This window comes from Tsuneonella sp. HG249, assembly GCF_053819205.1.
Map to the genome: position 1 here is coordinate 442,779 of NZ_JBSOQY010000001.1, position 225,939 is coordinate 668,717.

Below are 225,939 nucleotides of genomic sequence, written 5' to 3' on the forward strand. Positions count from 1 at the left end.
CGTCATTGGCATGATGCTCTGGCTCACTGCATCACGTGCATTTTCCGGGGGACCACCATGATCCGCATGCTCGTCGCGCTGGCCGCGACTGCCTCGCTTCTGCCGCTTGCCACTTCCGCCACTGCGCAACCCGCTCCCGCGGCCGCGGCCGAGCAGGCCGAATATCCTGTTCCGACCTACGGCGGCTGGGGTTTCAATCCCGCCGATCTCGACCGCTCGGTCAAACCGGGTGACGACTTCTTCGCTTTCGTCAACGGCAAGTGGATGGCGGCGGAAGAAGTCCCCGCCGCCTATCCTTACAGTGGGGTGGCGCTGGCGTTGCGGCTCGATGCCGAGCGCAACGTCCGCAAGATCGTCGAGGAGATGGCGGCCGGAACGCATCCGGAGGGCAGCCTCGAGTGGCGCATCGGCCAAGCTTACAGGACCTATCTCGATACCGCCGCGATCGAGGCGGCCGGTCTCGCTCCGGCCAGGCCGTATCTCGACCGCATTGCTGCCGTGAAATCGCGCGAGGACCTCGCGCGGCTGTTCGGCACGCAGGGTTACCCGGCTCCGCTCGGCGCGTTCGTATCGATCGACCGGCTTAACCCGGATGCGAATGCCCTCTACACCGGTGTCGGCGGGCTAGGCCTGCCCGACCGCGATTACTACCTTGTCGACAACGACAAGAACACCGCGATCCGCACGAAGTATAAAGAATACCTGGCGTTTCTGCTCGGCAAGGCAGGTTACGCCGACCCGGCGGCGACCGCGGAGCGGGTCTACAACCTCGAAAAGCAGTTCGCGGAAATCGCCTGGGATCGCGCCTTGTCGCGCAACCCGGACCTCACCACGAACCGCATAAGCCTTGCCGAGTTCAAGGCCATGGCGGGCGGGTTCCCGATCGAACCGATGTTGCAGGGCCTCAAGCTCGATAGCATCCCGACCCTCTACGTCGCGCAATTGCCGCCGACGCAGGATGAAGTCGCCAAGATCGGCCTCACACCCGACCAGCTCAAGAAGCTCGGCGGCGGAATGCCCGCGATGCTGGCGCTCCTCAACACCGCCCCGCTCGAGGACATCAAGGCGTGGAGCGCCGCCCGTTTCCTCAACAACGCCGCAGCCGTGCTGCCCAAGGAAATCGACGACGCGAACTTCGAATTCTACGGCCGCACCCTGACCGGCCGCACCCAGCAGCGCGAGCGCTGGCAGCGCGGGCTCGATTTCGTGCAAGGCGCGATGGGCGAGGCCATCGGCAAGCTCTATGTCGAGCGGCACTTCCCGCCCGCCAGCAAGGGCATGATGGAAGAGCTGGTCGGCAACCTGCGGCTGGCGCTCGCGGCCAATCTCAAGGACCTCGCCTGGATGACGCCGGCGACCCGCGTCGCCGCGCAGAAGAAGCTCGATGGTTTCGGGGTTAAGATCGGCTACCCCGAGAAATTCGAGACCTACGAAGGGCTCACGATCGTCGCGGGCAAGCCGCTCGACACCGCGATCAAGGTCGGTGAGTGGGGCTGGAACGACCAGCTTCGCGAGCTTGCCGAACCGGTCGACAAGACCAAGTGGCTGATGACGCCGCAAACGGTCAACGCCTACTACATGCCCCCCGCGAACGAGATCGTTTTCCCCGCGGCCTACCTGCAGCCGCCTTATTTCAATCCCAACGCCGATGCGGCGGTGAACTACGGCGCCGTGGGCGCAACGATCGGCCACGAAATCGGCCACGGATTCGACGATTCTGGTTCGAAGTACGGGCCGACTGGCGCGCTCGAGAACTGGTGGACCGACGAGGATCGCAAGACCTTCGACGCTCTCGGCGCCAAGCTGGCCGCGCAGTACGAACAGCAATGTCCGTACGATGACGGCAAGACCTGCCACAATGGCAAGCTGACGCTGGGCGAAAACATCGGCGATCTCGGCGGCCTGTCGATGGCCTATCAAGCCTACAAGCTGTCGCTGAAGGGCAAGCCCGCGCCGGTGATCGACGGGCTCACCGGCGATCAGCGGTTCTTCCTATCGTACGCCCAGGCATGGCGTTGGAAGTATCGCGAGGCGTTCGGCCGTCAATTGCTGCAGACTGACCCCCACTCGCTCGCCGAGGCGCGGGTCAATGCGGTGGTGCGCAACTTCGACCCTTGGTACGCCGCATTCGACGTCCAGCCGTCCAACAAGCTCTACCTGGCGCCCGCGGACCGCGTTCGTATCTGGTAAGGTTTGCTTCGAAACAGTGGCAAAGGCGCGGGGCGGTCGCTTGACTTGCCCCGCGCTTGCTCCATGAGCCCGCGCCCATGGGCCTGATCCTTACCGCCATTCTGCTCGGCATGCTCGAGGGGCTGACCGAGTTCCTGCCGGTCTCGTCGACGGGTCACCTGATCCTTGCCCAGGCGATCTTCGGTTACGATCCGGAGGAATGGTCGCAGTTCAACATCGTGATCCAATTGGGCGCGATCACCGCGGTGCTGGTGACTTACCGGAAGCTGTTCTGGTTCGCTGGGGTTGGGCTGCTGCGAGGCAAGGGCGAGTCGGTGCGCTTCGTGCGTAATATCCTCGCCGGTTTTCTGCCGGCGGCGGTCATCGGCCTTCTCGCCAAGGACGCGATCGACGTGATGCTGGGCAGCCCGACGGTCGTGGCCAGCGCGCTGCTTATCGGCGGGATCGCCATGCTGGTGCTCGAGCGGACCATTCCTCCGAGCGAGGACACCGGCGTGACCGAGATGCCCATGCGCACCGCGGTGCTGATCGGTTTCGCCCAGTGCCTGGCGATGATCCCCGGCACCAGCCGGTCGGGCGCGACGATCCTCGGTGCGCTGGCGCTCGGCGTCGGCCGCAAGACCGCCGCGGAGTTCTCCTTCTTCCTCGCGGTCCCGACGATGCTCGGTGCGGCGACCGTCAAGATCCTGGATGATCCGGCGCTGCTTGCCGGGCAGGCCGAGATCGGGTGGGGCGAGATCGCCGCCGGTTACTTGTCGGCCTTCGTGGTCGCCATGGTCGTGATCCGCGCGTTCGTCGCCTACGTCTCGCGCCGGGGCTTCGCGCCTTTCGCGTGGTACCGGATAGTGGTCGGCGGCGCCGCGCTCGCCTGGCTCACGCTGGCCTGAGGGCCCCGCTTCGTCGCTTTTCGCGGAACGATAACCTGGGTTATCGCTTCGTTGGCAGAAGACACTCTTATTTTCGCGGATTTTCCAAGGTGGGTTTTATCGTGCTGTTCGCTGTGGGCGGGGTCCTGGCTTGGCTGGCCTCGATTCTGACACGCGGAGACGATGGCCGCACAATCGCGCAGTATCTCGGCGCGGGAATCGTGGGCGCGCAAGTGGCCGGCGTGCTCGCCAGCCAAGAATCCCTGATGGTCGGGCTCTCGGCCTGGACATTGCTCGCCGGCATGGCGGGTTCCGTTGTGGCCCTAGCCGTGCTCACTTTTGCGCGTCAGCGAATGGCTCGATAGCGCTGCCACATTTTTGACTTACAACCGGGAGGCGGGCTTGTTATGCAGGCCTCCCATCCAAAAAGGGGAAGAGTGAAATGAAGAAGCTCATTGCCATTTCGTCGGCACTTGCCCTCGGTCTCGCTGTCGCTGCTTGTGACGGTCCTGCCGAGAATGCTGCCGAAGACGCAGGCGAAGCCAATGCCGAAGCCGTGAACGAGCAGGCCGAAGCCATGGAAGACGCCGGCACGATGACCGACGAGCAGGCCGACGCTGTGACCGACACCGCCGAGGACAAGGCCGACGCCATGGAAGACGCCGGCGAAGCCGCCGACGAGGGCGACGCTGCTGCTCCGGCTCCCGCCGCGACCTGATCGCGTCGTTTATTCGAACAAGAGACGGCCCCGGAGCGATCCGGGGCCGTTTTCTTATGCGGGCCGCGCCCCGCTGCCGCGCCCGCCGCGCAGCAGGTACTCTTGCGTACCCATGTGCACCACGTTGTCGAGGTCGATCACCGCGCTGTTGGCGTAGGTGAAGCCCGCGTGGAGGCTGCGGTAGAGCCGGTCGAAATCGCGCTCGACCGTCTGGCGGTAGAGATCCTCGAAGCTTTCGATCACGAAGTAGGTCGGCTGCAGATCATCGATCACGTAGTCGGTGCGCATCACTCGGTCGACATTGAGCATGATCCGGTTGGGGCTCTTCGCCTCGGTCGCGTAGACGATCTCGGTCGGTCCGGAGAGGATGCCGGCACCGTAGGCCTTGATCCCGCCGGCTTCCTCGATCAGCCCGAATTCGACCGTATACCAGTAGAGCGCGCCCAAGGCCTTCAGCCGGTTGTAGCGCATCGCTTTCCACCCGGCGCGGCCGTACTCCTGCATATAGTCGGCATAGACCGGGTCGGTCAGCATCGGCACGTGCCCGAACACGTCATGGAAAACGTCGGGTTCCTGGATGTAGTCGAACGTCTCGCGGGTGCGGATGAAGTTGCCCGCGGGGAAGCGGCGGTTGGCGAGGTGCCAGAAGAACACGTGATCGGGGATCAGCATCGGCACCGGCACCACCGACCAACCCGTCAGCGCGGAGAGGTCTTCCGATAGCTTGCCGAACTCGGGCACCCCCCCGCGGTTGAGATTGAGCTTTTGCAGTCCCGCCATGAACGCCGAGGCGGCGCGGCCCGGCAATACGTCCATCTGACGCGCGAACAGGTCGTTCCAGATCGCGTCGTCTTCGCTCGAATATTGCGCCTGTGCCGGCTCCAGCCAGTCCTCACCGACATGATCGGGCTTTTTGAGCGGCGCGGTGAACACGTCGCTCGGTAGGTCGAGCAGCGTTGTAAAGTCGGTTTCGGGCTGGGCGAGGCTGGCCATCGTTTCGGGTGAAACTTCTAGCACCCCCGCTTGGCTCCCGCAAATCGCAGTCAGCCGGCGCGCTCAAATACCGCCGCGATGCCCTGCCCGCCGCCAATGCACATCGTCTCCAGCCCGTAGCGGCTGCCCCGCCGGTGCATCTCGTGCGCCATGTCGGCCAAGATGCGGCCGCCGGTGGCGCCGATCGGGTGGCCGAGGCTGATGCCCGAGCCGTTGACGTTGAGGATGTCGCGGCGGCTATCGTTGTCCGACCAGCCCCAGCCCTTGAGCACCGCGAGCACTTGCGGGGCGAAGGCTTCGTTGAGTTCGACCAGGTCGATCCGGTCCCAGCTCATGCCGGTGCGGGCGAACAGCCGCTCAACCGCGGGGACCGGGCCAATGCCCATCCGGCTGGGGTCGCAGCCCGCGGCGGCATAACCGTTGAACCACAGCATGGGTTCGAGACCCAGCTCGTCGAGCTTGTCCTCGGCGACCACCAGGCAGGCGGCGGCGGCGTCGTTCTGTTGGCTGGCGTTGCCGGCGGTGACCACCCCGCCTTCGAGCGCGCGCAGCTTGCCGAGCGATTCCATGTTGGCGTCGGCGCGGAAGCCTTCGTCGCGGTCGAACACGAGAGCATCGCCCTTCCTCTGCGGGACCGGCACGGGAACGAGCTGCGCGTCGAACTTGCCGTCCTCCCACGCCTTGGCGGCGTTCTGATGGCTCCGCACCGCGAAGGCGTCCGCTTCTTCGCGTGTGATGCCGTAATCCTTGGCCAGGTTCTCCGCGGTCTCGATCATCCCGCTGATGACCCCGAAGCGCTCGACCGGCTGGCTCAGCAGGCGTCCGCGCGTAAGGCGGTCCCACAGCTCGACGTTGCCCGCCTTGACCCCGCCGCGCAGCGCGGTGGTGTAGTGCTCCACGTTCGACATGCTCTCGCACCCGCCCGCCACCACCACGTCCGCGTGGCCGCTCTCGATCATCATCGCCGCGTTGACCACCGCTTGCAGGCCCGACCCGCAGCGGCGGTCGAGCTGGTAGCCTGGCACCTCGAGCGGAAGCCCGGCGGCGAGCCACGACCAGTGCCCGATCGCCGGCGCTTCGGCATTGCCGTAGCCCTGGCTGAAGACGACGTCGTCGACCCGCTCGGGATCGATCCCGCTGCGTTCGACCAATGCTTTCAGGATCACTGCGCCGAGCGCACCCGCATTGAGCGGAGCGAGCGTGCCCTGGAAGCGACCGACGGGGGTTCGCAACGGGCTGACGATGGCGGCGCGGCGTTTGCTCATGCTGTTTTCCTGAGGTTGTCCTTGTCGCTGGGCGCGACCACCCCTCGATCGATAAGATCGCCGATCGCTCCCGTCGACAAACCGAGCCTTTCGGCCAGTACTTCCTCGCTATGCTGACCGAGGTACGGCGCCGCCGCGGGATCGGCCGCTGGCTTTCCCCCGAGATGCGCGAAGCTGCGCGGCGCGGGATAGGCGAAGCCGCTGGGGTTAGGGGGCGAGGGGCCGAACAGCGGGTTGTCCGCGACCAACACAGGATCGTTCGCCGCCTCGTACATCGTGCGGTAGCGTTCGAAGGTGGCCCCGGCCTTCGTCAGCCGCTCTGCGAGGTCGTCGTAATCAAGCTGGGCGGCGGCTTCTTGCACGATGGCGAACAGCGCTTCGCGGTGAACGAAGCGGTTGTGATCCGACCAGGCGAATTGAACACCGGTCTCGGCCTCGAGCTTGGCGATAGGCTGATCGATCTCAAGCGCGGCGACCATCGCATTCCATTGGTTGGGGGTCAGCACGGCGACCATGAACCGCTTGCCGTCGCGGCTGACGAAGTCGCGCCCGAGCGCCCCCCAGATGGCGTTGCCGAGCCGCGGGCGATCGGCGCCGCGATAGAGCATCTCGGCCATCGCGCCGGAGTTGGCCACCGTCCCCATTGCGACGTCGCCCAGCGGCACGCGAACCTCGCTGCCCTCCCCGGTCGCGGCGCGGTGGTGGAGCGCGGCCATCAGCGCGAAGGCGCAGTAAGCGCCGCAGATGAAATCCCACGCGGGGAGCACCTGGTTGATCGGCGGTGCGGTCGCCGGGTCCCACTCCTCCGGTCCGGTCATTAGGGGGTAGCCGCTGGCGGCGTTGACGGTGAAGTCCATCGCTTGGCGCCCGTCGTGCCAGCCCATGATGCGGACCGAAACCATGTCGGGCCGGCCTTCGCTCACCGCCGCGTGGCTGAGAAAGCTTTTTTCCGGCAAGTTGGTGATGAGTTGTCCGGTCTTGCGAGCGAGGTCGACGCACAGTTCGCGGCCCTCGGCGCTCCTCAAATCGAGCGCGACCGACTTCTTGGCGCGGTTGAGGTTCTCCCACGCCAGGCTGCGGCCTTCGCTGGTCTGCATGTAACGGTCGTAATCAAGTCCGCCGCCGATCTGGTCGACGCGGATGACCTCCGCCCCCATTTGCGCGCAGTATAGTCCGGCCGTCGGCGAGGCGACGAAGCTGGAAACCTCGACGATCGAGATGTCGCCGAGCAGATCGTACATCAGGCCTGCGCCTGGAAATCGCGCAGCATATGCTTGGCGATCTGCAGCTGGAGGATCTGCGTGGTACCCTCGTAGATGCGGTAGATGCGCGCATCGCGGAAGAAACGTTCGGCATCGTATTCGGCCAAGTAGCCGGCGCCGCCGTAGATCTGCACCACCCGATCGACCACCCGGCCACACATCTCGCTGGCGAAGACCTTGAACGCGGCGGCCTTGCGCAAGATGTTCTCCCCGCGGTCGGCCCGTGCCGTCACGTCGCTCATCATACAGTCGGCGGCGTAGATCTCGGTTTCGCTCTCGGCGAGCATCTGCTGGATCAGCTGGAAGTTGGCGATCGGCTCGCCGAACGCCTTGCGCTCGGTGGCGTAACGCAGGGCGGAATCGAGGGCGCGCCGGGCGTAACCGGTGGCCGCCGCGCCGACCGAGATGCGCCCGTTGTCGAGGCTCTTCATCGCGAACACGAAGCCTTTGCCAGTCTCGCCGCCGAGCAGCGCCTCGCCCGGGACGTGGACATCTTCCAGGATCACGTCGGCGATGTGGCTGCCCGACTGGCCCATCTTGTGGTCGGGACTGCCGACGGTGACGCCGGGGGTGTCCATCGGCACGATGAAGGCGGAAACGTGCGCGTTCTTGGGCAGCGCTTCCTTTTCGGTGCGCGCCATGATCAGCCCGACCGCGGCGTGCGGCGCGTTGGTGATGTATCGCTTGGTGCCGTTGAGAATCCACCCGTTGCCGCTAGGATCGGGCCGGGCGGTGGTCGCCATCGCCGCGCTGTCGGAGCCGGAGCCCGGCTCGGTCAGGCCAAAGCAGGCGATCTCGCCGGCGGCGATGCGCGGCCACCATTCAGCCTTCTGCGCCTCAGTGCCGCCGTTCTTGATCGCCGAGTTGAACATGCCAACGTTGATCGAGAAGATCGAGCGGTAGGCGGGCGCGGCGTAGGCCATCGTCTTCACGACCCGCGCGTATTGCGAAGTGCTGAGCCCCGCGCCGCCGTAGTCCTCGGGCACGGTCAGCCCGAACAACCCCATGTCTCGCATTTCCTGCACAATGGCATCGGGGATGCGGTCCGCCTCGATCACCTCGCGCTCGGCAGGGATCAGCCGTTCGCGCACGTAACGTTCGAGCTGGTCGATGAACTGCTCGAACAGTTCGGGGTCCATACCGCTCATTGTGTTTCGCCCTTCCCGGTGGTGGCGACCTCGGGTCGCCCAGCGGCGGGCGACGCTGGGCGTCGCTCCTCCAGCATCTCCGCCGCTTCTGCGAGCGCTTTCGCCTCCCCGGCGGTCGGCTCGCCTCGCGCGGGCCCCGCATCTCCTTGTCCGCAAGCGGCGAGCAGGGCGAGCAGGGGCAGAGCGAGACAGCGCATACCTCGCCATACCTCACCTGCGAAAAAGAAAAAGCGGGCGAATCGCAGCCGCGATCCGCCCGCCTTTCATCTGGAGCCAAGCTTACTGGGGTGCGTCGGTCGCTTCTTCCGCGGCCGCTGCGGCAGCCTGCGCTCGGGCGGCGACGTCGGCGGCACTTTCGCCCGCCTGCTCTGCGGTCGCTTCGACCGCTGCATCGGCGTCGACATCGGCCGCCGCGTCGGCGGTGGCGTTGGCGGCCGGATCGGCGGCGGGCTCGGCGGTCACCCCGGCCATCGCCTCGTCGGCGGGCATCTCGACGGTGTCGGCTTCCGCGGCGGTCGAGGCGTCGTCGGTGTCGCCGCAGGCGGCGAGCGCGACGAGCGCGAGAACGGGGGCGAGGGCAAACTTCTTCATCACGTCTCTCCTTGCGCGCCGGGGGAGGGTTGGCGCGGGCAGGACCGCTTTACCTTCGCCACAATCGCGCCGCAATCGGCGAACTGTCCACAAGCGCCGATTTCCCTCGCCTCGCGGGCTATGCAAAGGCGGCGCGCATGGCGACGGTCGCAGCCCCCCTCGATCTGGACAGCGCCAGCGCGCGCCTGCGCGAGGTGTTCGGCTTCGACGACTTCCGCGGCGTCCAGCCGCAGGTGATCAAGCGCGTGCTGTCTCGCCGCTCGACCCTCGCCGTCATGCCGACCGGGGCGGGAAAGTCGCTCACTTACCAACTGCCGGCGACGATGATGCTTGGAACCTGCGTGGTGGTCAGCCCGCTGATCGCGCTGATGCACGACCAGCTGCGCGCCGCGCGGGCCAACGGCATCGCCGCCGCCACGCTGACGAGTGCCGACGCCGACTGGCGCGAGACGATCGACGCCTTTCGCGCCGGCCAGCTCGACCTGCTCTACGTCGCCCCCGAACGGGCCAGCCAGCCGGGCTTTCGCGACTTGCTCTCGAGCGCGCCGGTCGCGCTGTTCGCGATCGACGAGGCGCACTGCGTCTCCGAATGGGGCCACGACTTCCGCCCGGACTACCGCCAGCTCCGCCCGCTGATGGACGCCTTCCCGCAGGTGCCGCGGCTGGCGCTGACAGCCACCGCCGATGCGCACACGCGGGCCGACATTCTCGTCCAGCTTGGCATTCCCGAGGAAGGCGCAATCGTCGCCGGGTTCGACCGGCCGAACATAAGGTACGCGATCCGTCACCGCGACAACTCGGTCCGCCAGATCGCCGCGCTGATGGCCGAGCAGCCCGGTCCCGGGATCGTCTACGCCTCGACACGCGCCAAGGTCGAGAAGCTCGCTGAGCAGCTTGGCGCGGCGAGCGGGCGGCCGGTGCTGCCCTATCACGCGGGGCTCGACCCCGCGGTGCGACAGAGCAACCAGGCCGCCTTCGTCGAGAGCGAGGACATGGTGATCGTCGCCACGATCGCCTTCGGGATGGGCATCGACAAGCCCGACGTCCGCTTCGTCGCCCACGCCGGCGTGCCCAAATCGATCGAGGCATACTATCAGGAGACCGGCCGGGCCGGGCGCGACGGGGACCCGGCGCAGGCGGTCATGCTGTGGGGCGCAGGGGATTTCGCCACCGCGCGCCAGCGGCTGTCTGAAGTGCCGGAGGAGCGCCGCGCGGGTGAACGCGCGCGGCTCGATGCGCTCGCGGGACTGGTCGAGACCCCCGGCTGCCGCCGCGCGGTGCTGCTGCGGCATTTCGGCGAGGACCCGCCCGAAGCCTGCGGCAACTGCGACAACTGCCTCGATGCGCCCGGCGTGACCGACGTTACCGAGCTCGCGCAGAAGCTGCTCTCGGCCGCCTATCGCACCGGGCAGAGCTTCGGTTTCGGGCACTTGCAGAAAGTCCTTACCGGCGTGGCCGACGAACGCGTCAGCCAGCGCGGACACGACTCCCTGAGCGTATTCGGCATCGTCGGCGGGGACGACGCGCGGCTGCTCCAGCCGCTCGCCCGGGCGCTGCAGGCGCGCGGCGCGCTGAGCGCGACCGAGCACGGCGGGCTGCAACTGGGGGGCGAAGCCAAGGCGATCCTCAAGGGCGAGGCGCGGGTCGAGATCGTCGTCCCGCCCGAACGTGTCCGCAGCCGCCGGCGCGGCGGCGGCGAGGTGAACCCCGTCGGCGACCCGTTGTTCGAGGCCCTGCGCGAGGAACGTCGGGCGATCGCGCGCGAGGCGGGCCTGCCGCCATACGTGATCTTCCACGACGCCACCTTGCGCGAGATGGCGGCGCTGCGCCCGCAAACCTTGCGCGAACTGGGCGAGATATCGGGCGTGGGGGCGAGGAAGCTCGAAGCCTACGGCCCGCGCTTCCTCGCCGTCCTCACCGCCTGAGTCAGCCGCCCGGGGTGGCGGGCAACTGCGGCGCGGCATCCTCGCCGTGGCGGGTCTTCCACAGCGAGTAGAAGATCCCGCCCGCGATCAACGCCGCGGTCACCCCGAGGCTGAGCACCGGCGGGAACTTGTCCCCACCCATCACGAAGTCGGCGACGAAGATCTTCGAGCCGATGAACACCAGCACCGCCGCCAGCGCATACTTGAGGTAGTAGAACCGGTGCACCATCGCCGCGAGCGCGAAGTAGAGCGCGCGCAGGCCGAGGATCGCCATGATGTTGCTGGTGTAGACGATGAAGGTGTCGGTGGTGATTGCGAAGATCGCCGGCACGCTGTCGACCGCGAACACCAGGTCCGCGAGGTTGATCACCACCAGCGCGAGGAACAGCGGGGTCGCCGCCCGCACCAGCTTGCCGGTCTTCTCGTCGGGCACCTTCACGAAGAAGTGCTGCGCGTGAAGTTCGGGCGTCACCCGCATATGGCTCGAAATCCAGCGCACTACCGGATTGCGCGAGATGTCGGGCGCATGATCGCCCGCGAAGAACATCTTCACGCCGGTCACGATCAGGAACGCGGCGAAGATGTAGAGCACCCAGTAGGCCTGGCTGACCAGCGCCGCCCCGCCCGCGATCATCAACCCGCGCAGCACGATCACCGCCAGGATGCCCCACAAGAGCGCGCGATACTGGTACTTCGCGGGGATCGCGAAGTAGGTGAAGATCAGGCTGATCACGAAAACGTTGTCGATCGACAGCGCCTTCTCGATGAAGAAGCCGGTGTAGTACTGCATGCCGAGCGCAGCCCCGCGCTCCACCCAGATCCACGCGCCGAACGCGATCGCGACCGCGATATAGAAGGCGCTGAGCTTGAGGCTCTCGCCGATGCCCATCTCGCGGTCCTCCTTGTGGAGGATGCCGAGGTCGAACGCGGTCAGCGTCGCGACAAGCGCCGCAAAAGCGAGCCAAAACCAGACCGGCGTTCCGAGCCAGTCGACAGTCAGAAATTCCATGCTGTGTCTCCGCCGTCAGGGGATGCGCGCAACAAAAGGGGGAGCGCCGAGCGGGCGCTCCCCAAGGCGGAGGATCAGTGGCTGAGGCTGCGCTGGCGTAGCAGGCGCGCCATGCGGTCCTTGATCGCGAGCTTGAGCTTCTTCAGCCGCAGCACTTCGAAGGGATCGCGATGGCGCCGCGCACCGGCGGAGCGGATGAGCGCGTCGAGCTTCTGGTGGCGCTCCATGAGGTGGAACAGGCGGTCGGACATATTGAACTCCCTAATCGAACGAGTTGGGTTCGATCGGATGCGCCGACGCCGGCCTGAGGCTTTGAGGGGGAGGGATACCCCGGGACCCGGCATCGGCAACATCCGATGCGGTCCGACATCACGTGGCACCGTGCCTTGCAGGCGATGGGTGCCGCGCCAGAGGGGCCCGGTCCGCATCGTGCATATCGGTGATCCGGCGGGGCGATTCAAGTGGGCTTGCCAAATATCAAGATGTGATACAAGTATGATATCACTTTGATAGGGAGTGATTCGCGATGTCGGTCGAGTTGAATGGGATGAACACCAGCCGCGAACGGCCCGCGAGCACGTTCAATGGCTACGTCATGCTGGCCATCTTCGTCGCACTGCTCGCACTGATCGCGTGGCGCACGATCGATCTGGCCGGGGAGCTTCAGCCGGATGTGCTCGCCGGCCTGCCCGACGCAAGCCCGGTGGGCTTCGTAATCGCCACGGTTCTTCGAATTCTGCTCCTCGTTCTGATCGTCGCCGGGTTCTACATGATCCAGCCCAACCAGGCGGTCGTCGTTACGCTCTTCGGCGCCTACAAAGGAACCGACCGAACCGAAGGGCTGCGGTGGGTCTGGCCGTGGATGGGCAAGAAGAAGCTCTCGGCCCGCGCGCACAACGTCCATTCGGACCGGGTCAAGATCAACGACCTCAAGGGCAACCCGATCGACATCGCCTGCAACGTCGTGTGGCGCGTGGCCGATACTGCGCAGGCGGCGTTCGACGTCGAGGATTTCAAGGAATTCGTCAGCATCCAGATCGAGGCCGGCCTGCGCACCGTCGGCGCTCGCCATCCTTACGACGATCTTGAAGAAGAGGAGGTCACGCTCCGCGGCAGCCCCGACGTGGTCAACGGTGAGCTGCGCACCGAGCTCAACGAGCGGCTCAACGTTGCCGGGATCGTGGTCGACGAGGCGGGCCTGACCCACCTCGCCTATGCCGCCGAGATCGCCGGGGCGATGCTCCGCCGCCAGCAGGCCGAAGCGGTCATCGCCGCGCGCGCCAAGCTGGTGATGGGCGCGGTCAGCATGGTCGAGATGGCCTTGAACAAACTGTCGAACGACGGGATCATCGACCTCGATCACGAGCGCAAGGCGACGATGGTCTCCAACCTGATGGTCGTGCTGTGCGGCGAACGCGAAGCGCAGCCGGTGGTCAACGCCGGGACGCTCTACCAGTAAGGCCGGCTTGCCGTGGCGGGTTCGCAGAAAAAGGCCTTCGCCCTCCGTCTCGACCCGGCTGTCCACGCCGCGGTCGAGCGGCTGGCTTCGGCCGAACTGAGGAGCGCCAACGCGCAGATCGAGATGCTCCTGCGCGAGGCGCTCAAGGAGCGCGGGGTTGCGGTGGGGGCGAACCCGCCGTCGCGGCTGGGCCGGCCACCCGCCGACGACTGATCGACAGATTTCCCATGGTGCGGCCACTGGAGCGGTTGAATCGCAACCTGTGTTATGAGAGCATCCCCCCATCGACGGACCGGGGGGTCTATCCATGTTCCACTTGTGGCGCGCGGCGATGGCCGCGGCGCTCTGCCTAGTTGCCGTGCCGGCCGGTGCCGAGGAGCTGACGATCGCGGGCCCGCAAGGGCCGCTCGCCGGGACGCTGATCCAGCCCGCCCCTTACGCCGCCACCGTAGTCATCGTCCCCGGCTCGGGCCCGACCGACCGCGACGGCAACAACCCGCTCGGGGTCACCGGCGCGCCCTATCGCCTGCTGGCCGAGGCCTTGCACGAGCGCGGATTCGGCTCGCTTCGCTTCGACAAGCGTGGGATGTTCGGCAGCAACGATGCGATCCCCGATGCCAATGCCGTGACCATCGAGGACTACGCGGGCGATGTCGCCGCGTGGGCGGCCGCCGCGAAGAACGCCACGGGCAGCCCTTGCATCTGGCTGCTCGGCCACAGCGAAGGCGGGCTGGTCGCTTTGGCGGCCGCGGGACAAGCCAAGGATTTGTGCGGGGTGATCCTGGTGGCCGCTCCGGGGCGGCCGAAGGGGCAGATGCTCCGCGAGCAGCTCAGCGCCAATCCCGCCAACGCGCCGTTCCTGACGCAGGCCTTCAAGGCGCTCGACAAGCTCGAGAAGGGCAAGCGCGTGTCCACCGCCAAGCTCGCGCCGCCCTTGCAGCAGTTGTTCGCCGAGCCCGTGCAGGGCTATCTCATCGACCTGCTGGCGCGCGATCCGGCGCCGCTTGCCGCCGCGCTGCCAGTGCCGCTGATGATCGTTTCGGGCGGCAAGGATTTGCAGGTGGGTGCGGCCGAGGGCGCCGCCCTGAGCGCGGCTCAGCCGGCTGCGCGCCACGCGGTGGTGCTGCAGATGAATCATGTGCTGAAGGACGTGGAGGGCGATGGTCCGGCGGCGAACTTGGCCGCTTATGGCGATCCCTCGCTGCCGATATCCGCCAAGCTGGTGAGCGTGCTGACCGAGTTCATGCTCGAGAAGGGGCCCCAGGTCAGCGGCTCGCTCGATCCCAAGCGCGGGAAGGAAGGGAGCGCGCGGCGCGCCGCTCTCCGCCTCGGCAGCCGCTCCGCCAAGTCTTAGCGGCCCGTTAACCATTCTTTCCTAACCCGGCCTGATGGAAAGCCGCGCCCGCATCCGCCGCCCGTCGCTCGGCCTTGTTTGCGCCCTGGCCACGCTGGCCGTGGCCGCAATCCCCGTCGCCGCCCTGATGGCGCAGGGCGCCCCGGCGCCTTTCACCCTGCTCGAAAGCGGGCGGGGATTCGCATCCCTGCAGCAGGCCGTCGACGCGATCGGCTCTGGCCGGGGAACGATCTCGATCGCGCCCGGAACCTACCGCCAGTGCGCGGTGCAGGAAGCTGGCGAAGTCACCTACTCCGCCGCCGAGCCGGGCACCGCGGTGTTCGAAGGCAAGGCGTGCGAAGGCAAGGCGGCGTTCGTGCTGCGCGGCCGCAACGCGCGCATTGCCGGCGTGGTCTTTCGCGGGCTGGCGGTCCCCGACCGCAACGGCGCGGGCATCCGCCTCGAGCAGGGCGATCTCACCGTGGCGCAGACCTGGTTCGCCGACAGCGAGCAGGGCATCCTCACCGCCGACGATCCCGACGGCACGATCGTGATCGACAAGAGCACCTTCACCGGCCTCGGCACTTGCGAGGGCGAGGGCGGCTGCGCCCACTCGATCTACATCGGCGACTACGGCCGCCTGCGGGTGACCCGCAGCCGTTTCGAGCGCGGCACCGGCGGGCATTACGTCAAGGCGCGCGCCGGGCTCGTCGAGCTCGCCGGCAACAGCTTCGACGATTCCGCCGGGCGCGCGACCAACTACATGATCGACCTGCCCGCCGGCGCGGCCGGGCTGATCACCGGCAACTGGTTCGTCCAGGGGCGCGACAAGGAGAATTACTCGGCGTTCATCGCGGTCGGGGCAGAGGATGTGCTCCATAGTTCCGATGGCCTCAAGATCGCCGACAACGACGCCCGCTTTGCCCCCGGCGTGCGCCGCTCGAGCACGTTCGTCGCCGATTGGACCGGCGCGCGGCTGGCGCTGGGGCCGAACACGCTCGGCACCGGGCTGAAGCTCTTCGAGAAGCGCTAGCGCGGAACCTGCGGCTGCCTCGATCGGTTGATGGACGAGGAGCAAGGCGATGGCTGGCGGTTGGACCCGCGATGGCGCGGTCCAGGATCAGATCGACGATACCGTAAAGGACGCGGTCGCGGCCGCCCGCGCGCGCACGCCTCAAGGCGAGAGCGCCGAATTCTGTGACGATTGCGGCGAGCCCATCCCCCCGCGCCGGCGCGAGGCGCTCCCCGGCGTCCGCACCTGCGTCGGCTGCCAGAGCGAGCGGGACGGGGCGGTGCGGCATTCGGCGATCAACCGGCGCGGCAGCAAGGACAGCCAGCTGCGTTGACGAACGCCGCGGCCCCGCCCATCGCCACGCCATGAGCCGAGCTTTCATCCGCGCCCAGCACCTCGCGCCGCAGCATGCGTTGTCCAAACTCGCCGGCAAAGTGGCCGATACCACTGTTCCATGGCTGAAAAGTCGCCTGATCGAGCGCTTCATTGACACCTATAATGTCGACATGAGCGAGGCGGCCGAGCCCGCCGGCGCCTATCCGAGCTTCAACGCCTTCTTCACCCGCGCCCTGAAACCGGGCGCCCGGCCGCTTGCCGATGCCGCGAAATTCGTGCTCAGCCCGGCCGACGGCGCAGTGAGCCAGGTCGGGCCGATCGCCGGCGGCCGCATCGTCCAGGCCAAGGCGCGCGACTATTCCGTAGCGGAATTGCTCGTCAGCGACCCCGAGGATGCGGCGCGCTTCGAAGGCGGCCGCTTCGTCACGATCTACCTCTCCCCACGCGACTACCACCGCGTGCACATGCCTGCCTCGGGGACTTTGCGGCAAACCCGATACGTGCCGGGCGACCTGTTCTCGGTGAACGCCGCCACTGCCGGCGGCGTCGAGCGCCTCTTCGCCCGCAACGAACGCCTCGCCTGCCTCTTCGACACCCCCCTCGGCCGGATGGCGAGCGTGATGGTCGGCGCGATGATCGTCGCGGGGGTCGAGACGGTGTGGGGCGGCCGCGTCGCTCCCCACGGGCCCGAGGTGATCGAGGAGCGGTTCGCTGAGGGCCCGGCGTTCGCTGCCGGCGACGAGATGGGCCGCTTCTACCTCGGCTCGACGGTGGTCCTGCTGTTCGAGCCCGCCCGGGTCGAGTGGCTTCCCGAGCTGGTCCCAGGGAGCATCGTGCGGATGGGCCAGGCGATCGGGAAGCGGCTCTAGCCGAAGGCCGGTGCGTAACGGACCACACCGCTCGGGGCGGGACCGGTGATCACCAGTCGCTGGAAGAATTCGGCCGGTGGGCCCGGATACGTCAGTCCCGGATCGTGCTCGAAGCCGAACCGGCGATAGTAGTCGGGGCTACCCAGCAGGACGACTCCTCGGGCGCCTTTTCCCGCAAGCGCCCGCAGGCCGTGTCGGATCAATTGCCCGCCGCTTTGGCGCCCCTGAAACTCGGGCAGCACGCTCACCGGGCCGAGCCCGTACCAGTCGCTTGTGCCGTCGGAAATCGTCACCCGCGAGAAGGCGATGTGACCAACGATCGCCCCTGCTTGCTGCGCGACGAGCGACAGCGTGAGATCCCCATCGCGCCGCAAGCGGTCGATCAAGTCGGGCTCGCTGCCATCGCTATATGGCTGGGTGCGGAAGGCCGCTTCGGTGACGGCATGTATCGCCGTCTCGTCGCTCGGGCGCTCCGGACGGATCGAGATCACGGCAGGAGGTGACCCGCCCGATCTCGCTTGGTGGCGAGATAGCGGGCGTTATGCGGATTGTCGGGCAGCTGGTGCGGGACACGCTGGGCGACCGGCACCCCCGCCTCCTCGAGCGCGGCGACTTTTGCCGGGTTGTTGGTCATCAGCCGGACGCGCCGGGCGCCGAGAAATTCGAGCATGCGGGCCGCGACCGGGAAGTCGCGCGCTTCATCGGGAAGGCCGAGGCGGCGATTGGCATCGATCGTGTCGAAGCCCTCGTCCTGCAGGCGATAGGCCCGCAGCTTGTTGACGAGGCCGATGCCGCGCCCCTCCTGCCGCAGGTAAAGCACCACGCCCCAGCCGCCGCGCCTCGCTTCCTCGGCGGCGGCGTGGAGCGCGGCATCGAGTTGCGGTCCGCAATCGCATTTGAGGCTGCCCAGGACGTCACCGGTCAGGCATTCCGAATGCAGCCGGACGAGCGGGGCGGCGTCACTCCGAGGATTCCCGAACACCAGCGCCACATGCTCGCGCAGATCGTCGACACTCCGAAAGGCGACGATCTCGCACTCCTCGCCGGCCGAGACCGGTAGATGCGCGCGGGCGGCGATGGTCAAACGCGTGGAATCTGCGAAGGCAGCGAGGTCGCTCGACTGGAACGGCTGCGCTTCACCGGCATCAGTCGGGTCCACGAGAAAGGCGGGCAGGATCCCCGCGATGCGCGCGAGCTCGAGCGCCGCCGCCCCCCCTGCTGCCCAATCGAGCGGTTCGGCCTTGAACGGCCCCTTGAGCGGATTGGCAAGGTCGAGTGCGGGGTCGGCGAGCGCCCGCGCGGCGGCAAGATCGAACCGTTCCGCCCCGCGAACCAGAACCGGCGCGTTGGGCACGGCCGCCTCGCGCTGGTTGGCCAGCTTGAGGGTTTCCGCGCGCGCCGCTCCGATCAGCATGCGGTCTGCCCGCGCCGTGCTGGCGATCGCGGTTTCGGCGGGGAGCAAGCAATGCCCGTCTGCCAGAATGATCGGCCAACCGTGGCGGAGGGCGTCCACCGCCTGCGCCGCGCGGCGCGAGGGCGACGGCTCGGTCAGAGGTCGAACTCCGTCACCAGCGGCACATGGTCGCTCGGGCTTTCCCAGCGCCGGGTTTCCTCCACGAAGCGATGGCTCTTGGCATGCTTCGCCAGATCGGGGCTCGCCCACATGTGATCCAGCCGCCGGCCCTGGTCCTGCTGCCGCCAGAAGCTGCGATAGGACCACCAGGTGTAGTTTCGCTCGGGAGCGGGAATGAAGGAGCGACCGAGGTCGGCCCAGCCGTGAGCATCCATCAGCCGCCCGAGCGCCTCGACTTCAATCGGGGTATGGCTGACGACCTTGAGAAGCGCCTTGTGGTCGTAGACGTCGCACTCGAGCGGTGCGACGTTGAAATCGCCCACCAGCAGTGTCGGCCGGTCCAGCGCGTCCGCCCAGCGGGCCATGCGCTCGAGGAAGTCGAGCTTCTGGCCGAACTTGCGGTTGACTTCGCGGTCGGGGACATCGCCGCCCGCGGGGATGTACACGTTTTCGATCACCATGCCGGCGCCCGGGCCGGTCAGCTCGACGCCGACATGCCGCGCCTCGCCATTGTCCTGCCAGTCGTGCCGACCAAGTTCGCGAAAGGGAACACGGCTCACGGTCGCTACCCCATGATAACCCTTCTGACCGTGGATGGCTTGGTGGACATAGCCAAATTCGGACAGGCGGGAGGCGGGGAACTGATGCTCCTGGCACTTGATCTCCTGCAGGCACAGTACATCGGGCGACTGCTCGGAAAGCAGCCGCAGGACCTGGTCAATGCGAAGGCGGACCGAATTGATGTTCCAGGTGGCGACGGAAACCATACGCGGCGGATAGCAGGGCGCCCGCTCGCCGCAACCGTCACGAAAAAACCCTCGCGCCGGGGGCATTGGCGCGAGGGTTCGTTCTGAGCGTTCGTCACGCTGTGCGAGCGGCCTCTGATGAGGTCAGGGCAACAGGGGGGAAACCCGCCTCGAACCGTCCCGCAAGGAGACGTTTACGCCTGCGCGGCTTTCACCTCCATGAACACGACCTGGCGGCTCGTCGCAGCCTGCCAACGAGGTAACGCCCAACCGTGGCCTAGCGGCGACCACCCGTGCGCCTGGGATCCTTAAAGTTGAACGCGCTGTCAGGCACGGCAGCGCCGTAGCGCTGGTTCGACAAACGGACCGTTGTGCGCCCGTTCTGCGAATCGAGCGCCACCCAGCTGACCAGCTCCAGCCCGCCGGGGGCCGAGGCGTCGCGTACGAAGACGAGGGTGATTACCCCGAATTCAGGGCGCTTCGTGTCCCGCACCTCGACGCCGACCACGTTGTTGCCCCCCGCGGGCACGAGCTTGCCGTAGCGCTTCACGTCCCGGCTCGGGTCTAGCAGGGCACCCAGCGGCGAGTTGGAGATCGGCCAGCGCTGGACTTGCTTTACCTCGTAATCGACCAGGTAGAGCGACTTGCCGTTGGACACGACGAGCATGTCGGCGCCCTTGCCGTACTGGAAGCGGATCTTGCCGGGGCGCTTGAGAGTCAGCTTGCCAGACAGCGTCTGGCCCTTGCGGTCGGTTTGGGTGAAGTCGGCCGTCATCGTCGAGATGCCGCGCAGTGCGGCGACCGCCTGGTCGAGCTTATCGGCCTGCGCGATCGCTGGGGCGGCGGGCAAGGTCAACATCGCCGCCGGAACCGCAACGCCAAGCGCGCTCGCAAGCGCGGCGCGCAGGGGAACTTTCGAGAATTTGATCAAGGTAAGCATGCTCCGGAATTAGACACGGAGCGTTGAACTGCCCGTGAACCCTCAAGGTTCCGGGCGTTCAGGGTCACTTGATCTTGGCTTCCTTGAACTCGACGTGCTTCTTCGCCACCGGGTCGTACTTGCGGAAGGTGAACTTCTCGGTGTGGTTGCGCGGGTTCTTCTTGGTCACGTAGAAGAAGCCAGTGTCGGCGGTCGAGACCAGCCGAATCTTAACGGTTGCGGGCTTCGCCATGGCAAGTTCCTGTAATTTCTAATTCGGCCCCAAACTCTTCGATCGGACCTTGGGGGCCACAAATACCAAAGGCGGCACACGCGCGCCGCCCGTCGGGGCGGGCCATTGGTCCAACAGGGGCGGAAAGTCAAGCGCGCGCGAAGCGCCTCACCATTCGACCTTGCCCCTGTTGGCCTTGATCGTGCCGCGCGTTTTCTTCTCCTTGATCCGCGCCTCTTTACCCACCCGATTGAGCCGGCTCTTCGCGCGTTTGGCCGGAGCGTCGAACGCGCCGCGAACCAGCGATTCCAGCCGCTCCCGGGCATCCGCGCGATTCGCTTCCTGAGTGCGGAAGCGCCGGGCCGTGAGCACGATTTCCCCGCCGCTGGTCATCTTGCTGCCTGCCGCGGTTTTCAGGCGCGCGAATACCTGCGGCTGGAGGCGGAGCGCGAATACGTCCAGGCGCACCTGCACGGCGGTCGCCACCTTGTTGACGTTCTGCCCGCCTGGGCCCGATGCGGCGATAAAGCTTTCCCGAGTGATCGACAGAGCGCGCGAAACCGCCTCGTCCGCCTCACTCATCGGCAAATCCGCGCGCAGTGAAGTCCGCCGGAAGTGGCGCGCGCGCGTCGATCGCCCGCTTGCCGTCGCGCTGGATGACCAGGCCGGCTGCGTGGAGCATGGTGCGCGGAGCAGACCCCTTTTTCCCATAAACGGGGTCGCCGAGCAGCGGCGCCCCCAGCCCGCTCGCGGCGTGGACGCGGATTTGATGGGTGCGCCCTGTTTCCGGCCGAAACTCGAGCAACGTCAGCCCCTCGTGCGTGGCGAGCCGGCGCCAGTGCGTAATCGATGGCTTGCCCTTTCTCGCCGGGATCATTCGCCAGCCCTTCTCCGCGGAGCTGATTTTCGAAAGCGCCAATTCGATTGTGCCGCTCTCCTGAGGCAGCTCCCCGGCCAGGATGCCAAGATAGCGCTTCTCGACCAGCCGCGCCTCGAATGCGCGGTTGAAGCGGGCGAGCGCCTTGGGATTTCGTGCGAGCAGCAGGCAGCCGCTGGTATCGGTATCGAGCCGGTGGACCGGTACGGGGTCTCGCTGAAACCCGAGCCGCAGATCGACAAGGTGGTCTTCGAGCGAGCGACCGCCAGCGCGCGGGCGCTCGATCGACAGGCCCGCGGGCTTGTCGATCACCAGCGCTTCGCCATCCTCAAACAGGATCGAGATCATGGCGCCAGCCGCGCCGGGATCAGGCCGCGTACGGCGTTGCCGACCAGAAAACCGGCCGCGAGGTCGTCGAGCTTGAGCTCGGCCTCGCGCGCGCCGCCCGCTTCGATGAGCGAGCGGCGCAGAACGCCTGGCAGCAACCCTAGCGATGCATGCGGGGTGAGCAGCACGCCATCCCGCTCGACGAATACGTTGGCGCTCATCGCCTCGGTGACCAGCCCGTCGTCGCGAACGAACAGCGCATCATCGGCGCCCATCTGCCTGGCGGCTTCGCGCCCTGCGTCGTAAAACCAGCGATCGGAGGTCTTGTGCAGGAGCCGCAGGTCTCCGGTATCGACCGGCAGCGGCAAGGCGAGGCAGCAAACCATCTCGGGCGGGTCGCCGAGCGGCTGCGCTTCCATGGCGGTGGCTCCGCTGCGCGCCAGCAGGAGGCGCAGCTTGGCTGGTGCCTCGAGTTCGAAACACAGGGCCTGGATGCGGTTTCGGGCGGCGTGGCGGTCGAATGCGAAACCCAGGGCGGCAGCGCTGGCCTTTAGCCGTTCGAGGTGGAGCTCGAGCAAAGGAATGCCCGCGTCAGGGTCGAAGTGCATTGCCTCGATCAGGTCGAACCCGGCCGCCGAGCGCCCCACGAAGGAGGCTTTCACAAGACTCTCGCGCCACTCGGGCATGGCCTCGCTATCGGCAACGATAGCCGAGCCCACACCGAGAACGGCGTTACCCTGTGCGTTTTCTATCTCGGCCAAGCGAAGCGTTCGGATGGCCACGTTGAAGGCCGCTTCTCCTTCCGGACCGATACGTCCGATGGCACCGCAATAGGGACCTCGCGCGTCGCGCTCGACCTCCGCGATAAGTTCCATTGCCCTGATCTTGGGGGCGCCGGTGATCGACCCGCAAGGGAACAGCGCGCGGACCAAGTCCATCGGCCCGTTTCCATCGGCGAGCCTCGCACGGACGGTAGTGACCATCTGGTGGATCGTAGGATAGCTTTCGATGGCAAACGGGGCTTCGACCCGCACGGTGCCTGGCTCGGCAACCCGCGACAGATCGTTGCGCATGAGGTCCACGATCATCAGGTTTTCGGCCTTGTCCTTGGCCGAATGCGCCAACTCATCGGACAACGCGCGGTCCGCGGCCGGATCGGCCCCGCGCGGGCGGGTGCCTTTCATCGGCTTGGCCTTAGCTTCGTTGCCCTTCAGGCTCACGAACAACTCGGGCGAAAGGCTGAGCAACCAGTGCTGCCCGTCGAATACGACCCCGCCATAGCCGCTGCGAGCATCGTCGCGCAGGGCGGCATACAGCGCGAGCGGTTCGCCGCGGAAGCTGCCGGCGAGGGGGAACGTCAGGTTGGCTTGATAGATGTCGCCCCCCGCGATGGCCTCCTGCAGCGTGCCGAAGGCTTCGGCATAGGCGCCTGGGGATAGCTGCGGCGTGAAGGGGCCAAGCGACGGCGCGCCATCGGTTCGCTCCACGAGCCAGTCGGCAACGTCCGCAGCGGCCAGCGTTCGAGGCTCGTCGAAGAGTCCGAGCCAAACCAGCGGCCCGCCTGCACCGCTGCGCGTGTCGGCCAATCGCTCGAGCTTTGGCTCGAGCGCGAGGGCCGCTTCATAGGCAATATAGCCCGCCAGTGTTCCGCCCGAACCGCGCGATTGCTCCGCTGCCGAAAGCACCGCTTCCACTTCGGCGGGGCGGCGGGCGATGAATACTTCGGACGGGTTCTCGAACAAATGCGCATCGGCTGCGCCATCGGCGCGCGCGTCATCCAGCAGTACGAATGGTTCGCGCCCGGCCATCGCTTCTGCCTTAGCGCCTCCCACCTTCGTGTCGAGGGCGCTTGACCGCATGGGGCGCGGTTGCGAGACGGTGCCCAAGCAGCGGGAGAATTTGCGCAGTGGGCCAGATATTCATCGGCCTTGCCGACAACGGCGAGAAGCAGTTTCTCGAGCTTTCGCGCGCCAACCGCCACGGCCTGATCGCCGGTGCGACGGGGACGGGCAAGACCGTGACGCTACAGGGTTTGGCCGAGAGTTTCTCAGCGGAGGGGGTGCCCGTTTTTCTGGCCGACGTGAAAGGCGACCTCGCCGGCGTTTCCATGCCTGGCTCGCCGACCTTCAAGCACGCAGCCTCGCTTGAACAGCGGGCTCGCGACCTCGGCATGACGGACTATGCCTATTCGGACAATCCGGCCGTGTTCTGGGATCTATATGGCGAAAAGGGCCACCCGATCCGCACGACGATCAGCGAGATGGGTCCTTTGCTGCTGGGCAGGCTGCTCAACCTCAACGACACGCAGCAAGGGGTGCTCGACATCGTCTTCCGCTTCGCCGACGAGCGGGGGCTGCTTCTGCTCGACCTCGAGGACCTCCAGGCGATGCTGGCGCATACGAGCGAGAATGCGAGCGAGCTATCGGCGCGCTACGGCAATGTTACCAAACCCTCAGTGGGGACCATACAGCGCGCGGTGCTTAGCCTCGATGCCCAGGGCGGGGCCATGTTCTTTGGCGAGCCTGCTCTGGAGATCACCGATTTCATCCGCACCGACGAACGGGGCCGCGGGATGATCAACGTGCTGGCGGCCGACAAGCTGATGCAGAGCCCCAAGCTCTACGCCACTTTCCTGCTCTGGCTGCTCGCGGAATTGTTCGAGACGCTGCCGGAAGTTGGCGATCAGGATAAGCCCAAGCTGGTGTTCTTCTTCGACGAGGCGCATCTCCTGTTCGAAGACGCTCCTGGAGCCCTGCAGGACAAGGTCGAGCAGGTCGTGCGCCTGGTGCGCTCGAAGGGTGTCGGTGTCTTTTTCATCACCCAAAACCCGATCGACATCCCCGAAAAGATAGCCGGCCAATTGGGTAACAGGGTGCAGCACGCGCTGCGCGCCTATACCCCGCGCGACCAGAAGGCGATCAGAGCGGCGGCCGAGACTTTCCGCATCAATCCCGATCTCGACGTCGAGACGGCCATCACGGAGTTGAAGACCGGCGAAGCTCTCGTCTCAACGCTGATGGAGGACGGCGCTCCATCGATTGTGCAGCGGACCATGATCAAGCCGCCCCGCAGCCGCCTCGGCCCGATCGACGCCAAGGAGCGCGCAATCATCCAGTCGATCAGCCCGTTCGCGGGCAAGTACGACGAGCGGATCGACCGTGAAAGCGCGGAGGAACTGCTCGCGCAGAAAAGCGCGGACGCCGCGGCCACGGCGGTCGAGGTTGAAGAGACGAGCCGCGAGGAAGTCGGCCAGCGCGAGCGGAAGAGCACCAGCATCTGGGGCACAATGTTCTCGAAAGCCGGCAAGCGAGCGATCGGCGCCGCCGCAGGATCCGGCGCGTCGATCGCCGCCGGTGCGATCCTCGGTAAGAAATCGCGCGCGAGCCCGATGAAGACGGCGGCAAGTTCGGCCGCCGGGTCGATCGCGACCGACCTCGGCGGTCCGCTGGTCGGCCGGTTCGTGCGCAATCTTATCGGGGGCCTGATGCGCTGATGGAATGGTTCGACGCTCTTACGGGGGATCACATCGCGATGATCGAGGCCCAACCGGTCTTCTTCGTCGCCACGGTGGCGGAAGGGGCGCGTATCAACCTCAGCCCCAAGGGCCTCCAGGGATCGTTCAAGGGGCTGGCATCTGACCGCGTGGCCTATCTCGACCTGGCCGGTTCGGGAAACGAGACGCACGCGCACCTCGCGGCCGATGGACGCATCACCTTGATGGTGTGCAACTTCCAACAGCCGGCCACGATCCTGCGCATCTACGGGCGGGGGAAGCCGGTCCTGCCGATCGATCCGGAGTGGGGGGAACTCGCCGATCATTTCACGCTCTTGCCCGGCACGCGGCAGATTTTCGAAATTGCCGTCGACAGCGTGCAAACCAGTTGCGGCTGGGGCGTGCCGATCATGGAATACGCGCACGACCGGGCGACCCTGGTCAAGTATCATGCGCAGGCGGAGCCAGCCCAGTGGGAAGCCAAGGTGGCCGGGCGAACCCGCAGTATCGACGGCCTGCCCACCCGGGCGACCGACCGCTATATCGCCGGCAACGACGGGACCGTTCGCCGATAATCGGCGTTCCCGTCCAAACGTGCAACTTACCTTCGCCAGCTACAACATCCACAAGGCCGTGGGGACCGACGGTAAGCGCGACCCCGATCGCATTTTGACCGTGCTCCGCGAACTCGATGCGGATGTAGTCGCCCTTCAGGAATGCGATCGCCGGTTCGGGACACGCGACAGCGTCATCGAGCGCAGCGCGCTCGATGAAACTCCGTGGCGGGCGCTTCCGGTATCGAGACGGGCCGCAAGCTTGGGTTGGCACGGCAATGCTCTGCTGGTCCGAAAGCAGTTCGCACAGCTAGAGGCTCACCCGGTCGCCCTGCCCATGCTCGAACCACGCGGGGCCGTGCGCGGCGATTTTTCGATCGAGGGCCGACGCCTGCGCGCGCTGGGGATGCACCTCGACTTGTCGGGCTTGCGGCGGCGCGACCAGATTAGGGCGGTCCTCAAACACCTCGACGGCTGCGAACACGGATGTCCCGCGGTGCTCATGGGCGATTTCAACCAATGGGGCATGGGCACGGGCGCCATGCGGGAGTTCGGTACAGGCTGGCACTCTCTCGCGCCGGGGCGAAGCTTCCCGAGCCGCCAGCCGGTGGCGCACCTCGATCGTATCGTGGTCTCGTCCGAGTGGAGGTTGGTTGAGATGGGCGTCCATCATAGCGCCTTGGCCGCGCGTGCATCCGACCATTTGCCAGTATGGGCTCGCCTTGAACTGCCTTCAATCTAGGCACCTGCCCGCAATTTGAACAGCCTCAGTGCGGTTGACTGCGACGGCAGCCAGCAAAGCGTTGCGAATGAACGGTTACGGTTTTTGGCACGTCTCTTGCTGCAGTTGCGAAGACCGGGCCTGTCCGGTGACAGCTGAGGGGGCAACGATGAAATTCATCATCGCGGTGATCAAGCCGTTCAAGCTCGATGAAGTGCGCGAGGCGCTGTCGTCGATCGGCATCGCGGGAATGACAGTAACCGAGGTCAAGGGATTCGGTCGGCAGAAGGGCCAGACCGAAATTTATCGCGGCGCCGAATATTCCACGAATATGCTGCCGAAGGTGAAAATCGAGGTCGCAACGAACGATGCTCTCGCGCCGCAAGTGGTCGAGACGATCCAGCAGGTAGCGCGCACCGAGGCCATCGGCGACGGCAAGATATTCGTCCTCGACCTCGCCTCCGCCACTCGCATCCGCACCGGCGAAACCGGCGACACGGCGCTCTGAAAACGAGGGGTACTCAGATGATTCGCAAATATCTTACCGGCGCGGTCCTGACGACGAGCTCCTCGCTCGCCGCGACCGCTGCCTTTGCGCAGGAAATGCCAGCGACCACCGCGGCCGCATTCGTGCCGACCGTTGAGATGGTCGACAAAGGCGATGTCGCCTGGATGCTGGTTGCCTCGGCCCTGGTGCTGATGATGTCCGTGCCCGCGCTCGCGCTGTTCTACGGCGGATTAGTGCGCGCGAAGAACATGCTTTCCGTGCTCATGCAGGTGCTTACTATCGTGTGCGTCGCCGCCCTGGTCTGGTTCGCCTGGGGCTATTCGATGGCTTTCACTTCCACCGGTACGCCGTTTCCGAGCATCGTCGGCGGGCTCGACAAGGCATTTCTCGCCGGAGTCAGCCCCTCCACATTCGCCGCAACGTTCTCGAACGGGGTCTACCTGCCCGAGTACGTCTTCGTCATTTTCCAGATGACCTTCGCGTGCATAACCCCCGCCCTCATCGTCGGGGCGTTTGCGGAACGCATCAAGTTCACCCCGTTGATCCTGTTCGTAGTGGCTTGGCTCACGCTGGCCTACTTCCCGATCGCACACATGGTCTGGTACTGGGCGGGACCGGACTTCCTCCACACCGCGCCCACCGACTACGGTTACCTGTGGGGCATGGGCGCGCTCGATTACGCCGGCGGGACGGTAGTGCACATCAACGCTGGTATTGCCGGGCTCGTAGGCTGTCTCGTGGTGGGTCCCCGCATCGGCTTCAAGTCCGAACCGATGCCCCCGCACAGCCTTGTGATGACGATGATCGGCGCGTCGTTGCTGTGGATCGGCTGGTTCGGCTTCAACGCGGGCTCGGGTCTGGAGGCGAACGCCTTTGCCGGTCTCGCCTTCATCAACACCTTCACGGCAACTGCAGCAGCCGGCGCGACTTGGGCAATCATCGAGCAGCTGGTCCACAAACGGCCCTCGCTGCTGGGCGGCGCAACCGGCGTGGTCGCGGGCTTGGTGGCGATCACTCCGGCAGCGGGATTCGCTCATCCCGGGACCGCGATCGTCCTCGGCGCGGTGGCTTCGCTGGTATGCTTCTTCTTCGTCACGACGGTGAAGAACAAGCTCAAGTACGACGACAGCCTGGATGTGTTCGGCGTTCACGCAGTCGGCGGGATCGTCGGGGCGATCGGCACCGGCATCGTTGCGGATCCCGCGCTCGGTGGGCAGGGGTGGATCGACTACACCGCCCCGGTCGCCGTCGCAGGCACCTATGACATGGCGGGCCAGGTCATCACCCAGATCTGGGCAGTCGGCACTACCATCCTGTGGACCGGCACGGTCTCGGCCGCGCTGTTCCTATTACTTAAGTACACGATCGGGCTGCGCCCCAGCGCCGAAGTCGAGACCGAGGGCCTCGACATCCGCGAACACGGGGAACGTGCTTACAACATGTAATCCAAGAGCTTGGCGGGGCTGGGGTCTCCTCTCCTTTCCCCAGTCCCGCCATCCAATGTTCCTCCTGCGAACAACGCCTAACACGGGCCGGAAGTCAGCGCTTTCGGCCCCCTTTTTTGTGGCAAGAAAGAGACACCCAGCGACGCAAAATGTTGGTGGGGGCACAAGCGAATTGCCGAAAAGCTCCGAAGAGCGAAACTTAATAAAAGATAACACGGTGGGGGGCTTATCAAATGACTTCTTGGAACCCGACGAGCCGCAGGACGCGGTTCGCTTTGCTGACTGGGGCCGCCGTCGCGGGGATCTGCGTTCCCGCCGCCGCGCAAGATGCAGTAGGCAATAGTCAGGACGAACCCGAGATCATCGTCACCGGTACCCGCCAGGCGGATCGATCGGCCGCGGACACGGTCGCCCCGGTTGACGTCGTCACTGGCAGCGAACTTCAAAACCAAGCGCCCAATGACATCGGCGATGCAATCCGCATCTCGGTACCGTCCTACAATGTCAGCACTCAGCCGATTTCCGACGCTGCGACGCTCGTTCGGCCCGCGAACTTGCGCGGTCTTTCACCGGACAACACCTTGGTGCTGGTCAATGGCAAGCGCATGCACCGGGCTTCGGTCATCGCGTTCCTCGGAGGCGGTATATCCGATGGGTCCCAAGGTCCCGACATTTCAGTCATTCCGACGATCGCCATCAAGCAGCTCGAAGTCCTGCGAGACGGCGCTTCATCCCAATACGGGTCGGACGCTATCGCGGGGGTCCTCAACTTCATTATCAAAGACGATCCTAGCGGGGTGGAGCTGACGGCAAAATACGGGCAGACCTACGAAGGCGACGGGGAGAACTTCCTACTGGGCGCCAATATCGGACTGCCGCTCGGGGACCGAGGTTTCGTCAACCTAAGCGCCGAGTACGGCGAATCCAACGCTACTGATCGCTCGACCCAGCGCGATGACGCAGCGGCACTCATCGCCGCGGGCAACAATGCGGTCGCTAACCCGGCCCAGATCTGGGGCCAACCCAATATCAACGACGACATCAAGACTTACGTCAACATGGGCTACGACCTGACCGACGACCTGACGCTTTATGCGTTCGGCAACTACGCCAGCCGCAACGTAGACGGCGGATTCTTCTATCGGAATCCGACCAATCGCGGCGGAGTTTACGCCGGGCCGATGGTCGATCCGGTGACCGGCTTCGCCTCGGCCGCGCCCAACGCCGTTCCCTCGGTCCTTGTGGGCGACTTGTCGATCAACACCGCCGGCGACTGCCCGGCGGGCATTCCGCTGACCGGCGGTGGCGGGCTCATTCCAAATCCGGCCGTGCTGGCAGCCGTAACTGCAAGCGCCAACTGCTTCTCGTTCGTCGAGCTCTTCCCGGGCGGATTTACTCCGCGCTTCGGCGGCGACGTGGAAGATTACTCCGTCGCGGCCGGGGTTCGAGGAAAGATTTTCGGCGCGCTAGACTTCGATCTCAGCGGGCGGCATGGGCGCAACAAGGCGGATTTCGCCATCCGCAACACCGTGAACGCTTCGCTCGGGCCGAATACGCCAACCGAGTTCAGCCCCGGCGGCTATTCCCAGACTGAGAATGTAATCAATCTTGATCTCGGGTATGAAATCCCGCTTGGGATCGGCAGCGTCTACGTCGCTACCGGCGGTGAGTATCGCGACGAAGAGTTCGCGATCTTTGCTGGTGATGCCGCGTCGTTCGAATTGGGCCCACTGGCACAACCGACCGCGGCCTTTCCTTTTGGGCAGGGCTTTTCGACCAGCTCAAACGGATTTCCCGGCTTCGCGACCAATTCAGCCGGATCGAGCAAGGAAGACAACAAGGCAGTGTATCTGGATGTGGAAGCGGACCTCTTCGAAACGCTGACACTTCAAGGCGCCGTGCGCTACGAGGATACCAAGAGCTTCGGCAACACCACTACGTGGAAGGCTGGCGCTCTGTACAGAATCAGCGATGCCCTGCGCGTCCGCAGCACTTATTCGACTGGGTTCCACGTGCCCACGGCCGGCCAAGCCAATGTGGTCAACGTGACCACCCAGTTCTCCAATGGCCAATTGCAGGACGAAGGCACATTCCCGCTTAACAGTGCGCCAGGCCTAATTGCTGCCGACTACATCGCGGCACCAGTCACAAGCGGAGGACTTGGCGGAACCAGGCCAACGCTGGGGCCTGAAAAGGCCACCAGCTTCACGGCCGGTGTGGCGGGCGACTTTGGCAACGTCACCGTCACCGTCGATTACTTCAACATCAAGCTCAAGGACCGCATTTCGCGTTCCTCCGCAATCAACTTCCCGTTGGCGCTATGCTATCTCGCGGCTCGTGAAGGGGTTACCAACAACTGCACAGCCACCAACACGCCAACGACGGCTGAATTGCTCACCCAGCTGGACAACGCGAACGAAATCGACCGAGCGGACTTCACCGGTTTCGAGGATCTGACGGCCTTCACGTTCTTCAACAATGACTTCGATACACGGACGCAGGGCGTCGACTTCGTGGCCAACTCGCGAATCGATCTGGTGGCAGGCGGAACCACTCGCGCTACCTTGGCGGTCAATTACACGAAGACCGACGTGACCAACGTGGGGGCGACGCTCAACAGCACCCGCGTTCGCCAGCTGGAGGAGGGCCTCCCGCGTTGGAAAGGGTTCCTCAACCTGACGCACGAGCAAGGAAGGTTCCGCGGCCTGCTGCGCGCGAACTACTTCGGCAAGTACTTCGAGGCGCACCTCGAGGACGACACCCTGCCAATCTTCGCCAAGGCAAAGCTGACCATGGACGCCGAGCTCGGTTACGAAGTCTTCGAAGGACTGGAGTTCGCTGTGGGTGCGCAGAACCTGTTCGACACCTACCCCACGCTGAATCCCTGGGCCGGAATCGTCGGCGCCAAGTATGGCGAGCGGTCGCCCTTCGGCTTCAACGGCGGCAGCTGGTACGTACGAGCGAACGCCAAATTCTGAGATAGGGCGGCGGCAGTCGGACCAGTTCCGACGGCCGCCCTGATGGACGGCTCGCTTTCCTTAACCCCTAGCCACCATCCCGTGGCGGCGATTGCAGCAGTCCAGACCAACACGATGGCGGCGGCGGCCGTGCGCGAGACGGGCCGATCGGCCAGTTGCGTGGCTTCCGCCCGGAATTCCGCAAGCAGCGGCGCCGGGACCATTCGGAGGACAAGCCAGACCCCGAGCGGTACGATAATCACATCGTCCAAAAGGCCGAGAACCGGAATGAAATCCGGAATGAGATCGATGGGGCTGAAGGCATAGGCGGCGACCGCCCCCGCCAGCAGCTTTGCACCTATCGGGGTCCGTGGATCGCGCGCGGCGACCCACAGCGTCAAAGCCTCCCGCTTCAGCGCCGCGGCGCGCTTGCGCAGCTCAAGCAGCCAGCGCTTCCTTGACGAAGTCCGCGCATCGCTCGCCGATCATGATGCTCGGCGCGTTCGTGTTGCCGCTTACGAGACGGGGCATGATCGAGGCATCCGCTACCCACAGCCCCTCTATCCCGCGCGCCTTGAGCTTGGGGTCTACCACACTGCCGGCGTCCGAGCCCATGCGGCATGTACCGACCGGGTGGTATACCGTGTCGGCGCGGTTGCGAATCAGTTCGTCAAGCTGGGCGTCGTCGTTAATGTCGATGGGATAACGGTCCTTTGGATCGAATTCCTGAAGTGCGGGCGCCTCGGCGATGCGATGAGACAGCCGCACTCCGGCGCGCAGGACTGCCATGTCGCGCTCCTCTGCAAGGAAATTGGGGTCGATGATCGGCGCCGCTCGTGGGTCGGAATTAGCCAACCGCACCGTGCCGCGGCTCTCCGGGCGGAGCACGCAGGCGTGGAGCGAGAAGCCGTGGCCTTTCACCTTGGTGCGTCCGTGGTCCTCGAGCATCGCTGGAACGAAGTGCCATTGAACATCGGGAGCCGGGGCGTCGGGCATTACCTTCCAAAAGCCCCCGGCTTCGGCAAAGCATGTGGTCATGATCCCAGTGCGCTTGCGGCGGTGTTCAAACACCGCCTTGGCCATGCGAATAGTGCCGGCCAGACTGTCGCCGAAGAAGTCGGTGCTGGTGCTTTCCCAGCTGGATACGTAATCGATGTGGTCCTGCAGGTCTTCGCCGACGGCGGGACGATCGAGCACCGGGTCGATGCCGCTTTCGCGGACGTGCGTTGCAGGGCCGATACCGGACAGCATGAGGATTTGCGGGCTGTTGAAGGCGCCGGCGGACAGGACCACCGCGCCTCGAGCCAGCACAGTGCGCTCCTTGTTGCCGACGAGGTAGGTGGCCCCGGCCACTCGGCCGTTGGCGATCTCAAGCCGTTTGACGATGACGCCGATTCGCACGTCGAGATTGCGGTTCTTGCGCAGCGGCTCGACGTAAGCTCGCGCGGCGGACCAGCGCTCACCACCCTTCTGAGTTACCTGGTACAGCCCAAACCCGTCTTGTCTCGCGCCGTTGAAGTCATCGTTGCGGGGCAATTGAAGTTGCGCCGCAGCTTCGACGAATGCCCGGCTGCCGACGTTGAAGTGGCACTGGTCCGTGACATTTAGCGGACCATCCGTACCGTGGAATTGATCGCCGCCCCGCTCGTTGCACTCGGCTCGCTTAAAGTAGGGCAGCACGTCGTCGTAGGCCCAACCTGCACAGCCGAGCGCTGCCCAATTGTCGTAGTCCCACTTGTTGCCGCGGATGTAGACCATCGCGTTGATCGCGCTCGACCCGCCGAGGCCCCGCCCGCGCGGCTGGTAACCGGTGCGGCCGTTCAGGCCCTTTTGCGGTACGGTTTCGAAACGGTAGTTCGACTTGTCGCCGATGAATGGCATGAACCCGGGCGTGGTGATCTTCATCGTGTTATTGCGCCCGCCGGCTTCGAGCAGGCAAACGGTCTTCCCGCTCTGTGCGAGCCGTCCCGCGACAGCGCTTCCGGCGCTGCCTCCGCCGATGACGATGACGTCGAACGTATCCATGACCTCTCCTCTACGGAAAGGTTAAGCGGCCTCGCGCGGCTCTGCAATCGGGTTTTGGGGCGCAACCGATTGGCGCCGCCGCGCTTGCCAGCGCTCGCGGATCATCGCGCTCGTTTCCCGGCTCCCGTCGTGAGTCCAGCCGGGTTCGCGCAGGAGATACGAGAGTTTATGCCTCCACGGCGCGCGCCACATGTCCTGCGCGATGCCGATCCACTCATGGAATACCGAGTAGACTAGGTTGAAAGTGCCGAGCTGGCGGACGATGCCGTAGCGGATGCGCTCCTCGTCGGGGCGCTCTTCCTCGAATGTGGCGAACAACTTGTCCCACACGATGAACACGCCCGCATAGTTGCGGTCGAGATAGCGCGGGTTGGTCGCGTGGTGGACGCGGTGGTGGCTCGGCGTGTTCATCACCGCTTCGAACCAGCGCGGCATCTTGCCGATCGCCTCGGTGTGGATCCAGAACTGGTAGATCAGGTTGAAGCCCCCGCAGATGGCGATCATCACGGGATGGAACCCGAGGAGCACTAGCGGCAAGGCGAAGGCGAAGCCGAGCGTCAGGAACCCGGTCCAGGTCTGCCGCAGCGCGGTCGACAGGTTGTAATGCTGGCTCGAGTGATGGTTGACGTGGCTCGCCCAGAACCACCGCACGCGATGGCCGAAGCGGTGGACCCAATAGTACTTGAGATCGTCGAGCACAAAGCAGGCGATCCACGCCCACCACGCCCAGCCGATATCCAACAGGCGGAACTGCCATGTCCACAGGAACAGCGCGAAGAACGCGCCGCCGGTTAGCAGGCCGGCGACGCTGCTGCCGAGACCGAATGCGAGGCTGGTGAGCGTGTCGCGCGGCTCGTAGGCCTCGCGCCGTAGGCGCCGCGCCCAGATCATCTCGATCAGGACGAGCAAGACGAAGCCGGGGATGGCATAGTCGACGGGCGAGAAGTCGGGCATCGTCGGTCTTATAGCCGCCTGAGGCTCGCGGCCCAAGCAGAAGCCTGATCACCCAGATCGAGCGTGACCTCGCCGAACCGCCGGTCGCTGGTACCGACGACCAAAAAATTGCGATCGAGCCGCGCGTTCGCGTGCCCGTCCAGCAAACGAGAGGCAAAGTGCGCCCCATGGCGGCGCAGGAGCATGATCCGGCCGTTGCCGTCGCGGGCGAGGGCCGCAAGGCCGGCCCGATCGATCGCCACCTCCACCGGCTCGAAACCGCACAATGCTTCTTCCGCCAGTTCGCGCAATTCGGCCTCGTCGCGGATGCGCCGATCGCCGCCGAGCCCAAACTTGAGCGCGAGCCACGCGAGCGCGAGAATCGCGAACAGCGATCCGCCCAATTGGAGAAGCTCTCCCATCGCGTGAGGGTTGCCACACCCGTGCGGGCGCGTCGAGCGGGGTTGCGATAGGCCCAGTGCGCGCTAGGCTGCGGGCGACAAGGGAGATTCCACTGATGCTCATCCGCCGCTCAGCGCTCGTCGCCGCCTTGCTCGCGTCCGCTCCGGCCGTCGCGCAGACGCCCGATCCAGTCGCGCTGGTCGATGCCCGAGCTGGCGATACCGCTCGAGTTGCTCGGCAGATCTGGGAATGGGCCGAACTCGGCTACCAGGAGGAAAAGTCGAGCGCGCTGCTCGCATCGGAATTGCAGAAGGCCGGGTTCAAGGTGACCAAGGGCGTTGCCGGCATTCCCACCGCATTTGTCGCCGAATGGGGAACTGGCGGGCCGGTGATCGGGGTACTTGGCGAGTTCGACGCCCTCCCGGGGATCAGCCAGGATGCGCTCCCGGTCCGCGACCCCATCGAGGGTAAGGCAGCCGCGCATGCTTGCGGGCATAACCTGTTCGGCGCGGGTTCGGTCACCGCGGCCATCGCCACCAAGCGCTGGCTGGAGGCGACCAAGACCCCCGGCCGCATCCGGTTCTACGGCACACCTGCCGAGGAAGGTGGTTCAGGCAAGGTCTACATGGTCCGCGAAGGGCTGTTCGACGACGTCGACTTCACGATTCACTGGCACCCGGGCGACGAGAACAGCGCCGCGGCGCGCACGACGCTCGCCAACCGCTCGGCCAAGTTCCGCTTCAAGGGCAAGGCTGCGCACGCTGCGGGCGCCCCGGAGCAGGGCCGCAGCGCGCTCGACGGGGTCGAGGCGATGAACATGATGGTCAACATGATGCGCGAGCACACCACGATGGATTCGCGCATCCACTACGTCATCACCGAAGGGGGCAGCGCGCCCAACGTCGTCCCCGACGAGGCCGAGGTTTTCTACTATGTCCGCCATTCGCAGACAGCCGAGGTAGAAGCGATGTGGCAGCGGCTGGAAGCTGCCGCCAAGGGCGCGGCGATGGGCACGGGGACCGAAGTCACCTGGGAGGTCATCCACGGTAACAACCCGTTGCTCGTCAATGAAACCCTCGCGCGAATGATGGACGGCAAGCTGCGCCAGCTCGGCGGAATGACGCTGACGGCGGAGGAAACGGCGTTCGCCACCGAGATCGGCAAGACGCTTGCCAAGGCGAAGCCCGTGTCGTCTGCGGGGACGGTCCAACCCTACGCCAAGGCGCTCGGTTACGGCTCGACCGACGTCGGCGACGTATCGTGGGCGACCCCGACGGTGGGGCTGAGCACGGCCGCCTGGGCTCCCGGTACGCCCGCGCACTCTTGGCAATCGGCGGCGGCGAGCGGGACTTCGCTTGGGTTCAAGGGCGCGCAACTGGCCGCCAAGGCGATGACAATGGCGGCAATCCAGCTGTTCACCGATCCGGCTCTACGGACGGCCGCCCGCGCCGAGTTCGATTCCTCGCGCGGCCCGGACTACAAGTACGTTTCGCTGCTCGGCGACCGCAAGCCGCCGCTCGACTACCGCAACTAGGGCCGGTCCTTGGCCGCCAGCGCGTCCATCGCCGCACGTATGGGGGCAATGTCGTAACCGGCGTTCGCTGCGGCTGCGGCGAGCGCATCCGGTTCGTCGCCCATGCTCGCCCGGGCGAGGGCCCACAGGAGCGTGGAGCGCGTTCCTGAGCGGCAGTAGCCGAGCACCGGCCCTTCGGTACGATTGAGCGCCTCGGCCATGGCCTCGACTTGGGGGTGGCTGAAACCGGCGTGGGTCACGGGTATCGCGAGATACTCGATCCCCGCTTCGCGCGCCGCGGCTTCGATTGCGGCGCCGGGGGTCTGGTCGTCGCTTTCGCTTTCCGGGCGGTTGTTGACGATCAGCTTGACGCCGATCGCCTTCGCCTCGGACACGTCGGCGAGACTGATCTGGGGGCTCGCCAGCATGTCAGGCGAAAGGCGGCGGAATTCGGTCATGACGTCGCTCCTTTGGCTGCCTTTCGGGCGCGCCTGCGGCGCTGGATAATGTTCAGAAGCTCGACCCCGACCGAGAAGCCCATCGCCGCGTAAATGTAGCCCTTGGGGACATGGAAGCCGAAGCCGTCGGCGATGAGGACCAAGCCGATCATCACCAGGAAGGCGAGCGCGAGCATCACCAGCGTCGGGTTGTGTTCGATGAACTTGGCGAGCGGATCGGCGGCAACCATCATGACCGCCACGGTGATCACCACCGCCGCAACCATGATCGGCACGTCGTCGGTCATGCCTACCGCAGTCAGGATCGAATCGACCGAAAACACGAGATCTATCGCGATGATTTGCGCGATTACTGCGCCGAAGGTTGCCTGGGCAGCGGTAGCCAGCCCGGGTGTCTTGTCGAGCAGGTCACCCGAATCGTCACCCGGCTCCATCGAGTGATGGATCTCCTTGGTCGCCTTCCATAGCAGGAACAGCCCGCCCGCGAGCAGGATCAGGTCCCGTCCGGAGAACTCTGTCTCGAAGCTGGGTTCCGCGTATGCGTTCGCTGCACCGACAAACCCTAAGTCGAACAGCGGCTGGGTCAGCGTCACCAGCCAACCGATCAGCATGAGCAGCCCGATCCGCATTATCAGGGCCAGCGACAGGCCAATTCGCCGGGCTCTCGACTGCAAGTGCTCGGGAAGCTTGTTGGAGAGGATGGCGATGAAGATGAGGTTGTCGATCCCCAGCACGACCTCGAGCGCGATGAGGGTCAGTAGCGCCAGCCAGGCGGCGGGGTCTGAGAGCAGGGCGAGAATTTCCATGCCCGATGCATGGCTTGGCGGGCAGTCGCTCGCAAGGGCCCGGATGGCCGAAATGGCACAAAATTGCGCGTGGCCGGCGACCGCCGTGAAATCATTCGCCAGTGTCAGAGTCTTGCGCTATGAACGGCGCCTTGTTGACGGGGCCGGATCGCGTAGATTCGACTATCCGCCTCGCCCGGTGCGCTCCGCCCGCGCATCCTCGGGGTTCGAATAACGGGCGGCGAGAATGCAAGGCACGATTTAGAGCATGGGTTACGACAGAGGGAAACGTCGCGGCGGCAAGGACAAGCGCGACGGCTTCGGTGAAGAGGGTGGCTTCGATCCCTTCGGCGGTGGTGGCGGCGGATTTGGCGGCGGCGACCGTGGCGGCTTCGGCGGCGGCGACCGTGGTGGGTTCGGCGGCGGCGGTGGTGGCGGTGGCTACTCCGGCGGTGGCGGCGGCGGTTTCCGCAGCGGCGGAGGCGGCGGCTTCGGCGGGGGGCGTCCGAGCGGCGGCTTCGGCGGCGGTGGCTCCGCTGGCGGAAGTGGCGGCTTCGGCGGCGGCAACCGGATGCCTCCTCAGGTCATCGGGACCGGCAAGGGCACGGTGAAGTTCTTCAACGGCCAGAAAGGCTTCGGCTTCATTGCGCAGGAGAGCGGCGGCGAGGATGTGTTCGTGCACATCAGCGCGGTCGAGCGCGCCGGGCTTGCCGGCTTGGGCGAAGGCCAGGAACTCGAATTCAACCTCGTCGACCGCGGCGGCAAGATTTCCGCTCAGGATCTTCAGATCGTCGGCGATGTCGTTCCGGTAACCGACCGGGGTCCGCCGCGCGAAGATCGCGGTGGTGATCGGGGCGGTTTCGGCGGTGGCGCAGGAGCGGGTGCTCCGCGGCGCGAGCTGACCGGTGAAAAGGCAACCGGGACGGTCAAGTTCTTCAATTCGATGAAGGGCTTCGGCTTCCTCGTGCGCGACGACGGGCAGCCCGATGCGTTCGTTCACATCAGTGCCGTCGAGCGTTCGGGCCTGTCCGGCCTCAACGAAGGCGAAAAGTACGAGTTCGATCTCGAGGTCGATCGACGAGGCAAGCACTCGGCGGTCAACCTGGTGCCTGTCCAAAGCTGATCCGTCGGCAAGGGGTGCGGTCGTTTGACCGCGCCTTCGCCTCACCTTACACGGTGCGAATGGCGGCCTTCCGGGGCCGCCATTTGTCGTTTCTCAGCTTTGCGCTTTCGTTGAAGGACTGCCCGGATGCCGATCACCCCGCTGATGCCCGTTTATCCCCGTAGCGGCGTGCGCCCGGTGCGCGGCGAGCACTGCCACCTGATCGACGAGGACGGCACGCGCTACCTCGATTTCGCCGCCGGCATCGCCGTCAACCTCCTCGGTCACAGCCACGTGGGGCTGATCGGTGCGATCCAGCGCCAGGCTGCCACGCTCATGCACGTGTCCAATCTGTATGGCAGCCCCCAAGGCGAGAGGCTGGCCCAGCGGCTCGTGGACCTGACCTTCGCGGACACAGTGTTCTTCACCAACTCGGGGGCCGAGGCAGTGGAGTGCGCGATCAAGACCGCGCGCGCCTATCATCAGCATGTCGGCAACGACGACAAGTTCGAGCTGATCACGTTCAAGAACGCGTTCCACGGACGCACGATGGCCACGATCAGCGCATCCAACCAGGACAAGATGCACAAGGGCTTCCTGCCGCTGCTCGCCGGGTTCAAGTACGCCGAGTTCGACGACCTCGAGAGCGCTAAGGCGCTGATGGGTCCCAATACGGCCGGCTTTCTCGTCGAGCCTATTCAGGGCGAGGGGGGCATCCGCCCCGCTTCGTACGAATTCATGCGCGGCCTGCGCGCGCTTTGCGACGAGCATGACCTGATGCTGGTGCTCGATGAGGTCCAGTGCGGCGTCGCCCGCACCGGCAAGATGTACGCTTACGAGCACTACGACATCGAGCCGGACATCCTAGCCACTGCCAAGGGCATCGGGGGAGGCTTTCCGCTCGGCGCGTGCCTCGCCACCGAAAAGGCCGCTCGCGGGATGGGCATCGGTACGCACGGCTCCACATATGGCGGCAACCCGCTGGCAATGGCAGCCGGCGAAGCAGTGCTCGACGCGGTCGGCAACGAGGACTTCCTCGCTGAGGTGCGCGAAAAGGGCGAGCGTCTACGCGGCCGGCTCGAGCAGTTCATCGGCAACTATCCTGAATTGTTCGAAGGGGTTCGAGGCAAGGGCCTGATGCTCGGCATCAAGATGAAGCAGGAAAGCCGCCCGTTCTACGTGCACCTGCGGGACAACCACCAGCTTCTGACGGTTGCCGCGGGAGACAACACGCTGCGCGTTCTACCGCCGCTCGTGGCCGGCGATGCGGAGTTCGACGAGTTCTTCGACAAGTTTTCCGCCGGCGCGGCGAGTTATCAGCCGCCCGAGCCGGCCTGATGATCCCTCGGCATTTTCTCGATTTGTCGGACGCCGGGGCCGGCGCGATCCGGACCATGCTGGCCGACGCGCATGCCCGCAAGGAGGCCCGCCGCACTTGGCCCAAGGGTCAGGCCGATGCCGATGAGCCGCTCTCCGGCCATGTGCTGGCCATGATTTTCGAAAAGAATTCGACCCGCACCCGCGTCAGCTTCGATATAGCAATGCGCCAGCTTGGCGGAACCGCACTCGTTATGGATGCAGGCTCGACCCAGCTCGGCCGCGGGGAATCGCTCGCCGATACCGCGCGAGTGCTCAGCCGGATGGTCGACGCGATCATGATCCGAACCGACGATCACACCAAGATGGAAGAGCTGGCGCGCCATGCCACCGTCCCGGTGATCAACGGCCTAACCGACCGCTCACACCCGTGCCAGATCATGGCCGATCTGTTGACGATCGAGGAACAGGGCAAAGCCCTGGCAGGACTCGAGCTCGCCTGGCTGGGCGACGGCAACAACGTGCTGCACTCTCTGCTCGAGGCGGCGGGCTTGCTGGGCTTCAATGTCCGCGTCGGAGCGCCGCAGGGCTATGAGCCCGAGGCCGAGTTTGTCGATCCGGCGCGTACGGCTGGCTCGGTGATCACAATCACCCGCGAACCATCGGTGGCGGCCGCTGGCGCTGACATCGTCGTTACCGATACTTGGGTGTCGATGGGTCAGGATCATGCGCACAACAAGCTGGCAGCGATGGCGCCCTACCAAGTCGATGCGCAATTGATGGCCGAGGCCAAGCCGGACGCGCGCTTCCTTCACTGCCTCCCGGCCCATGTCGGCGAAGAGGTCAGCGAGGAGGTGTTCGAGAGCGAGCAATCGGTAGTCTTCGACGAGGCCGAGAACCGCATTCACGCTCAGAAGGCGGTGTTGCTATGGTGTCTCGGCCGGTTGTGACTGACGCTTGAGCGCCCATATCGGCGCGCGATGAATAACATTCCCGAAACCTACGCGGGCCGTTTGCTCAGCTTCTCGATCCCCGAGCGTCACGCACGGGGCCGCGCGGTGCGCCTCGACGCGGTTCTCGACGAGATCCTCGCGGCGCATTCCTACCCGCCCGCAATCACGCATCTCCTCGCCGAGGCGCTGGTTCTCGCGGCGTTGCTGGGCGGCCTGCTCAAGGACGAGGGCGGGCAATTGACGATGCAGGCGCAGACCGAGAGCGGGGTAATCAAGCTGCTCGTCTGCGACTGGCGCGCGGGCGAGCTGCGCGGTTACGTGGACTTCGACCGCGAGCGGCTGGCGGCACTCGGCGCGAACCCATCGCTCTACGCCCTTTTCGGCAAAGGCTACCTGGCGATCACTTTCGACCTGCCGCCGTCTGGTGGCGTGGCCGGGCAGCGATACCAAGGGATCGTCCCCCTGGAAGGGGAGTCGCTTGCCGAGGCATGCGAGCAATACTTCGGCCAATCCGAGCAGGTGCCCACGCTGATCCGGGTGGCGGTCAAATCGAGCAAAAGCGGCACCGAGGCGGCCGGGCTACTCGTCCAACACCTTGCGGATGGCGAAGAAGGGCGCGAACGCCTGCACGTGCGATTGGACCACCCCGAATGGGAGCACGTCGCGATACTTGCCGGTACGCTCCGGCACGATGAACTGCTCGATCCCAACCTCTCGCTCGAAGCGATCGTCTGGCGGCTTTTCCATGAGGAAAGCGAGATCCGCGTGCAGGCCGGGGCTCCGATCGTCAGGGGATGCCGCTGCTCGGTCGAGCACTACGCTGCCGTGATCGCCAACTTTCCGTCGGAAGAACGCGCTCAGATGCGCAATGAGGAAGGGGTCATCTTGGTCGACTGTGCGTTCTGCTCGCGGAGCTTCCCGATACGGGAATAACGGCTCATCGCGCCTAGAGAACACTTTATCGAGCACGGCATGTTGTGCTAAAGACTCGCTTGGGAAGTCGCGGGCGCGCGTTGGAGTTTAACGAATGCGTTTGATGACAGTCATTGGTTCGCGCTTGTCCGCGCTATTGGCTGGTCTGTTAGCTGTAGGGGTGCTTGCCCCGGCTGCCGCGCAGGGGCCGTCGTTGGCCATGTTGAAATCGCTGGAACGCGGACAATGGGACGTGCGCTACCGCGACAGCGGCGAGGCCCGCCGCGTGTGCTTGCGCTCCGGCCAGGAGCTGATCCAGCTCCAGCATGGCGAAAGCGGATGCAGCCGCTTCGTCATCGAAGACGGCGCCAATGCGGTCACGGTCCAGTACACTTGTCGCGGCAACGGGTACGGGCGCACCAGCATTCGCCGGGAAAGCCCCTCGCTCGTCCAGATCGAAAGCCAGGGAATAGCCGGCGGACTGCCGTTCGAATTCTCCGCGGAGGCTCGCCGCACCGGCGCCTGCCGCTGAGAGCGATTGCCGCTCCGCTCTTGAGCGACTAGCGGCGGCGCATGAGCGAGCCGCGCCCCGTTGCCGTTGTCCTGCTTTCCGGCGGCCTGGATTCGATGGTCGTCGCCGGCATCGCTCGCGAACGGGGCTTCGTGATCCATGCGCTGACGATCGACTATGGCCAGCGGCATCTGCGCGAACTCGATTCGGCGAAGCAAATCGCCGCGCGTCTCGGCGTTGAGCGCCATGTCCTACTGCCGCTGGACCTGCGCCGGTTCGGCGGTTCCGCCCTAACGGCAGACATAGCCATCCCCAAGGACGGATTGAGTGATCAAATTCCCGTTACCTACGTGCCGGCGCGGAACCTTGTCTTCCTTGCACTAACGACAGCCTTCGCCGAGAGCTCAGGCGCGCGCGACCTCTTTATCGGTGTCAACGCGCTTGATTACTCGGGCTACCCGGACTGCCGGCCCGAGTTCATCGCCAGCTTCGCCGAGACGGCCCGGCTGGGCACCAAGTCGGGCGCCGAAGGTGCGCCTTTCGCGATCCACGCGCCGCTCCAGCACATGACCAAGGCCAACATCGCGCGCGAGGCCGCGCGCCTCGGTCTCGACCCGGGTTGGAGCTGGTCGTGCTACGACCCTTCGCCCCGTGGCGAGGCTTGCGGTCTGTGCGACAGCTGCCGCTTGCGGCGAAAAGGCTTTGCGGAAGCGGGTTTGGTCGACACAACGGTGTACGCCGACGAGGGAGAGTTGCGAGATGGATGAAGCCGACAACGCCGATCAACGGGCCACCGGTTACAGCTGGTACGTGCTCGGCGTGCTGGTGCTGGTCTACATTCTCAACTTCATCGACCGGCAGATCGTAAGCATCCTGGCGGTCGACATCAAAGCCGATCTGGGCCTGACCGACGGGGACATGGGTTTCTTGGGCGGAGCCGCCTTCGCGGTGTTTTACGCCTTGTTCGGAATTCCGCTGGGCCGGCTGGCGGACAATTGGCACCGGGTGCGCCTGCTCACTATCGGGCTGTCGCTGTGGTCGGTGATGACGGCCCTATCAGGCCTGGCGCGCAATCAGCTTGCGCTGACCTTCGCCCGCATGGGGGTCGGGGTCGGTGAAGCCACCGCCAGTCCCACGGCCTACTCTTTGATTTCGGATTACTTCCCCAAGCGTCAACGGGCGACGGCGATCGCGATTTATTCGTCCGGGCTCTATCTCGGAGGCGGCGTTTCGCTTTTCATCGGCGCGCTCATCGTCGAGGCATGGAATACAGCCTATCCGGGCGGCGGACCCCTCGGCCTCGTCGGCTGGCAGGCCGCCTTCATGGTGGTCGGCCTGCCTGGGCTGCTGATGGCGGTGTGGGTCGCCACCCTGCGCGAGCCGGTGCGAGGCGCCATGGACGGGGTCGCCAGCCCGAGTTCACCCCAGCCCTTCCGCCAGTTCGTCTCGGACCTCTCCACCATCGTTCCACCTTTCACGCTGATCGGCGCATGGCAACGGGGGCCGTCTGCTCTCGCCATCAATCTGGCCGTCGCCGCGGCGGTCGTCGCGTTCGCGTGGGCCATGATCCAGCTCACGGGCAACCTGCCGCAATGGTCAGCGGTCGGCCTCGGATACTACGCGGTATTTTCCTGGGCCTCGACGCTGCGTGCGCGCGACCCGGCGGCTTTCCAGCTGATCTGGGGCACGCCTGCCTTCATCTGCACCACGCTCGGTTACGGCCTGATCTCGCTGGCGGCCTACGCGCTCGCGTTCTGGTCCGCGCCCTATGCCGAGACAGTCCTCAACCTCGACAAGCAGCAACTGGCTTTCGTGCTCGGCGCCAACGGAGCCTTGAGCGGCTTCCTCGGCGTGATCGCGGGCGGACGGCTCGCCGATTGCCTGCGCGCGCGCAACCCTGCGGGACGCCTCCTCGTCATCATGTTCGGTGTCGTTGCGCCGGTGGTGCCTATCTGGATCGGATACACGACCGAGAACGGGACCCTGTTCTACGCGATGAACTTCCTCGCCGGCATGTTTGGGGCGGCAGCGCTCGGCGCGGCTGCGGCTACTACCCAGGACCTCGTCTTGCCACGGATGCGCGGGACTGCCACCGCTGCCTTTTTCCTGGGCACCACGCTCGTCGGACTGTCCTTCGGACCGTATATGGTCGGACAGATTTCGGACCTAGCGGGTACCATGGTCGACGGCAGGCTGATGGGCGATCTGCGCACCGGCATTCTATCGCTGATTGCTGTCGCACCGGTGGCGATGGTGTTGTTGCTTTACGCCTACCGGGCGGTCCCGGCTGCCGAACGCACGCTCGTCGAGCGAGCTACAGCAGCGGGGGAACGGGCGCTCAAGCCGGTTTGAGAACCCCGCAGGCGATCCGCGCACCGGAGTTTCCGGACGGGTCGGTGCGGTAGTCGTCAGGCTCCGCATGAAGGACGATCGCGGTCCCGTCGGCATCGAACAGCCAGTCGACGACTTGTTGCCGGGTCCCGGGCAGGTCCACCGCCAAAGTGCCTGTGCGACCGGACCCGACCATGATGTTGGGCAGGTCACCGGCGTGTTGGCCATTGCTGGCCAGCGATCCGTGCTGTCGGCCCAGCGGATTGAGATGGCCGCCGGCCGAGGCAAAGTCGGGCCGCGCGCAACTGCCTACCGCGTGGAGGTGAATGCCATGAGCGCCCGCGGTGACCCCGGTAACCCCCACCGCGAGTGTGAGCGTGTCGCCGTTTGCCAGCACTTGAGCGGTCCCGGCGGGAATGCCGTCGCTTAGTAGCAGGGTCGCACTTGCCACGCGCTGGGCGGGGACATCGGCGACCGTGCTGCATCCCGCCAAGAAGCCCGCAGCGACAAGGCTGGTTGCGAAGAGGAAGGGGGATCTCATGAAGCAATCTCTCCGTTTGATGGTTCGTCACCTCACAACGAAAAAGGGGCCGGATTTCTCCGGCCCCTTTCCGATTCAGTAGAGCGAAGCTCTGGCTTAGAAGCCCGAACCCGGACCGTAGGTGACTTCCACCCGGCGGTTCTGAAGTTCGCGCACGCCGTCCGCGGTCGGAACGCGCGGCTGGCTTTCGCCGAAGGCTTCAGTGGCGATCCGAGTGTCCGGAACGCCGCGAGCCGACATGTACGAACGAACGTTCGCGGCCCGGCGCTGCGAGAGACCAACGTTGTACTGCGTCGAACCCGAACGGTCGGCGTGACCGGCGAGCATGACCGAAGCAGCACCGCAGTTGGCGTAAGCCGAAACCGCGTTGTTGAGGATCGTAGCGGCTTCCGGAGTGATGTCGTCCTTATCCCACTCGAAGAACACGATGTACGGGCCCTTGTTGCAAACCGGAGCAACGACCGGCGGCGGCGGCGGCGGCGGGGGCGGCGGCGGAACTGGACGATCCGGGCAAACCGCATCCATCGGCAACTGCGTGCCGTCCCAGCAGGTCTGCATCGGGGCAGGCGCGCCGCCGAAGTTGAACCCGATGGTGCCGAGCAGCGAGTGCGAGCGCAGCTTGGTAGTTACGTCGCGGCCGCGCGAATCGACAAGGTCCAGGTCGGTGGTGTTGAAGAAGCGATACTTCAGACCAACGTCGATCGTGTCGGTGAGCGGAGCGCGCACGCCCGCCAGCAGCTGCCATGCGAAACCGCTATCGGAATCGTCCAGGAAGCCAGGTCCAGAAGTACGAACGCTCGCGCCGTCGATTTTGGTCCGCGCGACACCGGCGCCACCGCCGACAAAGCCTTGCAGCCCGTCATCAGGCCCGAAGTCGAACAGGCCATTGAGCATGAAGCTCAGGACGCTGGCTTCGCCGTCAGCACCATATGTACCGGCGGGAGCGAAGAGGGTCGCGGTATTGGGCAGTGCCCCGGTCAGGCCGGCAAGCGACTGGAACTCGGCTTCGCGATAGCTGGCTTCGGCTTCCAGACGGATCGCACCGAAGTCGTATCCGACGATGCCGCCGAAATCGAAACCGGTGTGATTGTCCGAAGTTACGGCGTCAGCAGTCGCGCCGACATCGAACTCGATGTCTTCGACGATCATCGGTCCGCCGTCGAGTTCGACGTACCATGCGCCGTCGCGAGCGAGGGTCGGCGAAGCAATAGCCGTAGAGGCCATGGCCATGCCAATGACGAGTTTCCGCATTATGTAATTCCCCTTTTTGCGAATTTTTGAGCCATCGAGCGGCCCGATTTCTAACTTTTCCCCACCTGAGTGGCAAGCGGGCTTTCACGCCAAAGTGTTGCAGTTCGGCATCGTTTCAGTGCCAAGCTGAGAAATTTTCGCGTGAATACCCTCCTTGTGCGGCTGAAACGCGGCCAACCGGCGCCGGTTCCCGTCATTCTTGAGGCAATACTCCTGTTTGAACAAGGACGGCGATCAACTGGTTGATGGCCACCCTCGCTTCCTCATCGATGTTGGCTCCGCCCGCGGGCGGGGGAGGGGTCGCTGCACGTCGCCAGGCTCCGGCGTAAACGACCTGCTGCCCGGTCGAAAGGTCGAACGCGCACATTCCCGACCTTGGCACCGCATACAGCCATTGCCCTGCCTGGCGGCACGCCAGTTGACCGGCGCGATCGGAGAACTCCCCTGTGGCATCCACTCCTACCAGCCAGCAATCTCCATCCTCGGGATCCGTGGGCGGCGTAGCCGCCTCGCCCTTGATCGCCGGATGAAGAAGAGCATCACACAGGCTCAGGGCCTCGTTCAGGAACGCCTCTCGCTGGGCTTGGCCGGAGAAAAGCAAGGGCAGCGAATGGCGGGGGGTGACGGACGGGAACTGAAGCGGTTCGGTCATAGTAAAATCCTCTTAGGCATCAGGAAAGACGGGTGAGGAGCAAGGCTTCGGACTGGGCAAAAGTCCCGACCTGACGGACCCACAGGGGGGCACCGGGGTGCAGAACCGCCAGCGAAGCGAGCGCGTCGGCGGGTATCGTCAGGCGGGGCGACAGGCAGGACCATTCGGCGACGGGCGTCTCGACCGGGCCGACACCCACCCGGTAGCGCTCGTCCTGCTCCACTAGCGGCGTTTCGACCTCGACCTGCCACAGCCATACCCCGCGCGCCCGCCGGGTCCAGGCCAGCTCCAGCCCCGATTCAGTTCTGCGCGCGGCCGGGTGCACCGGGGACGGCGGGCGCCTGCCCAGGCCCGGATTGGCTAGAGTGGCCAACACCGGGTCCCGGTCGGCCAGCCCGATAGCCGCGAGCATCGTGGCCGGATCCGAAGGAACCTGCGCTCGATCGAGCGCCACCGGGACGTTGTCGAGCAGGACGATCGGGGTGCCGGCCGGATGGCCTGCCATGGCCGCGCTTTCGGTGGCGCCGCGACCTCTTAGCAATCCAGTCAAACGCCAGTTGCTGGGCCCGATTGGCTCAGCCAGCGCGAATTGCAGTACTTCGTCTCCGACCAGCAGCCGGTTCGCTCCGAAGGCCAGCGCGGCAAGATCCGCCGAAGCGAACCCGTGGGATTCGCCCCTAAGCGCGATGTCGACGGCCGCCCCTGCCTCGAACAACAGGGCGGACGAGGGCCCCAGCGGCTTCGCAAGCGCGCCGATCGTTGCCCGCGACCGACGGGTGTGACCAGCTGGCACAAGCTCTCCTGCCCGATCGAGATAGAGCGCCGCGCCTGCCCACCGCCCTTCGGCCGAAGTGGCCGCCGCGAACAGTGTCGGTTGATCGGACCCGAGACCGGCGGGCGGCACCTCGAAGAAGGCGAGGACGGTCCTTCCGTTTCGCACGTCGGCGGGCGGCGGGAGATGCCCTGCGTCGGTGGCGGCAGTCATCAGAGCGCGCGGATCCCGGCGAGCCAGCTCCAGATCGACCCCGCGCGAGCGCCATTCCCAGCCCACTATCCGCCAGATTCCGGTTCGGCCCGGCACGCGCACGTCGCGTCCGGGAGTAAGGGCGGGATCGAGTTCGGCAACGCGCCACATCAAGCGCTCGCGGTTCCAGCCACTGCGGCGAGCTGCGGCTTCCGCGAGCATGCGGGCGTCTTCGGCGGCGAGCGCGCCGGGAAACTCGATGGTCCACGTGCGCCCGGCACCGGCCCGGCCAGCCGGGCGCTGCATGCCTGGCTGGAAATCGCGTGCGACGTCGTAGTAGCGCACGGCATCCGGCCGTTCCGCGTCATTGTCGACGCGCCCCTCGCGCCGTCCGTCGTCGGGCCCGAAGTCCTCATCGCTCCACGCGCGTGCTGCCTGTGGCAGGAGCGGGGGCGCCAGGCTGGGCGATGCGGCCGTGGGGGCAACGGTCAGCCGCTCGCCACCGGCGTCGCAGGCGAGAGGGAACAGCTGGTCGATCGTCTCCAGCGTTGCCAGCAGGGGCCCGCCCTCGTTGGCGAAGCCGACGATCGGACGGAGCGCGGCGTCTTCAGCGGGCGCGGGGATCACGGGGTCGAGCAGGCTGGCGAGCGCGATCGGGCCTTCGTCGGCGATCACTTCGAAGGTCAGCGCCGGAATGCGATTGCCGAAATCGCCGAGCGCGAGATCTTCGAACACGGCGTAGGCGCAGCCGCGAAAGGCCGGGCAGGCGGACCCTTGCGCAGCGGCGATCAGCGGGTCGGGCAACTGGTCGCCATGCCCCGTGTGGATGCGTAGCGCTCCCGCAACCTTGAGGTCGCCCGCCGCGCCGCGCAGCAGGTTGCCGTCGGCCCAGATGCGCCCCACGCCCCGGATCGGCCGGCTCGACAGCGCGACTGCGAACGAGGTGGTGTAGGAGTAGCTCGTGAGCGAAGGCTGGCCCTTTTTGCCGCCCGCCTTGTCCTTGTGCTCGGTGAGCTCGGTCGCCCAGATGATCGTGCCGCCCGCGCGCATCCGCCCGTGATGGCGCGGCAGCGGCTGGCCGTAGCTCGAGGTTGTAAGCGACAGCTCCTTGAGACGGGGGCCGTCCCGGCGGCCCCCTCCGAGGATTGCGCTGTCGATCGAGCGCCCGGCGAGCGCGCCGATGGCGCCGCCGATCGGTCCGCCGAGGAGCGTTCCGGCGGCGGTGAGCAATATGGTTGCCATGTTTCAATCCTCTTGGGCGAGGCGCCAGCGGCGCGCTTCGGGCCAGGCCAGCGGAGCGGGCTGCGCCACCACGCGACGCAGGCCGGCGTGGGCGTGGACGAAGCGGCCGCCGGCCAACTGGACGAGCAGATGGTGCTGCCCCGCGCCCGGGCGGACGAGCACGACATCGCCGGCCTTGGCTCGACCACACACCTCGCTCAGCCCGCTCTCATCGGCGAGCGAGAGCCAGGGCTCGATCGACCGGTTGCGTAAGCCGTAGCCGCGCGGCGCGGCTATGGGGCGTCCACACTCCGCGAACGCCGCCGCGACCACGCCGACGCAGTCGAGGCCGGTCACCGGGTCGCGCCCGTGCAGGCGGAACGGCGCGCCCACCAGCCGCGCGGCGGCATGGGCGAGGTCGGCGCCGGTCATGCCGGGGCCGGGTAGCGGGCGAGGAGATCGTTCCCCGGCAGAAACGGCTCGCCGCGGAAGTTGAGCGCGTTGCCGAAGCGTCCTGCGCAGGTCGCCAGCGTATGGTCGCACCCCTCGCGCAGCCGCGCGCGCATTCCGGCGGCGAGCGCCGGGTCGAGCGCCGCGTCCACGACCAGCGCGCCGCCCTCGGCGGCGGCGACGTCCATCGTCTGTCCCGCGTGAGGGCCGTCGAGCCAGCGCACCGTGCCCGCCACGAGCGACGGGGGGTCGGGACAATCGAACACCAGCCGGCCGGCGTCCGCGTCAGCTTCGAGCAGCCGCGCGACGCGGGTGAAGCGGACCGCCGACAGTCCGCACCCGGGCCCGCAGAACGCGGCGCGACAAGTGGGGCTGGTGCGCGGCACCGGGTCGATCTCGAGCGCCGCCTTGGCGGAACGGAGCTCGGCGGTGAATCCGCCGCTCTCCTGCGTCAGGTTGCCGATCTCGCCGTTGTAGAACGTCGCGTGCGCGCCGGTCTCCCAGTCGACCGCGCCGACTTCCACCCGCGCGCCGTCGAAGCGCCCGGCGGCGAGGTCGTCGGCGCGCACCGAATCGTGGGCGAGCGCGCCCTGCATCTCGGCGCTGTCGCCGGTGAGTGCGGCGGTGCGCCGGATCGCGCTCGGCAGCATGCCAGGCGCAGCCCGATGGACCACCCCGCCGAACGCGAGGTCGCGGTCGTGGCCGGTGAAGCCTAGGGTGACGCCGTCCTTTCGGTGGATGCGCCAGAACGTCGCGACGCCCTCGAGCTCACGGGTGAAGAACGCCTTGCCGGCCGCGGGACTCATGCCGGGGTCTCGCGCACTTCGATCAAGGGCACCGAGGGCGCCTCGCCTGCGGCGAACGCCGCGCCCGTCACGTCGAGCCGGTCCTCGGCAAAGCGTACCGGCACGTCGAACAGGAAGCCCGCCTCGACCGGTGCTCCAGGGCCGGGGGCCGTGGCGAGCACCACCGTGCCGCCGGGCAAGACGGTGAAACCGCTCTCTTCCACGCCGCCGACGCTGACGCGCACCGTCTCGCCCCGCGGGCGGGTGATCGGGCGCACCTGCGGCTCGGGACCCTCGCCATAGCTCTTCACCAGCTGGAAGGTATCGCGCAGGCCGTCGCCCGTGCCGATGAGCTGGTCGCGCGGTCCCGGCGCCCCGGTCATCCCGTTCGAGCTGTGGTCGAACGGGTCCGACAGGCGAAAGCCGCGCGCCGCGCCGCGCCGGGCGCGGAAGAACGCGATCAGTACGCCGAGCTCGGCCTCCGAGCGAATGCCGGGACCGACATCGAACCGCAGCCGCGCATCCGACCACAACGAATTGCGGCGCTCGTGGCCCGAGGCGGTCACCGCCACGCTGGTCGAGAATTCCGGCGAAACCCCGGCGTCGCGGCCCAGCGCGAGCGGGTAGAGCACGTCGTCGAAAGCTTGCACGTCTGTCTCCTCGGGGGCGGCGAGCCGCGTGTACCCGTCGCGTGAAACCTGCGGCGCGGCCCACACGAAAGTGCGCGCCACGCCCCGCCCGATCGCCTCGTCGATCCCCGCATCGATCCGGGGCCACAGCCGCTCGGCGTCTGCGGGGTCGAGCACGAAGCCCGCCATGTAGTCCTGCCGCGCGAGCGGGTAGCCGAGGCGCTGGTCCACGGTGGAGTAGCCCGCCCGCCGCAGCGCCTGCGCGCCGGCGGTCAGCCAGTCGTAGTCTTCCACCTGCAACCGGTCGTAGGCCGGCCAGGCCCATCCGACGGGGAGATTGGCGATCCGGGCATCGGGCATCGCCGGATCGAGCACGGTGGGCGTGAATACCAGCAGCAGGACCTCGGCCTCGCCGGCGCCGGCCGCCCGCGCGGCTGCCCGCACCGTGTCGCGCAAGGCCGCGGTGGCCGCGGCGAGCAGTTCCCCGGCTAGCAGCAGCACGCCGCGCTGGTCGTCGGTCAGGCCGGCGCGCATGTCGGCTATCGTCGGCGTGGTGCCGAAGAACCCTTCGCTGACATAGTACCAGCGCGCGTCGGCATCGTAGATGCACGGGGCGCCGTCGGCGCCGATCCACCACCACGGCTCGCCGATCTGGAAGCGCACCGGCGCACCGGCGTCCACCATCAGCGCGACGAGATTGGCCGCCACCGCGCGCAGCCAAGCCATCGCCGGCGCGCTCGCCGGGGAGAGCAGCGCGGAGGGCGGGTCCCATCCCGTCCGCGCCGGCGTGCCGTCGTGCGAGCGCTGTTGCCATGCGTCGGGGCAGTGCTGCGCGAGCAGTTCGAAACTGAGCGAGACGATGGGCTCGAAGCCGAGCGCCAGCGCTTCGGCGAAGAACGCCCGGTGCCAGGTTCGCGCCGGTTCGCAGAGCGTGCCCTCGGCCAGCGCCAGCCCGTCCGCGCCGAGCCGGAAGAAGTGGCTCATGCCCACGTAGTGGATCAGCGGCCCGCGATAGCCGAGCGCTTCGGCGGTGCGCAGCAGCCGCGCGGGGGTCTGGTTGAAGGCGTCGTCGTAGGCAGTGGCGATGCCGGTGCCGTGCGGCGGCAACAGCACGTCGCCGATCTCGATCATCGCCCGCTCGCCGTCGCAATCGATCGCGCTGAGCTCGGCCCAGCCGTCCGCGCGCGACGGGAGAGGGGCGGCGCTGCCCGGTGCGTAGCCGGGCGGCACGAGGCTGATGAACATGCGGTCGATGTCGGCGGGATGGACCGGCTCGCCCGGCAGGGCGAACCCGCTTTCGAGCGCGGAAAACGGCAGCACGACAGTGGCGTCCTCGGGGGTACCCTCGGCGTAGTTCCACAAGCGCACGAACCACGTGCGGTTCTCGCCCGCCGCGTCGCGCCCCTCGATCGTCAGCGTCGGCCCGTGCGCCGCGTCGAGCGCGATCACGCCTTGCGAGCGCCAGCGAAACCTGAGCGTCGTGCGCGAGTAATCGCGATCGGTGGCGTAGGCGGCGAGCGGGTGGTCGAGCCGGTCGGCGCTTTCCCAGATGAGGCCGGTGAGCTCGCCCGCGTGGTGAAACTCGCAATCGACCCGCAGGCTGTCCGGTCCGGTGGTCACGACCGAGGCCATCATCGGCCGGGGAAAGTTGACGGTCCAGAACCGCGGATCGAATCGCTGGATCCAGTCGCTGTCCTGCCCGCGTCGTTCGCGGGCGAGCCAGAATGGCATTGGTTCGTCTCCTTTGGGGGGGGTCGGGAAGGTCAATCCGCCTGGCCGACGGGAAGCGCGGCCGCATTTATTCGAGCAGCGCCCTCCGCACCGCGCTCGCTACCTGGCGGCTCGACCGCTCGAGCGCGCGCGGCGCGCTGGCACCGCGCAGGCCGGTGAGGTTGATCGATACCCGCACGTCGCGCGCCCTGCCCGCACCGCCGGCATCGATCCGCCCGGCGCTGGTGGGCACGAACAGCTCCGGACCACGCTCGCCGACCAGATAGCCGCGCCCCGGGCTCACCGGTCCGCCCGTCGCACGGCCGGGCAGGCCGAACGCCGCGCCGAGCGCCCCCTGCAGGAAGCCGCCGATCCCGCCGCCCGGCGTCATGACGCCGGCGAATAGCTTGTCGAGACCCATCTGCATCGCCTGCCCGGCGATCTGGTCGAGCGCCGACAGGGCGGTGCGCTTGAGATCGTCGAACCCCAGGCTGCCCTTGCGGATGGCGGAAAGCAGGCCGCGCTCGAGGACGTCGCCCGCGCGAGCGAAGCCGTCGGTCAACGTGCCGTCGAACGCGGTCCGCATCGCGGCGATGTCCTGCTGGAACCCTTGCGTGCCGGCGCGGACCTCGACCAGCAGTTCGTCAACCATGTCCATCGGGATCGCTCTCCATCAGGCGGGTCAGGTCCGCTCGCCCGAGCGGGGCGGGCGGGGCGGAAGGATCGGCCAGGCACGCCGCAAGCTCGGCGGGGGTGGCCGGCCAGAACTCGCCCGGCCGCCAGCCGAGCGCGCGCGCGGCGAGGCCGCAGAGCGCGAGTGCCGAAGCGCCGAAGCAGCTCTCCCCTCCCGCTTGCGGGAGGGGCCGGGGGTGGGACTGTCGTGCACTCACGCCGCCCACCCCGCTGCGACTAACCTCGCCGTGAGCTCGGCAAGTCTCGCTCCCCTCCCGCAGGCCGGAGGGGCTTCTGTCAGCCACTAGCCCGACCTTGCAGGATCGCGCCGAGCAGTGCGCGTAGCGGCCTGGCGCAGGTGGCTAGACCCTGTCTGGTCACCGCTTCGCCGATGGCGTCGCGCGTCAGTCCGTCGCCGTCCGCCAGGCAATGCCAGAACAGCGCGGCCATTTCCGACAGGCGCAGCCGGCCTTCGCCCGCCCGCTCGACGAGCGCGAACAGCGGGCCGAGCTCTTCCTCGGCCGCGACCAGCGCGGCGAAGCTCGGACGCAAGGTGCGCTCCGCTCCGTCAACGACAAGCGTGGCCTCGCCTCTCAATGGATTGCTCATGCGGGCACCACCGCGCCCGAGCTTTCGAGCTGCAGGGTGTAGGTCCGCTCGCCGTTGAAATCGCCGGCGTAGTCGAGCCGCTGGACCAGGAACCGGCCGCGCATCTTCTCGCCGCCTTCGAAGCTCAGCTCGTAATCGGCGATCGTCCCGCTCAGGGCATGGCCGCGGACCGAAGCCTCGGCGCTGCCGCCGAGGAAGATCCCGCTGGCGGCGACCGAGACCGAGCGCGTGCCCGCGCCCGACAGCAGCTCGCGCCAGCCGCCCGATTCCTTGTGCGTGACGACCACGGTGTCGCCGTTGATGGTCATCTGGGTCGTCCTGAGACCGGCGACGGTCTGGTAGGTGGGCGGCTGGCTGCCGTCCGCGATCTTGAGCAGGAAGGTGGCGCCTGTCTGGGCGGTCATGCGGGGTTCTCCGTTGGGGTTGCGAGGCAGCGGAAGCGGTATTCGAGCAAGGTTGCGCGGGCGGCGTTGCCGCGGCGCTCGGTGCGGGCGCGCAGGAACAGGATGGAGGCGATCTCGAACCCGTCCTGCGCGCGGGGCAATGCCCCGACGCGTCGGTCGATTGCGCCGACCAGCGCGGCGTCGGCGAGCACGTCGTCTCCCCGGCCGCGCAGTTCGAGCGCGATGCGCACCTCGCGTCCGATGCGGTCCTTGGTGCTCCAGTCGGCGCTGGCGCTGGCGGCGATCGCCAGCCACGGCGGCGTGGCGCGCGGCGGGGTCTCCTCCTCGATTGCGGTTAGGCGATCGAGCGGGGCGGGCGCCGCGCGCAGCCATTCGAGCAGCGCGGCACGCAATGCGTTTTCCATCAGCGGTCTCCGAACAGGGGCCAGAGCAGGCCGGGCTCGCGCCAGCGCCGGTCGTCTTGCCGCGCCCGCATCCGGGCCTCGGCGACGCGCTTCGCCTTGGCGGCGAGGCCGGCGATGAACCGCGCGGTGGCGGGCCTGGTTGAACCCCGGATCACAGCCGTACCCTCCGCCACGGGCGCCACAGCGCTGCGACGGCGGCGGGCGGACTGGCGTCGGTGCCGCTGTCCCGCTCGCGCCAGTGGTGCGCGGCGAGGCGGATCACGCCGTGGCGCAGTCCCTCCGGCAGCAGCTCCCACGCCGGGGCGAGGCCGGCGGAAAAGCGCACCGCCATGCGGCCGGCGCTGCCCTGGCGGGTAACCCTGACTAGGCCGCTGCCGTCCGCCGCGATGTCGAGCTCGTAGGCGTCGGACGCGAGGCTGTAGCGAGCGCCTTCGGTCGGGATGGCCTCGACCCCGGCGATCGCCACCACGGGGCGGGTGGCGAGCGCCTGCCACTCGGAGGCCGCGGGCAGCACTTCCTCGCACAGGGCGGCGAGCGGCATGGCCCCGGTGAAGGCCTCGCACATTTCCAGCGCGACCCGCAGCTGGGCGGTGAGCGCCGCGTCGTCTCCGGTCGAGCGGATCGCCAACCACTGCTTCAATTCATCGAGAGCCGCAGCCGGCAGCGGTGCCGGCGCGACGATAGTCCGCTGCATGCGGCTTCTCCGATCTGGATTCAGGAAAGGGTGCCCGCGCCGATCCAGGGGCAAAGATCGGCGCGGGCGTGAGGGCCATCAGACGGGTTGGTCCGGGCGCCCGAACCGGGGGCCGCAAGCGCGAACGCGCGTTGGCCGGTTAGGCCGAAAGCCTAGCGGTGCGGACGCCCCGCGCCCGGCGTCTGAGGGCGCAACAAATTACGCTTCGATCTTGAGCAGCTTGATCGCCGCGCTGTCGAGCACCTGGCCGCCGACGCGCTTCGTCGCGTAGAAGTGCACGAACGGCTTGTGGGTGAACGGATCGCGCAGGATGCTCGTCGCCGAGCGTTCCGCGATAAGGTAGCCGTTCTTGAAGTTGCCGAAGGCGATCGGGAAGGCGTTCGCGGCGATGTCGGGCATGTCCTCGGCCTCGACCACCGGGTAGCCGAGCAGCCGGTCGGGCTGGCTTTCGACCAGGCCGGGCTGCCACAGGAACGCGCCGTCGGCGGTCTTGAGCTTGCGCACTTCGGCGAGCGTGGCCGAATTCATCACCCAACTCGCGCCTTGGCGGTGGCCGGCCTTGAGCGTGTGCACGAGGTCGATCAGCCGCGTTTCGGGCCGGGTGCCGAGATCGGTGGCGGCGCCGCTGCCGATGTACTGCAGCGTGCCGAACGGCCGGTCGCCGTCGAAATCTTCTGATACCGGCGCCGACAGGAACCCCTTGGGCTGGTTGACCCCGTTGCCGCTCACGAAGGCGGCGCCTTCGGCGCGGGCGAATTCGGCGGCGATCTCGCTTGCCAGCCACGCTTCGAGGTCGAAGGCGGCGTCGTCGAGCATCGCCTGCGAGGCGGCCGGGTTGGCGTAGAGCTCGCCGGTCGGCGGGGCGATCTCGGCGAACTGGGGCGTGTCGGTTTCGGGCCGGACCGCGGTCTCGCTGACCCACCCTGATGCCGTGCCGCCGGTCGAGACCAGCTTGCGATAGCCGCTGGTGCCGGTCTGGACGACCTGGGCGATGGCCCGGATCGGCGAGATGTCGGTCAGCGCGCGGGCGATCATCGCATCGATTTCGCGCGGGACCGCGTAGCCGCCGTCGGCGAGCACGCCCTGGGTCAGCGACTTCAGCTCGGTGGTGCGGCCGGTGCGGAGGTAACCGTCGACGAAGCCTTTCACCTCGGGGCTGGCCTCGCTGGCAAGGGCCGGGCGCTGGGCGGCGCGGCCGACGCGGTCGAGGCGCGATTTTACCTCGTCGACATCGGTGCGCAGGGCCTTGATCTCGATGTCGGCCGCATCCTGGCGGGATGCGATGTCGAAGCTCTGGTCGAGTTGGTCGGTAACGACGATATCCATGGGTACTTACCTTTCTTCGGGGGCAATGAAATGAACCCGCGCGCCGTGCTGGAGCGGGTGGGTGACGAGGCTGACTTCGAGGAGGTCGACGTCTTCGAGCACGCGGCCTTGCGGCGACTGGCAGGCCGCGCGAGTGCGGTAACCGAAGCTGAGGCCGCTAACCGAATGGGTTCGCAACATCGTGGCCGAGCGGCTATCCGGGTTGTCGAGCGAGGCGATCACGCGCAGGCCGCGTGCATCCTCTTGCGCCTGTTCCACCCAGCCGATGCGCTGCTCGGGGCGGTGCTGCCAATAGAGCGGCAACGGGTCGCGCCGCTCGGCGAGCGTCCGCGCAAACGCGCCGGGGCGGATGGTATCCTGCGCGGCGTCGGCGACGTCGAACAACGCGGCGTATCCCGCGAACTTCACTTAAGCAGCTCCGGCACGCCCAGCCGCACCGCGATGCCGATCAGCAGCAGCGCCAGCAGGCCGCGCACCAGCCACTCGACCACCGCCTTCCAGGTAGCGGCTTTCGCGGCGCGCCACGCGGCGAGCAGCTCGCGCAGTTCGTCGATATCGTCCTGCGCGCTCGCATCGCTGAGGCCCAGCCGGCCAAGCACGCGGGTGGCGCCGACCTCGCTGGCTTCCTCGACGATCGCGCGCAGCGTGACCAGCTCGCCGCCTGCCGTGGCGGCTTGCGCGATCAGCCGCGCGAGCATGTCCTCTCGGGTCATGTCGATTCTCCGATGTTGAGCATCCGCCGCTTCTCGGCATCCGACAGGAACCCGGCGGCCGAGACTTGCGCCCACAGCCGCTCGCGGTCCTCGGCCAGCGCGGGCACCCGGTTGAGGTCGACCGCCAGCGTCGCCCGTGGGAACCACGGCGCGAGCCCCTCCTGCAGTCCGGCGAGGATTTTCCCCGCCAGCGGCAGCAAGGTCAGCCGCCACAGCGCGCGGTTGGCCTCGCGATAATTGGCGTAGGTATTGTCCCCCGGCAGCCCGAGCAGCATCGGCGGGACCCCGAAAGCGAGCGCGATGTCGCGCGCGGCGGCGGCCTTCAATGCGGCGAAGTCCATGTCGGCCGGGGTCAGCGCCATCGCCTGCCACTTGAGCCCGCCCTCGAGCAGCATCGGCCGCCCGGCGTTGCCCGCGCCGGAGTAGGCCCCGGCGAGCTCGGCCTTGAGGCGGTCGAACTGGTCGGGGCTGAGCACCCCGCCGTCGCCCGGCTCGAACACCAGCGCGCCGCTCGGCCTAGCGGCGTTCTCGAGCAACGCGCGGTTCCATTGCGAGGCCGCGTTGTGGATCGCCACGGCCTGCTCGGCCGCCGCGAGGCACCCCGCGCCGTAGTGATCGTCCGCCGGGTGGAAGCCGCGCAAGTGGATGAGGTTGGGCCAGCCGTCCTCGTCCTCCAGGGGAATCGTCAGCGTGCGTTCGGCGAGCTTGTAGGCGTAGGCCTGCGGCCAGCCGTCCGGCCCCGGCACCATCGAGACCCGCTCGGGCCTGAGGGCAAACAGCTCGACCGGGCGGCCGGCGGCGTCCTTGAGCATCTGGACGAACCCGTTGCCGTGCAGCAGCAACTGGCTGGCGAGGGTCTCGAGCAGCGCCTGGCCGGCCGAAGTCGCGCTCACCAAAGCGGCGAGCGCCTCGTCGGTCGGCGAGAGCGGCGCCGAGCCGACCCCTTCGGCCACCAGCCGCACACTGCGCTGCGCCACCGGGTTGTCGAGGAACGCGGCGCGCACGCTGCGGGCGTATTCGAACGGCGGCGGCCCGCTGTCATAGGCCGTGGCCCACGGCGAGACGAACCCACGCGCCAGCGGCACGCGATTGCCCCCGCCGCCGCCTTTGAAGGCAGCCGCGAGGCTGTCGAGGAACGACATTCGATTTCCTTTCGAATTAAGCTATTGAGGGCCGATGACCGACCCATCCGACTGGCGCGCTCAGACTTTGGCGCGCGTTCGCACCCTCATCGCCGAGGCTGACCCGGAAGCGACCGAAACGGTTAAATGGCGCAAGCCGACGAACCCGGATGGCGTGCCCGCGTGGGAGCACGGCGGGCTGATCTGCACCGGCGAAACCTACAAGGACAAAGTCAAGCTGACCTTCGCCCACGGCGCGAAGATCGACGATCCCGCGGGCCTGCTCGACCCCGGCAACGGCAAGACCCGCGCCGCGCTCGATCTACGCGAAGGCGATGCGCTCGACCCCGAGGCGTTCAAAACGCTGGTGCGCGCTGCGGTGGAGTATAATCTGGCGCGCAAGTGAAGCACCGGCCCCGAGCGCGAGGGCGCCAACTGGGCGACGATCCTATAGCTCGTCGGCCTGGCGGTTGGCGCCGCCGGCGGCGCGCCACACCAATGGGCGCGAGCCGATAAAGAACCCGTCTCGCTCGATTGTCGCGATAATCTCATCGGACGTCTCGCCGAACCGCCCGCGCCCGCCTTTGCTCACATCCGTTTGGCCATCGGCCTTCCAGGCGAACGACGACTTGGGCAGGTTCGAACCCGATCTGTCATTGGTAATAACGACGGCCTGGCCACCAGCCTCGTGGAACCGGAAATAGATCATGACGATCCTTGTTCTGGGCCGACTCGCGGCAGCCGCGCGCTAACTTGCCAACCTGGCGCGGTCCCGCAGAAGCGAAACCGCGACCCGGCACGCCCGCTCGGAGCGATAACCGCCGCCCTCGACCAACGTCCGATTGTCCACGTCGGTAAGACGCCAGCGCCAGTCACCTCCGACGAACTGAGTCGAAGTAACCTGCACCTCCTCGGCGCGGTAGATTTCGAATTTATCCGCGGACGGGGCAACGACGGAAGCCATGCCGGCGCCATTGGTGCGTATGCGGTGATCGACCCGCCGGGCCTCGGCGGCGTGTTCCGCCCGCAGCACCGCGGTGCTCGCATGCTGGGCCCGCGTCTGCGCGACGCCGTGGTCGTGGTATAGCTGGTTCAGGGTCACAACGTCTCTCCGCCGGGTTGGGAGCACGATCGTTGTCTCTCAGCCGCCCGTTCGGGGCAGTAACAGGAACATGGGGCGCCGGCGTCGGGATTGTAAGGGCGGCGAGGGCGCCAGGCCTTATGTGGCAATGTCTGCTTTCGACCTATTTGCGGACATCCGGCGGCAGGGGCGGGCGGATCACCCGCCCCCGGTGCATTTAGAACTCCCCGGCGATGCCCGCCCGTACGGCGGTGTTCTTTCCACCCGCGAAGGTGGCTCCAGCGGTAAAGGCAAAGTCGCCATCGAAGCGATGAGCTACCCCGGCCGAAACACCAACCTCGCCGCGAAACACCGCGACGTTGGAAGCATAGCTGGTCTTGCCGGGCTCCGAAGGAAAGTGCGGTTGAGCCATGGCTGCTACCGCCGCGATACCTTGCTTGAAGTCCTTTCGGTCATGCTGGCGCAGGTCGAACAGCGTGTTGACGTTTCCCTGCAGCGCCGAGAACTGACTATCGCTGACGGCGGCGATCAGCTCCACTTGCGAGCGCACGGCAGCTACAGACTGCGCTGAGGCGGCAGCTTGGCGGCCCAGCGTCCCCTTTTCATCGACCGTGACGACTTGCACAGCGCCCTCCTGCGCAGCAGTCGATGCCGCGATGTCACCGATGCGAACGGAGCTGCCTGCAGCCCCGAGCGTGACCTGATTAGCCTTAGTGGTCACGGCGCCGGCGCCAATAGCAGTGGACCCTGCCAAACGAGCTTCTGCCCCTGCGCCGAGGGCAGTAGAGTTGCCTCCGACGGCGACGGCTCCAGAACCGATGCCGGTTCCGCTATCGTAGCCCACTGCTTGGGCGCCCAATGCGGTGCCGTTGTTTCGAGCAGCGCTTTGGTACCCGATAGTCGTTGCCTGATTGCCTGAGCTGACGGACAAATAACCTACCGTGATTCCGTTTGCCGAGGCCGCGACGGCGCTGTTCCCGATCGCGATGGCCTGCGACTGTGTCGATGAGCTGTTTCCAATGGTAATGCTCTGGTCCCCGGATGCTTTTGCCGCGATCCCCATGGCGATGCTTCGCGCTCCGAGTGCCTCGGCCGACGGCCCCACGGAGACAGAATTTGCACCTGTCGCGGCGCTGCCGCTTCCAAGTGCCACTGCGGATTCGCCCGAACTGACGGAATTGGAACCCATTGCGATGCCCCCCGACTGTGATGATGAGCTAGTGCCGATCGCCACGCCCTGACCATTGGAGGATGCCAAGTACCCGATAGCCGTGCCGTTCTGGCCCAGAGTGCTCGCCTGGAACCCGATGGCTATCGCGCGGTCATGAGTTGCTCTGGATTGTGCGCCAAGTGTCGTCGATCCCACACCGAGAGCCGACGATTGAGAGCCGACAGCTGTCGCGGAATCTATCGCGTAAGACAGAGTTCCAAGGGCCGTACCTAGATTCCCACCTACCGTAGCCCGATCGCCGACAGCGGTGCCACTTGCGCCTGCGCTTCGCGCAGCGTTTCCTAAGGCCACCGAAGCCGTTTGATTGGCTACAGCGCCAGTTCCGATCGCGACGGATTGCTGACCCGCGGCTTGGGCATTAATACCCATCGCGGACGCCTGATAGGTGGCTGAAGCCGACGAGCCGATCGCGACCGAGTCGTTACCGCTCGCGCTTGCGAACCTGCCCAGTGCGACGCTTTGTGCGCCAGAGGCGACGCTCGCAGGGCCTACGGCTGTTCCGTAGTGTGACGCCCGGGCTGCTCTACCGATGGCGACAGATTCGATCCCGCTGGCCGTCGCTTCATTGCCGGCGGCAAAACTTCGAAGGCCAAGGGACGAGGTCCCGTAGCCCAGTGCGGTCGACTCTTGCCCGCCAGCGGTAGCGAATTTACCAACCGCCGTTCCGAGATAGGTCGCCTCTGAGTAGGAGCCGAGGGCGATGGAGTCGCTTCCTCGCGCCTCGGCGTACTCACCAATGGCGGTTCCAGCCGCGCCTGTAGTTACCGCGTTGGAACCCAGCGCCAATGATCGCGTGTTGCTTGCGACAGTATCCGCGCCGATCGCGGTCGAGTATTGGCCCGTCGCTTGAGGACCGAGCGCGTCCGCATCCGCCCCGTCATTGCCGCAAGCGAGACTGCCGGATGCGGGTCCGTTCGCTCCCCCATGGGTATCCGCGGTATTGATCACCCCATCGCCATTGGTATCGGTGTTGCCGAGTTCCAGTATGCACTCGTCCGCTTGCGCAGGGTTCGCAGATAGGGCGAGTGAGGACGCACCAGCCACGAGGCTGGCGTAAAAGAAAGTCTTGAATCTGTGCATGTTGCGCTCCCTTCACAAATGGAGCCACGACAAGCTTTCGAGTGGCGTCTGTCAAGCTTTCGTTCGGATCTAGAAACCAGCTTGGAACTCGGCGTTCGTTGTGACGTCCGTTTTCCACCCAAACTCGGACATTGGCCAACTCGGCTTACAATGGATGCAGCCGCCGCCTCTCCAGTCACAACACCCGCACCTTGGGCACCGCCTTGCGCCCCAGCATGAGCTCCGTCAGCGCCCACACAAGCGCATCGGCCCGGTCCGGACTCCGCCCCGGCCCCTCGTTGCGCCCCGCTGCCATCAGCCCGCACATCTGGTCCTCCAGCTTGGCGAACATCCCCGCGTGGCGGACTTTGCCGCCTTCGTAGAGCGCGGCGACCGGTTCGGCGCGGGCGACTTTGCCCTTGGAGGCGTGGACCAGCTTGATTGGCAGGACTTCGTCCGCCGCGCGCAGCACGCTTTCGACCATCTTGCCGCCCTGGTTGGCCTCGGCGACCACCCGGTCGGCGCCCCACACCCGCGCGGCGCCGGCCACCGCCCGCGCCCAGCGCTCGGGGCTGGCCCGTTCGATCGACGCATCGGCGAGCACCACCGCGGTCTCATCCGCCAGCAGGGCGGCGACCACGATCCCGCACGCGTCGCCCTTGTCGCCGGCCGGCGGATCGACCGCTACCACGGTGCGCACGCGCAAGGCTTCGGGCACCCCTTCGCGGCATCGCTCGAGCAGCGCGCGGCTCCACAGCGCGCCGTCGGCCTCGGTCATCATCTCGCCGTCGAGCTCCTGCCGGCCGAAGCCGCTGGCCGCGAACTGCTCGATCATCGAGGCGAGGTAGTCGGCCGGCAGAACGCTGCGGTTGTCGGCGGTGCCGCCGCGCGCGATCACCACCTTGCCGCGCCTGGCGTCATCCATCAGCCGGTGCATCAGCGGCGCGAGCCGCGGCGTGGTGGTGGCGAGCACGCGCGGGGTTTCGCCCAGCCGCATCGTCAGCTGCAGGTTGTTCCACGCGGCGGTCGCGCGCTCGTTGGCGTTCTCCCACTTGGCGATCTCGTCGCACCACGCGTGGCTGTGCTGCGGCCCGCGCAGCGTCTCGGGCTCGCCCGCCGAATAGAGCCAGGCGATCGCGCCGTTCTCCCATGTCAGCCTGCGCAGGCTCGGCTCGAACACCGGGGCGAGCGCGCCGGGCGCGGCGGCGAGCACGCCGCTGTCGCCTTCGACCATCACGTTGCGCACTTCGGTCAAGCTCGCGCCGACCAGCGCGATCCGCGCATTGCCATCGTGGCGCGCCACATCGCGCACCCATTCGGCCCCGGCGCGGGTCTTGCCGAAGCCGCGCCCGGCGCAGATCAACCAGGTGCGCCAGGCCTCCGCCGGCGGGAGCTGCGCGTCGCGCGCCCAGCCTTCCCAGTAATAGCTGCCGAGCGCGGCAAGCTCGTGCGGGGCGAGTTGCCGAGCGAGTACTTCGCGCTCGGCGTCCGCCTCGGGCCCCGGGCGGCGTAGCCAGGCGCCGCGCGTCGGGGCGGGCCTACGCCTCGCCATCGCCGCCTGCGCCCTTGGTGGTGGCCCTGCCGATCGCCTTGCGCGCGGCGCGGATCGCGGCCTCGCCTTCCTTGGCCTGCGCGCGCAGGGCATCGATCTTGGCGTTGATGCTGGCGATCGTGGCGGCTTCCTCGGCCAGTGTGCGCCGGCCGCGCTCGCGCGCCACGCTCTTGCGGTGCGCGGTGAGGCAGCGCAGCGCGGCGGCGGTGTCGAACTTGCGCTTATCGGGGCCCGCCGCCTCGCCCTCGCTGCCGCCGCGCAAGTGCGCCAGCAGCTCCATCTCGAGGTTGTCGTACCCTTCGGCGAGCGCGGCGTACCAGCGGCGGGCGAACTCGGGGTCGCTCCGGCGCAGCGCGTAGATCTTGCTCGTCGGCAGGCCGGCCACCGCCGCTGCCGCGGCGACGTTGGAGGTGATCGCCAGCTCTTCGAGGAACCGCTCGATCTGTGCCGAGCCGCGCGGCGCGGGCGGGCCGCCGCGGCGCTGCGTGCGGCCGTCGACCGGCTGGATCGCGCTCCACGCGGCGCGGAAAGCGTCGTCGGTGCGGCGGCGGTGATAGGGCGTCGAGCTGCATACCCCCGCAGCGCGGCAGGCCTCGCGCATGCCGCGCCCCGCGCGCAGCGCGTCGAGGAAGCGCGGCACCCACGCCGGCTCGCTCTTGCCTTGGCCGCCGCTCGTTCCATTGATTGTGTCTGGCATCGTTTCCGCTCCCGTCCCGGCGAGGGCGGACACGAAAAAGGGCGGCTCCCACCAAGGGGCCGCCCGTTCGAATCACACCATCGCGATGTTCCCGTTGTCTAACCAAACAGCGTCACGATGTCAAGTAGAAATAACCAAATAGGATAATTGTCTTCGGGAGCGGTCTCCTATCCGTGGTGGTCGGGCTCACGCGCCGCTTCGCGCAAGCGCCCCTGCAGCAGCGCTTCCTGCCGCGAGTGCTCGATGATCGCCCGTTGCCGGGCGTTGCCGAGCTCCATGCCCTCGAGCCAGTAGCGCTCGATGGCCAGCTCGATTCGGTCTTCGTGTTGATTTTGCACCCTTTGGGCCTTTCGCTTGACCCGTCCGGCAGCATCCATGCCGCGACGGCGCGGCGCCCGCACTTACCTAGGTAAGCGCACGGAAGTTCGGGCCGGCGGTCAGCGGTAACGCCGCGAGCCGCGCCGCATCGCGCGGTCCCGGCGCTGGCGGCGCACGACGTGCGCGGCCCCCCAGGCGAGGGCGAGGGCGAGCAGCGCGATCAGCGCGTAAGCGATCAGGGTACGAGTTTCCATCTGGCCACCAAAAAGCTCGCCCGTCCAGTTGGTTCCGGTTGGCGCGCCAGGGACAGAACGCTCGATGTCTGGCGCGCTGCAGTCGGCATGCGCGCCTCGCCGCCGGCGCGATAGCACATAGGTCAGTCCGCGCCGGTTTGCCGGTGGGCAGCGGCGATTGTGCGCCCGCCCGCTCTCGCCTAGAGGCGCGCGACGCCGGGAAGGGACGCCGATGCTGCGCAAGCTGTACGAATGGACGATGGAGAAGGCGGCGCACCGCCACGCGGTGTGGTGGCTGGCGATGTTCTCGTTCGTCGAAGCGAGCTTCTTCCCGATCCCGCCGCACCCGCTGCTCGGACTGATGTGCCTCGCCGAACCGAGGAAGGCGATCCGCTTTGCCGCCGTCGCCACTTTCGCCTCGGTGCTCGGCGGGCTGCTCGGCTACGCGATCGGCTGGGGGCTTTACGATACCGTCGGCACCCAGCTGCTCGCCTGGCTCGGGCTGACCGAAAGCTTTCCGGCGGCGGTCTGCTATCTCAACGAGTACGGCTTCTGGCTATTCGTCGCCAAGGGCGCGACGCCGATCCCGTTCAAGCTGCTCACGATCACCGCCGGGTTCATGGGGATGAGCCTCGCGCTGTTCGTTTTGGGCTCGATCGTGAGCCGGGCGATCAGCTTCATGATCGTCGGCGTATTGTTCCGCTTCTTCGGGGCACCGATCAAGCGCTTCATCGACAAGTATCTCGGGATGGTGACCGCGGGCTTCGTGGTGCTGGTGATCGGCGGTTTCATCGCCGTGACCATGCTCGGCGGCGGCGACGACAAGGCGGCCGACAAGTGCTCAGCCGCCACCGAAGTGACCCGCCCGCTCTAGAGCGCGCTCCACACGACGACCCCGCCGACCGCGATCACCGTCGCGGCGAACCCCCGCTCGAGCAGGTTCTTGCGGCCCGCCAGCCGCTTGCCCGCCACCCGCCCCGCGACCGACCCGGCGACCCCGCCGGCGACCAGCCAGCCGACCAGCGTCCAGTCGACGTACCCCGACAATGCGTAGGATCCGGCGGTCGTTGCGCCCAGCGCAGTGACGACCACCAGCGAAGTCCCGACCGCCACGCCGATCGGCATCGCGGTCGCGACGATCAGGCCCGGGACGATCAGGAATCCGCCGCCGATCCCGAAGAAGCCGGCCATCAGTCCCACCGCCAGGCCGTACCCCGCCAGCCTCGGCATGAGGTGGCGGGCGGTCGCGGCGGTCAGCCGGACGGCGGGGTCCGAGCCTCCCTTGCGGCCGCGCAGCATCAGCGCTCCGACCACGATCATCAGGCCGCCGAAGGCCGCGAGCAACGCCGCCCCGTCGATTGCCTTGCCGATCTCGGCCCCGAGCGCCGCGCCGAGCACGCCGGCTCCGCCGAACACCAGCGCGCAGGGCCACTTGACGTTGTGCGACCGGGCATGGCCGGCGAGGCCCGCCGCCGCGTTGAGCGCGACCGCGACTGCCGCGGTGCCGATCGCGGCGTGCGGGCTCTGCATCCCGACCACATAGACCAGCAAAGGCACCGCCAGGATCGATCCGCCGCCGCCCACCAAACCGAGGACGAAGCCGATCAGCGCCCCGCTGAGCAGCGCCAGCGCGATGGTGGCGGGGTCCATCCGGTCAGGCCGCGGCGCGACGGTTCCACGGCATCATGCCGAGTAGCGTTGCCATCCCGCACCACCCGGTCACACCGGCGAAAGCGAGCCCTGCTCCCACGAAACCGGAAAGGGCGAACCAGGCAGGTGCGACGGCAAATCCGAGGATCACGCCGAGCAGCACGAGCGTGCCAGCGGCGATCTGCACCTGGCGCATGATCTCCAGCGGGGCGCCCCTGGTCTCCTCGACCGGTAGCCCCGCCTTGCGCCAGCCTTCGAGGCCGCCCTCAACGATGTAGCTCTCGCCGCCGCAGACCCCCGCCAGCCTGTCGGCATGGGCCGCGGTGCGCATGCCCGAGCGGCAGTGAAACACCACGGGCCCGTCGTGGGCCACCGGCCCCAGCGCGTCGAGCGGGCGATTCTCGGCGCCAGGCAGGCGAGCGCGCGCGAATTCGTCGGCGCCGCGGATGTCGATCAGCTTGGCGCCCTTGCTCACGAGTTCGCGAGCTTCGGCTGGGGAGATGGTCCGGCAAGTCATGCGATCAGTCCTCGTCTTGGCAGTAAAGCTGGTACAGGGTTGCCAGCAGCGCCTCGCAGCGGGCGTCGGCAATGCGGTAATATGCGGATTGCGCCTCGCGCCGGAACGCGACCAGGCTCTCTTCGCGCAGCTTCGCCAGATGCTGGGAAAGGGCGGACTGGGACAGGCCGACTTCGTGGGCGAGGTCGCCGACGGTCATCTCGCCATGCTCGGCGAGCTTGCACATGATCATGAGCCGCCGCCCGTTGCCGAGCGCGCGCAAGAGATCGGCCACCGCCGCCGCGTGGCGTTCGAAAGTCGGCAGGTCGAGGGGCGGGTGCATCGGCTTGTCCATTAGGACTTGCTAAATAAGCATCTGCTTATATATGTCAAGCGCACCGGAGGAAATCATGAACTTACCCGCCATCCGCGCTTTCTTCGACGAGCCCACCAATACGGTGAGCTACCTCGTGTGGGATTCCGCGACGCACCGCGCGGCCGTGATCGACCCTGTCCTCGATTTCGACCTTCCGAGCGGGGAGGCCGATGTCCGCTCGGCACAAGCCATCCTGGCCGCCGCCCGGGAGGAAGGGCTCACCGTCGGCTGGGTGCTCGAAACCCACGCCCATGCAGATCACCTCAGCGCCGCGCCGTTCATCAAGGCCGAGACCGGCGCGGCGATCGGCATCGGCGAGCACATCCGCGACGTGCAGAAGATCTTCCGACCGCTGTTTCATGCCGACGATCTCAAGACCGACGGCTCGGATTTCGATCGTTTGTTCAAGGACGGCGAACGATTTGAGATCGGAAACCTCGAGGTCGAGGTGCTTCACGTCCCCGGCCACACCCCGGCGGACGTCGCCTACAAGATCGGCGATGCAGTCTTCGTCGGCGACACGATGTTCATGCCCGACTACGGAACCGCCCGGACGGACTTTCCCGGCGGCGATGCGCGCGAGCTCTATCGCTCCATTCGCAAGCTCCTCGCGCTGCCATCGGAGACGCGGCTGTTCCTGTGCCACGACTACAGGGCTCCGGGTCGCGACGACTATGCATGGGAGACCACGGTCGGCGAGCAACGCGCCCGCTCGGTCCATGTCCATGACGGGGTAAGCGAGGACGAGTTCGTCGCCATGCGCGAGGCACGCGACACGGGCCTCGCCGTCCCCCGCCTGCTGCTGCCCTCGGTGCAGGTCAACATCCGCGCCGGGCGGATGCCGCCCGCCGAAGACAACGGGGTCAGCTACTTGCGGATACCGGTGAAGCCGGTCCGCCGCCCGGTCGGCTGAAGGCCGAACGGCGGCGCTGGAACGCACGCCGCCGCGTGCTATTGAGCGAGGGAGGAGATTGCCCGCCATGAGCCGTATCGCCATCGCCGTCGGAAGCCTGCGCGCCGAATCCATCAACCGCCGCGTCGCCGAGGCGATGACCCGCTTGCCGCAGGCCGACGGACACGCCTTCGACTTTGTCGACATCGGCGACCTGCCGCTCTACAACCAGGACGACGACAAGAACCCGCCCGCCGCCGCGACGCGGCTGAAAGAGCAAGTCCGGTCGGCGGACGGGGTCATCTTCGTGACGCCGGAATACAACCGCTCCATCCCCGGCGTGCTCAAGAACGCGCTCGACCACGCCAGCCGCCCCTATGGGGACAGCGCTTGGGCGGGCAAGCCGGCGGGCGTGCTGGGCGTCTCGGTCGGCGCGGCGGGGACCGCGATGGCGCAGCAGCACTTGCGTAACGTGCTGGCCTATCTCGACATGCCCACGCTCGGTCAGCCTGAGGCGTTCATCCACTACACCGACGGCTCGCTCAACGAAGATGGCACCGCGGGCGAGAAGCTCGCACCCTTCCTCGGCAAGTGGCTCGCCGCCTACCTCAAGTGGGTGGCACGGCACTCGGGCTGAACAACATCGCGGGGCTAGATTATTCCCACCGCCTTGCCGGCGCGTTCGAACATGCCCAGAATCGTCTCGACTTCCTCGGCGGTGTGCTCGGCGCACAGCGAGCAGCGTAGCAGCGTCATGTTGGCAGGGGTGGCCGGCGGGCGCGCGAGGTTGACGTAGAGGCCTTCCTTGAGGAGCGCCTCCCACATCGCCGCGCCGCGCTCCAGGTCGGGCATGATCACTGCGACGATCGCGCTCTGCGGGGTCTCGGTGCCGAGCTGGAAGCCGAGGGCTTTGAGCCCCGCGTGGAGCCGCTTGGAATTTTCCCACAAGTGCGCGCGCTTGTTGGAGCCGTGCATCAGCTTGCGGATCGAGGTCGCGGCGGTCGCCACCACGCTCGGCGGAAGGCTGGCGGTGAACACGTAAGGCCGGCAGACCAGCCGCATGATCTCGAACTTGGGGTGATTGGAAACGCAGAAGCCGCCGACCGTGCCGACGCTTTTCGAGAACGTGCCGATGATGAAGTCGCAGTCGTCGATCACACCGGCGGCCTCGCACACGCCGCGGCCGTTCTCGCCGATGAAGCCCATCGAGTGCGCCTCGTCGACCAGCACCATCGCGCCGTGCTTCTTGGCCACCGCGACCATTTCGTTGAGCGGCGCGATGTCGCCGAGCATCGAGTAGACGCCTTCGAGAATTACCAGCTTGCCGGCACCTTCCGGGATGCGGCCGAGCCGCTTGTCCATCGCTTCGATGTCGTTGTGCTTGAACGGCACCACCTCGGCGTTGCCAAGCGCGCAGCCGTCCCAAATCGAGGCGTGGCTGTCGACGTCGAGCACGATGTAGTCGCCTTTGCCGGCGATCGTGCTGATGATGCCGAGATTGGCTTGGTAACCGGTGGAAAACACCATGGCGTGATCCATGGCGTAGAACTCTTTGAGCGCTTCCTCGACCGCCTTGTGGCCCTGGTAGGTGCCATTGAGCACGCGGCTGCCGGTGGTGCCGCTGCCGTAGTCGTCGAGCGCCTGCTTGCCCGCCTCGATCACGTCGGGGTCGAAGGTCATGCCCATGTAGTTGTAGGTGCCGAGCAGGATCGTGTCGCGTCCGTTGCACACCGCGCGGGTGGGGCTGAGCACGCGCTCCATCACCAGGTTGAAGGGATCTTCCTGGCCGGTCGCGAGCAAGCCCTCGCGCATGGCGATGAGGTCGTCGAACTTCGAGAACAGGTCCTTGCCGTGGCCTTCGCGCGCCTCGGGGCGGTCGGGCTCGTCGATGCCCTCGCTCACTTGGAGATCGACTCGTGAACGGCGTCGATGAGGTTGCCCCAGGTCTCGATCTCGGCCTGTTGGTTCATCGAGATGATGATGTCGAACTCATCCTCGATCGAGGCGACGAAATCCATCACGGTCAGGCTGTCGAATTCGAGGTCCCCGGCGAACGAGGTGTCCTCGTCGATCTCGATGCCCTTTTTATTGAACGGTTCGGCGAGGGCGCGGATGCGGGCGTCGACTTCGGCTCGGTCCATGGGGGTATCTGTCCTGTGGTTAGGCTCGCTCGCGGCGCTGCCATGGCAATGCGGCGGAAAAGCGGCTTGGCCGCGCGCTTGTCAAGCCGCGAGGGCACTGGCAAGCCCCCATGCGGGGGAGTAACGCGTCATGGAACCTGCGACCGACGGCAACGCGCCACTGATGAGCCAGTATTCGTCGCACGCGATCCATCTCGTGCGCACGACCCAGCAGATCACGCTTCAGCTATCGCAAATGGCCGACCAAAAGGCCTCGATCCTGATGGGCGCGAGCTTCCTGGTGTTCTCCATTTCGGTGAGCCGGGCCTTTGCCGGGCATCTCCCCGTTAGCCTGGCGATCCTCGCCGGCTTCGCGTTCCTGAGTTCGCTGTTTGCGGTGGTGGCGGTGCTGCCCTCGGTCTCGCGCAGCAAGGGCGCGGTCGGCGCCAACAAGCTGTTCTTCGGCCACTTCAGCGCGCGCGACGAAGCGGAATGGACGGCGGACATCCTCGAGCAGCTCAAGAACGACGAGACGGTGTTCCGCACGATGCTGCACGACATCTACCAGAACGGGCAGGTGCTCCAGCGCAAGAAGTACCGCTTCCTGGGTTACGCGTATCGCATGTTTGTGGTCGGCCTGATTGCAACGCTGGTGTCGTTCATCGCCGAAATGACGCTTCGCTAGGCGCGTACACTCCTTGCGGACTAAAGTCCGCCTTTGGGTGGAAAGGGGACTTAGCCCGATAGCGTCAGCACACTTCCAGTTGCCATACGCTCTGCTCTGATTCGCGGATGGCAACCTGTCCGGGAGGAAGCAACGGGACCGCGTCTGCGCCATGGAGTCTATCAGAGAAATGGCTAAGTCCTACAGCGTGCCAATCGCTGCCTGAGTGGGCATCGTTCCCGCAGGTGATGTGCAGATCGCCATCCTCATCGTGCGCGATCGCTAAGATGGGCGCCCCGTTCAACACGTGCCCACAAGCCACGCAGAACTTATGGACTTCGTAGGAGTAGCCGCCGAGAGTGATCATTGCGGCACACTACGCCCACGCCGAATGTCCGCAATGGAGTCGATAGCAGACAATAACATTCGGCCGACAACTAACCCTCGACCAACCCCCGCACCGCGGCCATGAAGGGGCCGATCGACACCGGCTTCGAAAGGTACCCCGTCGCCCCCGCATCGCGGATGCGCTCCTCGTCGCCCTTGCCGGCGTAGGCGGTGACCGCGAGCACCGGGGTGTCGGCCAGGATGCCGTCGCGGCGCATCGCGGTGATGAGGTCGACGCCCGAGACGTTGGGTAGCTGGATGTCCATGATCACGAGATCCGGCGCGAAGGCGCGCGCGGCGTTGAGCACCAGCTCGCCGTCGGCGACCGGCTCGACCTCGAACCCGCTTGCGCGCAGGACGTCGCAGAACAGCTTGCGGTTGAGATCGTTGTCCTCGACAACGAGAATTCGCTTTGCCACTGCGGCGGCTCTCCCCATCTGGCTCGCGCGCTTAGGGCTCAACGAGGAAGCTGACAATCACCACCGACACCCCCCATCACTCGGGCGACGCGGACACGCTGGCGCTTTCGGCGCTCGGCTGGGTCCTGGCCGATCAGGACCGCGCCGATCGCCTGCTCGCGCTGACCGGCCTTACGCCAGAGATCCTGCGCGAGCAGTTGACCGACCGGGGCACGCTGGCCGCGGTGCTCGACTATCTCGCGGGGCACGAGCCCGACCTCATGCTGGCGGCCGACGCGCTGAATGTGGCGCCGGAGAAACTGGTCGCGGCGCGCACGGAGCTTCTCGCATGAGCCGGCCGCTGATCATCTCCGACTGCGACGAAGTGCTGCTCTACATGGTCGCGCCCTTCAGGGACTGGCTGGCCGAAAGCCAGGGCGTCGAATTCCGCATGGTCGGCAACGATTTTTCGCAGTCGATGCGCTGGGAGGAAACCGGCGAGCTGCTCGAACCCTCCGAGATTTGGAGCTTCCTGCGCGGCTTCTTCGATACCGAGATGCACCGGCAGAATCCCATTCCCGGCGCGGTCGAGGGCATGACCGCGCTGTCCGAGCACGCCGACGTCGTGGTGCTCACGAACCTGACCGACCGCCACCGCGACATGCGGTTCGAACAGCTGGCTAACCACGGCATCCATGCCCGCGTGTTCACCAACCAGGGCCCCAAGGGTCCGGCGCTCAAGGCGATCATGGAAGAATACGCGCCGAGCCGAGCGGTGTTCATCGATGATCTCGCCCAACATCACGCCTCGGCGGTGGAAACGGTGCCGCACCTGCGGCGATTGCACTTGTGCGGCGAGCCGATGCTCGCCTCTCGCATCGCCTGTGCGCACGAGGCGGGTCACGCCCATGCGCGCATCGACACCTGGGCCGAGGCATTGCCTTGGCTGCTCGACGAACTGACCAAGGAAGACACCCGCCCTGAAGCAGCGCAGGGATAGGGCATACAGAGGAACCCGCATGAGCATCGAATACCGCCTTTCCGAACTCGGCATCCAACTGCCGGCGGCCGCCGCCCCGATCGCATCCTACGTGCCAGTGGTCGTCGCCAGCGGGCTGGCGCACGTTTCGGGCCAGCTGCCGTTCGTCGACGGGAACATAGTCAAGGGCCGCCTGGGCGAGAGTGTCACGGTCGAAGAAGGCGTCGCCGCCGCGCGTGCTTGCGGCCTCATGATCCTGGCGCAGCTCAAGGCCGCGCTGGGCTCCCTGGACCGCGTCGAGCGGGTGGTGAAGCTCGGCGCCTTCATCTGCTCGACCGGAGAATTCTCCGATCAGCCGACCATAGCCAACGGCGCGAGCGAGTTGATGGCCGAAGTGTTCGGCGATGCCGGCAAGCACGCGCGCAGCGCCGTGGGCGTGCCCGTGCTGCCGCGCGGCGCGGCGGTCGAAGTCGATGCGATTGTCGCCGTTCGCGCCGATTGATCGATGGTTGGCGCCGGCCCCCGATGCGGGGCGGGCCGGCTGGCTGCGGCAATGGGACTATGCCCATCGCGGCGTGCATGACGCCGCGGTGCCGGAGAATTCGCCCACTGCGTTCGCCGCAGCGATGACCCGCGGGATGGGCATCGAGTGCGATGTCCAGAAGAGTCGCGACGGGCGTGCGATGGTGTTCCACGACTGGACGCTGGAGCGGCTGACTGCGGAGAACGGTGCGATCGGCGCGCGCGACGCCGCTGTGCTCGAGACCGTGGCGCTGAAGGGAAGCAACGACCGGATTCACACGCTCGACACAATGCTTGATCAGGTAGCCGGGCACGTGCCGATCCTCGTCGAGATCAAATCGAAGCGCGAGCGCAATCCGGCGCCCTTGTGCCTTGCGGTGCGGCGGGCGATCGAGGGATACAGCGGCGACGTCGCGATCATGAGCTTTGATCCGCGGGTGCCCAAATGGTTTCGCATCCACTCGCCGGACACCGTTCGCGGCCTCGTCGTGACCGAAGAGAACACCCGCGGCGCCGCCGGGCACTGGCGACGGCACGCCGCTCTGTGGCACGGCCGGCCCGATTTCCTTGCCTACGACGTTCGCGATCTGCCGAGCGCTTTCGCCGAGGCGCAGCGAGACCGAGGGCTTCCGTTGCTCACCTGGACGGTGCGCTCGCCGGAGTTGCGCGCCCGGGCCGATCTTTTCGCCGATGCGCCGATAGCCGAAGGAGCCGGCCTCGCATGAGTGACGGTGCGCTGGTCGCGCGCATGGCCGGATCGGTCGGCGAGTTGCCCGCCGATCAGTGGGACGCTCTTTCCGGTGGCGGCAACCCGTTCATGCGGCACGCCTTCCTCTCTGCGCTGGAAGACTCGGGCAGCGTGGGCCAGGGCACCGGGTGGCTGCCCGCGCCGCTGGTGATCGAGGATGCCGGGAGGCTCGTCGGCGCGCTTCCGGCATATCTCAAGGGGCACAGCCAGGGCGAATACGTGTTCGACCACTCGTGGGCCGACGCATGGGAGCGGGCCGGCGGTAGCTACTATCCCAAGCTGCAGGTCGCCGCGCCCTTCACCCCGGCGAGCGGACCGCGCGTGCTGACCCGCGAGCCGGCGCTTGCTCCGCACCTGCTGCGATTTGCCGAGCAGTTTGCCGCCGCCAACAACCTCTCCTCGATCCACGCCACGTTCGTCCAACCGGAGCAGGTGGCGTTGTTCGAGGCGGCGGGCTGGCTGGTCCGGCGCGACATCCAGTTCCACTGGCACAACCGCGGCTATGCCTCGTTCGACGATTTCCTGGATTCGCTCGCCAGTCGCAAGCGCCGCGCCATCCGCAAGGAACGCGCCGCCGCGCAGGAGGGGGTCGAAATCCGCCGCCTGTCGGGCGTGGACATCCTTCCCGAGCATTGGGACGCATTCTGGCAGTTCTACCAGGACACCGGCAGCCGCAAGTGGGGCAGCCCCTATCTCACCCGCGCCGCGTTCGATCTCCTCGGCGAGCGGATGGGCGAGAGCATCGTGCTGGTGCTGGCGCTTCATGCCGGCAGGCCGATCGCGGGGGCGCTGAACTTTGCCGGCAGCGACGCGCTATACGGCCGCTATTGGGGGTGCTCGGAGGACCACCGGTTCCTCCATTTCGAACTCTGCTACTACCAGGCGATCGACGAAGCGATCGGGCGCGGCCTGGCGAGGGTGGAGGCCGGCGCGCAAGGCCAGCACAAGATCGCCCGCGGCTACGAACCGGTGCAGACGACATCGGCGCACTGGATCGCCGATCCGGGCTTCCGTTCCGCCGTCGCCGATTTTCTCCGGCGCGAGCGGGAAGGGGTGGCGGTCGACGCCGAATGGCTCGCCGCGCGGACGCCCTTCAAGCGGGGCTAGGCAGCGCGGCGCTCGCCGTCGAGCAGCCACTGCCGCGCACGGCGCTGGGCTTCGGCGATTTCGCGCGCGGTCATCTCGTCCGCGATGTCGGCGCGGCACCAGGCGGCTTCCTCGTGTCCCCGCGCGGCGGCGAGGTTGAACCACTTGTGCGCTTCGATGAGGTCGCAGCCGACGCCGTGGCTGCCCGTCGAGTAGGCCACGCCCAGGTCGTAGAACGCGGAGCAATCCCCTTGTGCCGCGGCGGCCAGGCAGTGGGCCACCAGCATGTCGGCGGCCTTTGCGCCGTGAAGAGCCCCGCCTCCTTCGATCTTGAGCAGTTCCATCGTCTATTTCCCCCGTTTCAGGCGAGCCCCCATGCCGCCGTCGAGGCCAGTTCACCTTCTTATGGTCAACAAGTCGTTAACGACGCGGCAGAAAATCAGCGCTTGTCTCGCAATCGTTCGGTTCGGCTTAAGTTTTTAACGCCTAGATGCGACGCTCTGCATGCCCGCTTGTGCGGCTCGGGAGCCATGCCTATAGGCCCGCGCAACGGCGGTCGGCGCTTTACCGGCAACAAGCCGGGACTGGTTGGGACAGGACTGCAAGAGGACCACGATGGCCAGTTTGGCGAGCGAAGACATCGACGTACTCGAAAAGGCGCGTCGCGCGCTCACCCCCGACTACGTTCCTTCTGAAAACGAAGAGTACATGAACGAGCCGCAGCAGGATTATTTCCGGCTGCTGTTGCTCGAATGGAAGCGCTCGATCCTGGCATCTGCCAATGCCACCCTACAATCCTTGCAGGACGGCCCGATCCGCGAAGCCGACCTCAACGACCGCGCCTCGAGCGAGACCGACTGGGGTATCGAACTCAGAACCCGTGACCGCCAGCGGAAGCTGATCGCGAAGATCGATTCGGCGCTCCGTCGCATCGATGCCGGCGAATATGGCTATTGCGAGGTCACCGGGGATCCCATCGGCCTCAAGCGACTCATCGCTCGCCCGGTCGCCACCATGACGGTCGAAGCGCAGGAAGCGCACGAGCGCCGCGAGAAAATTTCCCGGGACGATTGAAGGTTTTGCCCGGACGCGAACCGTCGGCTTAAATTTTCCTTAGACAATCCCGGCTAACCCCGCCGTCCAAGGCGAATGTCCGGACCCGTCCGGGCCAACCTAACGATTTCAGGAGCCGATGCGCGAATGTCTGGCGTCGATACCCGACACATCAACCGCGACAGCCTGTTCCTCATGGCCGACCTGCGCCTTGAAGGCGATTCGGTCTCGCACCGCGTGAGGGTGCGCAATCTCTCGGCCGGCGGAATGATGGCCGAGTCCGAATTGCGGGTCCTTCCCGGCACGCGGGTCTCGATCGAACTCAAGAATGTCCGCCCGGTCGAAGGCAGCGTCGCCTGGGTGCAGGATCAGCGTTTCGGCGTGGCCTTCGCGCAGGAAATCGATCCCAAGGCGCCGCGCAGCCCGGTGGCCGCGGGCGGGGACATAAACACCCCGCGTTTCGTCCGCCCTTCGTCGCTCGGACCGCTGGGCCATCAGCTCGACCCGAACCGGTTGCGCAATATCTGATCCGGCCCGCTGACGAGCCAGTGCAGGCCTGCTAGGCAGGCGACCATGGCTCGCTCATATCGCGCCCTCGCCTTTCTGTTGGCGCCATTGCTCGTCGCGGGATGCGACTCGGCGAGCGATGAAGGGGTCATCGGCATCGCGCTAATTGGCGAAGGCGGCGAGCTGTTCGAGCCAGGCCTGCGCCTGTCTATGCCGGCTCAGCAAATCCGCGCCGCCACCGTCGAAGGGCTCGTCTCTCTCGATGAGACCGGTGAGGTTGTGCCTGCCTTGGCCGAGCGCTGGATAGTCACGGACGACGGCCTCTCCTACATTTTCCGGCTGCGCAATTCCGAGTGGGCCGACGGCAAGCCGATAACCGCCGAGCAGGTGCGCGAAGCTCTGCGCCGCACGATCCGCGCGCTCGCCGGCACGTCGCTGGCGCTCGACCTCGCGCCTGTTTCCGAAGTGCGCGCGATGACCGGGCGGGTCATCGAGATTCGCCTGACGAGCCCGGTGCCCGATTTCCTTCAGCTCCTCGCACAGCCCGAACTCGGCGTGTTCCACAAGGGGAGCGGGACCGGACCGATGGCACTCGACAAGCGGAATGGCGCTGCGCGGCTGACCGTGCTTCCGCCCGAGGCGCGCGGGCTGCCGACGCGCCCCGACTGGCGCGAGGGCACGCGGCCGCTCGCGGTGCGCGCGCTCGAAGCCGGTCCCGCGGTCGCCGCGTTCCGCGAGGGATACGTCGATCTCGTGCTCGGCGGCACGCTCGCCGACCTGCCGCTGGCCGATGTCGGCCCGCTTTCGCGCGGCACCGTGCGTCTCGACGCGGCGCAGGGCCTGCTGGGCCTGCGCGTGGTGCGCACTGAAGGCCTGCTCGCCGAGCCCGAACGGCGCGAGGCGCTGGCGATGGCGATCGAGCGCGAGACGCTACTCGCCCCGTTCAATATCGCGGGCTGGCTGCCCAGCACCCGTATCGCCCCGCCGGCGGCCGCGGGGAACGCCCCCGAACGTTGGGCCGGCCAGTCGATCGAACTTCGCCGCGGGCAGGCGGCGCGCCGGATCGCTGGATATGCCGGGGACAAGTCGCTCCGCATCGCGCTGCCCGAGGGCCCTGGATCGGAACTGTTGCTGCGCGAGATCGCCACCGACTGGCAGGCCATCGGCGTCACAGTGACCCGGGCCGGCGAGGGCGAGCGGGCCGACCTCGAACTGATCGACGTACTCGCCCGTTTTGGCGGCCGGCGGTGGTATCTCAATCAGTTCGCCTGCTCCGTGCGGCGGACCTTGTGCTCCCCCGAAGCCGACGAACTGGTGCGAGACGCAATCCGCGAAGCCGATCCGGTGGCGCGGGAGACGATGCTTGCCGAAGCCGAAGCCAGGCTGACAGCCAAGCAGGGCTACATAGCGCTCGGCGCGCCGGTGCGCTGGTCGCTGGTGCGCGGCCAGATCGAAGGGTTCTCGGAGAACCGTTGGGCGTTCCATCCGTTGTTTCCGCTGGCGCTCGGTCCCAGATAGAAGGCGAACGAAGGAGGACCGATGGAACAGACCCCGCCGACCGACCCCGTGCGGCCCCGCGCCATGGGTATCGAAATGCCGCTCGGCACCGACCCCGTATCGGTCCGCCGGCGGATCGAGAGCATGGAGAGGCTGCTCGAGAACAGCTTCACTGTCCCCGGGATCAACTACAAGGTCGGCCTTGATTCGATCGTCGGCCTGGTGCCGGTCGTGGGGGACTTCGTAGCGGCGGCGATGGGGATGTACCTCGTGTGGGAGGCAAGGAACCTCGGCCTCCCGAAATGGAAGCTGTGGCGGATGACCGGCAACGTGGCGGTCGATACCGCGGTCGGTGCGATCCCGGTGGTCGGCGACGTGGTCGACTTCGTGTTCAAGTCGAACACTCGCAACCTCAAGATCGTCAAGCGCCACCTCGACAAGCACCACCCTGCGAGCCGGACCATCGAGGGGTAGGGTTTCAATCCTACCAACATCGTCATTGCGAGCAGCCCCCGGCTGCGCGGCAATCCAGCTCCGGAGATGGATTGCTTCGCTACGCTCGCAATGACGATGGTGAGGGGTTAAGCGGCATCCCATGCCCCGCGACGTCACTTATTCGAGCTACCTCGACCTCGACCGTATCCTCAACGCCCAGCACCCCGCCTCGGGCGCGCACGACGAGCTCTTGTTCATCATCGTCCACCAGGCTAGCGAGCTTTGGCTCAAGCTCTGCCTGCACGAACTCACCGCCGCGCGCGAGGAAATCGCTGCCGACGACTTGCGCCCCGCGTTCAAGATGCTCGCCCGCGTGGCCCGCGCTCAGGGCCAGCTGATCCATTCGTGGGAAGTGCTCAGCACGATGACCCCGGCGGATTACAGCCAGGTCCGCCCGCACCTAGCCAATTCCAGCGGGTTCCAGAGCGCGCAGTACCGGCTGATGGAATTCCTCATGGGCGGGCGCAATCCGGACATGGTGACAATGCACGAGGCGATCCCCGAGATCGCCGCAGCCTTGCGCGCCGAGCTTGCCCGCCCGAGCCTCTACGACGAGGCGGTGCGGCTCCTCGCCCGGCGCGGATTCGCGATTCCCGATGCGGTGCTGACGCGCGACCACCGCGGCGGCTGGGAGGCCTCACCCGAAGTCGAGACCGCCTGGGCCGCGATCTACCGCGAGCCGGAAGAGTACTGGGATCTCTACGAGCTCGCCGAGAAGCTGGTCGACCTCGAATACCACTTCCAGCGCTGGCGCTTCGGTCATTTGAAAACCGTCGAACGCATCATCGGCTTCAAACGCGGCACCGGAGGGACGGCGGGGGTGCCCTACCTCGAGGGCGTGCTCAAGCAGGTGTTCTTCCCGGAATTGCTGAGCGTGCGGACGGCGATTTAGCCCCACCTCGTCATCCCCGTGAACGCGGGGATCCAGTCAGCGAGAGTTCGAACCCGAAATCCTCCGCCAGATCGCGCCAGCCCGGGTTGCCCGCCTCGATCAGGTCGAGCTTCCACGCGCGGGTCCACTTCTTGAGCCGCTTTTCGCGAACGATGGCGTGCTCCATCGTGCTGTGTTGCTCGAACTAGACGAGGCGTTTTACGGCGTATTTGGCGGTGAAGCCGCCGAAGGTTCCTTCGCGGTGCTGAGCGATCCTTTGGAGCAGGTTCGAGGTGACGCCGATGTAGATCGTGCCGTTGCGGGCGGAGGCCATGATGTAGCCGGCGGGTTGGAAGTCCGGGTGCATGCACGAGTCTCTGTTCGCTGGATCCCCGCGTGCGCGGGGATGACGAGGTGGTGTTCAAATGTTCGTCATTCCCGCGAAGGCGGGAATCCAGCGCGCAAGAAGAACCCTAAGCCTCCAGCTCGATGTCCCAATAGAGCCAATCCCTCCATGTCTCGTGGAGGTACCCCGGCGGGAAGGCCTTGCCGTGTTGGTGGAGCTGCCAGCTGGTCGGGCGGATCGGGCGGACGTGGGGGTGCATCTTGGCCTGAACGGGGGTGCGGCCGCCCTTGCGCATGTTGCACGGGGCGCAGGCGGTGATGATGTTCTCCCACGTCGTCCGCCCCCCGAGACGGCGGGGCATGACGTGGTCGAAGGTCAGGTCCTTCTCGCTGCCGCAGTACTGACAGGCGAACCGGTCGCGGAGGAACAGGTTGAAGCGGGTGAATGCGGGAAACTCGCTCGGGCGCACGTATTGTCGCAGCGCGATCACGCTGGGGATCTGCATGTCGAGGCTGGGCGAATGGACGCAGCGTTCGTAGCTGGCGACGATGTCCACCCGCTCGAGAAACACCGCCTTTATCGCGGTCTGCCACGGCCACAAGCTCAAGGGGTAATACGACAGCGGGGTGTAGTCCGCGTTGAGCACCAGCGCCGGGCAGCTTTCCAGCTTGCGCGCAGGGTCGTCCTCGGCGCGGCGGAAATGCGCGGCTCGCTCGATCAGTTCGGCCTTGAACACGTGTCCGATGCCCTCCGATTGATGCGAAGGGAGCATTTGCCGATTCGCGAGTCAAGTTCATGACAATGGCTGAATCCCCGGCTGATTGCGGCTAGGCAGATGGCATGGAGGTCACCCGCTTCGCCCCGAGCCCGAACGGCCCGTTGCATCTCGGCCATGCCTATTCGGCGATCGTTGCGCACGACCTCGCGCGCGAGCGGGGCGGGCGGTTCCTGCTGCGGATCGAGGATATCGATGGCGCGCGGAGCCGGCCCGAGCTGGCCAAGGACTATCGCGCCGACCTCGCCTGGCTCGGCCTCGAGTGGCAGGAAGCGCCTTCGCAATCGCTGCGCCTCGCGAGCTACGAGGCGGCGGCGGAGAAGTTGCGCGCGATGGACCTGCTCTACCCCTGCAACTGCACCCGCGCCGAGATCGCGGCGGCGGCGACGGCCAAGGGGCCCGAGGGGCCGGTCTATCCCGGGACCTGCCGGAGGCGCGCGATCGATGTCGCCGGCGCTGCCTGGCGGCTCGATGTTGGCAAGGCGCTCGCATTCACAGGTTCGCTGACATGGGAGGACGAGCTGGCGGGCGAGCAACAGGCGCGCCCGGATCGCGCCGGAGATCCGGTGCTGATGCGCAAAGACGCGCCAGCGAGCTATCACCTGGCCGCCACGCTCGACGACGCCGCCGACGGCGTCACCCTGGTTACCCGGGGCATGGACCTGTTTTCCGCCACCCACATCCATCGGCTGCTGCAAGCGTTGCTCGGCCTGCCGGTGCCCCGCTGGCATCATCACCCGCTGCTGGTCGAAGCCGATGGCCGCAAGCTCGCCAAGCGGCGCGGCTCGCCGTCGCTGGCCGACCGGCGCCAGGCCGGCGAGGATGGACCGGCGCTGGCGGCCGATTTGCGCGCGCACCGCTTCCCCGCTGGCATTTCGCTGGGCCGCTCCCTAGATTAGCGCCATGCAAACCTTCCTCGTCATCATCCTCGTCGTCCTCATGGCCCTGGTGGTCTATTCGCTGGTGCGCGGCATCGTCGCGTTCCTGCAATCGCACCGCGCGGACATCGACACCGGGAGCACGCGGCAGCACGACATGCAGCTGCTGCAGAACAAGATGATGTTCAACCGCATCAAGTACCAGGCGCTCGCGGTCGTGGTCGTCGCGCTGATCCTCATGATGACCCGCTGACACGCGCGCGGCGTGGTCAAGCTCAACAAGATCTATACCCGCACCGGCGACGACGGCACCACCGGCCTGGTCGACGGCTCGCGTCGTTCCAAGCACTCGGCGCGGATCGAGGCGATCGGCGCGGTCGACGAGGCGAACTCGGTGCTGGGGTTTGCCGCGCTGGCGCTCGAGGGAGAGGCCAGGGTGCATGTTACCCGCATCCAGAACGACCTGTTCGACCTCGGCGCCGACCTTGCCACTCCGGGCGACGATTTCGCACCGGGTGAAATGACGCTGCGTATTGTAATTCAGCAATCGGAATGGCTGGAACAGCGGATCGATGCGCTGAATGAAGCGCTTCATCCGCTCACCAGTTTCGTTCTTCCCGGCGGCAGCGAGGCGGCGGCGCGGGTTCACTTGGCGCGCGCTTCGGTGCGGCGCGCCGAGCGGGCGATGACCCATTTGGCCGAGCACGAGCCGGTCAACCCGGCGGCGCTGGCCTACATCAACCGCCTCTCCGACTACCTCTTCCAGCTCGCCCGCCTGTCGAACGACGCGGGGAGAGCCGATGTGACATGGGTTCCGGGAGCCAACCGCTAGCCAAGCCCTGCTGCGCTCGCTAACGCCTTTGCTGCAATTGCGAAGGAACGGAAACGGGCATGCAGACAATCGGCGTCATTGGAGCGGGGCAGATGGGCTCGGGCATCGCCCAGACGCTCGCCCAGCACGGCTACAGCGTACTTTTGTCCGACATCGATCTCCCTGCGGCCGAGAGGGGCAGGGCCGGGATCGACAAGGCGCTCGGCAAGCTTGTGGGCCGTGGCAAGCTCGGGATTGCCGAGGCAGAAGCCACGCTCGCCCGCATCGAGCCTGTCGCCGATCTAGCGCGCATGGCCGAGGCCGCCTTCATCATCGAGGCCGCTACCGAGAACGAGCGGATCAAGCAGTCGATCTTCGAGAGCGCCGGCAAGGTGCTCGGCAAGGATGCCGTCATGGCGTCTAACACCAGCTCGATCCCGATCACCCGCATGGCCAACTGGACGCCCGACCCGGCGCGGTTCATCGGCCTGCACTTCTTCAATCCGGTGCCGGTGATGGGCCTGATCGAGGTCATCCCCGGACTGGCCACCGCGCCCGAGACCATCGCCCGCACCCGCGCTCTCGCCGCCAGCCTCGGCAAGGAAGTCGTCGAGGTGCAGGATGAGCCTGGCTTCGTGGTCAACCGCATCCTCATCCCGATGCTCAACGAAGCGGTCTTCGTGCTCGGACAGGGCACCGCCAGCATCGTCGACATCGACAAGGGCTGCCGGATCGGCCTCAACCACCCGATGGGCCCGCTGGAGCTGGCCGATTTCATCGGCCTCGACACCTGCCTCGACATCGTCCGGGTGCTCTACGCTACCACCGGCGACAGCAAGTACCGCCCCGCGCCCCTTCTGATGCGGTACGTCGAGGCGGGCTGGCTCGGCCGCAAGACCGGCAAGGGCTTCTACGACTATTCGGGGGAGGCGCCGGTCCCGACGCGCTAGGCGGGAACGCGGCGGGCCCGGCTAGCGTTCGGCAGCCAAAGGAGATTTTCCCGATGGCTACCGACCCCGATCTCGCCCCCGAAACCCACAATTCCGAGCAGGACGACGAGCAGGAACAAGCGCAATCCGTCGCCGACGAGGCGAGGGCGCTGCGCAAGGGCGACCCGACGGCCAGCGTGAAGGTCGGCGGCGGCGACGTGCAGGACCTGGTCGATCACATGCGCGACATGGAAAGCTCAGGCCGGATCGACATGGGCGCCTACGAAGGCGAGGAAAACATGGACGATAACGAGGACAAGTACGGCGAGAAGGAAGACATGAAGCGGCCTTCCGACGGCACTTACTGAGGTCTACTCGACTGCCTGCATCTGTGTGGGCGGTTCGGCGCTATTGGGAGAGACGAGGATGACCGTGTCGTGCGGCACCTCGTCGTCCTCCGTGTCCTCGGTCCCATCGCTCAGTAATTGATCGACCGGTGTGGGATCTTCTCCCACGGCCGGGTCGATCAGTTCGTCGTCGGGCGTGAACAGCACTTTCGCTTCCGGCGCGGCCAACTTGCTCTCGGTCGTCAGCCGCTCGGCCTGCACTTTCTGTTCCGCAATCTGTTGCTTGGCGATGTCGAGAGCGCCGTCGCCATTGCCCGTACCAACGAGACGCGTGACCCCCGCGAGCACGAGTGCCACGAACAGCAGGGCGAACCAGCGATTGCGAAACATGTAGCCGCGCATGGCGCTGGCATAGCCGCGATTGGTTAAGCGTCGCTTTCACCCGCCTCACGCTTGAGCGTATAGAGCGTTTCGAGTGCCTCCCGCGGGCTCAGAGCATCGACGTCGATCGCGCGCAGCATATCGCGCAAGGTGTCGCACTGCTCTTCCTCCGCCTGCGCCGCGGCGGCGAATAGGGGCAAATCGCCAAGGCCCGCCGCTAGGCCGCCGGTTTCCGCGCGGCCCTTCTCGAGCTTGTCGAGCACGGCCTTGGCCCGCGCGACGACGTGTGGCGGCACGCCGGCCAGTCGCGCCACCGCCAAGCCATAGCTGCGATCGGCGGGCCCCTCGGCCAGCTCGTGCAGAAGCACTAGGTCGCCCTTCCACTCGCGGGCGCGGACGTGGTGGAGGCTGAGCGCGTCGCAGGTTTCCGCCAGCCGCGCGAGTTCGTGATAGTGGGTCGCGAACAGGCAGCGGCTGCGGTTGCTCCCGTGGACTGCCTCGGCCACCGCCCAGGCGAGCGCCAGGCCGTCGTACGTCGAAGTACCGCGGCCCACCTCGTCCAGGATCACGAAGCTGCGCTCAGTCGCCTGCGCCAGGATCGCCGCGGTCTCGACCATTTCGACCATGAACGTCGAGCGGCCGCGCGCGAGCTGGTCGCTCGCGCCTACCCGGCTGAACAGGCGGTCGGTGAGGCCGACGGTGGCGCTCGCGGCCGGGACGAACGAGCCCGCCTGGGCGAGCAACACGATCAGCGCGTTCTGCCGCAGGAAGGTCGACTTGCCGCCCATGTTGGGCCCGCCGATGAGCCACAGCCGGTCGGTCGGCGACAGCCTGCAGTCGTTGGCGACGAAACGCTCGCCGCTCGCCGCGAGAGCGGCCTCGACGACCGGGTGCCGCCCGCCTTCGACCTCGAGGAGGGGCTCCTCGACTATCGCGGGTCGCGCCCAGCCCCCCTCGGCCGCGCGCTCGGCACTGCCGGCGGCGACGTCGATCCGCGCGAGCGCGGCGGCGGTGCGGGCGATGGCCTCGCGTGCGATACACACCTGCTCGACGAGATCCTCGAAATGCGCCTCTTCCGCGGCTAGCGCATGGCCGCCTGCTTCCGCGATGCGGCTGGCCTCTTCGTGGAGGCTCAGCGAGTTGAAACGCACCGCGCCGGCCATCGTCTGGCGGTGGGTGAAGCCGCTGTCCGCCGCCATCAGCGCATCGGCGCGGGCCGCGGGAACTTCGATGAAATAGCCGAGCACGCCGTTGTGCCGAATCTTCAGCGCGGCGACGCCGGTCTCGGCGCGGTACTTGGCCTCCAGCGCGGCGATCGCGCGGCGGGCATTGCCGCTGGTCCGCCGCAGGTCGTCCAGCGCCGCGTCGTAGCCTTCGGCGATATAGCCGCCCTGGCCGCGTTCGGTCGGCGGCGAGGGAACCAGCGCCCGCGACAGGAGGTCGGTCAGGGCGCCGTGCCCGCCGAGCTCGGGCAGGAGTAGTTCGAGCAGGGCGGGGCGATCGGCCTGCGCCGCGAGGTGGTCGCGCATGCGCCGGGCGCTGTCGAGCCCGTCGCGCAGCTGGCCGAGGTCGCGCGGGCTGCCCCGTCCGGCGACCACTCGGCCGAGCGCGCGGCCCACGTCCGGGAGCGCTCTCAGCGCGGTGCGCAGGTCGGTGCGGAGCAGCGGGTCGTCGTGGAGCCACGCGACCAGCGCGAGCCGCGCTTCGATCGCCGCACGATCGGTGAGGGGCGCCGACAGATCCTCGGCTAACTGGCGCGCGCCGGCCCCGGTCGAGCAACGATCGATCGCATCGAGCAGGCTGCCGGCGCGCCCACCGCGGGTGCTCTCGATTATTTCCAGGCTCGCCCGCGTCGCGGCGTCCATCGCCAGCGTGCCGGCGCTTTCGACCGCCACGGGAGGGAGCAGCAAGGGCAGCGAGCCCCGGCCGACATGGTCGAGATAGGCGAGCAGGCCGCCCGCCGCGGCGAGCATCGCGCGCGAGAAGCGCCCGAAACCGTCGAGCGTGGCGACGCCGTGAACCTTGCACAGCCGCTCGTGGCCGCCGTCGCTGGAATAGTCGGCGCGCCCGCGGGCGATGACGCCATCGGGCGCATCGGGCCAATCTTCGGGCGCGACCGCTTCGCTCGGCGACAGACGCGCGAGCACGGCTGCGAGGTCCGCGGCGGCGCACTCCTCCAGCGTCATCCGTCCGGTCGAGATGTCGACGCTGGCCACCCCGCACGTCCCCCGAACCTCGCACACGGCGGCGAGCACGTTGGCGCGGCGCGGCTCGAGCAGAGCTTCCTCGGTCAGGGTGCCCGCCGTCACGAAGCGGACGATGTCGCGCGCGACCAGAGCCTTCGACGACGGCGTTCCCTCGCGCTTGGCGCGGGTTTTGGCCTCTTCCGGCGTCTCGACCTGCTCGGCGATAGCCACGCGCTGGCCGGCCCGGATCAGCCGCGCTAGATACCCCTCGGCCGAATGCACCGGCACTCCGCACATCGGGATCGGGGCGCCGCCGTGCTCGCCGCGGCTGGTCAGCGCGATGTCGAGCACTTGCGCGGCCACTTTCGCGTCGTCGAAGAACAGCTCGAAGAAGTCGCCCATGCGGTAGAACAGCAGGCAGCCTTCGGCTTGCGCCTTGAGCGCGAGATATTGCGCCATCATCGGAGTCGAGCCGCCCGCCACCGATCGGGGTTAGCGCGTGGGTTGGCGATTCGGAACAAAACCTATCCGGCTTTCCCCTGTTGCCCCTGTCACCGCTAGTGAAGTTCCGTTACGGCACCGGTGAAAGCCAACAGAGGGGGCCCCATTGGCCGACGAGAAGCCCACCGCCTTCAGCGCCCGCGAGGCGCTATTCTATCACGAGACGATTCGACCCGGTAAGATCGAGATCATCGCCTCGAAGCCGATGGCGACCCAGCGCGACTTGTCGCTGGCCTATTCTCCCGGGGTGGCCGCGCCGGTCGAGGCCATCGCCGCCGACCCTGCCAACGCCGCTCGCTACACCGCGCGGGCCAACCTCGTCGCGGTGATCACCAACGGCACTGCCATTCTCGGGCTCGGCAATCTCGGCGCGCTCGCCGCGAAGCCGGTGATGGAAGGCAAGGCGGTGCTGTTCAAGCGCTTTGCCGACGTGGATTCGATCGACATCGAGCTCGACACCGAAGACCCCGACAAGTTCATCGAGGCGGTCGCGCTGATGGAGCCGACCTTCGGCGGCATCAACCTCGAGGACATCGCGGCGCCGGAATGCTTCGTGATCGAGCAGGCGCTGCGCGAGCGCATGAACATTCCTGTCATGCACGACGACCAGCACGGCACGGCGATCATCTCGGCCGCGGGCCTGATCAACGCGTGTTACTTAACGGGCCGCAACCTCAAGGACATCCGCATCGTGGTGAACGGTGCAGGCGCGGCCGCGCTCGCCTGCACCGCGCTGATCAAGGCGCTGGGCGTGCCGGGCGAGCACGTGATCGTGTGCGACCGCTCGGGCCCGATCTATCCCGGCCGCGAAGGCGTGGATCAGTGGAAGAGCGCGCACGCGACCGTGACCGAGGCCCGCAGCCTTGAGGAAGCGCTCGTGGGCGCCGATGTGTTCCTCGGCCTGTCGGCCAAGGGCGCGCTCAAGCCCGAGTGGGTCAAGAAGATGGCCGACAACCCGATCATCTTCGCGATGGCCAACCCCGATCCGGAAATACTGCCGGAAGAAGCCAAGGCCGCGCGGCCCGACGCGATCATCGCCACCGGCCGCTCGGACTACCCGAACCAGGTCAACAACGTGCTCGGCTTCCCCTTCATCTTCCGCGGGGCGCTCGACGTGCAGGCGACCGCGATCAACGAGGAGATGAAGGTCGCCGCCGCCGAGGCAATCGCCTCGCTCGCGCGCGAACGAGTGCCTGACGAGGTCGCTGCGGCATATGGCGTGAACCACAAGTTCGGCACCGACTACATCATCCCCGCCCCGTTCGACCCGCGCCTGATGGAAGTCGTTTCGAGCGCGGTGGCGCAGGCCGCAATGGACTCGGGCGTGGCGAAAGCGCCGATCGCGGACATGGCGGCCTATCGCCAAAGCCTCAAGGCGCGGCTCAACCCGACCACCTCGGTGCTCACCCGGGTCTACGAGGATGCCAAGGCCAATCCCAAGCGCGTGGTCTTCGCGGAAGCCGAGGAGGACGTGGTGCTGCGCGCCGCGATCCAGTTCCGCGACTTTGGCTACGGCACCCCGATCCTCGTCGGGCGAACCAAGGCGGTGGTCGACAAGCTGCACATGCTCGGCGCGAGCGATCCGGGCGGGTTCGAGATCCAGAACTCGGCCGACAGCGACCTGGTGCCGCAGATGGTCGACTATCTATACGACCGCATCCAGCGGCGCGGGCGCACGCTGCGCGACGTGCGCCGCATGGTGAACCAGGAACGCAACGTGTTCGCCGCCCTGCTCGTGGCGCTCGGCCACGCCGATGCGATGATCACCGGCCTCACCCGCACGTTCGCGCAGTCGATGCGCGAGGTGAGCCTCGTGCTCGATCCCAAGCAGGGCGCGCTGCCGTTCGGGATCCATTTGATGATCGGCAAGAACTACACCGTGTTCCTGGCCGACACGACGATCAACGAGCGTCCCTCGGCGGCCGACCTGGCGCATATCGCGACCGAGACCGCGGGGGTCGCCCGGCGCTTGGGACACGAACCGCGCGTCGCGTTCCTCTCCTACTCCACATTCGGCAATCCCCCGGGGCGCTGGCTCGAAAATATCCGCGAGGCGGTCGCCATCCTCGACGCGCAGCAGCCGCCGTTCGAATACGAAGGCGAGATGGCGCCCGATGCCGCGCTCAATCCCAAGGTGATGGAACTCTACCCGTTCCAGCGGTTGTCGGCCCCGGCCAACGTGCTGATCATGCCGGGTCTGCAATCGGCCAACCTTTCGGCAAAGCTGCTGCGCGAGCTCGCCGGCGCGAGCACGATCGGGCCGATGATGGTGGGCATGGAGAAACCCGTCCAGATCGCCCCGATGACCGCGCTGGCGCCCGACGTGCTCACGCTGGCGGTGCTGGCGGCGGCCGGAGTGGTCGGCTGACGGGCAACGCGTTAACCCAAGCCTGAGGGGCGATATTTAACCCTTCTGCGCCAGACCGCCCGCATGGTCATCGCAAAGCGGCCGAAGCTGGTCACCAGATATATCGGGCCGCAGGCCGGCGAGCGGGATCTCGTCTCCCTGCAAGCGCGCTGCCGGGTGGGCGAGGGCGAGGAAACCGCCGTGACGGTGCTCGATCTCGATATTCACGGCTGCCGCGTCCGCGGCATCACCGCCGCGGTCACGAAAGACGCGCCGGTGCGGCTCTGGCTCGGCTCGGTCGGACCGATCGCCGCGCGCCTGCGCTGGGTAAAGCAGGGCAGCGCGGGACTGGCGTTCGAAGGGCCCCTGACCGACGACCAGTTGGCCGAAGCCAACACAAGCGCCGCGTGGACCGCGCCAACACGCGTGGTCCCACTGCGCCGCTCGCTCAGCGACGCCGAAACCTGAAGTACCCCACCTCGTGCCCGTAGACCGTGCGGGCCTTGTGCTCGTATCGGGTCTCCGGCCAGCCCGAAGGGCGTTGCTGCCAGCTCGACTTGCCCTCGGTCACCCACTCGAAAACGTCGGCGAAGCGGCGCATCACCATCAAAGCGTGGCGCAGGTAGACCGGATGGTCGGTGCCGAAGCGGAACTCGCCGCCGGGCTTCAGCTTGTCCGCGAACATCGCCACCGGCCCATCGTTGATCATCCGCCGCTTGGCATGCTTGGCCTTCGGCCAGGGGTCCGGGTGGAGCAGGTAGAGCATGGTCAACGCCCCGTCGGGCACCCGGCGGAGCACCTCGAGCGCGTCGCCGTGATGGATGCGGACATTGGCGAGGTTGCCATCGCGCACATGCACCAGCGCCTGGGCAACGCCGTTGACGAAAGGCTCGGCGCCGATGAACCCGTGATCGGGCAGGAGATCGGCGCGGTAGGCGAGATGCTCGCCGCCGCCGAAGCCGATCTCGAAGTGGAGCGGGCGGTCGTCTCCGAACAGCGTTGCCGAGCAAACCGGTATTTCGGCCGGAGGCGAAATCTGCGGGAGCAGGTTGTCGACCAGATCCTGTTGGGCGGCACGCAGCGGCTTGCCCTGGCTGCGGCCGTAAAGGCGGTTGAGCGTGGTCGGATCGCCGGGTTTGTGCGCGGTCATGGCGAGACGCGCCTAAGCCTATTTCGAAAGCGCGGTCCACACGCTGTAGGCGCTGGTCACCGTCAGCACCACGCCGACCATGAACAGCAAGCCGCGCGTCGGCACGCGCTTGGCCACCACCGCGCCGAGCGGCGCGGCCGCCACCCCGCCGATCAGCAGTCCGAGCATCGGCTGCAGCACGTCGGGAGTGAGGCCCTCGAAGCCGATCGAGATCAGGAACGTCGCCGAAATCGTGATCGTCAGGAAGAACTCGGTCGCGCTCACCGTGCCGATGGTTTCGCGGGGCGGGGAGCCCTGGATGATGAGGTTGCTGGTGACCACCGGCCCCCATCCGCCGCCGCCCGCGGCGTCCAGGAACCCGCCGGCGAGGCCCAGCGGCTCGACGATCTTGGGCTCGCGCGGATGCAGCGGGAAGCCGAGCCCGCGATAGAGCAGGTAGAGCCCGATCCCGGTCAGGTAGATCATCACCAGTGGCCTCGTCACCGAGGCGTCGAGCGAGGTCAGCACGTAGGCCCCCAGGATGCCGCCGATCACGCCGGGTATCAGCAGCCGCAGGAACAGCCGCCAGTTGATGTTGCGATGAAGCGCGTGGCTGATGCCCGAGGCGCCGGTGGTGAAGCTCTCAACCACGTGGACCCCGGTAGAGGCAACCGCCGGGCTCACGCCCATTACGCCGATCAGCAAGGTGCTCGAAATTACCCCGAAGGCCATGCCCAGCGCGCCGTCGATCAACTGCGCGGCGAATCCGACGGCAATGTAGGGCAGCAGCGACAACAGGTCGATTTCGCCGAAATTCATCGTGCCGTTCCTTTGCCCGCCCGCACGATTTGGCCGGACAAGGGCGGCGGCGAAACAAAGATTTTCTACGCTATCCGGGCCGGAACCGTCGTCGCCCTAACGGAAAACGCCCGGAGTGCGGACACTCCGGGCGGCTCTCCCCGTCCAAAAGGAACTTGTGATTTAGGCCGCTTCGGCCTCTTCGCTCGGGTCGCGCAGCACGTAGCCGCGGCCCCAGACGGTCTCGATGTAGTTCTCGCCGCCGCATGCGTGCGAAAGCTTCTTGCGCAGCTTGCAGATGAAGACGTCGATGATCTTGAGCTCGGGCTCGTCCATCCCGCCATAGAGGTGGTTGAGGAACATTTCCTTGGTCAGCGTGGTGCCCTTGCGGAGCGAAAGCAGCTCCAGCATGGCATATTCCTTGCCGGTGAGGTGGACCCGCGCGCCATCGACTTCGACGGTCTTGGCATCGAGGTTCACCGCCAGCTTGCCGGTGCGGATGACCGACTGGCTGTGGCCCTTCGAGCGGCGCACCACGGCGTGGATGCGGGCGACCAGCTCTTCCCGGTGGAACGGCTTGGTCACGTAATCGTCGGCGCCGAAGCCGAAGCTGCGGATCTTCGAATCCATTTCCGAGATGCCCGACAGGATCAGCACCGGGGTCTGCACCTTGGCGACGCGCAGCTTCTTGAGCACGTCGTACCCGTGCATGTCGGGCAGGTTCAGGTCGAGCAGGATGATGTCGTAATCGTACAACTTGCCAAGGTCCAAGCCCTCCTCGCCGAGATCGGTCTGGTAGACGTTGAATCCCTCGGTCGTGAGCATCAGCTCGATCGCCTTGGCCGTTGTCGGCTCGTCCTCGATCAGCAACACACGCATCGCCAGGTCCCCCCTGAAAGCCCCGAAATTCCGCGGGTAATTCCCCGGTAAGGGGTGTTGTTCGCGGTTAACCACAAAACGTCTGAAGGAAAAAGGTTAACGCGCAGTAAAGCGCGCTGGCGAATTCGCGATGAGTCTTTCCGGCAACACCCGGGGTCAGTGGGCCGGAACGGCGGCGGCGGGAAGCTCATTGCCCTCGCCCTGGCGGTCCGCCGCTTCGAGCAGCCGCTGAATCGGGCCTGCGAAGATCAGCATCATCACGGCGCCGAAGGCGGGCATCGCGGCGGTGAGAAGGAAATAGAGCGACGCGCCGAGCGGCTCGTAGAAGCGGCCGAGATAGCCGAGCGCGAAGAAGCCCAGCGCACCGGCCAGAGCGGACATGGCGAACATGGTCCCGTTGACCGATTGCGGGGCGTAGCGCGCGATGATGCCCTTCGAGGGAGGATCGATCCAAGCGTAGGCAAACCCCAGCACGAGGTAGAACGCCAGCCAGAAAGCCATCGGTACTTGGGCCATCGATGCGGCAAGCCCGATGATGATGAAGGCCGAACCGATCATCAGGTTGCCGATCCCGATCTTGCGGATGTCGCCGGGCTCGCGCCCGCTCGCCGCAAGGCGCGCCCATACGCGGTTGGCGAACAGCACGCCCAGGATGGTCAGGATGCCGTCGGCGGTGAGGATCCAGGTGACCGGCATCTCGAAGCCGCCTACGGTCCGGTCGACCTCGGTGTCGGCCCACACCACCATGATGCCATAGGCCTGCTGCGCCGCCGCGAAGGCGAGAATGCGCGGAAGCAAGGTGAGTAGGATCGCGAGCACGGTGACCCATTGACCCCGCGTGAGCGGCGCGCGCTTCTCGCCGCGAGCGACGCGGTCGGGCGGGAAATGCGTGCGGCCGGCAAGGTAGGTGCCGAGCCCGATCAGCATGCCGATACCCGCGGCCCCGAAACCCCAGTGGTAGCCAATCCGCTCGCCCATCGTGCCGGCGATCAGCGGCGCGGCGAGTGCGCCGACGTTGAGCGCCATCAGGTAAATGCCGAAGGCGCGGGTTCGGCGGCTGTCGGTCGGATGATAGAGCCCGCCGATCTGCGCGGCCAGGTTGGCGATGAAGCACCCCCCGCCGAGGATCAGAAGCAGCAGCGCGAGAAGGAACAGCGCCTCGCTCGCCATCGTCAGGTGGCCCGCGCTCATCAGCAGGGCGCCCAGCGTCACGGTCTTGGTGCGGCCGAGGACCCGGTCGCCGAGCCAGGCGCCGATCAGCGGCGTGACCAGGATGAGGCCCGAATAAAGCCCGAAAGTCTGCGCCGCGAGGGCTAGGTCGGTCATCGGCCCGAACACATTCTCAAGCACCGAGCGATAAGTTGCCAGGCCCACCACCTTGCCGGAATTCTCCGGCAGCAGGAGGTACTTGGTCATGTAGAGCATGAGCAGCGACTGCATCGCGTAGAAGCTGAAGCGCTCCCACAGCTCGGTGCCGGCGAGATAGCCGAGCCCGCGCGGGTGGCCGAAGAAAGCGGTGTCGGCGCTGTGCCCGGCGTGCGAACCTGTGGGATCGGCGATAGTTTGCCCTTCGGCGCCCGTGCTCGTGTCGCTCGTGGTCATGCGTCGGCTCTCCCCGGGGCCGGTCTATCCCAAGCCTATGTCGCGGCAAGCGAATTCGCTCAGCGGACCCCGGCGAGCTTCTTCGCCCGGCGGCGCTGGACCGAGCTGCCGATGCCCATCGCCTCGCGGTATTTGGCGACGGTGCGGCGAGCCAGGTCGAAGCCTTTCTCCCTCAGCAGATCGACCAGCGTGTCGTCGCTGAGGATGTCCTTGGGATCCTCGGCCTCGACCAATGTGCGGATGGCCGCCTTCACTGCCTCCGCGCTGGCGGTGCCCTCGCCGTCGGCGGTGGCGACGCCGCTGGTGAAGAAGTACTTCAGCTCGAACGTCCCGCGCGGGCAGGAGAGGTACTTGTTGCTGGTCACCCGGCTGACCGTGCTTTCGTGGAGCTCGATCGCTTCGGCGACCGCGCGCAAGGTGAGCGGCTTCAACTCGGATACGCCGCGCCGGAAGAAGCCGTCCTGCCGCTTCACGATTTCGGCCGCGACCTTGAGGATCGTCCTGGCGCGCTGGTCGAGCGCCTTGAGCAGCCAGTTCGCTTCGGCCAGCTGCTCCTTGAGCCATCCCTGGGCGGCCTTTTCGCCGCCGCTGCCGCCGCGCAGCTCGAGGTAATAGGAGCGGTTGACGATGAGGCGCGGCAGCGTCGCCTCGTTGAGCGCGATGTCCCACCCGTCCGCGGCGGGCTGCAGGAGGATATCGGGCTCGACCGCTGCCTGGCCGCCACCGCCGAACTGCAGGCCCGGGCGCGGGTCGTAGGCGCGCAGCTCGGCCAGCATGTCGGCGAAATCCTCGTCGTCGACCTCGCACATGCGCTTGAGGCGCGACACTTCGCCGCGCGCGACGAGTTCCAGATTGTCGATCAGCCGCGCCATGCAGGGATCGTAGCGGTCGGCCTCCTTGGCCTGGAGCGCGAGGCATTCGGCGAGGCCGCGGGCGCCCACCCCGGTGGGATCGAGCTGCTGCACGACCGTAAGCGCGCGCTCGACTTCCGCGAGCGGCACGCCGAGCGCGCCCGCCACTTCGGCGAGCGAGAGGGTGAGGTACCCCGCCTCGTCGAGCTGGTCGATTAGCGCGCGGGCGATGAATTCCTCGCGGCTGTCGCCCGCCACCGCACCAACCTGGGCGTGGAGGTGCTCGGCGAGAGTGGGCCCTTCGCCACTGCCGCGTTCGTCGATTTCGGGACCATATTCACCAGTGCTCGCGGGCGAAGCACTCCAATCACCGGTGTCCCGGTCATTATCCAGCGCTTGATGGTCGATATCGAGCGCTTCATTGCCGTCGTTTGGCGCGTCGGCGGAGGCCTCCTGGGGCATGGCCTCGAGCGGCATCTCGGGTGCGTAGTCGCGGCTGACCTCGCCCAGTTCAAGCAGCGGATTGGCTTCGAGCGCCTCGCCGATAAAGGTCTCCAGCTCGAGGTTCGACAGCGCGAGCAGGCGTATCGCCTGCTGCAGCTGCGGCGTCATCACCAGCGACTGGGACTGCCGGAGATCGAGACGCGGACCCAGCGCCATCGCTCAGCTCACAACGTGAAATTCTCGCCGAGGTAAAGCCGGCGCACGTTCTCGTCGGCGACGAGAGCCTCGGGAGTGCCCGCGAACAGCACCTGGCCGCCGTAGATGATGCACGCGCGATCGACGATCTCTAGCGTCTCGCGCACGTTGTGATCGGTGATCAGCACGCCGATGCCGCGGGTCTTGAGGTCGCGGACGAGCTCGCGAATGTCGCTGATCGACAGCGGATCGATGCCCGCGAATGGCTCGTCGAGCAGCATGATCGAGGGCTTGGCAGCCAGCGCGCGGGCGATCTCGCAGCGGCGCCGCTCGCCACCGGACAGCGCCATCGCCGGGCTCTCGCGCAGGCGGGTGAGGCCGAATTCATCGAGCAGGCGGTCGAGCTCGGCCGCGCGGGTTGCCGGGTCGGGCTCGACCAGCTCGAGCACGCAACTGATGTTCTGCTCGACGGTCATGCCGCGAAAGATGCTGGTCTCCTGCGGCAGGTAGCCGAGGCCGAGGATCGCGCGGCGATACATCGGCAGCTTGGTGACATCCTCGCCATCCATCAGGATGCGGCCCGAATCGGGACGGACGAGGCCCATGATCGAATAGAAGCACGTCGTCTTGCCGGCGCCGTTCGGTCCGAGCAGGCCGAGCACCTCGCCTTTGCCCACGGTCAACGAAATATCGCTCAGTACCGAGCGCTTGTCGTAGCTCTTGGCGATCGAAATGACTTCGAGGCCGCCGTTGGGAAGCGGCGCCGTGGCGTCGGCTACGGGGAAAGGGCGGGCTTCGCCGGCGCGATCGAGTGCACTCATCGAGAGGTCGTTTAGCATCGTGCGAGGTCCTGAAAACCCCCGGCGATGGCAATTGGCAGGTTTCGTGCATGTCCTGAGACGGGCCGCTTTGCGCAACAAGGTTGCCGGCTCTTGCTCCGCAGCGCACAATTTGAGATAGTCCCGCTCGGAGAGAGTTACCTGGGAGAATAAGGCCGATGGCCAAGGCGATCGATCGCACCGCGTCCCCTGCGCGCAAGCTCGACTGGCGCAAGCGCATGAGCGACAACATCGCCTACGCGCTCCTGGTCTATACGGGCCTGCAAATCTGGGTCACCGTCCACGCCCTCAAATCGGGTTCCCCGTCGCTCCTTCCCTACCTCGCGCTCATCGTTCTCGTAGCCGCCATCATTCCCGCCTGCCGCGCCTTCGAAGGGCGTTGGATGAACATCTCCGACGAGGCGGCCGCGGATCCCGGGTACAAGCCCGCCTACCGCCGCGACCAGATGCTGCTCTGGGCCCTGGCTATCGGCCTGCCGTTCGCGCTGACGGGCATTTTCAAGCTCCTCGCCGCGGCTTTCTGAGCGCTGCGCTTGCCGCGCGACGCACCGCGCCTTAGCTGCGCGGGATGGATCCCCAGAACCTTCTCCACGCTGCCGAAGCGCTCGTTTCCGCCGCGCGCCGCCTCGGCGCCGACGCCGCGGACGCTGTCGGCCGGGCCAGTTCTTCGCAGGGCGTCGGCGTAAGGCTCGGCCTGCTCGAAGAGCTCGACAGCTCGGAGAATGTCGAGATCGGCCTGCGCGCGTTCGTCGGCCAGCGCTCGGCGAGCGTATCGAGCGCGGACCTGTCGCCGGCAGGGATCGCTGAGCTTGCCGAGCGGGCGGTAGCGATGGCGCGGCTCGCGCCGGAAGACCCCTATGCTGGGCTGGCGCCTGCCGAGGCTCTTGCGCGCGACCCCTTCCCCGACCTCGCGATCGCCGACGATGCCGAGCCGAGCCCCGAAGCGTTGCGCGAACGCGCGCTGGCGGTCGAGGACGCCGCACGCGCGGTTTCGGGCGTGGCCAATAGCGACGGCGGCTCCGCGACGATAAGCCGCGCCGCTTCCGCGCTGGTCACGAGCAACGGATTCTCCGCCGTTTACCGTGGCACGGCGCATGCGCTCGCCGCCAGCGTCATCGCAGGCGAGGGCGAGAATATGCAGCGCGACTACGCGTCCCGCAGCGCGCGCCATCTCGCGGATTTGCCGAGCGCGGAGGAAGTCGGCCGCTTGGCCGGCGAGCGCGCTGTGGCGCGGCTCTTGCCCGCCACGGTCCCCAGCGGACCGATGCCGGTTGTATTCGATCACCGGGTGGCCAGCTCCCTGATCGGCCATCTCCTCAGCGCGATGAGCGCGCCGTCGATAGCGCGCAAGGCGAGCTTTCTCGCGGGGCGAGAGCAGGACGCCCCATTCGCACCCGGCATCCGCGTGATCGAGGATCCGCTCAAGCCCCGCGGCCTGCACTCACGGCCATTCGATGGCGAGGGGGTAGCTTGCCGACCGCGTGCCCTGGTTGACGAGGGCCGGATCACCGGATGGCTGACCAACGTCGCGTCAGCCGCCCAGCTGGGCCTGCTGCTCACCGGTCATGCTGCACGCAGCGGCAGCGGCGCCCCTGGAGTGGGGGCGAGCAATGTCGACTTGCTCGCAGGCGACGTGTCGGTCGACGAGTTGATCGCCGACATCAAAGATGGCGTGCTGATCGACTACCTCATCGGGCAGGGGGTCAACCCCGTCACGGGGGACTACAGTCGCGGAGCCGCGGGGCGCCGGATCGTCAAGGGCAAGATCGAGGGGCCCGTCGCGGGCTTCACGATTGCCGGCAATCTCATCGCGATGTTCGGCGCGATGCGCGCCGCGAACGACCTCGAGAACTGGCGCTCGATCAACGCGCCCACCGTGCGGGTAGTCGGCATGACGGTCGCGAGCGGCTGATTACTTGGCGGCGTTCGCCCGCTCGATGCATTCGAGCACGATCCGGCGCGCTTCGGCAGCGTCGCCCCACTTGCCCACTCGGACCCACTTTTCCGCCTCGAGATCCTTGTAGTGGGTGAAGAAGTGCTCGATCTGCTGGAGCACGATCGAGGGCAGGTCCTGTCGCTCGCCGACATCCGAGTAATACGGGAAGGTGGTGTCGACCGGCACGCAGATGAGTTTCTCGTCCCCGCCGTGCTCGTCCTCGAGGTTGAGCACGCCGATCGGGCGGGCGCGCACCACGCAGCCGGGGATGAAGGGAGACCGCGAGATGACCAGCGCATCGAGGGGGTCGCCGTCGTCCGACAGCGTGTGTGGAATGAAGCCGTAGTTGGCCGGATAGCGCATCGGCGTGTGCAGGATGCGGTCGACGAACAACGCGCCGCTCGCCTTGTCGAATTCGTACTTCACGGGTTCGCCGCCCGTCGGCACCTCGATGATGACGTTAAGGCTCTCGGGCGGGTTATCGCCCACGGGAATCTTGTCGATCTGCATGGCGCGCGCCCCTAGCGGCGCACCTGCTGCGCCGCAACACGAATGAGGCCAACAATGGTTAGGGCGTGGCGCGCTTGGGCTGCAGCAACAGGTCAAGTCCCGTTGGCGCGGTGCCGGGGACGGTGCGCTCGAGCCACGGGTAGCGCAGCCCGCCGCGATAGGTGATCGGCACCGTCTCGAATCGCTCGCCGCGCTGGACCAGCAGCTCGATCGGCTTGCCGCCCTTCGCCGCGGTGACCGCGCTCTTGAGTGCATCGGCGTCGTAGGCGATCCCGTTCACCGCGACGATCTTCGCGCCGGTCACGATGCCCGCGTTGAACGCCGGGCTGTCCCACTGCGTCGCGGTGACCTTCGCGTCCTTGTCGATGCTGAGCCCCAGCGAGTAAGTCAGCGACAGGCCCTTGGCGTCGGCATAGCGCGCCTTGTCGTACGGGTTGGGCTCCTCACGCCAGACGAGGCGGTAGCCGCCCTTCTCGATCCCGCCCAGCGGTGCGGGCTGACCGGGGGTCATCAGCTTACTGCGCAGAAACGGCTCCCACGCGTAGGGCTGCACCGAATTGAGGGTAGCGATCACATCCTCGAACTCGAAAGTCAGCTGGCCCCAGTCGCCGTCCCGCATGCCGAGGAAGGCCTTGGCGAAATCGTCGATGCTCTTCGCACCGCCCGACTGCTCGCGGATGATCTGGTCAACTTCGAGCCAGACCAGCGCGCCTTCGGTGTAGTAATCCTCGCTGCGCGACAGTGAGGCGTAGGGCTTGGCCTTGCGCGCGGCGAAGATGGGGTCGCTGCCAGTGTCCTCGACCGAGCGCCACTCCCGCCCCGGCTGGGTGGCGAAGTTGCCCGCCCACGCCGCGAGCATGCCGAGAACGGTATCCTTGCCCTGCAAGCCGGATCGTACGGCGAGCACGGCGCCCCAGAACTGGTCCTGCCCTTCGTATGTCCACAGCAAGTCGCCTTGCGTCGGCGTCTGGTAGTCGGGCGCCCATAGCCGCGCGGGGCGGCGGAACTTGCCGATCCAGGAGTGCGCGTATTCGTGGGGAAGCAGGTTGCGGTCCCACTCGTAGTCGTTCCACTTGGTGAAGGCGCCCGGCTCGAGCTGGTTCTCGCTGGAACGGTGATGCTCGAGCCCGATGCCGCCCATTCGGTCGGTCAGCGCGAGCAGGAAGTCGTAGTGATCGAAGTGATTGGCGCCGAACGCCAGGCGCGCTTCCGTGACGAGGTTGCGATGCAGCTCGATCTGCTCGGGCGTCGCGGCGAGCAGCTCGGGCTTGTCGGCGATGACATTGAGTGTGACCTTCTGCGGCGCGACTGGGCTGGTGATGTCGAACTTGCGGAAGTATGCGCCGGCGAAAATCGGCGAATCGACCAGAACCTCATAGCTGGTCTCGCCCCAGCTCCAGGTGTTCCCGGTGCGCTTCAAACCGTCGAGCGCGGTCGCCGCGGTCCAGCCTGCCGGCAGGGTCACTGTGGGCTTGACCCGGATCTGGCGGACGTAGTGACCGGCGGGATAGAGGCTCATTTTCTCCCACTGCAGGTTGAGCATCTCCTGGGTCATGGTGATGCGCCCCTCGCTCGTCTGGAGAGGCGAGGTGTGAAGGTACTTCGCCGTCACTGCGCGAGTGCCGGCGGGCAGCTCGATATGGAATGCGTTGACCTCGACCGGGTCGCGCCGCCAGGTGAGCTTCCTGTCGCCTGAGAAGAATTGCACGTCGACCAACTCGGCGAGCGGCCCGCGCGGGCCGTGGTTGCCCGGCAACCAGCGCGGGAACAGCAGCGTCAGCCGCTCGGCACCCCGCGCGACAGGGACCGTCTGGGTCACGCGATAGACCCCTCGTTGGGTGTCGCTCGCGTCGATGTTGAGCGTCATCGTGCCGCCGGGGTAAGGCGTATCGACTGAAGAGGGAAGCGACGGGCTGATCGCCACCGCCTCGGGGGCAGACAGTTGCTGGGCCGAAACGGGGGCGGCGGCCGCGAGCATCAGCGCGGCGACGAGAGAAATTCGCATGATCGGGCAATGCGCGAAACGCCTTGCGGGTTGCAAACAATCCACGCGCCTTTTCGACGAACGCCTTTCCGCGTAGGGGCCAGCGGCATGAAGACCCCCCAGGCGATACGCGGCACGCAAGACATCTTCGGCGCAGAGGCGGAGGCGTTCGTGTTCGTGGTCGAGACGTTCGAGCGGGTGCGCAAGCTCTACCGCTTCCGTCGGATCGAGATGCCGGTGTTCGAGCGGACCGAGGTATTCAGCCGCTCGCTCGGCGAGACGACCGACGTGGTGTCGAAGGAAATGTACTCGTTCGAGGATCGCGGCGGGGAATCGCTGACGCTGCGCCCGGAGTTCACCGCCGGGATCGCCCGCGCTTACCTCACCGACGGCTGGCAGCAGTACGCGCCCTTGAAGGTCGCCACGCACGGTCCCTTGTTTCGCTACGAGCGCCCGCAAAAGGGCCGCTATCGCCAGTTCCACCAGCTCGACGCCGAGATCATCGGTGCTGCCGAGCCGCAGGCCGATGTCGAGCTGCTGGCGATGGCCGACCAGCTTCTGAAGGAGCTCGGCATTGCCGATGGGGTGACGCTGCACCTCAATACGTTAGGCGACGGCGACAGCCGCGAAGCCTGGCGCGCGGCGCTGGTGGAGCACTTCGCTTCGGTGCGCGGGCAGCTTAGCGAGGATTCGCAGGAGCGGCTCGAGAAGAACCCGCTACGCATCCTCGACAGCAAGGACCCGCGCGATAAGGCGTTCGTGGCCGACGCGCCGAAGATCGACGATTTCCTTGGGGCTGAGGCGCAGGACTTTTTCGGCAGAGTGATGCAAGGGCTGGACGCCGCTGGCGTCGCCTACGAACGCAACGCGGCGCTGGTCCGCGGCCTCGACTACTACCGCCACACCGCCTTCGAATTCGTCACCGACCGGCTGGGCGCACAAGGCACTGTGCTCGGCGGCGGCCGCTACGATGGGCTGATCGAAACGCTGGGCGGCGGCCAAACGCCGGCGGTCGGCTGGGCTGCGGGAATCGAGCGGCTAGCAATGCTGGTGGGTGAACCCAGCCGAGAGTACGAGCCTCTCATCGTCCTCGTAAGTGAAGCCGAGGAAATCGACGAATACGTTCGGGTCTTTGCCACTCGCATGCGTCAAGCTGGCGTGATCGCAGACTCGATCACTGCAGGTGCTGTTAGAAAGCGCTTCGACAAAGCGCGGAAAGAGGACCCCGCCCTCATTCTGGTTTTCGACAATCTCACCACTAACGCGCTCCAGGTGGCAAACATCAGAGCGCGACCAATGAAGAATGTAAATTTCCACAAGGCCGAGGGCTTCTGGCGTGACACCTCCAACTATGTCGATACGCCGTGGCGTGATTTGATGTCCGGCAAAGAGGCTGTCGCGACGAAGCAACCACAATAATGACGATCCCCGCCGAACGCCTTAATCAGATAGCGCATCGCTTTGCCGAGCTCGAGGCGCGGCTGGCGTCGGGTACGCTCGAAGGCGCTGAATTCGTAGGCGCGAGCCGCGACTATGCCGAGCTCGAGCCGATCGTGCGGGTGGCCGAGCAAGTGGGCACCATGCGCGCCGAACTCGCCGAGCTTGAGCGCCTCGACGACGCCGATCCCGACATGCGAGCGCTCGCCGAGGAAGAGATCATGCGGCTGCGCAACGCGCTGCCCGAGGCCGAGCGCGCGCTGTCGCTGGCGCTGCTCCCGCGTGATTCCGCCGACGCCAAGCCAGCGATGCTCGAAATCCGCGCCGGCACCGGGGGCGACGAGGCGGCGCTGTTCGCCGGCGATCTCTACCGGATGTACGAACGCTACGCCGCGGAGCAGGGCTGGCGGGTCGAGCCGGTGAGCATGAGCGCGACCGACGTCGGCGGCTTTAAGGAAATCGTCGCCAACATCGCCGGAAGCGGCGTATTCGCCAAGCTGAAGTTCGAAAGCGGCGTCCACCGCGTCCAGCGCGTGCCGGTCACCGAGAGCGGCGGGCGCATCCACACAAGCGCGGCGACCGTCGCCGTGCTGCCGGAGCCCGACGAGGTCGACGTACAGATCGAGGACAAGGACCTCAAGATCGACGTCTATCGCGCCAGCGGCGCGGGCGGCCAGCACGTCAACACCACCGACAGCGCGGTACGCATCACCCACCTGCCCACCGGCACCGTCGTCACCTGCCAGGACGCCCGCAGCCAGCACAAGAACAAGGACAAGGCGATGCAGGTCCTGCGTGCCCGCCTGTTCGAGGCCCAGCGCGAAGCGACTCAGGGCGCCGAGGCCGAGGCGCGCAAGGCGATGGTCGGCAGCGGCGACCGTTCCGAGCGCATCCGCACCTACAACTTTCCGCAAGGGCGGGTGACCGATCACCGGATCGGCCTCACTCTGCACAAGCTTGACGAAGTGCTCGCCGGGCCGGGGCTGGGCGAACTGATTGGCGCGCTGACGGACGAGGACGAAGCCAAGCGGCTCGCAGCGCTCGGGGAATGACCGCCGTCGCCGAAGCGATTCGCGCGGCGGCCGAGCGGCTCGCAGCGACTTCCGACAGCGCGCGCCTCGACGCGGAGGTGCTGATGGCGCACGCGCTGGGCACCGGGCGGTCGGCCATGCTCCTCCACCGGTTGCGGGACGACGTGCCAGCAGGGTTCGGAACGTTCGTCGACCGGCGGGCCGCGCACGAACCGGTAGCCTACATCGTGGGCGAGCAGGAATTCTACGGCCGCAGCTTCCGTGTCTCGCCCGCGGTGCTCATCCCGCGCGGCGACAGCGAGACGACGGTGCAGGCAGCGCTCGAGGCGGCGCCATCGGCGCGGCGGGTGCTCGACTGCGGGACCGGTTCGGGCGCGCTGCTGGCGACGCTCCTCGCCGAGTTGCCGGACGCCGCCGGCATCGGCATCGATTGCTCGGCGGATGCGCTGGCGATCGCCCGGGCCAACGTCGAGGCGTTGAAGCTGGCGCCGCGCGCGGAACTGCGGCTGGCCGATTGGACGCGGGAAGGATGGCGCCACGGCCTCGGCCGCTTCGACCTCGTGATAGCCAATCCTCCGTACGTCGAAGTCGGTGCCGAACTGGCGCCGGACGTTCGCGGCCACGAACCCGCGAAGGCTCTTTTCGCGGGCACCGACGGCCTCGAGGACTATCGGGCGCTGGTCCCGCAATTGCCGCATCTGCTGGTGCCCGGCGGCGTGGCAGTGGTCGAGATCGGCTACCGACAGGCCGAGGCGGTGGCCGGCATCGCCGCCTTCGCCGGGTTCGCCAGCGAGCTGCGCCACGATCTCGCCGGAAGGCCTCGCGCGCTTATCCTCCGCCGGGATTGACTTAGGGGTTGGCAAACGCCGCCACGATGGCTACCTCTGGCGCCAGACCCACCGGTTCAAGGCATGAAGCCTCCTGGAAGGGTCTAGCTCCAACATTTGCATAACCGTCCGGGCACCAAGCCCTCTGGACAAGGCAAATGGGGAACCGCGCTCCGGAGGGGACTGCGGCGCTGGGGTCATGCGGGCCGAACCCGGAATCGGGACTGTCGGGCGGCCACTTAGAAGGAAGTATTTTTCCTTGAATAACAATCGTAATCAAAATCGTCGTCGCGGTCGCGGCAACCGCCAGCAGGGCGGCGGCAACCAGAATCGCATCGACAGCCGGGCACGTGGCAACGCGCCCCAGATGTTCGACAAGTACAAGAAGCTGGCCCAGGACGCCGCACACAACGGCGATCGGGTGCAGGCGGAGTACTACCTCCAGTTCGCGGATCACTATTTCCGCGTCATCGCCGACAACAAGGCCCGCATGGACGAGCAGCGCGGCGGCCCCCGGCGGGACGAGCGCGACTTCAACGCCGAGGAAGAAGGCGAGGACGACGATTTCGACATCCTGCGCCAGCCGCAGGGCCGCTACAGCGAGCGTCAGAACGAGCGCCAGGGTGGTGAACGCCAGGGTGGCGAACGTCAGTCGGGCGACCGCTCGAACGACCGCCAGCGTCAGCGCCCCCGCCGCGACGATCGCGACCGGGAGGACGAGGCTCGTCCGCGCGACGAGGGCGACCAAGGTTACGAGGGCGAGGAAGCGATGGACTTCGCGCCCGCGGAAAACCCCTTCGTCCGCCCCCCGCGCGATCGAGCCCGGGACAACGACCGGCCGCGCGAAGGCACCAGCCGCCGTGGCCGCGGCCAACGGGGCGGCAGTCGCGAGAATGCCGAGCCGAGCCCGGTGGACGACGGGGGCGAGATCGATGCCGCGGCCCTGCCGCCTTCGTTCTCGGCCAGCATCGCCGAAACGGACAGCGAGGAAGCGGCTCCCAAGCGCAAGCTGCCGCCGCGCCGGCGCCGCACCCCGATCGACGAGGCGGGCGACGATGGCGAAACGCTGAAGGCCGTGGGCTGACCTGAAGGATTGGCGGCGCGGTGAACGAGACGGTTTCCCGCGCCTGGGCCTGGGCTGCCGAGCATACGCGACTGACGGCGCTGCTGTGCGGCTTTCTCGCCGCGACCGGCTTCCCGCCGCTCAACCTCTGGCCTTTGGCCCTTCTCGGCCTGGCGGGCATGTGCGGGCTGATCGCGCGCAGCCGTGGCTGGGGCCATGCAGCACGGCTAGGCTGGCTGTTCGGTGTCGCCCATTTCACGTTCGCCAATAACTGGATCGCAACGGCCTTTACCTACCAGGCGGAGATGCCGGCATTTCTCGGCTGGTTTGCGGTCCCCGTCCTTGCTCTTTATCTTGCGGTCTATCCGGCGATGGCCGCCGGGCTCGCCCGCGCGCTCGGCGGCACGCGCGCCTTGCCGCTCGCCTTTGCTTTCGGCGGAAGCTGGGCGGTGGCCGAATGGCTGCGCAGCTGGGTTTTCACGGGATATGCGTGGGATCCGCTCGGACTCATGTTCCTCGGCCCGTTCGACCGGCCGGGCCTCGCGGCGCTGCTTCCGTGGCTCGGGACTTATGCGCTGTCGGGCCTCGCGGCGCTGATCGGTGGAGGTCTGGCTTTGTTGCTGGGGGCGACGGCATGGTTGCGGGTGGCCGCGCTGGTCGCGCTGGTGGCGACCGCGATGTATCTGCCCGGCCCGACGCAGCGGCCGGGCACCCTCGCCCTCACCCTGATCCAGCCCGGCTTCAAACAGGAAGACATCGACGATCCCCGCAAGTACGAGGAGCAGTTCCTGCAACTTGAACGGCTGACCGCATCCCGGCGCGACGTGGGAACCCGGCTCGTCCTGTGGCCGGAGTCGGGCCTGCCCGACTATCTGCGGCCCGGTTATCCCAAGCGATACTACATGGCGACGACAGCCGGGGCCGATCCGGACTTCGCGCGCGAAAGGATCGCCCGCACCATCGGCAGGGGCAGCCTCCTACTGACCGGGGCGGTGGATCTGGAGATCAAGGACGGCAAGGCGATCGGCGCCTACAACGCGGTCACCGCTCTCGACGACCGCGGCGGCTTCGTCGGGACCTACCGCAAGGCGCATCTCGTGCCCTACGGCGAGTACCTCGCCTTGCGCTGGCTTCTCGAACCTCTCGGCGCGACACGCTTGGTGGCGGGTACGATAGATTTCATCCCGGGGACGGGTCCGCAGACGCTCGATCTTGGGCGTTTCGGGCGCGCCGGGGTGCAGATTTGCTACGAGATCGTGTTCGCCGGCCAGGTCGTCGATCGGGCGAACCGCCCGGACTATATCTTCAATCCCTCGAACGATGGATGGTTCGGCAAGTTCGGGCCGCCGCAGCACCTGGCGCAGGCGCGGATGCGGGCACTCGAGGAAGGGCTGCCGGTGCTGCGTTCGACGGTCAGCGGCATCAGCGCCGTGATCGACGCGCACGGCATCGTGCGGCAGCATATCGGCACCGGCCCAGCGGGGCGGATCGACGACGTCGTTCCGCCAGCGCTGGCTCCGACCTGGTTCGCCCGCCTCGGCAACCCGCTGTCGCTTGGCTGGGCCATGCTACTTGTTGGCCTATCGCTGCTTGTCAGGCGTCGGCGGGGCCGCTAGTTCGCCCCGCATCCAGACATAAAGCTTTCCTTATATCGGGGTCTCAACTCAATGCGTTCCGACTTCCTGTTCACGTCCGAATCGGTTTCCGAAGGCCACCCCGACAAAGTGTCCGACCAGATCTCCGACGCCATCGTGGACCTGTTCCTGTCAAAGGATCCCGAATCGCGCATCGCCTGCGAGACGCTGACGACCACCCAATTGGTCGTGCTGGCCGGCGAAATCCGCTGCAAGCCGATGTACGACGAGGACCGGGACGAGTGGGCCGAGAACGGCTTCTGGGCCCCAGGCGCGAAGGAAGAGATCGAGCACACCGTACGCCATACGGTGCGCGAGATCGGCTACGAGCAGACTGGCTTCCACTGGCAAACCCTCCGCTTCGAGAACAACCTCCACGGCCAGTCGGCGCACATCGCGCAAGGCGTCGATGCCGGCGAGAGCAAGGACGAGGGCGCCGGCGACCAGGGCATCATGTTCGGCTTCGCGTGCGACGAGACGCCCGACCTGATGCCGGCCACTCTCGACTATAGCCACAAGATCCTCGAGCGCATGGCCGCCGACCGCAAGAGCGGCGCGGCGCCGTTCCTCGAGCCCGACGCCAAGAGCCAGGTCACCCTTCGCTTCGCGAATGGCAAGCCGGCGGCGGCGACCGCGATCGTCGTCTCGACCCAGCACGCCAAGGGTTACGACGAGGGTGCGAACGAGGTCGAACTGCACAATTACGTGCGCGGCGTAGTGGCCGACGTGATGCCGCGCGAGCTGCTGACCAACGAGACCGTCTATCACATAAACCCCACGGGCAGCTTCGAGATCGGCGGGCCCGACGGCGACGCCGGCCTTACCGGCCGCAAGATCATCGTCGATACCTACGGCGGGGCGGCCCCGCACGGCGGAGGCGCGTTCAGCGGCAAGGACCCGACCAAGGTCGACCGCTCGGGCGCCTACGTCACGCGCTATCTCGCTAAGAACGTAGTTGCCGCCGGGCTCGCCAAGCGCTGCACGATCCAGGTTGCCTACGCCATCGGCGTGTCGCAGCCGCTGTCGCTCTACGTCGACACCCACGGCACCGGAACGGTGGCCGACGAGCGGCTCGAGGCGGCGATCACCCAGGTGGCGGCCGACAAGCTCGGCGGGTTGACCCCGCGCGGGATCCGCGAGGGCCTCGGCCTCAACAAGCCGATCTACCGCAAGACCGCCGCCTACGGCCACTTCGGCCGAAAGGCGTCGGGCGACGACTTCCCGTGGGAGAAGACCGACCTCGTCGATGCCCTGAAGAGCGCTGCCGCCTAGGCGCGGCGTTCGCGAACCGCCGCAAGGTCGTCGGTGAGGGTGCGGGCAGCGCGCAGGTAGTGCGCCGCCGCCCACCAAGACATCAGTGCGGTCGCCGCCATCGCGTAACCGAGCGCCCTGTCGGCGGGCAGCCCTTGCGCCAGCAACGTATCGCTCAGCCATCCGACGACTACAGGGCCGAGGCCCCCGACCATTCCGGTGAAGATGTTCGCCAGCGCGTGGCCCGTGGCCCGCATCCGGGGGTCGAGCAGGTTCTGGATCGTCCCGGCCGTTGGCCCGAGGAAGGTGAACAGCAACAAGGTGGACAGCGCGCTAAGCGCGAAGAAGGTGCCGAACTCGCCGCGCGTCATGGCGACGGCGAAAAGCGGGGCAGACAGCAGCAGACACAGTGCGGGGAAGACCACGTAAGACGTGGGCCAGCGGGCCGACAGGCGGTCAGCGATGGCGCCCCCCGCAGCGACCGAGACCGCGGCGGGCAAGCTGGCGGCGAGCGCCGTCATCAAGCCGGCCTCTCCCACCGGCAATCCGAAGCGCCGGGTCATCAGGGCAGAGAGGAACGCGATCAGGCCGAACCCCACCATCGAGGCGAGCGCCCAGCCCATGATCAGGTGGCGCATGCTCTTCAAGCGCAACATCCGGGCAACGACGGCGCGCATCGGCGGCACGCTGTCGTCGTCGACCGTATCGTGCGCCCCGCGCGTCGGCTCGGCGACGAACAGCCAGACGACGGCCGCCAGCAGTATACCCGGGAGACCGGTGACGATGAACGCCCAGCGCCATCCCCAGTGCTGGGCGACGAAACCACCGCCGGCGAGGCCGATCAACGCCCCGAGCGGCGCTGACAGCAGGAGGATCGACATCGCGCTCGCCCGGCGACTGGGCGGGAAATAGTCGGCGATGACCGACTGGTTGGCGGGCAGGCCGACCGCCTCACCAATCCCGACCGCCACCCTCGCGGCAAGCAACTGGTACCAGGTGTTGACGTAACCGCTGGCGGTCGCGGCAATTGACCAAAGCAGGGTGCCCACCGCTGTGAAGGTCAGTCGGCGCTTGCTCTCCGCGAGGCGGGCGATGGCGACGCCTAGCACGATGTTGAGGGCGGAATAGGCGAAGCCGAGCAGGCCGATCTGCGCGTCGTTTAGACCGAACTCGTCTTTCAGCGGCTCGACCAGCGCGCTGATGACGATGCGGTCGACGAAGCCGATCGTGCCGATGGCCGTCAGGACGACAAGCGCCAGGGCGGGCGAATGACGGCGCAGGCGGCTCATGCAATCAGCCGAGCGAACCGGAGAGCCGCTCGACAGCTTCCACGAACTCCTCCCGGAAAGACTGCACCACGGCGCGGGCGGGGCGAACTTCCTCGACCAGTCCGACGCCTTGCCCGACGAAATAGCTGACGAGGTCCTTTGCCTCCGGCCGCCCCGCCTCGGCCGCGCGCTCGATCCGGTGGAACGCCGGTTCGGAGATCATGCCCATCAGCGGCATCGGCAGGGTGCCGGGGCCGTCGGGCGCATCCCACGCCTCATGCCACGCAGTCTTCAGCTGCCTCGCCGGCTTGCCCGTGCGGCTCTTCGAGCGGACGGTGTCGCGGCTCCGCGCCGAGACCATCTTTTCGCGAAAGGTCTCGCTGGTCTCGCTCTCCGGAGTCGCCAGCCAGACGCTGCCGGTCCAGGCGCCCTGCGCGCCGGCGGCCATCATGGCTGCCATCTGCCCGCCGGTCATGATGCCGCCGGCCGCGAGCACGGGCGTGTCGTAACCGGCGCGGTCGAGCGCGCGGACCACTTCGGGGATGAGGACCAGCGTCGAGACCTCGCCGCAATGCCCGCCGGCCTCGCCCCCTTGCGCGACGATGATGTCGACCCCGGCCTCGGCCTGGCGGAGCGCGTGCTCCTTGGCGCCGACCAGCGCCGCCACCGGTACGCCGCGCTTCTTGCCTTCCGCAATCATCGAGGCGGGCGCGATGCCGAGTGCGTTCGCGATAAGGCGGATCGGATGGCGGAAGGCCACCTCCATCAGCGCGAGCCCGTTCTCCGGCGTGATTCCCATCCGCTCGCGCAATGGCGTCACTTCGCGCGGCGCGTCGATGCCATAGCGCGACAGCACGTCGGCTGCGAAGTCAGCATACTTCGGATCGATGGCGGCGGCCCGCGTGGCATTGTCGGACAACCCGGCGACGCGCGGGTCGATCGTCTCGGGCACGATCACGTCGACGCCGTAGGGCGCCCCGCCGACGTGCTCGTCGATCCAAGCGAGTTCCTCTTCGAGCTGATCGGGCGAAAACCGGGTGGCCCCGAGCACGCCGAACCCGCCCGCCTTGCTCACTGCGGCAACCACGTCGCGGCAGTGGCTGAAGGCGAACAGGGGAAATTCGCAGCCGGTCATCCGGCAAACGGCGTTATTCATCTACGGCACCTCTCAGGCGCGGTAGTCTGCGACGATTCTCCCTGCGCGGGCAAGCTCTTCCTCGTGACCCGCCTCGCGCCAGCTTTCCGCAAGGGCCGCGGCTTCCCACTCCTGCATCGCGGGATGGGCGATTACGCGTTCGACCCACGCCTGTCCCGAACCAACGTCGAGTCCATAGGTTCTCACACGGAAGGCAACGGGAGCGTAGAACGCATCGAGCGCCGTGAACGGCTCGCCGCCAAGCCATGGGCCGCCGAAGCGATCGAGCGCCGTCTCGAATAGTTCGCGGACGCGGGCGACGTCGCGCTCCAGCGCGTGGCTGTGTGGATGCGGCTCGACCCGGACGCCGACGTTCATCGTGCAATCGTTACGCAGGGCGGAAAACCCGCCGTGCATCTCCGTCACTGCCGATTGCGCGAATGCACGCGCGGCATCGCCAGTCGGCCAGACACCGTCGTGCCGATCGGCAAGATAGAGCGTGATGCCGAGCGAATCCCAGACCGTGCGCTCATCGTGAATCAGAACCGGAACCTGCCCAGTGGGGGAGAAGGCGCGAAATTGTTCGTAGTTCGTCGACCTGGTGAACGGCTCGATCCGGTCGTCGAAGGCGATGCCGAGCGCCTTCATTAGCACCCAGGGGCGCAGCGACCAGCTCGAATAGTTCCGGTTGGCGGTGATCAGGGTGTAACCACCCATCCGATCAGGCCACGTAATGCGCGGTAGTCTTGGCCGCGATCTCGTCCGCGGTCACCCCCGGAGATGTCTCGATCAGCCGGAACGGACTGTCGTGATCGGGCCGCTGGAGCACGCACAGATCGGTGATCACCATGTCGATCACGTTCTTGCCGGTGAGCGGCAGGGTGCATTCGGGGATGAACTTGGGGCTGCCGTCCTTGGCGGTGTGCTCCATCACCACGATGATCTTCTTCACCCCTGCGACGAGGTCCATCGCGCCGCCCATGCCCTTGATCATCTTGCCCGGGATCATCCAGTTGGCGATGTCGCCGTTCTCGCTGACCTCCATCGCGCCGAGCACAGTGAGGTCGATGTGACCCCCGCGGATCATCGCAAAGCTTGCCGCGCTATCGAAATAAGCGCTGTGCGGCAGCTCGCTGATGGTCTGCTTGCCCGCATTGATGAGATCGGGGTCGACCTCGTCGTCGTATGGAAACGGCCCGATCCCGAGCATGCCGTTCTCGCTCTGCAGGGTCACCTGCATGCCCGCCGGGATGTGGTTCGCCACCAGGGTCGGGATGCCGATCCCCAGGTTGACATAATAACCGTCGCGCAGCTCGCGGGCGGCGCGGGCGGCCATGTCGTCGCGGGTCCAGGGCATGGGTCAGCTTCTCCAGTAGATCGGGTAGCGAATGATCAGGTGAGCGGGGCGGGGACGAGAAACCAGCGCTTGCCGATCAAACCGTCTAGCGCGGTGGCGGCGTTAGGGTCGCGCAGGTAGCCGAACAGCTCGTCGAAATCGGCGCGTTCGTCGCCCGCGATTGCCAGAACGCAGTTGGCCTGCGCAAAATCCACGCGGCGGGTCTGCTTGCGGTCGTCCGGCAGGCGCAGGAGGAGGAGCTGGTCCCGCCCCTCGGGATCGAGGCCAGAGGCGGCCAGCGCTTTCCTGAGCGCTCCGGCACGGTCGGCCGTCAGGCCCGAAACCCAGCCGATGGTTATCTCGTCGCGGCGCAGCTCCGCCAGCGAGGCGACGAGGGCCTGGTCGGCGGTCCGCACGTTGTCCGGGTCGAGCACGCCGCCCGCCGGATCGAGATCGATCAGCACGGCAGCCGGGTGAATCGAGCATTCCTTGGTCTTGGTGGAAAGCTGGCTGGAATCGGCGAGTAGCGCGGAATGGCGCTCGGCTCCCGTAGCGGGAACAGCGGCCTGCTCGCGGGCGAAACCGGCAAAGATGGCAACGGCCGCCGCTGGCGACGCGCCTCCGCTCAGCGCTACAGGGCCGCTGGGCGCAGGCAGGCTCGTAACGCCGGGGAGGTAGGTGAACTTGGGTTCGCCAGAGGCCGCTGCCGGTGGGGCGGAGCTGGTGACCGTAACCTTCGTGCCGTCGGTGTAGTCCCGGATGATCGCGCCCGGCCCGGCCCCGGCAGCTTCGCCCACAGGGCCGGCCGGATTGGCCCCCGGATCCACGATGGCTGGAGGCTCGGCGGGCAAGGCGACGCGCGGCCGCGCATCGTAGGAGGTTTGCGCTCTGTCGGCCCGCGATTGGACCAGCCCGCCCGCCGCCAACACGGGAATGGCTGCCGCCACGCAGCCGGACAGCGCCAGGGCCGCGGTCGCCGCCAGCAGCGGGCGAAGCGGCGCAATCACGCCGCCTGTCGCTCCCGAACGGTGCGGAATTCGATCTTTTTGTCATACGGGGCGCCGACGATCATCCGCTGGACGTACACGCCCGGCAGGTGGATGCAGTCGGGATCGAGACTGCCGGCGGGAACCACCTCTTCGACCTCGACCACGCAGACTTTTCCGCAGGTCGCGGCGGGCAAGTTGAAGTTGCGCGCGGTCTTGCGGAAGACGAGGTTACCGGTGCTGTCAGCCTTCCACGCCTTGACGATCGCGAGGTCGGCAAAGATCCCGTGCTCGAGGATATACTCCTCACCGTCGAACGTCTTGGTCTCCTTGCCTTCCGCGACTTTGGTGCCGACGCCCGTGCGGGTGTAGAAACCGGGTATCCCCGCGCCGCCCGCGCGCATCCGCTCGGCGAGCGTGCCCTGGGGGCAGAACTCGACCTCCAGTTCGCCGGCGAGATATTGCCGTTCGAATTCCTTGTTCTCACCGACGTACGAGCTGATCATCTTGCGCACCTGTTTGGTGCGCAAGAGCTTGCCGATTCCTTCGTTGTCGATCCCGGCGTTGTTGCTGGCGAAGGTGAGGCCCTTCACGCCGCTGTCGCGGATCGCATCGAGCAGTCGTTCGGGAATGCCGCATAGGCCGAAGCCCCCGCTCGCGATGAGTATGTCGTCGCGCAGGATGCCCTCGAGGGCGGCCGCGGCGGAGGGGAAGAGTTTTTCAGCCATCGCGCGCGTCTCTAACTATCCCGAAAGGACCTGTCACGATGCGTTGGGGCGCTTGGCGATGGTGCGGAAAGTGCAACGACGCGTGTCCTTTTCGCACTTGCACAAAGTGGTGCAGCGCAGCATATCTCGCCCTGCCTTTCAGGCATCCTCTCCCAGACTTTCCAAGGCCCGGCGGTTCTCTGCCGGGCCTTTTTCTTTGTCCGGGAACGGGCGGGGTCCTCGCCAGGGCACCTTATCGTGCTCCGTTCATTGGCAAAGCGGGGCACGCTTCCTAGCTGATGGAAGACGGACGATAACGAAGGAAGGGGCCGGGCTCGATGGCCGAAGGCGACAACGACAAGGCGGCTGGGGACAAGGCGGCCGGCGACAAGGCCGTGCGGCTGCAAGTGGCCCAGGCCCGCCAGGAAGAAAGCGGCAACGGCATCGCCCGCTTGCCGCGCACGGCGTTCCAGGCGCTCGGCATCACCGAAGGCGACGTGGTCGAGATCACCGGCAAGCGCACGACCGCCGCCATTGCCGTGCCCGCCTACGACGAGGACCAAGGTCTCGAGATCGTGCGGCTCGACGGGCTCCAGCGTTCCAATGCCGACACCGGCGGGGGCGAGCACGTGACGATTAGCGCCGCCAGCGCCCGCCCGGCCACGCGCGTGGTGTTCGCGCCGGCCCAGCGGGAGATGAGGCTCCAGGGCCCGACCGAGGCGCTCAAGCGCAACTTCTTCCGCAAACCACTTCTAGCCGGCGATGTGGTCGCCACCACGGGCCAGCAGCCGGTCCAGAACATGCCCCCCGAAGTGCGGCGGATGTTCAACGCGCCCGCCTATGCGCTCACCCAGATTCGCCTGACGGTCGTCTCGACGGTCCCCAAGGGCATCGTCTGCATCGACGAGAACACCGAGGTCGAGCTGCGCGCAGAGTTCGAAGAGCCGCGCGACGGCCGCGCGGTGGTTAATTACGACGACGTCGGAGGCATCGGCGACACCATCCAGCAATTGCGCGAGATGGTTGAACTGCCGCTGCGCTACCCCGAGCTGTTCACCAGGCTCGGGGTCGACCCGCCGAAGGGCGTGTTGCTGCATGGCCCGCCGGGAACGGGAAAGACGCGCCTCGCCCAGGCGGTGGCCAACGAAAGCGACGCGGCGTTCTTCACGATCAACGGCCCCGAGATCATGGGTTCGGGCTACGGGGAGAGCGAGAAGCGTCTCCGCGAGGTTTTCGAAGAGGCGGCCAAGGCCTCGCCGGCGATCATTTTCATCGACGAGATCGACTCGATTGCGCCCAAGCGCAGCCAGGTGGCGGGCGAGGCCGAAAAGCGCCTGGTCGCCCAGTTGCTGACCCTGATGGACGGACTTGAGGCGCGTTCGAATATCGTCGTCATCGCGGCCACCAACCGGCCCGATGCCATCGACGAGGCGCTGCGGCGGCCGGGCCGATTCGATCGCGAGATCGTCATCGGCGTGCCCGACGAGAAGGGCCGGCGCGAGATCCTCAGCATTCACACCCGCGGCATGCCCCTGGGCGACAAGGTCGATCTCGACGAGCTCGCGCGGACCACGCACGGCTTCGTCGGGGCCGATCTCGCCGCGCTCGCGCGCGAGGCGGCGATCGAGGCGGTGCGTCGGATCATGCCGAAGCTCGACCTCGACGCGCGGGAAATCCCGCCAGAGGTACTCGAGGAGCTCTACGTCGGCCGCGAGGACTTCCTCGAGGCGCTGAAGCGCGTGCAGCCGAGCGCGATGCGCGAAGTAATGGTGCAGGTGCCGAACGTCGCCTGGACCGACGTCGGCGGGGTCGGCGAAGCGATCGAGACGCTGAAGGAGGGGATCGAGCTACCGCTCAAGAATCCCGACGCTTTCCGCAGGCTTGGCATACGCCCCGCCAAGGGGTTCCTGCTCTACGGGCCTCCGGGCACAGGCAAGACCCTGCTGGCCAAGGCGGTCGCCAAGGAGGCGGAGGCCAACTTCATCTCGATCAAGAGCTCGGACCTGCTGAGCAAGTGGTACGGCGAAAGCGAGCAGCAGATCGCTCGCCTGTTTCAGCGCGCCCGCGCGGTGGCGCCGTGCGTGATCTTCATCGACGAGATCGACAGCCTGGTGCCCGCACGGGGATCTGGCGGCGGGGAACCACAGGTGACCGGCCGGGTGGTCAACACCATCCTCGCCGAGATGGACGGGCTGGAAGAGCTGCAGTCGGTCGTCGTCATCGGGGCCACCAACCGGCCGACGCTGGTCGACCCCGCACTGCTCAGGCCCGGGCGGTTCGACGAATTGGTCTATGTGGGGACACCCGACAAGGCGGGCCGGGCGATGATCCTTGGCATCCACACGCGCAACATGCCGCTCGCCAGCGATGTCGATCTGGGCAAGATCGCCGCCAACACCGAGCGCTTCACGGGCGCCGACCTCGAGGACGTGGTTCGCCGCGCCGGCCTAAGTGCTTTGCGGCGTGCCGGTGGCGAGGTGAAGGAAGTGACCAAGGCGGATTTCGCCGACGCGCTGGAAGATTCGCGCGCGACCGTCACGCCGGCGATGGAGGAGGAATACAAGAAGATGCGCGGTGAGCTGAAGATGCGGGTGGCGGAGGAAGCTACCGGCATCGGCTTCCTGCGCGAAGGGATGGTCACCCCCACGCGCGAGTACAAGCACGCTCCCGCGGCGGCGGAGCGCAAGCCGGAAGGCTAGATATCGGGCACGATCTTGTCGATTGCCGGAGAGAGTAGCGCCTTTGGCTGCTCTCGCCTGAGCCATTCGAGAATGTGTTCGCGCAACGCAAAGCGGAGGTCGCCGAGTTCGGCGACGCTGGCCGCGCTTACCGCCAGGCGAACCTCGATCGAGCCGGCCCGCGCCTCGTTCACGACGGCTTTGGCTGTGCGCTTGTCCCATTGCGGCTGCATTGCGACAAACCGCTCGAACTCCGCACGTAGCGGGGCGACTTCGGTCGACGGGTCGAGGTGAAGCAGGACCGCGCCCGTCAGCACCTCGTTGGCGCGGGTCCAGTTCTCGAAGGTCGTGTCGAGGAAGCGGCTGGTCGGGACGATGGCCGTGCGCTCGTCCCACAGGCGCAGTACCACGAAGCTCATGCGAATTTCCTCGACCCGCCCGGTCTGGCCGTCGATCGCCACCAGATCGCCAATCCGAATGGGTTCCGTGATAGCCATCTGCAGACCGGCGATCAGTGACTTCAATGCGGGCTGGGCGGCGGCGCCGACGAACAGCGCCGCGATGCCTGCCGAGGCCATCAAGGTCACCCCGACCTGGCGGACCACGGGAATGGCCAGCAACATCAGGCCGACCGTGACGACGACGACGACGAAAGTGACAGTGCGTGAAAGGATGGCGATGCGGGTCTTGCGGCTGCGCGTCGAGGCGAGCTCGGTCGAGGCGTCGGCCCGCCGCTCGAGCACGGCGGTGAAGGCGCAGACGATAGAATAGGCGATCCAGCCGATCAGCGCGGGAACGGCGAACGGCGCGAGTGCGCGCCAAAACGCGTCAATCGAGCGATCGGCCTGCGACGCCGCGCCCAGCGCGAGCGCGGCGAAGGCCCACCGGGCGGGTGATCGGAGTTGGTCGATGACGAGGCCGTCGACCTCGGTTTCCGTGCGGGCGGCGATCCGCTCGAGCATGGCGAAAATGATCCGGTGAGCCACCGCCGCGAAGAGAATCGCGCCGGCGAAATACACCGCGGCATGAATCATAGCCGACCAGTCGGGCGAGTAGCGTGTCGGATCAAGTTCGCGAAACATGCGCCCGCCCTATGGGGACCGAGCCCTGGTTTCAACCGCGGTTCAGTCCGTGATCGGGATCCGGAACACCACGCGGACACCTTCGGCCGTGAATTCGCGCTCGATGCTGCCGCGCAGTTGCCGCGCCGCGCCCGTCATCAGCAGGCTGCCGAATCCCTTCGTGTCGGGCTCGACGCCGTCGCCTTGGCAGTCCTCGATCCAGTCGAGGACCAGTTCGTCTCCTTCGCGCCGCCAGAGCACGCGAAGCTCGCCTTCCGAGGCCCAGCAGCCGTATTTGACCGCATTGGTGGTGAGCTCGTGAAGCACCAGGCCGAGCGGCGAGACCTGCTTCGCCGGCAGCTCCACCTCCGGCCCCTCGATGACAATCCGTCGGCTGGCGGTGAGGTAGGGCCTCACCGTCGTCTCGACCAGCACGCGCAGTGACGCCACCTGCCTGTCGGCGGTGCCCTGCGTCACCTCGTGCGCCGTCAGCAGGGCATGGATGCGCTCGGCGATGCGGTCGACCACCGGCTGCGCCCCGGGGGTATCCTTTCCGCTCATCCGGACGATGGCGAGGATCACCGCGAACAAGTTCTTGACCCGGTGGTTGAGTTCGCGCGCCAGCAGGTCCGCGCGGTCGCGCGCCTCGGCAAGGGCGGCCGCCTGCGAGGCCTCGGCCTCGGCGGTGGCGACGCGGGTGGCGAGGCGCAGGCCGAGCCAGAGCGTCACCAGGATGAGCGCGAGGAGACCGAGCAGCAGCGGCAGCACCCTGCTTTCGGCGCGGGCGGTGTCGCTCGACGCTTTCTCGAGCGCCGCGCGCTCGAGGTCTTCCATCTCGCGGACGGCGCCGCGCAGCCGCTCCATGACTTCCTGGCCTTCGTCGGACAGCAAGAGGCGCCGCGCGCCCATCAGGTCCCCGGCATCGACCAGCGCGACCGACTGGTCGATCTCGGCGAACTTGGCGTCGGCGAGGTTCTCGATCTCGTCGACCAGCTCGCGCTGCCGAGGCCCCATGTCATCGCCCAGCAGGCTGCGCAGCCGGCCGATCGCCGGGTCGTATTGCTCATGGCCGAGATTGTAGGATTGCAGATACCGGCGATCGAGCGTGATCAGGTAGCCCCGCTGGCCGGTCTCGGCATTGAGCGCCGCGCGGGTGACGTTGCGCAGCTCGAGCAGGATGTCGCCAGTGCGAGAAACCTGGGCGCGCTCGTCGCGCTCGGCCTCGATGGTCTGGAAAATCAGCAAGATCGCACCGATCAGCGCCCCGGCCACCACACCGAGCACCGCCAGCGTGCCCGACTGTCGCCCGATGCGCGAGAAGCCCAACCGCGGCATTGCGGAGCCCGCCGTATTGTTCCTCTCATCCACCTCGCCCGACTAGAGCCAGCCGCGCAGAGCGACAAGCACCCTTCGAGGCGCCCATGGCCGGTTCAGTGCGCCGCACCCCAGCTGAGGCCCGAGCCGATGTCGATGCCGAGCGGCACGTCCAGCTCGACCGCCGGCAGGGCGGCTTCCGCCATCACCCGCTCGATCACCGGCGCCGCCGCCGCGACATCGCCTTCGGGCAGCTCGAAGACCAGCTCGTCGTGGACCTGCAGCAGCATCCGCACATGACCGAGCCCTGCCTCCCCCAGCTCGGGCATCATCCGCGCCATCGCGCGCTTGATGATGTCGGCGCTGGTCCCCTGGATCGGCGCGTTGATCGCCGCCCGCTCGGAGCCCGACCGCTCGTTCGGGTTTCGCGAGTTGATGCGCGGAAACCACGTCTTCCGGCCGAACAGCGTCTCCGAATAGCCCTTCTCGCGCACGCTTTCGAGCGTGGCGTGGATGTATTGCTGAATACCGGGGAAGCGCTGGAAGTAGGTATCTATGATGGCCTGCGCCTCGTCCGCCTCGATGCCGAGCCGGCCGCCGAGGCCCCAGCGGCTGATGCCGTAGAGGATCGCGAAGTTGACGGTCTTGGCCTTGGCGCGCGTGTCGCGGTCCACCGTGCCGAACATTTCGAGCGCGGTGCGCGCATGGATGTCCTCGCCCGCGCGAAACGCTTCCTTGAGTTGCGGCACGTCGGCCATATGTGCGGCGAGCCGCAGTTCGATCTGGCTGTAGTCGGCGGCGAGCAGGACGTTGCCCTCAACGGCGACGAAGGCCTCGCGGATCTGGCGGCCGATCTCGGTGCGGATCGGGATGTTCTGCAGGTTGGGGTCGGTCGAACTCAACCGGCCGGTCTGCGCGCCGACGAGGCTGTAGCTGGTATGGACCCGTCCGGTCTCGGGATTGATCGCCGCCTGCAGCGCATCGGTGTAAGTAGACTTGAGCTTCGAAAGCTGGCGCCACTCGAGCACCTTGGTCGCCACTTCCGCCCCCTGCCCGGCAAGCCCTTCGAGGATCGCCTGGTCGGTCGAATACTGGCCGCTCTTGCCCTTGCGCCCGCCCTTGTAGCCGAGACGGTTGAACAGAACGTCGCCCAGTTGGGCCGGGCTGCCGATGGTGAACTCCACGCCGCAGCAGTCCCACACCTCGCGCTCGATCCGGGCGATTTCGCGGGCGAACTCCTCGGATAGCTGCGCCAGCCGCCCGCGGTCGACCTTGACCCCGTGGCGCTCCATGGCGGCGACTACCGGGATCAGCGGACGGTCGACCCGTTCGTAAACCCGCGTGCCGCCTTCTTCCGCCAGGCGCGGGCGCAGCAGCTTCCACAACCGCCAGGTCACGTCAGCATCCTCGGCGGCGTACTGCGTCGCCTTGTCGAGCGGCACTTCGCCGAACGGAATGGCCTTCTTGCCGGCGCCGCAGATGTCTTTGAAGGTCAGGGTGGTATGGCCGAGGTGGCGTTCGGAAAGCTCGTCCATCCCGTGCCCCCCGCCGATCCCGTCAGGGCTGCGCCCGGCGTCGAGCGCGAAGCTCATGATCATCGTGTCGTCGATCGGGGCGACTTCGATCCCAGCGCAGCGCGACAGGATGTTGAGATCGTACTTGATGTTCTGCCCGATCTTGAGAACCGCATCGCTCGTCAGCAACGGACGCAGCGCGTCGTAGGCGGCCTGGCGCGCGATCTGCACCGGCTTCTCGCTGAACATGTCGCTGCCGCCGTGCCCCAAGGGAATATAACAGGCATCGTTGGCGCCCAGCGCCATGCTGATCCCGGCGAGCTCGGCCTGCATCGCGTCGAGGCTGCTGGTCTCGGTGTCGATCGCGACGACCCGCGCCGCGAATGCGCGCTCGATCCAGTGCATCAGCCGCTCGAGGCTGGTCACGCACTCGTAGGCGGTGCGGTCGACCGCGGGAAATTCGGGCGGCGGCTGGCGGTTTCCTTGCGGGGAGGCGGGCGCACCGGCGTTTTGCGCCTTCGCGGGGTTGAGCTGGGTCGGGCGTTCGGGGCTGCCCCTGCCGCCGTCGAGTCGCTTTAGCAGGCTGGTGAACCCATGCTCGGCGAGGAAGGCGGCGAGCGGCTCGGGCGGTACCCCGTCGAGCTTCATGTCGTCCAGCGGGATCGGCAGCGCGCAGTCTTCCTTGAGCTGAACCAGCACCCGGCTGAGCTCGGCCATCGCGCGGCCTTCGACCAGCCGTTCCTGCAGCTTCGAAGGCTTCATCGCGGGCGCGGCATCGAGCGCGGCGGTGAGGCTGCCGTAATCCTGGATCAGCTTCGAGGCGGTCTTGGGGCCGATGCCGTAGATGCCCGGTATGTTGTCGACGCTGTCGCCCATCAGGGCGAGCACATCGCCGACCAGTTCGGGCGGCACGCCGAACTTCTCGACCACCTCGGGGATGTCGATCCGCTGGTTCTTCATCGTGTCGAGCATGTCGATGCAGCCGCCCTCGACCCCGTCGTGCGGTTCCGCGCAGCGGCCGACGAGCTGCATCAGGTCCTTGTCGGAGCTGACGATGGTGACGTCCCAACCCCGCCGCGTCGCCTCGCGGGCATAGCTCGCGATGAGGTCGTCCGCCTCGAGATCGTCCTCCTCGATGCACGGCAGGCTGAACGCGCGGGTGGCGTCGCGGATCAGCGGAAACTGCGGGACGAGGTCTTCCGGCGGCGGCGGGCGGTTGGCCTTGTACTGATCGTAGAGGGTGTTGCGAAAGCTCGTCGAGCCTTTGTCCAGGATCACCGCGAGGTGGGTGGGGCCGTCGGCCTTGTTCAAGTCCTCGGCGAGCTTCCACAGCATGGTGGTATAGCCGTAGACCGCGCCGACCGGCGTTCCCGCCGGGTTGGTCAGCGGCGGCAGCCGATGATAGGCGCGGAAGATGTAGGCCGAGCCGTCGACCAGATAGAGATGCTGCTTTTCTGCCATCGCGGCCTTGCTAGCAGCGCCGGAGGGGGCGGTCAGCCGGTTTCTCCCAGCAATGAAAAATGGCGGAAATCCGGCAGCTTCATGGCGAAGTGAGGCGGAATTCGGGCGAAATTGTGCAGTTTCGCTTGCAGTGCCACAAAGTCGCCATTATTTAGGGCGGGCACGGCGAGTTCGCCGGGCTCTGTTCAAAGGAACATCGTACTATGCGTAAGATCATCCTCGCCGCCGCCGCTGGCGCCGCCGCCCTCACCCTCGCCGCCTGCTCGGAAAAGACCGAAGACGCTGCTGCCGAGACCGCTGACGCCGCTGCTGCTGACGCCGCTGCGAATGCCGACGCCGCTGCCGAGACCGTCGACGCTGCTGCCGACACGACCGCCGAAGCCGCGACCGACGCCACTGCCGAGGCGACCGACGCCGCTGCTGCCGCCGAAGGCGAAATGCAGGAAGAGACCACCGAAGAAGCCAAGGCTGACTGAGCCTTCGCATTTTCGCGAAATCGGAAGGGCGGTGCCGCAAGGCGCCGCCCTTTTCGTTTGTTCACGGCGGACCTAGGGTGCTGCCATGACGATCGTGACTTTCGTGCTATTCCCCGGCGTCACCCAGCTGGACATGACAGGCCCGGCGCAGTTCCTCGCCCGGCTGCCGGGGGCCAAGGTCGAAGTGGCGGCCAAGTCGCTCGACGCAGTGCCCACCGACTCGGGCTTTTCCCTTCTCCCTAGCGTGACTTTCGCGGGAGCCGCTCAGGCCGATATCGTTTGCGTGCCCGGTGGCCACGGGGTCGCCGAGGCCGTGCGCGACGAGGAGACCCTCGCGTTCGTAAAGCGGCAGGCGAGCGGTGCGGCATGGGTCACCAGCGTATGCACCGGCGCCTTCGTGCTGGGCCGCGCGGGGCTGCTCGAAGGAAAGCGGGCGACGACCCACTGGGCCTACGCTCACCTGCTCCCGCTGGTGGGCGCTGTGCACGAGCGGGCGCGGGTGGTGGAAGACGGCAACGTGATCACCGCCGGTGGGGTGACCGCGGGAATCGACTTCGCGCTGACGCTGATTGCGCGACAGGCGGGCGATGCGGTCGCGCAAGCGGTCCAACTCGCGCTCGAGTACGACCCGCACCCACCATTCGACGCGGGAACGCCGTCGGCCGCAGGCCCGGAGCGTGTCGCAGCCCTTAAGAAGCGGATCTACGAGGAAGCCGCGAACCGGATGGCCGCGGCGCTCGCTCAGTAGTTGGCGTTGGCGTAGGCCCTCTGGGCAACGTGCTGGCCGTCCGCGGAGTACCCGTCGTAGAGCGCGCGGGCGATGCTGGCGATCTTGGCGTCTCGCGCTGGCTTCGATCCCTGGCCGGTGACGTAGATGGCCACCGCGATTGCGCGACCGTCCGGCGTCTGGATGATGCCGATGTCGCTTGCGGTGTTGCTGAGCGTGCCGGTCTTGTGTGCCACCCGGGCACCGTCCGGCAGCATGCCCGGAATACGGCGAGTGCCGGTCCGGCACCGGCTCATCGCCCCGAGAATTACCCGACGGCTGGATTCGCTGAGGAACTTGCCCTGGTGGAGCCCGGCGAGCAGCTTGACCATGACCTGCGGCGTGGCGCTGTCGCGCACGTCGATCGTGTTGACCGGATTGACCTCGCCGTCGTCGCGCACGAGCGTGGCGATGTCGCGAGTGATATTGAATTCGGGCATGCCGTTGCGGGCGGCCCAGGCGTTGACCGCGCTCGGCCCGCCGACGACCGCGAGCAGCGCGTCGGTAGCAGGGTTGCTCGACCGCGTGATCATGATCTCGATCAGGTCGACGGCCTTCATGTACTGGCCGGGCTTGACCGGGGCCTTGCTCCCCGCGAACCGGGCCGAGGCAACCGGCACCATGAGCGGGAATTCGCTCGACAGGCTCCAGCGACCCTTCTCGACGCCTTCCATGAAGGTCGCGGCAATCGCGATCTTGCTGGTGGACGCCATCGGGAAGCGCTGGTTGCCGAGGACGGACACTTCGCGCCCGCTGGCCAGGTCGACGGCATAGACGCCGATGCGCCCGGCTGAGCCATCGGCGATCCGCGCCACAGTTTGCTGCAGCGCTGAAGAATAGATCGCGTCGTAAGTCTGCGGCTTGCGGACTTCGGTCCCCAGCGCGGCGTCGAAAGCGGTCTGGAAATCCCTGTCGTTCGCCTGCGCGGCGGTGGTCAGGCTTGCCAGCCCGAGTGCGAATGCGGCTCCAAACCGCGCTATGCGTCCCAATCCCATGAGCCCCAATCTAATCCCGTCATGCTTTGCATCGAATTAACGGGCTGGAGAATTTATCCACAAGCTGCGCGCGACGAGCGGAGCCCTCAGCACGACGTGAGGTGGAACGTTATATTCGCCGAAGGGGAACGTGTCGGGAACACCGGCATGCGGCTCGTGCCCGGCGGGCTCCAGCGCTGTGGTCTCGTCGAACCAGACGAAGCCGTCGAACTGCTCGGGGAGGACCGCTTCGCTATAGTGGCTCCAGCGTTCGGTCTCGGGGCGATAGATCACCCCGATGAAGCGCTCGAGCCGAGGCTCCATGAGGCGCCGGCGCAACGCCTCGTCGGCGTGGGGCAAAAGCAGGAAGCGCCCCACTCCGCTGTCGTGGCATAAACGCTCGTAGCTGTCGGCCCGTGACGGGAGCACGCGCTTGACCTCGCGGTCGCCGTCCCAGTCGGTCGCCGCGGAGACCGTGCCGGTGTGCGTGCCGAACCCGATGAGGGCCACGTCGTCGCCCCACCGCTCGCGTGCGATCTGGCCGATGTTATGCTCGCCCCGGACCATGCCCATGTCGGTCGCCCGGGCGTCGCCGATATGGCTGTTGTGCGCCCACACCAGTGCTTTGGCACCTGGCCCGCCGCGCTCGAGCAGGTGACCGAGTGTGTCCGCCATGTTCTCGTCGCGCAGGTTCCAGCTCTCGGCGCCGCCGTAGTACATGATACGGTAGTATCGCTCGGCCGACGCTACGAGGCGGGCATTCATAGCTGCATCGAACGCTTCACCGTCCTTTTGAAGCGCTTCATTGAGCAGCTCCCGGCACTGGGTGACCACTGCCTGCTCGCACCGCTCGAACCCCGGATGCATCGCCGCCCGCCCGTAAACCGCCGGATCGGCCTGCCACGGGGTGAGGCAGCCGTACCGTTCGCGCGCCACCGCCGCCGCCTCGGGATCGTGCTCGTCGAGATAGGCCAGCACCGCGTCGATCGAGCCCGCCATGTTGTAGATGTCGAGCCCGAAGAACCCCGCCATCGCCTCGGGCCCCCGGTCCCGGTTGAGCGCGTGAAGGTCGTGCATCAGCTGCGCGATCACGGGATTGCGCCACATCCACGTCGGGAAGCGGCAAAACGGGCGCACTGCGTCGCCACGATGGGGGCGATGCCGGACCGCCCGGTCAAGCACCGCCGCGTCCGGCCAGTCGGCTTCGACTGCTATGATCGTGAAGCCGTGCTGCTCGACGAACCGCCGGGTGATCGCCGCACGGGCTTCGTAGAACTCGCGCGTGCCGTGACTGGACTCCCCGAGCATGACCACGCGCTTGTCGGCGAAGCGGTCGAACGCATCGGCGAAAGCCGGGTCGTCGATAGCGGGAAGCGGTACGGCGTGCTCGGCGATGAGCTCCGGCAGGGACTTCGCGCGGGCCGGATGATGGTTGGAAGCCGACCGCCCGCCATCCTCCGGCACAGCGCCGGGCAGGAGCGGAACGAAGCGAACCGGGGCGATGTCGTGGCTTTCCCACTGCTCGCGCCCGGTGCGCGTAATGCAGCGCAATTGCTGCACGTCTTCGCCGCCTACCGGGATGACCAGCTTTCCGCCGATCTCAAGTTGTTCCTTGAGAGGGCGGGGCACGTCCTCGCTGCGGGCGGCGACGAGGATCGCGTCGTAGGGGGCGTGCTGCGGAAGCCCCTGAAGGCCATCGCCCGCAATGATCTCGCAGTTGTCGTATCCGAGCTCGGCAATGCGTTTGGCGGCCTCCCTCGCCAGCACGCCGTGGCGCTCGATCGCGAAAACCTCGCTCGCGAGGCGTGAGATGACGGCGGCCGCGTACCCCGAGCCCGCGCCGACTTCGAGCACCCGGTCGCCTGGGCCGATTTCGGCCGCGTCGATCATGGCCGCCACTATGTACGGCTGGCTGATAGTCTGACCTTCGCCGATCGGCAGCGGGCCGTCCTAATACGCGAATTCCTCCATCCCCTCCGGCAAGAAGCGCTCGCGAGGGACTTGCTGAAAGGCGGACAGCAACCGACGATCGGTGAGACCGCGGCGCGCGATCTGTCGTTCGACCATCCGCGGTCGTTCGATCTCGGCGCGGTCGGTCATGGTGCCCTCAGGCTGCCTGGATCGCTCGAAGGATTTCCGGCGCGGGTAATCCGGTTAGCTGCTTGGCGATCTCCTCGACCACCACGCCCCGCGTTTCCTTGTGATAGTGTTGGCGCATTTCGCCCAGGGTATCGGGTCCGGCGACGACGATCAGCTTTTCGATCTCGTGCTTGAGCACTGCGCGATTGAGCCAGTCGGCGACTGCGGCGGCGTGATCGAGCTTCATCTGGCCGCGATAATCGTCGTTCTTGGGGTCGTTATGGCCGACCGCGGCGCTCTGATTCTCCAGTTCCAGGTCGGGCGCCGTCACCAGTTCAAGCCGCGGGTCGATGGCGTCCCCCGCGTTGCGCATGAGTAGAAACTTCTCGCCATCGGCGAGCGCGACATGGACGTTGGCGGGAACTTGCATCGAGGGCTCCTCTATAGAGTATGCCCCTCAACGCCCGAGGCCGCGGGGAGTGCCTAGCCCGGCTTGCGAAAGCGCAACGTGAACTGGTCGGTCTGACCGCGGATGGCAGGGTCGAAGACGTTCGCGGTCCGCGGGTCGGCCGGGCGCGCATAGAGGCCGCTTTCGGCTTCGAGCTTGAAGCCGGCGGCGGTGAACGCCTCCACCACTGTCGACTTCTCGATCCGATGCAGCGAATCGGAAAGCGTAGAGCCGGTGCCGGCGGCCGCACTGTGATCGACAACCACCATCGTCCCGCCTGGCTTGAGCGCCGCGTAAAGGTTGCGCGCGGCCGTCAGGCCAGTTCCGGCAGGAGCGGCCTTAAGATACAAGTCATGGAAATTCTGCACCGTAATGATGGTGTCGAGCGGCTCAGGCCATGCGGGCGCCGGCGCTGAGCCGGCAACCGCCAACACATTATCGTAAGCGCTGTCGACCGCCTTCTGGTCCTCCCCGTATTGGGACCGGAAGGCGATGAACTCGTTGGGCTGGAAGGCATAGACGCGGCCCCCCGGGCCGACGGCGGCGGCGAGGATGCGGGTCAGGTAACCACCGCCCATGATGTAGTCGCCGACTTTCTCCCCGCGCGAAACCTGCGCGAAGGCGAGCAGCTCGGCCGGCAGCCGCGCCGCGTCGCGCGCGCGCTGATCGGCGGGGCGCGCGGGATCCGCGAGCGCGGCTGCATAGTCGGCCGGCGAGGCGGTCGCGTCGGTCATCGCGGTGGTAGTGCAGGCCGAAAGGGCGATCGCGAGAAGCGAGGCGGTGAACGCGCGGATGCTCATGTCTATCTCTCCCTGTTTGGCCCAGCTTACCACTGCCTCCCAGACGCGAAAAGGGCCAGCGGATCGCTCCGCCGGCCCTTCGCATGTCAGGTGGATGACTGGGCTTAGAAGTCCATTCCGCCCATGCCGCCCATGCCGCCGCCGCCCATGGGCATCGCCGGCTTGTCTTCGGGCTTCTCGCTGATCGCCGCTTCGGTGGTGATCAGCAGGCCCGCCACCGAGGCCGCGTTCTGCAGCGCGGTGCGGACGACCTTGGTCGGGTCGATCACGCCGGCCTGGACGAGGTTCTCGTAGGTCTCGGTCTGCGCGTTGAAGCCCATGTTCTCGTCGTTGCCGTCGATCAGCTTGCCCGAGACGACCGCGCCGTCGTGGCCGGCGTTCTGGGCGATCTGACGCACGAGCGAGGTCAGCGACTTGCGGACGATGTCGATGCCGCGGGTCTGATCCTCGTTGGCGCCGGTGACGCCCTCGAGCGCCTTGGTCGCGTAGAGCAGCGCAGTGCCGCCACCGGGGACGATACCTTCCTCGACCGCGGCGCGGGTTGCGTGGAGCGCGTCATCGACGCGGTCCTTGCGCTCCTTGACCTCGACTTCGGAAGCGCCGCCGACCTTGATCACCGCAACGCCGCCGGCCAGCTTGGCCAGCCGCTCCTGCAGCTTTTCCTTGTCGTAGTCGCTGGTGGTCGAATCGATCTGGGTGCGGATCTCGCCCACGCGTGCCTTGATGTCGTCGGCCGAGCCGGCGCCATCGACGATGGTGGTGTTGTCCTTGTCGATCGACACTCGCTTGGCTTCGCCGAGCATGCTGACGGTCACGTTCTCGAGCTTGATGCCGAGGTCCTCGGAGATCATCTCGCCCTTGGTCAGGATCGCGATGTCCTGCAGCATCGCCTTGCGGCGATCGCCGAACCCGGGTGCCTTGACCGCAGCAACCTTGAGCCCGCCGCGCAGCTTGTTGACCACCAGCGTGGCCAGCGCCTCGCCTTCGATGTCCTCGGCGATGATCAGCAGCGGACGGCCCGACTGCACCACCGCCTCGAGGATCGGCAGCATCGCCTGGAGCGACGACAGCTTCTTCTCGTGGATCAGGATGTAGGGGTTATCCAGCTCGACCGTCATCTTGTCGGGGTTGGTGATGAAGTAGGGGCTCAGGTAGCCGCGGTCGAACTGCATGCCTTCGACGACATCGAGCTCGAACTCGAGGCCCTTGGCTTCCTCGACGGTGATCACGCCTTCCTTGCCGACCTTCTCCATCGCTTCCGCGATCTTGTTGCCGACTTCGGTGTCGCCGTTCGACGAGATGATGCCGACCTGGGCAATCTCGGCCGAGCCGGTCACTTCCTTCGAGCGGCTCTTGAGGTTCTCGACGACCTTCTCGACCGCGAGGTCGATGCCGCGCTTCAAGTCCATCGGGTTGGTGCCGGCGGCGACCGACTTCATGCCCTCGGTCACGATCGCCTGGGCGAGCACGGTGGCGGTGGTGGTGCCATCACCCGCGTTGTCATTGGTGCGCGAGGCCACTTCGCGCAGCATCTGCGCGCCCATGTTCTCGAACTTGTCCTTGAGCTCGATCTCCTTGGCGACGGTGACGCCGTCCTTGGTGATGCGCGGTGCGCCGAAGCTCTTGTCGATCACGACGTTGCGGCCCTTGGGGCCTAGCGTCACCTTGACGGCGTTGGCGAGGATGTCGACGCCGGCGAGAATGCGTTCGCGCGCGTCGCGCGAAAAGCGTACTTCCTTGGCAGCCATGATGTTGATTCCTTTATCGAAAATCTGGAAGGTTACACGAAAGCTACACCAAAAAGGGACTTCCGTCGGCTCAGCCGACGATCCCCATGATGTCGCTTTCCTTCATGATGAGCAGGTCCTCGCCGTCGAGCTTGACCTCGGTGCCGGACCACTTGCCGAACAATACGCGGTCGCCGGCCTTGACGTCGCAGGGGGTAACGACGCCCTGGTCGTTGCGCGCACCCGAACCGACGGCGACGACTTCGCCTTCGCTCGGCTTTTCCTGCGCGCTGTCGGGGATGATAATGCCGCCGGCGGTCTTGCTGTCGGCCTCGATGCGGCGGACGAGAACGCGGTCGTGCAACGGACGAAATGCCATCTTTGTTGCCCTCTCTGAAAGTTGAAGAAGCTCTTGGCACTCTCCCAGCGGGAGTGCCAGCGAGGGGGCATTTAGTGCTCGGAATCGCTGCGTCAAGCAGCCCGAGGGAAGATTTCTTTCAATTGGGCAACGGGAGCAGGCCGAGCCGTTCGCGCCGCGCCCAGCGCCAGGTAAGCAGCCCGGCGGCAAACACCAGTCCGGTGGCAAGGCCGATCCACACGCCAGTCCCCTCCAACGGAGTGAAGAAGCCGAGCCAGATCGCAATACCATATCCGGGCACCCAATAGCTGAAGATCGCGATGACCATCGGAATCCGGGTGTCCTGCAACCCGCGCAAGGCCCCTGCGGCAACCGCCTGGACCCCGTCGAACAACTGGAACCCTGCCGCCACCACCATGTAGCTGATCGCGAAGCCCACCATCGCCGCGTTCGCCGAAGCGGCAGGATCGACGTAAATCCGCAGCAACAGCGTCGGCGCGAGGATCATCAGGCCGGCGGTCAGGCACATGAAGGCGGCTGCGACAGCGATGCCGATCCACCCCGCACGGCCGATGGCCGCGCGGTCTCCGGCACCGAAGTGATAGCCGACGCGGATCGTCGCGGCCTGCCCGACCCCGAACGGCACCTGGAACGCGAGGGCGGCGATTTGCAGCGCCACGGTATGACCGGCGAGCTCCGATTCGCCGATCCGTCCCATCAGCAGTGCGGCGCCACTGAACAACCCCGCTTCGGCGATGATGATGACCATCACCGGCGAGCCGAGCAGGACGATCTCGCGCAGCCGCGACCATTCCGGCCGCCACCAGTTGCCGAAGATACGATAACGCCGGAGACGCCGATCCCAGGCGATCGCGACGAGATAGCTCGCCAGCACGAACAGCGAGGTCAGCACGCTGGCGAGCGCGGAACCTTCGAGGCCGAGCGCCGGCGCGCCGAGGTTGCCGAACACGAACATCCAGTTGAACAGTATGCTCGCGCCCAGTGCCAGCGCGGTGATCGCGGTGGCGAAGATCGGCCTTCCCAATGCTGAGACGAAGTTGCGCAGCACGCTTGCCGCGACCATCGGGACCATGGCCCACATGATGATCCGCAGGAAATCGCCCGCGCGGGCTGAAAGCCCCGCGTCCTGGCCGGTCGCGAGCATGAGGGCCTCGCCTTGCGCGCAGACCGCCATGCCAACGCCGCCCGCAACGATCGCCAGCCACAGCGCCATGCGAACCGACCGCCGAACTTGCCGCACCGCGTGCCGCCGCCGTCCGAGTTCTTCGGCGATCAGTGCGGCGACGATCCCGGTGAGGCCCGAGAAGGCCCACAACATCAGTCCGAAGAGGGCGATACCGAGCGCCGATGCCGCCAGCTCGCGCTCTCCCAGGCGGGCGACAAAAATCACGTCGACCGCATGGACGAGCATCTGCAGCAGATTGGCGAGCGCCAGCGGCCAGGCGAGACGCAGGGTCTCGACCAGTTCGATCCGCCACGGCGACAAGGCACGATCCCGCGTCATAAAGCCGGCCCGGATAGGCGCGGTCCCGCGATTGACAAAGGGCAAGAAGTCGCGCGCGGGGAATTGCTTTAAGCTTGCGGCAAGCTTGCCACAGCCAAGGCCCGAGACATGAACCGCACCTTCCTGGCCGCCGCCTTCGCCGCGCTGGCTTTCGCCTCATCTCCTGTCGCCGCCGGGGAGCTCTATGGCGGAGTGTACAAGCACGCGGTCGATACACCCTTCACGCTCGACACGCAGGAAAGCGGAGCTGACCTGCAGCTAGGCTATCGGCTCGACCCGATCCTGCCGGTGGCGAGGATCGAGCCATACGTGTTCGGCTCGGTCAACAGCGAAGAGGGTGGGACGGACTTCGTCGGCGCCGGCGTGAGTCGCAAGTTCGGGCTCGGTGGAGTCTACGTGCGGCCCGGCGTCGGGCTGGTCGTCCACAACGCGCCGGACGTGCGGGTGAATCCGACCACCGGGCTGCGCACCGACCTCGGCAGCCGCGTGCTGTTCGCGCCGGAGATTGCGCTCGGCATGGCGGTGGCCCCGCGCGTCAGCGTGGAGGCGAGCTGGGTGCATATCTCCAACGCCCGCCTGTTCAACAGCCAGCAGAACCCCGGCATCGACATGATCGGCGTACGCGCGAACCTCAAGCTTTGACGCGGGCGGCTTAGCGCTTAGAGGTGCGGTCGAACCGCGCCTGTGGGAGTTGCCGCCGATGTTCAAATCCGCCTTTCCCCTGGCATGTGTGATGGCTCTGGCCGGTTGCGGCCAGGCGGCGACCGAAAGCGACAACCCGCAAATCGATCCGGCGGCGGCTCCGCCGAGCGAGGCGGTGGCAGCCGCACCGTCCGCCGCGACCGCCGCCGCTCCGGCCTCATTCGTCCAATGCAAGACCTGCCATTCGGTCGAGCCGGGCCGCAACCTCATCGGGCCCTCGCTGGCGGGAATCCATGGCAAGCCCGCGGGTTCGGTGCAAGGCTACGCCTATAGCGCGGCCATGAAGGGCTCCGGGCTCGTGTGGGACGACGCCACGCTCGACCGCTTCCTCGACACCCCGATGAAGACCGTGCCGGGCACCAAGATGGTCTACCCCGGGCTCAAGGACCCTGCCAAGCGCGCCGAAGTCGTCGCTTACCTCAAGACGATCTGATGGATCATTCCGCCGCCTCGCTGTTCCTGCGCGACGGGGTGGTGATGCTGGGCTTTGCGCTTGGCTTCGTGCTGCTCTTTCGGCGCCTCGGGCTCGGCGCCACCCTGGGATACCTCGTAGCGGGCGCAGTCATCGGCCCGCAGGTGCTCGACCTCACGGGTGATGCCGAGGGCAAGATCGCGTTCGCCGAAATGGGGATCGTGCTGCTGCTCTTCATCGTCGGGCTCGAGCTCGCGCCTGCCCGGCTGTGGCGAATGCGCAAGGAGATCTTCGGACTCGGCCTCGCGCAGGTCTTGCTGTGCGGCGCGGCGCTCACCGTGGCGATCGGCCTGGCGACCGGCTTCAGTTGGGCCGCGGCGCTGGCGATCGGCCTGCCGCTGGCCCTTTCGTCCACCGCGCAGGTGCTGCCGATGCTGCAGTCGGCAGGACGTCTTCGCACGCCATTCGGCGAGCGAGCGTTCTCGGTGCTGCTGTTCCAGGACCTCGCGCTGATTCCGATGATCACGGTGATCGCCGCGTTGAGCCGCAATCCCGCGCAGGCGGAAGGCCCGCCGGGATGGCAGACTGTCCTCCTTACCGTCGGGGCGATCGCGGGGCTCATCCTGGCCGGACGCTTCCTGATCCGCCCGCTGTTTCGCCTCATCGGAGGGCTCGGCGAGCGCGAGATGTTCATTGTCGCCGCGCTGTTCACAGTCGCCGCCTGCGCCGCGACCATGGAGCTACTCGGCCTGTCGACCGCATTGGGCGCCTTCATCGCCGGCGTCATGCTCGCCGACACGCCCTTTCGGCACGAGCTCGAGACCGACGTCGAGCCCTTCCGCTCGATCCTCCTGGGGCTGTTTTTCCTGGCGGTCGGGATGATGCTCGACCTGGGCGCCATCGCCGAACGGCCCGTGTTCGTCCTCGCCGGCGCGCTCGGCCTCATCGCGATCAAGGCCGCGGTGATCGGCGGGCTGGGCATGCTCATGGGCATGGGCTGGCGCGGCTCGCTCGCCCTCGGCCTGCTCCTCAGCCAGGGCGGCGAGTTCGGCTTCGTCCTGTTCGCCCAGGCGCAGGCGGGGCTACTGATCGACCCGGAAGCCGCCAGCCTGTTCGGCGCCATCGTTACGCTGTCGATGGCGACCACGCCCTTCCTGATGATGCTGACCGCGCCGCTCCGGCAGGCGCCGCAGACCACGGAACGGCGCGAAGGCCCCCAGAGCGACGGCGCGGCGGCACTCGTCGTCGGCTACGGGCGGTTCGGGCAGACCGTGTCGCAAATGCTGATGGCGAACAACATCGCGGTGACGATGGTCGATACCGACACCGAAATGATCGACGTTGCCGGCCAGTTCGGCAGCAAAGTCTATTTCGGAGACGGGACCCGCATAGACTTGCTTCGCCAAGCCGGTGCGAGCGAAGCCGACGTGATCCTGTTCTGCCTCGACGGCCAGCAACTCTCCCCCGAGTTGCTGACGGCGGTGCGCGAAGCGTTTCCCCGTCCAAAGATCTTCCTGCGGGCCTACGACCGCCGCACGCTCATCGACTTGCGCGATGCGCCGTACGACTTCGCGGTGCGCGAGGTCATGGAATCGGCGGTGCAAATGGGACGCGCCGCGCTCGAAGCCATGGGCGATTCGGTGGCGGCGATCGACGATACCGAAGATCATTACCGCAAGACCGACCTCGGGCGTCTCGAGGTCCAACGCGAAGCGGGCGATTACCGGGCCGCCCGCGAAATGGTCATCCGCCAGCAGCCCCGACGGTCGCGGCCAAGGCCGATGGGCGGAACATAATCTGGGTTACAACCGTCTGACTTCCGCGCCGAAGGGCAACGGAGAAACTGACGATGCTGCCGGTGCTGTCGGAGGCCGCGACGATCGCCGCTCAGGCGCCCACCGTCGGAAAGTGGTATTTCGAAATCCTGTTCGGGCTGGGCGCGCTCATCCTGCTCGTCGCCTGGCTGCCGATCGCTTTGCAGCGGATGGCGCTTTCGCTCCCCATCGTCTGCGTGCTGATCGGCATTGCGATCTTCACCTGGACCCCGCTCGCGCAATGGGCGCCGCATCCCGAGAATGCGCCGACCCTCGTCGAGCGCTCGACGGAACTCATTGTGATAGTCTCGCTGATGGGCGCCGGCCTCAAGCTCAGCCGCACCATCGGCTGGTCGAGCTGGGCGGCGACCTGGCGCCTGCTCGGCATCGCCATGCCGCTGACCATAGTGCTGGTGATGGCGCTCGGCCATTACCTGCTCGGGCTGGGCCTAGCCACCGCGCTACTGCTTGGCGGCGCGCTGGCGCCCACGGACCCGGTGCTGGCCGGCGACGTCCAGATCGAGCACGACCAGGACGAGAGAGAAGCTGAGGCCAAGTTCGCGCTGACCAGCGAGGCGGGCCTCAACGATGCTCTCGCGTTTCCTTTCGTCCACCTGGCGATCGCCATCGCCACCGTCGGCGGCCTGACCGCCGGGATCGCGAAAGAATGGCTCCTGATGGCCGTCCTGTGGAAGATCCTTGCCGGGGCCGGGATGGGGGCGGCAATCGGCTGGCTCATCGGCTGGATGACCTATCGCCTGCCGGCCGGCACGCGCCTGTCGCGCACCGGCGACGGGTTCATCGCGCTGGGCGTTACCTTCCTCGCCTATACCGCCACCGAGTTCGTTCATGGTTACGGCTTCCTGGCGGTGTTCGTGGCCGGCCTGATGATCCGCAGGGCCGCGCACGGCAACGAGTTCAATCGCAAGCTGCATGACTTCGCTGACGAGGCCGAGCGGCTGCTGATGATGTTTATGCTGGTCATGTTCGGCGGGATGATCGCCGGCGGTCTGTTGGCCGACATCGGTTGGGAGGAGGCCGCGTTCGCCGCTGCGATGCTGCTGGTCATCCGGCCGGTCGCGGGCTGGATAAGCCTGATCGGCTTCGCGCGTCCCCGGTTCGAGAGGGGGGTCATCGCCTTCTTCGGCATCCGTGGCCTCGGTTCGGTGTACTACCTCAGCTATGGCTTCAATCACGGCACGTTCGACTACGAATACAGCTTGTGGGGTACCCTCGGGCTGATCATCGCCGCCTCGATCTTGATGCACGGTGTACTGGTGACCCCGGCGTTCGACCGACTCGGCAAGAAGCACGCGTTCAACCGGGTGTGGCCGCCCTTGGCTTCCCCTCCGCCGGTCGAGCCCCGGTGAGGATCGCCGCGCTTTATCCGGCACCTTCCATGCCGGCACGGGTTGGTGGCGCATGAGTGCGAAGAGAAAGGCCGAAAAGCTGGCAGCGCCCGTGTTCGGATTCGACCGCCGTGCCCGAAAGGCATTGCTGCCCTATCGCGACCACCCGCTGGCCAAGGGATTGTCATGGTTCAGCCAGGCCGGCGACCAATTGCAGCTGCGCCTTCTGAGCGGAGGAGTGTTGCTGCTCGGCCTCGCGCGCCGGGACTCTTCCCTGGTCCGCGCCTCGCTGCGGATGGCACTGGCCCATGAAATGGGCACGTTCACCAAGGACCAGCTCAAGGAGCGGGTGATCCGCAGCCGGCCGCGCAGCGCCAGCGGGAAACCCGTAAAGCCGCGCAAGGGGCATGACACGGCCAAGGAGGAATCCAGTTTTCCATCCGGTCATGCGGGTGGGGCCTTTGCCGCAGCCGGTGGCTTCGCGGCGGAGTTTCCCGCCTATGCCGGTTGGTCGCACGGCGCTGCAGCGGCGATCGGGCTCGCTCGTTTGCCCCGCAACGCCCATTACCCGACCGACATAGTCGCGGGCGCGCTGGTCGGTGCGGTGTCCGCCGCGCTGGTCAATGCGTTGTGGGCCGTCGCCAGCCGGACGCTTCGCCCCGCGCGGTAGGCCGCACACGCGAAAAGGGCGACCCATCGCTGGGTCGCCCTTCGCTGGTCTCGCGAAGAGACGAGGATCGTAAGCGAAGCTTACTTGATCTCGACGGTGCCGCCGGCTTCCTCGATCTTCTTCTTGATCTCTTCGGCCTCTGCCTTGTTGACGCCTTCCTTGATCGCCTTCGGGGCGCTCTCGACGAGGGTCTTGGCCTCGGTCAGGCCCAGCGCGGTGATCGCGCGGACTTCCTTGATGACCTGGATCTTCTTGCCGCCGTCACCGGTCAGGATGACGTCGAATTCGGTCTGCTCTTCGGCAGCCGGACCGGCGTCGCCACCACCGGCGGCAGGAGCCGCAACGGCAACGGCAGCGGCGGCGCTGACGCCCCACGCTTCTTCGAGCGCCTTGGCAAGCTCGGCGGCTTCCAGGACGGTAAGGGTCGAAAGGTCTTCAACAAGCTTGGCGATATCGGCCATGATGTTTCACTCCGTAATTGGGCTGGGGCAGCTGCCCCGGGAATCTTGCTTCAGGGAAAAACCGCTTATGCCGCTTCCTTGGCTGCGTAGGCTCCAAAGACTCGGGCGAGCTTGCTTGCCGGGGCGTTGACCAGCTGCACCACCTTGGTGGCAGGTGCATTGACCAGGCCGATAAGCTTCGCGCGCAGCTCGTCGAGGCTGGGCATCGAGGCGAGCGCCTTGATCCCTTCCGCGTCGAGCACCAGGGCGCCCATCGATCCACCGACGATTTCGAGCTTGTCGTTCGTCTTGGCGAAATCCACCGCGGCCTTCGCCGCCGCCACCGGGTCGGTCGACCAGGCGAGGCCCGTGGGACCGGACAGGAAATCGTCCAGACCCATATAGGGGGTATCGTTGAGGGCGATCCGGGTAAGACGGTTCTTCGCCACCTTGTAGGTCGCACCGGCGTCGCGCATCTTCGTACGCAGGGCGGTGGACTGGCCCACCGTCATGCCGAGGTTGCGGGTGACTACCACCACGCCGACCTCGTTGAAGACTTTGCTCAGCTCGGCGACCGCGTCGGCTTTCTGCGAACGATCCATGCCTTGCTCCTTCACTTGATCGCTCAGCGGATGCTGGGCGATCGGCTCACATTGCCACGAACGCCGAAGCGCGAGTGGGCGGGTCCATCGATGGGGAAGGAGCGGTGCCATACACCGTGAACAGGCATGGCCTTGGCCAACCTGCGAAAAATCTCGTTTCCCCGCCTAGGTTGCGAATTAAGAGGGAAGCCCTCAGCAACTGTCTCGGACGGACGCCCGGGAATCTCTCGCAAATGCAAAGAGGCCCGCCGGACGGGGCGGGCCTCTAGAGTAATGCACCGGCAAGTCAAGCCGGTGGCGTATTGGTAGCCTTAGCGCTTGGCGTCGCGCTCCTTCTGAAGAGCCTTAGCCTGCGCCTCGAGGCGATCGGCCTCGGCTTCATTAACGTCTTCCACCGCATCGGCGCGTTCCTCGAGATCCTCGGCGGTCTCGTCGGCGACTTCCGCTTCCTGCGCATCGGACATCCCGCTTCCGGCGGTCGTGGCGGTGGTGCCCGGCGTGGTATCGGTCGGGCCGACCGCACTGGTGTCGGTGGCCATGGCGTCGTCAGTCGCGGTCGCCGTGGTGGCATCGCCTTCGGCGGCCTCGCGGTCTCCGCCGCAAGCGGCGAGCGTCAGCGCGAAGGGCATCGCGGCGATAATAGCAATCTTCTTCATGGTTTAATCTCCATCAGGATTGCCACTAAATCGCCACATTCCCACATAGTTCCCGCCGGACCTGCTTGCGCGGGCCCGGCGGGCAACCCCGGCTAGGGGGAGAGTGACCCGGGAATCAGGCCGGGGCGGTTTAAGTCTAAGGCCGGTAGGCGAGCAGTTCCCCCGGCTGGCAATCCAGTTCGCGGCAGATCGCCTCGAGCGTGGAGAAGCGGATTGCCTTGGCCTTGCCGGTCTTGAGGATTGACAGGTTGGCGATTGTAAGGCCCACACGCTCTGCCAGTTCGGTGAGAGTCATCCGGCGGGCGTGCAGCAGGTCGTCGAGCGTGACCACGATGCTGGTTCCTTCTTCTGCTGGCATCACACCGTCCCCTCGAGGTCTTCCCGCATGGCGGCGCCGAGACGGAACACGCGAGCGAGGATGAACAGGACCAGCGGCATCAACAGGCTGCCGCCGAGATCGAAATCGGTGCTGACGTCGGCGTGAGCTTCCTTGGCGACGCTAGCCAACCACATCACCATTGCGCCGACGGGGAGCGTGGCAACGTAGGCGCCCAGGCTGATCCACGCCATGCGGTTGAGCCGGACGGCATTGATCGGCGCGAACGGATCGCCTTCGCCCACGCTGTCGATGATCCGAAGCAAGAGGCGCAGGAACCATATTGCCAGGGCCATCAGGCCGGCAACCGCGAGCAGGACCATGACGATCACGAAGGTAACTTCGCTGCCGACCTGGACGCCTTCCTTCACGAGTTCCGCCACGACCGTGGCGTTGTTGAAAGCGACGAACGGTGTGGCGACCAGCATGGCCGCGCCAACGAAGCCGAGCACGATGATGAAGAACCACGTAAGAACGCGCGCGATGGCGAGCAGCGGATCCTTGGGACGTATCGTCATGAATGTATTCCCTCTTAGGATTTTGCTTAGGCGAGGACGTAGCCGGTCGGCGACGGACGCGTGGCACCGGGCATTACGAGCGTTTGCTGGAATGTCAGGCCGGTCAGCACCAAGGCGAAAACCAGGGCGGTGAGATTGGAAGCGGTACGGGACATTTCTCGATCTCCAATAAGGTTGATGCCGATTATCGATAAGCACCCGGCGTGTTATCGTCAATCGATAAATATCGAAAAACGATAAATCAATGATCGATAAACGAAAAATCGCTTGGACAGAGCGACCGCAGAGCCGGATTTACGCTCAAGCGGCGTTTGACTCGCGCGAGTCGCAATCCTATATCGCTGCCCGAACGCACGCTTCGAGCAAGACTGGTCCATGCGCGGGGACCTGCCTACGAATGGAAGCGGCGCTCTCATAATCGCGATGCAGAAACCTGTAGCCGGCGGCCGGAAGCGGTTCGTCATGCGCTGCGGGCTTTTCGCGTCCCGGTTTCCCTCTCGTGCGAATTTGGACAGCCGCGCTGCGCGGCGACGATAAGGCGAACTATCTCCATGGCGACCAAGGCGAAGGCTCCGGCTCCGACCCGCAACACGCAGACAGGTACCGCGAAGAAGCGCATTCGACGCATTTTCGGCGACATCCATGAAGTCGTGCAGATGCCGAACCTGATCGAGGTTCAGCGCGAGAGCTACGAGCAGTTCCTTCGCTCGGACAAGAGCACCGGCTACGTGTCGGGGCTCGAGAAGACCCTGCGCAGCGTGTTCCCCATCCGCGATTTCGCCGGAACCGCCGAGCTCGACTTCGTTCACTACGAACTCGAAGACCCCAAGTACGACACAGTAGAGTGCCGTCAGCGCGGCATCACCTATGCCGCGCCGATGAAGGTTACGCTTCGCCTCATCGTGTTCGAAGTCGACACCGAGACCGAGACCCGCAGCGTCCTCGATATCAAGGAGCAGGACGTCTACATGGGCGACATGCCGTTGATGACGCACAACGGCACCTTCATCATCAACGGCACCGAGCGCGTCATCGTCAGCCAGATGCACCGTTCGCCCGGTGTGCTGTTCGACCACGACCGCGGCAAGACCCACTCATCGGGCAAGTTGCTGTTCGCCGCGCGCGTGATCCCCTATCGCGGCTCGTGGCTCGACTTCGAGTTCGACGCCAAGGACATCGTCAACGTCCGCATCGACCGCAAGCGCAAGCTGCCGGTCACCGCGCTGCTCTATGCGCTCGGCCTGTCTGGCGAAGAGATCCTCGCCCACTTCTACGAGACCGTCGCCTGGCAGCGCGTGTCCGGCAAGAACGGCGACGGCTGGAAGATTCCCTACAGCCCCGATGCATGGCGCGGTTCAAAGCCCGCGTTCGCGCTGGTCGATGCCAAGACCGGCGAGGAAGTATTCCCCGCCGGCACCAAGATCAGCCCGCGCGCCGCCAACAAGGCGGCCAAGGACGGCCTTACGGAGCTGTTGATCCCGACCGAGGAAATCTTCGGCCGCTTTGCCGCGAACGACCTCATCGACGAGAAGACCGGTCGCATCTGGATCGAGGCGGGCGATGAAGTCAGCCCCGAAAACCTCGAGGCGCTCGACAAGGCGGGTGTCGATCGGCTCGAGCTGCTCGACATCGACGACGTCAACACCGGCCCCTGGATCCGCAACACCCTCCAGGTCGACAAGGCCGAGAACCGCGACGAAGGCCTCGAGGCGATCTACAAGGTCATGCGGCCCGGCGAACCGCCGACCAAGGAAACCGCGGAAGCGCTGTTTGAAGGCCTGTTCTTCGACAGTGAGCGCTACGACCTGTCCGCCGTCGGCCGCGTCAAGCTCAACATGCGCCTGGGCCTCGACGCCGAGGACACCGTGACCACCCTGCGCAAGGAAGACATCCTCGCGGTGGTGAAGGAGCTCGTCGGGCTCAAGGACGGTAAGGGCGAAGTCGACGACATCGATAACCTCGGCAACCGCCGGGTGCGTTCGGTCGGCGAGCTCTTGGAAAACCAGTACCGCGTCGGCCTGCTGCGCATGGAGCGCGCGGTGAAGGAGCGGATGAGCTCGGTCGACGTCTCGACCGTGATGCCGAACGATTTGATCAACGCCAAGCCGGCGGTGGCCGCGGTGCGCGAGTTCTTCGGTTCGAGCCAGCTTTCGCAGTTCATGGACCAGACCAACCCGCTTTCCGAAGTGACGCACAAGCGCCGCGTCTCGGCATTGGGGCCGGGCGGTCTCACGCGTGAGCGCGCCGGCTTCGAGGTGCGCGACGTGCACCCGACGCACTACGGCCGCATCTGCCCGATCGAAACGCCCGAAGGCCCGAACATCGGCCTGATCAACTCGCTGTCGACCTTCGCCCGCGTAAACAAGTATGGCTTCATCGAGACGCCGTATCGCCAGGTGATCGACGGCAAGGTGACCGGCGACGTCAAGTACCTGTCGGCGATGGAAGAGCAGAAGCATGCGGTGGCGCAGGCTTCGGCGGAAACCAATGCGGACGGTTCTTTCGTCGAAGACCTCGTCTCGGCGCGCCAGAGCGGCGAATTCGTGATGCTGCCCAACGAGCAGATCACGCTGATGGACGTCAGCCCCAAGCAGCTCGTTTCGGTCGCTGCGTCGCTCATTCCCTTCCTGGAGAACGACGACGCCAACCGGGCGCTAATGGGTTCGAACATGCAGCGCCAGGCGGTGCCGCTGATCCAGGCCGAAGCACCTTTCGTGGGCACCGGCATGGAAGAAACGGTGGCGCGTGACAGCGGCGCGGCGATTACTGCCAGCCGCGGCGGCGTGGTCGACCAGGTCGACGCGACGCGTATCGTCATCCGCGCGATCGGCGACGTGGAAGCGGGCCAGTCCGGGGTCGATATCTATCGCCTCCAGAAGTTCGAGCGTTCGAACCAGTCGACCTGCATCAACCAGCGCCCGCTGGTGAAAGTCGGGGACACGGTCGAGACCGGCGACATCATTGCCGACGGTCCGTCTACCGAGTTCGGCGAGCTCGCGTTGGGCCGCAACAGCCTCGTCGCGTTCATGCCGTGGAACGGCTACAACTACGAGGACTCGATCCTGATCTCCGAACGCATCGTGAAAGACGACGTGTTCACCTCGATCCACATCGAGGAATTCGAGGTCATGGCCCGCGACACCAAGCTTGGGCCCGAGGACATCACGCGCGACATCCCCAACGTCGGTGAGGAAGCCCTTCGCAACCTCGACGAAGCGGGCATCGTCTACATCGGCGCGGAAGTGCACCCGGGCGACATCCTCGTCGGCAAGATCACGCCGAAGGGCGAGAGCCCGATGACGCCGGAGGAAAAGCTCCTCCGCGCGATCTTCGGCGAGAAGGCCAGCGACGTGCGGGACACCTCGCTTCGCCTGCCGCCGGGGGTGACCGGGACGATCGTCGACGTCCGCGTGTTCAACCGCCACGGCATCGAGGTCGATGACCGTACGCGCGCGATCCAGAACCAGGAGATCGAGGCGCTCCGCAAGGACAGCCAGGACGAGCGTTCTATCCTCAACCGGGCCACTTACAACCGGCTGCGCGAAATGCTTGTCGGCCAAGTGGTCAGCGCGGCCCCCAAGGGGGTCAAGAAGGGCGAGACGATCACTGAAGAGTTGCTCGAAGGCATCGAGCGCTTCGAATGGTTCAAGTTCGCCGTGGCCGACGACAGCCGCCAGGCGCAGATCGAGGCGATCAAGGGCCAGTACGACGAGGCCGTAAAGGTCATCGACGACCGGTTCGAAGACCGCCGCGAGAAGCTCGAGCGGGGCGACGAGCTTGCGCCGGGCGTGCTCAAGATGGTCAAGGTCTTCGTCGCGGTGAAGCGCAAGCTGCAGCCGGGCGACAAGATGGCCGGCCGTCACGGCAACAAGGGCGTCATCAGCCGCATCCTGCCGGCCGAGGACATGCCGTTCATGGAAGACGGCACCCCGGTCGACATCGTGCTCAATCCGCTGGGCGTGCCGTCGCGCATGAACGTGGGGCAGATCTTCGAGACGCACCTTGGCCTAGCGGCTCGCGGACTCGGACAGCAGGTTACCGCGGCGCTCGAGGAGTGGCGCGAGGCCAATCCCGATCCCAAGGCGGCCAAGGCGCCGACCGCGGTGATCGAGAAGCTGAAGGACGTCTACGGCGAGCAGTATCACGCCGACATCGAGAGCCGTTCGGCCGAAGACATCGTGGAAATGGCGGGGACGCTCAAGAACGGCGTGCCGTTCGGTACCCCGGTGTTCGACGGTGCCCGCGAGGCCGACGTTTCGGCGATGCTCGAGAAGGCGGGGCTCCCCACTTCGGGCCAGGTGACGCTCTACGACGGGCGCACGGGCGACGCTTTCGACCGGCAGGTGACCGTGGGCTACATCTACATGCTGAAGCTCCACCACCTCGTCGACGACAAGATCCACGCGCGTTCGATCGGCCCCTACAGCCTCGTCACGCAGCAACCGCTGGGCGGTAAGGCGCAGTTCGGCGGCCAGCGTTTCGGCGAGATGGAGGTCTGGGCGCTCCAGGCCTATGGCGCCGCCTACACGTTGCAGGAGATGCTAACCGTGAAGTCGGACGACGTCGTCGGCCGGCAGAAGGTCTACGAGGCGATCGTCAAGGGTGACGACACGTTCGAGGCCGGCATCCCGGAGAGCTTCAACGTGCTCGTCAAGGAAATGCGCTCGCTCGGCCTCAACGTCGAACTGTCCTCGCTCGATGTGGGCGAAGACGGCGAACCGCTGGCCGAGGCGGCGGAATAACGGGGCGGGGCTTCGGCCCCTCCCATCCGCCCCACAGAATTCACCCGTAAGGGACCAGAACCATGAACGAACTGACCAAATTCACCAACCAGCTCGCCAAGCCCGAGACGTTCGACCAGATCCAAATCGGGATCGCGAGCCCCGAGCGCATCCGCAGTTGGTCCTTCGGCGAGATCAAGAAGCCGGAAACCATCAACTACCGCACGTTCAAGCCGGAGCGTGACGGTCTGTTCTGCGCGCGCATCTTCGGTCCGGTGAAGGACTACGAGTGCCTGTGCGGCAAGTACAAGCGCATGAAGTACAAGGGCGTCGTCTGTGAGAAGTGCGGCGTCGAAGTGACGGTGACCAAGGTCCGCCGCGAGCGGATGGGCCACATCGAGCTCGCCGCGCCGGTGGCGCACATCTGGTTCCTCAAGAGCCTGCCGAGCCGCATCGGCCTGCTGCTCGACATGCAGTTGAAGCAGCTCGAGCGCGTGCTCTACTTCGAATCGTACATCGTCACCGAGCCCGGCCTGACCCCGCTCGAGAAGTTCCAGCTCCTCACCGAGGACGAGCTGCTCGACGCGCAGGACGAATATGGCGAGGACGCGTTCACCGCCGACATCGGCGCGTCCGCGGTCAAGACCATGTTGATGGACCTCGACCTTCAGGGCGAGCGTGACGCGCTGCTCGAGGAGCTCGAGACCACCAAGTCCACGCTCAAGCCCAAGAAGATCATCAAGCGGCTTAAGGTCGTCGAGAGCTTCATCGATTCAGGTAACAAGCCCGAGTGGATGATCCTCGAGGTGATCCCGGTCATCCCGCCCGAGTTGCGCCCGCTAGTGCCGCTCGACGGCGGCCGGTTCGCGACCTCGGATCTCAACGACCTCTATCGCCGCGTGATCAACCGCAACAATCGCTTGAAGCGGCTGATCGAGCTGCGCGCGCCGGACATCATCGTCCGCAACGAAAAGCGCATGCTGCAGGAAGCCGTTGACGCGCTGTTCGACAACGGCCGCCGCGGCCGCGTGATCACCGGCGCCAACAAGCGTCCGCTGAAGTCATTGAGCGACATGCTCAAGGGCAAGCAGGGCCGCTTCCGCCAGAATCTGCTCGGCAAGCGCGTCGACTATTCTGGCCGTTCGGTGATCGTGACCGGTCCCGAGCTTAAGCTGCACCAGTGCGGCCTGCCCAAGAAGATGGCGCTCGAGCTGTTCAAGCCGTTCATCTACGCCCGCCTCGACGCCAAGGGTCTCTCGATGACCCTCAAGCAGGCCAAGAAGTGGGTCGAGAAGGAGCGCAAGGAAGTCTGGGATATCCTGGATGAAGTCATTCGCGAGCACCCGGTTCTGCTCAACCGCGCGCCGACGCTTCACCGCCTCGGCATCCAGGCGTTCGAGCCCGTCCTGATCGAGGGCAAGGCGATCCAGCTTCACCCGCTGGTCTGCGCCGCGTTCAACGCCGACTTCGACGGCGACCAGATGGCCGTGCACGTCCCGCTGAGCCTCGAGGCCCAGCTGGAAGCGCGCGTGCTGATGATGAGCACCAACAACATCCTCAGCCCCGCCAATGGCAAGCCGATCATCGTGCCCTCGCAGGACATGGTCCTTGGCCTCTACTACCTGTCGATGGAACGGCAGGAGAAGACGCCCGAGTTCATCGATGGCGAGAACGGCGAGAAGATCGAGAAGCTGCCGCGCTTCGCCGACATCGCCGAGGTGCACCAGGCGCTCGAAACCAAGTTCGTGACGCTCCACTCCAAGATCATCACCCGCGTCCCGCAGGTCGATGAGCACGGCAAGGAGTACATGAAGCGCGTGATCACCACGCCGGGCCGAATGCTGATCGGCGAGTGCCTGCCGAAGAAGCACACGGTGCCGTTCGAAGTGATCAACCGGCTCCTCACCAAGAAGGAGATCGGCGACGTCATCGACCAGGTCTACCGCCACACCGGCCAGAAGGACACGGTGCTATTTGCCGACGCCATCATGGCGCTCGGTTTCCGCCACGCGTTCAAGGCTGGCATCTCGTTCGGCAAGGACGACATGATCATCCCCGACAGCAAGGTTGGCATGATCGAGGAAGCCAAGTCGCTCGTCGCCGATTACGAGCAGCAGTATCAGGACGGCCTGATCACCCAGCAGGAAAAGTACAACAAGGTGATCGACGCCTGGAGCCGGACCGGCGACCAGGTGGCCAGCGCCATGATGGACGAGATCCGCGCGCAGCCGATCGACGAGAACGGCAAGGAAGCGCAGGTCAACTCGATCTACATGATGAGCCACTCGGGCGCGCGTGGTTCGCCGGCGCAGATGAAGCAGCTCGCCGGCATGCGCGGCCTGATGGCCAAGCCCTCGGGCGAGATCATCGAGACCCCGATCATCTCGAACTTCAAGGAAGGCCTGACCGTCCTTGAATACTTCAACTCGACCCACGGCGCCCGCAAGGGTCTCGCGGACACGGCGCTCAAGACGGCGAACTCGGGCTACCTGACTCGCCGCCTGGTCGACGTGTCGCAGGATTGCGTCGTGATCGTGGACGACTGCGGCACCGAGCGAGCGCTGGAAATGCGCGCGATCGTGCAGGGCGGTTCGGTGATTGCCTCGCTCGGCGAGCGCATCCTCGGCCGCACCACCGCCGAAGACCTGGTCAATGCCAAGACAGGCGAAGTCATCGTCAAGGCCAAGACCTTGCTCGACGAGCCGATGGTAAAGGCGATCGAGGAGGCTGAAGTTCAGTCGGCCAAGATCCGCTCGCCGCTGATCTGCGAGGCCGAACAGGGTGTCTGTGGCACGTGCTACGGGCGCGATCTTGCCCGCGGCACACCGGTCAACATCGGCGAGGCGGTCGGGGTCATCGCGGCCCAGTCGATCGGCGAGCCGGGTACCCAGCTCACCATGCGCACGTTCCACATCGGCGGCGCGGCTCAGCTCAACGAGACCTCGCACCTCGAGGCGATCTCCGACGGCCGCGTCGAATACCGCGACATGCCCACGATCATCGACAAGCGCGGGCGCATCCTCAGCCTCGCGCGCAACGGCGAGATCGTGGTGATCGACGCCGAAGGGCGCGAGCGCGAGCTGCACCGCGTGCCTTACGGTACGGTGCTGATCCACAAGGACGGCGACCAGGTGAAGGAAGGCGAACGCCTTGCCGAATGGGATCCGTTCACGCTGCCGATCATCACCGAGCAGTCGGGCATAGTCCGGTTCCAGGACCTGATCGACGGCACGACGATGGAAGAGCGTGTGGACGATGCCACCGGCATCGCCCAGCGCGTCGTCACCGAGCTGCGCGCGTCGAGCCGCAAGAAGAAGGACGACCTGCGTCCGCGCCTCACCCTCCTGGGCGAGGAAGCCGGCAAGAAGGGCGAAGAGACCGAGGCCGCGCGCTACATGCTGGCGCCGGGCACCTCGCTTTCGGTCGAGGACGGCCAGCGGGTTGAGGCGGGCGACATTCTCGCGCGCGCCAGCCGCGAAGCCGCCAAGACCCGCGACATCACCGGCGGTCTGCCGCGCGTCGCCGAGCTGTTCGAGGCGCGCATGCCGAAGGATGTCTCGGTGATCGCCAAGATCTCCGGCCGGGTCGAATTCGTCCGCGAGTACAAGGCCAAGCGCAAGATCGCGATCGTCCCGGAAGAGGGCGATCCGGTGGAGTACCTGATCCCCAAGACCAAGGTGATCGACGTCCAGGAAGGCGATTTCGTCAAGAAGGGCGACACGCTGATCTCGGGCTCGCCGAATCCGCACGACATCCTCGAAGTCATGGGTGTCGAGGCGCTGGCCGAGTACCTCGTCGACGAGATCCAGGAAGTCTACCGGCTCCAGGGCGTGAAGATCAACGACAAGCACATCGAGGTGATCGTTCGCCAGATGCTGCAGAAGGTCGAGATCACCTACGGCGGCGACACCGTGCTGCTGCCGGGCGAACAGGTCGATCGCCAGGAGATGGACGAGATCAACGCCAGGCTGGGCAAGGGCAAGTCGCCCGCGACCGGCAACCCGGTGCTGCTCGGCATCACCAAGGCGTCGCTCCAGACCCGCTCGTTCATCTCGGCGGCGAGCTTCCAGGAAACTACCCGCGTGCTCACGCAGGCGGCGGTCGAGGGGAAGAAGGACTCGCTGATCGGGCTTAAGGAGAACGTGATCGTTGGCCGTCTCATCCCCGCCGGCACCGGCGCGGGCATGAACCGCATGCGCATCGCAGCCTCGGGCCGCGACGCCGCTCTGCGGGCTGCCTGGCGCAAGACGCAGGATGCTCTGATCATGGCAAACACCGCCGAGGAAGAGCATGCGGCCGAGCTCGAGCAGGGCCCCGAGGCGGCGATCGGCGACGATCCGCTGGCGGTGATGGAGGGCGAAACCCACGGGACCGACGCCGACGCGGGCGACTACCTCCAGCAGAGCGATGAAGCCCCGGTCGAGGATCTTCCCGAGGAAGCCGCGACCGAGGAGTAAGCCCTAAGGTATAGTGACACGATGGCCCCGCCGGAGCGACCGGCGGGGCCTTTTTTTGGCATGCAACGTTATCGTGGCACGAGGTGCACTATGCGAGCGATCAGCCTGGCCGCCATTCTTACGCTGGCCGCCTGCCAACAATCCGTGGTCGGTCCGGAACCGACGGCGACGCCCACTCCCGTTGCTGCGGCATCGACCGGTCCGGCGCCATCGCCATCGCCATCGCCCACGACCGGTTCGATATCTTCGCTAGCCGGCGCGTGGCGCGTGGCGGGGATCGACGGCAAGGATTTCAACGAACCCTATGGCCTCGCCCTGGGGGGCAGCGATCGCGAACTGTGGTGGGAACCGCGATGTGCCGGGGTCGCGCGCAGTTACACCATCGACGGCGGCAGGATCGCCTTCGGTCCCTATATCGGCGCGCCCCGTCTGGGCGAGATGCCTCCGCCGGTATGCGCGATCGGCCTGCATCCGCGTCTGACGGAAGTTACCCGCGCGCTCGATGCGGCCACCACGGTCGAACGCACGCCGGCTAACGGCGTGTTGATCTCGGGCGGCGGGCGGAGCTTGCTGCTGTTCGCGCAGTGACCCTATCGCACCCGTAGCTCTTGCTGGGTCTTGAGGACTCCCGCGCGCATCACGTGGGTGAGCGACCGGAATGCCTTCACGTCTCGCCTCGGGTCCTCGGCGAGAACCAGCAAGTCGGCGCCCTTGCCGGCCTCGAGCGATCCGACATCTTGCCCCAGGCCGATCGCCCGCGCAGCCGAAAGGGTCGCCGCGGCGATTACTTCGGCCGGCGTCATTCCGGCGGCCTGCATCGCCTCGAGCTCCCAATTGGCCGAGGGGCCGTGCAGGGTCAGCGGATTTCCGGCATCGGTGGCAAGCACGATCCGGCCACCCGCATCGCGCACCGCGCGCAGGTTCTGCGCCATGATGTAGGCCTCGCGCCCGACCGTCTCGAAGCGCCCCGCGAACGGGGTGACCTTGCCGCCCCAGTCCTTCTCGAACGCCGCCCGCAGCGCCTCGGGCTTGGCAATCCGGTCGAGAATGGCGGTATCGGCGCAGCGGTTGGGATCGTCGACCGTCGCCGCTTCGCCCGTGGCGATCGAAAGCGCCGCGCGCGACCAGTTGCGGCCGACCACCAGCGTCGGCGCATAGACCGTGTCGTTGGCCTTCAGCAGCTTGAGAAACTCGGCGTCGACCGGCTCGTCCTCCACGCTGTGGACGAGCATGTACGCGCCCGCGCGCAAAGCCGTCTTGGCATTGCGAAGCTCGGTCGCGTGGACGATCAACGGCAGCCCGGCCGCACGGGCGGCGGCGCCGGCTTCGAGCATCAGCGCGTCGAGCTCATCTTTCCGCCCCGCCGGCGGATCGAGAAACCATACCTTGATGGCGGCGGCGCCCATCCCCTTCAGACGGGCCACATCGGCCTTGATCTGCGCGGCGCTTTCCATCGGCAGGAACATCGGCTGGTCCGCGAGCGATCCGTAGGCGTAGAACTCGTTTCGCCCGCCATGCGTAATCAGCGGTCCGGTCGCTCGCGCCCGCGCGCGATCCGGCCGGTCGCTGTCCGACACCTGGGGACCGGTAAGGGTCCACGGGGCGCCGCCGGTGTCGAGCACCGCGGTGACTCCGCTGCACAAGTAGGAACGGTGCCAGCGACCGGGATCGGAACGCAGGGCGGCGACAGTCGCTTCGTAGGGATAGACGGCCTTGTCCTCGAGCCCGTCCGGTCGCCCGTCCATCCACCCGGTCTGGGCGAAATGGACGTGGGCATCGACCAGCCCCGGGGTCACGAACTTACCCGAGACATCGATCCGCCTGGCAGCGGCAGGCACGCGGCAGGTCTCCGCCGCGCCGACGCAGACGATCCGGCCGCGGTCGACCACCACAACGCTGTCATCGAACGAACGGCCGGTGCCGTCGATTACGGTGCCCCCCACCAGCGCCTCGCTCGCCAGCGACGGTGCCCCTATGGCAAGCAGCGCGGCGGCGGCAACATGCATCGTGGTCCTCATGCCTTCTCCCCTTTTACTTGTGGCACGGCCGTGACGATGGGAGCATGTCCCCAGTGCCGCAGCAGACGCAAGGCGTCGGCCCCCGCCAGTCCCAGCGTGCCGGTGTTGCGCAGGGGATGGACGTTAATCCGGTTAGCGGCAGCCAGCCCGGCATCGAGCACCGCGGTCACGCTAGCGGGCGCGGCGTTGATCATCGCCAGAGGTGTTACCGAACCGGGCGTTATCCCGAGCAGGCGAACCATGTCGTCCGCCTTGGCAAAGCTCACCCGCTTGCTGCCTATCGCGACGGGCAACGCCTTGAGATCGACCCTGGCGTCGGCACCCACGGTGACCAGCCAGAAGGCGTCCCCGGCGTCTTTCAGGAACAGGTTCTTGGTGTGCTCGCCGGGAAAATCGCGGTCGAGCAGGCGGCTCTCAGCGACGGTGAAAACCGCGGCGTGCTCGTGCGCCTCGTAAGGAATGTCGAGCGCGGCGAGGTCCGCCAGTAGGCCCGCCTCGCCGCGCATCGGAGATTGTCAGCTTTGGATTCGATGCAACGCGCAGAGCTTGTTGCCGTCGGGATCGCGTAGGTATGCGAGGTACATTCCCGAGCCGGGGCGCTCGCCCGGCGGATCCTCGATCGCCGTGCCGCCGTTGGCGACGCCGGCCGAGTGCCAGGCGTCGGCCTGCTCGGGCGACATCGCGAGACCGACGGTGCAGCCGTTACCGGCGGTCGCCGGCTGGCCGTCGATCGGCTTGGTAACGAGGAAAGCGCCGCCGTTGTGCAGGTACATAAGCCGGCCCTTGTCGTCCTGTATCGCTTCGCGCCCGCCGATGGCCTTGAAGGTGGCGTCGTAGAACTTCTTCGAACGCTCGATGTCGTTCGATCCGACCATCATATGGCTGTACATCGCTTTCTCCCTGGTTCCGTTGCGAGTTGCTACTCGTATAGGCCGCGCGGCCCCGGTCAATAGGGTGCGCCGATCAGCCCTCGTGCACCGTCTTCGGCACCATGCAGGCGAGCACGCCCTCGCGCCCGTCCTCGCTGCCGTAGCCTGACCATTTGACCCCGCCGAAGGGCGCATCGGCCGCCGAAACGCCGCCGGTGTCGATCGCCAGCATGCCCGCCTCGACTTCGGCGGCAAGCCGGCGGCGACGCGCCGCACTGCCAGTCCAGGCATAGGCGGCAAGACCGTAAGGAAGCCGGTTGGCTTCGGCGATCATCGCGTCCTCGCTCGCCATCGGATTGAGAATCGCGACCGGGCCGAACGGCTCGTCGTTCATGATGGCGGCTTCGGTCGGGACTTCCGCCAGCACGGTCGGCTGGTGGAAGTAGCCCTGGTTGCCGATCCGCTCCCCGCCCGCCAGCAATTGGGCGCCGTTCGTCTTCGCGTCGCCAATCAGGCTTTCCATCCGTTCGAGCCCGCGATCGGACGCCATCGGGCCCATCTCCGTCGCGGCGTCGAACCCATTGCCGACCTTGATCGCCTTGGCGCGCTCGACGAAGCCGTCGCGGAAACGCTCGTACACTGGCTGCTCGATGAGAAATCGCGTGGGGCTGACGCAGACCTGCCCGGCGTTGCGGAAGGCGTTGCCCGTCATCGTGTCGAGCGCCTTGTCGATATCCGCATCGGCGAACACCAGTACCGGCGCATGGCCGCCCAGTTCCATGGTGGCGATCTTGAGATCTTCGGCGGCGAGCTTCGCGAGGTGCTTGCCGACGGCGGTGGAGCCGGTGAAGGTCAATTTGCGGATGATCGGGCTCGCCAGAAGATGCTCGCTGACTTCCGCGGGCACGCCGAACACGCACTGCACCGCGTCCCCCGGGACGCCGGCGTCGATGCAGGCCTGCACCAGCGCGAGGCCGGCCGAGGGGGTTTCTTCCGATGGCTTGACGATCGTCGAGCAACCGGCCGCGAGCGCGCCGCCGATCTTGCGCATGACGTTGAGCGCGGGGAAGTTCCACGCCGCAAAGCCCGCGACCGGGCCGACCGGATGGTACTGGACCTCGACCCGCTGGCCCGCCGGGCGAACCAGCGTGCGCCCGTAGATGCGCTTGATCTCTTGCGCGTAGAACTCGAGCAGTATCGCGCAGTAGATCGTTTCGCCGATACCCTCCTTAAGGGGCTTGCCCTGTTCGCGGGTGATGGTGGTGCCGATGTCCTTCGCGCGCTCGCGAATGAGCGCGGCGGCCTTGAGCAGCACGGCGGTGCGCTGATCCGCGGAGGTCTCGCGCCAGGTCTTGAACCCGCGTTGCGCGGCGTCGAGCGCATGGTCGAGGTCCTCAGTGGTGGCGTGGGCGACTTTCCCGATGGTTTCCCCAGTTGCCGGATCGAGCAGATCCTGGCTGTTCCGGCCGGCACCGCCCAGTTTCTCTCCGGCGATCAGCAGATGGCAATCGGTCATGCGGAACTCCCTTGTGTTGCTGCCGCGTTGGCGCGCCGGGGAACCGGCGTCAATGCGGACTGGCGCGGTTCAGGTGCGTCGGGCTAGGCTCGCGCCATGTCGATCCGCCTCGCTCCTTTCGCGCTTTTGCTCGCCGCTCCCCTGTCCGCGCAGGCGCCGGAGCCCGCGCCTCTGACGCTCCAGCAAGCCAGCGCGCTCAAGTGCTCGGCCGTGTTCGCGCTCGGCGCAGCCGCCCAGGCTCGCGGGGAGGGCCGCCAATGGCCGCCGCTAGCCGTGCGCGGCCGCGAATACTTCGTGCGCGCGTCGGCGCAGATCATGGATGAAACGGGCTGGAGCCGGGACTTGGTAGCGCTGCGTCTCGCCGATCAGGCAAAGGCGCTGGCGCAAGCAGGGGCATTGAACGCTGCGATGCCGCCTTGCCTGTTGTTGCTCGACGCATCCGGCATTTGATGCGGCCGGTCGAGCGCTTGTTCAGGCCCGATCAAGCGCTTCATTGACATAGTTTTCGCACGAATCGCCCGCTTATCGGGAAGGACCAGTCATGCGTAATCTGACCGCTGCCGCAGCCGTCGTCGTTCTTGCCGCGCCCCTGCCGGCGCTCGCACAGGCCGCCGACACCGAGCAAGCCACCGCCGAAATCGAACGTACTCTCGGCGATCCTGCGACGCAGGAGGCCATGGCCGAAGGCATGGCCGCCGCCAGCGAAGCGCTGCTCGACGTGCCGCTTGCGCCCCTCGCGCGCGCGGTGGCCCAGGCCGCCGGCGAAGACCCGGACGAGGTCGATCCCGACATGACGCTGCGCAAGGTTTCTCCCGAGGCGGAGGATGTCCCTGGCAAGGTGCGCGAAAGTCTGCCCAGGATGATGGGCGCCATGGCGGGAATGGCCGGCGGCGTCGGCGCTATGATGCCCGCGCTGCGCGAAATGGCCGAGCGGATGCGCGAGGCGGTGGCCCGGGCCAATCTGCCGGACTGATTTTTTCGCCGTCTAAATCCGCTCCGCGCGGTGGATTTGCATCCGGCGCTGGTGCATGACCGGCGCGAATGTGGCGCCTCTATCAATTTCCGCTCTGCCCCTTCAGCCGCAAGGTTCGCCTGCTGCTCAGCGAGAAGGGCGTCGGCTACGAACTTTGGCGTGAGAACCCGTGGGAGGCTTCCGAAGGCTTTTGGCGGCTGAACGCGGCCGGCCGCACCCCGGTTCTCGAGGACCAGGCCAAGGGCATCGTCCTCGCCGATAGCCGCGCCATCTGCGAATATTTCGAAGAAACCGTCGACAAGGCCACGATGATAAACGGGACAGCGGCGAACCGGGCAGAGATCCGCCGGCTGGTCGCCCTGTTCGACGAGAATTTCTACGGCGATGTGGTCGCGCCGCTGCTGCACGAACGAATGAAGAAGCGCTTGGTCCTGCGTCAGCCGCCCGACAGCCGCGTGCTGCGCGAGGCGATGAAGCTGGCGCACGAACATCTCGAATACATCGACTGGCTGGTGGACACCCGCGCATGGCTCGCCGGTAGTACGATGAGCCTCGCCGATCTGGCAGCGGCGGCGCAAATCTCGGTCGCCGACTATCTCGGGGGGATCGACTGGACGGGGCACGAGCAGGCCCGTGGCTGGTACGCCGTTTTCAAGAGCCGGCCCAGCTTCCGGCCTCTGCTCACCGAGCGAATGGAGGTCATCCAGCCGCCGGTCCACTACGCTCAGGTCGATGGTTGAGCCGCGCCGCGGCGCTTCCCATATTCCGCCTGAAGGAGAATTCCGATGGTCGATCCCAAGCAGATGAGCGATGCCGACTGGCGACAGAAGCTCAGCCCGGAGCAATACCAGGTGCTTCGCGAAGGCGGCACCGAGCGCGCGTTCACCGGCAAGTACGACAAGAACAAAGGCGACGGCGAGTATCGGTGTGCCGGATGCGGGCAGGTGCTGTTCGAAAGCGACGCCAAGTACGATAGTGGATCCGGCTGGCCGAGCTTCACAGCGCCCGCAGCGGATGGCGTGGTCGACGAGCACCGCGACGTCACTCTCGGAATGGTTCGCACCGAAGTGGTCTGCTCGAATTGCGCGGGACACCTCGGCCACGTCTTTCCCGATGGCCCGCGCGACGCCGGAGGGCTGCGCTATTGCATCAACTCGGCCTCGCTCGACTTCAAGCCGAAGGAATAGCCGTTCACGCGGCGTTACATCTGGCCTATGCACCCCCGTGTCGAGAGGCATGAGGGTGCGGATAAAGCTAGATGGCTCAGCGGGGTAGCCGGCGCGCGGCGGCCGAGGCGCAGCGCCGCCGGCCAGCAAAGCCCAAGCGGCAGGAACGCGTGGGCTGGCGCCTGTGGGTCCGTCGCGGGCTGATCTGGGGCGGGGCCGCGGGGATCCTCGCCGCGCTGTTCCTGGGTTTAGCCGTGCTGTTCGCCGCACGCTCGCTGCCGAGCTACTCGGCGCTCAAGGCCACCCAGCCGGGCCAGACGATCGTCGTCCGCGCGCGCGACGGGACCGAGTTGATCGAACTCGGGCCCAGCTACGGCAAGTGGCTCAACAGCTCGCAGATTCCGGAAGTGATGAAGGACGCGATGATCTCGGTTGAGGATCGCCGCTACTTTTCCCATCCCGGGGTCGATCCGATAGGCCTCGCCCGTGCGGTTTACATCTGGGTTACCGGCGAGCGCCGTCTGCAGGCGACGTCGACGATCACGCAGCAACTCGCCCGGAACCTGTTCCTCAATTCGAACAGGTCGATCGACCGTAAGCTGCGGGAGATCGTTCTTGCGCTGGCGCTGGAGAGCAAGTTCTCCAAGCAGCAGATCCTCGAGCTCTATCTCAACAAGGTCTACTTCGGCGGCGGGGCGTACGGCATCGACTCAGCGAGCCGCAAGTTCTTCAGCCACGAGGCGACCGAGCTCTCGACCGCGGAGGCTGCGATCATCGCGGGCCTCGTAAAGGCGCCGAGCCGCTATTCTCCCACCGCCGACGTCGATGCCGCCGTGGGTCGGGCGAACGTGGTGCTGCGCCTGATGCGCGAGCAGGGGCGGATCAGCGCCAGCGAGGCCGACGTCGATCCCGGTGCAGTCAAGCTCAAGAAGGACACGAGCCAGAACTCCGTCCGCTACTTCACCGATTGGGCGCTCCCCCAGCTCGAAATCCTCCTGCCGGAGACCTTCGAACCGATCGAGGTATGGACGACGCTCGACGTGGGCATGCAGCAGGCGGCAGCGACGGCGATCAAGGCCAACGTTCCGCGCGGCACCCAAGGCGCTCTCGTCAGTCTCGATCGCGACGGAGCGGTGCTCGCAATGGTCGGCGGCACCGACTACGTGGCGACCAATTACAACCGCGCGACCGAGGCCGTACGACAGCCGGGCTCGGCATGGAAACTGTTCGTCTATTTGGCGGCGTTGGAAGCGGGCTACACCCCCGAAGACAGCGTCAAGGACGTGCCGGTCACCATCGATGGCTGGAGCCCGCGGAATGACGGCGGCGCGTACGCCGGGCAGATCGATGTACGCACCGCTTTCGCCTACTCCAAAAATTCGGTCGCCGCGCAACTCGGGAACGAAGTCGGTTTTGGCACCGTCGCCTCCATGGCTCGGCGGTTCGGCATTACTACGCCGATCTCGACCTACCCTGCGATGGTGCTCGGCAGCAGCGAGACCCGGGTGGTCGACATGACCCGCGCCTTTGCTGCCGTTTCGGCCGGGGGCATGGGCATCGAACCCTTCGGGATTGTCAAGGTGACGACCACCGGCGGCGATGTGCTCTATCGCCATGAGCGGCGAGCCGGCACGCGGCTGGTGCCGGACTACGTCGCGGCCGGGATGACCGATCTCCTGCAGACCGCGGTGAGCACCGGGACGGGGCGCGCGGCACAGATCGGGCGCCCTGTGGCGGGCAAGACCGGCACGACCAGTTCCAATAAGGACGGCTGGTTCCTAGGGTTCTCGAGCGGCATCACCACCGGTGTATGGATGGGCCGCGATGACGCTAAGGCAGTGCCCGGCCTCCAGGGTGGCACCGCGCCGGCGCGCGCGTTCGCGGCCTACATGCGCTACGCCGTTCGCAATCGCCCTGTCGAACAGTTCAAGACGGACCTCCAGCTTCCGGAATGGCAGCTCGAGCCCGACGAAGAGTATATGTTCGGCGGTGATCCAGACGAATATTACTACATCGACGAGCAGGGTAATCTGGTCGAGCCGCAGCGCCCGGGGACAGGGCAGGACGATCCGTTCCCTGCCGAGGGCGAGCAAGTGCCGGGCCAACCGGCGCGGCGCCCGGCACCTCCGAGCGACGAAGCCACTCAGGCGGCCAGCGACGATTTCCTCAACAGTGCGACCGGCGCCCGCCCCGCCAATCCCCCGCCGGCACCGACCCAGCGGCCACGGGCCACCGGCCTGCCTCCGCCGCAACCAGCCGCTACGGCCCGACCGGGGAACTAGCCGGCTGCGCCAGACAGGGTCGCATAACTGCAAAAACCCGCCAGAAAATCTGCGCATATGTTAAGGGGCTATTCGTAACTCGCCTTTAAATCCCCGACATAACGGTCGCATTCTCAATGATGTAGGAGCTTGGACCGTGGGTGAGTTGGGCAATGGCAAGGATCGGCGAGCATCTGTTCGTTTTGACACCCGCATCGACGGGGCCTTGGCGTCGAGCCGCGGCGCCAGGCAGTCGATCGAGATTACCGACCTCTCGACTGAAGGTTTCAACACCAGTCTCGGATCGCATACCGTGACCGACAAGGCGGGTTACGCTGTACGCTTTGCCGGACTCGAAGTACTAGGCGCCGAACTGCGGTGGTCGGCCGCCGACGAGGCAGGCTTCAAGTTCGATCGCCCGCTTCACCCCGCGGTGCTCGATCACATCGTGCGCGAGAACCCGCCCGCCAACGACGAGGAGTCCGATGAACCCGGCCGCGACGGCTCGGGCCTCGGGCGTCCACGGTAAGGCTCGTGTGAGGGGTCGCACCGTGGAACGACGCAGTGATGAAAGGCTCGAGTGTGACGTGTCGGCGGTCTGCCGTGTTCCCGCGACGCCATGTCGCGCGCGCCTGATCGACGTCTCCCGCACTGGCTGCCGGTTCCGTACGCTGGACGTGATGGCGGTGCCGCAAGGCTCGACGGTGCATCTCGATTTCGGCCCGGGCCGAAGGGTGACCGGCCAGGTGATGTGGTCCGGTCCCCGAGCCGCGGGACTGAAGTTCAATCGGCCCTTGTCACCCGATCTGCTCGTAATGCTCGGCCTGGAAGAAGCCCCCGTCGTCGAGATCGAGCCTGAGGTGGTCGAGGAAACGCGGTCGATGTCGCTGGCGCCTATCGCTCACTGGCTGCGGCGTCTTTTGCGGCCGGCCGCCTGACTCGGCGAAAACCCCGCCGCGGGTTTCGCCGGGCGGGGTCTCGATAGCTCGGTTCGGAACGAAAGATCAGCGCAGGCGGATCGGCACGTAGGTCAGCGGGCGGCCGCGCCGCTGGATCCGCAGAAGCACGCTTTCGCGGCCCGCTGACTTGGCCTCCGTGACAATGGCTTCCAGCTGCGTAACGGCAGCGACCGGCCGGTAGTTAGCTGTCACCACGATATCGCCTGCCTGCAGTCCCTTCTGGCCAGCATCGGCATTGGGATCGACGCCCAGGATGACGAGGCCGTCGGTATCCGCCGAAACGCCAAGCTGTTGGGCATAGCGGGGCGTCATCGGTGCCACCTGCAGGCCAAGGCTCTGCGCCAGCGCTTCACCGCTTCCACCGGTGTTGGGCGTGGGCCGGTTATCGTCCGTCTGGTTGTCGTTGTTGAACAGTTGCGCCTGGGCGAGTTCCTCGTCACTCGGGCGCTTGCCGACGACCGCAGTCACCGTCCGGCGCTCGCCGTCGCGATAAATCTCGACGGGGATGCGTGTTCCGGGTGCGACGTTGGCGACGATGAAGGAGAGTGTCTGCTCGCTCGTCACGTCGCGACCGTTGACCTTGGTTACGACGTCGCCCGGCTTGATGCCTGCCTTGTCGGCAGCCTGGCCGGGCTCGACCGACTGGACGAACTCGCCGCGGTTCTGCGGCAAGTCGAGCGAATCCGCGAGGTCGCCGCTAACCGGCTGGATGGAAATCCCGAGATAGCCGCGTTCGATATCCTGCCCGGCGCGCAGCTTCTGGACGATGGGCGCGGCGATCTCGGCGGGAATGGCAAAGCCGATGCCGACGCTTCCGCCCGAGGGCGAGAAGATTGCGTTGTTGATGCCGATGACGTTGCCCTGCATGTCGAACAGCGGGCCGCCCGAATTGCCGCGATTGATGCTGGCGTCCGTCTGGATGTAGCGGTCGTAAGCACCGCCCGAGCCTGTGTTGCGATAGACTGCCGAAACGATCCCCGAGGTGACCGTGCCGCCCAGGGCAAACGGGTTGCCAATGGCGATCACCCAGTCGCCCACACGGGCCTGGCTTGAATCACCGAAACGCACGAACGGGAATGGCTCGCGCCGGTCGATCTTGAGCACTGCCAGGTCTGATGAGGCGTCGTTCCCGATCAACTTCGCCGGGAGTTCCGTTCCATCCGACATGGTCACGGTGATTTCCTCGACCTCGCCCCGGCCCTGAGGCGCGATCACGTGGTTGTTGGTCACGACATAGCCGTCGGCCGAGATGATGAAGCCGGACCCGAGCGACTGCGCTTCGCGGGTCTGCGGCTGGGCGGGATTGCCGCCACGATTGCCGAACAGGCCTTCGAAAGGCGTGCCGGCGAAGGGGTTCTGGGTTTGCACCTGGATGCGTTGGCGGGTCGAGATGTTGACCACCGCCGGCTGGAGTTGCGCGGTAAGGTCCGCAAAGCTTTCCGGTGCTCCCGCACGCGGCACAACACGGGCCATCTGGCTATCGTCGTTCTGGGCGACCTGTGCCCCGGCGGGATACCCGGTCGCTAGGGTAAAGGCTGCGCCGCCGAGCAGCAGCGCGGAAGTCAGTCCGTAAGAATATCGCACGAGGGTCTCGTCCTTCTCAAAAGTCTCGTCAGTCCCCGGCGCGAAAATCACGCCCATGGGGCTTAACCGCGATTGAACGGTTAGGTGCCGGTTCAGCGTGCTCCGCGGAACTGGCGCAGGTACTCGTTGTCGGGATCGAGCACGAACGTGCTGCCCGATTTCGAATCTGCCGCAAACGTGGTGTCGTAGCTCTGCATTGCCCGGTAGAAATCGTAGAAGTCCGGGTCTTTGCCATACGCCGCCGCGTAAATCTTTGCGGCCTGGGCCTCGGCTTCGGCACGGATGATCTGGGCGTTCTTCTGCCCTTGCGCGCGAAGCGTCGCAGCCTCCTGCGCACGCGCGGACTGCATGCGGCGGAAAGCCGATTCGAGCGGCGTGCCGTCGGGCAGGTCGGCCTGCTTGATCCGTACATCGATCACTTGCGCACCGTATTTGCGCGCCTGGGCATCGAGCAGGCGGGTGATGTTGGCCATCGTCGTCCCGCGTTCCGCGGCGAGCAGCGATGCGAAGGAGCGCCGCCCCAGTTCCTGCCGCACAACCGAGGAGAGAATCTGCGACAGCTGAGCATCGACCGTCGTCAGTGTGCCCGCAGTCTCCACCATCAGTACCGGATCGATTATGCGATAGCGCGCATAAGCATCGACGTTGAGCCGGAGCTGATCGGTCGAAAGGACAGTCTGCGGCTCCATGTCGACGTTAAGCACCCGCTTGTCGATACGTTCGACCCGTTCGTAAAAAGGAATCCGCAGCACGATCCCCGCACCTGTTTCACCATAAGGCGCGTTGGGCTGGAAGCGGTTGGCGACGCGGTCGGGCCGGCCGGCCTGGATGATCACCGCCTCCTCGGTCTCCGGCACGACGACCATGCTCGACCACGCGGCGACGAGCGCCACCAGCACGGCGATGATCGAGGTCTTGTGAGTTTCCCAAAGGCTTTCCATCACTGCGCCTCCTGAGCGGGACGAGCGCGCTTCTGGATCTCGGGCAGCGGGAGGTAAGATGTGACCCCGCCCGATTCGATCACGGTCTTGTCGTTCTGGCGCAACACGCGCTCCATGGTTTCGTAGTAAAGGCGCCGGCGCGTGACCTCGGGAGCCAGCTTGTACTCGGCATAAATCTTGTCGAACGACGCGGCATCGCCCTGTGCGCGGGCGAGAATCTGCTGAGCGTAGGCCTCGGCCCGGTTGATCTCAGCATCGGCGTCCTGCTGCGCGGCGGATACATCCTTGAAGGCTTCTTCGACCTCCTTCGGCGGATCGGTCTTGCGGATCTGCACGCCCTGTACCTGGATTCCCGAGCGATAGCCGTCGAGAATCCCCTGCATGCGGGCCATGACCGCACCTTCGATATCAGCGCGGCCCGAGCCGGACAGCACATCGTCGAGCGTCTTTTGAGCGACCGAGGCGCGCATGGCCGCCTCGGCCACGTCCCGCACGGTCTGCTCGGGCTCGGAAAGCTGGAAACGAAACTGCTTCAGGTCCTTGATCGACCAGCGGACGTTATAACTGAGGTCAACAAGGTTCTGGTCGCCCGTCAGCATCAGCTTTTGCGTCGATCCTTGCGGAATCTGTTCGTCGCGGAACTGGCTGACTTCCTCGATATCGACCTGCTGGATCGGCCAGGGCCATGTCGTGTTGAGGCCGGGAGTGAGCGTGCGCGAATACTGGCCGAAGGTGGTGACGATGCCTTCTTCCTTGGGACCGACCTGATGGAACATCGAAAAGCCCAGCCAGACCGCCGCGATCGCGCCGACGGCCACCGGGAACCAGCTCTTGCCGCCGGGCCGCTCAGGAAGCCGGAACCCGGGACCGCCGCCGCCGCCGAACGGCCCGCGACGCGGGCCTTCGGGTCCGCGGTTCTTGAAGATATCCTCGATGCTCGCCGAACGGCGAGGCTCGTCACTGGGGGGAAGCCACGGGTTGCGGGGGCCCTTCGGCTTCGCAGGCTTTTCCGCGGCTGGCTCCTCTGGCAGCGCCGGCGTCTCGCCGGTCCCCGCCTTGTCCGGCCCTGGAGCATCGCCCGGCTTCTTGCCGCCCCACGGGCTTTTCCCGGCCATCGCGAGGCCGATCACGCGTCCCAACCCATCCTTCATGTCCATGCGGTCACTTATAGGAAGCGCAGCGGGGAAAAACAGGGGTGGCCGCGGCGAATTTGCTGCTAGTGCCCCGGGCCGATGGACGAGAACACGATGAAGGCCCGCTTGCCGGAAACCGTGGCAGGGCGGGTACGGTCGCTTAAGCTGCGTGATGGCAGGGTGACCGCGATCCTCGACGGGGCGGGCCTGGATGCTCATGGCCGCGCGGACATCGAGACCGCTGTCCGCGAGATTCTCGGCACCAGCGAGGGGGTGACGGAAGTTCGCGTTGCCGTGATGGCCGATAAGCCGGGGGGCCCGGTCATCATCGCGGTCGGCTCCGGCAAGGGGGGAGTGGGCAAGTCGACGCTCACCGCCAACCTAGCGGTCGCGTTGGCAAGAAGCGGACGCAAGGTCGGGCTCGTCGACGCTGACATCTACGGGCCGAGCCAGCCGACATTGCTTGACACCGAGGGTGTGCGGCCGCTGGCCGAGGGCGACAAGCTCGTCCCTGTAGAAAGTCGCTTCGGCGTTCGCATGCTGTCGATGGGCCACCTCGTGGAGCCCGGCAAGGCGCTCGCGTGGCGCGGGCCGATGGCGAGCGGCGCTCTCGGCCAGCTCGTCGATGCGGTGTGGGGCGATACCGAGGTGCTGCTGCTGGATCTGCCGCCGGGGACCGGCGACGTGCAGATCACCATGCTGCAGAAGCATCGCCCGGCGGGCGCGGTGATCGTCTCCACGCCGCAGGACCTGGCGCTGATCGACGCGCAGCGCGCCGCCGAACTGTTCGCCAAGGGGCCGGTCCCGATCATCGGTCTGGTCGAGAACATGGCCGGTTACACCTGCCCGCACTGCGGCGAGGTCAGCGATCCCTTCGGACGGGGCGGGGTGGAAGACGTCGCGACTGCCGCCGGCATTCCGTTCCTCGGCCGTATTCCGCTCACGCTGTCGATTCGCGAGGCAAGCGACGCCGGTGAACCGCCCGCCGCCGGCGAGGGGCCGGCCGCGGACACGTTCGCGGCGATCGCCGCCAAGGTTTCCGCGTGGCTCGACGCGAGGGCCGCGTAACGATGCGGCTCAACCGACGGGGGCTCCTGGCCGGTGCCGCAGTCGGTGGCGGCCTGTTGCTAGCCTGGGGGCTCTGGCCGCGTAACTATGGCACCCCCCTCACACCCGGTCGAGGCGAGTGGGCGTTCTCAGCCTGGCTCAAGCTCGCCCGCGATGGCGTGCTAACCGTGGCTGTGCCGCAGCTCGAGATGGGTCAGGGAGTGACCACGCTAATTCCCCAGATCGTCGCGGCCGAGATGGGCGCTGACTGGCGGCAGGTGGCCGTTGAGCCCGCCCCGGTGTCGGGCGCCTACCCCAATCTTCCGCTCGCTGCGAAATGGGCGCCGTTGTGGATGCCCTTTGCATCCGGGGCCGCTGACGAACCCGGCGACTTCTTCACGCGTCGCTGGGCCGAAGGAGAGGGCTTCACAGCGACGGCCGAGGGAATGTCGCTTGCTGCCTTCGAGGCGCCGGCTCGGGAGGCTGCCGCGGCCGCACGCGGCATGTTGTGCATGGCGGCGGCCGACCGATGGAGCGTCCGGTGGGAGGAGTGCGAGGTACGCGCGGGTGTGGTCTACCATAAAGGTAAGCACCTGACCTTCGCGGCACTTGCCGAGGAGGCGGCAGGCTACGATCCGCCCGATCCACCACCGCTGAGGACTGTGCCGTTCGCCGACCCTCCGGGCAACATGGGCGAAGCGGGCCTCAACACCGCATGGCCGCGCCTGGATCTCCCGGCGAAGGTCGATGGCACGTTTCCATTTGCCGGCGACGTCCGGCTGCCGGGAATGCTTTATGCCTCCATCCGGCACGGCGCGATCGGCGACAGCGAGCTGCTCGGATTGGACGAGGCGGCGGGGGCTCAAGTGCGCGGCTTACGCAAAGTGGTCAAGGCGCGTGGGTGGATTGCCGCCGTTGCCGATACCTGGTGGGCCGCAGAGCAGGCACTTTCCGCGATGGCGCCGGTTTGGCGCACAGAGGATCGTGCAAGCAGCGAACGAATCGCACACGCCCTCGATATCGCGCTCACCGAAGGCGAGGCGAGCCGCATCGTGACCCGCGGCAACGGCGACGCTGGCCGCGGTGCGCCGACGGTGACCTACCGCTACGAAGTGGCGCCGGCGACGCACGCGACGCTCGAAACCGCGACGGCCACCGCGCGAGTGGCCGACGGAAAGCTCGAACTGTGGGTGGCGAGCCAGGCGCCCGCCCAGGCGAAGGCAGCCGCCGCGAAGTCGGTGGACATCGATGCGGCCGATGCGGTGCTCTACCCGATGGCGGCCGGCGGGAGCTTCGACCGGCGACTGGAGCACGATCATGCCATCGAAGCGGCAGTTATCGCCGCTGAAGTCGGCGCACCCGTCCAGCTAATCTGGTCGCGCTGGCAGGAGATGGTCGCCGGCCGGCCCCGCGCGCCCCTCGCGTGCCTCGCAAGTGCCTGGACGGCGGTCGACGGGAGCCCGGCGGCGCTGCGACTGCGAGTGGCAATGCCCTCAACCACCGCGGAGTTCGGGGAGCGCCTGTTCGGCAACAAGACCGCCCTGTCGGCAAGGGTTGCGACGGTGGGGGCACCGGACCCGCTAAGTTTCGAGGGCGCCGCCAGCCCCTACACCGTCGCCGACGTGGCTATCGATCATGTGCCGGTCGACGTCGGCCTGCCCTCCGGAAGACTGCGCGGCAACGCCCACGGATATCTGGCCTTCGTAGTCGAAAGCTTCATCGACGAGCTCGCCGCGCGTGTCGGGCGGGAGCCCCTATCTTTCCGCATGGCGCTGCTCGGCGAGGACCCTAGGCTGGCAGAATGCCTGCAACGTGCAGCGCGGCTCGCCCGGTGGGACGGCGGCGCCAAGCAGAGCGGCAACGGCATCGCCTGCTGGCGGATCGGCGACCCTGCGAGCGGCGGGCCCGTTGCCCGCATCGCCTGCGTCGCGACGGCCAGGGCCGGCGAAGGCGGCGTGCGGGTCGAGCGGCTTTCAGTGGCTGTGGATCTGGGGCGGGTAGTCAACCGCGACATCGCGCGCCAGCAGATCGAGGGTGGGCTGGTGTTCGGCACAAGTCTGGCGACCGGCTCGGCGCTGCAATACGAAGCCGGCCTGCCGACCGCGAGTCGGCTCGCCAGCCTCAACCTGCCGACACTGGCCGATTGCCCGGAAATCTACGTCGAATTGGTCGAGGGGGAAGGTGACCCTGCCGATCCGGGCGAGGTCGGCGTCGCCGTGGCCCCTCCGGCGATTGCGAATGCGCTTCATTCCGCGACCGGCCTGCGCCTGCGCCGGCTGCCGCTGCTTTCGGAGGGTTTATGATACCGTCAGCGGATCATCCACTGGTGAAGACCGGCGAGATCGGCGTGTTGCTGGTCAACCTCGGTACGCCGGACGCGCCGGACGCGCCCTCGGTGAAACGGTACCTTGCCGAGTTCCTTTCCGACCGGCGCGTCGTGGAGATTCCCCCACTGGTCTGGCAGCCGATCCTGCGAGGCATCATCCTCAACACCCGGCCGAAGAAGAGCGCGCACGCCTATCGTCAGGTGTGGACCGAAGCGGGCTCGCCGCTCGCGGCGATCACCGCTGAGCAAGCGGCAAAGCTGCAGGAGCGACTGGGCGAAGGGGTGAAGGTCACCCACGCCATGCGCTACGGCCGACCCGAAATTGGCGCGTCCATTCAGATGCTTATGGACGCCGGGTGCCAGCGTATCCTGCTCGCGCCGCTCTATCCGCAATACAGCGCGGCTACGACGGCAACGGTTGTGGACAAGGCAACGGAAAAGCTGCGGACAATGCGTTGGCAACCCGCCTTGCGGACCCTGCCCGCTTATCACGACGATCCGGCCTATATCGCGGCGCTGGCGACCGATATCGGCGCGCAACTCGACGCGCTCGACTTCGTCCCGGAGGTGCTGCTGCTCAGTTTTCACGGCATGCCGCAGCGTACGCTGCAGCTCGGCGACCCCTACCACTGCCATTGCCGCAAGACCGCCCGACTGGTCGATGAAGCGCTTGATCGGCCCGGGTTGAAAATTGAAACGACGTTCCAGAGCCGCTTCGGAAGGGCCAAATGGCTCGAGCCGGCGACCGATGTAGTGCTGGCGGAGCAAGCGAGAGCGGGAATCAAGCGGCTCGCCATCGCTGCCCCTGGCTTTTCGGCCGACTGCCTCGAAACCCTCGAAGAGCTGGCGATCCGCGGGCGCGAGCAGTTTCTCGAAGGTGGCGGCGAGCAGTTCGCCGCGCTGGCCTGCCTCAATGCGCGCGAACCGGGCATGGACATGCTCGAAGCGCTGGTGCGGCGCGAGCTTGCCGGGTGGCTCTAGGCAACTTACACTGCGGTAAGTAACTAAGGAGCCTTCTGTGGCCACGCTCGCGGAACCGACACTCGCACCCCATCAGGCGGCCGAACCCCGGCCGAGCCACTGGTCCGATTGGCGCACTACCGACGCCGACCTCGCCCACATTCCGGGCGACGCGGGGCCGCCTGTGATCGGCAACCTGTTCCGCATGCTGGCGGACCCGCACGGGTTCCACTGGAGCATGTTCCGCAAGTACGGCCCGGTCTACAAGAACAAGACCATCGGCCATTGGCACGTCATGCTGATCGGCGCCGAGGCGAACGAGCTGCTGCTGTTCGACCGCGACAAGATCTTTTCCTCCGAGCAAGGCTGGGGCCCTACGCTTCACCGGCTTTTCCCGCGCGGGCTGATGCTGCTCGATTTCGAGAAGCACCGCGCCGACCGCCGGGCGCTGTCGATCGCCTTCAAGCCCGAGCCGATGCGGCACTACGCCGACGCGCTCGATCGGGGCATTGCCAAGGACGTGGCGAACTGGGGCGGCGAAATGCTGTTCTACCCGGCAATCAAGAAGCTCACGCTCGAGCTCGCCGCCGACAGCTTCATCGGCGTGCCGTGGGGGCCGGAATCGGACAAGATCAACCAGGCCTTCGTCGACATGGTGCAGGCCTCGATCACCCCGGTGCGCAAGCCACTCCCCTTCACCCAGATGCGACGAGGCGTGAAGGGGCGCGAGTTCCTGGTCGACTACTTCACCCGCGAGACGCTCAAGCGCCGCGCGGGCGAGGGCACCGGGCAGGACATGTTCAGCCAGTTCGCCACCGCTACGGACGAGGCGGGTAACCTGCTGCCGGTCGACGAGGTGGTCGACCACATGAACTTCCTGATGATGGCGGCGCACGACACGATAACCTCGAGCGCCACGAGCTTCGTGTGGATGCTCGCCAAGCATCCCGAGTGGCAGGAGAAAATCCGGCAGGAAGTCTTCGCGATCACGGGCGGCCCGGACGCCAAGGGCACGCCGCGCGGCGCGACGTACGACGACCTGCCCAAGTTCGACCTGATGGAGATGGCGTTCAAGGAATCGCTGCGGCTGATCCCGCCAGTTCCCTCGATCCCGCGCCGCGCGCTGCGCAGCTTCGAATTCAAGGGCGTCCGCATCCCGGCCGGCACCGCGTGCGGCTTCAACATTCACCTGACGCATCACATGGAAGAATACTGGGATCGCCCCGAGACCTTCGATCCGCTGCGCTTCACGCCCGATAAGGTGAAAGCGCGTCACAAGTACGCCTGGGTCCCGTTCGGCGGCGGCGCGCACATGTGCCTCGGGCTGCACTTCGCCTACATGCAGGTAAAGATCCTGATGGCGCAGCTGCTCCAGCGGTATCGGATCGAGGTGGCCGAGGGTTACGCGCCCGAGTGGCAGCCGTGGCCCATCCCCAAGCCGAAAGACGGGCTGAAGGTGACGTTCAAACCGCTCTAGAAATCGATCGCGATGCCGTTCTTCACCCAGTCGCCATAGCGGGTGGGGCTCAGTTCCTCGTCCACCTCGGGCGGTTCCGGCTTGGGCGCCGGCTCGTTCGACCAGTGCGCCGGCTTGGCGAATTCCTCGGGGCGCTTGGTCGCACGTTCCATTCTGCAAAGATGGGCGTGCTGGCGCGCGAGCGCAATCGCCGATAGGGGCGCAGGCATGGCGAAAGTTCAGGGATTGGCCGCGCGCACCGCGGCGCTGCGGATGCTCGACGCGGTCATGCGCCGGGGCGAGACGCTCGAGCTGGCCGAGCGGGCCGTGGCGAGCGGCCTTACCCAGAGCGACCGCGGCCTGGCCCGGGCGATCGCCGGCGAGACCTTGCGCTGGCTGGTCGATCTCGATGCGCTGATCGACAGTGCCACCCCGACCAACCTGCCGCCCGACGCCAAGCCACGTATGGTGCTGCGCATGATGCTGGCGCAGGTCCTCCGGCTCGACACCCCCCCGCACGCCGCCATCGCCACTGGGCTCGAGCTGCTCGCGGGCGGACCCCGTCGATTGGCGCACGGCGTGTTCTCGGCCGTGATGAAGGCAGGCGCCGCGCTTCCTGCCGTGCCCACGCTACCGTCCGCCGTCGCCGAGCGGTGGCGCGCGCGCGCGGGGACGATCGCCGCCGCGCTGGCCGAACCGCCGCCGCTCGACCTGTCGCTCAAGGATTGGCGCGCCACGGACCGGTGGGCGGAGGAACTGAGCGGCACCAGCCTCGCACCCGGCCATGTCCGCCTGCCGCGTGGAACCGCGATCGAGCGGCTCGAGGGGTTCGATGAAGGCGCGTGGTGGGTGCAGGACCTCGCCGCCTCGATCCCCGCGCGACTGCTCGGGGCCGGCCCTGAAGCAGGCAAAGGCAAGCGCGTGCTCGACCTGTGCGCCGCACCGGGCGGCAAGACGCTCCAGCTCGCCGCCGCCGGCTGGCAAGTCACCAGCCTCGACAAGAGCGCCAAGCGGCTCGACCGGCTGGTCGAGAACCTCGATCGTACCGGGCTGACGGCGGAAGTCGTCGCTGCCGACGCGCTGACCTGGGAGCCCACCCGGCCCTACGACGCAATCCTGCTCGACGCGCCGTGCACCGCAACCGGCACCTGCCGCCGCCACCCCGACGTGCTCCACCGCATCGGCCCGCGCCAGATCGCCGAGATGGCCGATCTGCAATCCGCGCTACTCGCCCGCGCCCACGCCTGGCTCGCTCCGGGCGGCGCGCTGGTTTATGCGACGTGTTCGCTCGAGCCCGCGGAGGGCGAAAATCAGGCCGTGCGGGTCGCGCTCGACCGGCTCCCCATAATGGCATCCGAGCTGCCCGCGGGCCTGGCGCCCACGCCCGAGGGCTGCCTGCGCACCGATCCGGCGATGTTGGCACAGTGGGGCGGACTGGACGGGTTCTTCGTCGCGCGGTGGATAGCGTCGGAGTGAAGCGGGTACGTCTCGGACGTATCCAGGGTTAGCGCCTGGCGTAACGCGCCGGGCCGCCATCCGCCGCTCGATATCCGGCAACGCAGAGGGCCAGCATGGCCAAGTTGGCGATCAGGTCGAGGGCCATCCATTCGTTGAACACCGGCACCACGAAAACGAACCAGTAGTTGAACCAAAAGAATGGCAGCAGCGTTATCCCGTAAACGAGGAAGGTCGTTCGGGTGAACACCGAGAAGGCTGCGAACAATCCGGAAAGAACAGCCTGCGCCCCGAAGCAACCGATCAGCAAGGCTGTCTCGGTGGTGCCGTGGTAGTGCGCCGGGGTGATCACGATCGCCTCGACCGCGTGCGGAAAAAACAGACACCAGGCCCCCAACGTGAGGAACGGCACGGCAATCAGTCTTTGGGCAAGTAGCTTAGTCACTGAGGTAACCTCGCACCCTCAGCCGATGACAGCAAGCGGCGGTTTGCTGCCTGTCCGCTCTCTGGCTCGGGCGTCCTTGCCCGAATATCCGGTGGATATGTCGCGGGCGTTGCGCCCTGCGCCGGGTGGGCTAGGCTGGCGCGGGCCGCTTCCTTCGCTGGAGAGCGTGATGCGCGTCAATCCACTGTCGTTCCTGCCCCTGGTGCTACTGGCCCTGCCCGCCGTCGCACAGGTGCAGCTATCGAGCGCGGACAGCGCGGCCGCTTTTCGTGCCGCGGGCTTCAAGCTGTCAAAGGGAAAGTGGCGAGCGTGCGACGCGCCGCCGGACAGCATCTACACGCCGGGCACGATCGAACAGGTCCGCGACCTCAACGGCGATGGCCGGCCCGAAGCGATCATCACCGAAGGCAGCACCTTCTGCTACGGCGGCGATGAAGTCGGCTTCGCTATCGTCAGCAAGCAGGCCGATAAAAGCTGGAAGCTGATCACCCGAAGCCAAGGCATACCGACGGTGCTGAACTCAAAAGGCGTGAAGGGCTGGCCCGACATCGAGATCGGCGGCCAGGGCTTCTGCTTTCCGGTGCAGCGCTGGAACGGCAGCGAGTATGCCGTCGTGCGCTTCCAATACGAGGGGAAGGCCTGCAAGCGGTAGCGGCACGGCAAGAGGCGGAGGGGGCTGCGACCAGGCGAATGCTTTTCGTCTGGCGGAAATGTCTAGTTGGCTGCAACCGGACGGTGACCGCCGGATTGATGTCAGAAGCTAGCTAAGGCTGCGCAAGATCGGCTTGCCGGAGCGTGGGTCAGTCAATGTGACGTTTTCCGCCGCTTGAATGCGCCACTGCTGGTCGCGCAGCGTGAGAACGGCCAGAACAGGTGTGTCTGTCTCGTGAGGACCGGCCGGGTGCGCTTTGCCAGTAGTCAGCCGAGTCCAGAAGTGGGCGATAGCTAGGTCCTCGGAAATCATCTTCACGTCAGGCGGATCGATAACGAGGCGAGAATCGCTGTAGACAGTTTCGTGGATGGCGCGGTGGCCAGCTACAATGGCATCGGCACCTTCCCAGAAGGTTCCAAAGCGATTCACGAAGGTCGCGTCCGGGTGAAACACCGTCGCGAACAAACCCATGTCATGAGCATTTCAAGAAGCTTCGTATCGGGCAGTCACGTGCGCTGGTGTCAGCAAGTCGGTCATCGGCTGTTTTCCTCGGCCGACTCTACCTGTCGCACCAATGTCCGCAAGCGCTCAATCCGGACCCTCGCCGAGACCCATCTCGGCCGATGCTTTAGGCCTTAACCTTGGTCTGAAAGCTCTTCCTCAGCTTCACCAGCTTGGGCGGAATAGTCGCAAGGCAGTAGGGGTTCCGCTGGCGCTGTGTTGCCTGCCGGCCTTACGCCGACGACTGGCGGAACTCTTTGAACCACTCCTGCCGAACTGGCCGAGAGTGGGGGGACTTGACGCTTTCCTTATCGCTCGATGGAGGCGGTTGGACTAACCCCGAACGGTCTGCCCAACTTCGGCTCGCCGCAGGCCCTGCTCGGATGGGCATTCCGCAGGCCGCGTCGGACCGTCCCGTTCATCTGGCAGTAAGGTTCGCGGCAACAGCGGGACGCCGGAAACGTGGCGCCGCTGATGCACGCCGCGCTTTCGAACGAATGGGGCGCTTTTCGACGGCCGGGCGGGCCGCATCTGGGAGTGAGGCCGATTGGCCGCAGCGCGTACGCCCGACCGTCATGCAAGGACGGGAAAACCCGATGATGAAAATGACCAATGGCGTGGGCGCTCTGGCATTGCTTGCGCTTGCCGCTCCGAGCGGCCTGTCCGCCCAGCAGGCGTCGAACCAAAGCCAGTATATGACTACCGTGATCGGTGAGGTGCCAGCTGACCTTACCGGCCTGCCGGCCGGCCCGGACGTGGAGGGCATCATCACCGCGCGCAGCGGCGAAAAACTGCAGGTCACCGGCAACGATGGGAGCAACACCGTCGTCCACGTCAGCCAGGCGACCCAAGTGAAGGGGAGTGGCGGATTTCTCGGCCTCGACCGGGACGAACTGGATGCCAAGTCGCTGCTCAATGGCCTGCCCATGACAGCCAAGACCGTGCAATGGGGAGGCGGCCTCGTCGCCACGCAAATCAAACTCAAGAGCAAGGACCTGCGTACCGCCTCGATGATCCGCGGCGGCACGGTGCAGGGCTTCGCCGAACAGACGGCAGCGACGGAGGCACTGCGCGGGCGCCTTGGGGACATCGACAAGTACAATCTGAAGGGCACGACCAACGTCAACTTCGAGGTTGGCCGGTCGGAGCTATCCGAGCAGGGCAAGGCCGATCTGTGTGCGGCAGCTGCCCAGGCCGAGGCGATGGACAACGCTCTTCTGCTGGTAATCGGCTACACCGATTCCACCGGCAGCGAGGATTTCAACCAGACGTTGAGCGAGAAGCGCGCGAGCCGCGTGGTGAATTTTCTGCAGCAACGCTGCGGCTGGAAGCCCTACCGCATGTTGACGCCCACCGGGATGGCCGAAGCCGACCCGCTGGCCGATAACTCGACGGCAGAGGGCAAGGCGCAGAACCGCCGCGTGGCGGTCAACATCCTCGTCAGCAAGAGTGTCGACGGGCTTTAGGAAAGTGGAGGGGGGATCGCACGGGCGATCCTCCCGATCCGACTGCAAAGCAAACAATCGACTTAGTCGTCCTCGGACGACAAATCGGGGAGCAGGCGGTTCGAGTACTAGAAGATCTGTCGCGTCTAAGCCTTGACCTTGTTCTGAAAGCTCTTCCTGAGCTTCATCAGCTTGGGTGGGATGGTGGCGAGGCAGTAGGGGTTTCGCTGGCCTTCGCCTTCCCAGTATTCCTGGTGGTAGTCCTCGGCCGGATACCAGTCGGCGGGGCCTTCGATGGTGGTGACCGCAGTCCCGTCATGCTCGGCATTCCAGCGTCCGATCGCGGCTTCGGCCTCGGCGCGTTGGGCGTCGTCAGCGACGAAGATCGCGCTGCGGTATTGCGTGCCGACGTCGCCCCCCTGGCGGTTGAGCTGGGTCGGATCGTGCGTGCCGAGAAACACGTCGTAGAGGTCGGGGAGCGGCAGCACCTCGGGATCGTAAGTCACCCGGATCGCTTCGGCGTGGCCGGTGTTGCCGCCGCACACCTCCTTGTAGGTGGGGTTCGCAACGGTGCCGCCGATATAGCCACTCTCAACTTCGCTCACGCCGACCACGTCGCGGAATACCGCCTCGGTGCACCAGAAGCAGCCGCCGGCAATGATCGCCTGTTCGCTCATCGGAAATCTCCTTCGGCGGGGCAGATAGGCACGCGCGGGGCGCTTGTCACCGCCGCGCGGGCGGATAAAACAGGCCGGGATAGAACCAACCGATTGGGAGAATACACGATGCGACCTCTTGCGCTTCTCGCGCTGCCTTTCCTCGCGCTCGCCGCCGTTCCGGCTGCTGCCCAGTCACCGGTAGCAGCGCTGCCCGCGGTCGCGATCGACTCCGCGCTGGCCGCCGCGGTTGCCGACCCCAAGCGCGATACCGACCGGGCGCGCGACCAGTGGCGCAAGCCCGCCGAAACGCTCGCCTTCTTCCAGGTCGCGCCCGACATGAAGGTCGGCGAGTATGCTCCGGGCGGCGAGTGGTATTCGCGCTTGCTCGGGCTCTACCTCGGACCCAAGGGCAAGCTCGTCGGGCTATACTTCGATCCCACCTCGGGGGCGTTCAAGCCGGAAAACCAGCAGGGCATCCGCGACGGGGCGGCGAAGTATCCGGCCGACATCGCCGGCTGGTCGGGCCTGCCCGCCGAGCGCTTTGCCGGCATGACGCTCGAGGCGATCCCCGAAGCCGAGAAGGGCACCTTCGATCGCATCCTGGTGATGCGGATGATGCACAACCTGATGCGCTGGAACATCGCCGATCGCGAGATCAAGGCCATGCGCTCGCTGCTCAAGGATGGCGGCATGCTCGGCATCGAACAGCATCGCGCCAAGCCCGATGCACCGTTTTCATACGCCGACGGCAGCAAGGGCTACTTGCGCGAGGCGGACGTGATCAAGTTCATGGAAGTGAACGGCTTCGAATTTGTCGGCAGCGCGGACTACAACGCCAATCCTAACGATCCCGCAAACCATGCGGGCGGCGTGTGGGAGATGAAGCCTTCGTGGAGCACCAAGAAGCCGGAACTCGAAGGCCTGGGCGAAAGCGACCGGATGACGCTGCTGTTCCGCAAGCGCGCCTGACCGGGATTGCCAACTCCTTCGATCGATGTAACAATGTCACATCGATCGAAGGAGTCGCATCCATGACATTTCGTTCGGCCATCCTGACCCTGCCGCTCGTATTGACTGCTTGCGGCGATCGCGCCGCCGACCCACGCGGCATCGACCGAGACGAGACGCTGCTCTCGGTGAGCGCTTCGGGCCACGCCGAATCGCGCCCCGACAAGGCCGAGTTCCAGGCGGGCATCGAGACCTGGGCGCGCACTGCCCGCGAGGCGAGTGCCGCCAATGCGAAGAAGATCGCCGAGATCGTCGCCGCGCTGAAGACCGCTGGCGTGGCTGAAAAGGACATCCAGACCCGCGCCGTCACAGTCCAGCGGATCGATTACGGCGATAGGCGCGGCCAGTTCCAGGCGTTCAATGTCGTCAACGTGACGCTGCGCAACGCCGACAAGACCAGCGAAGCGGTGACTGCCGTGACCGAAGCCGGCGCGAACATCGTCTCGGGGCCCAACCTTTCGATGACCGATCCCGAAGCGACCGCCAACATCGCCTACGCCAATGCCTACAAGGCCGCCCGCAAGCGCGCCGAGGCCTATGCCAAGGCAGCCGGTATGGAAGTCAGCCGCGTGCTCTACATTCGCGACGCGGGCGGACAGCAGGGCAACACCTACTTCCGCGCTGCCGATGCCACCGCCGTCGAAGCGCAGGCCTCCGTTCGCAACACAGCGCCGCCACCAGTGTCAGCGCCTCCCCCGCCACCCGAGCAGGGGCCGCCGCGGGTGATGATCGGCACCACCAGTTCGGACGTCTTCATTCAGGTGGACTTCGCCCTTCGCGCTTCCTAACTCGCCGCCCATGGCAGAAGTCACCGTCGCCGCGCTCCAGCTTGACCTCTCATCGCACGACGAAGGGGAGAACATCGCGGCGGTTTCTACGCTCGTCGAGGAGGCGGCGGCAAAGGGCGCGCAGATCGTGCTTCCGCCCGAGCTCTTCTCGGGACGTTACTTTTGCCAGGTCGAGGATGAGGCGCTGTTTGCGCTCGCACGGCCCGTTGCCGACCATCCCTCGGTCAAGGCGATGCAGGCGCTCGCCGCGAAGCTGAAAGTCGCAATCCCGACCAGCTTCTTCGAGCGCGAGGGGCATCACTATTACAACACCCTGGCGATGATCGACGCCGGCGGCGAGATCCTTGGCACCTACCGCAAGAGCCACATCCCCGACGGGCCCGGTTACGAGGAGAAGTACTATTTCCGCCCCGGCAACGACGGTTTCAAGGTGTGGGGTGTCGCCGGCACCCGCATCGGTGTCGGGATCTGCTGGGACCAATGGTACCCCGAATGCGCGCGGGTCATGGCGCTGATGGGCGCCGAACTGCTGCTCTACCCCACCGCGATCGGCAGCGAGCCGTACGATGCCGAGCTCGACACCAGCCGCATGTGGCGCCGTGCGATGCTCGGCCATGCGGTATCGAACTGCATGCCGGTGATCGCCGCCAACCGCATCGGCGACGAGGACGGCGCAAAGTTCTACGGCCACAGCTTCATCGCCGACGAGTGGGGCGATTTCCTGTGTGAGTATGGCGCGAGCGAGACCGGCGCGCTCACCGCCACGATCGACCTCGCTCGCGCGGCCAAGCACCGCGCCGGGATGGGCTTCTTCCGCGACCGCCGACCCCAGCTCTACGGCCGCATCTGCGAGGACATCTGAGGCACCGCTACCTGATCGCGCTGGGCTCGAACCAGCGGCACCCGCGGTACGGCAGTCCGCCCCGCGTGCTCGCCGCCGCGCTGAGCGAGATCGAAGCCCGCGCGTTCGGAATCGAAGCCGTCTCGCAGATAATGCCTACCGCGCCCTTGGGTCCCTCGAGGCGGCGCTATGCCAACGCCGCGGCGATCGTCGGCACGGACCTCGCTCCGCCGGCGTGCCTCGTGCAATTGCAGGAGGTCGAGCGCCGCTTCGGCCGCGAACGCCGGGGCCAGCGTTGGCGCCCACGGGTGCTCGACCTGGACATCGTCGCGTGGAGCGGCGGACCGTGGTCCGGCGAGCAGCTGGTAATCCCGCACCCCGAGTTCCGCGGCCGCGCTTTCGTCGTGGGCCCCGCAGCCGCCATCGCCTCCGCCTGGCGCGACCCGATCACTGGCCTCACGCTTGCCCAGCTTCACGCCCGCTTGACCCGCACGACACCGCTGCCCTAGGGCCGCACACAGTCGGGCCCTTAGCTCAGTCGGTAGAGCAACTGACTTTTAATCAGTAGGTCGCTGGTTCGAACCCAGCAGGGCTCACCACTCCGCGCCCGAGCGAATCGTCAACGCCTACGCGGCCAGAGCAAGTGCGGGCCGGGGGGCGCGGGGCGAATCGTGGAATAGGCTGGGGCGCAGCCAAGTGGAGATCCGGCGGGTAAGCTGCGGCTCGCCTTCGACGTACATGTCTTCGCTCTGGATTGCCTCCTGGTACGAACGATCGCCCATCCAGACGTCGTGCATAGTCAGCAGGGTCGTGGTCACGTAAACATCGATGTCGCGCCCCGGGTCGGTCAGGCAGACATCGGACTTGTCGCCACACACGACCAGCCACCAGTCTTCGGTGGGGGCCCCGCGAAACCTGAAACGGATCACGGCTTCGCCGCCAGGCAGTGCCGTCGAATCCACGCTGCGTTGAAGATAGAGCATCAGAAATTCGGGATCGAAGTCGTCGACCGTCAACGTGTGCCTGACCCACTCCATCCCCCAGTCACCCAGCGCCTTCAACACCGGCAGGAGCGCTTCGCAAGCAGGCGTTGGCAAGTAGGCGAACCCCTTGTGCCCGTTGACGCGCCGCCGGGTGATCAGCCCTGCTTCCTCGAATTGCCTCAGGCGTGCGGTCAGGAGTGCCGGCGAGATATCGCCCAAGCCCCGCTGCAGCTCGCTGAAGCGGCGTGCGCCCATGAGCAGCTCGCGAACGATCAGGAACGTCCATCGCTCGCCGAGGATCTCGGTCGCCTTTGCGACGGGACAGAACTGTCCATACTGCATGGCTCACTCCCTTTCCTGGCCTACCTGTCTACCCCGGTTTGAGGAGGACATCCACTTCAGATTATGTAGTCCATTGCTTCAGAGGCTGAACTGGAGGGGCGGCGCGAACTGGCTCACAAACCAGCCATCGAAATGGTCGGTCAAGCCACGACGAGAACTGTGATAGCATGACCAAGGGAACCGATATCGCCCCATTTGCTATCGCAAACCGAAATGCCTTGGCCGGTCCGGTTTGTCGAATGGATGGAACATGTCATGCAATCAGTAGTCAATCTTGCACCCATAAACTGGCAAGCGCGCGCCGAAGACGTCGCCGAGGCCGTGGCCGAATGTGCCGCACGGCACGACGCCGAGGACAGCTTTGTCGCCGAAGGTTATGCGCGACTGAAGGCTGCCGGCCTGTTCAGTGCCCTAGTCCCGGCCGAGTTGGGCGGAGGCGGGGCATCGTTGAGCACGATCGCCGAATGCATTCGCATCATTGGCCGTTCGTGCGGGTCGACGGCGCTGGCGTTCTCGATGCACAGCCATCTCGTGGCGGTCGCGGCGTGGCGGCGCGAGCACCAAGGGGCGCCGACAGAAGCAATGCTCAAAAGAGTCGCATCGGAAGGCCTGGTGCTGGTCTCAACGGGCGGCAACGACTGGCTATCGAGTGGCGGGTCGGCCGTGAAGGTCGAAGGCGGATTCCGGGTGACCGCCCGCAAACCCTTCGCGAGCGGTTCGGTGATGGGCGATCTCGTCAACACCAGTGTGCTGTACGAGGACCCGGAGGCTGGCCCGACGGTTCTCCACTTCGCGGTGCCGATGTCGGCCGAAGGGGTCACCATCGAGCCGACCTGGCAGGTCATGGGCATGCGGGGGACGGGTTCGAACGACATAGTGCTCGACGATGTCTTCGTGTCGGATGCCGGCATCGCCGGTCGCCGCCCAGCGGGCGAGTGGCACATGCTGTTCCACGTGATCTGCAAGATGGCCTTTGCGCTCATCTACTCGGCTTACCTGGGTGTGGCCGAAGGTGCGCGCGACATAGCCGTGGGGGCAGCGGGGAAGCGCGCCCCCAACCCGTTGACCGCGCTGCTCGCGGGGGAGCTGGAGAACGACCTGATGATCGCGCGGCTCTCGCACGAGCATGCGCTGTCGATCGCCGAGGAATGGAAGCCCGGGCCTGAAACGACGAGCGCCGCCATGCAATGCCGGCAGATAACGGGTCGTCACGCCATATCGGCGGTGAGCAAAGCACTCGAACTCGCAGGCGGATCGGCTTTCTATCGCCGCGGCGCCCTGGAACGCATGTTCCGCGATATCCAAGCGGCTCGCTTCCATCCGCTGCAAGACAAGCCCCAACTCGTAATGGCTGGTGAAGTCGCGCTCGGTTGGCCCATTTCGGCGTAACCGCACGCGGAACCCCGCCGGGTATCGGCCCTAGCCGGGCAATGACAGCGCGCTCAAGCGGCTGACCGGGAGCAAAGCTCGCGGTCAGCCGGCTGGCTTCTCGCGCATACTCTTGAGACCGACATCATGACGAGCAAAGCACTGGCCTGCCTTTTGGCAGGAACGGCGGCCATTTGCCTCACGGCCGTGACCTTTATTCTGCCCGGATCCGCCACTTGGCCGAGCGGGTGTTCGCCTGACCAGGATGCCGACCTGGCCTTGTCCTTGCGAACGGTCTGGTGAGCGAGGGGTCGATTGATGGAGATGACCCCTGTTCGCTTCCCGGAAGCAGATGGCGAGAACTTTGAATGTTTGGAGTCGACGCGAGAATCCGCAGTTCCAACCGGGCCCTTTGCCGACCGGCAATTCGCCGACCAAGCACTGGCCGAGCACATTCGCGCTGTCCGGCTCTACGCCGGCTCGGATTACGTACCCGCCGGGGCGAACCTCCATTGGGTGCCGTAACGGCGCCAGGGACCGTGTCAGCCGGAACCAAAATCCGATCTCCCGCTTTTGAAAGCAAAGGAGTTTACCATGCTGGGAAAAATCATCGGCGGTGTGATCGGGGCGAAAGCGGCGAAGCATAGCCGTGGAGTCAACGAGCCGGGTGGGGCGCTGATGGGCGTCGCATCGGTCGCGCTGGCCCGCCGCTTCGGGCTGCCCGGAATCCTGGCCGCCGCGGTCGGCGGGTATGCCCTGAAGCGCTATAACGAGCGCCGCCGCGCTACCCCGACCCGCTGAGCCCGCCTTATGTCGGCTGATCGGTTGGCCGGTAAGCGCGTGCTCATCACGGGCGGCGCGGGAGGGGTCGGCAGGGAAACCGCGAGCCGGATGCTCGCCGCCGGCGCACGCGTGGTTTCGGCCGACATCCCCGGGGCCAACCGTCACGCCGAGGGGTCGATCACCTTCTCGGGCGATCTCGCACGCGAGGAGGAAATCGACCGCGTCTTCCGCTTCGTCGACGAGCAACTGGGCGGGCTCGATATACTCGTGGCATGCGCGGGCCTTCCGGCCGACTCGCTTACCGAGATCTCCGAGGCCGGTTGGCGGCGAGTGATCGATGCCAACCTCGTAAGCTACGTGGGCTGCGCGAAGAGGGCGATCGAACGCATCCGGGCCAGCGGCAGCGCGGAAGGTCATCTGATCTTCGTCGGCTCGATCAGCGTCCATATCAAGGCGGTCGGCGAGAGCGTCTACAACGCCTCGAAGGGCGGGGTCGCGTTGTTCGCCGAGACGCTGCGAAAGGAAATGATCGGCGAAAAGATCCGGGTCACGCTGCTGGAGCCGGGTGCTATTGCCACCAGCCTCCAGCCTTTCTCCGAGGAGAAATTGCAGGAGTTTGCCGATAGCCACGAGATGCTGCCGCCGGGCGAGGTCGCGGAAGCCGTGATGTTCGCCGCCACCAGGGCGCCGAGCGTGGACGTGGTGACCTTGCGAATCGAACCGATGGTGCAGAAAATTTACTAGCGAGAACTGCGGAGAACCTGGGATAGGAGCGAGCCAACGCGCCGCTTTCACAAGGGGCGTCTAAATTTCCCCATCAGTGCGGGAACCTGCTGCCGGGGCACTCCGTTTCCTGCTCCGGGGAGGCGCGCGTTCGCGCTTGCCGTGGAGGGGTCACCGTGAACATTCACGCCGATTTGGGCGAAGCCTCAGCAAACCGCCGCGAACTCGTTCTGGCATTGCGCAAACTCCGGCAGGGCGACTTTTCGATCCGCATGAGCGAGGCCGGCTCAGACGCCGACATCGAAGTGGCGATGCTGTTCAACGAGGTCGTCGAGCTCAACCAGCAAATAACCGAAGAATTCGACCGGCTCGCGAGGGTCGTCGGCAAGGAGGGCAAGATCGGCCAGCGCGCGAAAGTGCGCGGGGCGACCGGCGGCTGGGAAAGCAAGCTGCGCGCGGTGAACGAGCTGGTGGACGACATGGCCCAGCCGATTACCGAAGTGTCGCGCGTGCTCGGCGCGGTCGCGCAGGGCGACCTGTCGCAATCGATGACCGTCGAGAGCGACGGGCGCCCGCTGAAGGGCGAGTTCCTGCGCATCGGCAAGGTCGTGAACACGATGGTGGAGCAACTCGGCAGCTTCGCCGCCGAGGTGACCCGCGTGGCGCGCGAAGTGGGCACCGAAGGCAAGCTCGGCGGCCAAGCCCGGGTGAAGGGCGTCGCCGGAACGTGGAAGGACCTCACCGACAACGTGAACCTTATGGCCGCGAACCTGACCGGGCAGGTTCGCAATATCGCCGATGTGACGACTGCGGTGGCGCTCGGCGATCTTTCCAAGAAGATCACGGTCGACGTTAAGGGTGAGATCCTCGAGCTGAAGAACACCATCAACACGATGGTGGACCAGCTTAACGGCTTTGCCAGCGAGGTGACGCGCGTGGCGCGCGAAGTGGGTACCGAGGGCAAGCTCGGCGGCCAGGCGCAAGTGCCGGGCGTCGCGGGTACCTGGGCAGACCTGACCGAGAACGTGAACTCGATGGCGGCGAACCTGACGGGCCAGGTGCGCAACATCGCCGAGGTGACCACCGCGGTCGCCTCGGGCGATCTCTCCAAGAAGATCACGGTGGACGTGAAGGGCGAGATACTCGAGCTCAAGAACACCATCAACACGATGGTCGATCAGCTCAACGGCTTCGCCAGCGAAGTGACGCGCGTGGCGCGCGAAGTTGGCACCGAGGGCAAGCTCGGCGGCCAGGCGCAGGTGCCGGGCGTCGGCGGCACGTGGAAGGACCTCACCGACAACGTGAACTTCATGGCGGCGAACCTCACCGGCCAGGTGCGCAATATCGCCGAGGTGACGACGGCAGTGGCGCTCGGCGACCTGTCCAAGAAGATCACGGTGGACGTGAAGGGTGAGATCCTCGAGCTCAAGAACACCATCAACACCATGGTGGACCAGCTGAACTCGTTCGCCTCGGAGGTCAGCCGCGTGGCGCGCGAAGTCGGCACCGAGGGCAAGCTGGGCGGCCAGGCGCAAGTGCCCGGCGTGGCCGGCACCTGGGCCGACCTTACGGAAAACGTGAACTCAATGGCGGCGAACCTGACGGGCCAGGTGCGTAACATCGCCGAGGTGACGACGGCCGTGGCCCGCGGAGACCTTTCGAAGAAGATCACGGTGGAAGTGCGGGGCGAAATCCTCGAACTCAAGAACACCATCAACGTCATGGTGGACCAGCTCAACTCGTTCGCTTCGGAAGTGACGCGCGTGGCGCGCGAAGTGGGTACCGAAGGAAAGCTCGGCGGCCAGGCCCAGGTGGAAGGCGTCGGCGGGACGTGGAAGGATCTCACCGAGAACGTGAACGCCATGGCCGGCAACCTCACCGGCCAGGTGCGCAACATCGCCGAAGTGACGACGGCGGTGGCCCGCGGCGATCTTTCCAAGAAAATTACCGTGGACGTGAAGGGCGAGATTCTCGAGCTCAAGAACACCATCAACGTCATGGTGGATCAGCTCAACTCGTTCGCTTCCGAAGTGACTCGCGTGGCGCGCGAAGTGGGTACCGAAGGCCGTCTCGGCGGCCAGGCGCAGGTCGAAGGCGTCGGCGGCACGTGGAAGGACCTGACCGACAACGTCAACGCGATGGCGGCGAACCTCACGGGCCAGGTACGTAATATCGCCGAGGTGACAACGGCCGTGGCGCTGGGCGACCTTTCCAAGAAGATCACCGTCGACGTGAAGGGCGAGATCCTCGAGCTGAAGAACACCATCAACACGATGGTGGACCAGCTCAACTCGTTCGCATCCGAAGTGACTCGCGTGGCGCGCGAAGTCGGCACCGAAGGCAAGCTAGGCGGCCAGGCGCAAGTGCGCGGTGTCGCGGGCACCTGGGCGGACTTGACCGACAACGTCAACCTGATGGCGGAAAACCTCACCGGCCAGGTCCGCAACATCGCCGAAGTGACCACGGCTGTGGCGCGCGGTGACCTCTCCAAGAAGATCACGGTGGACGTGAAGGGTGAGATTCTCGAGCTCAAGAACACCATCAACGTCATGGTCGATCAGCTCAACGGCTTCGCCAGCGAGGTGACGCGCGTGGCGCGCGAGGTCGGCACCGAAGGCAAGCTGGGCGGCCAGGCGCAAGTGCCGGGCGTCGGCGGAACCTGGAAGGACCTCACGGACAACGTCAACCTGATGGCGACCAACCTCACCAACCAGGTCCGCGGCATCGCGGGCGTCGTGACGGCGGTGGCCCAGGGCAACTTGAAGCGCAAACTGACCTTCGACGCCAAGGGCGAGATCGCCTCGCTCGCCGAGACGATCAACGAGATGATCGAGACGCTATCCGCGTTCGGCGACCAGGTGACCAACGTGGCGCGCGAAGTCGGTGTGGAAGGCCGCCTCGGCGGTCAGGCGCGCGTGCCGGGCGCCGCCGGCCTGTGGCGCGACCTCACCGACAACGTCAACGCCATGGCCACCAACCTCACCAACCAAGTGCGCTCCATCGCCGAAGTGGCGACCGCGGTGACCAAGGGCGACCTCACCCGCTCGATCGCGGTGGAAGCGTCGGGCGAAATGGCTGCGCTCAAGGACAACATCAACGAGATGATCCTCAACCTGAAGGATCAGACGCTCAAGAACGCCGAGCAGGACTGGCTCAAGACCAACCTCGCCCGGTTCAGCCGCATGCTGCAGGGCGAACGCGACCTGACGACGATCTCGAACCTCATCATGAGCGAGCTCGCGCCGCTGGTGAACGCGCAATACGGCGTGTTTTACGTCGCCAACGAGAACGACAAGGGGCCGGTTCTCGACCTCGTTGCAAGCTACGGCGCCGACAAGCGAGCCGAAGTGAAGGACCGCTTTGAATTGCGCGAAGGCCTCATCGGCCAAGCCGCCGCCGACAAGCGCCCAATGCGCCTGACCGGGGTGCCGGGTGACTACATTCGCATCGGTTCGGGTCTCGGCAGTGCCACGCCGGCCAACATCAACATACTCCCTGCGCTGTTCGAGGACGAAGTGAAGGCAGTGATCGAACTGGCCTCGTTCGAGCAGTTCAACGAAACACATCACAGCTTCCTCAACCAGCTGATGGAAACTGTCGGCATCGTGCTCAACACAATCGCCGCCACTATGCGCACCGAGGAATTGCTGAAGGAATCGCAGCTCCTCACGCAGGAACTGCAGGCTCGCCAGACCGAGCTGACCACCAAGCAGGAAGAACTCCACAACACCAACGAGGAGTTGCAGGAAAAGGCCCAGCTTCTCGAGAACGAGAAGAAGCAGGTCGAAGCGAAGAACTTCGAAATCGAAATGGCCCGCCGCGCGGTCGAGGAGAAGGCCGAGCAGCTGGCGCTCACCTCGAAGTACAAGTCCGAGTTCCTTGCCAATATGAGCCACGAACTGCGCACGCCGCTCAACTCGCTGCTCATTCTGTCGAAGCTCCTGGCCGACAACCAGCAGGGCAACCTCAATACAAAGCAGACCGAGTTCGCGCGCACGATCCACGCGGCTGGGACGGACCTGCTCAACCTCATCAACGACATCCTTGACCTGTCGAAGATCGAGTCCGGCACCGTCTCGATCGAGCTCGGCGACATGCCGATGACCAGCCTCAAGCAGCACATGGAAAGGACTTTCCGCCAGCTCGCCTCGGAGAAGCGTCTTGCGTTCGAGGTCGACTTCGCACCGACCTTGCCGGCCGCGATCCGGACCGACGAGAAGCGCCTTCAGCAGGTGGTGCTCAACCTTTTGTCGAACGCTTTCAAATTCACCTCTCACGGCAGCGTCCGACTGGCGGTGAGAAACGTTCAAAGCGGCTGGACTGCCAACCACCCGATCCTGCGCGATGCGGAAGAAGCGATCGAGATCGCGGTCACCGACACCGGCATCGGCATCCCGGAAGACAAGCAGCGGCTGATTTTCGAAGCCTTCCAGCAAGCCGACGGCACGACCAGCCGCAAGTATGGTGGCACCGGCCTCGGCTTATCCATCAGCCGCGAGATCGCGCGTCTGCTGGGCGGCGAGATCCGCGTTCACTCGGAGGTCGGCAAGGGCTCCACCTTCACGCTCTATGTACCCCTGCAGTCGCCCGGCATCAGCCCGGCGCTGGCCGCGCCGCCCGTTCCCGAACCCGGTGCCGTTCCGCTCGGCCCGATGGCTCAGACGGATGATCGGGACGAACTCGGGGAAGAGCCGTTCGTGCTCATCGTGGAGGACGATCCGACTTATGCGTCGATCCTTCTCGAGCTTGCGCACGAGCAGGGTCTGAAAGGCGTCATCTCTTCGGCCGGGTCCGGCACCACCGCGATGGTCCGCAAGATGCGTCCGACCGCGATAACCCTCGACCTAGGGCTCAGCGATATTGACGGGTTCGTGCTGCTCGACCTGCTCCGGCACGAGCCGGAGACGCGCGACATCCCCGTGATCGTGATTTCAGGCGCCGAGCAGGCACCGCACGCGCTTACCCTGGGCGCGGCCCAGGTCATCGAAAAGCCTGCAGAGCAGAAGGAACTGTCCGAACTTTTCGCGCGGATCGCGCGGGAAGCCAAACCGGTCAGGCGCAAGGCGAAGAGCGCGCCGCGCAAGCCAAAGTCAGCGGCGAAGAAGGAACCCGTTCTCGAACTGCCCGGCGTCAAGATCCTCATCGTCGACGACGACATTCGCAACATCTACTCGCTGGCAAGTGTTCTCGAGGCACAAGGGGCCGAAATCGTGCATGCCGAGCGGGGGGCCGACGGCATTGCAATCCTCGAGCGCTCGCGCGACATCGACATCGCCCTCGTCGACATCATGATGCCCGAGATGGATGGGTATGAGACGATGCGGCGAATTCGGGCCAATCCCGAGATAGCGCACGTGCCTTTGATCGCCGTCACGGCCAAGGCGATGAAAGGCGACCGGCAGAAGTGCCTCGACGCAGGGGCCTCCGATTACATCTCCAAGCCGGTCGACATCGATCTGCTGCTCGCATTGACGCGTGTCTGGATCGGCCGTGCGCGCGCTTCCGATCCCGTCGAGGCCGCAGCCGACTGGGCCGCATGACAGTTCCCCTCAAGAAGCTAACGACGGTGCCCGAAGTCGAGCGGCCCAGTTCAGCGAAGATCCTGATCGTCGATGACGATCAGCGCAACCTGCTCGCGCTCACCGAAGTGCTGGCCCCCCTGGCGGAGGTGGTGACCGTCTCATCGGGCCGGGACGCCCTGCGCGCGCTGCTGCACGACGACTTCGCGGTTATCTTGCTCGATGTCTTCATGCCCGACATGGACGGGTACGAGACCGCCGGCGTCATCCGTCAGCGTGAGCAGACCGCCCGCATACCGATCATTTTCCTCTCGGCGGTCAACAAGGAAACCGAACACCTGATGCGCGGCTACGAGATGGGCGCGGTGGACTACGTGTTCAAACCGGTCGATCCCCTGATCCTGCGTTCCAAGACCGCGGTCTTCGTCGATCTCTACGAGCTTCGCCAGGAAGTAGAGGAACGCAATCGCGCCGAGCAGCAGGCCAACGAGGCCAAACTGAGGGCCGAGCAGCAGCGGCTGGAGATCGACCGCGAACTGCAAGCAGCGCGTCTGCGGCAGGCGGCCATCCTCAAATCCTTGCCGGTGGTCCTGTTCGAAGCCTCCTTCTCCCAGGAAGAAGGATTGCGGCGCAAGGTCGTTGGCGACGAAAACGCCGCCCAGATCGAGGGGGACCTGGGGCAGGTCAAGATCGACGATCCGCATTGGGAAGATCATATCCCCGCCGACGATAGGGCCGAGATCGAGCGGGCCTACTCGGCGAGCACCGGAGACGGCAGCCGGACTTCGGTCCGCTATCGCTGGGCCGCGGATTCCGCCACGACACGCTACTTCCTCGAGCAAGCGGTGCGGATCGACGAACGCACGTGGGTCGGCTCCATCACCGACGTGACCGCTCAGAGCGTACTCGAGAGTCAACTGCTCCAGGCCCAGAAGATCGATGCCCTTGGCCAGTTGACCGGGGGTGTGGCGCACGACTTCAATAACCTGCTCGCCGCCATTCTCGGGGGCCTCGAGTTGCTCGGACGACGCGTTCAGATGAACGAGCAGGCCGAGCAGATCGTCGCCCAGATGCGGCAAGCGGCCAACCAGGGCGTGGCACTGGTCAAGAGCCTGCTGTCGTTCGCGCGCAAACAGCCTCTCCTGCCGGTGGCAGTCGACCCGGAAGGTCTTCGCCACTCCGTGCTGCCTCTGGCCGAGCACGCGCTGGGTAAATCCCACCGCATCGAGTGGCGCTCCGACTGCGGCAACTGCGAGTTTTTCGCGGATCCCGCGCTGTTGACGCTGGCGGTGCTCAACCTGATCATCAACGCGCGCGACGCCATGCCCGAGGGGGGCCTGGTCGAGGTCGATGTCACTTACCCGGAGGAGGGCGGGGCGGAATCCGACAGCTTGCGTATCGCGGTGCGCGATCACGGCACCGGAATTCCCGACGAGATCGTCGAGAAAGTGACCGAGCCATTCTTCACCACCAAGCCTGCCGGCAAGGGCACGGGCCTCGGCCTCTCCATGGTGGCCGGCTTCGTGGAACAGTCCGGCGGCAAGCTCGCATTCCGCAAGCCACAGGGCGGCGGCACTTGCGTCGACATAATTCTGCCGACCGCAAAGGCATGCGGCCCGGCCGATGACAAAGCAGGCGATCAGGCAAGCAGCGGCACGGGGCGGGGGAGCCCGGAAGCCAAGACGCCGTCCAGCGACCGCGTGCTCCTGGTGGATGACGACGATATCGTGCGCACCATCCTGGCGGATGTGCTCGAGGATCTCGGTTTCGCGGTGTCATCGGCGGCTGACGGTGAGCAGGCCCTCGAGATATTGCGCGGCGAGGGCGCGCAAATCCGGCTGGTTTTGTCCGACATCACCATGCCCCGCATGAATGGGATTGAGCTCGTCAAGGCAATGGACGCCGAACGAATGGAAACGCCGATCGTCCTTATGACCGGTAATCTCAGTCCCGATCTCGTCGCCCAGTTGCCGAAGGAGATCGAAGTGCTGACCAAGCCTCTGACCGAAAAGGTTCTGCAGGAATTGCTGAGCGCCTGAGCAGTACCCGGACTGCTCTTCCTGAGCGCGGCGGTTTCAGCCGGCAGGAAGCGGTAGCGCCCACGGGCTTCGTGGGGCAGAAGGACGCCGCATGACTACTCGCATCGTTGGCATCGGCGGAACCGTACACCCCGGAAGTTCGACCGAGCATGGCCTTCGCCTCGCCATCGCCGCCGCAGAAGCGGCCGGCGCAGAGGTCACGGTGTTCGGCGGCGATTACCTGCGCGCTCTGCCGCACTATCGCGGCGAGGGCTACGGTGTCGAAGATGGCACGGAGCTGGTTGAGGCAGTGCGCCGAGCCGATGGCCTGATCGTGTCCGCTCCCGGGTATCACGGGACGATCTCGGGGCTTGTGAAGAACGCGCTCGACTACCTTGAAGACCTCGCCCGCGACGAGCGTCCATACCTGGAGGGGCGGGCCGTAGGCCTTATAGCCACCGCTTACGGCGACCAGGCCACCATGAGCACTATCCATACGCTACGCAGCATCGTCCATGCACTGCGCGGCTGGCCGACCCCGATGGCGGCGACGCTGCGTGTTCATGACGGCATGTTTTCGTCCGATGGCAAATGCCTCGACGTAAAGGCTCGCGCGCAGATCGAACTTGTTGGAGAGCAAACCTACCGGGGCGCGCAGGCGCTTTCGGCGTCGCCCTAGAGCGGCTTCGCGTCGAGCCGGCGCGCGATGCTCACGCCAAGCGCAATCAGCGGCGGCACGAGCACGACAGAAAGGGCGACCTTGGCCAACACTTGCCCGATCAGCAGATTCCGGATGTCGAATTCACCGTAGAACGCCAGGGTGATGAAGATGACCGAGTCGATCGCCTGGCTGAGGGCGGAGGCGATTGCGCCGCGCACCATCAACCCCAGCGTTCCATCGCCGCCGGCCCCCCGCAGGCGGGAGAATATCCATACGTTGAGCAGCAATGAGACGATGTACGCGGCCGGCCCCGCCAGCCAGACCCGCCAGAGCTGCGAGTGGACGCGCTCGAACGCGGCAAGGTCGTCGGCGCGGAACTCGACCATCTCGGCCGATGCCGGGAGGTTGAGCACCAGTTGCATCAGCAGCGAAGAGATCAGGAGCGGAAGGAAACCCCACCACACGAGCCGCCTGGCGAGGGAGTCGCCGTAAAGCTGCGACACCGTGCTCGAAATCACCACCAGCATCAGAAACGCGAAGATGCCCGATTCCACCGCGAGCGAGGTGGGCCAGAGCGCGACCTGTTTGTAGGCCATCACGCCGGCGACGACCGTCATGCCGCCGTATAGCAGAAGATAGACGAATAGGGCGCGCGGAACCCGCAGTTGGGCCGCGGCGGGGGAAGTTTCGTTCATCGGCGGCGGTTTGGCATCGGCCTTGAAAAAAGGGAAGGCGCAGCGCGGGACGGCTGTGGAGACCCGCTTGGGCAGGCTGGCCCTTTCCGCGAAACAAGTTTCCTACACAACCACTTCGAGCTAACGGGGGAACTATGCCGCCAATCGTCGCCAGCGTCCTGGGGATCGTCGCGATCCTCGCCATCGCATTCGTGTTGTCGAACGCCAAGCGGCGCATCAGCTTGCGAGTGGTCGCCGCCTCCTTCGCGCTGCAAGCGGCAATCGCTTTCATAGTCCTTCGCACCCCGTGGGGCGTGGCTGCCATCCAGGGTATGTCTAACGGCGTCGCGGCGCTGCTGAGCTACGCGAACGAAGGTACGGCATTCCTGTTCGGGCGGGAGAACCCGCTCGCGAACACGTTCGCATTGGGCGCGCTGCCCGTGATTGTCTTTTTCGCGGCGCTCGTCTCGATCCTCTACCACCTCGGCATCATGCAGCGCGTGGTGCGCTGGGTTGGCGGGGCGATCGGCTGGGTCACCGGGGTGAGCCGGGTGGAGGCTCTGGGCGCCGCGGCCAACATCTTCGTCGGTCAGTCCGAAAGCCCGCTCGTGGTGCGACCCTACCTAGCCGCGCTTAACCCAAGCGGCCTGTTCACGCTGATGACCGTCGGCATGGCGGGGGTGGCCGGCACAATCCTGGCTGCCTACGCGGGTTTGCTCGGCGAAGAGTACCTGCCGTTCCTCCTCGCCGCGGCGTTCATGTCGGCGCCTGGTGGCATTCTGATGGCCAAGATCATCATGCCCGACACGGAGGACCAAGTGCCCGCCGTTGAAGGAAAGATCGAACTTCCCGAAGCACGCATCAGTGCCGAAGGCCCTGCCGCGCTCGTCGAAGGCGGCAAGCCGCACGAGGTGGAACTGGCCGAGACGTTCGAGGAAGGGCACAAGCCCGCCAACGTGATCGAGGCGGCAGCCCAAGGGGCGCAGACCGGAGTAAAGCTCGCAGTCGCGGTCGGCGCCATGGTCCTCGCATTTGTGGCGCTGGTGGCCCTCGCCAATGGAATTCTCGGCGGGATCGGTAACATGCTGGGTTTCGAGAATTGGAGCTTCCAGGCGGCGCTTGGAGCTGTCTTCGCACCGGTTATGTTCTTGATCGGGGTGCCGTGGGACCAGGCGCCCGTCGCCGGCGGTCTGTTCGGCACCAAGATGGTGCTCAACGAATTCGTAGCATTTATCGACCTCGGCCAACTGGGGCCGGAGGTGCTCGACTCCCGCAGCCGCGCGATCGTGACATTCGCCCTCTGCGGCTTTGCGAATTTCTCTTCGATCGCGATCCAGATGGCGGTGACCGGAGGGCTCGCTCCGAACCAGCGTCCTGTCATTGCCCGGCTCGGCCTTCGCGCTCTCGCGGCGGGCAGCCTCGCCAACCTCATGAGCGCCGCACTGGCCGGCCTGTTCCTTCCCGCATAAGAGCTTACCGATGTCCGAGATTGCTTCCGTTTCGATCGCCCGCCCGCTGAACGAAGTTGCCGACGAGCTTGGCCGCAGCTTCCGCGAATATGGTTTCGCGGTTGTCACTGACCATGGAATTCCGGCGGAACTGATTGCCAAGGCGGAGACGCTGTCGAAGCAATTCTTCGCGCTGCCGGAAGAGGCGAAAAAGGCGTATCACCTTCCTGGCGGCGGCGGTGCGCGCGGTTACACGCCTTTCGGCACCGAGCGGGCGAAGGACGCGCAGGTTCATGATCTCAAGGAGTTCTGGCACGTCGGCCGTGAGCTGCCGGCGGGGCATCCGCTCGCGAAGTACATGGCCGCTAACGTGTGGCCCACGGAGGTCGCGGGATTCCGGGAGACGTTCAGCCAACTCTACTCCGCCTTCGAGAAGGCTGGCGAGCGCGTGCTGGAAGCGATCGCCCTGCATCTCGGGCTCGATCGCGACTATTTCAAAGCGACGGTCGAGGATGGCAACTCGGTGATGCGCCTACTGCACTACCCGCCGCTCGACGGTCCTCATGCCGAAGGCGCGATCCGCGCCGCGGCACATGGCGACATCAACACCATCACCTTGCTGCTAGGTGCGGAGGAGGCAGGGCTGGAGCTTCTCACCGCGAGCGGTGAATGGAAGGCGGTCGATACTCCAGATGGGGCACTGGTGGTCAACATCGGCGACATGCTCGACCGGCTTACCAATCATCGGCTCAAGTCGACCACGCACCGCGTGGTCAATCCCAAGGGTGCGGCGGCGTATCGCAGCCGGTTCTCAATGCCGTTCTTCCTGCATTTCCGGCCCGACTTTACCATCAAGACGCTGCCCGGCTGCATAGATCCTGCTCGGCCGGACGATCATCCCGAGCCGATCTCCAGCCATGAATTCCTCCAGCAGCGGCTGCGCGAGATCAATCTGGCCTGATTCGGCCCCGGCTCGGCATTTTTATCCATGTGAGTCGAATCTGCATCGATGTTGCATCCCCGCAACATCGAGTTATCGTTTGTATTCAATACCTTGCCGAGTTCTCCCGATGTGTGGAAAACTCGGCGCCGGTTTGTCATTGCAACGCAACAAAACTTCCGCCTTGGCCGCAATGTCATCCGGTCACAGGGTCTGGCCGGCGCCATCACATCATCGAATGCATAGGGACCGTCATTCCATGAAGCTCAAGTATCTGCTGGCTGCGAGCGTCGTCAGCCTCTCCGCCGCCGCTGCCATCGTTCCGGCACCTGTCGCCGCCCAGCAGATTACCACCGGCATCGAGGGCACCGTCAACGACGACGCGGGCAACCCGATCGCCGGCGCGACGGTCACGATTACCGACATGCGCACCGGCGCTTCGCGGGAGATCACCACGGATTCGAGCGGCCGCTTCACGGCAACCGGCCTGGTAACCGGCGGTCCATACGCCGTCGCCGCGGCGGCCAGCGGTTTCGAGGGCCAGACGGTCAACGACATCCAAACCACCCTTCAGGGCAACACCAGCCTCACCTTCGCGCTCTCGTCGGGCGGCGGCGAAATCGTCGTCACTGGTACGCGCGTGCAAGTGACCCAACTCGCGGTTGGCCCCGGTACCAGCTTCACCGCCGAAGTGCTCGAGAATGCGCCGACCTTTAACCGCGACATCCGCGACATCATCCGCATCGATCCCCGCGTCAGTCTCGATCGTGACGATGGCGGTTCGGGCGTCGACCGCATTTCATGCCTTGGCGGCAACGACCGCGGCAACGCTTTCACCGTCGACGGCATCAGCCAGGGCGACGTTTACGGTCTTAACGACACCGGCTTCTCCTCGCGTTCGTCGACTCCGATCCCTTACGACGCCGTGCGCGAAACCCAGGTTCAGTTCGCCCCGTTCGATGTGGACTATTCGAACTTCACTGGCTGCGCAATCAACGTGGTCACCAAGTCAGGAACCAATGATTACCACTTCGGTGGCTTCTTCGAATACGCGAACAACGACCTTCGCGGTGACAAGCTCGACGATCGCGGCGTAATCAAGAACGTCCCCGCCATCGGTCCGGAGAAGCGTTACGGTGTCTACCTCGGTGGCCCGGTGATCAAGGATCGGCTGTTCCTGTTCGGTGCTTACGAGCACCAGGAAGCCGGCCAGTCGCAGGACGACGGCCCGTCAGGCGCGGGGTTCGTGAACGAGGCCAACGGCGTCTCCGCGGCGCAGTTTGCCGAGATTTCGGAAGTGATCCGTTCGGTCTACGGCATCGACACCGGGCCGTTAGTGACCAACCGCGAGTTCACTAACGACCGTTACTTCGTCCGTGCGGATTTACAGATCAACGACGACCACCGCTTGGAAGCGACCTTCCAGCGGCTGGAAGAGGGCGTCGTCCGTCCTGACGACCTGACGCTTACCGGGACTTTCGGCCCGACCATCGTGGGTCGCAATACCTTCCTGATCAGTGGAACCGAGTCGAACTACTATTCCGGCCGCCTCTACTCGAACTGGAGCGACACGTTTTCGACCGAGCTGCGCTATTCGCGCGCTGAAGTGCAGGATCTGCAGGACCCGATCGGCGGCGGCGAGGCCCAGGATGAGAACCCGATCCCGCGCATCATTGTCGGCGTCGATAATGCGACTGGCCCAGACGGCGCGGTCCAAGCGGGCCCAGGCTTTTCTCGGTCGGCAAACGATCTTCAGACCACTATCCAGCAGTACCGCGCGATCGCAAGGCTCGATGCGGGAGCGCACCAGTTCAAGATCGGTGCCGAACTAAATAGCGCGGACCTTTTCAACCTGTTCATCCAGAACGGCACTGGCGCGCTGCACTTCCGCAACATCAACGACCTTCGTGAAGGGCTGCTTTCGCCCGGAACCGGCAACTTCAACACCACCTCAAGCCCGGCGAACCTCACTTCAGGCGCGGTCGAGGCTGCCATCGGCAATTTCTCCTCCACCGGGGACCCGCGCGATGCTGCGGCCGATTTCAATCGGAGCATCTACTCAGTATTTGCACAAGACGATTGGCAGGTAACTGATCAGCTGAGCGCTGTCCTCGGCGTGCGGGTAGACTGGTTCGACGGCGGTCGGCCCAAGCTCAATCCGCTGTACCTCCAGCGCTACGGTTTCCCCAACACCTCGAGCTTCAGCAATCTCGATCCGATCGTGATGCCGCGGCTGGCGCTGACGTACGATTTCGATGACTTTGCGGTGTTCAGTCGGGCGCAGCTGCGCGGCGGCGTAGGGATCTTCTCAGGAGGCGACCCGCTGGTTTTCTATGCCAATGCCTTCCAGAACGATGGTCGTGGCTTCGCCCAGGGAACGACCCAGGACGCGGGCTGCACTCCGAACAACAACGGTCGCTTCGACGTCGTCGTGAACGGCCAATTTACGGGCCTCCCACAATGCATCGTCACCTCCGGCGCGGCTGCGGCGGCTCAGGGGCGAGGCGATACCCAGTCGATTGATCCGAACATCAAGCAGCCGAGCGTGCTTCGCGCGAACATCGGCTTCTCTTCGGAACTGAATTTCAACGATACCGGCCTCTTCAGCGGTTGGAACCTCAACCTCGACTATATCTACAGCAAGTACCGCGATCCCCTGACGCTGGTCGATCTCGCAGCGGTGCCGGCCACCGCGACGTTCATTAGCGCCGCCAACCCGAACGGGCCGGCAATCGGGCTCAATGGCTTCACTGTCGATGGTCGTCCCATTTACCGGTCGATCGATCCGAGCGTAGCCGGATGCAGTGCCAAGCTGGTCGATATCACGCCAACGCCGATCTACACCGGGGTGACCGGGGCGTGTTTCAACACGCAGCGAGACGACGAACTCATGCTGACGAACGCCGGAAGCTTTCGCAGCCATATCGCTTCCGCCATCTTGTCCAAAAACTTCGACGGTGGACTGATGACCGAAGGCGGCAGTGTCTATTTCAGCCTCGGGTACGCTTATACGGATGCTCAAGACCGCCGGAACATGTTCCGTTCGACGGCGGGTTCGAATTATGACGGTTCGGCCGCCTTCGATCGGCAGAACCCTGCGGCGTCGCGTGGTTTCTTCGGCAGCAAGCATAACATCTCGACACAGCTTAGCTTCCGCGAGGAGTTTTTCGAGGATCTCGACACTCGCTTGGGCATCACATTCATCGCTCGCTCGGGGCGCCCCTACAGCCTAACCTTCTCGGGCCCCAACGGCACCGCACTATTCGGGGACAGCGTGTCGGGATCCGACAACTCGCTGGTTTACTTGCCCACGGGCGTGAACGACCCGAACATTGCTCCGACGTCGAATATGGCAGCGGTGCAGGGTCTGGTAGACTTTGCCAACGGCCTTGATTGCGCACGGCCGTACATCGGCACGTCCATTCCGCGGAATACCTGCTCGAATGACTGGTACTACGACATGGATTTGTCGCTTTCGCAGGAAATTCCCGGCCCGGGCCGGTTCTTCGGGCGGGACGACAAGATCAAGCTTTATGCGACCATGGACAACTTCCTGAACTTCCTCGACTCGGGTTGGAATATTCAGCGCCGTCGCAACTTCGAAGGCTTCCAGGACGTTGCGTCCGTGAGCGGTTTCGACTCACAAGGGCGCTACATCTTTGTGGCCTCTCCGGCAGGCCAGGGGTTCACGACGTTCAATAACGACAATCAAGTCAACGTTAGTTCGTCGGTGTGGCGCCTAAAGGTCGGTCTCAGCTACGATTTTTGATCCTCCTGATCGAACAGCGGCGGCGGCGCTCCAACCCGGAGTGCCGTCGTTGCTTTGCCTGCTTGCGGAACGGCGGCACAGCGCGCACCGTTGAGGGGCCATGGCGGCCAACGACAACTTCGCCTCGACATCGCGGCGTCCCAAACCAGGCACGCTCGCGCTGATCGTGCTGCTGCACGCGCTTGCGATCTACTCGTTAGCCAAGGTCTTTGCGCCGCAGATGACCGCCTCGATCCAACAATCTGTGCTCTCCAGCATCACGGTGACGGTCGAGACCAAGCAGTATACGCCGCCACCCGAGTCTGAGCCCGACTCCGGAGCCGAGGGCGAAGAAGGCAAGAAGGCCATTCCAAAGGCTTTCGTCGCGCCCGAGACCAAACTGGTGAGCAAGCCCAATCCGCCAGCGCCCAAGGTAAGTTCCACCGGTTCCGCAGACACCTCAGGCGCCCGCGAAGCCGGATCCGGCACTGGCGCAGGCGGCGCCGGCAACGGCACAGGCAGCGGCGCTGGCGGCGGAGGGGCAGGCGGCGGCATCGCTACCAACCCGGTGCATATATCCGGCGCGATCAACAATGCGCGCGATTACCCGGTCCCTGCGGATGGGCGTGATGCGCGCATCGGCTCGGAAGTGATCGTTAAGGTAACCGTGAGCCCCGAGGGGAGGGCCTCGAACTGCAGCGTATTCAGGCCCAGTCGGGATCCCGAAGCCGATCGCATTACCTGCCGGCTGGTCGTCGAGCGGCTGCGCTTCCGCCCGGCAACCGATTCTGCCGGAAATCCAGTGTCTGCGCCCTTCTACTGGCGCCAGCGATGGTTTTGATTTCGCATTCGCAGCATAGATAAATATCATACGTTAAGGGTAAGTTGAATCGTCCTTAAGAGGGCGAAGCTCAGCCTATTCATCTGCGGTTTATTGTGCGTCGCGGCGGAACTTTCGTGCTACTGAATGCGTTCGGGTTTGAAGCTTTCCACTGATCTCAGGGGACTTCAATTTGCATGGACGACCGCGCGTTCGCCTTCATCGCTGACAAAGCCGAGCCGGATGGCTCGCACCTCGTTGCGTTTCGCTCGCACCGCCCTGCGAGGCGCATCGCTTTGGTCGGCAACTATGTCCCTCGCAGATGTGGAATTGCGACCTTCACGGCGGACGTATTCGAGCAACTCGGCCGATTCCGGCCCGAGATATCCGTCGATGTGTGGGCGCTTGAGGATCGCGGCGCCCCGCTCGCGTACAATGGCGTTGCCGGCACGATCGATCGTGCGGATCCTGCCGACTACGCGCGCGTGGCCGAAGCCATCAATGCTAGCGGGGCGGAGGCTGTTTGGCTGCAGCACGAATACGGTATCTTCGGCGGACCCGACGGAGAAATGGTGTGCGATTTCGCCGATCGCCTCGCTGCCCCGCTCGTTCTGACCTGTCACACGGTTCTGACGGAGCCTTCGGCCAATCAGCGCCGGATCCTGGAGCACCTGATCCAGCGCGCAACCCGCATCATGGTCATGTCGCAGCGCTCACGGGATTTGCTGATCTCGGAGTTCCGTGCGCCGGGTGGTGTCGTCGAGGTGATCGAGCACGGTGCGCCCGACCGACCCTTCGGCCGCGAAGCCACGTTCAAGGCACGCCGGGGAATCGACGACCGGATAGTTCTCACGACCTTCGGGCTGATCGCGCCCAGCAAGGGTCTGGAAACCGCGATCGAGGCACTCGCGGCGATAAGGGATCGGCACCCCAACGTTCTTTACCGGATCGTCGGTGCCACCCATCCCAATCTCGTGGCACGCGAAGGCGAGGCCTATCGCGACAGTCTTAAGGCCCTCGCCGAGCGGCTGGGCGTCGGTGACATGTTGGAGTGGGACGACCGTTTCCTCGAAACGGACGAGCTTCTCGACCAGCTCGAAGCCTGCGACATCTATCTCACGCCCTATCCAAACCTCCAGCAGTCCACCAGCGGCACGCTGAGCTACGCCGTCGCTCTGGGCAAGGCGGTCATTTCCACTCCGTATGTTCATGCCTGTGAGCTTCTGGCTGACCGAGTAGGCATCATCATCGAACCGCGTTCCTCGGCTGCGATCGCCAACGCGGTCTGTCACCTGCTCGATGATCCGGTGGAACTGGCGGCGCTCAAGGCGCGTGCATACGCCAGAGGCCGCGAGACGATCTGGCCGCGCTTCGCCGCGGCGTCGGCGGCGCTCATCGAGCATGCGGTGGCGGCCCCGGCGCGCAAGGCGGATCGCGTGCATCCGTCGTTTGCAGCGGTCGCCGCGATGAGCGACTCGACCGGGATGCTGCAGCACGCCGTGGGCGTCGTGCCCGATCGCCGCCACGGCTACTGCATTGATGACAACGCCAGGGCGTTGATGCTGGTTAACGTCGCGCACGGCCTCGATCCCGCCGAGCGGCATGCACGTTCGATGATACACGCCGCCTTTATGGAGGACGCGTGGAACCCTGATGCAGGGGCTTTCCGTAACTTCATGCGCTTCGACCGGAGCTGGTGCGAAGACCGCGGTTCGGACGATTCAAACGGACGCGCGGTCTGGGCGCTCGGCCGTACCGCAGCCGATAATCCCGATGCGAACATTCGCGACTGGGCCGTGCATCTGTACGACCGCGTTCTGCCGGCGCTTTCCTCGATCGATAGCCCTCGCGCGGTCGCTTTCATCATGCTTGGCGCGGCGGCAACTTTGCGCAAGCGCGCCGGACACCCGGGCTCAACAAGGGCGCTCGAGCGCGGAGCGGACCTTCTCGAGCGCCTCTTGGGCGGCGCCCGCCGGCCCGATTGGGCCTGGTTCGAGGCGGTCCTCGGCTACGACAACCCCCGGCTGCCCCAAGCCCTGATCGAGGCTGGAGAGGCGCTCGGCCGGCAGCAGTGGATCGACACCGGCCTCGAAACACTCGCGTGGATTGCCGACCGTCAGACCGCGACTGAAGGGCATTTCCGGCCGATCGGGTCGGAAACCTTCGGCCGCCCGCACGCGCAGTTGCCCTTCGACCAGCAACCGCTGGAGGCACAGGCTGCTATCGAAGCGGCGCTATCCGCTTGGCGAGTGACGCACGATGCGCGCTGGCGGGTGCACGGCCAGGCAGCGTGGAACTGGTTCTTCGGAGCCAACGATCGCGGCGTAGTTCTGGCCGATCTGGAGAGCGGGCGCTGCCGTGACGGCGTCACGCCGCGCGGGGCGAATCTGAATTGCGGGGCTGAATCGATCCTCGCGTTTCAACTCGGGCATTATTCCATGCTAGCGCTCGCGCCGGAGATTGCCGGCGATTCGGGGAAGCGGGTTGAAGACCGAACAGAGGCCGGCCGCCGGCCCCTTGCATATACTTGACACTCGGCTTCACGCTGACCCTTCGCGCGTAGTCCTCCGGCCGTTCCATCTGGGATGGCAGGCAAAGAATGCCGCGGGTAATCGGGCCATGAAGCTGGTCGAGGATGTCGGCGCGCTGAGCGAGAATCGAGTTAAGTCCGAGTATCACAAGGTGCTGACGGATTTCCGCGAGCGTCATTGGCAGACCGAGGCCATGTTCGAGGAGCGTTGGGGCGAGGTCGAAAGCTCGCTCGGTGTCGATGGACGCAGTTTCTCGCCCATGCGCCGCAAGCTGGTGGGCGCCTACTTTTGCCACGAGTACACATACTCGGCGGCAGCCTTGATGAATCCGTCGATCGTGCCTCACCCCGACCAAAGCGGTTGTGCGGGCGGCGCCGTGCGCTTCGTGATGAGCCTGCGAGCGGTGGGAGAGGGACACATCAGCTCGATCGCCTTTCGCGAGGGCATCGCGTTTCCTGACGGACGTTTCGACTTGTGGCCCCAGAGTGCTTTCGCGACCTCGGTCGAACTCGACGACGCGAGCTTGTCGGATGCAGACAGTTCGGTCCTCGTACATCGCCACGCCGAGAGCAGCCTCTCGAACACGGTGATCTTTCCCATCACGGAGCAGCAACGGGGGGGGCTCGAAGACTTGCGGCTGGTCCGGTTCGACCACGGCAGTGGGGATTACGAGTTCATAGGCACGTACACGGCGTACTCCGGAACCACGATTCGGTCGGAATTGCTGCGCACGGCCGACTTCCGCCGCTTTCTACTCGAGCCGATCGAAGGCCGGGCAGGACGCAATAAGGGCATGGCGTTGTTCCCATCGAAGGTCGACGGGTACTACGCGATGGTCGGACGGCAGGATGGGAAGAATCTGTATCTCCTGCGCTCGCGCCGCCTTGATCGCTGGGATGGGGAGGGGACCTTCCTGATGGGCCCGAAGTATCCTTGGGAGTTCATTCAGATCGGCAACTGCGGCAGCCCCATCCGCACCGAACACGGCTGGCTGCTTTTCACGCACGGCGTGGGCGCGATGCGCAAGTATGCGCTCGGCTGTGCGTTGCTCGACCTCGACGATCCATCCAAGGTGATCGGGCGGACGAAAGAGCCGGTCTTGACCGCCGAGAATGCCGACCGCTCGGGTTACGTGCCCAACGTGGTATATACTTGTGGGGCGCTAAAGGTCGGAGAGCGACTGCTGGTGCCCTACGGCATTTCGGACAGTTCCGTGGGCTTCGCAACCGTGACGATCGACGATCTGCTGCAACTCATGGTGGGATAGGCGCATTGGAAGCTCCATGAACCGCACTCCCTTGATCCATCCCGTCATTCTCTCAGGCGGCAGCGGCACGCGCCTCTGGCCCCGCAGCCGCAAGGCCAAGCCAAAACCCTATCTGCCCCTGGTCGGTGAGCGAACGCTGCTCGAGGCCACGCTCGACCGCTGCATCGGCGAAGGACTGTTTGCCGAGCCGATGATTGTCGCCGGCGCCGCGCATGTTCCGCACATCGCCGACCAAGCGGGAGAGACGGCCACGATTGTCGTCGAGCCTGCAGCAAAGAACACCGCGCCAGCCATCGGCCTTGCTGCCGCGCTTTTACCAGCCGATGCAATCATGCTGGTCTGCCCGAGCGACCATCACATTGCCGATTGCGAAGCGTTTGCCTCTGCTGCCAAACGTGCTGCCCGCCTCGCGGCGAACGACTGGATGGTCGCGTTCGGGATCGCCCCGGCGCGGCCAGAGACCGGCTATGGGTACATTCGGACCGGTGAGCCGATCGAAGGCGGAAACCGTGTCGCTCGGTTCGTCGAGAAGCCCGACCTGTCGACGGCCGAGCGTTTCCTCGCCGAGGGAGGCTACGCCTGGAATGGCGGAATCTTCGCTTTCCGCGCAGGTGCTTTCATGGAGGAACTCGCGGCACACCGGCCGGCTATGGCGGATGCCGTTCGCCGTGCCATTGCCCGCGGTCGGTACGAAGGGCGAGAATTCCATCCCGCTCCCGAACCGTTTGCGATGATCGAAGGCGAGTCCGTAGACTACGCGGTGATGGAAAATACGCGGCGCGCTGCCGTTGTACCCGCCGACATGGGCTGGTCCGACATCGGTGGCTGGGATGCTCTGCGCGATGCACGCACTGGGGACGAGGCGGGCAATCGCGTGCTCGGCCCTGCCGAGTTGGTCGAATGCACCAATGTTCTGGTCGAGACCGACGGGCCGCGGGTGTCGGTTATCGGTTTGCATGATGTCATCGTGGTCGTCGATGGCGGCGAGGTGCTGGTCACGAGCGCCGCCGGTGCGCAGAGGGTCGGGAAACTGTCGGGAGCGGCCAACCAGTGAACGCGGGTCGATCCCTCGAAACAAAGGTCGTCGAAAAGCCTTGGGGCCGGGAAAATCTGCCGCCGCCGTTCGTCGCCCCCCAAGGGCAGCGCATTGGCGAGATCTGGTTCGACCCGCCGCCGGAGCTGCCCGAGTTGCTGGTGAAATACCTTTTTACCAGCGAGAATCTCTCGGTGCAGGTCCATCCCTCGGACGACCAGGCCCCGGCCGGCAGCAGGGGCAAGGAAGAATGCTGGCTGGTGCTGTCCGCCGAGCCGGGCGCGCGCTTGGCGGTGGGATTCAAGGAAGAAATCTCGGCCGCAGAGATGCGATCGGCGGCTTTGGATGGCTCGATCGAGAACCTGCTCGAATGGCACGAGGTGAGTGCGGGCGATTTCATCTATCTGACGGCGGGGACGGTGCACGCAATCGGAGCGGGCCTGTCTCTGATCGAGGTCCAGCAGAACTCAGACATCACCTATCGACTTTATGATTATGGCCGCCCGCGCGAACTTCACCTCGACGAGGGCATCGCGGTTGCGCTGGGCGGTCGACATCCCGCGAACCTTCGCCGCCACCTGCCCGAACGTGGCGCGGTGGCACTCGTCGATGGCCCGCACTTCCGGCTCGATAGGCTCGAGGGGCCTCCCGACCCGGCCTCGGTTGCCCGGTACGCGGGCGGGCCGCTGCTCGTCATTCCCACAGGCGCGCCCGTGAATATTGGCGACGCAATGATCGAGTCCGGAAGCTGCGGTTTGGCTGAATCGATCGCCGACCTTCGTATTGAGGCGGGCGCACGCTCGCTCATCGCTCAGCCTTTCTAGTCCAACACATCCTCTTGGCTTGACGCGGCCGCGATGCGTGGCACCTTGCAACCGGGTTGCCTTGCCGGGGGGGGGTGGGCGATGAGAGATGGACGAGCGAAGTTTGCGGTCTGCGCGCTGGCCCTGATGCTGGCGTCTTGCGACATGACGGTGACCGGCGCGGGCGGTTCAGCCAGCGAGGCGTCGCGCGGCGACGGCAGCGGCACAGTGCGGGTCGCGGCATACCCCGAGCAGGTGTTCTGGGGCGATACCCATCTGCACACCGACAATTCCATCGATGCGTTCGGCTTCGGCGTCAGGCTCGGACCTGAGCAGGCGCTTCGCTTTGCCCGCGGCGAAAAGGTTACGGCGACCACCGGAACCCCTGCTCAGCTCGACAGCCCGCTCGATTTCCTCGTCATTGCCGATCATTCCGACGGATTGGGCGCCACCAAGCGGCTCTACGACGCGCCGCGGCTGATGATCCGCGACGAAACGCTACTCCGCTGGCACGACATGATGCACGAAGGCCCGCAAGGCTCGCAGCGAGCGGTGTCCGAGCTCATCACGGCGGCTGCGAATGGCACCCTGCCGGAAGCCTTGCGCGATCCCGAAAACCAGGCAAAAGCCACCGAGGAGATCTGGACCCGGCATCTCGACACGATCGACCGCTTCAACGAACCTGGGAAATTCACGGCCCTGGCCGGCTTCGAATACACCCTGATGCCGGACGGCAACAACCTTCACCGTGTGGTCGTCTTCCGAGACGGTAGCGCACGGACCAAGCAAGTGCGGCCCTTCCCGGGGCTTGGCGGCCATGTCGACGAGTTGTGGGACTACATGGACGGCTACGAGAAGAAGACGGGCGGGCGATCGCTGGCCATCCCGCACAATTCAAACGTCTCCAACGGGTTGATGTTCGAGCTCACCATGCCCGGCGGGGGGCCTATGACCGCAGCCTACGCGCGCCGCCGCGCGGCACGCGAGCCGGTAGTCGAGGCGACCCAGATCAAGGGCGATAGCGAGGCGCACAAGCTGCTCAGCCCCAACGACGAGTTCGCCAGCTTCGGCGTGGCGGGGTGGGATCTGGGCAACCTCCCGCTCACCCGCCGCAGCACGCCGGACATGTTCGGCGGCAACTACGTGCGCGAGGCGCTGAAGCGCGGGCTGACGATCGAATCGCAGACCGGGGCGAATCCCTATCGTTTTGGCCTGATCGGCTCGACCGACTCGCATACGGCGCTCGCGACTGGCGACGAAGACAACTTCTTTGGAAAGCACACCGGGAACGAGCCCGGCCCAAGCCGCGCCAACAGCCCGCAGAACCTCGGGACCGACCAGGGCCGGTTCGGCTGGCACTATCTGGCGGGCGGATATGCGGGTGTGTGGGCGAGGGCCAACACCCGCGCCGAGATATTCGACGCCTTCGTGCGGCGCGAGGTCTATGCTACCACCGGCCCACGCATGACCGTTCGAATGTTCGGCGGCTTCGATTTCACCGAAGCCGATTTCGTCGGTCAGGGCTGGGTGGCCGCCGGCTACAAGCGCGGCGTGCCCATGGGCGGCGAGTTGCGCGAGGCCGGAAAGGCGCCGGTGTTCATGATCGAGGCGTTGAAGGACCCGCGCGGCGCGAACCTCGACCGAGTGCAGGTAGTGAAGGGCTGGATAGACGGCGCGGGCCGGACCCAGGAGAAGGTTTACGACGTCGCCTGGTCCGATCCGGAAAAACGACGAATGGTCGGCGGCCAGGTGCCCGCGGTGGGCGATACGGTCGATCGAGCGAAGGCGAAATACCGCAATTCGATCGGGGCGAAGCAGCTTCGCAAGCTGTGGCGCGACCCCGACTACCGCGTGGGCGAGAACGCGTTCTACTACGTACGGGTAATAGAAATCCCCACCCCCCGATGGGTGCTGTTCGACGCGCTGCGCTACAAGATCAAGCTATCGCCCGAGGCGATGAAGGAAGCGGTGGCGCAAGAGCGCGCCTATTCTTCACCGATATGGTTGACCGGAAGGACGCCGCCCCGCACTTGATGTTGGCATGACTTGGAAACGCTGGGCGCGCGAGCCGCTTGTTCATTTCCTGCTCGCAGGCGTCGCGATTTTCGTGGTGCTCGGTTGGCGGAGCGAGCCTTCCGACCCGGCGAGCCGGGAGATCCACCTTACGCGTGAGGACCAGGCCCGCCTCTCGGTCAACTTCGCCGAGGTGATGGGGAGGCCGCCGACCGACGCGGAACTCAAGGCCGTAACAAGCCGTTGGATTCGCGAGGAAATTCTTTATCGTGAGGCGTTGCGGCTGGGGCTCGACGAAGGCGACGCCGTGGTTCGCAAGCGGCTGGCGCAGAAGATGGACGTCATCGCCGCCAGCGCCGCGGACGCCGAAACACCCAGCAATGAAGCGCTTGAAAAGTGGCGAAACAGCCATCCGGAGCGCTTTGCCCAAGATATGAAACTTTCATTCGACCAACTCTACTTCACTTCGCGTGGGCGGGCCGTGGTCGCCAAGACTCTGCTGGGCGGCGGGGCTGACTGGACCAAGGTCGGCGATCCGGTCTCCCTCCCTCCGCACTTCGAGGAAGCCCGCACGTCCGCCGTTGCTTCGGAAATGGGCGACGAGTTCGCCCGCGCGGCGGCGCGGCTCACGGCCGGCCGCGAGTGGCAGGGCCCCATCGAAAGCGCCCTCGGCTGGCATCTGGTCCGCTTGACCGCCCGCCAGCCCGGCACGCTCCCGCCACTCGCCGCGATCCGCCAGCGAGTGGAGGACGACTGGCGCGCCGAGACCGGGCGGGGGCGGCAGGACGCCGCTTACCGCACGCTGCGCAGCGCCTACACGGTGAAGATCGACGAGTGAGGTGGCTGCTCGCCGCGCTGCTGATGCTGCTCGGGCCAGCCGCTCAGGCGGACGAGCTGCGGCCGGGCTTCGTCGAGCTCCGCCAGACCGGCGAAAGCCGCTGGTCGCTCGGCTGGAAACAGCCGCTGGTGACGCGCGGCGAGCCGAAGCTGGTGGTGCCCTTGCTGCCGGCGAACTGCCGTCTGGTCGATGGGCCTCACCAGCGCCTGGCAGCGCTAGCGCTGATCGGCAGTGCGGCGCTCGAGTGCCGCGGGGAGCTATCCGGCAAGCGCGCAGGATACAGCGTGATCCTCGGCGGCGGGGACGCGCTGTTGCGGGTCGCCCCCCTCGGCGGGCCGGTCCAGAGCTACCGGCTCACGGTGGATGCGCCATCGGTGTTCGTCGCGGGCCAGGCGCCGCCCGTGCAGGTCTGGCGCACGTACGGTCTACTGGGGATCGAGCACATCCTGGCCGGGTGGGATCACCTGCTGTTCGTGATCGCGCTGGTCCTGCTGGTTCGCCGCGGGTGGGCGGTGGCCCAAGCCGTGACCGCGTTCACGATCGCGCATTCGCTGACCCTCGTCGGCACCACGCTGGGGCTGATCGGCCTGCCCGGCCGCCCGGTCGAGGCCGTTATTGCGCTGTCGATCTTGTTCCTGGCGCTGGAACTGGTGCGGCCCCGCGACGGTCCGAGCCTTACCGTGCGCTACCCCTGGGCGATCGCCTTCGCCTTCGGCTTGTTCCACGGGTTCGGCTTCGCCGGGGCGCTGCGCGAGATCGGCCTGCCGGAGGGCGAGGTGCCGGCCGCGCTTCTCGCCTTCAACCTTGGCGTAGAAGCCGGCCAACTGGCGGTCGTCGCGGGCGTGCTCGCCCTGCTCGGGGCGGTGCGCCGGATCGCCCTGCCCGCGCTTGCTCCCGGGGTGCGTATCGCCGGTTACGGGGTCGGGATAACCGCTTCGTACTGGCTGATCGAGCGGCTGGTCGCTTAGCCGAGGTCGTTGTCTTGCCATTCACCCTCTCGCGCCTACATTCAGGGGCGAAAGGACGGCCCATTCGATGAACGACGAGAAGGACCCGCGCGAGCCCGGACCGGGGGGCAACCCCTGGATCAAGAGCATGATGGTGTGGGGCGGAATTTTCCTCGCCCTTCTGCTGGTCGTCTCGATGTTCGGCCAGGCGGGGCAGACCCCCGGTTCGTCGATCCGCTATTCCGACTTCCGCGACCGGGTCGCCGCGGGGAGCGTCAAGGACGTCCAGATCGCGCCGAATGCGATCACCGGCACGATGAAGAACGGGGAAACCTTCGCGACCACCCCGGTGGCGGGCGATACCAGTCTGCCCAAGATGCTCGACGATGCCGGCGTGCAGTACAGCGGCAAGGAAGCCGAGACTCCCAATGTCTTCCTCTACCTGCTCATCCAGTCGCTTCCGTTCATCCTCATTCTCGGCATCGCCTTCTTCGCGCTGCGCCAGGTCCAGAAGGGCGGCGGCGCGGGCGGGGCGATGGGCTTCGGCAAATCGAAGGCCAAGCTGCTCACCGAAAAGCAGGGCCGGGTGACCTTCGCGGATGTCGCCGGGATCGACGAGGCGCGTGAGGAACTCGAGGAAATCGTCGAATTCCTGCGCGACCCCAACCGTTTCTCGAAGCTCGGCGGACAGATCCCCAAGGGCGCGCTGCTGGTCGGCTCGCCCGGCACCGGCAAGACTCTCCTTGCCCGCGCGATCGCCGGCGAGGCGGGCGTACCCTTCTTCACCATCTCGGGCTCCGACTTCGTCGAGATGTTCGTCGGCGTCGGCGCCAGCCGCGTGCGCGACATGTTCGAGCAGGCCAAGAAGAACGCGCCGTGCATCGTCTTCATCGATGAAATCGACGCCGTGGGCCGCCACCGCGGACATGGCCTGGGCAATTCGAACGACGAGCGCGAGCAGACGCTGAACCAGCTTCTGGTCGAGATGGACGGGTTCGAGGCCAACGAAGGCATCATCATCATCGCCGCGACCAACCGGCCCGACGTCCTCGACCCCGCGCTGCTTCGCCCGGGCCGCTTCGATCGCCAGGTCGTGGTGCCGATCCCCGACATCGAGGGCCGCGAGAAGATCCTTTCTGTGCACATGAAGAAGGTGCCCCTGGCGCCCGACGTCAACCCGCGCACGATCGCGCGCGGCACGCCCGGTTTCTCCGGGGCCGACCTCGCCAACCTCGTCAACGAGGCCGCCTTGCTCGCCGCCCGCCGCAACAAGCGGCTCGTCGCGATGCAGGAATTCGAGGACGCCAAGGACAAGGTCATGATGGGCGCCGAGCGCCGCTCCATGGTGATGACCGACGACGAGAAGAAGATGACCGCCTATCACGAGGCCGGCCACGCGCTCGTCTCGATGCACGAGCCGGCATCCGACCCGATACACAAGGCGACGATCATCCCGCGCGGTCGCGCGCTCGGCATGGTCATGCGCCTGCCGGAGCGCGACAATTACTCATACCACCGCGACAAGATGCACGCCGACCTCGCGGTCAGCATGGGCGGCCGCGTCGCCGAGGAAATCATCTTCGGGCACGACAAGGTTTCGTCGGGCGCCAGCTCGGATATCCAGTACGCTACCAGCCTTGCGCGCAACATGGTCACCAAATGGGGCATGAGCGACAAGCTCGGCCCGCTGCAGTACGAGGCCACCCAGGAAGGCTACCTCGGATACGGCGGCAGCCAGCGCACGATGGGCTCGGACGAAACCAACAAGCTGATCGATGCTGAGATCAAGGGCCTCGTGGAAGGCGCCCACCATCGCGCCACCGAGATCCTTTCCGGCGAGGAGGCCAAGCTTCACCTGCTGGCGCAGGCGCTGCTCGAGTACGAGACCCTCACCGGTGACGAAATCAAGGCGCTGCTCGACAATGGCAAGATCGACCGGCCGGATACGCCGAGCATGCCGGCGGCAAAGCCAGTACGCGGCTCGGCCATTCCCAAGGCCGGAAAGCGCTTCGGCGGAGAGGCGCCGGCCGCGTCGTAGGGGTTTCCTGTTCGCTTGGCGCGGGGTGGATCCGGCCAGTGATCTCGGCGGCGTCGGCGAGAAGGCAGCACCGGCCCCGGATCAAGTCCGGGGCGACGATTCACATAGGCGGTTTGTCGGAAAACCGCCAAGGCTGACCCAATCACTCAAGGTCGTAGGCCCGGGCTTGACCCGGGCCAGTGCTTCTCTTGGCGATGTTCGCAATACGGCGATGCGCCGCCCTTGTCAGCGTGCGATCCCAAGCTGACTCGCCGCCTGCGCCAACTGCGCCAGGCGAGCTGGATTGGCGGCCACCGCGTCTGCCAGCGCTTTGGCCGCCGCCGCATCCTGCCCCAGCGTCTTGCGGCTGCGCATCAGCATGATCCAGCCGTCGACATTGCTCGGGTCGGTGGCCAGCCTACCTTCAAGCTTGGCCACCATGCCTTCCGCCATTGCCCGCTGCTCGCCTGGCGGGATCGAGCCCGCCGCGGCGAGCTGTTCCTGCGAGGGGCCCGGAATGGCGTCGAACGCCGGGTGCGACGTGGTCGAGGCCGGGCGGCCTTCTCTCGCCGCCGCCAAGCGGCCGGAGACATCGATCTTGTTGATCTTGCCGACCTGCTCGATGGTGCGGATCAGGTCCGCCTCCCACGGCGCGCCGGGCGGGGTGTCGCCGAGCAGCGCCAGCCAGGCGTCGATCGCGCCGGGGTGGTCGCCGGCAAGGTCCTTCTCGACCGCCTGGAAGTACCGCGCGCGAGGGTCTCTGGGATCGAGCTCGATTGCCTTGGCGAAGGCCGTGCGAGCGCCGGGGGGCATAGGGTCTCGCTCGCTCGCCATGACCAGCGCCTCGCCAAGGCTCGACCACAAGGCGGCATTTTCCGGCGCGGCGGCAGCCGCCTTCTCGTAAGCGTCGGCTGCTTCGGCGAACCGCCCGGCATCGAAGTAGGCAAGGCCGAGGCGTTGCCAGGCGCCCGAGTCCTCCGGATTCGACCTCGCATCGCTTTCCAGCGCGGCCAGCGGGTCCGCGAGTGCCCCGGCGGCGGGCGCCGTTTCGCGCTCGTCATAGAGGCGATAGCCGATGGCGCCCGCCGCCAGCACCAGCGCGCCTGCCGCTATTGCTCCGCCTTTGCCAATCCGTCCCATGCTCGCCCCTTCGTTTCGCCCGGCAAGTGCCTAGCAACCGCGTGATATTCCCGCAAACTCGGCTGGATATCCTCGGGGCTACAGCTATGATGCGCTGACTTGCCGGGGGGGTAAGATGCCGGAAGGCGACGCGGGAATCTTCGATGTGGCCATTGTCGGCTCGGGCCCCGCGGGCCTGAGCGCCGCAGCACACGCCGCGACGAAAGGCATGCGCCACGTCCTCCTCGAGAAGACTGACCACCTGTCGGACACGATCTTCAAGTACCAGAAGGGCAAGCACGTGATGGCGACGCCCTCGCATCTCGTGCTGCGTGCAGACCTCGATTTCGACGCCGGCAAGCGCGAGGCGATCCTCGAGACCTGGAACCGCCAGATCGCAGAAGGGAAGGTCGAGGTCATGCTCGACGCCGAAGTCAGCGCGATCGAGGGGGCGGCGGGCGACTTCAAGCTGACGCTCAAGCGTGGCGCGACCGTCCGCGCAAAGGCGGTGGTCATGGCGATCGGCACGCAGGGCAACCCGAACCTCGTGCGCTGCCCGGTGGGGGAGGGCGCCGTCGTCCAGTACCAGCTCGACGACCCGGCCGAGTACGTCGACGAACATATCGTCGTGATCGGCGCCGGCGACGCGGGAATCGAGAACGCGATGGGGCTCGCTGCCGACCCAACGCAGGGCAACAAGGTCACGATCGTCAATCGCTCGCGCGATTTCGCAACTGCCAAGGCGGCGAACGTGCAGGCGCTGCTGGCGATGCAGTCCGAAGGCAAGATCACCGTGATGCTCGAGACCACGACATCGGCGATCGACAAGGGCGAGATCACCTTCGACACCCGCGACGGCGAGCTAAAGGCGCGGTGCGACCGCGTGATCGCGCGCATGGGCTCGGCGCCGCCCCGCGCGTTCGTCGAGGCCGCTTGCGCCGAGTTCGAAGAGCGGGAGGGCAAGCGCGCGATCAAGGTCGGTACCGGAATTGAGTTTTCCAGCCCCGACCGGGTAGCCTATCCCAAGCTCTCGCCGACGTTCGAATCCACCGTGCCTGGAATCTACGTCATCGGTGCGTTGGCCGGCTACCCGCTGATCAAGCACTGCATGAACCAGGGCTACGACGTGATCGAGTTCCTGTCGGGTAACACCAGCCTCAAACCCGCAGACGAACCGATCCTCGAGCAGAAGTTCGCCGACTTGCCGGGCGGGCGGCCGGTCGACGAATGGCTGGCGTTGTTCGGCCGCAACGTGATCATCCTGCAGGAGCTTTCCGCGCTCCAGTTGCGCGAGCTGATGCTCGATTCGACCGCGCGCTATTTCGAGCAGGGCGAGGTGATCTTCACCCGCAACGATCCGGGGTCGTCGATGTTCGCCATCGCGCAAGGCTCGGTCGCGGTCGAGGTCAATCCCGACGACACCTCGATCACCGTGCCCATCGGAGAGGGCTCGATCTTCGGCGAGGTCGGGCTGATCTCCGGCCGCCGCCGCGGTGCGACCATCCGTGCCGCCGAGCCGACGATCGCGCTCGAATTCTCGCGCAACGCCGCGCTCAAGCTGCTCGCCACCGCGCCGAGCGCGGCGCGGGCGGTCAATCGCATCTCGATCGAGCGCCAGTTGCTGCAGATGTTCGGCTCCGGCCTCACATCGGAAGATCTCACCGAAATCACCGAGGCGGCGGTAGTCGAGGATAAGCGTGCCGGCGAGGTCGTCATCTCCGAGGGGGGCGACGACAAGGATGTGTTCGTCATCCGCCGCGGCTCGATGGTGGTCGAAAAGGCGATCGGCGGACACCCTGTTTTCCTCAGCTACCTGCCGGCGGGATCCTACTTCGGCGAGATGGCGGTGATCGACGGCTCGAAGCGGTCCGCTACCGTGAAGGCCGCGGTGAAGAGCCAGGTCGTCCGCTTCCCCGGCGAGGCGTTCGCCGCGCTGCTCGAGCGCAAGCCGCGGCTGCGTGAAAAGGCGCTCGCCGACATGGCCGGGCGGCGCAAGCTCAACGCCTTCGTCGAAAGCCGCAAGGACAGCTTCGGCGATGCCGCCGACTATCACTCGCAGACCGCCAAGTTCCTCGTCGACAACGGCATCGGCGAGGCGACCGACGTCCTGTTGATCGACGAGACGCTGTGCGTCGGCTGCGACAACTGCGAAAAGGCCTGCGCCGATAGCCACGATGGCCTCAGCCGCCTCGACCGGGAGGCCGGGCGGACTTACGCCCATCTCCACGTGCCGACCTCGTGCCGCCACTGCGAGCACCCGCATTGCATGGCTGACTGCCCGCCCAACGCAATCAAGCGGGGGCCCGACGGCGAGGTGTTCATCGACGAGACCTGCATCGGCTGCGGCAACTGCCAGCGCAACTGCCCCTACGGCGTGATCCGGATGGACGCCAAGCCGCCCAAGAAGCCCGGGCTCCTGTCGTGGATGTTCCTCGGGCTCGGCCCCGGGCCCGGGGAAGCCAGCTACGCCTGGCGCAAGAAGAAAGCCGAGAGCGCCGGCAAGGAAGTGCCCAAGGTCGCGATCAAGTGCGACATGTGCTCCGGCATCGACGGCGGCCCTGCTTGCGTGCGCGCCTGCCCCACGGGCGCCGCGATCCGCGTCGGGCCGGAGAAGTTCCTCGCCGTGAGCCAGGCCGAGAAAGCCGGCTGATGGCGAGCCTCGCCGGACAGACGGGTGGCGGGCACGGGGTTCGCCCGACCGAGCACGAAAGCTTCCTCGTCCACAAACGCTTCCGCTGGCTCAAGGTCGCGCTGGCGGTGAGCCTCGTCGCCGGCCTCGGTTACGCGCTGGCGGACGTCACCCCGCGGCCCAACGGCGGCAGTTGGTACGGTTACCTGCTGGGCACGATCGGCGTGCTGCTGATCGTCTGGCTCGCGCTGCTGGGCATACGCAAGCGCGCGATGACGGAGGGCCGCTGGTCGCTGAAGGCGTGGACCTCGGCCCATGTCTATCTCGGACTTTCGCTGGTGGTGATCGGCACGCTTCACACCGGCTTCCAGCTCGGCTGGAACGTCCACACCTTGGCGTGGAGCCTGATGATGCTCGTCATCGTCTCCGGCATCTACGGTGTGGTGGTTTACGCGACGCTGCCGGAAAAGCTGTCGAACAACCGAGGCGAGATGTCGAAGAAGCAGATGGTCGAGAGCCTGGCGGCCATCGACCGCCAGCTCGACGCCGCCGCCCAGCCGCTACCGCGAGAAGAGACCGACCTCGTCATCGCCGCGCTTGAGCAGGACCCGTTTCGCGCCGGCGTGATTGCCCGGCTGACCAACAGCTATCCGGGCTGCCGCACCAACCGCGCGCTCGCCGGTTTCTCCGAGTTCCCCCAACGCAGCGCCGATTCGGAGCGTGCCTACAGCCTGCTCCAGCGCCGCGCGGCGCAGCTGGGGCAGATCCGTCGGCAGATGCGGCTGCGGGCGCTGCTCGATATCTGGCTCTACATCCACATCCCGGCGACGGTCGCGCTGCTCGGCGCGCTAACGGCGCACGTGATCAGCGTGTTCTACTACTGGTAACCCGGATTTGAGCTTCCGCGTCCGCCAGATCCAGACCACCGCTACAGGGCGCGATATCGTCCGTGAAAGGGTGGTGGAGGGCGGGCGGCTGACCATCGGCCGCTCGGCCGAGAACGACATCGCGATCCCCGATCTCGCGGTCGAGCAGCACCATGTGAACGTCAGCAGGGGCGACCACGGCGTGCTCACGTTCGAGGCCGCCGGCACGCTTGGATTCACGCTCGATGGCCGCACGCGGATGCAGGAGACCGTCGACGACGGCGGCGCAGAACTGGTCCTGGGCGCCTACCGCATCGACTTTGCTTCGGGGCCCGGCGGCGAGACCGAAGTCACCGTGCGCCCGCGCGAAGAGCGTGAAAGCGGCAAGGGAGCGGGCGGCCACGGTTTTACTCTCGGCAGCACCCTCCTGCCCTCCAAGCGCCCGGTCGCCTGGACGCTCCTGATCGCGATCTTCCTGGCGTTCCTGATTGTCCCGATCTGGTCGCATCTCAACCGCGAGCCGATAAGGCCCGACTATCGCAAATCCGGCCGGGTGGCGATGGACGCAAGCTGGACCACCGGCAAGCTCAGCCTCGCGCATCGCGGCCTCGAGGACAATTGCGAGGCCTGCCACTCCCAGGCGTTCGTGGCCGTGCGTGACGACACCTGCCTTACATGTCACGAGAAGATTGGCGACCACTCGGCCAAGCCCAGGCTGACCCTGGCACGCGGGCCGCTCAGCTGGGGCGACCAGGTTCAGCGAGACGTCGCCGACCTGTTCCACAAGCCGGGTGCCGGCGCGTGTACCGACTGCCATAGCGAACATGAAGGCGAAGGACGCATGGAGCCGCCGGCGCAACAGTTCTGCGCCGATTGTCACGGCACGATGGACGAGCGGCTGAAGACACCGCTCGGCAACGCGGCGGACTTCGGCAAAGCGCATCCCCAGTTCCAGGTCGCGGTGCTTAACCGACCCGGCGCGAAGGAGCCGATGCGGCTGTCGCTCGACCGCAACCCTAATGAATTCAACGGCCTGAAGTTTCCCCACGACCTGCATCTCGGCGTCCGGGGAGGGCCGGCGCAGATGGCACGCCGGCTCGGAACAGGGAAGGGCTACGGCGCGCCGCTCGATTGCGCCGACTGCCATACGCCCACGGCCGACGGCGTCCGCTTCCAGCCGATCGACATGGAGGAGGACTGCGGCTCGTGCCACAGCCTCGTGTTCGACCGCGTTGGGGGCACCTTCCGGACGCTGCGGCACGGCGACATCGACCAGATGCGCGCGGATCTCGCGGCGGCAGACCGGGTGCCTCGCCGCCCGATCGCCAGCGGGCGCAAGCGGCCCGGGGACTTCGCGCCGGGTGGTCTCTACTATGGCAATTTTGCTCCTCCGCAGCGGGCTTCTGTGCCGCTCGCATCGCGCGTTCTTTCGACACGCGGCGTGTGCACCGAATGCCACTTCCCGAGCGGGGACGGCGTGATGCCGGTCGTCCAGCCGAAGCGCTATATCCAGCACGGCTGGTTCGACCACGAGGATCATACGCGCGAAAAATGCACCACCTGCCACGTGGCGCCGGCCTCCAACAGCGCCACCGATGTCCTGCTACCCGGTATCAAGACTTGCCGGACCTGCCACCTCGGCGAGGATGCCGCCAAACCCAAGGTGCCCTCGACGTGCGCCATGTGTCATAGCTATCACCCGCGCGGCGAGGCAGCGCCGGCGCGGACGGGTGTCGGTCGCAAGAGGACGGAGACATAGCAGCGCACCGCTTTCTCGGTGCGCGAAAGGGGGCGGGGCGATGCTGATCGCGCAGATGACCGACATCCACATCGGGTTCGATCCCGAAGAGGAGCCCGAGGAGCTTAACCTCAGGCGCTTTCGCGCGACGCTTGCCCGGCTTCTCGGCGGTCCTAACCGCCCGGACATGCTGGTGGTGAGCGGCGACCTGACCGACCGTGCGGACCTCGAAAGCTTCATCGACGTTGCGTCCATGCTGTCCGGCTGTCCGTTCCCCGTTTGGCCGATGGTGGGCAACCACGACAGCCGGGAAGGCTTGTTCCAGGCGTTCCCCCACGTGACCGGCGAAGGCGGCTTCGTCCATTATGCGGTGGATGCCGGCGGGCTGCGGCTGCTGCTGCTTGATACACTCGAGCCGGGCCGGCACGGCGGCGCATTCTGCGAACCGCGGGCGAATTGGCTGGCTCGACAGCTTGCCGCGTACCCTGACACGCCGACGGTTATCTTCATGCACCATCCCCCCGTGGTCAGCGGGATCGACTGGATGGACCCGGGAGCGGGTGAGGACTGGATCAGCCGCTTCGGCGAAACCGTAGAGGGGCAACGCCAGATCCTGGCGATCCATTGCGGCCATCTACACCGCCCGATCACCACGACCTTCCGTGGCATTCCCCTCAGCGTCACCGGCTCGGTCGCTCCGCTGGTGGCGATGGACTTGCGGCACGTGGATCTCGACCATCCCGACGGCCGCGACCTCATCACGACGGAGCCACCCAACTATGCGCTGCATCGCTGGGATGGGCGCACGCTGGTCAGTCACTACGAGGATGTCAGCGGCTGGCACGCGTTGGCGCACTACACCGACAAGCTCCAGCCGATGATCCACGATATGTTCGGCGAGCGCGGCGGCCGCGACTAACGGGCGACGACCGGTCCTGCGCCGGATACCCAGCGGCTCATGTCCGGGGTGTCCGACACTCTCCACGGCACGCCCTTCGAAGTGAGGAACAGCTTCTCCATCTCCGGGCGATTGAATGGCCGCGAGCCGAGACGGCCGAACACGGCGATCTGCCCGCCGGTCTCGTCGACGGCGCGGTCACGGTCGAGGCCCTTGGACATCGCCAGCGCCGGTGACGGGGTCTTTGCCCACGCGATCAGCTCGGGCATCGGTGCGGGGCTGAAGCCGTAGAAGTTGGGCTGGCTGTCGGGGCTCGTCAGCTGCACCACCTTCATGCCGTTCCGCCCATCCGCGACATAAGCGAACAGCGAGGCGTTGGTGGTCGCGACGACCACGTCCTCGACGTCGTTCATTCGCCCTTCGAATGTCTCCTTACGGTAGACCGACGGCGTGGCGGGATTGGTGATGTCGAGGATGACCAGTCCTTCACCCTTGGCGGCGACATAGGCGTAAGTCCGCGCGAGATAGAGCCGGCGCGCGTCGGCAAGCGGCACGGTCCCTTCGGGGACGGCAACCGGCTGGCGCAGGTTGGTGACGTCGAACAGCTTCACGCCCTCGCGATCCGTCACCCATAGGAAACGGAATTGCATGGCGCTCGCGCGAGCGTCGTCGAGCGGCGCTACCGAGGCAAGCTGGGGCTTGAGCGGGTCGCGAAGATCGACCGTCACCAGGCCCTGGCGAGCCGTGATATAGGCGACCTCGCCGGCGAGCACGATGTGGCGTGCGCCGTCGAGCACGCCGTCCGGGTTCCAGGCAACGGCACGCTTCAGCTTGTTGTTGCGGAATTCGCCGTCGGCCATGGTGTCGACGTTGACGAGGATCAGGCCTTCCTCGGCGTCGGTGATCGCGGCGTAGCTGTAGATTGGCAGAAACGGCTGCTCTTGGTTGATCTCGCGCAGTTCGGGCGTGCTGCGGGTGGGCGCGATCGGCTGGTTGGTGGGCAGCGCCATGCAGGTGGCGTTCTTCGATTTGACGTGGGTGTCGTGGCCCAGCGCCGAAAACGGCCCGGTGGTAATGCGTTCGGAGAAGCCCTTGTTGGCGATCGACGCCACGTCATAGACGCGGAAGCCGCCCTTGCCCTCGGCGACGTAGATGTACTCGCCGCGGATCTGCAGGCAGCCCACCTTGTCGCGCGTGCCCTCGACGACGTTGGCGAAGCGTTCGAACGCGTTGGTTTCGCCCGAGAGCTTGCCGTCGAAAGTAGCGCCGCGGGTCCAGTCCTTGAGCTCGCGGCCCTGGCCCTCGACGAACTGGCGGTAGAAGTCGGGGTAGGCGTACTTGTGGAGGTAACTGCCGAGCACCGCCTGGGGCTCCTCCCACTCGGTCACGCGGGTCGCCTGGAAACCGCCCTCGAGCCCGGTCCACGCGTTGAGACCGAGGAAATTGACGTAGTTGGTTCCGAGCAGGAGCAACTGCGCCATGATGGCGTTGTTGTCGTCCTGGTCGCTGAGGTGGCAGTCCGAGCAGGTCTTCGTCTCGGTCGTGCGCACGGTGTGCGGGAAATGCGGGGCGAAGGCCTGGCTGGAAAAGCCGATGCCGCTGATCGGCGGCTGCTGGACGTAGATCCGCTCACGGTTGATGTTGGTGGAGCTGAGCACCAGCGCCGAGCTTGAACGAACAGGGGCGGTCTGGTTGCCCTTGGTCGTCATGTGCTTGCCAAGCTGAAACATCTCGTCGCGCGCCACCTGCGGGTTGTAGGTCGCGAAGTTGCGGGTGCTCTCCCCATCGAAGTGGTGATCGGGCGTCTTCCAGTTGGCCTCGATCGGCAAGTGGCAACCGCCGCAGCTGGTGGTCCAGCTCAAGTGGCAGGTGAAGCAGGCCATCTCGGGGTCGCGGTGGGCGCGTTGATCGGGGGCGATGCCTGAGCCGAACGCGAATGTGCCGTCTTCGGCCCCCGCGCGGCTCATCAGCTTGGCGCGCGCGGCCTTGGCGTTAAACCCGGGGGAACCCGGATCGACCGTATCCTTGACCAGGCTCACCCGCCATTCGAGTTCGGGATCGATGATCGAGCGTTGGATCAGCTGCCGGCGGCCGAGGCTGTCTTCGCCCCACTCGAACCGGCGCTGGCCGTCGGGGTTACGCAGAAGCGCCAGGTTGTTGCCCTTGGGCGGGGCGGCCGGGCCGCTGGTCAGCAGGTTAGGATAGGCATCGGCGGTGCCGTGGCAGTCCTTGCAGGTGATCTCGATCGCGTTGGCGACTTCGCCGTAGATGAGACCGTTGCCGTGGCTGTCCTGCGAGAAGTGGCAGTCGGCGCACTGCATGCCCTTCTCGGCGTGGATGTCCATGAGGTGGACTGTCTTGCCGGGGTTGACGCCTGCGGGGACGAATTTCCCCTCGCCCTCCTTGCGCCATTTTTCCGGATCGTCGTTGGCGACGATGTCGCCTTCGGAGTCGAGCAGATTGCCCTGGCGGTCGCGCTTGAACACCCCGCGGAAGTTCCAGCCGTGGCCGTGGTAGTCGGCGAACTGGGTGTCCTTGAGCTCGGGGTTGAGGTCGTACACGTTGCGCAGGAAATCGACGTCGGCCCACTTGCCGCGCGGAGCGGCGCCCTCGGGATTGCGCTTGGCGACCTCGCGCACTTCGGCAGCAGTCGGGTATTTCTGCTTCTCGGGCCACATCGCGGGCGCATCGGACTCGTAGTCCCACATGGTGTAGCCGAGGAAGGAGTTCAGGAAGATGTTCGGCTGGTGCATGTGGCAGTTCATGCACTGCGCGGTCGGAATCGAGCGGGTGAAGACGTGCTGGAGCGGGTGGCCCTTCTCGCGCTTGTCGGCCGTATCGTCCACATGATCAGCGAGTTCGTGCCCGTCCTTGAGCGCGCCGTGCTCGCTCTTGTGCTCCAGCTTGTCGGCGATGGTAGGGTCGGCGGTGATCGTCTGCCCATCGCGGCCATACTGGGCGTACGTCAGCGAATGGCGCGGCTCGCGGTCGTTGGCGTAAACCACGTGGCATGAGGCGCAGCCCGAGTGGCGATAGTCGCCCGGCTGGTCGTTGGTCCCCATGAACCAGGTGAACGGATCGTTGAGCCGGGTCTTGTGGATATTGAGCACCGGGATCGCCACTCGCAGGCCGGTGCCAGGGCCGCGGTTCGACTGCTTGAGGTCGGGCCGGCCGGGCTCCTCCAGGCGCTGGATCGAACCGGTTGGATTGGGGAGGCCGATCTCGGGGAAGGTCGGGTTGATCGTTCGTCCGCCGCGCTCGAATACTCGGAACACGTCGCCCGGCGGGACCACGTGCCAAGTCGGCAGTGGATAGAGCTCGCCAAGTGCGCCCCGCGCCTTCTGCCGCTCGGTCAGCTGGCCCGGGGGGCTGCCGGGGCTGACCACCTTGGCCGGCTCGCCCTCACGCGTGAACGCCTCGCCGAAGATGTAATTCTTGAAGGGGACGATGCCATTGTTGTAGCTCGCCCCGCCCCAGAGCATCGCGCCCGAGGCCATCAGGCTGCGCTCGGCCGCTTCGATCACCGGCAGGTGGCATGCCCCACACGCCTCGCGCGCGACGCGGTAGTCGCTGGGATTGATGAAGCGCACGAACTCCGGCGCTTCCTTGTTGAGCAGCGCGTAGCTTTGCTTGGGGTTGGCCGAAGAGGGGAAGTGCCAGCTTTCCGGATACTTCGGCAGCACGTGCGCCGCGTCGCGTGCAGCGACGTATGCCGGATCTTCCCGGTCGAGCAGCGCATCGCCGATCACCGCCGCGTCGCCGCCGTGGCAGTCCGTGCAACCCAGCCGCACCGCTGGCGAAAGGTGCATGGTGGGCGCGTCGCTGGCGACGTGGCACGTGGTGCAACCGTCGCTCTTGCTCGCCATTTCCTCGATGGTCTGCGTAAGCGGCGCCGCGGGATAGCTGGGGTAATCCCGCTCGACCGGCTTCTCGCCCTCGGCGGCGCGGCTGGTCGACCAGCCGACGCCGCAGACCAGCACCAGCAACGCGAACAGAGCTAGGAGGCGATCGGAACGCATCAGTAGCTGAGGACCACGTTGGCCAGCACCGAGAAGTACTGGCGGTTGTCGTGCGCATTATCGAACAGGTCCTTGAAGCCCGCTCCAGGCAGCAGCGCAGCGGCCGACAGGCGAGCGACGATGTTCTGGGTCGCCTTCGGCCGCCAGATCGCCGCCGCCGACAGATCCCAGCCGATGGCCTTGGGGACCGATCCTTCGTTGCGCAGGGCTTCTAGCGAGCTCGTGTTCTCGAACCACAGGTGATTGGCATTCGTCGACAGCCGCAGCTCGGGCGTGAGGTCGAAGTCCGCGCCTGCGCCGGCCAGCATCGTCCCGGGGTTGTTGAAGTTCGACTGCCCTTCTTCCTTGCTCGAGCGCAGCGAGGCGAGCACCCCGTTGCGATTATTGACCGAGACCGCGCGGCCCCCGCCGGCGAAGGGAATCGACTGGCGTATCCAGTAGCTGGTATCCGCGCCGGCGAAGATCGGGTTCTCGAACACCGCGTCGTAGCCGCTCTCGGTATCGTCGTATGGATCGCCGTCGCCGCTGGCGTAGAGCCCGGAAAGGCGGAAGCGCATCCAGTCGCGGTCGTAGCTTGCCTCGGCTGCCGCAAAGAACGCGCGGATTTCCGCTGCGCGGCTGGTGAAGAAGCTGTTCCGGTCCTCCCCCAGCGCGCCGTAGAGGCTAGCGGTGAGGTTGACCCGGCCTACTCGCCCATCGGCATTATAGCCGAGATAGACCACATCGTACTCGTGCGGGCGCAAGTCGCCCAGCAACGCCGGGCGCGCGGGGAAGCCGTTGTCGTCAATATGGATGTCGCCGATGCTGCCCTCGCGGTTGCGGTTGTAGGCGACCGTGACCTGGCTGGTGAGGGCGGGGATCAGGAAATCCTGACGGTACACGTTGGCAACGAACAGGAAGTCGTCCCGCGGTGTCTGCAGGATCGCGTTGAGGCCGGAGTTGGTATCCTTCTCCAGCCGCCAGAACGCCGCGAGATTGTATTGGAAGCGGTTGTTGTCGCGGTCGCCGAACAGCCGCACGCCTAGCTGCTGATCGTTGAACAAGAAGCCGCGAAAGTCGGCTTGGAACGGCTGGATGCCCACCCGAATGGAATCGAAGTCGTAGCGGTCGGATACATCGCGCAGGTGATAGTCTATGAAGGCTTCCTGCACCCCGACGAAGTGGTCGAAGCGGTGGCTTGGCTTGGAGGGTAAAACGGACAGAACCCGGCGTTCCGGCACGTCGGCGTAATTGAGGTTGACCGCCAGCGCGACGCGATACTCGACGTGCGGTGGCTTGAAGGCAGTCGAGCCCTTCGTCAGCGCGGCCCCCAGGATAAACGTTTGCGAAAGGACGTAGCTGGCGTCCTTCCCGAACACGTCGAGGCTGCCCGGCCGCTCGGTTGTCTGCACGCCCACCGGTATGGGAAAAGTGCGCGGCTCGATCACGGTGTCGCTGATCGCGCTCGCCTGAAAGAACCAGTCGTGCCCAGTGATGAGCGGCCAATCGGCGGGATCGAGGGGCCGGTCGCCCTTGAGAGTGTTCTGGTTGTAGGGATCGAACCAACGCTCCTTGACCACCCCCAGCGTCTCGATCAGGCGCCAACGGTCCGGAATGGGAATCTGGTCGGTGGGGAAGGCTTCGGGCGGCGGCGCGCGCACGGCGCCGGGGTTGTCCTGCGTGACCGCCTCCGGCAACGGCGAGTCGTAGCCGGGGCGCCGCCGCCCATCGATCGACTGGTTGTCGACTGGCGGCGGGCCGGCTTCCTCGTCGGCAGGCGCCGGCTCGTCGGCCTGGGGTGCGGCCGCCGGCATCTCTACCGGCTGCGTCAGCACGACGAGCAAGAACACCGAAGCGGGGGTTACAGCCCCTGGCATACGTTCTGCTGCGCGGTATCGAGGAAGGGCGCGAAAGGGCAGTTGACGTAGCGCAGGCGCACGCCCGCGCCGACTTGCACCACGATCTGATCCGCGCGGATGGCCGCCGGCGCGTTGCCGACCCCGCCGACCCGTGTGCCACCGTTGTGCGCACCCAGGAAGCTGATCATGTCGTCTTGGTCGATGCCGTCCCCCGACACACCGATCGCGCCAACCAGCTGGTTGCCGCGGTAGATCGGCACCCCACCCGAGAATATCTGAATGCCGTTGGCAAGGCGCCGCTGGCCTGTCGGCGCAGGGGGCACGCGGGTGCACTGCTGCTCGGTATCGGCGGCAGAGGCGCCTGCGACGAACTGGGCATGCTCCACGAGATTAGCCGCTACGAGGGCAACCTGGAGGCCCGTCGCGAAAGGATTGAAATCGGCGATGGGCCGCGAGAGCGGGCCTTCCGGCCTGGCGGCTTCCCCGTCCGGAAAGTGGGGGCGGGCGAGGTTGCCGATCGAGCGCGCGCCGAACGCCGTGCCCCCGGTCAGCGCCGTGGGGTTGCCCAGGAAGGTGCGCATGCGCTGTACGAACAGCGGCACTTCCGGGTCTGGCGTGGCTGAAAGCTGCTGTGCCGCTACCGGGTTGGAGAAGAACGCGACGGTGCGAGCTTTCTGCAGCGATACGTCGGTGCCGAAAACCGGCGCGTCGGGCGAGCGCACGAGGCCGAGGACCGTGCCGTAAGTATCAACTACGCTGATGGTGACCTGGGCCGGACTGTCGAGCGGTCGGCGAATCTGCGCCCGGGCGCGGCTCATGGTCCGGTACGCCTCCTCCAGCACGGCGCGGCTTTCATCCGCGCTCAGCGGCTGGCCCACGGCTGCCACATCGGTCCCGGGGCGGACCGGATAGCGGTTGGCGCCTGCCCCGTTGGAGAGCACGAACGCATCCGAAAACGCAAACTCGCTCGCGGCACGCAAGCGGTATCCGCTCGCTTCGCTGCCGTACGGCGTTCCCGCGACGATTGTGCCCGCGGTGTAGCCGGTGACCGCAACTAGCGCGCCCGGAGCGGCAGCGAAGTCGGTGCGCAGCGGCGACAGTGCCGCCGCGCCGATGTCGCTGAAGCGTAGCGATGTGCCGTCCGCGGTGATTTTGTCGGCGGTAATGGCGTCTGGCGGAGCGAAACCTTGAATGCCGGCCAGCGCGATGGCTTCCTCGGCATCGTTGTCGAGGTCCAGCACGTTGGGATCGAAGGCATAATCGCCGTCACCCATCACTCCGACGCCGCCGACGAGCACGCCGTTCTTGTAGAGTGGAAAGCCCCCGGGATCCGCGGCGAGGCCAAGCGGCGAGCGCTTGGGACCGATGAACGCGCCCGCCCCGCCGCCTGGGGTGTAGCGGGTATTGAGATCGGAACAGGGTAGTTGGCTGAACTGGACCCCGAACAGTGGCCCGCTTTCAAGGCCCACGGTGTTCGGCGCCGGCGGGAAGTTTGCCTGGACGATCTGGCTAGCGGTGCGGGTGGAAAACGCATTGCCGCCGCTCGAGAGATACGCGCCGGTGATCGCCTTGGCTATGGCCCCGATGGTGGCGGGCACCGTCAGCCCCTGCGCATCGACCGGGGGATCGTTGACTACCCCCGTCGCGGTCAGCCGGCTGGTGGTCATGGTCGGCCGAGCGCCGGGCATAGCGAATACGCCCAGCACATTGCCGACCCTATCGGTCACCGCGATGATGGCCGGCAGCCCGCGCACCTGGGCCTCGCCCGCCGCCTGCGCGATTACCCGCTGCACATCCGCGACGGTGAGCGCCTCTTGCGCGGGGATGGCATAAGTCGCAGCCGGCGCGGGGCTCGGGGTGGGGGCGGGCGAACCGCCGCCTCCGGCATTCCCCCCGCCGGAGCCGCCACCGCCGCCGCACGAGGCAAGCAGAAGTGCGGCGATGGACAGGGCTGCGACCTCCCGCGATCGTATCATTGCAGCGCACCGATGCCGCGGGCGGCCTGGCCGAGGGAGGCGCGGAAGCGCGCTGGATTGTACCGTTCGGGGCTTTCGACCGCGGCATAGGCGCGGTTCACGGCCGCGCGGATCCCCGCCGCGGCCCCGACTGTCACGCGCCCCTCGCGGACCATGGCATTGAGCAGGGTGTCGACCGCCATTACCGCCTGCGCGGAGCCGGCGTAGTCGGTAAAGCGAGGGGAGGTCGTCCGATCGCTGATCGCCGCAACCACCCGGAATGCGTCGTCACCACTATAGCCGCGCTGCGACAGCGCGTCGGACAGCGCGCCGGCCGCCGCCTCGAGCCGCTGCGCCGCGGCGACAGTCTGCGCGCGGCCCTGTCCCATCGCCTTGTGGAAAGCGGCGGTCGCAGCGTCGAAGGAGCCCGCCTGACCGGGAGCGAGGGTGCGCGCGGCGGTCGAGAGCATGATGATGTTCTCGTCGTTGAAGGGTGGCGTTCCGAAAAGAATCGGCCGGCCGGGGTTGGTTTCGAACGTCAGTCGTCGCTGCGGACCGTCGGTGATGGGCCGGTGGCACGAATGGCAGTCGAAGAAGAAGAACTCGGGGTAAAGTCCCTGGCTGGACCGCGCCGGATCGCGGAAGACCGCCATTTCGCGCCGAACCGCCTCCGCCTGGCCTACCGCCCACAGGCGCACGCTGGAGATGTCGCCCTTGCGCGCGACGTAATCGGCGTCGATGTCGTGGTGCTGTTGGAGCGCCGAGAACAGGTCGAGCTCGAACGACAGCCGCGGATGGCCCGCTGCCATCACCCGGTGAGTGACGAACTGCCCCGCCTCCGAGCCGGCGTAATGGCAGTCGAGGCAAACCCGGGCGCGCACCTGCGGGTTGTCGAGCGGCGTCATTCCCGCCGCGACGTTGGCCGCGTGATTGCCCGAAACCGCGTAGTGGCTCGCGAGCCACCCCTCGGCCGGGCCATGGCAGCCTTCGCAGCCGACGCCGTCACCAAGCTGGAAACGCGGACCCCGCTGGGCGGGAGCCGCTGGAGTGGCGTGGCATTGCAGGCATTCGCCAGACGACGTCGCTTCGATGCCGAGGGTCGCACCGATTTGGCGGCCCCTTAGCGAACTCAGCACGGCATAGGCGCGGCTGTGCGCGCCGGTGCTGCTGCTGGGCTCCTGCCAAGTGGCGATCTCGTCCTGCCGTACCACCGCGCCGTTGCCCTCGGCACGGCCATGGCAAGTGGATCCGGCGCAGCTGGCGACGCCCATGTATTGGCCGCCGGCGGCGTAGGCGGCGCCGGCCGCGAGCACCGCGCCTATCGCAGCCAGAACGATTGAAAGCGGGCCCCGAACCGCTTCGAACGTCACTAGTCGGTCTCCCCCTCCTCGCCCGAGCAAGAACTCTTATCGTCTTCGTCCTCGCAATGCACCTGCCATAGATCGTCGTTGCCGATGCCGGTGATCGGCTCGTCGACCAAGGGCGGGGTGATCAGGGGCTCATTGTCGTCGAGCTGGATCAGCTGGCGTGCCTGGAAGCCCATCCCGCTATCGCCCGCGTTGCCTCTATCGCCGGCATCGTCCGGATCGGCCGGCGATTCGAGGTCAGAGCTCGTCGGAATGCTCTGCGAGGTGCAAGACGAACCGATCAGGCACCCATTGATAGTGGACAGCGGGTCGAATGCGCCGCGACGAATTGCGGTCTCTCCGTTGATCGTGATGCCGTTGGCGGCCTGCCCGCCGGTCAATGTGCCGGTCGATCCGGTAATCACGCCGTTGATCGAGATCCTCGTCTCGCTCGATGAGGTGTCGATGTTGACGGCGCCAGCAGTGAACCCGCGCCGCGCATTATTGGCGGTGCTTGTCCCGGTATTCTGAATGTAGAGAGCGCTTCCCGCGAGCAGGTCGATCGAGCCCGCCTGCAGGAATCCGTTTTCGGAGCGGGTGGCGGTCGGCTGGTCGAGCAGCTTGTTGATAGTCATCAGGTCGGTCGAGGATTCGATGGCGTCGATCACCGACTGGTCCGCGACGACCGTTGTGCCGCCTTCGAGCACCAATGACCCGAGTGGCGTGCTGCCGGTGCCGAGCATCGCTATCGAGCCCGTCCCCGCGACAACCTCGATGCGGGAGGGATCGATCGAGAAAGTATCGTTGGCTGAGGACGTCGTCAGCGCCACCGCGCCGTTAACGAACACGTTGCCCGCGGTATCGATCTTGAGCGTTCCGCCGCTGCCGATATTGGCGGTGCTTGCGGTCCCGTAGTTCATGGCGAGATTGCCGATACGGATTTCGCCCCCCGTCCCCTGGCTGCTGGCCACGATGGCGATCTGCTGGTCCGCAAACAGACGAGTGGCCTCGCTGCTGTCGAGGCTGAACTGACCGCTTGCCCCGGTGCCGCCAAAATAGATCGGCCGCGCGGCATCGCGATTGGTGATCGTCAGCGAGCCGGTGAGGCCCCTGCTGCCCAGCCGGCCCGTCGCGCCGATGGCTATGTCTGCCGCCGCGGCGGTGATCGCGCTACCAGTGGCGAGTGCGTTCACCGTTAGCAGCTGGCTCGCCGTCATGGTGAGTGCTGCAGAGGACTGTACCGGCCCGCCGGTCGTCACGTTCGTGCCGCTCAAGGCGATACCCGCGCCGCTCACCGCGCCTGTCGTAGCCAGAATGCCACCGGCACTGAGCGTGAGGGTGCCGGTGGCCGATGCTGCGCCCACCGAGAGTGCTTGGGCGGTCGTAATCGAAAGGTTCCCAGCGGTGGCCTGGGCACTCGCCACCGAGAGCGCTCCCGGCGAAGCGATCGTCACCGACCGTCCGCTGGCGGTGACCGCGCCCGGCGACGTGAGTGCTGATACCGCGATGGCACCGTTAAGCGCGCTCAGCGTCGTCGTTCCGCCGCTGGTGGCGGTGCCGAGCGTGACCCCGGCGAAGCCCGCGACGGCAAGGTTGCCGGCCGCGGTTACCGGGTTGGCGGCGGAGACCGAGCCGTTGGTGCTCGTCAGGCTGATCGCGCCGCTGGTCGCCAGCGCGTTGGCCAGCGTCAGATTGTTGAACGACCCGAGCGTGATCCCGACCCCGTTCAGCACACCGCCGGCGAGCAGCGAGCCGCCGGTGCTGATGAGGGTGATCGAGCCGGTCGCATCGACTGTACCGACCGCCAGGTCACCCGCTGTCTGCACGCTCACGTTGCCCGCGGTTGCGTCGAGGTCGGCAAACGAAAGCGCGCCGCTCGAACCGATGGTAACCGCAGTGCCCCGCGCCGTCACCGGCCCAGCCGAATTGAGGTTGGTGACGGCGACCGTGCCGAGATTGCCGAGAAGCGATGTGGTTCCGCCGCTCGTCAGGGTGCCGAGGGCGATGCCGTTGGCGGCACTTATCGCCGTGGTTCCGCCCACGACGATTGGGCCGGTGCCCGAGATAGAACCGCCGCTACTGGTCAGGGAGAGGTTTCCGCTAGCTCCGCCTTGAGCGACCGCGAGGTTGCCGCCCGTCGTCAGCTGAAGGTCGCCGGCCGTCGCCTGCGCGGAGGCGAAGTTGAGCGCCCCGGCCGATGTGATGGCGACTGACCGGCCCGAGGCGGTCACCGCCCCCGGGGAGGTTAGGCTGGCGACGTTCACCGCACCGGCGTCGGCCTGGAGCAACGTCGTGCCGCCCGAGACGACGCTGGCCAGGGTGAGACCAAGATCGGCTGACAGGCTGACATTGCCGGTCGCGGAAGCGCTCGAAGTGGGCGTGATGAAGAAACCGCCAGCATCGACCGTCAGGTTGCCATTGTACGAGGCGACGGTGTCAGTGATGACGTCGCCCGCGGCGATGAAGGTGAGGTCGGTGCCGTTGACCGCGCCTGTACTGTGGATCGTCCCGCCGGTGCTGTTGAGTACGATGGCGCCGGTCGAATCGACGGTCACGACATCGAGGTTGCCGGCGGTGCGGATCGAAAGCGGGCCGGCCGTTGCATCGGCATCGGCGAAGCTCAGGGCGCCCAGCGAGACGAGATTGACCGTTCGGCCGAGCACAGTGACCGGCCCACCGGATACCAGGTTCGTCGAAACCGTGACCGGGCCGTTCAGAGCGACCAGTTCCGTCGTGCCGCCGGCCGAGAGATCGGTCATCGAGATGCCGCCGGGCGCCAACACGCTGGCGTTTGCGAGCGTGGAAATCGGGCCGGTGCTGGTGAAGGAGCGGCCCACGTCGATCGTAAGATTGCCGTCCACCGCAAGCGCCCCCGGCGCGGTGATCGCGAGGGCGGCGTCGCGAGGCGTAAGGATTTGGGCCGTACCGCCAACAGTTACCGGGGCGCCCGAAATGGTGCCGGTGAAGCCATTGCCGGCCGGGGCGATCGCCCCGCTCGCGTCGAACAGCAGATCGCCGTCGATCAAGAGGCCGGATGCGACGTTGCCGGCTTGCGACGCGAAGACGATCGAGCCCCCGACGCCCGAAGGCGTGACGTCGACGAAATTCGCACCGAGCGCCAGTAGCGTGAGCTGCCCGATGCTGCGCGTCGCAGCCGCGCTACCGCTGTCGATAATGCTGAATTCCGCGCTGCCGCCGGTACCCGTGCCGCCTGGCGCCCCGAAGCCTCCATAGCCCGAGCCGCTGACGAAAACTTGGTCGAACGCGAACGGGATGTCGGCCAGGCGGATCGCGGCCGAGCCCCCGGTCGCGTTGCCGCCGACACCGAAGGCCTGGTTGATCGACAAGCCAGCGCTTCCACCGATGCCTTCCGCCACCACCGAAATGGGGCCGGGTATCATCAGCGCTGCCGTGCTTCCGGGGGGCGCGCTGAACAGGGCGCTGCCACCCGAGCCCGTGCCGCCCGTCCCGCCCACGGCGCCGTTGGGGTTGAACGCGCCTGCGCCGCCGATGCCCGAACCGTCGATCTGGAGCGTAGTGGCCTCAACCTCGCCCGAAAGGACAAGCGTGCCGCCGCTGGCAGTGAAGCTGGCGTCTCCGCCGACACCGTTGCCGGCAAGCGATGGCGTCGCGCTGCTGTTGAAACCGACGCCGTCAGCGCCCGAGCCTACCGCCGAAACGCCGACGGTAGTCGTCTCGACCCGCCCGCCCGAAAGGATGAAACTGGCTGTTCCGCCTTGACCATCGCCACCTGCGAAAGCGCTCGTTCCGTCGCCATTCTCTTCTGCCGCGCCGCCGAGCCCCTCGGCGAGCACGCGCAGGCCGAAGTCGACGGTGAGATCGCCTTCGGCGACCGACAGGGTCGCGGTGCCGCCCGTGCCGTCGCCGCCGTCGCCGGGAATCGATCCGATGCTATCCGAAAGGCCACTGGCCGAGATGGTGAGGGATGGAACGGTGATGGCACCTGTACCGGACCCGCCGGCGCGCATCTCCACCGAGGCGGTGCCGCCGGTCGTGTCGAAGCCGCTTGAAGGAATGCCGAACTCGTCGAATTGCCCGGCGGACCCGCTCGCCATCGCATCGGCGCGCACTTCGAGCGCGTAGGGCGAAGTGATTGTGCCGCCCTGGGTATAGACCGTGGCGGTACCTCCGAACGCGTGCGCCGCCGATGGCCCTTCGGTGC

General features: G+C 66.3%; 213 protein-coding genes, 1 tRNA gene and 2 pseudogenes (1 of these 216 cut by a window edge). 107 read left to right on the forward strand and 109 right to left on the reverse strand.

Translation table 11 applies throughout. The features are described from left to right. Positions 1–57: 57 nt before the first annotated feature. The 4 genes from ACWPM1_RS02225 (at position 58) to ACWPM1_RS02240 (ending at position 3,774) form a co-directional block, all read left to right on the forward strand. A complete protein-coding gene (locus tag ACWPM1_RS02225; RefSeq protein WP_455693212.1) occupies positions 58–2,190 on the forward strand; it encodes a M13 family metallopeptidase in 2,133 nt (710 codons plus the stop codon). A gap of 77 nt (positions 2,191–2,267) precedes the next feature. Next, positions 2,268–3,077, forward strand: coding sequence for an undecaprenyl-diphosphate phosphatase (locus ACWPM1_RS02230; RefSeq protein WP_455693213.1), 810 nt, complete (start codon positions 2,268–2,270; stop codon positions 3,075–3,077). A gap of 89 nt (positions 3,078–3,166) precedes the next feature. Next, entirely contained in the window at positions 3,167–3,421 is a 255-nt protein-coding gene (locus ACWPM1_RS02235) for a GlsB/YeaQ/YmgE family stress response membrane protein (protein ID WP_455693214.1), read from the forward strand. A gap of 77 nt (positions 3,422–3,498) precedes the next feature. Continuing rightward, positions 3,499–3,774, forward strand: a complete 276-nt coding sequence (locus ACWPM1_RS02240; RefSeq protein WP_455693215.1) for a hypothetical protein — start codon at positions 3,499–3,501, stop codon at positions 3,772–3,774. Positions 3,775–3,828: 54 nt separating this feature from the next. On the opposite strand, the gene phhA is transcribed toward ACWPM1_RS02240, so the two are convergent. The 6 genes from phhA to ACWPM1_RS02270 form a co-directional block, all read right to left on the reverse strand. After that, a complete protein-coding gene (gene phhA / locus ACWPM1_RS02245; protein WP_455693216.1) occupies positions 3,829–4,767 on the reverse strand; it encodes a phenylalanine 4-monooxygenase in 939 nt (312 codons plus the stop codon). A gap of 50 nt (positions 4,768–4,817) precedes the next feature. Next, a complete protein-coding gene (locus ACWPM1_RS02250) occupies positions 4,818–6,032 on the reverse strand; it encodes an acetyl-CoA C-acetyltransferase (protein ID WP_455693217.1) in 1,215 nt (404 codons plus the stop codon). Then, positions 6,029–7,273 carry a CoA transferase gene (locus ACWPM1_RS02255; protein WP_455693218.1) on the reverse strand — a complete coding sequence of 415 codons (1,245 nt, stop codon included), beginning with the start codon at positions 7,271–7,273 and terminating at the stop codon, positions 6,029–6,031. The genes ACWPM1_RS02250 and ACWPM1_RS02255 overlap by 4 nt, the downstream gene beginning before the upstream one ends. Next, entirely contained in the window at positions 7,273–8,433 is a 1,161-nt protein-coding gene (locus tag ACWPM1_RS02260; RefSeq protein WP_455695108.1) for an acyl-CoA dehydrogenase family protein, read from the reverse strand. Before ACWPM1_RS02260 ends, ACWPM1_RS02255 begins: the two co-directional genes overlap by 1 nt. Before the next feature lie 5 nt (positions 8,434–8,438). After that, positions 8,439–8,639 carry a hypothetical protein gene (locus ACWPM1_RS02265; protein WP_455693219.1) on the reverse strand — a complete coding sequence of 67 codons (201 nt, stop codon included), beginning with the start codon at positions 8,637–8,639 and terminating at the stop codon, positions 8,439–8,441. A gap of 82 nt (positions 8,640–8,721) precedes the next feature. Then, positions 8,722–9,033 carry a hypothetical protein gene (locus tag ACWPM1_RS02270; protein WP_455693220.1) on the reverse strand — a complete coding sequence of 104 codons (312 nt, stop codon included), beginning with the start codon at positions 9,031–9,033 and terminating at the stop codon, positions 8,722–8,724. Between the two features lie 137 nt (positions 9,034–9,170). Between ACWPM1_RS02270 and recQ the strand changes: the two genes are divergently transcribed. Continuing rightward, a complete protein-coding gene (gene recQ, locus ACWPM1_RS02275; protein WP_455693221.1) occupies positions 9,171–10,958 on the forward strand; it encodes a DNA helicase RecQ in 1,788 nt (595 codons plus the stop codon). Position 10,959: 1 nt separating this feature from the next. Here the strand turns inward: recQ and ACWPM1_RS02280 are convergent, their stop codons facing one another. Together ACWPM1_RS02280 and ACWPM1_RS02285 are read right to left on the reverse strand one after the other, a co-directional pair. Further along, positions 10,960–11,967, reverse strand: coding sequence for a TerC family protein (locus ACWPM1_RS02280; RefSeq protein ID WP_455693222.1), 1,008 nt, complete (start codon positions 11,965–11,967; stop codon positions 10,960–10,962). A 74-nt stretch (positions 11,968–12,041) separates the two neighbouring features. After that, positions 12,042–12,218 carry a DUF465 domain-containing protein gene (locus ACWPM1_RS02285; protein WP_455693223.1) on the reverse strand — a complete coding sequence of 59 codons (177 nt, stop codon included), beginning with the start codon at positions 12,216–12,218 and terminating at the stop codon, positions 12,042–12,044. A gap of 275 nt (positions 12,219–12,493) precedes the next feature. Between ACWPM1_RS02285 and ACWPM1_RS02290 the strand changes: the two genes are divergently transcribed. The 6 genes from ACWPM1_RS02290 to asd all read left to right on the forward strand — a co-directional run bounded on the left by ACWPM1_RS02290 (position 12,494) and on the right by asd (position 16,976). Beyond that, positions 12,494–13,426, forward strand: coding sequence for an SPFH domain-containing protein (locus tag ACWPM1_RS02290; RefSeq protein ID WP_455693224.1), 933 nt, complete (start codon positions 12,494–12,496; stop codon positions 13,424–13,426). Between the two features lie 12 nt (positions 13,427–13,438). Then, positions 13,439–13,639 carry a toxin-antitoxin system HicB family antitoxin gene (locus ACWPM1_RS02295; protein WP_455693225.1) on the forward strand — a complete coding sequence of 67 codons (201 nt, stop codon included), beginning with the start codon at positions 13,439–13,441 and terminating at the stop codon, positions 13,637–13,639. A gap of 94 nt (positions 13,640–13,733) precedes the next feature. Further along, positions 13,734–14,780, forward strand: a complete 1,047-nt coding sequence (locus tag ACWPM1_RS02300) for an alpha/beta hydrolase (protein WP_455693226.1) — start codon at positions 13,734–13,736, stop codon at positions 14,778–14,780. A 34-nt stretch (positions 14,781–14,814) separates the two neighbouring features. Next, entirely contained in the window at positions 14,815–15,792 is a 978-nt protein-coding gene (locus ACWPM1_RS02305) for a right-handed parallel beta-helix repeat-containing protein (protein WP_455693227.1), read from the forward strand. Positions 15,793–15,841: 49 nt separating this feature from the next. Next, positions 15,842–16,105, forward strand: coding sequence for a DksA/TraR family C4-type zinc finger protein (locus tag ACWPM1_RS02310; RefSeq protein WP_455693228.1), 264 nt, complete (start codon positions 15,842–15,844; stop codon positions 16,103–16,105). A 31-nt stretch (positions 16,106–16,136) separates the two neighbouring features. Next, positions 16,137–16,976: an archaetidylserine decarboxylase gene (gene asd / locus ACWPM1_RS02315; RefSeq protein WP_455693229.1), complete on the forward strand. Its 840-nt coding sequence runs from the start codon at positions 16,137–16,139 to the stop codon at positions 16,974–16,976. On the opposite strand, the gene ACWPM1_RS02320 is transcribed toward asd, so the two are convergent. The 8 genes from ACWPM1_RS02320 to pabB all read right to left on the reverse strand — a co-directional run bounded on the left by ACWPM1_RS02320 (position 16,973) and on the right by pabB (position 23,458). After that, positions 16,973–17,467 (reverse strand): GNAT family N-acetyltransferase, encoded by a 495-nt coding sequence (locus ACWPM1_RS02320; RefSeq protein ID WP_455693230.1) that lies wholly within the window; start codon positions 17,465–17,467, stop codon positions 16,973–16,975. The two genes, asd and ACWPM1_RS02320, sit on opposite strands and share 4 nt — an antisense overlap. Beyond that, the gene (gene ribA / locus ACWPM1_RS02325) at positions 17,464–18,489 is read right to left on the reverse strand and encodes a GTP cyclohydrolase II (RefSeq protein ID WP_455693231.1); all 1,026 of its coding nucleotides are present in this window, start codon (positions 18,487–18,489) and stop codon (positions 17,464–17,466) included. The genes ACWPM1_RS02320 and ribA overlap by 4 nt, the downstream gene beginning before the upstream one ends. A 35-nt stretch (positions 18,490–18,524) precedes the next feature. After that, positions 18,525–19,316: an exodeoxyribonuclease III gene (locus ACWPM1_RS02330; protein ID WP_455693232.1), complete on the reverse strand. Its 792-nt coding sequence runs from the start codon at positions 19,314–19,316 to the stop codon at positions 18,525–18,527. Positions 19,317–19,572: 256 nt separating this feature from the next. Then, a complete protein-coding gene (locus ACWPM1_RS02335; protein ID WP_455693233.1) occupies positions 19,573–20,235 on the reverse strand; it encodes a LolA family protein in 663 nt (220 codons plus the stop codon). Between the two features lie 64 nt (positions 20,236–20,299). Continuing rightward, the gene (rpmG, locus tag ACWPM1_RS02340; protein WP_057882031.1) at positions 20,300–20,467 is read right to left on the reverse strand and encodes a 50S ribosomal protein L33; all 168 of its coding nucleotides are present in this window, start codon (positions 20,465–20,467) and stop codon (positions 20,300–20,302) included. Positions 20,468–20,614: 147 nt separating this feature from the next. Next, positions 20,615–21,028: an alternative ribosome rescue aminoacyl-tRNA hydrolase ArfB gene (gene arfB, locus ACWPM1_RS02345; RefSeq protein WP_455693234.1), complete on the reverse strand. Its 414-nt coding sequence runs from the start codon at positions 21,026–21,028 to the stop codon at positions 20,615–20,617. Beyond that, positions 21,021–21,671, reverse strand: coding sequence for an RluA family pseudouridine synthase (locus tag ACWPM1_RS02350; RefSeq protein WP_455693235.1), 651 nt, complete (start codon positions 21,669–21,671; stop codon positions 21,021–21,023). The genes arfB and ACWPM1_RS02350 overlap by 8 nt, the downstream gene beginning before the upstream one ends. Then, entirely contained in the window at positions 21,668–23,458 is a 1,791-nt protein-coding gene (gene pabB, locus ACWPM1_RS02355; RefSeq protein WP_455693236.1) for an aminodeoxychorismate synthase component I, read from the reverse strand. Before pabB ends, ACWPM1_RS02350 begins: the two co-directional genes overlap by 4 nt. A 98-nt stretch (positions 23,459–23,556) precedes the next feature. Here pabB and ACWPM1_RS02360 point away from each other — a divergent pair, with 98 nt between their 5' ends. The 6 genes from ACWPM1_RS02360 (at position 23,557) to ACWPM1_RS02385 (ending at position 31,349) form a co-directional block, all read left to right on the forward strand. After that, positions 23,557–25,143: a helicase HerA-like domain-containing protein gene (locus tag ACWPM1_RS02360; protein ID WP_455693237.1), complete on the forward strand. Its 1,587-nt coding sequence runs from the start codon at positions 23,557–23,559 to the stop codon at positions 25,141–25,143. Further along, complete coding sequence (locus ACWPM1_RS02365; protein ID WP_455693238.1) at positions 25,143–25,718, forward strand: pyridoxamine 5'-phosphate oxidase family protein; 576 nt, start codon at positions 25,143–25,145, stop codon at positions 25,716–25,718. Before ACWPM1_RS02360 ends, ACWPM1_RS02365 begins: the two co-directional genes overlap by 1 nt. A gap of 19 nt (positions 25,719–25,737) precedes the next feature. After that, a complete protein-coding gene (locus ACWPM1_RS02370; RefSeq protein ID WP_455693239.1) occupies positions 25,738–26,439 on the forward strand; it encodes an endonuclease/exonuclease/phosphatase family protein in 702 nt (233 codons plus the stop codon). A 148-nt stretch (positions 26,440–26,587) separates the two neighbouring features. Then, positions 26,588–26,926: a P-II family nitrogen regulator gene (locus ACWPM1_RS02375; protein WP_455693240.1), complete on the forward strand. Its 339-nt coding sequence runs from the start codon at positions 26,588–26,590 to the stop codon at positions 26,924–26,926. Positions 26,927–26,943: 17 nt separating this feature from the next. Then, a complete protein-coding gene (locus ACWPM1_RS02380) occupies positions 26,944–28,371 on the forward strand; it encodes an ammonium transporter (RefSeq protein WP_455693241.1) in 1,428 nt (475 codons plus the stop codon). Positions 28,372–28,646: 275 nt separating this feature from the next. Continuing rightward, the gene (locus tag ACWPM1_RS02385) at positions 28,647–31,349 is read left to right on the forward strand and encodes a TonB-dependent receptor plug domain-containing protein (protein ID WP_455693242.1); all 2,703 of its coding nucleotides are present in this window, start codon (positions 28,647–28,649) and stop codon (positions 31,347–31,349) included. Here the strand turns inward: ACWPM1_RS02385 and ACWPM1_RS02390 are convergent. From ACWPM1_RS02390 to ACWPM1_RS02405, 4 genes are read right to left on the reverse strand one after another with little or no spacing between them, the layout of a single operon-like run. After that, positions 31,238–31,729, reverse strand: coding sequence for a YkvA family protein (locus ACWPM1_RS02390; RefSeq protein ID WP_455693243.1), 492 nt, complete (start codon positions 31,727–31,729; stop codon positions 31,238–31,240). The genes ACWPM1_RS02385 and ACWPM1_RS02390 overlap by 112 nt on opposite strands. A gap of 37 nt (positions 31,730–31,766) precedes the next feature. After that, positions 31,767–33,353, reverse strand: a complete 1,587-nt coding sequence (locus ACWPM1_RS02395) for a GMC family oxidoreductase (RefSeq protein ID WP_455693244.1) — start codon at positions 33,351–33,353, stop codon at positions 31,767–31,769. Between the two features lie 21 nt (positions 33,354–33,374). Next, positions 33,375–34,307 carry a sterol desaturase family protein gene (locus ACWPM1_RS02400; protein ID WP_455693245.1) on the reverse strand — a complete coding sequence of 311 codons (933 nt, stop codon included), beginning with the start codon at positions 34,305–34,307 and terminating at the stop codon, positions 33,375–33,377. 8 nt (positions 34,308–34,315) lie between these two features. Next, entirely contained in the window at positions 34,316–34,708 is a 393-nt protein-coding gene (locus tag ACWPM1_RS02405) for a hypothetical protein (RefSeq protein ID WP_455693246.1), read from the reverse strand. Positions 34,709–34,803: 95 nt separating this feature from the next. On the opposite strand from ACWPM1_RS02405, the gene ACWPM1_RS02410 reads away from it, so the two are divergent. Then, entirely contained in the window at positions 34,804–36,222 is a 1,419-nt protein-coding gene (locus ACWPM1_RS02410) for an amidohydrolase (RefSeq protein ID WP_455693247.1), read from the forward strand. Here the strand turns inward: ACWPM1_RS02410 and ACWPM1_RS02415 are convergent. Next, on the reverse strand, positions 36,219–36,659 hold the full coding sequence (locus tag ACWPM1_RS02415) for a TIGR01244 family sulfur transferase (RefSeq protein ID WP_455693248.1): 441 nt from the start codon (positions 36,657–36,659) through the stop codon (positions 36,219–36,221). The two genes, ACWPM1_RS02410 and ACWPM1_RS02415, sit on opposite strands and share 4 nt — an antisense overlap. Then, the gene (locus ACWPM1_RS02420) at positions 36,656–37,465 is read right to left on the reverse strand and encodes a TerC family protein (protein ID WP_455693249.1); all 810 of its coding nucleotides are present in this window, start codon (positions 37,463–37,465) and stop codon (positions 36,656–36,658) included. Before ACWPM1_RS02420 ends, ACWPM1_RS02415 begins: the two co-directional genes overlap by 4 nt. Positions 37,466–37,712: 247 nt before the next feature. Here ACWPM1_RS02420 and ACWPM1_RS02425 point away from each other — a divergent pair, with 247 nt between their 5' ends. The 7 genes from ACWPM1_RS02425 to ACWPM1_RS02455 all read left to right on the forward strand — a co-directional run bounded on the left by ACWPM1_RS02425 (position 37,713) and on the right by ACWPM1_RS02455 (position 44,591). After that, positions 37,713–38,567, forward strand: a complete 855-nt coding sequence (locus tag ACWPM1_RS02425) for a cold-shock protein (RefSeq protein WP_455693250.1) — start codon at positions 37,713–37,715, stop codon at positions 38,565–38,567. A 126-nt stretch (positions 38,568–38,693) separates the two neighbouring features. Beyond that, a complete protein-coding gene (locus ACWPM1_RS02430) occupies positions 38,694–39,884 on the forward strand; it encodes an acetylornithine transaminase (protein WP_455693251.1) in 1,191 nt (396 codons plus the stop codon). Further along, positions 39,884–40,813, forward strand: coding sequence for an ornithine carbamoyltransferase (argF, locus tag ACWPM1_RS02435; RefSeq protein ID WP_455693252.1), 930 nt, complete (start codon positions 39,884–39,886; stop codon positions 40,811–40,813). The genes ACWPM1_RS02430 and argF overlap by 1 nt, the downstream gene beginning before the upstream one ends. 30 nt (positions 40,814–40,843) lie before the next feature. Beyond that, the gene (gene hslO, locus ACWPM1_RS02440; protein ID WP_455693253.1) at positions 40,844–41,749 is read left to right on the forward strand and encodes an Hsp33 family molecular chaperone HslO; all 906 of its coding nucleotides are present in this window, start codon (positions 40,844–40,846) and stop codon (positions 41,747–41,749) included. Between the two features lie 199 nt (positions 41,750–41,948). Then, complete coding sequence (locus tag ACWPM1_RS02445) at positions 41,949–42,260, forward strand: DUF3617 domain-containing protein (protein WP_455693254.1); 312 nt, start codon at positions 41,949–41,951, stop codon at positions 42,258–42,260. A gap of 41 nt (positions 42,261–42,301) precedes the next feature. Then, positions 42,302–43,006 carry a 7-cyano-7-deazaguanine synthase QueC gene (gene queC / locus ACWPM1_RS02450; protein ID WP_455693255.1) on the forward strand — a complete coding sequence of 235 codons (705 nt, stop codon included), beginning with the start codon at positions 42,302–42,304 and terminating at the stop codon, positions 43,004–43,006. Next, positions 42,999–44,591 (forward strand): spinster family MFS transporter, encoded by a 1,593-nt coding sequence (locus ACWPM1_RS02455; protein WP_455693256.1) that lies wholly within the window; start codon positions 42,999–43,001, stop codon positions 44,589–44,591. Before queC ends, ACWPM1_RS02455 begins: the two co-directional genes overlap by 8 nt. Here the strand turns inward: ACWPM1_RS02455 and ACWPM1_RS02460 are convergent. The 18 genes from ACWPM1_RS02460 to ACWPM1_RS02545 all read right to left on the reverse strand — a co-directional run bounded on the left by ACWPM1_RS02460 (position 44,578) and on the right by ACWPM1_RS02545 (position 58,737). After that, a complete protein-coding gene (locus ACWPM1_RS02460) occupies positions 44,578–45,111 on the reverse strand; it encodes a superoxide dismutase family protein (protein ID WP_455693257.1) in 534 nt (177 codons plus the stop codon). The genes ACWPM1_RS02455 and ACWPM1_RS02460 overlap by 14 nt on opposite strands. A 96-nt stretch (positions 45,112–45,207) precedes the next feature. Further along, positions 45,208–46,362: an OmpA family protein gene (locus ACWPM1_RS02465; protein ID WP_455693258.1), complete on the reverse strand. Its 1,155-nt coding sequence runs from the start codon at positions 46,360–46,362 to the stop codon at positions 45,208–45,210. Positions 46,363–46,555: 193 nt separating this feature from the next. Further along, a complete protein-coding gene (locus ACWPM1_RS02470) occupies positions 46,556–47,014 on the reverse strand; it encodes a DUF2793 domain-containing protein (protein ID WP_455693259.1) in 459 nt (152 codons plus the stop codon). A gap of 19 nt (positions 47,015–47,033) precedes the next feature. Further along, a complete protein-coding gene (locus ACWPM1_RS02475) occupies positions 47,034–49,220 on the reverse strand; it encodes a phage tail protein (RefSeq protein ID WP_455693260.1) in 2,187 nt (728 codons plus the stop codon). Between the two features lie 3 nt (positions 49,221–49,223). Continuing rightward, positions 49,224–49,631, reverse strand: a complete 408-nt coding sequence (locus ACWPM1_RS02480; protein ID WP_455693261.1) for an NlpC/P60 family protein — start codon at positions 49,629–49,631, stop codon at positions 49,224–49,226. Next, positions 49,628–50,455 carry a DUF2163 domain-containing protein gene (locus ACWPM1_RS02485; protein ID WP_455693262.1) on the reverse strand — a complete coding sequence of 276 codons (828 nt, stop codon included), beginning with the start codon at positions 50,453–50,455 and terminating at the stop codon, positions 49,628–49,630. The genes ACWPM1_RS02480 and ACWPM1_RS02485 overlap by 4 nt, the downstream gene beginning before the upstream one ends. Next, the gene (locus tag ACWPM1_RS02490) at positions 50,452–52,794 is read right to left on the reverse strand and encodes a DUF2460 domain-containing protein (RefSeq protein WP_455693263.1); all 2,343 of its coding nucleotides are present in this window, start codon (positions 52,792–52,794) and stop codon (positions 50,452–50,454) included. Before ACWPM1_RS02490 ends, ACWPM1_RS02485 begins: the two co-directional genes overlap by 4 nt. Before the next feature lie 67 nt (positions 52,795–52,861). Next, positions 52,862–53,431, reverse strand: coding sequence for a tail tape measure protein (locus ACWPM1_RS02495; RefSeq protein ID WP_455693264.1), 570 nt, complete (start codon positions 53,429–53,431; stop codon positions 52,862–52,864). Then, a complete protein-coding gene (locus ACWPM1_RS02500; RefSeq protein WP_455693265.1) occupies positions 53,418–53,663 on the reverse strand; it encodes a phage tail assembly chaperone in 246 nt (81 codons plus the stop codon). The genes ACWPM1_RS02495 and ACWPM1_RS02500 overlap by 14 nt, the downstream gene beginning before the upstream one ends. Before the next feature lie 79 nt (positions 53,664–53,742). Beyond that, on the reverse strand, positions 53,743–54,054 hold the full coding sequence (locus tag ACWPM1_RS02505) for a gene transfer agent family protein (RefSeq protein WP_455693266.1): 312 nt from the start codon (positions 54,052–54,054) through the stop codon (positions 53,743–53,745). Then, a complete protein-coding gene (locus ACWPM1_RS02510) occupies positions 54,051–54,458 on the reverse strand; it encodes a phage major tail protein, TP901-1 family (RefSeq protein WP_455693267.1) in 408 nt (135 codons plus the stop codon). Before ACWPM1_RS02510 ends, ACWPM1_RS02505 begins: the two co-directional genes overlap by 4 nt. Beyond that, positions 54,455–54,862, reverse strand: coding sequence for a tail completion protein gp17 (gene gp17, locus ACWPM1_RS02515; protein ID WP_455693268.1), 408 nt, complete (start codon positions 54,860–54,862; stop codon positions 54,455–54,457). The genes ACWPM1_RS02510 and gp17 overlap by 4 nt, the downstream gene beginning before the upstream one ends. Continuing rightward, positions 54,862–55,017 (reverse strand): hypothetical protein, encoded by a 156-nt coding sequence (locus ACWPM1_RS02520; protein WP_455693269.1) that lies wholly within the window; start codon positions 55,015–55,017, stop codon positions 54,862–54,864. Before ACWPM1_RS02520 ends, gp17 begins: the two co-directional genes overlap by 1 nt. Then, positions 55,014–55,556: a head-tail connector protein gene (locus ACWPM1_RS02525; RefSeq protein ID WP_455693270.1), complete on the reverse strand. Its 543-nt coding sequence runs from the start codon at positions 55,554–55,556 to the stop codon at positions 55,014–55,016. The genes ACWPM1_RS02520 and ACWPM1_RS02525 overlap by 4 nt, the downstream gene beginning before the upstream one ends. Before the next feature lie 198 nt (positions 55,557–55,754). Then, entirely contained in the window at positions 55,755–56,882 is a 1,128-nt protein-coding gene (locus ACWPM1_RS02530; RefSeq protein ID WP_455693271.1) for a phage major capsid protein, read from the reverse strand. Between the two features lie 6 nt (positions 56,883–56,888). Then, positions 56,889–57,290, reverse strand: a complete 402-nt coding sequence (locus ACWPM1_RS02535; protein ID WP_455693272.1) for an HK97 family phage prohead protease — start codon at positions 57,288–57,290, stop codon at positions 56,889–56,891. Continuing rightward, on the reverse strand, positions 57,287–57,595 hold the full coding sequence (locus ACWPM1_RS02540) for a DUF6127 family protein (protein ID WP_455693273.1): 309 nt from the start codon (positions 57,593–57,595) through the stop codon (positions 57,287–57,289). Before ACWPM1_RS02540 ends, ACWPM1_RS02535 begins: the two co-directional genes overlap by 4 nt. Next, entirely contained in the window at positions 57,592–58,737 is a 1,146-nt protein-coding gene (locus ACWPM1_RS02545) for a phage portal protein (protein WP_455693274.1), read from the reverse strand. The genes ACWPM1_RS02540 and ACWPM1_RS02545 overlap by 4 nt, the downstream gene beginning before the upstream one ends. A 34-nt stretch (positions 58,738–58,771) precedes the next feature. On the opposite strand from ACWPM1_RS02545, the gene ACWPM1_RS02550 reads away from it, so the two are divergent. Beyond that, positions 58,772–59,122 (forward strand): DUF1801 domain-containing protein, encoded by a 351-nt coding sequence (locus tag ACWPM1_RS02550; protein ID WP_455693275.1) that lies wholly within the window; start codon positions 58,772–58,774, stop codon positions 59,120–59,122. A 42-nt stretch (positions 59,123–59,164) separates the two neighbouring features. Here ACWPM1_RS02550 and ACWPM1_RS02555 read toward each other — a convergent pair whose 3' ends face one another. The 7 genes from ACWPM1_RS02555 to ACWPM1_RS02585 form a co-directional block, all read right to left on the reverse strand. Next, positions 59,165–59,425, reverse strand: coding sequence for a hypothetical protein (locus tag ACWPM1_RS02555; RefSeq protein ID WP_455693276.1), 261 nt, complete (start codon positions 59,423–59,425; stop codon positions 59,165–59,167). A gap of 39 nt (positions 59,426–59,464) precedes the next feature. Further along, positions 59,465–59,818 (reverse strand): hypothetical protein, encoded by a 354-nt coding sequence (locus ACWPM1_RS02560; protein ID WP_455693277.1) that lies wholly within the window; start codon positions 59,816–59,818, stop codon positions 59,465–59,467. Positions 59,819–60,014: 196 nt separating this feature from the next. After that, positions 60,015–62,108, reverse strand: coding sequence for a YadA family autotransporter adhesin (locus tag ACWPM1_RS02565; protein WP_455693278.1), 2,094 nt, complete (start codon positions 62,106–62,108; stop codon positions 60,015–60,017). A 175-nt stretch (positions 62,109–62,283) separates the two neighbouring features. Next, positions 62,284–63,639, reverse strand: a complete 1,356-nt coding sequence (locus tag ACWPM1_RS02570) for a DNA-packaging protein (RefSeq protein ID WP_455693279.1) — start codon at positions 63,637–63,639, stop codon at positions 62,284–62,286. Continuing rightward, positions 63,626–64,336 carry a hypothetical protein gene (locus ACWPM1_RS02575; protein ID WP_455693280.1) on the reverse strand — a complete coding sequence of 237 codons (711 nt, stop codon included), beginning with the start codon at positions 64,334–64,336 and terminating at the stop codon, positions 63,626–63,628. The genes ACWPM1_RS02570 and ACWPM1_RS02575 overlap by 14 nt, the downstream gene beginning before the upstream one ends. 167 nt (positions 64,337–64,503) lie before the next feature. After that, positions 64,504–64,674: a hypothetical protein gene (locus tag ACWPM1_RS02580; RefSeq protein ID WP_455693281.1), complete on the reverse strand. Its 171-nt coding sequence runs from the start codon at positions 64,672–64,674 to the stop codon at positions 64,504–64,506. A gap of 99 nt (positions 64,675–64,773) precedes the next feature. Then, a complete protein-coding gene (locus tag ACWPM1_RS02585) occupies positions 64,774–64,908 on the reverse strand; it encodes a hypothetical protein (RefSeq protein WP_455693282.1) in 135 nt (44 codons plus the stop codon). A gap of 211 nt (positions 64,909–65,119) precedes the next feature. Here ACWPM1_RS02585 and ACWPM1_RS02590 point away from each other — a divergent pair, with 211 nt between their 5' ends. Then, complete coding sequence (locus ACWPM1_RS02590; RefSeq protein ID WP_455693283.1) at positions 65,120–65,761, forward strand: YqaA family protein; 642 nt, start codon at positions 65,120–65,122, stop codon at positions 65,759–65,761. Here ACWPM1_RS02590 and ACWPM1_RS02595 read toward each other — a convergent pair. The 3 genes from ACWPM1_RS02595 to ACWPM1_RS02605 are packed head-to-tail and all read right to left on the reverse strand — an operon-like array spanning position 65,758 to position 67,388. Continuing rightward, the gene (locus ACWPM1_RS02595) at positions 65,758–66,537 is read right to left on the reverse strand and encodes a sulfite exporter TauE/SafE family protein (RefSeq protein WP_455693284.1); all 780 of its coding nucleotides are present in this window, start codon (positions 66,535–66,537) and stop codon (positions 65,758–65,760) included. The two genes, ACWPM1_RS02590 and ACWPM1_RS02595, sit on opposite strands and share 4 nt — an antisense overlap. Positions 66,538–66,541: 4 nt before the next feature. Then, complete coding sequence (locus ACWPM1_RS02600) at positions 66,542–67,054, reverse strand: rhodanese family protein (RefSeq protein ID WP_455693285.1); 513 nt, start codon at positions 67,052–67,054, stop codon at positions 66,542–66,544. A 4-nt stretch (positions 67,055–67,058) separates the two neighbouring features. Then, positions 67,059–67,388, reverse strand: a complete 330-nt coding sequence (locus ACWPM1_RS02605) for an ArsR/SmtB family transcription factor (RefSeq protein WP_455693286.1) — start codon at positions 67,386–67,388, stop codon at positions 67,059–67,061. Between the two features lie 55 nt (positions 67,389–67,443). Between ACWPM1_RS02605 and ACWPM1_RS02610 the strand changes: the two genes are divergently transcribed. After that, complete coding sequence (locus ACWPM1_RS02610; RefSeq protein ID WP_455693287.1) at positions 67,444–68,322, forward strand: MBL fold metallo-hydrolase; 879 nt, start codon at positions 67,444–67,446, stop codon at positions 68,320–68,322. Between the two features lie 67 nt (positions 68,323–68,389). Then, positions 68,390–68,938 carry an NADPH-dependent FMN reductase gene (locus tag ACWPM1_RS02615; protein ID WP_455693288.1) on the forward strand — a complete coding sequence of 183 codons (549 nt, stop codon included), beginning with the start codon at positions 68,390–68,392 and terminating at the stop codon, positions 68,936–68,938. A 14-nt stretch (positions 68,939–68,952) separates the two neighbouring features. Here the strand turns inward: ACWPM1_RS02615 and spt are convergent, their stop codons facing one another. Continuing rightward, positions 68,953–70,203 carry a serine palmitoyltransferase gene (spt, locus tag ACWPM1_RS02620; RefSeq protein WP_455693289.1) on the reverse strand — a complete coding sequence of 417 codons (1,251 nt, stop codon included), beginning with the start codon at positions 70,201–70,203 and terminating at the stop codon, positions 68,953–68,955. Continuing rightward, positions 70,200–70,442, reverse strand: coding sequence for an acyl carrier protein (locus ACWPM1_RS02625; RefSeq protein WP_455693290.1), 243 nt, complete (start codon positions 70,440–70,442; stop codon positions 70,200–70,202). The genes spt and ACWPM1_RS02625 overlap by 4 nt, the downstream gene beginning before the upstream one ends. 130 nt (positions 70,443–70,572) lie before the next feature. On the opposite strand from ACWPM1_RS02625, the gene ACWPM1_RS02630 reads away from it, so the two are divergent. Further along, positions 70,573–71,106, forward strand: coding sequence for a Pycsar system effector family protein (locus ACWPM1_RS02630; RefSeq protein ID WP_455693291.1), 534 nt, complete (start codon positions 70,573–70,575; stop codon positions 71,104–71,106). A 416-nt stretch (positions 71,107–71,522) separates the two neighbouring features. On the opposite strand, the gene ACWPM1_RS02635 is transcribed toward ACWPM1_RS02630, so the two are convergent. Then, positions 71,523–71,891: a response regulator gene (locus tag ACWPM1_RS02635; RefSeq protein WP_455695109.1), complete on the reverse strand. Its 369-nt coding sequence runs from the start codon at positions 71,889–71,891 to the stop codon at positions 71,523–71,525. Positions 71,892–71,989: 98 nt separating this feature from the next. On the opposite strand from ACWPM1_RS02635, the gene ACWPM1_RS02640 reads away from it, so the two are divergent. From ACWPM1_RS02640 to ACWPM1_RS02660, 5 genes are read left to right on the forward strand one after another with little or no spacing between them, the layout of a single operon-like run. Then, positions 71,990–72,223 (forward strand): DUF3572 family protein, encoded by a 234-nt coding sequence (locus ACWPM1_RS02640; protein ID WP_455695110.1) that lies wholly within the window; start codon positions 71,990–71,992, stop codon positions 72,221–72,223. Continuing rightward, positions 72,220–72,870: an HAD family hydrolase gene (locus ACWPM1_RS02645; protein WP_455693292.1), complete on the forward strand. Its 651-nt coding sequence runs from the start codon at positions 72,220–72,222 to the stop codon at positions 72,868–72,870. The genes ACWPM1_RS02640 and ACWPM1_RS02645 overlap by 4 nt, the downstream gene beginning before the upstream one ends. A gap of 19 nt (positions 72,871–72,889) precedes the next feature. Further along, positions 72,890–73,351 carry a RidA family protein gene (locus ACWPM1_RS02650; protein ID WP_455693293.1) on the forward strand — a complete coding sequence of 154 codons (462 nt, stop codon included), beginning with the start codon at positions 72,890–72,892 and terminating at the stop codon, positions 73,349–73,351. A gap of 7 nt (positions 73,352–73,358) precedes the next feature. Next, a complete protein-coding gene (locus ACWPM1_RS02655; RefSeq protein ID WP_455693294.1) occupies positions 73,359–74,096 on the forward strand; it encodes a glycerophosphodiester phosphodiesterase family protein in 738 nt (245 codons plus the stop codon). Further along, positions 74,093–75,226, forward strand: coding sequence for a GNAT family N-acetyltransferase (locus ACWPM1_RS02660; RefSeq protein ID WP_455693295.1), 1,134 nt, complete (start codon positions 74,093–74,095; stop codon positions 75,224–75,226). The genes ACWPM1_RS02655 and ACWPM1_RS02660 overlap by 4 nt, the downstream gene beginning before the upstream one ends. On the opposite strand, the gene ACWPM1_RS02665 is transcribed toward ACWPM1_RS02660, so the two are convergent. Then, on the reverse strand, positions 75,223–75,549 hold the full coding sequence (locus ACWPM1_RS02665; protein WP_455693296.1) for a hypothetical protein: 327 nt from the start codon (positions 75,547–75,549) through the stop codon (positions 75,223–75,225). The genes ACWPM1_RS02660 and ACWPM1_RS02665 overlap by 4 nt on opposite strands. 271 nt (positions 75,550–75,820) lie before the next feature. Between ACWPM1_RS02665 and dksA the strand changes: the two genes are divergently transcribed. The 5 genes from dksA (at position 75,821) to ACWPM1_RS02690 (ending at position 79,649) form a co-directional block, all read left to right on the forward strand. After that, positions 75,821–76,279 carry an RNA polymerase-binding protein DksA gene (dksA, locus tag ACWPM1_RS02670; RefSeq protein ID WP_455693297.1) on the forward strand — a complete coding sequence of 153 codons (459 nt, stop codon included), beginning with the start codon at positions 75,821–75,823 and terminating at the stop codon, positions 76,277–76,279. 75 nt (positions 76,280–76,354) lie between these two features. After that, complete coding sequence (locus ACWPM1_RS02675) at positions 76,355–76,786, forward strand: PilZ domain-containing protein (protein WP_455693298.1); 432 nt, start codon at positions 76,355–76,357, stop codon at positions 76,784–76,786. 45 nt (positions 76,787–76,831) lie between these two features. After that, the gene (locus ACWPM1_RS02680; RefSeq protein ID WP_455693299.1) at positions 76,832–78,283 is read left to right on the forward strand and encodes an ABC transporter substrate-binding protein; all 1,452 of its coding nucleotides are present in this window, start codon (positions 76,832–76,834) and stop codon (positions 78,281–78,283) included. 21 nt (positions 78,284–78,304) lie between these two features. Further along, on the forward strand, positions 78,305–78,736 hold the full coding sequence (locus ACWPM1_RS02685; protein WP_455693300.1) for a DUF4112 domain-containing protein: 432 nt from the start codon (positions 78,305–78,307) through the stop codon (positions 78,734–78,736). A 121-nt stretch (positions 78,737–78,857) separates the two neighbouring features. Continuing rightward, on the forward strand, positions 78,858–79,649 hold the full coding sequence (locus ACWPM1_RS02690) for a tryptophan 2,3-dioxygenase (RefSeq protein WP_455693301.1): 792 nt from the start codon (positions 78,858–78,860) through the stop codon (positions 79,647–79,649). Between the two features lie 10 nt (positions 79,650–79,659). Here the strand turns inward: ACWPM1_RS02690 and ACWPM1_RS02695 are convergent. Both ACWPM1_RS02695 and ACWPM1_RS02700 read right to left on the reverse strand, forming a co-directional pair. Further along, positions 79,660–79,995, reverse strand: a pseudogene (locus ACWPM1_RS02695) (GIY-YIG nuclease family protein). 106 nt (positions 79,996–80,101) lie between these two features. Beyond that, positions 80,102–80,710, reverse strand: coding sequence for an HNH endonuclease (locus ACWPM1_RS02700; RefSeq protein ID WP_455695111.1), 609 nt, complete (start codon positions 80,708–80,710; stop codon positions 80,102–80,104). Positions 80,711–80,814: 104 nt separating this feature from the next. Between ACWPM1_RS02700 and gluQRS the strand changes: the two genes are divergently transcribed. Genes gluQRS through ACWPM1_RS02725 form a run of 5 tightly spaced genes read left to right on the forward strand, consistent with a single transcriptional unit; the run spans position 80,815 to position 83,735 of the window. Beyond that, entirely contained in the window at positions 80,815–81,648 is an 834-nt protein-coding gene (gene gluQRS / locus ACWPM1_RS02705; RefSeq protein WP_455693302.1) for a tRNA glutamyl-Q(34) synthetase GluQRS, read from the forward strand. 4 nt (positions 81,649–81,652) lie between these two features. After that, the gene (locus ACWPM1_RS02710) at positions 81,653–81,880 is read left to right on the forward strand and encodes a hypothetical protein (RefSeq protein ID WP_455693303.1); all 228 of its coding nucleotides are present in this window, start codon (positions 81,653–81,655) and stop codon (positions 81,878–81,880) included. Between the two features lie 12 nt (positions 81,881–81,892). Beyond that, complete coding sequence (locus ACWPM1_RS02715; protein ID WP_455693304.1) at positions 81,893–82,459, forward strand: cob(I)yrinic acid a,c-diamide adenosyltransferase; 567 nt, start codon at positions 81,893–81,895, stop codon at positions 82,457–82,459. A gap of 59 nt (positions 82,460–82,518) precedes the next feature. After that, a complete protein-coding gene (locus ACWPM1_RS02720; RefSeq protein ID WP_455693305.1) occupies positions 82,519–83,388 on the forward strand; it encodes a 3-hydroxyacyl-CoA dehydrogenase family protein in 870 nt (289 codons plus the stop codon). A 53-nt stretch (positions 83,389–83,441) separates the two neighbouring features. Then, the gene (locus ACWPM1_RS02725; RefSeq protein ID WP_455693306.1) at positions 83,442–83,735 is read left to right on the forward strand and encodes a hypothetical protein; all 294 of its coding nucleotides are present in this window, start codon (positions 83,442–83,444) and stop codon (positions 83,733–83,735) included. A gap of 3 nt (positions 83,736–83,738) precedes the next feature. Here ACWPM1_RS02725 and ACWPM1_RS02730 read toward each other — a convergent pair whose 3' ends face one another. Both ACWPM1_RS02730 and mutS read right to left on the reverse strand, forming a co-directional pair. Then, on the reverse strand, positions 83,739–84,116 hold the full coding sequence (locus ACWPM1_RS02730; RefSeq protein WP_455693307.1) for a hypothetical protein: 378 nt from the start codon (positions 84,114–84,116) through the stop codon (positions 83,739–83,741). Between the two features lie 23 nt (positions 84,117–84,139). Next, on the reverse strand, positions 84,140–86,743 hold the full coding sequence (gene mutS, locus ACWPM1_RS02735; RefSeq protein ID WP_455695112.1) for a DNA mismatch repair protein MutS: 2,604 nt from the start codon (positions 86,741–86,743) through the stop codon (positions 84,140–84,142). A gap of 145 nt (positions 86,744–86,888) precedes the next feature. Here mutS and ACWPM1_RS02740 point away from each other — a divergent pair, with 145 nt between their 5' ends. Further along, positions 86,889–89,150 (forward strand): NADP-dependent malic enzyme, encoded by a 2,262-nt coding sequence (locus ACWPM1_RS02740; RefSeq protein ID WP_455693308.1) that lies wholly within the window; start codon positions 86,889–86,891, stop codon positions 89,148–89,150. 63 nt (positions 89,151–89,213) lie between these two features. After that, positions 89,214–89,597: a hypothetical protein gene (locus ACWPM1_RS02745; RefSeq protein WP_455693309.1), complete on the forward strand. Its 384-nt coding sequence runs from the start codon at positions 89,214–89,216 to the stop codon at positions 89,595–89,597. Here the strand turns inward: ACWPM1_RS02745 and trmB are convergent. From trmB to lptB, 6 genes are all read right to left on the reverse strand, one after another. Beyond that, positions 89,578–90,279, reverse strand: coding sequence for a tRNA (guanine(46)-N(7))-methyltransferase TrmB (gene trmB, locus ACWPM1_RS02750; protein ID WP_455693310.1), 702 nt, complete (start codon positions 90,277–90,279; stop codon positions 89,578–89,580). The two genes, ACWPM1_RS02745 and trmB, sit on opposite strands and share 20 nt — an antisense overlap. Before the next feature lie 18 nt (positions 90,280–90,297). After that, entirely contained in the window at positions 90,298–91,077 is a 780-nt protein-coding gene (locus tag ACWPM1_RS02755; protein ID WP_455693311.1) for a sulfite exporter TauE/SafE family protein, read from the reverse strand. Positions 91,078–91,239: 162 nt separating this feature from the next. Further along, positions 91,240–91,935: a response regulator transcription factor CtrA gene (gene ctrA / locus ACWPM1_RS02760; protein WP_455693312.1), complete on the reverse strand. Its 696-nt coding sequence runs from the start codon at positions 91,933–91,935 to the stop codon at positions 91,240–91,242. A gap of 156 nt (positions 91,936–92,091) precedes the next feature. Continuing rightward, positions 92,092–93,537, reverse strand: coding sequence for a peptide MFS transporter (locus ACWPM1_RS02765; RefSeq protein ID WP_455693313.1), 1,446 nt, complete (start codon positions 93,535–93,537; stop codon positions 92,092–92,094). A gap of 59 nt (positions 93,538–93,596) precedes the next feature. Further along, positions 93,597–95,048 carry an RNA polymerase factor sigma-54 gene (gene rpoN, locus ACWPM1_RS02770; protein ID WP_455693314.1) on the reverse strand — a complete coding sequence of 484 codons (1,452 nt, stop codon included), beginning with the start codon at positions 95,046–95,048 and terminating at the stop codon, positions 93,597–93,599. 8 nt (positions 95,049–95,056) lie between these two features. Then, complete coding sequence (gene lptB / locus ACWPM1_RS02775; RefSeq protein ID WP_455695113.1) at positions 95,057–95,848, reverse strand: LPS export ABC transporter ATP-binding protein; 792 nt, start codon at positions 95,846–95,848, stop codon at positions 95,057–95,059. A 176-nt stretch (positions 95,849–96,024) separates the two neighbouring features. Here lptB and ACWPM1_RS02780 point away from each other — a divergent pair, with 176 nt between their 5' ends. Both ACWPM1_RS02780 and ACWPM1_RS02785 read left to right on the forward strand, forming a co-directional pair. After that, positions 96,025–96,390: a hypothetical protein gene (locus tag ACWPM1_RS02780; protein WP_455693315.1), complete on the forward strand. Its 366-nt coding sequence runs from the start codon at positions 96,025–96,027 to the stop codon at positions 96,388–96,390. Between the two features lie 44 nt (positions 96,391–96,434). After that, on the forward strand, positions 96,435–97,778 hold the full coding sequence (locus ACWPM1_RS02785) for a TldD/PmbA family protein (protein ID WP_455693316.1): 1,344 nt from the start codon (positions 96,435–96,437) through the stop codon (positions 97,776–97,778). Here the strand turns inward: ACWPM1_RS02785 and ppa are convergent, their stop codons facing one another. Then, the gene (gene ppa / locus ACWPM1_RS02790) at positions 97,779–98,312 is read right to left on the reverse strand and encodes an inorganic diphosphatase (RefSeq protein ID WP_455693317.1); all 534 of its coding nucleotides are present in this window, start codon (positions 98,310–98,312) and stop codon (positions 97,779–97,781) included. A 58-nt stretch (positions 98,313–98,370) separates the two neighbouring features. Continuing rightward, complete coding sequence (locus ACWPM1_RS02795) at positions 98,371–100,317, reverse strand: M61 family metallopeptidase (protein ID WP_455693318.1); 1,947 nt, start codon at positions 100,315–100,317, stop codon at positions 98,371–98,373. An 87-nt stretch (positions 100,318–100,404) separates the two neighbouring features. Here ACWPM1_RS02795 and hisS point away from each other — a divergent pair, with 87 nt between their 5' ends. From hisS to metK, 6 genes are all read left to right on the forward strand, one after another. Continuing rightward, a complete protein-coding gene (gene hisS, locus ACWPM1_RS02800; RefSeq protein ID WP_455693319.1) occupies positions 100,405–101,715 on the forward strand; it encodes a histidine--tRNA ligase in 1,311 nt (436 codons plus the stop codon). Beyond that, positions 101,715–102,785, forward strand: a complete 1,071-nt coding sequence (gene prfA, locus ACWPM1_RS02805) for a peptide chain release factor 1 (protein WP_455693320.1) — start codon at positions 101,715–101,717, stop codon at positions 102,783–102,785. Before hisS ends, prfA begins: the two co-directional genes overlap by 1 nt. Further along, complete coding sequence (gene prmC, locus ACWPM1_RS02810) at positions 102,782–103,612, forward strand: peptide chain release factor N(5)-glutamine methyltransferase (protein ID WP_455693321.1); 831 nt, start codon at positions 102,782–102,784, stop codon at positions 103,610–103,612. The genes prfA and prmC overlap by 4 nt, the downstream gene beginning before the upstream one ends. 238 nt (positions 103,613–103,850) lie before the next feature. Beyond that, on the forward strand, positions 103,851–104,675 hold the full coding sequence (locus ACWPM1_RS02815) for a DUF4167 domain-containing protein (protein ID WP_455693322.1): 825 nt from the start codon (positions 103,851–103,853) through the stop codon (positions 104,673–104,675). 20 nt (positions 104,676–104,695) lie between these two features. Next, positions 104,696–106,270, forward strand: a complete 1,575-nt coding sequence (lnt, locus tag ACWPM1_RS02820) for an apolipoprotein N-acyltransferase (protein ID WP_455693323.1) — start codon at positions 104,696–104,698, stop codon at positions 106,268–106,270. A gap of 51 nt (positions 106,271–106,321) precedes the next feature. Beyond that, positions 106,322–107,560: a methionine adenosyltransferase gene (gene metK / locus ACWPM1_RS02825; RefSeq protein ID WP_455693324.1), complete on the forward strand. Its 1,239-nt coding sequence runs from the start codon at positions 106,322–106,324 to the stop codon at positions 107,558–107,560. On the opposite strand, the gene ACWPM1_RS02830 is transcribed toward metK, so the two are convergent. From ACWPM1_RS02830 to ACWPM1_RS02855, 6 genes are read right to left on the reverse strand one after another with little or no spacing between them, the layout of a single operon-like run. Beyond that, positions 107,557–108,828, reverse strand: coding sequence for an MFS transporter (locus ACWPM1_RS02830; RefSeq protein WP_455693325.1), 1,272 nt, complete (start codon positions 108,826–108,828; stop codon positions 107,557–107,559). The genes metK and ACWPM1_RS02830 overlap by 4 nt on opposite strands. Before the next feature lie 4 nt (positions 108,829–108,832). Next, entirely contained in the window at positions 108,833–109,963 is a 1,131-nt protein-coding gene (locus ACWPM1_RS02835; protein ID WP_455693326.1) for an NAD(P)H-dependent flavin oxidoreductase, read from the reverse strand. A 12-nt stretch (positions 109,964–109,975) separates the two neighbouring features. Next, on the reverse strand, positions 109,976–110,659 hold the full coding sequence (locus ACWPM1_RS02840) for a glutathione S-transferase family protein (protein ID WP_455693327.1): 684 nt from the start codon (positions 110,657–110,659) through the stop codon (positions 109,976–109,978). Between the two features lie 4 nt (positions 110,660–110,663). Further along, on the reverse strand, positions 110,664–111,299 hold the full coding sequence (locus ACWPM1_RS02845) for a CoA transferase subunit B (protein ID WP_455693328.1): 636 nt from the start codon (positions 111,297–111,299) through the stop codon (positions 110,664–110,666). A gap of 35 nt (positions 111,300–111,334) precedes the next feature. Next, positions 111,335–112,285: a hypothetical protein gene (locus ACWPM1_RS02850; protein ID WP_455693329.1), complete on the reverse strand. Its 951-nt coding sequence runs from the start codon at positions 112,283–112,285 to the stop codon at positions 111,335–111,337. Further along, a complete protein-coding gene (locus ACWPM1_RS02855; protein ID WP_455693330.1) occupies positions 112,282–112,992 on the reverse strand; it encodes a CoA transferase subunit A in 711 nt (236 codons plus the stop codon). Before ACWPM1_RS02855 ends, ACWPM1_RS02850 begins: the two co-directional genes overlap by 4 nt. Before the next feature lie 317 nt (positions 112,993–113,309). Between ACWPM1_RS02855 and ACWPM1_RS02860 the strand changes: the two genes are divergently transcribed. After that, positions 113,310–115,670: a CDC48 family AAA ATPase gene (locus ACWPM1_RS02860; protein WP_455693331.1), complete on the forward strand. Its 2,361-nt coding sequence runs from the start codon at positions 113,310–113,312 to the stop codon at positions 115,668–115,670. Here ACWPM1_RS02860 and ACWPM1_RS02865 read toward each other — a convergent pair. The 3 genes from ACWPM1_RS02865 to polA all read right to left on the reverse strand — a co-directional run bounded on the left by ACWPM1_RS02865 (position 115,667) and on the right by polA (position 120,999). Then, a complete protein-coding gene (locus tag ACWPM1_RS02865; RefSeq protein WP_455693332.1) occupies positions 115,667–116,731 on the reverse strand; it encodes a mechanosensitive ion channel family protein in 1,065 nt (354 codons plus the stop codon). The genes ACWPM1_RS02860 and ACWPM1_RS02865 overlap by 4 nt on opposite strands. A gap of 42 nt (positions 116,732–116,773) precedes the next feature. Next, positions 116,774–118,045 carry a CHASE3 domain-containing protein gene (locus tag ACWPM1_RS02870; protein ID WP_455693333.1) on the reverse strand — a complete coding sequence of 424 codons (1,272 nt, stop codon included), beginning with the start codon at positions 118,043–118,045 and terminating at the stop codon, positions 116,774–116,776. Between the two features lie 95 nt (positions 118,046–118,140). Then, a complete protein-coding gene (gene polA / locus ACWPM1_RS02875; protein WP_455693334.1) occupies positions 118,141–120,999 on the reverse strand; it encodes a DNA polymerase I in 2,859 nt (952 codons plus the stop codon). Positions 121,000–121,202: 203 nt separating this feature from the next. Between polA and ACWPM1_RS02880 the strand changes: the two genes are divergently transcribed. Together ACWPM1_RS02880 and ACWPM1_RS02885 are read left to right on the forward strand one after the other, a co-directional pair. Continuing rightward, the gene (locus ACWPM1_RS02880) at positions 121,203–121,475 is read left to right on the forward strand and encodes a hypothetical protein (RefSeq protein WP_455693335.1); all 273 of its coding nucleotides are present in this window, start codon (positions 121,203–121,205) and stop codon (positions 121,473–121,475) included. Between the two features lie 85 nt (positions 121,476–121,560). After that, positions 121,561–122,223 carry a DJ-1/PfpI family protein gene (locus ACWPM1_RS02885; protein WP_455693336.1) on the forward strand — a complete coding sequence of 221 codons (663 nt, stop codon included), beginning with the start codon at positions 121,561–121,563 and terminating at the stop codon, positions 122,221–122,223. Here ACWPM1_RS02885 and ACWPM1_RS02890 read toward each other — a convergent pair. From ACWPM1_RS02890 to ACWPM1_RS02925, 8 genes are all read right to left on the reverse strand, one after another. Next, a complete protein-coding gene (locus tag ACWPM1_RS02890; RefSeq protein ID WP_455693337.1) occupies positions 122,217–123,236 on the reverse strand; it encodes a serine hydrolase in 1,020 nt (339 codons plus the stop codon). The genes ACWPM1_RS02885 and ACWPM1_RS02890 overlap by 7 nt on opposite strands. 36 nt (positions 123,237–123,272) lie before the next feature. After that, entirely contained in the window at positions 123,273–125,156 is a 1,884-nt protein-coding gene (locus ACWPM1_RS02895) for an erythromycin esterase family protein (protein WP_455695114.1), read from the reverse strand. Between the two features lie 9 nt (positions 125,157–125,165). Next, a complete protein-coding gene (locus ACWPM1_RS02900; protein ID WP_455693338.1) occupies positions 125,166–125,315 on the reverse strand; it encodes a hypothetical protein in 150 nt (49 codons plus the stop codon). Between the two features lie 7 nt (positions 125,316–125,322). After that, positions 125,323–125,724 (reverse strand): host attachment family protein, encoded by a 402-nt coding sequence (locus tag ACWPM1_RS02905; RefSeq protein ID WP_455693339.1) that lies wholly within the window; start codon positions 125,722–125,724, stop codon positions 125,323–125,325. Positions 125,725–125,777: 53 nt separating this feature from the next. Further along, the gene (locus ACWPM1_RS02910) at positions 125,778–126,542 is read right to left on the reverse strand and encodes a class I SAM-dependent methyltransferase (RefSeq protein ID WP_455693340.1); all 765 of its coding nucleotides are present in this window, start codon (positions 126,540–126,542) and stop codon (positions 125,778–125,780) included. 104 nt (positions 126,543–126,646) lie between these two features. Continuing rightward, positions 126,647–128,290: a chaperonin GroEL gene (gene groL / locus ACWPM1_RS02915; RefSeq protein ID WP_455693341.1), complete on the reverse strand. Its 1,644-nt coding sequence runs from the start codon at positions 128,288–128,290 to the stop codon at positions 126,647–126,649. A gap of 70 nt (positions 128,291–128,360) precedes the next feature. Then, positions 128,361–128,648 carry a co-chaperone GroES gene (locus tag ACWPM1_RS02920; RefSeq protein WP_455693342.1) on the reverse strand — a complete coding sequence of 96 codons (288 nt, stop codon included), beginning with the start codon at positions 128,646–128,648 and terminating at the stop codon, positions 128,361–128,363. A gap of 118 nt (positions 128,649–128,766) precedes the next feature. After that, positions 128,767–130,152 (reverse strand): MATE family efflux transporter, encoded by a 1,386-nt coding sequence (locus tag ACWPM1_RS02925; protein WP_455693343.1) that lies wholly within the window; start codon positions 130,150–130,152, stop codon positions 128,767–128,769. 108 nt (positions 130,153–130,260) lie between these two features. Here ACWPM1_RS02925 and ACWPM1_RS02930 point away from each other — a divergent pair, with 108 nt between their 5' ends. Genes ACWPM1_RS02930 through ACWPM1_RS02950 form a run of 5 tightly spaced genes read left to right on the forward strand, consistent with a single transcriptional unit; the run spans position 130,261 to position 135,099 of the window. Beyond that, entirely contained in the window at positions 130,261–130,794 is a 534-nt protein-coding gene (locus ACWPM1_RS02930; RefSeq protein WP_455693344.1) for an acyloxyacyl hydrolase, read from the forward strand. A gap of 58 nt (positions 130,795–130,852) precedes the next feature. Next, positions 130,853–131,287 carry a c-type cytochrome gene (locus ACWPM1_RS02935; RefSeq protein WP_455693345.1) on the forward strand — a complete coding sequence of 145 codons (435 nt, stop codon included), beginning with the start codon at positions 130,853–130,855 and terminating at the stop codon, positions 131,285–131,287. Beyond that, positions 131,287–133,062: a cation:proton antiporter domain-containing protein gene (locus tag ACWPM1_RS02940; RefSeq protein ID WP_455693346.1), complete on the forward strand. Its 1,776-nt coding sequence runs from the start codon at positions 131,287–131,289 to the stop codon at positions 133,060–133,062. Before ACWPM1_RS02935 ends, ACWPM1_RS02940 begins: the two co-directional genes overlap by 1 nt. A gap of 53 nt (positions 133,063–133,115) precedes the next feature. Continuing rightward, on the forward strand, positions 133,116–134,450 hold the full coding sequence (locus ACWPM1_RS02945) for a cation:proton antiporter (protein ID WP_455693347.1): 1,335 nt from the start codon (positions 133,116–133,118) through the stop codon (positions 134,448–134,450). Positions 134,451–134,502: 52 nt separating this feature from the next. Then, a complete protein-coding gene (locus ACWPM1_RS02950) occupies positions 134,503–135,099 on the forward strand; it encodes a phosphatase PAP2 family protein (protein ID WP_455693348.1) in 597 nt (198 codons plus the stop codon). 80 nt (positions 135,100–135,179) lie between these two features. Here ACWPM1_RS02950 and rplL read toward each other — a convergent pair whose 3' ends face one another. The 6 genes from rplL to ACWPM1_RS02980 form a co-directional block, all read right to left on the reverse strand. After that, positions 135,180–135,560 carry a 50S ribosomal protein L7/L12 gene (rplL, locus tag ACWPM1_RS02955; RefSeq protein WP_455693349.1) on the reverse strand — a complete coding sequence of 127 codons (381 nt, stop codon included), beginning with the start codon at positions 135,558–135,560 and terminating at the stop codon, positions 135,180–135,182. Positions 135,561–135,625: 65 nt separating this feature from the next. Continuing rightward, positions 135,626–136,141: a 50S ribosomal protein L10 gene (rplJ, locus tag ACWPM1_RS02960; RefSeq protein ID WP_455693350.1), complete on the reverse strand. Its 516-nt coding sequence runs from the start codon at positions 136,139–136,141 to the stop codon at positions 135,626–135,628. Positions 136,142–136,452: 311 nt separating this feature from the next. Next, entirely contained in the window at positions 136,453–136,797 is a 345-nt protein-coding gene (locus tag ACWPM1_RS02965) for a hypothetical protein (RefSeq protein ID WP_455693351.1), read from the reverse strand. 136 nt (positions 136,798–136,933) lie between these two features. Further along, the gene (locus tag ACWPM1_RS02970; RefSeq protein ID WP_455693352.1) at positions 136,934–137,155 is read right to left on the reverse strand and encodes a helix-turn-helix domain-containing protein; all 222 of its coding nucleotides are present in this window, start codon (positions 137,153–137,155) and stop codon (positions 136,934–136,936) included. Beyond that, positions 137,155–137,691 (reverse strand): DUF2975 domain-containing protein, encoded by a 537-nt coding sequence (locus ACWPM1_RS02975; protein WP_455693353.1) that lies wholly within the window; start codon positions 137,689–137,691, stop codon positions 137,155–137,157. Before ACWPM1_RS02975 ends, ACWPM1_RS02970 begins: the two co-directional genes overlap by 1 nt. Before the next feature lie 26 nt (positions 137,692–137,717). Beyond that, on the reverse strand, positions 137,718–137,846 hold the full coding sequence (locus ACWPM1_RS02980; protein ID WP_455693354.1) for a hypothetical protein: 129 nt from the start codon (positions 137,844–137,846) through the stop codon (positions 137,718–137,720). A 396-nt stretch (positions 137,847–138,242) separates the two neighbouring features. Here ACWPM1_RS02980 and rpoB point away from each other — a divergent pair, with 396 nt between their 5' ends. The 3 genes from rpoB to ACWPM1_RS02995 all read left to right on the forward strand — a co-directional run bounded on the left by rpoB (position 138,243) and on the right by ACWPM1_RS02995 (position 147,457). Continuing rightward, positions 138,243–142,433: a DNA-directed RNA polymerase subunit beta gene (rpoB, locus tag ACWPM1_RS02985; protein ID WP_455693355.1), complete on the forward strand. Its 4,191-nt coding sequence runs from the start codon at positions 138,243–138,245 to the stop codon at positions 142,431–142,433. A gap of 62 nt (positions 142,434–142,495) precedes the next feature. Continuing rightward, the gene (rpoC, locus tag ACWPM1_RS02990) at positions 142,496–146,869 is read left to right on the forward strand and encodes a DNA-directed RNA polymerase subunit beta' (RefSeq protein WP_455693356.1); all 4,374 of its coding nucleotides are present in this window, start codon (positions 142,496–142,498) and stop codon (positions 146,867–146,869) included. A gap of 90 nt (positions 146,870–146,959) precedes the next feature. Continuing rightward, positions 146,960–147,457 carry a hypothetical protein gene (locus ACWPM1_RS02995; RefSeq protein ID WP_455693357.1) on the forward strand — a complete coding sequence of 166 codons (498 nt, stop codon included), beginning with the start codon at positions 146,960–146,962 and terminating at the stop codon, positions 147,455–147,457. 2 nt (positions 147,458–147,459) lie between these two features. On the opposite strand, the gene ACWPM1_RS03000 is transcribed toward ACWPM1_RS02995, so the two are convergent. The 4 genes from ACWPM1_RS03000 to ACWPM1_RS03015 form a co-directional block, all read right to left on the reverse strand. Beyond that, positions 147,460–148,887 carry an amidohydrolase family protein gene (locus ACWPM1_RS03000; protein ID WP_455693358.1) on the reverse strand — a complete coding sequence of 476 codons (1,428 nt, stop codon included), beginning with the start codon at positions 148,885–148,887 and terminating at the stop codon, positions 147,460–147,462. Beyond that, positions 148,884–149,393: a prolyl-tRNA synthetase associated domain-containing protein gene (locus ACWPM1_RS03005; protein WP_455693359.1), complete on the reverse strand. Its 510-nt coding sequence runs from the start codon at positions 149,391–149,393 to the stop codon at positions 148,884–148,886. The genes ACWPM1_RS03000 and ACWPM1_RS03005 overlap by 4 nt, the downstream gene beginning before the upstream one ends. 9 nt (positions 149,394–149,402) lie before the next feature. Then, on the reverse strand, positions 149,403–149,777 hold the full coding sequence (locus ACWPM1_RS03010; RefSeq protein WP_455693360.1) for a VOC family protein: 375 nt from the start codon (positions 149,775–149,777) through the stop codon (positions 149,403–149,405). A 73-nt stretch (positions 149,778–149,850) separates the two neighbouring features. Continuing rightward, a complete protein-coding gene (locus tag ACWPM1_RS03015; protein ID WP_455693361.1) occupies positions 149,851–151,272 on the reverse strand; it encodes an NAD-dependent succinate-semialdehyde dehydrogenase in 1,422 nt (473 codons plus the stop codon). Positions 151,273–151,368: 96 nt separating this feature from the next. Here ACWPM1_RS03015 and ACWPM1_RS03020 point away from each other — a divergent pair, with 96 nt between their 5' ends. The 7 genes from ACWPM1_RS03020 (at position 151,369) to ACWPM1_RS03050 (ending at position 156,610) form a co-directional block, all read left to right on the forward strand. Then, positions 151,369–151,722, forward strand: a complete 354-nt coding sequence (locus ACWPM1_RS03020; protein ID WP_455693362.1) for a hypothetical protein — start codon at positions 151,369–151,371, stop codon at positions 151,720–151,722. Positions 151,723–151,813: 91 nt separating this feature from the next. Then, positions 151,814–152,245, forward strand: a complete 432-nt coding sequence (locus ACWPM1_RS03025) for a hypothetical protein (protein WP_455693363.1) — start codon at positions 151,814–151,816, stop codon at positions 152,243–152,245. A gap of 68 nt (positions 152,246–152,313) precedes the next feature. Next, complete coding sequence (locus tag ACWPM1_RS03030; protein WP_455693364.1) at positions 152,314–152,985, forward strand: glutathione S-transferase family protein; 672 nt, start codon at positions 152,314–152,316, stop codon at positions 152,983–152,985. A 45-nt stretch (positions 152,986–153,030) separates the two neighbouring features. After that, entirely contained in the window at positions 153,031–153,432 is a 402-nt protein-coding gene (msrB, locus tag ACWPM1_RS03035; RefSeq protein WP_455693365.1) for a peptide-methionine (R)-S-oxide reductase MsrB, read from the forward strand. A 71-nt stretch (positions 153,433–153,503) separates the two neighbouring features. After that, positions 153,504–155,693, forward strand: coding sequence for a transglycosylase domain-containing protein (locus ACWPM1_RS03040; protein ID WP_455693366.1), 2,190 nt, complete (start codon positions 153,504–153,506; stop codon positions 155,691–155,693). A 136-nt stretch (positions 155,694–155,829) separates the two neighbouring features. Continuing rightward, positions 155,830–156,201: a hypothetical protein gene (locus tag ACWPM1_RS03045; protein WP_455693367.1), complete on the forward strand. Its 372-nt coding sequence runs from the start codon at positions 155,830–155,832 to the stop codon at positions 156,199–156,201. Positions 156,202–156,223: 22 nt separating this feature from the next. Next, positions 156,224–156,610 (forward strand): PilZ domain-containing protein, encoded by a 387-nt coding sequence (locus ACWPM1_RS03050; protein WP_455693368.1) that lies wholly within the window; start codon positions 156,224–156,226, stop codon positions 156,608–156,610. A 66-nt stretch (positions 156,611–156,676) separates the two neighbouring features. Here ACWPM1_RS03050 and ACWPM1_RS03055 read toward each other — a convergent pair whose 3' ends face one another. The 3 genes from ACWPM1_RS03055 to hflK are packed head-to-tail and all read right to left on the reverse strand — an operon-like array spanning position 156,677 to position 160,307. Then, a complete protein-coding gene (locus ACWPM1_RS03055; RefSeq protein ID WP_455693369.1) occupies positions 156,677–158,272 on the reverse strand; it encodes a Do family serine endopeptidase in 1,596 nt (531 codons plus the stop codon). Between the two features lie 35 nt (positions 158,273–158,307). Further along, positions 158,308–159,156: a protease modulator HflC gene (gene hflC, locus ACWPM1_RS03060; protein WP_455693370.1), complete on the reverse strand. Its 849-nt coding sequence runs from the start codon at positions 159,154–159,156 to the stop codon at positions 158,308–158,310. Then, positions 159,156–160,307 carry an FtsH protease activity modulator HflK gene (gene hflK / locus ACWPM1_RS03065; protein ID WP_455693371.1) on the reverse strand — a complete coding sequence of 384 codons (1,152 nt, stop codon included), beginning with the start codon at positions 160,305–160,307 and terminating at the stop codon, positions 159,156–159,158. The genes hflC and hflK overlap by 1 nt, the downstream gene beginning before the upstream one ends. 279 nt (positions 160,308–160,586) lie before the next feature. Here hflK and ACWPM1_RS03070 point away from each other — a divergent pair, with 279 nt between their 5' ends. The 4 genes from ACWPM1_RS03070 to ACWPM1_RS03085 are packed head-to-tail and all read left to right on the forward strand — an operon-like array spanning position 160,587 to position 166,099. Further along, complete coding sequence (locus tag ACWPM1_RS03070; protein ID WP_455695115.1) at positions 160,587–161,357, forward strand: Mrp/NBP35 family ATP-binding protein; 771 nt, start codon at positions 160,587–160,589, stop codon at positions 161,355–161,357. Then, entirely contained in the window at positions 161,333–163,639 is a 2,307-nt protein-coding gene (locus tag ACWPM1_RS03075) for a molybdopterin cofactor-binding domain-containing protein (protein ID WP_455693372.1), read from the forward strand. The genes ACWPM1_RS03070 and ACWPM1_RS03075 overlap by 25 nt, the downstream gene beginning before the upstream one ends. After that, a complete protein-coding gene (gene hemH / locus ACWPM1_RS03080) occupies positions 163,636–164,643 on the forward strand; it encodes a ferrochelatase (protein WP_455693373.1) in 1,008 nt (335 codons plus the stop codon). The genes ACWPM1_RS03075 and hemH overlap by 4 nt, the downstream gene beginning before the upstream one ends. A gap of 37 nt (positions 164,644–164,680) precedes the next feature. Then, positions 164,681–166,099 (forward strand): cytochrome P450, encoded by a 1,419-nt coding sequence (locus ACWPM1_RS03085; protein ID WP_455693374.1) that lies wholly within the window; start codon positions 164,681–164,683, stop codon positions 166,097–166,099. Here the strand turns inward: ACWPM1_RS03085 and ACWPM1_RS03090 are convergent. Then, the gene (locus tag ACWPM1_RS03090) at positions 166,096–166,251 is read right to left on the reverse strand and encodes a DUF1674 domain-containing protein (RefSeq protein ID WP_455693375.1); all 156 of its coding nucleotides are present in this window, start codon (positions 166,249–166,251) and stop codon (positions 166,096–166,098) included. The genes ACWPM1_RS03085 and ACWPM1_RS03090 overlap by 4 nt on opposite strands. A gap of 55 nt (positions 166,252–166,306) precedes the next feature. Between ACWPM1_RS03090 and ACWPM1_RS03095 the strand changes: the two genes are divergently transcribed. Further along, positions 166,307–167,554, forward strand: a complete 1,248-nt coding sequence (locus ACWPM1_RS03095; RefSeq protein WP_455693376.1) for an RsmB/NOP family class I SAM-dependent RNA methyltransferase — start codon at positions 166,307–166,309, stop codon at positions 167,552–167,554. Positions 167,555–167,582: 28 nt separating this feature from the next. Here the strand turns inward: ACWPM1_RS03095 and ACWPM1_RS03100 are convergent, their stop codons facing one another. Beyond that, positions 167,583–167,978, reverse strand: coding sequence for a hypothetical protein (locus ACWPM1_RS03100; protein ID WP_455693377.1), 396 nt, complete (start codon positions 167,976–167,978; stop codon positions 167,583–167,585). A gap of 43 nt (positions 167,979–168,021) precedes the next feature. Between ACWPM1_RS03100 and ACWPM1_RS03105 the strand changes: the two genes are divergently transcribed. After that, complete coding sequence (locus ACWPM1_RS03105; protein WP_455693378.1) at positions 168,022–168,630, forward strand: hypothetical protein; 609 nt, start codon at positions 168,022–168,024, stop codon at positions 168,628–168,630. Between the two features lie 108 nt (positions 168,631–168,738). Here the strand turns inward: ACWPM1_RS03105 and ACWPM1_RS03110 are convergent, their stop codons facing one another. After that, positions 168,739–169,101, reverse strand: coding sequence for an SgcJ/EcaC family oxidoreductase (locus ACWPM1_RS03110; protein WP_455693379.1), 363 nt, complete (start codon positions 169,099–169,101; stop codon positions 168,739–168,741). 157 nt (positions 169,102–169,258) lie between these two features. Beyond that, positions 169,259–169,342: pseudogene (locus ACWPM1_RS03115) on the reverse strand (peptide-methionine (S)-S-oxide reductase MsrA); the annotation flags it as partial. A gap of 385 nt (positions 169,343–169,727) precedes the next feature. Here ACWPM1_RS03115 and ACWPM1_RS03120 point away from each other — a divergent pair. Beyond that, complete coding sequence (locus tag ACWPM1_RS03120) at positions 169,728–170,597, forward strand: OmpA family protein (RefSeq protein WP_455695116.1); 870 nt, start codon at positions 169,728–169,730, stop codon at positions 170,595–170,597. A 125-nt stretch (positions 170,598–170,722) separates the two neighbouring features. On the opposite strand, the gene msrA is transcribed toward ACWPM1_RS03120, so the two are convergent. Beyond that, the gene (gene msrA / locus ACWPM1_RS03125; protein ID WP_455693380.1) at positions 170,723–171,253 is read right to left on the reverse strand and encodes a peptide-methionine (S)-S-oxide reductase MsrA; all 531 of its coding nucleotides are present in this window, start codon (positions 171,251–171,253) and stop codon (positions 170,723–170,725) included. 108 nt (positions 171,254–171,361) lie between these two features. Here msrA and ACWPM1_RS03130 point away from each other — a divergent pair, with 108 nt between their 5' ends. From ACWPM1_RS03130 to ACWPM1_RS03150, 5 genes are all read left to right on the forward strand, one after another. Then, a complete protein-coding gene (locus ACWPM1_RS03130; protein WP_455693381.1) occupies positions 171,362–172,204 on the forward strand; it encodes a class I SAM-dependent methyltransferase in 843 nt (280 codons plus the stop codon). Between the two features lie 62 nt (positions 172,205–172,266). Further along, positions 172,267–173,031: an SIMPL domain-containing protein gene (locus tag ACWPM1_RS03135; RefSeq protein WP_455693382.1), complete on the forward strand. Its 765-nt coding sequence runs from the start codon at positions 172,267–172,269 to the stop codon at positions 173,029–173,031. A 10-nt stretch (positions 173,032–173,041) separates the two neighbouring features. Then, positions 173,042–173,893: an N-carbamoylputrescine amidase gene (gene aguB, locus ACWPM1_RS03140; protein WP_455693383.1), complete on the forward strand. Its 852-nt coding sequence runs from the start codon at positions 173,042–173,044 to the stop codon at positions 173,891–173,893. A 65-nt stretch (positions 173,894–173,958) separates the two neighbouring features. Beyond that, on the forward strand, positions 173,959–174,381 hold the full coding sequence (folK, locus tag ACWPM1_RS03145; RefSeq protein WP_455693384.1) for a 2-amino-4-hydroxy-6-hydroxymethyldihydropteridine diphosphokinase: 423 nt from the start codon (positions 173,959–173,961) through the stop codon (positions 174,379–174,381). A gap of 14 nt (positions 174,382–174,395) precedes the next feature. Further along, positions 174,396–174,471 (forward strand) — tRNA-Lys (locus ACWPM1_RS03150). A gap of 27 nt (positions 174,472–174,498) precedes the next feature. Here ACWPM1_RS03150 and ACWPM1_RS03155 read toward each other — a convergent pair. Beyond that, entirely contained in the window at positions 174,499–175,197 is a 699-nt protein-coding gene (locus ACWPM1_RS03155) for a winged helix-turn-helix transcriptional regulator (RefSeq protein WP_455693385.1), read from the reverse strand. Positions 175,198–175,452: 255 nt separating this feature from the next. On the opposite strand from ACWPM1_RS03155, the gene ACWPM1_RS03160 reads away from it, so the two are divergent. The 6 genes from ACWPM1_RS03160 (at position 175,453) to ACWPM1_RS03185 (ending at position 186,287) form a co-directional block, all read left to right on the forward strand. Next, on the forward strand, positions 175,453–176,586 hold the full coding sequence (locus ACWPM1_RS03160; protein WP_455693386.1) for an acyl-CoA dehydrogenase family protein: 1,134 nt from the start codon (positions 175,453–175,455) through the stop codon (positions 176,584–176,586). A 573-nt stretch (positions 176,587–177,159) separates the two neighbouring features. After that, positions 177,160–177,366: a hypothetical protein gene (locus ACWPM1_RS03165; RefSeq protein ID WP_455693387.1), complete on the forward strand. Its 207-nt coding sequence runs from the start codon at positions 177,160–177,162 to the stop codon at positions 177,364–177,366. Positions 177,367–177,375: 9 nt separating this feature from the next. Continuing rightward, positions 177,376–178,092: an SDR family oxidoreductase gene (locus ACWPM1_RS03170; RefSeq protein WP_455693388.1), complete on the forward strand. Its 717-nt coding sequence runs from the start codon at positions 177,376–177,378 to the stop codon at positions 178,090–178,092. A gap of 251 nt (positions 178,093–178,343) precedes the next feature. Next, positions 178,344–183,611 (forward strand): HAMP domain-containing protein, encoded by a 5,268-nt coding sequence (locus tag ACWPM1_RS03175; RefSeq protein WP_455693389.1) that lies wholly within the window; start codon positions 178,344–178,346, stop codon positions 183,609–183,611. Further along, entirely contained in the window at positions 183,608–185,629 is a 2,022-nt protein-coding gene (locus ACWPM1_RS03180) for a response regulator (RefSeq protein WP_455693390.1), read from the forward strand. Before ACWPM1_RS03175 ends, ACWPM1_RS03180 begins: the two co-directional genes overlap by 4 nt. Before the next feature lie 91 nt (positions 185,630–185,720). Next, positions 185,721–186,287 (forward strand): NADPH-dependent FMN reductase, encoded by a 567-nt coding sequence (locus ACWPM1_RS03185; RefSeq protein WP_455693391.1) that lies wholly within the window; start codon positions 185,721–185,723, stop codon positions 186,285–186,287. Here the strand turns inward: ACWPM1_RS03185 and ACWPM1_RS03190 are convergent. Continuing rightward, entirely contained in the window at positions 186,284–186,964 is a 681-nt protein-coding gene (locus ACWPM1_RS03190; protein WP_455693392.1) for a queuosine precursor transporter, read from the reverse strand. The two genes, ACWPM1_RS03185 and ACWPM1_RS03190, sit on opposite strands and share 4 nt — an antisense overlap. Before the next feature lie 134 nt (positions 186,965–187,098). Between ACWPM1_RS03190 and ACWPM1_RS03195 the strand changes: the two genes are divergently transcribed. The 12 genes from ACWPM1_RS03195 to ftsH all read left to right on the forward strand — a co-directional run bounded on the left by ACWPM1_RS03195 (position 187,099) and on the right by ftsH (position 205,369). Then, positions 187,099–188,412, forward strand: coding sequence for a NupC/NupG family nucleoside CNT transporter (locus ACWPM1_RS03195; protein WP_455693393.1), 1,314 nt, complete (start codon positions 187,099–187,101; stop codon positions 188,410–188,412). Between the two features lie 10 nt (positions 188,413–188,422). After that, positions 188,423–189,352: an isopenicillin N synthase family dioxygenase gene (locus tag ACWPM1_RS03200; RefSeq protein WP_455693394.1), complete on the forward strand. Its 930-nt coding sequence runs from the start codon at positions 188,423–188,425 to the stop codon at positions 189,350–189,352. A 238-nt stretch (positions 189,353–189,590) separates the two neighbouring features. Beyond that, on the forward strand, positions 189,591–193,100 hold the full coding sequence (locus ACWPM1_RS03205) for a TonB-dependent receptor domain-containing protein (protein WP_455693395.1): 3,510 nt from the start codon (positions 189,591–189,593) through the stop codon (positions 193,098–193,100). A gap of 100 nt (positions 193,101–193,200) precedes the next feature. Continuing rightward, positions 193,201–193,920 (forward strand): energy transducer TonB, encoded by a 720-nt coding sequence (locus tag ACWPM1_RS03210; protein ID WP_455693396.1) that lies wholly within the window; start codon positions 193,201–193,203, stop codon positions 193,918–193,920. A gap of 176 nt (positions 193,921–194,096) precedes the next feature. Then, positions 194,097–196,430, forward strand: a complete 2,334-nt coding sequence (locus ACWPM1_RS03215) for a glycosyltransferase (protein WP_455693397.1) — start codon at positions 194,097–194,099, stop codon at positions 196,428–196,430. 88 nt (positions 196,431–196,518) lie between these two features. Further along, a complete protein-coding gene (locus ACWPM1_RS03220; protein ID WP_455693398.1) occupies positions 196,519–197,697 on the forward strand; it encodes a glycoside hydrolase family 130 protein in 1,179 nt (392 codons plus the stop codon). Between the two features lie 16 nt (positions 197,698–197,713). Then, positions 197,714–198,751, forward strand: coding sequence for a mannose-1-phosphate guanylyltransferase (locus ACWPM1_RS03225; RefSeq protein WP_455693399.1), 1,038 nt, complete (start codon positions 197,714–197,716; stop codon positions 198,749–198,751). Then, the gene (locus ACWPM1_RS03230) at positions 198,748–199,554 is read left to right on the forward strand and encodes a class I mannose-6-phosphate isomerase (protein WP_455693400.1); all 807 of its coding nucleotides are present in this window, start codon (positions 198,748–198,750) and stop codon (positions 199,552–199,554) included. The genes ACWPM1_RS03225 and ACWPM1_RS03230 overlap by 4 nt, the downstream gene beginning before the upstream one ends. An 81-nt stretch (positions 199,555–199,635) precedes the next feature. Further along, positions 199,636–201,567, forward strand: a complete 1,932-nt coding sequence (locus ACWPM1_RS03235; protein WP_455693401.1) for a DUF3604 domain-containing protein — start codon at positions 199,636–199,638, stop codon at positions 201,565–201,567. Positions 201,568–201,574: 7 nt separating this feature from the next. Continuing rightward, positions 201,575–202,384, forward strand: a complete 810-nt coding sequence (locus ACWPM1_RS03240) for a peptidylprolyl isomerase (RefSeq protein WP_455693402.1) — start codon at positions 201,575–201,577, stop codon at positions 202,382–202,384. Beyond that, on the forward strand, positions 202,381–203,352 hold the full coding sequence (locus ACWPM1_RS03245; protein WP_455693403.1) for a HupE/UreJ family protein: 972 nt from the start codon (positions 202,381–202,383) through the stop codon (positions 203,350–203,352). Before ACWPM1_RS03240 ends, ACWPM1_RS03245 begins: the two co-directional genes overlap by 4 nt. Positions 203,353–203,419: 67 nt before the next feature. Then, positions 203,420–205,369, forward strand: coding sequence for an ATP-dependent zinc metalloprotease FtsH (ftsH, locus tag ACWPM1_RS03250; protein WP_455693404.1), 1,950 nt, complete (start codon positions 203,420–203,422; stop codon positions 205,367–205,369). A gap of 225 nt (positions 205,370–205,594) precedes the next feature. On the opposite strand, the gene ACWPM1_RS03255 is transcribed toward ftsH, so the two are convergent. Next, the gene (locus ACWPM1_RS03255; RefSeq protein ID WP_455693405.1) at positions 205,595–206,488 is read right to left on the reverse strand and encodes a tetratricopeptide repeat protein; all 894 of its coding nucleotides are present in this window, start codon (positions 206,486–206,488) and stop codon (positions 205,595–205,597) included. A 115-nt stretch (positions 206,489–206,603) separates the two neighbouring features. Between ACWPM1_RS03255 and ACWPM1_RS03260 the strand changes: the two genes are divergently transcribed. From ACWPM1_RS03260 to ACWPM1_RS03275, 4 genes are read left to right on the forward strand one after another with little or no spacing between them, the layout of a single operon-like run. Continuing rightward, on the forward strand, positions 206,604–209,117 hold the full coding sequence (locus tag ACWPM1_RS03260; RefSeq protein ID WP_455693406.1) for a cyclic nucleotide-binding domain-containing protein: 2,514 nt from the start codon (positions 206,604–206,606) through the stop codon (positions 209,115–209,117). Beyond that, positions 209,117–209,983, forward strand: a complete 867-nt coding sequence (locus ACWPM1_RS03265; protein ID WP_455693407.1) for a hypothetical protein — start codon at positions 209,117–209,119, stop codon at positions 209,981–209,983. Before ACWPM1_RS03260 ends, ACWPM1_RS03265 begins: the two co-directional genes overlap by 1 nt. A gap of 7 nt (positions 209,984–209,990) precedes the next feature. Further along, positions 209,991–211,721 carry a cytochrome c3 family protein gene (locus tag ACWPM1_RS03270; RefSeq protein WP_455693408.1) on the forward strand — a complete coding sequence of 577 codons (1,731 nt, stop codon included), beginning with the start codon at positions 209,991–209,993 and terminating at the stop codon, positions 211,719–211,721. A gap of 40 nt (positions 211,722–211,761) precedes the next feature. Next, a complete protein-coding gene (locus ACWPM1_RS03275; RefSeq protein WP_455693409.1) occupies positions 211,762–212,619 on the forward strand; it encodes a metallophosphoesterase in 858 nt (285 codons plus the stop codon). On the opposite strand, the gene ACWPM1_RS03280 is transcribed toward ACWPM1_RS03275, so the two are convergent. The 5 genes in view from ACWPM1_RS03280 to ACWPM1_RS03300 are tightly spaced (at most 47 nt apart) and all read right to left on the reverse strand, a layout consistent with a single transcriptional unit that may run on beyond the window. After that, on the reverse strand, positions 212,616–216,617 hold the full coding sequence (locus tag ACWPM1_RS03280) for a hypothetical protein (protein WP_455693410.1): 4,002 nt from the start codon (positions 216,615–216,617) through the stop codon (positions 212,616–212,618). The genes ACWPM1_RS03275 and ACWPM1_RS03280 overlap by 4 nt on opposite strands. Continuing rightward, the gene (locus ACWPM1_RS03285) at positions 216,617–218,410 is read right to left on the reverse strand and encodes a hypothetical protein (protein WP_455695117.1); all 1,794 of its coding nucleotides are present in this window, start codon (positions 218,408–218,410) and stop codon (positions 216,617–216,619) included. Before ACWPM1_RS03285 ends, ACWPM1_RS03280 begins: the two co-directional genes overlap by 1 nt. 47 nt (positions 218,411–218,457) lie before the next feature. Then, positions 218,458–220,431: a heme-binding protein gene (locus ACWPM1_RS03290; protein ID WP_455693411.1), complete on the reverse strand. Its 1,974-nt coding sequence runs from the start codon at positions 220,429–220,431 to the stop codon at positions 218,458–218,460. Beyond that, the gene (locus ACWPM1_RS03295) at positions 220,428–221,780 is read right to left on the reverse strand and encodes a multiheme c-type cytochrome (RefSeq protein WP_455693412.1); all 1,353 of its coding nucleotides are present in this window, start codon (positions 221,778–221,780) and stop codon (positions 220,428–220,430) included. The genes ACWPM1_RS03290 and ACWPM1_RS03295 overlap by 4 nt, the downstream gene beginning before the upstream one ends. Continuing rightward, on the reverse strand, positions 221,780–225,939 hold the 3' portion of the coding sequence (locus ACWPM1_RS03300; RefSeq protein WP_455693413.1) for a beta strand repeat-containing protein. The gene runs 3,388 nt beyond the window's last position; only the last 4,160 of its 7,548 coding nucleotides appear in the window; its start codon lies off the right edge, out of view; the stop codon is at positions 221,780–221,782. Before ACWPM1_RS03300 ends, ACWPM1_RS03295 begins: the two co-directional genes overlap by 1 nt.

Bases quoted from the DNA above. Each gene is read 5' to 3' on its own strand.
- ACWPM1_RS02225 (WP_455693212.1), top strand. From the start codon at position 58: ATGATCCGCATGCTCGTCGCGCTGGCCGCGACTGCCTCGCTTCTGCCG.
- ACWPM1_RS02230 (WP_455693213.1), top strand. From the start codon at position 2,268: ATGGGCCTGATCCTTACCGCCATTCTGCTCGGCATGCTCGAGGGGCTG.
- ACWPM1_RS02240 (WP_455693215.1), top strand. From the start codon at position 3,499: ATGAAGAAGCTCATTGCCATTTCGTCGGCACTTGCCCTCGGTCTCGCT.
- phhA (WP_455693216.1), bottom strand. From the start codon at position 4,767: ATGGCCAGCCTCGCCCAGCCCGAAACCGACTTTACAACGCTGCTCGAC.
- ACWPM1_RS02250 (WP_455693217.1), bottom strand. From the start codon at position 6,032: ATGAGCAAACGCCGCGCCGCCATCGTCAGCCCGTTGCGAACCCCCGTC.
- ACWPM1_RS02255 (WP_455693218.1), bottom strand. From the start codon at position 7,273: ATGTACGATCTGCTCGGCGACATCTCGATCGTCGAGGTTTCCAGCTTC.
- ACWPM1_RS02260 (WP_455695108.1), bottom strand. From the start codon at position 8,433: ATGGACCCCGAACTGTTCGAGCAGTTCATCGACCAGCTCGAACGTTAC.
- ACWPM1_RS02265 (WP_455693219.1), bottom strand. From the start codon at position 8,639: ATGCGCTGTCTCGCTCTGCCCCTGCTCGCCCTGCTCGCCGCTTGCGGA.
- ACWPM1_RS02270 (WP_455693220.1), bottom strand. From the start codon at position 9,033: ATGAAGAAGTTTGCCCTCGCCCCCGTTCTCGCGCTCGTCGCGCTCGCC.
- recQ (WP_455693221.1), top strand. From the start codon at position 9,171: ATGGCGACGGTCGCAGCCCCCCTCGATCTGGACAGCGCCAGCGCGCGC.
- ACWPM1_RS02280 (WP_455693222.1), bottom strand. From the start codon at position 11,967: ATGGAATTTCTGACTGTCGACTGGCTCGGAACGCCGGTCTGGTTTTGG.
- ACWPM1_RS02285 (WP_455693223.1), bottom strand. From the start codon at position 12,218: ATGTCCGACCGCCTGTTCCACCTCATGGAGCGCCACCAGAAGCTCGAC.
- ACWPM1_RS02290 (WP_455693224.1), top strand. From the start codon at position 12,494: ATGTCGGTCGAGTTGAATGGGATGAACACCAGCCGCGAACGGCCCGCG.
- ACWPM1_RS02300 (WP_455693226.1), top strand. From the start codon at position 13,734: ATGTTCCACTTGTGGCGCGCGGCGATGGCCGCGGCGCTCTGCCTAGTT.
- ACWPM1_RS02305 (WP_455693227.1), top strand. From the start codon at position 14,815: ATGGAAAGCCGCGCCCGCATCCGCCGCCCGTCGCTCGGCCTTGTTTGC.
- ACWPM1_RS02310 (WP_455693228.1), top strand. From the start codon at position 15,842: ATGGCTGGCGGTTGGACCCGCGATGGCGCGGTCCAGGATCAGATCGAC.
- asd (WP_455693229.1), top strand. From the start codon at position 16,137: ATGAGCCGAGCTTTCATCCGCGCCCAGCACCTCGCGCCGCAGCATGCG.
- ACWPM1_RS02330 (WP_455693232.1), bottom strand. From the start codon at position 19,316: ATGGTTTCCGTCGCCACCTGGAACATCAATTCGGTCCGCCTTCGCATT.
- ACWPM1_RS02335 (WP_455693233.1), bottom strand. From the start codon at position 20,235: ATGCTTACCTTGATCAAATTCTCGAAAGTTCCCCTGCGCGCCGCGCTT.
- rpmG (WP_057882031.1), bottom strand. From the start codon at position 20,467: ATGGCGAAGCCCGCAACCGTTAAGATTCGGCTGGTCTCGACCGCCGAC.
- arfB (WP_455693234.1), bottom strand. From the start codon at position 21,028: ATGAGTGAGGCGGACGAGGCGGTTTCGCGCGCTCTGTCGATCACTCGG.
- ACWPM1_RS02350 (WP_455693235.1), bottom strand. From the start codon at position 21,671: ATGATCTCGATCCTGTTTGAGGATGGCGAAGCGCTGGTGATCGACAAG.
- pabB (WP_455693236.1), bottom strand. From the start codon at position 23,458: ATGGCCGGGCGCGAACCATTCGTACTGCTGGATGACGCGCGCGCCGAT.
- ACWPM1_RS02365 (WP_455693238.1), top strand. From the start codon at position 25,143: ATGGAATGGTTCGACGCTCTTACGGGGGATCACATCGCGATGATCGAG.
- ACWPM1_RS02375 (WP_455693240.1), top strand. From the start codon at position 26,588: ATGAAATTCATCATCGCGGTGATCAAGCCGTTCAAGCTCGATGAAGTG.
- ACWPM1_RS02380 (WP_455693241.1), top strand. From the start codon at position 26,944: ATGATTCGCAAATATCTTACCGGCGCGGTCCTGACGACGAGCTCCTCG.
- ACWPM1_RS02395 (WP_455693244.1), bottom strand. From the start codon at position 33,353: ATGGATACGTTCGACGTCATCGTCATCGGCGGAGGCAGCGCCGGAAGC.
- ACWPM1_RS02400 (WP_455693245.1), bottom strand. From the start codon at position 34,307: ATGCCCGACTTCTCGCCCGTCGACTATGCCATCCCCGGCTTCGTCTTG.
- ACWPM1_RS02405 (WP_455693246.1), bottom strand. From the start codon at position 34,708: ATGGGAGAGCTTCTCCAATTGGGCGGATCGCTGTTCGCGATTCTCGCG.
- ACWPM1_RS02410 (WP_455693247.1), top strand. From the start codon at position 34,804: ATGCTCATCCGCCGCTCAGCGCTCGTCGCCGCCTTGCTCGCGTCCGCT.
- ACWPM1_RS02415 (WP_455693248.1), bottom strand. From the start codon at position 36,659: ATGACCGAATTCCGCCGCCTTTCGCCTGACATGCTGGCGAGCCCCCAG.
- ACWPM1_RS02420 (WP_455693249.1), bottom strand. From the start codon at position 37,465: ATGGAAATTCTCGCCCTGCTCTCAGACCCCGCCGCCTGGCTGGCGCTA.
- ACWPM1_RS02425 (WP_455693250.1), top strand. From the start codon at position 37,713: ATGGGTTACGACAGAGGGAAACGTCGCGGCGGCAAGGACAAGCGCGAC.
- ACWPM1_RS02430 (WP_455693251.1), top strand. From the start codon at position 38,694: ATGCCGATCACCCCGCTGATGCCCGTTTATCCCCGTAGCGGCGTGCGC.
- argF (WP_455693252.1), top strand. From the start codon at position 39,884: ATGATCCCTCGGCATTTTCTCGATTTGTCGGACGCCGGGGCCGGCGCG.
- hslO (WP_455693253.1), top strand. From the start codon at position 40,844: ATGAATAACATTCCCGAAACCTACGCGGGCCGTTTGCTCAGCTTCTCG.
- ACWPM1_RS02445 (WP_455693254.1), top strand. From the start codon at position 41,949: ATGTTGAAATCGCTGGAACGCGGACAATGGGACGTGCGCTACCGCGAC.
- queC (WP_455693255.1), top strand. From the start codon at position 42,302: ATGAGCGAGCCGCGCCCCGTTGCCGTTGTCCTGCTTTCCGGCGGCCTG.
- ACWPM1_RS02455 (WP_455693256.1), top strand. From the start codon at position 42,999: ATGGATGAAGCCGACAACGCCGATCAACGGGCCACCGGTTACAGCTGG.
- ACWPM1_RS02460 (WP_455693257.1), bottom strand. From the start codon at position 45,111: ATGAGATCCCCCTTCCTCTTCGCAACCAGCCTTGTCGCTGCGGGCTTC.
- ACWPM1_RS02465 (WP_455693258.1), bottom strand. From the start codon at position 46,362: ATGCGGAAACTCGTCATTGGCATGGCCATGGCCTCTACGGCTATTGCT.
- ACWPM1_RS02470 (WP_455693259.1), bottom strand. From the start codon at position 47,014: ATGACCGAACCGCTTCAGTTCCCGTCCGTCACCCCCCGCCATTCGCTG.
- ACWPM1_RS02475 (WP_455693260.1), bottom strand. From the start codon at position 49,220: ATGGCAACCATATTGCTCACCGCCGCCGGAACGCTCCTCGGCGGACCG.
- ACWPM1_RS02480 (WP_455693261.1), bottom strand. From the start codon at position 49,631: ATGACCGGCGCCGACCTCGCCCATGCCGCCGCGCGGCTGGTGGGCGCG.
- ACWPM1_RS02485 (WP_455693262.1), bottom strand. From the start codon at position 50,455: ATGAGTCCCGCGGCCGGCAAGGCGTTCTTCACCCGTGAGCTCGAGGGC.
- ACWPM1_RS02490 (WP_455693263.1), bottom strand. From the start codon at position 52,794: ATGCCATTCTGGCTCGCCCGCGAACGACGCGGGCAGGACAGCGACTGG.
- ACWPM1_RS02495 (WP_455693264.1), bottom strand. From the start codon at position 53,431: ATGGACATGGTTGACGAACTGCTGGTCGAGGTCCGCGCCGGCACGCAA.
- ACWPM1_RS02505 (WP_455693266.1), bottom strand. From the start codon at position 54,054: ATGAGCAATCCATTGAGAGGCGAGGCCACGCTTGTCGTTGACGGAGCG.
- ACWPM1_RS02510 (WP_455693267.1), bottom strand. From the start codon at position 54,458: ATGACCGCCCAGACAGGCGCCACCTTCCTGCTCAAGATCGCGGACGGC.
- gp17 (WP_455693268.1), bottom strand. From the start codon at position 54,862: ATGGAAAACGCATTGCGTGCCGCGCTGCTCGAATGGCTGCGCGCGGCG.
- ACWPM1_RS02525 (WP_455693270.1), bottom strand. From the start codon at position 55,556: ATGCAGCGGACTATCGTCGCGCCGGCACCGCTGCCGGCTGCGGCTCTC.
- ACWPM1_RS02530 (WP_455693271.1), bottom strand. From the start codon at position 56,882: ATGGATATCGTCGTTACCGACCAACTCGACCAGAGCTTCGACATCGCA.
- ACWPM1_RS02540 (WP_455693273.1), bottom strand. From the start codon at position 57,595: ATGACCCGAGAGGACATGCTCGCGCGGCTGATCGCGCAAGCCGCCACG.
- ACWPM1_RS02545 (WP_455693274.1), bottom strand. From the start codon at position 58,737: ATGTCGTTCCTCGACAGCCTCGCGGCTGCCTTCAAAGGCGGCGGCGGG.
- ACWPM1_RS02550 (WP_455693275.1), top strand. From the start codon at position 58,772: ATGACCGACCCATCCGACTGGCGCGCTCAGACTTTGGCGCGCGTTCGC.
- ACWPM1_RS02555 (WP_455693276.1), bottom strand. From the start codon at position 59,425: ATGATCTATTTCCGGTTCCACGAGGCTGGTGGCCAGGCCGTCGTTATT.
- ACWPM1_RS02565 (WP_455693278.1), bottom strand. From the start codon at position 62,108: ATGCACAGATTCAAGACTTTCTTTTACGCCAGCCTCGTGGCTGGTGCG.
- ACWPM1_RS02570 (WP_455693279.1), bottom strand. From the start codon at position 63,639: ATGGCGAGGCGTAGGCCCGCCCCGACGCGCGGCGCCTGGCTACGCCGC.
- ACWPM1_RS02575 (WP_455693280.1), bottom strand. From the start codon at position 64,336: ATGCCAGACACAATCAATGGAACGAGCGGCGGCCAAGGCAAGAGCGAG.
- ACWPM1_RS02585 (WP_455693282.1), bottom strand. From the start codon at position 64,908: ATGGAAACTCGTACCCTGATCGCTTACGCGCTGATCGCGCTGCTCGCC.
- ACWPM1_RS02590 (WP_455693283.1), top strand. From the start codon at position 65,120: ATGCTGCGCAAGCTGTACGAATGGACGATGGAGAAGGCGGCGCACCGC.
- ACWPM1_RS02595 (WP_455693284.1), bottom strand. From the start codon at position 66,537: ATGGACCCCGCCACCATCGCGCTGGCGCTGCTCAGCGGGGCGCTGATC.
- ACWPM1_RS02600 (WP_455693285.1), bottom strand. From the start codon at position 67,054: ATGACTTGCCGGACCATCTCCCCAGCCGAAGCTCGCGAACTCGTGAGC.
- ACWPM1_RS02605 (WP_455693286.1), bottom strand. From the start codon at position 67,388: ATGGACAAGCCGATGCACCCGCCCCTCGACCTGCCGACTTTCGAACGC.
- ACWPM1_RS02610 (WP_455693287.1), top strand. From the start codon at position 67,444: ATGAACTTACCCGCCATCCGCGCTTTCTTCGACGAGCCCACCAATACG.
- ACWPM1_RS02615 (WP_455693288.1), top strand. From the start codon at position 68,390: ATGAGCCGTATCGCCATCGCCGTCGGAAGCCTGCGCGCCGAATCCATC.
- ACWPM1_RS02625 (WP_455693290.1), bottom strand. From the start codon at position 70,442: ATGGACCGAGCCGAAGTCGACGCCCGCATCCGCGCCCTCGCCGAACCG.
- ACWPM1_RS02630 (WP_455693291.1), top strand. From the start codon at position 70,573: ATGGAACCTGCGACCGACGGCAACGCGCCACTGATGAGCCAGTATTCG.
- ACWPM1_RS02645 (WP_455693292.1), top strand. From the start codon at position 72,220: ATGAGCCGGCCGCTGATCATCTCCGACTGCGACGAAGTGCTGCTCTAC.
- ACWPM1_RS02650 (WP_455693293.1), top strand. From the start codon at position 72,890: ATGAGCATCGAATACCGCCTTTCCGAACTCGGCATCCAACTGCCGGCG.
- ACWPM1_RS02660 (WP_455693295.1), top strand. From the start codon at position 74,093: ATGAGTGACGGTGCGCTGGTCGCGCGCATGGCCGGATCGGTCGGCGAG.
- ACWPM1_RS02665 (WP_455693296.1), bottom strand. From the start codon at position 75,549: ATGGAACTGCTCAAGATCGAAGGAGGCGGGGCTCTTCACGGCGCAAAG.
- dksA (WP_455693297.1), top strand. From the start codon at position 75,821: ATGGCCAGTTTGGCGAGCGAAGACATCGACGTACTCGAAAAGGCGCGT.
- ACWPM1_RS02675 (WP_455693298.1), top strand. From the start codon at position 76,355: ATGTCCGGACCCGTCCGGGCCAACCTAACGATTTCAGGAGCCGATGCG.
- ACWPM1_RS02680 (WP_455693299.1), top strand. From the start codon at position 76,832: ATGGCTCGCTCATATCGCGCCCTCGCCTTTCTGTTGGCGCCATTGCTC.
- ACWPM1_RS02685 (WP_455693300.1), top strand. From the start codon at position 78,305: ATGGAACAGACCCCGCCGACCGACCCCGTGCGGCCCCGCGCCATGGGT.
- ACWPM1_RS02690 (WP_455693301.1), top strand. From the start codon at position 78,858: ATGCCCCGCGACGTCACTTATTCGAGCTACCTCGACCTCGACCGTATC.
- gluQRS (WP_455693302.1), top strand. From the start codon at position 80,815: ATGGAGGTCACCCGCTTCGCCCCGAGCCCGAACGGCCCGTTGCATCTC.
- ACWPM1_RS02710 (WP_455693303.1), top strand. From the start codon at position 81,653: ATGCAAACCTTCCTCGTCATCATCCTCGTCGTCCTCATGGCCCTGGTG.
- ACWPM1_RS02720 (WP_455693305.1), top strand. From the start codon at position 82,519: ATGCAGACAATCGGCGTCATTGGAGCGGGGCAGATGGGCTCGGGCATC.
- ACWPM1_RS02725 (WP_455693306.1), top strand. From the start codon at position 83,442: ATGGCTACCGACCCCGATCTCGCCCCCGAAACCCACAATTCCGAGCAG.
- ACWPM1_RS02730 (WP_455693307.1), bottom strand. From the start codon at position 84,116: ATGCGCGGCTACATGTTTCGCAATCGCTGGTTCGCCCTGCTGTTCGTG.
- mutS (WP_455695112.1), bottom strand. From the start codon at position 86,743: ATGATGGCGCAATATCTCGCGCTCAAGGCGCAAGCCGAAGGCTGCCTG.
- ACWPM1_RS02745 (WP_455693309.1), top strand. From the start codon at position 89,214: ATGGTCATCGCAAAGCGGCCGAAGCTGGTCACCAGATATATCGGGCCG.
- trmB (WP_455693310.1), bottom strand. From the start codon at position 90,279: ATGACCGCGCACAAACCCGGCGATCCGACCACGCTCAACCGCCTTTAC.
- ACWPM1_RS02755 (WP_455693311.1), bottom strand. From the start codon at position 91,077: ATGAATTTCGGCGAAATCGACCTGTTGTCGCTGCTGCCCTACATTGCC.
- ctrA (WP_455693312.1), bottom strand. From the start codon at position 91,935: ATGCGTGTGTTGCTGATCGAGGACGAGCCGACAACGGCCAAGGCGATC.
- ACWPM1_RS02765 (WP_455693313.1), bottom strand. From the start codon at position 93,537: ATGACCACGAGCGACACGAGCACGGGCGCCGAAGGGCAAACTATCGCC.
- rpoN (WP_455693314.1), bottom strand. From the start codon at position 95,048: ATGGCGCTGGGTCCGCGTCTCGATCTCCGGCAGTCCCAGTCGCTGGTG.
- lptB (WP_455695113.1), bottom strand. From the start codon at position 95,848: ATGAGTGCACTCGATCGCGCCGGCGAAGCCCGCCCTTTCCCCGTAGCC.
- ACWPM1_RS02780 (WP_455693315.1), top strand. From the start codon at position 96,025: ATGGCCAAGGCGATCGATCGCACCGCGTCCCCTGCGCGCAAGCTCGAC.
- ACWPM1_RS02785 (WP_455693316.1), top strand. From the start codon at position 96,435: ATGGATCCCCAGAACCTTCTCCACGCTGCCGAAGCGCTCGTTTCCGCC.
- ppa (WP_455693317.1), bottom strand. From the start codon at position 98,312: ATGCAGATCGACAAGATTCCCGTGGGCGATAACCCGCCCGAGAGCCTT.
- ACWPM1_RS02795 (WP_455693318.1), bottom strand. From the start codon at position 100,317: ATGCGAATTTCTCTCGTCGCCGCGCTGATGCTCGCGGCCGCCGCCCCC.
- hisS (WP_455693319.1), top strand. From the start codon at position 100,405: ATGAAGACCCCCCAGGCGATACGCGGCACGCAAGACATCTTCGGCGCA.
- prfA (WP_455693320.1), top strand. From the start codon at position 101,715: ATGACGATCCCCGCCGAACGCCTTAATCAGATAGCGCATCGCTTTGCC.
- prmC (WP_455693321.1), top strand. From the start codon at position 102,782: ATGACCGCCGTCGCCGAAGCGATTCGCGCGGCGGCCGAGCGGCTCGCA.
- metK (WP_455693324.1), top strand. From the start codon at position 106,322: ATGCGTTCCGACTTCCTGTTCACGTCCGAATCGGTTTCCGAAGGCCAC.
- ACWPM1_RS02830 (WP_455693325.1), bottom strand. From the start codon at position 108,828: ATGAGCCGCCTGCGCCGTCATTCGCCCGCCCTGGCGCTTGTCGTCCTG.
- ACWPM1_RS02835 (WP_455693326.1), bottom strand. From the start codon at position 109,963: ATGAATAACGCCGTTTGCCGGATGACCGGCTGCGAATTTCCCCTGTTC.
- ACWPM1_RS02840 (WP_455693327.1), bottom strand. From the start codon at position 110,659: ATGGGTGGTTACACCCTGATCACCGCCAACCGGAACTATTCGAGCTGG.
- ACWPM1_RS02845 (WP_455693328.1), bottom strand. From the start codon at position 111,299: ATGCCCTGGACCCGCGACGACATGGCCGCCCGCGCCGCCCGCGAGCTG.
- ACWPM1_RS02855 (WP_455693330.1), bottom strand. From the start codon at position 112,992: ATGGCTGAAAAACTCTTCCCCTCCGCCGCGGCCGCCCTCGAGGGCATC.
- ACWPM1_RS02860 (WP_455693331.1), top strand. From the start codon at position 113,310: ATGGCCGAAGGCGACAACGACAAGGCGGCTGGGGACAAGGCGGCCGGC.
- ACWPM1_RS02865 (WP_455693332.1), bottom strand. From the start codon at position 116,731: ATGTTTCGCGAACTTGATCCGACACGCTACTCGCCCGACTGGTCGGCT.
- ACWPM1_RS02870 (WP_455693333.1), bottom strand. From the start codon at position 118,045: ATGCCGCGGTTGGGCTTCTCGCGCATCGGGCGACAGTCGGGCACGCTG.
- polA (WP_455693334.1), bottom strand. From the start codon at position 120,999: ATGGCAGAAAAGCAGCATCTCTATCTGGTCGACGGCTCGGCCTACATC.
- ACWPM1_RS02880 (WP_455693335.1), top strand. From the start codon at position 121,203: ATGCGTAAGATCATCCTCGCCGCCGCCGCTGGCGCCGCCGCCCTCACC.
- ACWPM1_RS02885 (WP_455693336.1), top strand. From the start codon at position 121,561: ATGACGATCGTGACTTTCGTGCTATTCCCCGGCGTCACCCAGCTGGAC.
- ACWPM1_RS02890 (WP_455693337.1), bottom strand. From the start codon at position 123,236: ATGGGATTGGGACGCATAGCGCGGTTTGGAGCCGCATTCGCACTCGGG.
- ACWPM1_RS02900 (WP_455693338.1), bottom strand. From the start codon at position 125,315: ATGACCGACCGCGCCGAGATCGAACGACCGCGGATGGTCGAACGACAG.
- ACWPM1_RS02905 (WP_455693339.1), bottom strand. From the start codon at position 125,724: ATGCAAGTTCCCGCCAACGTCCATGTCGCGCTCGCCGATGGCGAGAAG.
- ACWPM1_RS02910 (WP_455693340.1), bottom strand. From the start codon at position 126,542: ATGAGCATCCGCGCGTTCACCGCCTCGCTTCTCGCGATCGCCCTTTCG.
- groL (WP_455693341.1), bottom strand. From the start codon at position 128,290: ATGGCTGCCAAGGAAGTACGCTTTTCGCGCGACGCGCGCGAACGCATT.
- ACWPM1_RS02920 (WP_455693342.1), bottom strand. From the start codon at position 128,648: ATGGCATTTCGTCCGTTGCACGACCGCGTTCTCGTCCGCCGCATCGAG.
- ACWPM1_RS02925 (WP_455693343.1), bottom strand. From the start codon at position 130,152: ATGACGCGGGATCGTGCCTTGTCGCCGTGGCGGATCGAACTGGTCGAG.
- ACWPM1_RS02930 (WP_455693344.1), top strand. From the start codon at position 130,261: ATGAACCGCACCTTCCTGGCCGCCGCCTTCGCCGCGCTGGCTTTCGCC.
- ACWPM1_RS02935 (WP_455693345.1), top strand. From the start codon at position 130,853: ATGTTCAAATCCGCCTTTCCCCTGGCATGTGTGATGGCTCTGGCCGGT.
- ACWPM1_RS02940 (WP_455693346.1), top strand. From the start codon at position 131,287: ATGGATCATTCCGCCGCCTCGCTGTTCCTGCGCGACGGGGTGGTGATG.
- ACWPM1_RS02945 (WP_455693347.1), top strand. From the start codon at position 133,116: ATGCTGCCGGTGCTGTCGGAGGCCGCGACGATCGCCGCTCAGGCGCCC.
- ACWPM1_RS02950 (WP_455693348.1), top strand. From the start codon at position 134,503: ATGAGTGCGAAGAGAAAGGCCGAAAAGCTGGCAGCGCCCGTGTTCGGA.
- rplL (WP_455693349.1), bottom strand. From the start codon at position 135,560: ATGGCCGATATCGCCAAGCTTGTTGAAGACCTTTCGACCCTTACCGTC.
- rplJ (WP_455693350.1), bottom strand. From the start codon at position 136,141: ATGGATCGTTCGCAGAAAGCCGACGCGGTCGCCGAGCTGAGCAAAGTC.
- ACWPM1_RS02965 (WP_455693351.1), bottom strand. From the start codon at position 136,797: ATGAAGAAGATTGCTATTATCGCCGCGATGCCCTTCGCGCTGACGCTC.
- ACWPM1_RS02970 (WP_455693352.1), bottom strand. From the start codon at position 137,155: ATGCCAGCAGAAGAAGGAACCAGCATCGTGGTCACGCTCGACGACCTG.
- ACWPM1_RS02975 (WP_455693353.1), bottom strand. From the start codon at position 137,691: ATGACGATACGTCCCAAGGATCCGCTGCTCGCCATCGCGCGCGTTCTT.
- ACWPM1_RS02980 (WP_455693354.1), bottom strand. From the start codon at position 137,846: ATGTCCCGTACCGCTTCCAATCTCACCGCCCTGGTTTTCGCCTTGGTG.
- rpoB (WP_455693355.1), top strand. From the start codon at position 138,243: ATGGCGACCAAGGCGAAGGCTCCGGCTCCGACCCGCAACACGCAGACA.
- rpoC (WP_455693356.1), top strand. From the start codon at position 142,496: ATGAACGAACTGACCAAATTCACCAACCAGCTCGCCAAGCCCGAGACG.
- ACWPM1_RS02995 (WP_455693357.1), top strand. From the start codon at position 146,960: ATGCGAGCGATCAGCCTGGCCGCCATTCTTACGCTGGCCGCCTGCCAA.
- ACWPM1_RS03000 (WP_455693358.1), bottom strand. From the start codon at position 148,887: ATGAGGACCACGATGCATGTTGCCGCCGCCGCGCTGCTTGCCATAGGG.
- ACWPM1_RS03005 (WP_455693359.1), bottom strand. From the start codon at position 149,393: ATGCGCGGCGAGGCGGGCCTACTGGCGGACCTCGCCGCGCTCGACATT.
- ACWPM1_RS03010 (WP_455693360.1), bottom strand. From the start codon at position 149,777: ATGTACAGCCATATGATGGTCGGATCGAACGACATCGAGCGTTCGAAG.
- ACWPM1_RS03015 (WP_455693361.1), bottom strand. From the start codon at position 151,272: ATGACCGATTGCCATCTGCTGATCGCCGGAGAGAAACTGGGCGGTGCC.
- ACWPM1_RS03020 (WP_455693362.1), top strand. From the start codon at position 151,369: ATGTCGATCCGCCTCGCTCCTTTCGCGCTTTTGCTCGCCGCTCCCCTG.
- ACWPM1_RS03025 (WP_455693363.1), top strand. From the start codon at position 151,814: ATGCGTAATCTGACCGCTGCCGCAGCCGTCGTCGTTCTTGCCGCGCCC.
- ACWPM1_RS03030 (WP_455693364.1), top strand. From the start codon at position 152,314: ATGTGGCGCCTCTATCAATTTCCGCTCTGCCCCTTCAGCCGCAAGGTT.
- msrB (WP_455693365.1), top strand. From the start codon at position 153,031: ATGGTCGATCCCAAGCAGATGAGCGATGCCGACTGGCGACAGAAGCTC.
- ACWPM1_RS03040 (WP_455693366.1), top strand. From the start codon at position 153,504: ATGGCTCAGCGGGGTAGCCGGCGCGCGGCGGCCGAGGCGCAGCGCCGC.
- ACWPM1_RS03055 (WP_455693369.1), bottom strand. From the start codon at position 158,272: ATGGGCGTGATTTTCGCGCCGGGGACTGACGAGACTTTTGAGAAGGAC.
- hflC (WP_455693370.1), bottom strand. From the start codon at position 159,156: ATGGAAAGCCTTTGGGAAACTCACAAGACCTCGATCATCGCCGTGCTG.
- hflK (WP_455693371.1), bottom strand. From the start codon at position 160,307: ATGAAGGATGGGTTGGGACGCGTGATCGGCCTCGCGATGGCCGGGAAA.
- ACWPM1_RS03070 (WP_455695115.1), top strand. From the start codon at position 160,587: ATGGCCGATAAGCCGGGGGGCCCGGTCATCATCGCGGTCGGCTCCGGC.
- hemH (WP_455693373.1), top strand. From the start codon at position 163,636: ATGATACCGTCAGCGGATCATCCACTGGTGAAGACCGGCGAGATCGGC.
- ACWPM1_RS03090 (WP_455693375.1), bottom strand. From the start codon at position 166,251: ATGGAACGTGCGACCAAGCGCCCCGAGGAATTCGCCAAGCCGGCGCAC.
- ACWPM1_RS03095 (WP_455693376.1), top strand. From the start codon at position 166,307: ATGGCGAAAGTTCAGGGATTGGCCGCGCGCACCGCGGCGCTGCGGATG.
- ACWPM1_RS03110 (WP_455693379.1), bottom strand. From the start codon at position 169,101: ATGGGTTTGTTCGCGACGGTGTTTCACCCGGACGCGACCTTCGTGAAT.
- ACWPM1_RS03120 (WP_455695116.1), top strand. From the start codon at position 169,728: ATGATGAAAATGACCAATGGCGTGGGCGCTCTGGCATTGCTTGCGCTT.
- msrA (WP_455693380.1), bottom strand. From the start codon at position 171,253: ATGAGCGAACAGGCGATCATTGCCGGCGGCTGCTTCTGGTGCACCGAG.
- ACWPM1_RS03130 (WP_455693381.1), top strand. From the start codon at position 171,362: ATGCGACCTCTTGCGCTTCTCGCGCTGCCTTTCCTCGCGCTCGCCGCC.
- ACWPM1_RS03135 (WP_455693382.1), top strand. From the start codon at position 172,267: ATGACATTTCGTTCGGCCATCCTGACCCTGCCGCTCGTATTGACTGCT.
- aguB (WP_455693383.1), top strand. From the start codon at position 173,042: ATGGCAGAAGTCACCGTCGCCGCGCTCCAGCTTGACCTCTCATCGCAC.
- ACWPM1_RS03155 (WP_455693385.1), bottom strand. From the start codon at position 175,197: ATGCAGTATGGACAGTTCTGTCCCGTCGCAAAGGCGACCGAGATCCTC.
- ACWPM1_RS03160 (WP_455693386.1), top strand. From the start codon at position 175,453: ATGCAATCAGTAGTCAATCTTGCACCCATAAACTGGCAAGCGCGCGCC.
- ACWPM1_RS03165 (WP_455693387.1), top strand. From the start codon at position 177,160: ATGCTGGGAAAAATCATCGGCGGTGTGATCGGGGCGAAAGCGGCGAAG.
- ACWPM1_RS03170 (WP_455693388.1), top strand. From the start codon at position 177,376: ATGTCGGCTGATCGGTTGGCCGGTAAGCGCGTGCTCATCACGGGCGGC.
- ACWPM1_RS03175 (WP_455693389.1), top strand. From the start codon at position 178,344: ATGAGCGAGGCCGGCTCAGACGCCGACATCGAAGTGGCGATGCTGTTC.
- ACWPM1_RS03180 (WP_455693390.1), top strand. From the start codon at position 183,608: ATGACAGTTCCCCTCAAGAAGCTAACGACGGTGCCCGAAGTCGAGCGG.
- ACWPM1_RS03185 (WP_455693391.1), top strand. From the start codon at position 185,721: ATGACTACTCGCATCGTTGGCATCGGCGGAACCGTACACCCCGGAAGT.
- ACWPM1_RS03190 (WP_455693392.1), bottom strand. From the start codon at position 186,964: ATGAACGAAACTTCCCCCGCCGCGGCCCAACTGCGGGTTCCGCGCGCC.
- ACWPM1_RS03195 (WP_455693393.1), top strand. From the start codon at position 187,099: ATGCCGCCAATCGTCGCCAGCGTCCTGGGGATCGTCGCGATCCTCGCC.
- ACWPM1_RS03200 (WP_455693394.1), top strand. From the start codon at position 188,423: ATGTCCGAGATTGCTTCCGTTTCGATCGCCCGCCCGCTGAACGAAGTT.
- ACWPM1_RS03205 (WP_455693395.1), top strand. From the start codon at position 189,591: ATGAAGCTCAAGTATCTGCTGGCTGCGAGCGTCGTCAGCCTCTCCGCC.
- ACWPM1_RS03210 (WP_455693396.1), top strand. From the start codon at position 193,201: ATGGCGGCCAACGACAACTTCGCCTCGACATCGCGGCGTCCCAAACCA.
- ACWPM1_RS03215 (WP_455693397.1), top strand. From the start codon at position 194,097: ATGGACGACCGCGCGTTCGCCTTCATCGCTGACAAAGCCGAGCCGGAT.
- ACWPM1_RS03220 (WP_455693398.1), top strand. From the start codon at position 196,519: ATGAAGCTGGTCGAGGATGTCGGCGCGCTGAGCGAGAATCGAGTTAAG.
- ACWPM1_RS03225 (WP_455693399.1), top strand. From the start codon at position 197,714: ATGAACCGCACTCCCTTGATCCATCCCGTCATTCTCTCAGGCGGCAGC.
- ACWPM1_RS03235 (WP_455693401.1), top strand. From the start codon at position 199,636: ATGAGAGATGGACGAGCGAAGTTTGCGGTCTGCGCGCTGGCCCTGATG.
- ACWPM1_RS03240 (WP_455693402.1), top strand. From the start codon at position 201,575: ATGACTTGGAAACGCTGGGCGCGCGAGCCGCTTGTTCATTTCCTGCTC.
- ftsH (WP_455693404.1), top strand. From the start codon at position 203,420: ATGAACGACGAGAAGGACCCGCGCGAGCCCGGACCGGGGGGCAACCCC.
- ACWPM1_RS03255 (WP_455693405.1), bottom strand. From the start codon at position 206,488: ATGGGACGGATTGGCAAAGGCGGAGCAATAGCGGCAGGCGCGCTGGTG.
- ACWPM1_RS03260 (WP_455693406.1), top strand. From the start codon at position 206,604: ATGCCGGAAGGCGACGCGGGAATCTTCGATGTGGCCATTGTCGGCTCG.
- ACWPM1_RS03265 (WP_455693407.1), top strand. From the start codon at position 209,117: ATGGCGAGCCTCGCCGGACAGACGGGTGGCGGGCACGGGGTTCGCCCG.
- ACWPM1_RS03275 (WP_455693409.1), top strand. From the start codon at position 211,762: ATGCTGATCGCGCAGATGACCGACATCCACATCGGGTTCGATCCCGAA.
- ACWPM1_RS03280 (WP_455693410.1), bottom strand. From the start codon at position 216,617: ATGCGTTCCGATCGCCTCCTAGCTCTGTTCGCGTTGCTGGTGCTGGTC.
- ACWPM1_RS03285 (WP_455695117.1), bottom strand. From the start codon at position 218,410: ATGCCGGCGGCCGCACCCCAGGCCGACGAGCCGGCGCCTGCCGACGAG.
- ACWPM1_RS03290 (WP_455693411.1), bottom strand. From the start codon at position 220,431: ATGATACGATCGCGGGAGGTCGCAGCCCTGTCCATCGCCGCACTTCTG.